The organism is Pseudomonas mosselii (assembly GCF_019823065.1).
Lineage (GTDB): Bacteria > Pseudomonadota > Gammaproteobacteria > Pseudomonadales > Pseudomonadaceae > Aquipseudomonas > Aquipseudomonas mosselii.
The window spans coordinates 3,997,955-4,224,552 of record NZ_CP081966.1; the positions used below are offsets into that span (position 1 = coordinate 3,997,955).

The 226,598-nt window shown below is 63.6% G+C and carries 214 protein-coding genes, 5 tRNA genes and 6 pseudogenes (1 of these 225 cut by a window edge); 81 read left to right on the forward strand and 144 right to left on the reverse strand.

Annotated elements, in window-relative coordinates:
- Positions 1-77: 77 nt before the first annotated feature.
- Positions 78-1,421, forward strand: coding sequence for an aminodeoxychorismate synthase component I (pabB, locus tag K5H97_RS18530; protein WP_028692611.1), 1,344 nt, complete (start codon positions 78-80; stop codon positions 1,419-1,421).
- 113 nt (positions 1,422-1,534) lie between these two features.
- Positions 1,535-2,269: a phosphoadenylyl-sulfate reductase gene (locus K5H97_RS18535; protein WP_028692612.1), complete on the forward strand. Its 735-nt coding sequence runs from the start codon at positions 1,535-1,537 to the stop codon at positions 2,267-2,269.
- Positions 2,270-2,336: 67 nt separating this feature from the next.
- On the opposite strand, the gene cysB is transcribed toward K5H97_RS18535, so the two are convergent.
- The 3 genes from cysB to K5H97_RS18550 all read right to left on the reverse strand — a co-directional run bounded on the left by cysB (position 2,337) and on the right by K5H97_RS18550 (position 4,994).
- The gene (gene cysB / locus K5H97_RS18540; RefSeq protein ID WP_011533140.1) at positions 2,337-3,311 is read right to left on the reverse strand and encodes an HTH-type transcriptional regulator CysB; all 975 of its coding nucleotides are present in this window, start codon (positions 3,309-3,311) and stop codon (positions 2,337-2,339) included.
- Positions 3,312-3,438: 127 nt separating this feature from the next.
- On the reverse strand, positions 3,439-3,936 hold the full coding sequence (locus K5H97_RS18545) for a universal stress protein (protein ID WP_028692613.1): 498 nt from the start codon (positions 3,934-3,936) through the stop codon (positions 3,439-3,441).
- A gap of 95 nt (positions 3,937-4,031) precedes the next feature.
- Positions 4,032-4,994: a putative 2-dehydropantoate 2-reductase gene (locus K5H97_RS18550; RefSeq protein WP_028692614.1), complete on the reverse strand. Its 963-nt coding sequence runs from the start codon at positions 4,992-4,994 to the stop codon at positions 4,032-4,034.
- Between the two features lie 261 nt (positions 4,995-5,255).
- On the opposite strand from K5H97_RS18550, the gene K5H97_RS18555 reads away from it, so the two are divergent.
- The gene (locus K5H97_RS18555; protein ID WP_028692615.1) at positions 5,256-6,332 is read left to right on the forward strand and encodes a 3-deoxy-7-phosphoheptulonate synthase; all 1,077 of its coding nucleotides are present in this window, start codon (positions 5,256-5,258) and stop codon (positions 6,330-6,332) included.
- Positions 6,333-6,390: 58 nt separating this feature from the next.
- Here K5H97_RS18555 and K5H97_RS18560 read toward each other — a convergent pair whose 3' ends face one another.
- Entirely contained in the window at positions 6,391-6,672 is a 282-nt protein-coding gene (locus K5H97_RS18560; protein ID WP_028692616.1) for a GNAT family N-acetyltransferase, read from the reverse strand.
- Positions 6,673-7,161: 489 nt separating this feature from the next.
- Between K5H97_RS18560 and oprI the strand changes: the two genes are divergently transcribed.
- A complete protein-coding gene (gene oprI / locus K5H97_RS18565) occupies positions 7,162-7,413 on the forward strand; it encodes an outer membrane lipoprotei OprI (protein ID WP_003259780.1) in 252 nt (83 codons plus the stop codon).
- 230 nt (positions 7,414-7,643) lie between these two features.
- Here the strand turns inward: oprI and K5H97_RS18570 are convergent, their stop codons facing one another.
- From K5H97_RS18570 to K5H97_RS18580, 3 genes are all read right to left on the reverse strand, one after another.
- On the reverse strand, positions 7,644-8,618 hold the full coding sequence (locus K5H97_RS18570; RefSeq protein WP_028692617.1) for a L,D-transpeptidase family protein: 975 nt from the start codon (positions 8,616-8,618) through the stop codon (positions 7,644-7,646).
- 94 nt (positions 8,619-8,712) lie between these two features.
- Complete coding sequence (locus tag K5H97_RS18575) at positions 8,713-8,994, reverse strand: hypothetical protein (protein ID WP_028692618.1); 282 nt, start codon at positions 8,992-8,994, stop codon at positions 8,713-8,715.
- A gap of 58 nt (positions 8,995-9,052) precedes the next feature.
- The gene (locus K5H97_RS18580; protein WP_028692619.1) at positions 9,053-9,658 is read right to left on the reverse strand and encodes an arylesterase; all 606 of its coding nucleotides are present in this window, start codon (positions 9,656-9,658) and stop codon (positions 9,053-9,055) included.
- A gap of 10 nt (positions 9,659-9,668) precedes the next feature.
- On the opposite strand from K5H97_RS18580, the gene K5H97_RS18585 reads away from it, so the two are divergent.
- Both K5H97_RS18585 and K5H97_RS18590 read left to right on the forward strand, forming a co-directional pair.
- A complete protein-coding gene (locus K5H97_RS18585) occupies positions 9,669-10,352 on the forward strand; it encodes an ABC transporter ATP-binding protein (protein ID WP_028692620.1) in 684 nt (227 codons plus the stop codon).
- Positions 10,352-12,859 carry an ABC transporter permease gene (locus K5H97_RS18590; protein WP_028692621.1) on the forward strand — a complete coding sequence of 836 codons (2,508 nt, stop codon included), beginning with the start codon at positions 10,352-10,354 and terminating at the stop codon, positions 12,857-12,859. Before K5H97_RS18585 ends, K5H97_RS18590 begins: the two co-directional genes overlap by 1 nt.
- A 192-nt stretch (positions 12,860-13,051) precedes the next feature.
- On the opposite strand, the gene greB is transcribed toward K5H97_RS18590, so the two are convergent.
- From greB to K5H97_RS18610, 4 genes are all read right to left on the reverse strand, one after another.
- The gene (gene greB, locus K5H97_RS18595) at positions 13,052-13,525 is read right to left on the reverse strand and encodes a transcription elongation factor GreB (RefSeq protein WP_028692622.1); all 474 of its coding nucleotides are present in this window, start codon (positions 13,523-13,525) and stop codon (positions 13,052-13,054) included.
- 90 nt (positions 13,526-13,615) lie between these two features.
- Positions 13,616-13,924: a hypothetical protein gene (locus K5H97_RS18600; RefSeq protein WP_028692623.1), complete on the reverse strand. Its 309-nt coding sequence runs from the start codon at positions 13,922-13,924 to the stop codon at positions 13,616-13,618.
- Between the two features lie 246 nt (positions 13,925-14,170).
- A complete protein-coding gene (locus tag K5H97_RS18605) occupies positions 14,171-14,605 on the reverse strand; it encodes a DoxX family protein (protein WP_028692624.1) in 435 nt (144 codons plus the stop codon).
- A 111-nt stretch (positions 14,606-14,716) separates the two neighbouring features.
- The gene (locus K5H97_RS18610) at positions 14,717-16,123 is read right to left on the reverse strand and encodes an MltF family protein (RefSeq protein ID WP_028692625.1); all 1,407 of its coding nucleotides are present in this window, start codon (positions 16,121-16,123) and stop codon (positions 14,717-14,719) included.
- Between the two features lie 160 nt (positions 16,124-16,283).
- Between K5H97_RS18610 and K5H97_RS18615 the strand changes: the two genes are divergently transcribed.
- From K5H97_RS18615 to K5H97_RS18625, 3 genes are all read left to right on the forward strand, one after another.
- The gene (locus K5H97_RS18615) at positions 16,284-17,090 is read left to right on the forward strand and encodes a TatD family hydrolase (RefSeq protein ID WP_028692626.1); all 807 of its coding nucleotides are present in this window, start codon (positions 16,284-16,286) and stop codon (positions 17,088-17,090) included.
- An 86-nt stretch (positions 17,091-17,176) separates the two neighbouring features.
- Entirely contained in the window at positions 17,177-18,655 is a 1,479-nt protein-coding gene (locus K5H97_RS18620; protein ID WP_028692627.1) for a methyl-accepting chemotaxis protein, read from the forward strand.
- 91 nt (positions 18,656-18,746) lie between these two features.
- A complete protein-coding gene (locus K5H97_RS18625) occupies positions 18,747-19,115 on the forward strand; it encodes an Mpo1-like protein (RefSeq protein ID WP_028692628.1) in 369 nt (122 codons plus the stop codon).
- Between the two features lie 60 nt (positions 19,116-19,175).
- Here K5H97_RS18625 and K5H97_RS18630 read toward each other — a convergent pair whose 3' ends face one another.
- From K5H97_RS18630 to K5H97_RS18640, 3 genes are all read right to left on the reverse strand, one after another.
- Positions 19,176-19,973, reverse strand: coding sequence for an acyl-CoA thioesterase (locus tag K5H97_RS18630; RefSeq protein ID WP_028692629.1), 798 nt, complete (start codon positions 19,971-19,973; stop codon positions 19,176-19,178).
- Positions 19,974-20,057: 84 nt separating this feature from the next.
- Entirely contained in the window at positions 20,058-20,825 is a 768-nt protein-coding gene (locus K5H97_RS18635; protein ID WP_028692630.1) for a CHAD domain-containing protein, read from the reverse strand.
- Positions 20,826-20,839: 14 nt separating this feature from the next.
- A complete protein-coding gene (locus K5H97_RS18640) occupies positions 20,840-21,118 on the reverse strand; it encodes a hypothetical protein (RefSeq protein WP_028692631.1) in 279 nt (92 codons plus the stop codon).
- A gap of 158 nt (positions 21,119-21,276) precedes the next feature.
- Between K5H97_RS18640 and K5H97_RS18645 the strand changes: the two genes are divergently transcribed.
- A complete protein-coding gene (locus K5H97_RS18645) occupies positions 21,277-22,317 on the forward strand; it encodes a patatin-like phospholipase family protein (RefSeq protein WP_028692632.1) in 1,041 nt (346 codons plus the stop codon).
- Between the two features lie 107 nt (positions 22,318-22,424).
- Here K5H97_RS18645 and K5H97_RS18650 read toward each other — a convergent pair whose 3' ends face one another.
- The 10 genes from K5H97_RS18650 to K5H97_RS18695 form a co-directional block, all read right to left on the reverse strand.
- Positions 22,425-24,284, reverse strand: a complete 1,860-nt coding sequence (locus K5H97_RS18650; protein WP_028692633.1) for a SurA N-terminal domain-containing protein — start codon at positions 24,282-24,284, stop codon at positions 22,425-22,427.
- Positions 24,285-24,464: 180 nt separating this feature from the next.
- Entirely contained in the window at positions 24,465-24,737 is a 273-nt protein-coding gene (hupB, locus tag K5H97_RS18655; RefSeq protein ID WP_011533117.1) for a nucleoid-associated protein HU-beta, read from the reverse strand.
- 153 nt (positions 24,738-24,890) lie between these two features.
- On the reverse strand, positions 24,891-27,287 hold the full coding sequence (lon, locus tag K5H97_RS18660; RefSeq protein WP_028692634.1) for an endopeptidase La: 2,397 nt from the start codon (positions 27,285-27,287) through the stop codon (positions 24,891-24,893).
- Positions 27,288-27,442: 155 nt separating this feature from the next.
- Positions 27,443-28,726 (reverse strand): ATP-dependent Clp protease ATP-binding subunit ClpX, encoded by a 1,284-nt coding sequence (gene clpX, locus K5H97_RS18665; protein ID WP_028692635.1) that lies wholly within the window; start codon positions 28,724-28,726, stop codon positions 27,443-27,445.
- 108 nt (positions 28,727-28,834) lie between these two features.
- A complete protein-coding gene (gene clpP / locus K5H97_RS18670) occupies positions 28,835-29,476 on the reverse strand; it encodes an ATP-dependent Clp endopeptidase proteolytic subunit ClpP (protein ID WP_028692636.1) in 642 nt (213 codons plus the stop codon).
- A 91-nt stretch (positions 29,477-29,567) separates the two neighbouring features.
- The gene (gene tig, locus K5H97_RS18675; protein ID WP_028692637.1) at positions 29,568-30,881 is read right to left on the reverse strand and encodes a trigger factor; all 1,314 of its coding nucleotides are present in this window, start codon (positions 30,879-30,881) and stop codon (positions 29,568-29,570) included.
- A 248-nt stretch (positions 30,882-31,129) separates the two neighbouring features.
- Complete coding sequence (locus tag K5H97_RS18680; RefSeq protein WP_028692638.1) at positions 31,130-31,429, reverse strand: DUF6388 family protein; 300 nt, start codon at positions 31,427-31,429, stop codon at positions 31,130-31,132.
- A gap of 150 nt (positions 31,430-31,579) precedes the next feature.
- Positions 31,580-31,655 (reverse strand) — tRNA-His (locus tag K5H97_RS18685).
- Between the two features lie 299 nt (positions 31,656-31,954).
- Complete coding sequence (locus K5H97_RS18690) at positions 31,955-33,037, reverse strand: tyrosine-type recombinase/integrase (RefSeq protein ID WP_009683201.1); 1,083 nt, start codon at positions 33,035-33,037, stop codon at positions 31,955-31,957.
- On the reverse strand, positions 33,012-33,368 hold the full coding sequence (locus K5H97_RS18695; RefSeq protein ID WP_028692639.1) for a hypothetical protein: 357 nt from the start codon (positions 33,366-33,368) through the stop codon (positions 33,012-33,014). The genes K5H97_RS18690 and K5H97_RS18695 overlap by 26 nt, the downstream gene beginning before the upstream one ends.
- 773 nt (positions 33,369-34,141) lie before the next feature.
- Between K5H97_RS18695 and K5H97_RS29750 the strand changes: the two genes are divergently transcribed.
- The 4 genes from K5H97_RS29750 (at position 34,142) to K5H97_RS18705 (ending at position 36,462) form a co-directional block, all read left to right on the forward strand.
- Entirely contained in the window at positions 34,142-34,396 is a 255-nt protein-coding gene (locus K5H97_RS29750) for a hypothetical protein (protein ID WP_081791642.1), read from the forward strand.
- Between the two features lie 291 nt (positions 34,397-34,687).
- Positions 34,688-35,110: a hypothetical protein gene (locus tag K5H97_RS18700; protein ID WP_009681798.1), complete on the forward strand. Its 423-nt coding sequence runs from the start codon at positions 34,688-34,690 to the stop codon at positions 35,108-35,110.
- 166 nt (positions 35,111-35,276) lie between these two features.
- Complete coding sequence (locus tag K5H97_RS29755) at positions 35,277-35,567, forward strand: hypothetical protein (protein WP_081791643.1); 291 nt, start codon at positions 35,277-35,279, stop codon at positions 35,565-35,567.
- 541 nt (positions 35,568-36,108) lie between these two features.
- Positions 36,109-36,462: an HdeA/HdeB family chaperone gene (locus tag K5H97_RS18705; protein WP_028692641.1), complete on the forward strand. Its 354-nt coding sequence runs from the start codon at positions 36,109-36,111 to the stop codon at positions 36,460-36,462.
- Between the two features lie 245 nt (positions 36,463-36,707).
- On the opposite strand, the gene K5H97_RS18710 is transcribed toward K5H97_RS18705, so the two are convergent.
- The gene (locus tag K5H97_RS18710; RefSeq protein WP_051555757.1) at positions 36,708-37,142 is read right to left on the reverse strand and encodes a response regulator; all 435 of its coding nucleotides are present in this window, start codon (positions 37,140-37,142) and stop codon (positions 36,708-36,710) included.
- Positions 37,143-37,209: 67 nt separating this feature from the next.
- Positions 37,210-38,898, reverse strand: coding sequence for a phage terminase large subunit (gene terL / locus K5H97_RS18715; RefSeq protein WP_028692642.1), 1,689 nt, complete (start codon positions 38,896-38,898; stop codon positions 37,210-37,212).
- A 264-nt stretch (positions 38,899-39,162) separates the two neighbouring features.
- On the opposite strand from terL, the gene K5H97_RS18720 reads away from it, so the two are divergent.
- Positions 39,163-40,140 (forward strand): hypothetical protein, encoded by a 978-nt coding sequence (locus K5H97_RS18720; RefSeq protein WP_155952725.1) that lies wholly within the window; start codon positions 39,163-39,165, stop codon positions 40,138-40,140.
- Here K5H97_RS18720 and K5H97_RS18725 read toward each other — a convergent pair.
- From K5H97_RS18725 to K5H97_RS18910, 38 genes are all read right to left on the reverse strand, one after another.
- Complete coding sequence (locus tag K5H97_RS18725; protein ID WP_028692644.1) at positions 40,132-40,419, reverse strand: hypothetical protein; 288 nt, start codon at positions 40,417-40,419, stop codon at positions 40,132-40,134. The genes K5H97_RS18720 and K5H97_RS18725 overlap by 9 nt on opposite strands.
- Positions 40,406-40,642 carry a hypothetical protein gene (locus tag K5H97_RS18730; RefSeq protein WP_009682604.1) on the reverse strand — a complete coding sequence of 79 codons (237 nt, stop codon included), beginning with the start codon at positions 40,640-40,642 and terminating at the stop codon, positions 40,406-40,408. The genes K5H97_RS18725 and K5H97_RS18730 overlap by 14 nt, the downstream gene beginning before the upstream one ends.
- A 45-nt stretch (positions 40,643-40,687) precedes the next feature.
- Positions 40,688-41,176, reverse strand: a complete 489-nt coding sequence (locus K5H97_RS18735) for a DUF4376 domain-containing protein (RefSeq protein ID WP_028692645.1) — start codon at positions 41,174-41,176, stop codon at positions 40,688-40,690.
- The gene (locus K5H97_RS18740; RefSeq protein ID WP_028692646.1) at positions 41,176-42,699 is read right to left on the reverse strand and encodes a phage tail fiber domain-containing protein; all 1,524 of its coding nucleotides are present in this window, start codon (positions 42,697-42,699) and stop codon (positions 41,176-41,178) included. Before K5H97_RS18740 ends, K5H97_RS18735 begins: the two co-directional genes overlap by 1 nt.
- Positions 42,700-42,760: 61 nt before the next feature.
- A complete protein-coding gene (locus K5H97_RS18745; RefSeq protein ID WP_028692647.1) occupies positions 42,761-47,470 on the reverse strand; it encodes a transglycosylase SLT domain-containing protein in 4,710 nt (1,569 codons plus the stop codon).
- Positions 47,471-47,482: 12 nt separating this feature from the next.
- Positions 47,483-49,672 (reverse strand): hypothetical protein, encoded by a 2,190-nt coding sequence (locus tag K5H97_RS18750; RefSeq protein ID WP_028692648.1) that lies wholly within the window; start codon positions 49,670-49,672, stop codon positions 47,483-47,485.
- Positions 49,673-49,681: 9 nt separating this feature from the next.
- Entirely contained in the window at positions 49,682-50,242 is a 561-nt protein-coding gene (locus K5H97_RS18755; RefSeq protein ID WP_010953257.1) for a virion core protein, T7 gp14 family, read from the reverse strand.
- Positions 50,227-50,721 carry a hypothetical protein gene (locus K5H97_RS18760; protein ID WP_155952726.1) on the reverse strand — a complete coding sequence of 165 codons (495 nt, stop codon included), beginning with the start codon at positions 50,719-50,721 and terminating at the stop codon, positions 50,227-50,229. The genes K5H97_RS18755 and K5H97_RS18760 overlap by 16 nt, the downstream gene beginning before the upstream one ends.
- The gene (locus K5H97_RS18765; protein ID WP_028692649.1) at positions 50,696-53,041 is read right to left on the reverse strand and encodes a phage nozzle protein; all 2,346 of its coding nucleotides are present in this window, start codon (positions 53,039-53,041) and stop codon (positions 50,696-50,698) included. Before K5H97_RS18765 ends, K5H97_RS18760 begins: the two co-directional genes overlap by 26 nt.
- A gap of 3 nt (positions 53,042-53,044) precedes the next feature.
- Positions 53,045-53,632 carry a tail protein gene (locus tag K5H97_RS18770; protein WP_028692650.1) on the reverse strand — a complete coding sequence of 196 codons (588 nt, stop codon included), beginning with the start codon at positions 53,630-53,632 and terminating at the stop codon, positions 53,045-53,047.
- Between the two features lie 61 nt (positions 53,633-53,693).
- Positions 53,694-54,662 (reverse strand): major capsid protein, encoded by a 969-nt coding sequence (locus tag K5H97_RS18775; RefSeq protein WP_028692651.1) that lies wholly within the window; start codon positions 54,660-54,662, stop codon positions 53,694-53,696.
- A gap of 161 nt (positions 54,663-54,823) precedes the next feature.
- Positions 54,824-55,024, reverse strand: a complete 201-nt coding sequence (locus tag K5H97_RS18780) for a hypothetical protein (RefSeq protein WP_028692652.1) — start codon at positions 55,022-55,024, stop codon at positions 54,824-54,826.
- 14 nt (positions 55,025-55,038) lie between these two features.
- Positions 55,039-55,479, reverse strand: a complete 441-nt coding sequence (locus tag K5H97_RS18785) for a DUF1353 domain-containing protein (RefSeq protein ID WP_051555759.1) — start codon at positions 55,477-55,479, stop codon at positions 55,039-55,041.
- Between the two features lie 27 nt (positions 55,480-55,506).
- The gene (locus K5H97_RS18790; RefSeq protein WP_028692653.1) at positions 55,507-56,286 is read right to left on the reverse strand and encodes a capsid assembly protein; all 780 of its coding nucleotides are present in this window, start codon (positions 56,284-56,286) and stop codon (positions 55,507-55,509) included.
- Positions 56,287-56,424: 138 nt separating this feature from the next.
- Positions 56,425-57,999, reverse strand: coding sequence for a portal protein (locus K5H97_RS18795; RefSeq protein ID WP_010953251.1), 1,575 nt, complete (start codon positions 57,997-57,999; stop codon positions 56,425-56,427).
- Positions 58,000-58,474: 475 nt separating this feature from the next.
- Entirely contained in the window at positions 58,475-58,804 is a 330-nt protein-coding gene (locus K5H97_RS18800) for a hypothetical protein (protein ID WP_081791645.1), read from the reverse strand.
- A 39-nt stretch (positions 58,805-58,843) separates the two neighbouring features.
- Positions 58,844-59,089, reverse strand: a complete 246-nt coding sequence (locus K5H97_RS18805) for a DUF3310 domain-containing protein (protein WP_036986692.1) — start codon at positions 59,087-59,089, stop codon at positions 58,844-58,846.
- 92 nt (positions 59,090-59,181) lie between these two features.
- Positions 59,182-59,931: a hypothetical protein gene (locus K5H97_RS18810; protein ID WP_169740513.1), complete on the reverse strand. Its 750-nt coding sequence runs from the start codon at positions 59,929-59,931 to the stop codon at positions 59,182-59,184.
- Positions 59,880-60,089: a hypothetical protein gene (locus K5H97_RS18815; RefSeq protein WP_010953247.1), complete on the reverse strand. Its 210-nt coding sequence runs from the start codon at positions 60,087-60,089 to the stop codon at positions 59,880-59,882. The genes K5H97_RS18810 and K5H97_RS18815 overlap by 52 nt, the downstream gene beginning before the upstream one ends.
- 34 nt (positions 60,090-60,123) lie before the next feature.
- Positions 60,124-60,339 carry a hypothetical protein gene (locus K5H97_RS18820; RefSeq protein WP_009682626.1) on the reverse strand — a complete coding sequence of 72 codons (216 nt, stop codon included), beginning with the start codon at positions 60,337-60,339 and terminating at the stop codon, positions 60,124-60,126.
- 13 nt (positions 60,340-60,352) lie between these two features.
- Positions 60,353-62,404: a DNA polymerase gene (locus K5H97_RS18825; protein WP_028692656.1), complete on the reverse strand. Its 2,052-nt coding sequence runs from the start codon at positions 62,402-62,404 to the stop codon at positions 60,353-60,355.
- 11 nt (positions 62,405-62,415) lie between these two features.
- Positions 62,416-62,610: a hypothetical protein gene (locus K5H97_RS18830; RefSeq protein WP_028692657.1), complete on the reverse strand. Its 195-nt coding sequence runs from the start codon at positions 62,608-62,610 to the stop codon at positions 62,416-62,418.
- Positions 62,600-63,157, reverse strand: a complete 558-nt coding sequence (locus K5H97_RS18835; RefSeq protein ID WP_232333238.1) for a nucleotidyltransferase family protein — start codon at positions 63,155-63,157, stop codon at positions 62,600-62,602. Before K5H97_RS18835 ends, K5H97_RS18830 begins: the two co-directional genes overlap by 11 nt.
- Before the next feature lie 63 nt (positions 63,158-63,220).
- Positions 63,221-63,388: a hypothetical protein gene (locus K5H97_RS18840; RefSeq protein ID WP_155952727.1), complete on the reverse strand. Its 168-nt coding sequence runs from the start codon at positions 63,386-63,388 to the stop codon at positions 63,221-63,223.
- 59 nt (positions 63,389-63,447) lie between these two features.
- Entirely contained in the window at positions 63,448-63,723 is a 276-nt protein-coding gene (locus tag K5H97_RS18845; RefSeq protein ID WP_155952728.1) for a hypothetical protein, read from the reverse strand.
- A gap of 8 nt (positions 63,724-63,731) precedes the next feature.
- Positions 63,732-63,926 carry a hypothetical protein gene (locus tag K5H97_RS18850; RefSeq protein ID WP_028692659.1) on the reverse strand — a complete coding sequence of 65 codons (195 nt, stop codon included), beginning with the start codon at positions 63,924-63,926 and terminating at the stop codon, positions 63,732-63,734.
- 3 nt (positions 63,927-63,929) lie between these two features.
- Positions 63,930-64,379 (reverse strand): hypothetical protein, encoded by a 450-nt coding sequence (locus tag K5H97_RS18855; protein WP_051555760.1) that lies wholly within the window; start codon positions 64,377-64,379, stop codon positions 63,930-63,932.
- A 3-nt stretch (positions 64,380-64,382) separates the two neighbouring features.
- A complete protein-coding gene (locus tag K5H97_RS18860) occupies positions 64,383-64,610 on the reverse strand; it encodes a hypothetical protein (RefSeq protein ID WP_028692660.1) in 228 nt (75 codons plus the stop codon).
- A 14-nt stretch (positions 64,611-64,624) separates the two neighbouring features.
- On the reverse strand, positions 64,625-66,217 hold the full coding sequence (locus K5H97_RS18865) for a toprim domain-containing protein (protein ID WP_232853413.1): 1,593 nt from the start codon (positions 66,215-66,217) through the stop codon (positions 64,625-64,627).
- Between the two features lie 130 nt (positions 66,218-66,347).
- Positions 66,348-66,797: an N-acetylmuramoyl-L-alanine amidase gene (locus tag K5H97_RS18870; protein WP_028692662.1), complete on the reverse strand. Its 450-nt coding sequence runs from the start codon at positions 66,795-66,797 to the stop codon at positions 66,348-66,350.
- 2 nt (positions 66,798-66,799) lie between these two features.
- The gene (locus tag K5H97_RS18875) at positions 66,800-67,282 is read right to left on the reverse strand and encodes an endodeoxyribonuclease (RefSeq protein WP_232853414.1); all 483 of its coding nucleotides are present in this window, start codon (positions 67,280-67,282) and stop codon (positions 66,800-66,802) included.
- The gene (locus K5H97_RS18880) at positions 67,248-67,928 is read right to left on the reverse strand and encodes a DUF2815 domain-containing protein (protein ID WP_232333240.1); all 681 of its coding nucleotides are present in this window, start codon (positions 67,926-67,928) and stop codon (positions 67,248-67,250) included. Before K5H97_RS18880 ends, K5H97_RS18875 begins: the two co-directional genes overlap by 35 nt.
- A 60-nt stretch (positions 67,929-67,988) precedes the next feature.
- Entirely contained in the window at positions 67,989-68,165 is a 177-nt protein-coding gene (locus tag K5H97_RS18885; protein ID WP_155952729.1) for a hypothetical protein, read from the reverse strand.
- A gap of 481 nt (positions 68,166-68,646) precedes the next feature.
- Positions 68,647-69,420: a Rha family transcriptional regulator gene (locus K5H97_RS18890; protein ID WP_051555761.1), complete on the reverse strand. Its 774-nt coding sequence runs from the start codon at positions 69,418-69,420 to the stop codon at positions 68,647-68,649.
- Positions 69,421-69,545: 125 nt separating this feature from the next.
- Entirely contained in the window at positions 69,546-72,092 is a 2,547-nt protein-coding gene (locus tag K5H97_RS18895) for a DNA-directed RNA polymerase (RefSeq protein ID WP_232853415.1), read from the reverse strand.
- Between the two features lie 565 nt (positions 72,093-72,657).
- Positions 72,658-72,742: transfer RNA gene (locus tag K5H97_RS18900), tRNA-Leu, on the reverse strand.
- A 56-nt stretch (positions 72,743-72,798) separates the two neighbouring features.
- Positions 72,799-72,874: transfer RNA gene (locus K5H97_RS18905), tRNA-His, on the reverse strand.
- Between the two features lie 35 nt (positions 72,875-72,909).
- Positions 72,910-72,986 (reverse strand) — tRNA-Arg (locus K5H97_RS18910).
- 255 nt (positions 72,987-73,241) lie between these two features.
- On the opposite strand from K5H97_RS18910, the gene folD reads away from it, so the two are divergent.
- The 8 genes from folD to K5H97_RS18950 all read left to right on the forward strand — a co-directional run bounded on the left by folD (position 73,242) and on the right by K5H97_RS18950 (position 80,292).
- Positions 73,242-74,096, forward strand: coding sequence for a bifunctional methylenetetrahydrofolate dehydrogenase/methenyltetrahydrofolate cyclohydrolase FolD (folD, locus tag K5H97_RS18915; protein ID WP_028692666.1), 855 nt, complete (start codon positions 73,242-73,244; stop codon positions 74,094-74,096).
- 199 nt (positions 74,097-74,295) lie between these two features.
- Positions 74,296-75,213, forward strand: a complete 918-nt coding sequence (ctlX, locus tag K5H97_RS18920; protein WP_028692667.1) for a citrulline utilization hydrolase CtlX — start codon at positions 74,296-74,298, stop codon at positions 75,211-75,213.
- Between the two features lie 19 nt (positions 75,214-75,232).
- On the forward strand, positions 75,233-76,279 hold the full coding sequence (locus K5H97_RS18925; RefSeq protein WP_028692668.1) for an ornithine cyclodeaminase: 1,047 nt from the start codon (positions 75,233-75,235) through the stop codon (positions 76,277-76,279).
- 422 nt (positions 76,280-76,701) lie between these two features.
- Positions 76,702-77,484 carry an ABC transporter substrate-binding protein gene (locus tag K5H97_RS18930; RefSeq protein ID WP_028692669.1) on the forward strand — a complete coding sequence of 261 codons (783 nt, stop codon included), beginning with the start codon at positions 76,702-76,704 and terminating at the stop codon, positions 77,482-77,484.
- 68 nt (positions 77,485-77,552) lie between these two features.
- On the forward strand, positions 77,553-78,260 hold the full coding sequence (locus tag K5H97_RS18935; RefSeq protein WP_028692670.1) for an ABC transporter permease: 708 nt from the start codon (positions 77,553-77,555) through the stop codon (positions 78,258-78,260).
- Positions 78,257-78,970, forward strand: coding sequence for an ABC transporter permease (locus tag K5H97_RS18940; protein WP_028692671.1), 714 nt, complete (start codon positions 78,257-78,259; stop codon positions 78,968-78,970). Before K5H97_RS18935 ends, K5H97_RS18940 begins: the two co-directional genes overlap by 4 nt.
- Positions 78,971-78,974: 4 nt before the next feature.
- Positions 78,975-79,787, forward strand: coding sequence for an ABC transporter ATP-binding protein (locus K5H97_RS18945; protein ID WP_230962600.1), 813 nt, complete (start codon positions 78,975-78,977; stop codon positions 79,785-79,787).
- Positions 79,788-79,800: 13 nt separating this feature from the next.
- A complete protein-coding gene (locus K5H97_RS18950; protein WP_028692673.1) occupies positions 79,801-80,292 on the forward strand; it encodes an Lrp/AsnC family transcriptional regulator in 492 nt (163 codons plus the stop codon).
- A 52-nt stretch (positions 80,293-80,344) separates the two neighbouring features.
- Here K5H97_RS18950 and K5H97_RS18955 read toward each other — a convergent pair whose 3' ends face one another.
- The 3 genes and pseudogenes from K5H97_RS18955 to K5H97_RS30055 form a co-directional block, all read right to left on the reverse strand.
- Complete coding sequence (locus K5H97_RS18955) at positions 80,345-82,027, reverse strand: putative bifunctional diguanylate cyclase/phosphodiesterase (protein WP_028692674.1); 1,683 nt, start codon at positions 82,025-82,027, stop codon at positions 80,345-80,347.
- Between the two features lie 12 nt (positions 82,028-82,039).
- Positions 82,040-83,149, reverse strand: coding sequence for a methyl-accepting chemotaxis protein (locus K5H97_RS18960; RefSeq protein ID WP_371349884.1), 1,110 nt, complete (start codon positions 83,147-83,149; stop codon positions 82,040-82,042).
- 174 nt (positions 83,150-83,323) lie between these two features.
- Positions 83,324-83,638: pseudogene (locus tag K5H97_RS30055) on the reverse strand (PAS domain-containing protein); the annotation flags it as partial.
- 243 nt (positions 83,639-83,881) lie between these two features.
- Between K5H97_RS30055 and K5H97_RS18965 the strand changes: the two are divergent.
- The 4 genes from K5H97_RS18965 (at position 83,882) to K5H97_RS18980 (ending at position 87,197) form a co-directional block, all read left to right on the forward strand.
- On the forward strand, positions 83,882-84,196 hold the full coding sequence (locus tag K5H97_RS18965; RefSeq protein WP_028692676.1) for a helix-turn-helix domain-containing protein: 315 nt from the start codon (positions 83,882-83,884) through the stop codon (positions 84,194-84,196).
- A 209-nt stretch (positions 84,197-84,405) separates the two neighbouring features.
- Positions 84,406-85,716, forward strand: a complete 1,311-nt coding sequence (locus K5H97_RS18970; protein ID WP_028692677.1) for a C4-dicarboxylate transporter DctA — start codon at positions 84,406-84,408, stop codon at positions 85,714-85,716.
- 70 nt (positions 85,717-85,786) lie between these two features.
- Positions 85,787-86,488 carry a FadR/GntR family transcriptional regulator gene (locus K5H97_RS18975; protein WP_028692678.1) on the forward strand — a complete coding sequence of 234 codons (702 nt, stop codon included), beginning with the start codon at positions 85,787-85,789 and terminating at the stop codon, positions 86,486-86,488.
- A gap of 19 nt (positions 86,489-86,507) precedes the next feature.
- Positions 86,508-87,197 carry a GntR family transcriptional regulator gene (locus tag K5H97_RS18980; RefSeq protein WP_028692679.1) on the forward strand — a complete coding sequence of 230 codons (690 nt, stop codon included), beginning with the start codon at positions 86,508-86,510 and terminating at the stop codon, positions 87,195-87,197.
- On the opposite strand, the gene K5H97_RS18985 is transcribed toward K5H97_RS18980, so the two are convergent.
- Positions 87,094-87,759, reverse strand: coding sequence for an isochorismatase family protein (locus tag K5H97_RS18985; RefSeq protein ID WP_081791646.1), 666 nt, complete (start codon positions 87,757-87,759; stop codon positions 87,094-87,096). The genes K5H97_RS18980 and K5H97_RS18985 overlap by 104 nt on opposite strands.
- A 99-nt stretch (positions 87,760-87,858) precedes the next feature.
- Here K5H97_RS18985 and K5H97_RS18990 point away from each other — a divergent pair, with 99 nt between their 5' ends.
- Positions 87,859-88,302, forward strand: coding sequence for a GNAT family N-acetyltransferase (locus K5H97_RS18990; RefSeq protein WP_028692681.1), 444 nt, complete (start codon positions 87,859-87,861; stop codon positions 88,300-88,302).
- A gap of 178 nt (positions 88,303-88,480) precedes the next feature.
- Positions 88,481-89,458, forward strand: a complete 978-nt coding sequence (locus K5H97_RS18995) for a hypothetical protein (protein ID WP_036986695.1) — start codon at positions 88,481-88,483, stop codon at positions 89,456-89,458.
- 29 nt (positions 89,459-89,487) lie between these two features.
- Here the strand turns inward: K5H97_RS18995 and K5H97_RS19000 are convergent, their stop codons facing one another.
- On the reverse strand, positions 89,488-89,916 hold the full coding sequence (locus K5H97_RS19000; protein ID WP_028692683.1) for a PACE efflux transporter: 429 nt from the start codon (positions 89,914-89,916) through the stop codon (positions 89,488-89,490).
- A 100-nt stretch (positions 89,917-90,016) separates the two neighbouring features.
- Here K5H97_RS19000 and K5H97_RS19005 point away from each other — a divergent pair, with 100 nt between their 5' ends.
- From K5H97_RS19005 to K5H97_RS30065, 3 genes and pseudogenes are all read left to right on the forward strand, one after another.
- A complete protein-coding gene (locus K5H97_RS19005; RefSeq protein WP_028692684.1) occupies positions 90,017-90,895 on the forward strand; it encodes a LysR family transcriptional regulator in 879 nt (292 codons plus the stop codon).
- 150 nt (positions 90,896-91,045) lie between these two features.
- Positions 91,046-92,077 (forward strand): annotated as a pseudogene (locus tag K5H97_RS30060) (HAMP domain-containing protein); the annotation flags it as partial.
- Positions 92,078-92,191: 114 nt separating this feature from the next.
- On the forward strand, positions 92,192-92,932 hold the full coding sequence (locus K5H97_RS30065; protein WP_371263136.1) for a methyl-accepting chemotaxis protein: 741 nt from the start codon (positions 92,192-92,194) through the stop codon (positions 92,930-92,932).
- A gap of 135 nt (positions 92,933-93,067) precedes the next feature.
- Here K5H97_RS30065 and K5H97_RS19015 read toward each other — a convergent pair whose 3' ends face one another.
- Positions 93,068-93,445, reverse strand: coding sequence for a RidA family protein (locus K5H97_RS19015; RefSeq protein ID WP_028692686.1), 378 nt, complete (start codon positions 93,443-93,445; stop codon positions 93,068-93,070).
- Between the two features lie 194 nt (positions 93,446-93,639).
- On the opposite strand from K5H97_RS19015, the gene K5H97_RS19020 reads away from it, so the two are divergent.
- On the forward strand, positions 93,640-94,425 hold the full coding sequence (locus tag K5H97_RS19020; protein ID WP_023630744.1) for a sulfite exporter TauE/SafE family protein: 786 nt from the start codon (positions 93,640-93,642) through the stop codon (positions 94,423-94,425).
- Between the two features lie 211 nt (positions 94,426-94,636).
- On the opposite strand, the gene K5H97_RS19025 is transcribed toward K5H97_RS19020, so the two are convergent.
- Positions 94,637-95,677 carry a DUF1176 domain-containing protein gene (locus K5H97_RS19025; RefSeq protein ID WP_081791647.1) on the reverse strand — a complete coding sequence of 347 codons (1,041 nt, stop codon included), beginning with the start codon at positions 95,675-95,677 and terminating at the stop codon, positions 94,637-94,639.
- 150 nt (positions 95,678-95,827) lie between these two features.
- On the opposite strand from K5H97_RS19025, the gene K5H97_RS19030 reads away from it, so the two are divergent.
- Positions 95,828-96,400: a biliverdin-producing heme oxygenase gene (locus tag K5H97_RS19030; protein ID WP_028692687.1), complete on the forward strand. Its 573-nt coding sequence runs from the start codon at positions 95,828-95,830 to the stop codon at positions 96,398-96,400.
- A gap of 18 nt (positions 96,401-96,418) precedes the next feature.
- Here the strand turns inward: K5H97_RS19030 and K5H97_RS19035 are convergent, their stop codons facing one another.
- Positions 96,419-96,790: a hypothetical protein gene (locus tag K5H97_RS19035; RefSeq protein WP_028692688.1), complete on the reverse strand. Its 372-nt coding sequence runs from the start codon at positions 96,788-96,790 to the stop codon at positions 96,419-96,421.
- Between the two features lie 104 nt (positions 96,791-96,894).
- Between K5H97_RS19035 and K5H97_RS29760 the strand changes: the two are divergent.
- Together K5H97_RS29760 and K5H97_RS19040 are read left to right on the forward strand one after the other, a co-directional pair.
- A pseudogene (locus K5H97_RS29760) lies at positions 96,895-97,096 on the forward strand (helix-turn-helix domain-containing protein); the annotation flags it as partial.
- A 35-nt stretch (positions 97,097-97,131) separates the two neighbouring features.
- Positions 97,132-97,581, forward strand: coding sequence for a GNAT family N-acetyltransferase (locus tag K5H97_RS19040; protein ID WP_028692689.1), 450 nt, complete (start codon positions 97,132-97,134; stop codon positions 97,579-97,581).
- Positions 97,582-97,629: 48 nt separating this feature from the next.
- Here K5H97_RS19040 and K5H97_RS19045 read toward each other — a convergent pair whose 3' ends face one another.
- Positions 97,630-97,917, reverse strand: a complete 288-nt coding sequence (locus tag K5H97_RS19045) for a hypothetical protein (RefSeq protein ID WP_036986696.1) — start codon at positions 97,915-97,917, stop codon at positions 97,630-97,632.
- A 583-nt stretch (positions 97,918-98,500) separates the two neighbouring features.
- Here K5H97_RS19045 and K5H97_RS30190 point away from each other — a divergent pair.
- Both K5H97_RS30190 and K5H97_RS30195 read left to right on the forward strand, forming a co-directional pair.
- Positions 98,501-99,538: pseudogene (locus K5H97_RS30190) on the forward strand (cache domain-containing protein); the annotation flags it as partial.
- Between the two features lie 198 nt (positions 99,539-99,736).
- A complete protein-coding gene (locus K5H97_RS30195) occupies positions 99,737-100,441 on the forward strand; it encodes a methyl-accepting chemotaxis protein (protein ID WP_456291302.1) in 705 nt (234 codons plus the stop codon).
- 482 nt (positions 100,442-100,923) lie between these two features.
- On the opposite strand, the pseudogene K5H97_RS29765 reads toward K5H97_RS30195, so the two are convergent.
- The 20 genes and pseudogenes from K5H97_RS29765 to K5H97_RS19145 all read right to left on the reverse strand — a co-directional run.
- Positions 100,924-101,088: pseudogene (locus K5H97_RS29765) on the reverse strand (cell filamentation protein Fic); the annotation flags it as partial.
- A gap of 2 nt (positions 101,089-101,090) precedes the next feature.
- A complete protein-coding gene (locus K5H97_RS19055; RefSeq protein WP_036986697.1) occupies positions 101,091-101,315 on the reverse strand; it encodes a YhfG family protein in 225 nt (74 codons plus the stop codon).
- 17 nt (positions 101,316-101,332) lie between these two features.
- Positions 101,333-103,150, reverse strand: coding sequence for an ABC transporter ATP-binding protein/permease (locus tag K5H97_RS19060; RefSeq protein ID WP_028692691.1), 1,818 nt, complete (start codon positions 103,148-103,150; stop codon positions 101,333-101,335).
- Between the two features lie 145 nt (positions 103,151-103,295).
- On the reverse strand, positions 103,296-103,499 hold the full coding sequence (locus K5H97_RS19065; RefSeq protein ID WP_028692692.1) for a formate dehydrogenase subunit delta: 204 nt from the start codon (positions 103,497-103,499) through the stop codon (positions 103,296-103,298).
- Positions 103,496-106,372 (reverse strand): formate dehydrogenase subunit alpha, encoded by a 2,877-nt coding sequence (gene fdhF, locus K5H97_RS19070; RefSeq protein ID WP_028692693.1) that lies wholly within the window; start codon positions 106,370-106,372, stop codon positions 103,496-103,498. Before fdhF ends, K5H97_RS19065 begins: the two co-directional genes overlap by 4 nt.
- Entirely contained in the window at positions 106,369-107,913 is a 1,545-nt protein-coding gene (locus K5H97_RS19075) for a formate dehydrogenase beta subunit (RefSeq protein ID WP_028692694.1), read from the reverse strand. Before K5H97_RS19075 ends, fdhF begins: the two co-directional genes overlap by 4 nt.
- Positions 107,907-108,392 carry a formate dehydrogenase subunit gamma gene (locus K5H97_RS19080; protein WP_028692695.1) on the reverse strand — a complete coding sequence of 162 codons (486 nt, stop codon included), beginning with the start codon at positions 108,390-108,392 and terminating at the stop codon, positions 107,907-107,909. Before K5H97_RS19080 ends, K5H97_RS19075 begins: the two co-directional genes overlap by 7 nt.
- A gap of 388 nt (positions 108,393-108,780) precedes the next feature.
- A complete protein-coding gene (locus tag K5H97_RS19085) occupies positions 108,781-109,938 on the reverse strand; it encodes a glutathionylspermidine synthase family protein (protein WP_028692696.1) in 1,158 nt (385 codons plus the stop codon).
- Between the two features lie 2 nt (positions 109,939-109,940).
- The gene (locus tag K5H97_RS19090) at positions 109,941-110,693 is read right to left on the reverse strand and encodes a DUF1190 domain-containing protein (RefSeq protein WP_028692697.1); all 753 of its coding nucleotides are present in this window, start codon (positions 110,691-110,693) and stop codon (positions 109,941-109,943) included.
- 25 nt (positions 110,694-110,718) lie between these two features.
- Positions 110,719-111,144: a DUF350 domain-containing protein gene (locus tag K5H97_RS19095; protein ID WP_028692698.1), complete on the reverse strand. Its 426-nt coding sequence runs from the start codon at positions 111,142-111,144 to the stop codon at positions 110,719-110,721.
- A gap of 12 nt (positions 111,145-111,156) precedes the next feature.
- A complete protein-coding gene (locus K5H97_RS19100; protein WP_028692699.1) occupies positions 111,157-111,813 on the reverse strand; it encodes a DUF2491 family protein in 657 nt (218 codons plus the stop codon).
- 291 nt (positions 111,814-112,104) lie between these two features.
- Entirely contained in the window at positions 112,105-112,806 is a 702-nt protein-coding gene (locus K5H97_RS19105; RefSeq protein WP_028692700.1) for a PspA/IM30 family protein, read from the reverse strand.
- A 16-nt stretch (positions 112,807-112,822) separates the two neighbouring features.
- Positions 112,823-113,437, reverse strand: coding sequence for a YjfI family protein (locus K5H97_RS19110; RefSeq protein ID WP_051555763.1), 615 nt, complete (start codon positions 113,435-113,437; stop codon positions 112,823-112,825).
- An 87-nt stretch (positions 113,438-113,524) separates the two neighbouring features.
- A complete protein-coding gene (locus K5H97_RS19115) occupies positions 113,525-114,157 on the reverse strand; it encodes a hypothetical protein (RefSeq protein ID WP_028692702.1) in 633 nt (210 codons plus the stop codon).
- A gap of 11 nt (positions 114,158-114,168) precedes the next feature.
- Positions 114,169-114,459 (reverse strand): hypothetical protein, encoded by a 291-nt coding sequence (locus tag K5H97_RS19120; RefSeq protein ID WP_028692703.1) that lies wholly within the window; start codon positions 114,457-114,459, stop codon positions 114,169-114,171.
- Positions 114,460-114,681: 222 nt separating this feature from the next.
- On the reverse strand, positions 114,682-117,093 hold the full coding sequence (locus K5H97_RS19125; protein ID WP_028692704.1) for a TonB-dependent siderophore receptor: 2,412 nt from the start codon (positions 117,091-117,093) through the stop codon (positions 114,682-114,684).
- A 163-nt stretch (positions 117,094-117,256) separates the two neighbouring features.
- The gene (locus tag K5H97_RS19130) at positions 117,257-118,177 is read right to left on the reverse strand and encodes a FecR domain-containing protein (RefSeq protein WP_028692705.1); all 921 of its coding nucleotides are present in this window, start codon (positions 118,175-118,177) and stop codon (positions 117,257-117,259) included.
- Positions 118,174-118,689, reverse strand: coding sequence for a sigma-70 family RNA polymerase sigma factor (locus K5H97_RS19135; protein ID WP_028692706.1), 516 nt, complete (start codon positions 118,687-118,689; stop codon positions 118,174-118,176). Before K5H97_RS19135 ends, K5H97_RS19130 begins: the two co-directional genes overlap by 4 nt.
- Positions 118,690-119,018: 329 nt before the next feature.
- Entirely contained in the window at positions 119,019-119,603 is a 585-nt protein-coding gene (locus K5H97_RS19140) for a hypothetical protein (RefSeq protein ID WP_036986699.1), read from the reverse strand.
- 325 nt (positions 119,604-119,928) lie between these two features.
- Positions 119,929-120,741, reverse strand: a complete 813-nt coding sequence (locus K5H97_RS19145) for an aminoglycoside phosphotransferase family protein (RefSeq protein WP_028692708.1) — start codon at positions 120,739-120,741, stop codon at positions 119,929-119,931.
- Between the two features lie 116 nt (positions 120,742-120,857).
- On the opposite strand from K5H97_RS19145, the gene K5H97_RS19150 reads away from it, so the two are divergent.
- Entirely contained in the window at positions 120,858-121,469 is a 612-nt protein-coding gene (locus K5H97_RS19150) for a hypothetical protein (protein ID WP_028692709.1), read from the forward strand.
- Between the two features lie 19 nt (positions 121,470-121,488).
- Here the strand turns inward: K5H97_RS19150 and K5H97_RS19155 are convergent, their stop codons facing one another.
- Entirely contained in the window at positions 121,489-121,896 is a 408-nt protein-coding gene (locus K5H97_RS19155; protein WP_051555764.1) for a hypothetical protein, read from the reverse strand.
- 436 nt (positions 121,897-122,332) lie between these two features.
- Between K5H97_RS19155 and K5H97_RS19160 the strand changes: the two genes are divergently transcribed.
- From K5H97_RS19160 to K5H97_RS19180, 5 genes are all read left to right on the forward strand, one after another.
- A complete protein-coding gene (locus K5H97_RS19160) occupies positions 122,333-122,578 on the forward strand; it encodes a hypothetical protein (protein ID WP_028692710.1) in 246 nt (81 codons plus the stop codon).
- 110 nt (positions 122,579-122,688) lie between these two features.
- A complete protein-coding gene (locus tag K5H97_RS19165) occupies positions 122,689-122,958 on the forward strand; it encodes a DUF3077 domain-containing protein (protein ID WP_028692711.1) in 270 nt (89 codons plus the stop codon).
- 274 nt (positions 122,959-123,232) lie between these two features.
- Positions 123,233-124,240 (forward strand): tRNA dihydrouridine(20/20a) synthase DusA, encoded by a 1,008-nt coding sequence (gene dusA / locus K5H97_RS19170; RefSeq protein WP_051555765.1) that lies wholly within the window; start codon positions 123,233-123,235, stop codon positions 124,238-124,240.
- Between the two features lie 214 nt (positions 124,241-124,454).
- The gene (tal, locus tag K5H97_RS19175) at positions 124,455-125,375 is read left to right on the forward strand and encodes a transaldolase (protein WP_028692713.1); all 921 of its coding nucleotides are present in this window, start codon (positions 124,455-124,457) and stop codon (positions 125,373-125,375) included.
- 125 nt (positions 125,376-125,500) lie between these two features.
- A complete protein-coding gene (locus K5H97_RS19180; protein WP_028692714.1) occupies positions 125,501-127,354 on the forward strand; it encodes an alkaline phosphatase D family protein in 1,854 nt (617 codons plus the stop codon).
- Positions 127,355-127,400: 46 nt separating this feature from the next.
- Here the strand turns inward: K5H97_RS19180 and rssC are convergent, their stop codons facing one another.
- Positions 127,401-127,883 (reverse strand): anti-sigma factor antagonist RssC, encoded by a 483-nt coding sequence (gene rssC, locus K5H97_RS19185; RefSeq protein ID WP_028692715.1) that lies wholly within the window; start codon positions 127,881-127,883, stop codon positions 127,401-127,403.
- A complete protein-coding gene (rssB, locus tag K5H97_RS19190) occupies positions 127,880-129,064 on the reverse strand; it encodes a two-component system response regulator RssB (protein WP_028692716.1) in 1,185 nt (394 codons plus the stop codon). The genes rssC and rssB overlap by 4 nt, the downstream gene beginning before the upstream one ends.
- Positions 129,065-129,333: 269 nt before the next feature.
- Between rssB and K5H97_RS19195 the strand changes: the two genes are divergently transcribed.
- Positions 129,334-129,633, forward strand: a complete 300-nt coding sequence (locus K5H97_RS19195) for a PilZ domain-containing protein (protein WP_028692717.1) — start codon at positions 129,334-129,336, stop codon at positions 129,631-129,633.
- A gap of 51 nt (positions 129,634-129,684) precedes the next feature.
- Here K5H97_RS19195 and K5H97_RS19200 read toward each other — a convergent pair whose 3' ends face one another.
- Positions 129,685-130,392, reverse strand: coding sequence for an MlaA family lipoprotein (locus K5H97_RS19200; protein ID WP_028692718.1), 708 nt, complete (start codon positions 130,390-130,392; stop codon positions 129,685-129,687).
- Positions 130,393-130,580: 188 nt separating this feature from the next.
- Between K5H97_RS19200 and K5H97_RS19205 the strand changes: the two genes are divergently transcribed.
- Complete coding sequence (locus K5H97_RS19205) at positions 130,581-131,132, forward strand: hypothetical protein (RefSeq protein ID WP_028692719.1); 552 nt, start codon at positions 130,581-130,583, stop codon at positions 131,130-131,132.
- A 123-nt stretch (positions 131,133-131,255) separates the two neighbouring features.
- Entirely contained in the window at positions 131,256-131,519 is a 264-nt protein-coding gene (locus tag K5H97_RS19210) for a DUF4404 family protein (protein ID WP_028692720.1), read from the forward strand.
- Positions 131,520-131,552: 33 nt separating this feature from the next.
- Here K5H97_RS19210 and queF read toward each other — a convergent pair whose 3' ends face one another.
- Positions 131,553-132,383, reverse strand: coding sequence for an NADPH-dependent 7-cyano-7-deazaguanine reductase QueF (queF, locus tag K5H97_RS19215; RefSeq protein WP_028692721.1), 831 nt, complete (start codon positions 132,381-132,383; stop codon positions 131,553-131,555).
- Positions 132,384-132,451: 68 nt separating this feature from the next.
- Entirely contained in the window at positions 132,452-132,967 is a 516-nt protein-coding gene (locus K5H97_RS19220) for a cupredoxin domain-containing protein (protein WP_028692722.1), read from the reverse strand.
- A gap of 156 nt (positions 132,968-133,123) precedes the next feature.
- Here K5H97_RS19220 and K5H97_RS19225 point away from each other — a divergent pair, with 156 nt between their 5' ends.
- Complete coding sequence (locus K5H97_RS19225) at positions 133,124-133,804, forward strand: heavy metal response regulator transcription factor (RefSeq protein ID WP_028692723.1); 681 nt, start codon at positions 133,124-133,126, stop codon at positions 133,802-133,804.
- Positions 133,804-135,147 (forward strand): heavy metal sensor histidine kinase, encoded by a 1,344-nt coding sequence (locus tag K5H97_RS19230; RefSeq protein ID WP_390898228.1) that lies wholly within the window; start codon positions 133,804-133,806, stop codon positions 135,145-135,147. The genes K5H97_RS19225 and K5H97_RS19230 overlap by 1 nt, the downstream gene beginning before the upstream one ends.
- Before the next feature lie 60 nt (positions 135,148-135,207).
- Here the strand turns inward: K5H97_RS19230 and K5H97_RS19235 are convergent, their stop codons facing one another.
- The 3 genes from K5H97_RS19235 to K5H97_RS19245 form a co-directional block, all read right to left on the reverse strand.
- A complete protein-coding gene (locus K5H97_RS19235; protein WP_028692725.1) occupies positions 135,208-136,452 on the reverse strand; it encodes a lipoprotein-releasing ABC transporter permease subunit in 1,245 nt (414 codons plus the stop codon).
- Positions 136,453-136,514: 62 nt separating this feature from the next.
- Positions 136,515-137,198, reverse strand: coding sequence for a lipoprotein-releasing ABC transporter ATP-binding protein LolD (gene lolD / locus K5H97_RS19240; RefSeq protein ID WP_175406177.1), 684 nt, complete (start codon positions 137,196-137,198; stop codon positions 136,515-136,517).
- A 7-nt stretch (positions 137,199-137,205) separates the two neighbouring features.
- Positions 137,206-138,456: a lipoprotein-releasing ABC transporter permease subunit gene (locus tag K5H97_RS19245; RefSeq protein WP_028692727.1), complete on the reverse strand. Its 1,251-nt coding sequence runs from the start codon at positions 138,454-138,456 to the stop codon at positions 137,206-137,208.
- Between the two features lie 93 nt (positions 138,457-138,549).
- On the opposite strand from K5H97_RS19245, the gene K5H97_RS19250 reads away from it, so the two are divergent.
- Both K5H97_RS19250 and K5H97_RS19255 read left to right on the forward strand, forming a co-directional pair.
- The gene (locus K5H97_RS19250) at positions 138,550-139,134 is read left to right on the forward strand and encodes a PilZ domain-containing protein (protein WP_028692728.1); all 585 of its coding nucleotides are present in this window, start codon (positions 138,550-138,552) and stop codon (positions 139,132-139,134) included.
- Positions 139,135-139,166: 32 nt separating this feature from the next.
- The gene (locus tag K5H97_RS19255) at positions 139,167-139,883 is read left to right on the forward strand and encodes a glycerophosphodiester phosphodiesterase (RefSeq protein ID WP_028692729.1); all 717 of its coding nucleotides are present in this window, start codon (positions 139,167-139,169) and stop codon (positions 139,881-139,883) included.
- Between the two features lie 48 nt (positions 139,884-139,931).
- Here K5H97_RS19255 and sthA read toward each other — a convergent pair whose 3' ends face one another.
- The 3 genes from sthA to K5H97_RS19270 form a co-directional block, all read right to left on the reverse strand.
- Positions 139,932-141,326: a Si-specific NAD(P)(+) transhydrogenase gene (sthA, locus tag K5H97_RS19260; RefSeq protein WP_023631920.1), complete on the reverse strand. Its 1,395-nt coding sequence runs from the start codon at positions 141,324-141,326 to the stop codon at positions 139,932-139,934.
- A gap of 203 nt (positions 141,327-141,529) precedes the next feature.
- Complete coding sequence (locus K5H97_RS19265; RefSeq protein WP_028692730.1) at positions 141,530-142,528, reverse strand: FAD:protein FMN transferase; 999 nt, start codon at positions 142,526-142,528, stop codon at positions 141,530-141,532.
- Positions 142,529-142,631: 103 nt separating this feature from the next.
- Positions 142,632-144,095: a glyceraldehyde-3-phosphate dehydrogenase gene (locus tag K5H97_RS19270; RefSeq protein WP_036986701.1), complete on the reverse strand. Its 1,464-nt coding sequence runs from the start codon at positions 144,093-144,095 to the stop codon at positions 142,632-142,634.
- A 167-nt stretch (positions 144,096-144,262) separates the two neighbouring features.
- Here K5H97_RS19270 and mfd point away from each other — a divergent pair, with 167 nt between their 5' ends.
- The 3 genes from mfd to K5H97_RS19285 all read left to right on the forward strand — a co-directional run bounded on the left by mfd (position 144,263) and on the right by K5H97_RS19285 (position 151,595).
- Positions 144,263-147,712, forward strand: a complete 3,450-nt coding sequence (mfd, locus tag K5H97_RS19275) for a transcription-repair coupling factor (protein WP_028692732.1) — start codon at positions 144,263-144,265, stop codon at positions 147,710-147,712.
- A gap of 9 nt (positions 147,713-147,721) precedes the next feature.
- Positions 147,722-148,282: a CsiV family protein gene (locus K5H97_RS19280; RefSeq protein WP_028692733.1), complete on the forward strand. Its 561-nt coding sequence runs from the start codon at positions 147,722-147,724 to the stop codon at positions 148,280-148,282.
- Positions 148,283-148,694: 412 nt separating this feature from the next.
- Positions 148,695-151,595 carry a DEAD/DEAH box helicase gene (locus K5H97_RS19285; protein ID WP_390898247.1) on the forward strand — a complete coding sequence of 967 codons (2,901 nt, stop codon included), beginning with the start codon at positions 148,695-148,697 and terminating at the stop codon, positions 151,593-151,595.
- A gap of 66 nt (positions 151,596-151,661) precedes the next feature.
- Here the strand turns inward: K5H97_RS19285 and nagZ are convergent, their stop codons facing one another.
- Both nagZ and K5H97_RS19295 read right to left on the reverse strand, forming a co-directional pair.
- Entirely contained in the window at positions 151,662-152,660 is a 999-nt protein-coding gene (gene nagZ, locus K5H97_RS19290; protein ID WP_175406179.1) for a beta-N-acetylhexosaminidase, read from the reverse strand.
- A 194-nt stretch (positions 152,661-152,854) separates the two neighbouring features.
- Positions 152,855-153,559, reverse strand: a complete 705-nt coding sequence (locus tag K5H97_RS19295) for a TetR/AcrR family transcriptional regulator (RefSeq protein WP_028692735.1) — start codon at positions 153,557-153,559, stop codon at positions 152,855-152,857.
- A 219-nt stretch (positions 153,560-153,778) separates the two neighbouring features.
- Here K5H97_RS19295 and lexA point away from each other — a divergent pair, with 219 nt between their 5' ends.
- Positions 153,779-154,387 carry a transcriptional repressor LexA gene (gene lexA, locus K5H97_RS19300; protein ID WP_028692736.1) on the forward strand — a complete coding sequence of 203 codons (609 nt, stop codon included), beginning with the start codon at positions 153,779-153,781 and terminating at the stop codon, positions 154,385-154,387.
- Positions 154,388-154,400: 13 nt separating this feature from the next.
- On the forward strand, positions 154,401-154,877 hold the full coding sequence (gene sulA, locus K5H97_RS19305) for an SOS-induced cell division inhibitor SulA (RefSeq protein ID WP_028692737.1): 477 nt from the start codon (positions 154,401-154,403) through the stop codon (positions 154,875-154,877).
- A 51-nt stretch (positions 154,878-154,928) separates the two neighbouring features.
- Here sulA and K5H97_RS19310 read toward each other — a convergent pair whose 3' ends face one another.
- The 7 genes from K5H97_RS19310 to K5H97_RS19340 form a co-directional block, all read right to left on the reverse strand.
- On the reverse strand, positions 154,929-155,162 hold the full coding sequence (locus K5H97_RS19310; RefSeq protein ID WP_023630868.1) for a hypothetical protein: 234 nt from the start codon (positions 155,160-155,162) through the stop codon (positions 154,929-154,931).
- 51 nt (positions 155,163-155,213) lie between these two features.
- Positions 155,214-155,735, reverse strand: coding sequence for a DUF6586 family protein (locus K5H97_RS19315; RefSeq protein WP_028692738.1), 522 nt, complete (start codon positions 155,733-155,735; stop codon positions 155,214-155,216).
- A 109-nt stretch (positions 155,736-155,844) separates the two neighbouring features.
- Positions 155,845-158,454: a type I DNA topoisomerase gene (gene topA / locus K5H97_RS19320; protein ID WP_028692739.1), complete on the reverse strand. Its 2,610-nt coding sequence runs from the start codon at positions 158,452-158,454 to the stop codon at positions 155,845-155,847.
- Positions 158,455-158,554: 100 nt separating this feature from the next.
- A complete protein-coding gene (locus tag K5H97_RS19325) occupies positions 158,555-158,806 on the reverse strand; it encodes a DUF1653 domain-containing protein (protein WP_028692740.1) in 252 nt (83 codons plus the stop codon).
- A gap of 78 nt (positions 158,807-158,884) precedes the next feature.
- Positions 158,885-160,060: an acetyl-CoA C-acyltransferase FadA gene (gene fadA / locus K5H97_RS19330; protein ID WP_028692741.1), complete on the reverse strand. Its 1,176-nt coding sequence runs from the start codon at positions 160,058-160,060 to the stop codon at positions 158,885-158,887.
- 31 nt (positions 160,061-160,091) lie between these two features.
- Positions 160,092-162,239 carry a fatty acid oxidation complex subunit alpha FadB gene (gene fadB, locus K5H97_RS19335; protein ID WP_028692742.1) on the reverse strand — a complete coding sequence of 716 codons (2,148 nt, stop codon included), beginning with the start codon at positions 162,237-162,239 and terminating at the stop codon, positions 160,092-160,094.
- A gap of 473 nt (positions 162,240-162,712) precedes the next feature.
- Positions 162,713-163,150 (reverse strand): hypothetical protein, encoded by a 438-nt coding sequence (locus K5H97_RS19340; RefSeq protein ID WP_028692743.1) that lies wholly within the window; start codon positions 163,148-163,150, stop codon positions 162,713-162,715.
- Between the two features lie 110 nt (positions 163,151-163,260).
- Here K5H97_RS19340 and K5H97_RS19345 point away from each other — a divergent pair, with 110 nt between their 5' ends.
- The gene (locus K5H97_RS19345; protein WP_028692744.1) at positions 163,261-163,704 is read left to right on the forward strand and encodes a universal stress protein; all 444 of its coding nucleotides are present in this window, start codon (positions 163,261-163,263) and stop codon (positions 163,702-163,704) included.
- Positions 163,705-163,785: 81 nt separating this feature from the next.
- On the opposite strand, the gene K5H97_RS19350 is transcribed toward K5H97_RS19345, so the two are convergent.
- Entirely contained in the window at positions 163,786-165,717 is a 1,932-nt protein-coding gene (locus K5H97_RS19350) for an ATP-binding cassette domain-containing protein (RefSeq protein ID WP_028692745.1), read from the reverse strand.
- A 207-nt stretch (positions 165,718-165,924) separates the two neighbouring features.
- On the opposite strand from K5H97_RS19350, the gene K5H97_RS19355 reads away from it, so the two are divergent.
- Positions 165,925-167,853: a transglycosylase SLT domain-containing protein gene (locus K5H97_RS19355; protein ID WP_028692746.1), complete on the forward strand. Its 1,929-nt coding sequence runs from the start codon at positions 165,925-165,927 to the stop codon at positions 167,851-167,853.
- A gap of 61 nt (positions 167,854-167,914) precedes the next feature.
- Here the strand turns inward: K5H97_RS19355 and K5H97_RS19360 are convergent, their stop codons facing one another.
- Together K5H97_RS19360 and K5H97_RS19365 are read right to left on the reverse strand one after the other, a co-directional pair.
- Entirely contained in the window at positions 167,915-168,718 is an 804-nt protein-coding gene (locus tag K5H97_RS19360) for an MOSC domain-containing protein (protein ID WP_028692747.1), read from the reverse strand.
- Positions 168,719-168,758: 40 nt separating this feature from the next.
- Positions 168,759-169,688, reverse strand: a complete 930-nt coding sequence (locus K5H97_RS19365; protein WP_028692748.1) for a chemotaxis protein CheV — start codon at positions 169,686-169,688, stop codon at positions 168,759-168,761.
- Between the two features lie 338 nt (positions 169,689-170,026).
- On the opposite strand from K5H97_RS19365, the gene K5H97_RS19370 reads away from it, so the two are divergent.
- The 3 genes from K5H97_RS19370 (at position 170,027) to K5H97_RS19380 (ending at position 172,451) form a co-directional block, all read left to right on the forward strand.
- Complete coding sequence (locus K5H97_RS19370; RefSeq protein WP_036986768.1) at positions 170,027-170,527, forward strand: hypothetical protein; 501 nt, start codon at positions 170,027-170,029, stop codon at positions 170,525-170,527.
- A gap of 378 nt (positions 170,528-170,905) precedes the next feature.
- Positions 170,906-171,802 carry a sensor histidine kinase gene (locus K5H97_RS19375; RefSeq protein WP_028692750.1) on the forward strand — a complete coding sequence of 299 codons (897 nt, stop codon included), beginning with the start codon at positions 170,906-170,908 and terminating at the stop codon, positions 171,800-171,802.
- Positions 171,792-172,451: a response regulator gene (locus K5H97_RS19380; RefSeq protein WP_028692751.1), complete on the forward strand. Its 660-nt coding sequence runs from the start codon at positions 171,792-171,794 to the stop codon at positions 172,449-172,451. The genes K5H97_RS19375 and K5H97_RS19380 overlap by 11 nt, the downstream gene beginning before the upstream one ends.
- On the opposite strand, the gene yegS is transcribed toward K5H97_RS19380, so the two are convergent.
- Positions 172,435-173,322, reverse strand: coding sequence for a lipid kinase YegS (yegS, locus tag K5H97_RS19385; RefSeq protein WP_028692752.1), 888 nt, complete (start codon positions 173,320-173,322; stop codon positions 172,435-172,437). The genes K5H97_RS19380 and yegS overlap by 17 nt on opposite strands.
- Before the next feature lie 266 nt (positions 173,323-173,588).
- Here yegS and K5H97_RS19390 point away from each other — a divergent pair, with 266 nt between their 5' ends.
- Both K5H97_RS19390 and K5H97_RS19395 read left to right on the forward strand, forming a co-directional pair.
- Positions 173,589-175,043, forward strand: a complete 1,455-nt coding sequence (locus K5H97_RS19390) for a mannose-1-phosphate guanylyltransferase/mannose-6-phosphate isomerase (RefSeq protein WP_028692753.1) — start codon at positions 173,589-173,591, stop codon at positions 175,041-175,043.
- Positions 175,044-175,106: 63 nt separating this feature from the next.
- The gene (locus K5H97_RS19395) at positions 175,107-176,342 is read left to right on the forward strand and encodes a glycosyltransferase family 4 protein (protein ID WP_028692754.1); all 1,236 of its coding nucleotides are present in this window, start codon (positions 175,107-175,109) and stop codon (positions 176,340-176,342) included.
- Here the strand turns inward: K5H97_RS19395 and K5H97_RS19400 are convergent.
- Positions 176,331-177,551, reverse strand: a complete 1,221-nt coding sequence (locus K5H97_RS19400; RefSeq protein ID WP_028692755.1) for a molybdopterin molybdotransferase MoeA — start codon at positions 177,549-177,551, stop codon at positions 176,331-176,333. The two genes, K5H97_RS19395 and K5H97_RS19400, sit on opposite strands and share 12 nt — an antisense overlap.
- Positions 177,535-178,074 (reverse strand): molybdenum cofactor biosynthesis protein B, encoded by a 540-nt coding sequence (gene moaB, locus K5H97_RS19405; protein WP_028692756.1) that lies wholly within the window; start codon positions 178,072-178,074, stop codon positions 177,535-177,537. Before moaB ends, K5H97_RS19400 begins: the two co-directional genes overlap by 17 nt.
- Before the next feature lie 170 nt (positions 178,075-178,244).
- Between moaB and K5H97_RS19410 the strand changes: the two genes are divergently transcribed.
- Both K5H97_RS19410 and K5H97_RS19415 read left to right on the forward strand, forming a co-directional pair.
- A complete protein-coding gene (locus K5H97_RS19410) occupies positions 178,245-178,466 on the forward strand; it encodes a YgdI/YgdR family lipoprotein (RefSeq protein WP_028692757.1) in 222 nt (73 codons plus the stop codon).
- Positions 178,467-178,547: 81 nt separating this feature from the next.
- A tRNA-Pro gene (locus K5H97_RS19415) sits at positions 178,548-178,624 on the forward strand.
- Positions 178,625-178,729: 105 nt separating this feature from the next.
- Here the strand turns inward: K5H97_RS19415 and mqo are convergent.
- The 4 genes and pseudogenes from mqo to K5H97_RS19430 all read right to left on the reverse strand — a co-directional run bounded on the left by mqo (position 178,730) and on the right by K5H97_RS19430 (position 184,152).
- Positions 178,730-180,295 carry a malate dehydrogenase (quinone) gene (gene mqo / locus K5H97_RS19420; protein ID WP_028692758.1) on the reverse strand — a complete coding sequence of 522 codons (1,566 nt, stop codon included), beginning with the start codon at positions 180,293-180,295 and terminating at the stop codon, positions 178,730-178,732.
- 279 nt (positions 180,296-180,574) lie between these two features.
- Entirely contained in the window at positions 180,575-181,342 is a 768-nt protein-coding gene (locus K5H97_RS30070) for a methyl-accepting chemotaxis protein (RefSeq protein WP_371877805.1), read from the reverse strand.
- 165 nt (positions 181,343-181,507) lie between these two features.
- A pseudogene (locus K5H97_RS30075) lies at positions 181,508-181,717 on the reverse strand (methyl-accepting chemotaxis protein); the annotation flags it as partial.
- A 671-nt stretch (positions 181,718-182,388) separates the two neighbouring features.
- Positions 182,389-184,152, reverse strand: coding sequence for an ABC transporter transmembrane domain-containing protein (locus K5H97_RS19430; protein ID WP_028692760.1), 1,764 nt, complete (start codon positions 184,150-184,152; stop codon positions 182,389-182,391).
- Between the two features lie 246 nt (positions 184,153-184,398).
- Here K5H97_RS19430 and K5H97_RS19435 point away from each other — a divergent pair, with 246 nt between their 5' ends.
- Positions 184,399-184,572 (forward strand): PA1571 family protein, encoded by a 174-nt coding sequence (locus tag K5H97_RS19435; protein WP_167388413.1) that lies wholly within the window; start codon positions 184,399-184,401, stop codon positions 184,570-184,572.
- Between the two features lie 52 nt (positions 184,573-184,624).
- Here the strand turns inward: K5H97_RS19435 and pdxB are convergent, their stop codons facing one another.
- The 3 genes from pdxB to rlmM all read right to left on the reverse strand — a co-directional run bounded on the left by pdxB (position 184,625) and on the right by rlmM (position 187,191).
- Positions 184,625-185,767, reverse strand: a complete 1,143-nt coding sequence (pdxB, locus tag K5H97_RS19440) for a 4-phosphoerythronate dehydrogenase PdxB (RefSeq protein ID WP_028692761.1) — start codon at positions 185,765-185,767, stop codon at positions 184,625-184,627.
- A gap of 48 nt (positions 185,768-185,815) precedes the next feature.
- Entirely contained in the window at positions 185,816-186,058 is a 243-nt protein-coding gene (gene tusA / locus K5H97_RS19445) for a sulfurtransferase TusA (RefSeq protein WP_028692762.1), read from the reverse strand.
- Positions 186,059-186,126: 68 nt separating this feature from the next.
- Positions 186,127-187,191 carry a 23S rRNA (cytidine(2498)-2'-O)-methyltransferase RlmM gene (gene rlmM, locus K5H97_RS19450; RefSeq protein WP_028692763.1) on the reverse strand — a complete coding sequence of 355 codons (1,065 nt, stop codon included), beginning with the start codon at positions 187,189-187,191 and terminating at the stop codon, positions 186,127-186,129.
- 219 nt (positions 187,192-187,410) lie between these two features.
- Between rlmM and acnA the strand changes: the two genes are divergently transcribed.
- The 3 genes from acnA to K5H97_RS19465 all read left to right on the forward strand — a co-directional run bounded on the left by acnA (position 187,411) and on the right by K5H97_RS19465 (position 192,824).
- Complete coding sequence (acnA, locus tag K5H97_RS19455) at positions 187,411-190,152, forward strand: aconitate hydratase AcnA (RefSeq protein ID WP_028692764.1); 2,742 nt, start codon at positions 187,411-187,413, stop codon at positions 190,150-190,152.
- 129 nt (positions 190,153-190,281) lie between these two features.
- Positions 190,282-191,058, forward strand: a complete 777-nt coding sequence (locus tag K5H97_RS19460) for a CPBP family intramembrane glutamic endopeptidase (protein WP_028692765.1) — start codon at positions 190,282-190,284, stop codon at positions 191,056-191,058.
- Positions 191,059-191,258: 200 nt separating this feature from the next.
- Complete coding sequence (locus K5H97_RS19465; RefSeq protein ID WP_028692766.1) at positions 191,259-192,824, forward strand: methyl-accepting chemotaxis protein; 1,566 nt, start codon at positions 191,259-191,261, stop codon at positions 192,822-192,824.
- 113 nt (positions 192,825-192,937) lie between these two features.
- On the opposite strand, the gene K5H97_RS19470 is transcribed toward K5H97_RS19465, so the two are convergent.
- From K5H97_RS19470 to K5H97_RS19485, 4 genes are all read right to left on the reverse strand, one after another.
- Complete coding sequence (locus K5H97_RS19470; protein WP_028692767.1) at positions 192,938-193,822, reverse strand: pseudouridine synthase; 885 nt, start codon at positions 193,820-193,822, stop codon at positions 192,938-192,940.
- A gap of 49 nt (positions 193,823-193,871) precedes the next feature.
- On the reverse strand, positions 193,872-194,180 hold the full coding sequence (locus tag K5H97_RS19475) for a hypothetical protein (RefSeq protein ID WP_028692768.1): 309 nt from the start codon (positions 194,178-194,180) through the stop codon (positions 193,872-193,874).
- 68 nt (positions 194,181-194,248) lie between these two features.
- A complete protein-coding gene (locus K5H97_RS19480) occupies positions 194,249-194,485 on the reverse strand; it encodes a glutaredoxin family protein (RefSeq protein WP_028692769.1) in 237 nt (78 codons plus the stop codon).
- Between the two features lie 72 nt (positions 194,486-194,557).
- Positions 194,558-195,766 carry an ammonium transporter gene (locus tag K5H97_RS19485; protein WP_028692770.1) on the reverse strand — a complete coding sequence of 403 codons (1,209 nt, stop codon included), beginning with the start codon at positions 195,764-195,766 and terminating at the stop codon, positions 194,558-194,560.
- A 302-nt stretch (positions 195,767-196,068) separates the two neighbouring features.
- On the opposite strand from K5H97_RS19485, the gene K5H97_RS19490 reads away from it, so the two are divergent.
- The 6 genes from K5H97_RS19490 (at position 196,069) to K5H97_RS19515 (ending at position 203,042) form a co-directional block, all read left to right on the forward strand.
- On the forward strand, positions 196,069-196,380 hold the full coding sequence (locus K5H97_RS19490) for a DUF883 family protein (protein ID WP_028692771.1): 312 nt from the start codon (positions 196,069-196,071) through the stop codon (positions 196,378-196,380).
- Positions 196,381-196,389: 9 nt separating this feature from the next.
- A complete protein-coding gene (locus K5H97_RS19495) occupies positions 196,390-196,764 on the forward strand; it encodes a phage holin family protein (protein ID WP_028692772.1) in 375 nt (124 codons plus the stop codon).
- A complete protein-coding gene (locus K5H97_RS19500) occupies positions 196,761-197,090 on the forward strand; it encodes a hypothetical protein (RefSeq protein ID WP_028692773.1) in 330 nt (109 codons plus the stop codon). The genes K5H97_RS19495 and K5H97_RS19500 overlap by 4 nt, the downstream gene beginning before the upstream one ends.
- Before the next feature lie 78 nt (positions 197,091-197,168).
- On the forward strand, positions 197,169-198,500 hold the full coding sequence (locus tag K5H97_RS19505) for a deoxyguanosinetriphosphate triphosphohydrolase (protein ID WP_028692774.1): 1,332 nt from the start codon (positions 197,169-197,171) through the stop codon (positions 198,498-198,500).
- A 281-nt stretch (positions 198,501-198,781) separates the two neighbouring features.
- Positions 198,782-199,402, forward strand: a complete 621-nt coding sequence (locus K5H97_RS19510; protein ID WP_028692775.1) for a response regulator transcription factor — start codon at positions 198,782-198,784, stop codon at positions 199,400-199,402.
- Positions 199,403-199,409: 7 nt separating this feature from the next.
- A complete protein-coding gene (locus K5H97_RS19515; protein ID WP_028692776.1) occupies positions 199,410-203,042 on the forward strand; it encodes an ATP-binding protein in 3,633 nt (1,210 codons plus the stop codon).
- Positions 203,043-203,072: 30 nt separating this feature from the next.
- Here K5H97_RS19515 and K5H97_RS19520 read toward each other — a convergent pair whose 3' ends face one another.
- Positions 203,073-203,417: a YggL family protein gene (locus tag K5H97_RS19520; RefSeq protein WP_028692777.1), complete on the reverse strand. Its 345-nt coding sequence runs from the start codon at positions 203,415-203,417 to the stop codon at positions 203,073-203,075.
- Between the two features lie 186 nt (positions 203,418-203,603).
- Between K5H97_RS19520 and dacB the strand changes: the two genes are divergently transcribed.
- Complete coding sequence (gene dacB / locus K5H97_RS19525) at positions 203,604-205,067, forward strand: D-alanyl-D-alanine carboxypeptidase/D-alanyl-D-alanine endopeptidase (RefSeq protein ID WP_028692778.1); 1,464 nt, start codon at positions 203,604-203,606, stop codon at positions 205,065-205,067.
- A gap of 204 nt (positions 205,068-205,271) precedes the next feature.
- Here the strand turns inward: dacB and K5H97_RS19530 are convergent, their stop codons facing one another.
- The 3 genes from K5H97_RS19530 to rlmKL form a co-directional block, all read right to left on the reverse strand.
- Entirely contained in the window at positions 205,272-206,519 is a 1,248-nt protein-coding gene (locus K5H97_RS19530) for an IS256 family transposase (protein WP_060489951.1), read from the reverse strand.
- A 231-nt stretch (positions 206,520-206,750) separates the two neighbouring features.
- Positions 206,751-209,147 (reverse strand): sensor domain-containing diguanylate cyclase, encoded by a 2,397-nt coding sequence (locus tag K5H97_RS19535; RefSeq protein ID WP_028692948.1) that lies wholly within the window; start codon positions 209,145-209,147, stop codon positions 206,751-206,753.
- 95 nt (positions 209,148-209,242) lie between these two features.
- Complete coding sequence (rlmKL, locus tag K5H97_RS19540; protein ID WP_028692947.1) at positions 209,243-211,441, reverse strand: bifunctional 23S rRNA (guanine(2069)-N(7))-methyltransferase RlmK/23S rRNA (guanine(2445)-N(2))-methyltransferase RlmL; 2,199 nt, start codon at positions 211,439-211,441, stop codon at positions 209,243-209,245.
- Positions 211,442-211,991: 550 nt separating this feature from the next.
- On the opposite strand from rlmKL, the gene rmf reads away from it, so the two are divergent.
- Positions 211,992-212,207 carry a ribosome modulation factor gene (gene rmf / locus K5H97_RS19545; protein WP_003248687.1) on the forward strand — a complete coding sequence of 72 codons (216 nt, stop codon included), beginning with the start codon at positions 211,992-211,994 and terminating at the stop codon, positions 212,205-212,207.
- A 128-nt stretch (positions 212,208-212,335) separates the two neighbouring features.
- On the opposite strand, the gene K5H97_RS19550 is transcribed toward rmf, so the two are convergent.
- Complete coding sequence (locus K5H97_RS19550; RefSeq protein ID WP_028692946.1) at positions 212,336-213,358, reverse strand: quinone-dependent dihydroorotate dehydrogenase; 1,023 nt, start codon at positions 213,356-213,358, stop codon at positions 212,336-212,338.
- Between the two features lie 66 nt (positions 213,359-213,424).
- On the opposite strand from K5H97_RS19550, the gene K5H97_RS19555 reads away from it, so the two are divergent.
- The 4 genes from K5H97_RS19555 (at position 213,425) to K5H97_RS19570 (ending at position 218,315) form a co-directional block, all read left to right on the forward strand.
- Positions 213,425-214,699: a CmpA/NrtA family ABC transporter substrate-binding protein gene (locus K5H97_RS19555; RefSeq protein ID WP_155952735.1), complete on the forward strand. Its 1,275-nt coding sequence runs from the start codon at positions 213,425-213,427 to the stop codon at positions 214,697-214,699.
- 10 nt (positions 214,700-214,709) lie between these two features.
- A complete protein-coding gene (locus K5H97_RS19560) occupies positions 214,710-215,285 on the forward strand; it encodes an ANTAR domain-containing response regulator (protein ID WP_028692944.1) in 576 nt (191 codons plus the stop codon).
- A gap of 150 nt (positions 215,286-215,435) precedes the next feature.
- A complete protein-coding gene (locus K5H97_RS19565; RefSeq protein ID WP_028692943.1) occupies positions 215,436-216,647 on the forward strand; it encodes a nitrate/nitrite transporter in 1,212 nt (403 codons plus the stop codon).
- A 9-nt stretch (positions 216,648-216,656) separates the two neighbouring features.
- Positions 216,657-218,315: a bifunctional protein-serine/threonine kinase/phosphatase gene (locus K5H97_RS19570; protein ID WP_028692942.1), complete on the forward strand. Its 1,659-nt coding sequence runs from the start codon at positions 216,657-216,659 to the stop codon at positions 218,313-218,315.
- 72 nt (positions 218,316-218,387) lie between these two features.
- On the opposite strand, the gene K5H97_RS19575 is transcribed toward K5H97_RS19570, so the two are convergent.
- From K5H97_RS19575 to ppsA, 8 genes are all read right to left on the reverse strand, one after another.
- Complete coding sequence (locus K5H97_RS19575; RefSeq protein ID WP_028692941.1) at positions 218,388-219,428, reverse strand: OmpA family protein; 1,041 nt, start codon at positions 219,426-219,428, stop codon at positions 218,388-218,390.
- Positions 219,429-219,539: 111 nt separating this feature from the next.
- Positions 219,540-220,106, reverse strand: coding sequence for an RNA polymerase sigma factor SigX (gene sigX, locus K5H97_RS19580; RefSeq protein WP_036986838.1), 567 nt, complete (start codon positions 220,104-220,106; stop codon positions 219,540-219,542).
- 112 nt (positions 220,107-220,218) lie between these two features.
- Positions 220,219-221,043, reverse strand: a complete 825-nt coding sequence (locus tag K5H97_RS19585; protein WP_028692939.1) for a mechanosensitive ion channel family protein — start codon at positions 221,041-221,043, stop codon at positions 220,219-220,221.
- Between the two features lie 2 nt (positions 221,044-221,045).
- Positions 221,046-221,309, reverse strand: a complete 264-nt coding sequence (locus tag K5H97_RS19590) for a hypothetical protein (RefSeq protein WP_028692938.1) — start codon at positions 221,307-221,309, stop codon at positions 221,046-221,048.
- Positions 221,310-221,519: 210 nt separating this feature from the next.
- Complete coding sequence (locus K5H97_RS19595; RefSeq protein ID WP_028692937.1) at positions 221,520-222,515, reverse strand: zinc transporter ZntB; 996 nt, start codon at positions 222,513-222,515, stop codon at positions 221,520-221,522.
- A 25-nt stretch (positions 222,516-222,540) separates the two neighbouring features.
- On the reverse strand, positions 222,541-223,032 hold the full coding sequence (gene rraA / locus K5H97_RS19600; RefSeq protein WP_023630330.1) for a ribonuclease E activity regulator RraA: 492 nt from the start codon (positions 223,030-223,032) through the stop codon (positions 222,541-222,543).
- Positions 223,033-223,153: 121 nt separating this feature from the next.
- Entirely contained in the window at positions 223,154-224,146 is a 993-nt protein-coding gene (locus K5H97_RS19605) for an alpha/beta fold hydrolase (RefSeq protein ID WP_028692936.1), read from the reverse strand.
- A 136-nt stretch (positions 224,147-224,282) separates the two neighbouring features.
- Positions 224,283-226,598: the 3' portion of a phosphoenolpyruvate synthase gene (ppsA, locus tag K5H97_RS19610; protein ID WP_028692935.1), read on the reverse strand. Its footprint extends 60 nt past the window's final position; only the last 2,316 of its 2,376 coding nucleotides appear in the window; its start codon lies off the right edge, out of view; its stop codon occupies positions 224,283-224,285.

The following is a 226,598-nucleotide window of genomic DNA, read 5'->3' on the forward strand; positions in this document are numbered from 1 at the left end:
GTCGTTGCCAGTGCTAGGCGCATTTCCCGCACGGGTCTACAATCGCCCACCTCGCTTGTTCATCGCCGTCCATCCTGATGCCGACCTGTACGCTCCACCCCCTGCCTTACCAGCCCGACCCCGCCTTCTACTTCGAACGCCTGCGCCGCGCGCCCGGTGCGATCCTGCTCGACAGCGCCCGCCCAGGTGCCGAACGCGGTCGCTACGACCTGCTCAGCGCCTGGCCTTTGCAGCAGTTGCAGGCAAATCCCGAGGAGGACGGTCGCGACTACCTGCAGCGCCTACGCCAGGCCTTGGCCGAGCTGGGGACGGCACAACTGCCCGAGGGCATCGAACTACCGTTCGCCGGTGGCCTGATCGGCTACCTGAGCTACGACTTCGGCCGGCGCCTGGAGCAGTTGCCGACACACGCGGTCGACGATCTCGGCCTGCCCGATGCCCGGCTGGGGCTGTATGCCTGGGCACTGGTGTCCGACCATCGGCTAAGCAGCAGCCAACTGGTCTTTCACCCGAGCCTGCCCCAGACCGAGCGGCAACGGCTCATCGCGCTGTTCGACGCCAGCGCCCCGGGCGACACCGGCGACTTCCGCCTGCTCGCGCCCATGACCGGCGATCTTCGCCCCGAGCATTACCGGGCGGCGTTCGACCAGGTGCAGCGCTACATCCAGGCCGGCGACTGCTACCAGATCAACCTTACCCAGCGCTTTCGCGCCCCCTGCCAGGGCGACCCGTGGCGCGCCTACCTGGCCCTGCGCGCTGCCTGCCCGACGCCGTTCTCCGGCTACCAGCAGTTGGATGAAGGCACTGCGCTACTGAGCTTCTCCCCCGAGCGCTTCATCCGTGTCAGCCAGGGCGAGGTCGAGACGCGCCCGATCAAGGGCACCCGCCCGCGTGCCGCCGATCCGGTGGAGGACGCACGCAACGCCGCCGAGCTGCTGGCCAGCCCCAAGGACCGCTCGGAAAACCTGATGATCGTCGACCTGCTGCGCAACGACATCGGCCGCACCTGCCAGACCGGCTCGGTGAAGGTGCCGGAGCTGTTCAGCCTGGAGAGCTACCCCAACGTTCATCACTTGGTCAGCAGCGTGGTCGGCCGCCTGGCCGCCGGCAAGGACGCCCTGGACCTGATCGCCGGCAGCTTCCCCGGCGGTTCGATCACCGGTGCGCCGAAGATCCGCGCCATGCAGATCATCGACGAGCTGGAGCCGGCGCGCCGGGCGCTGTACTGCGGCTCGCTGCTGTATGTCGACGTGCGCGGCGAGATGGACAGCTCCATCGCCATCCGCAGCCTGCTGGTCAAGGATGGCCAGGTCAGTTGCTGGGGTGGCGGCGCGGTGGTAGCCGACTCGCACTGGCAGGCCGAGTACGAGGAGTCGATCGCCAAGGTGCGGGTGCTGATGGAAACGCTGCAGGCCTTGTAAGACTCGGTGGGAGCGGGCTTGCCCCGCGATCGCCAGGCGTCTGCCCCGCCATTTTTTGTTACCATCTGACCACTACGAGCGCACAGCGCCACTCAACCGATGGAAACCGCCTGATGAGCCACCCCTTCGACGTCGCCGCCCTGGCCGCGACCTATGCCAGCAAGTCCCCGCAGGAGATCCTCAAGCTCGCCTTCGAGCATTTTGGCGACGACCTGTGGATCTCCTTCAGCGGCGCCGAGGATGTGGTGCTGGTGGACATGGCCTGGAAACTGAACAAGCAGGTCAAGGTGTTCAGCCTCGACACCGGCCGCCTGCACCCGGAAACCTACCGGTTCATCGACCAGGTACGCGAGCAGTACAACCTGCCCATCGAGATCCTCAGCCCGGACCGCGACAAGCTCGACCCGTTCGTCAAGGAAAAAGGCCTGTTCAGCTTCTACAAGGACGGCCACGGCGAGTGCTGCGGCATCCGCAAGATCGAGCCGCTGCGCCGCAAGCTGGCCACCGTCAGCGCCTGGGCCACCGGCCAGCGCCGCGACCAGAGCCCCGGTACCCGCAGTCAGGTGGCTGCCCTGGAGATCGACAGCGCCTTCTCCACCCCGGAGCGCACCCTGTACAAGTTCAACCCGCTGGCGCAGATGACCAGCGAGGAAGTCTGGGGCTACATCCGCATGCTCGAGCTGCCCTACAACAGCCTGCATGAGCGCGGCTTCATCAGCATCGGTTGCGAGCCGTGCACCCGCCCGGTGCTGCCGAACCAGCACGAGCGCGAAGGGCGTTGGTGGTGGGAAGAGTCGACGCAGAAGGAGTGCGGGTTGCATGCCGGCAACCTAATTACCAAGGCTTGAAATAGCCGGGGCCTGTAGGAGCGGCCTTGTGTCGCGATGGGCCGCAAAGCGGCCCCGCTATTTCAAATCAGTGCACCGGCAGCTCGACACCCTCGAACAGCTCTTCGAGCTCCTGCTTGTTATGGCACTGGATCGCCTTGGCCATCACCTCACGGGTCAGGTGCGGCGCGAACTTCTCGATGAAGTCGCACATGAAACCGCGCAGGAAGGTGCCGCGACGGAAGCCGATCTTGGTGATGCTGGCCTCGAACAGCTCGCTGGCGTCCAGGCACACCAGATCGCTGTCGAGCTTCGGGTCGACCGCCATCTTGGCCACGATGCCCACGCCCAGACCCAGACGCACATAGGTCTTGATCACGTCGGCGTCGGCGGCGGTGAACACCACCTTCGGCGTCAGGCCACGGTGATTGAACGCCTCGTCAAGCTTGGAGCGACCGGTGAAGCCGAACACGTAGGTGACGATCGGGTACTCGGCCACCGCTTCCAGGGTCAGCTTCGGCAGCTTGGTCAGCGGATGGCCCTGGGGCACCACCACGCAGCGGTTCCACTTGTAGCAAGGCATCATGATCAAGTCGCCGAACAGCTCCAGCGCCTCGGTGGCGATGGCGAAGTCGACGGTGCCGTCGGCCGCCATCTCGGCGATCTGCATCGGCGAGCCCTGGTGCATGTGCAGGGCGACTTCCGGGTACTGCTTGATGAAGTTGCTGATCACCGGCGGCAGCGCGTAGCGCGCCTGGGTGTGGGTGGTGGCGATCGACAGGGTGCCCTTCTTCTCGTTGGAGAATTCCTGGGCGATCTGCTTGATGCTCTCGACCTTGCGCAGGATCTCGCCGGCGGTGTTGATGATGCGCTCGCCGGCCGGGGTGACGCGGGTCAGGTGCTTGCCACTGCGGGCGAAGACCTCGACGCCCAGCTCATCCTCGAGCAGGCGGATCTGCTTGCTGATACCTGGTTGGGAGGTGTACAGACTCTGCGCCGTCGCGGAAACGTTGAGGTCATGGTGCGCCACTTCCCAGATGTAGCGCAGTTGCTGAAGCTTCATAGATTTCCCTCAAAGGCGGTAGGTCACCGGCGCGCCGGCAGCGACGAGTTATAACTATATTAGTGGCTTGAGAAATAAATCTAGAACTATTTTGTTACGTTCGCTGTAAAAAGTCCTACCGTGAGGCTCACGATTTCCTACGCCCAAGATGGTGAGCCAATGGCACCATGTACACCGGCACCGGTGACAGCTGCAGCAGCCGCACCGCCGTGCGGCCGATCGGCACATCCACCCCCGCGCCGGCGCTGTGGCTACCGAAGATCAACAGGTCAACCGACAACCGCTGGGCCTGCTCGAGGATCACCTGGGCCGGGTCGCCCTGGCGCACCCGCACCGCGCGGATCAATGCCAGGTCGGCCGGTTCGGTCATCTCGTCGCGAAAGTTCTCCAGCACCCGCTGCTCGATATTGGCCATGACCGTGTTGACGCCCTCGCTGTGCAGCGCATCGAGGGTCTGCTCGTCGAGGTAGCTCTGCAGCAGCGATTCGGCGAACTGCCCCATGGGCTCCACGGCGTGGATCACATACAGCTCTGCGTTAAAGGTCCGCGCCAGGGCCAGGGCGTGCTGCATGACAAAGGGCGCATAGACACCGAGGTCAGTGGCAAACAGCATGGAACGGATCATTCGACCTCCTCGACTGCCGCGACGGCAGAGCAAGCTTGAGCTTAGCAGCGCCATAGCCGGTCGCCTGGCCGTCCGGCGCACAGCCGCCGCGGGCTTCAGGCCTGCCGGCTACGCCGGTCGATGAACGCCAGGGCCTGGTACAACGCCTCCATGCGCGGCAGCGCGCAACCGGCCGCGCGGGCCCGGGCCAGGGGCTCGGCATAGATCGCTTGCAGCTCCAGCGGCCGCTGCTGCACATGGTCGTGGTACATGCTCGGCCAGTAGTCCGGCATCTTCTCGGTGATGCGAAACAGGTGCTCGGCATAACCCGACGGCAGCTCGCGGCCACAGGCCTTGGCGCCCGCCACCACTTCGGCCATCAGCGCCTGGATCAGCGCGCGGCTGTCGGCATCGCCCATCAAGGGCGTGGTGCTGGCCTGCAGCAACACCGAGAGGCCGTTGTAGGGCACGTTCCACACCAGTTTCTGCCAGCGCGCCTGGTCGAGGTCGGCCATGGCCTGGGAGTCGATGCCCGCAGCCCGGAACAGCCCGGCGCCCTCCTCCACCACGGCGGCCCCGCCGTCCTGCGCCGGGCCACTGTGATAGCCCAGGTTCACCGCGCCCAGCGACTGGTGGCGGATTTCGCCGGGCCCCTCGCGATTGACGCAGATGAAGCACAGGCCGCCGAGCAGGTGCAGGTCCGGGCGCAAGGCCGGGCGCAACTGCTCCTCGACCCCAAGGCCGTTCTGCAGCAACACCACCCGGGCCTCGGGCGCCGCTGCCTGGACGATCAAGGGCGCCAGCTCCGCGTTGCTGGTGGCCTTGGCCCCCACCAGCAGCCAGTCGCAGGGCGGCATGTCGGCGGCCCGGGCGTATGCCTGCACCGGCATGTGCACCTGACCATGCACCGCGCTGTCCAGGCGCAGCCCCTGCTCGCGCACGGCCTGGTATTCGCTGCGCAGCAGGAAGTGCACGTCGTAGCCGGCACGGGCCAGCATCAGGCCGTAGAAGCCACCGATTGCGCCGCTGCCGATGATGCCGATGCGGGGATTGCCAATGCGAGGGTCAAGGGACGCCATGCCGTGCTCCTGGTCGAGAGTCATTATTGTGAGTCAGCCACTATACCCGCGTGCCGGCCATCGCGGCCAAATCCTCCCCATAGGCGCGGCGCTTGCCCGCAAATGCCGTCAGATGGGTAAAAACCCCGTATCGACGGGCCCCAGCCCATTGTCGCGCCCCTGCTAACGCGCTAAGGTTCGGCCTCCCCGCTGCGAATATTCTGCTGCTGGGCCGCACGGGGAACGCTGGCGGCCGGCACCCGTGACCTGACGAGTAACACGATGGCTGATTTACCGATCGATGACCTTAACGTTGCCTCCAACGAGACCTTGATCACCCCCGATCAGCTCAAGAAGGAAATCCCCCTCAGCGCCAAGGCCCTGCAGACCGTGACTGCCGGCCGCGAAGTGGTGCGCAACATCCTCGACGGCAAGGACCATCGCCTGTTCGTGGTGGTCGGCCCCTGCTCGATCCACGACATCAAGGCCGCCCACGAGTATGCCGAGCGCCTGAAGGTGCTGGCCGAGGAAGTCTCCGACACCCTGTACCTGGTCATGCGCGTGTACTTCGAGAAGCCGCGGACCACCGTCGGCTGGAAAGGCCTGATCAACGATCCGTACCTGGACGACTCGTTCAAGATCCAGGACGGCCTGCACATTGGTCGCCAACTGCTGCTGGACCTGGCCGAGAAGGGCCTCCCCACCGCCACCGAAGCGCTTGACCCGATCTCCCCGCAGTACCTGCAGGACCTGATCAGTTGGTCGGCCATCGGCGCCCGCACCACCGAATCCCAGACCCACCGCGAGATGGCCTCGGGCCTGTCCTCGGCTGTCGGCTTCAAGAACGGCACCGATGGCGGCCTGACCGTGGCCATCAACGCCCTGCAGTCGGTGTCCAAGCCGCACCGTTTCCTGGGCATCAACCAGGAAGGCGGCGTGTCCATCGTCACTACCAAGGGCAACGCCTACGGCCACGTGGTACTGCGCGGCGGCAACGGCAAGCCCAACTACGACTCGGTTAGCGTTGCCCTGTGCGAGCAGGACCTGGTCAAGGCCAAGATCAAGCCCAACATCATGGTCGACTGCAGCCACGCCAACTCCAATAAGGACCCGGCCCTGCAGCCCCTGGTCATGGAGAACGTCGCCAACCAGATCCTCGAAGGCAACCAGTCGATCATCGGCCTGATGGTCGAGAGTCACCTGAACTGGGGCTGCCAGGCTATTCCGAAGAACCTCGACGAGCTGCAATACGGCGTGTCGGTCACCGATGCCTGCATCGACTGGGCGGCCACCGAGAAGACCCTGCGCAGCATGCACGCCAAGCTCAAGGACGTGCTGCCCAAGCGCCAGCGCGGCTGAAATCCTGCGCAAACGAAAACGCCGGGCAATGCCCGGCGTTTTTCATGTGTACGGCCGTTCAGACCTTGCTCGAGTGGCGCTGCTGGCGCTCCATATAGCGCTCGACGTAAGAGCAAGAGGGAATCACGGTATAGCCCATCTGCTCGGCATAGGCCAAGGCCTGCTCGGTGAGCGCCGCGGCGATCCCGCGACCGCGCAGGGCATTGGGGACGAAGGTGCGATAGATGTCCAGCGTCTGCTTGCCCAGGTCCATGTACGTCAGATAGGCCCGGTGACCGTCCACGGTGGTCTCGAACTGATGACCGGCCTGGTCATGGTGGATGGTCAGCGTTTCGCTCATCACTACTCCTCGCAGGTCTTGTCGGCAGACCCTTACCTTACCGATGTGGTTTATCCGGCGGAGGAACCTCTACGCCACCTGTTGCCCCTTGGACAGCAGCCCGACCGGGATCGTTCTGCGTCGAGGCACCCTCAAATAGTAGGCGGCGCCAGCGAGAATGCTCAAGCTGCGCAGAATGAAAATACTGACAGCCACCCGCCCGAGGCCCGGCAACAGCAACCGGATGTTCTTGGGCTATGACGCTCGTCGACAGTTAAAGTCACCCTTAGTTCAACAAAAAGTTCCTGTACTACAATCGCTTGCGAACGCTGCTCAGGATTTTCACACTTTGTTTACAAACCCCGTCGCCGGGGCCGCCCAGAGCATTTTTTTTGCAGTTCTTGCGCTCAGTCAGTTTACTTACTACAAGTAATGGGTACTATGTACGCCGGCCAGTTTCTCTTTTCCGAGAGATGGCTATTTAATAGAAAGTCCTTGAAGGGGAACACGATGAACAACGTTCTGAAATTCTCTGCTCTGGCTCTGGCCGCAGTTCTGGCTACCGGTTGCAGCAGCGTATCCAAAGAAACCGAAGCTCGCCTGACTGCTACCGAAGACGCAGCAGCTCGCGCCCAGGCTCGTGCAGACGAAGCCTACCGCAAAGCTGACGACGCTCTGGCAGCTGCTCAGAAGGCTCAGCAGACCGCTGACGAAGCCAACGAGCGCGCTCTGCGTATGCTGGACAAAGCCAGCCGCAAGTAATAATCCTCACGGATTGTTATGGAGCCGACCCACTTGTGGGTCGGCTTTTTTATTGCCTGGGAGAAAAGCAGACGATGCCGGCCAAACAACTGGGGCCGCCTTGCGACCCATCGCGGAACAACCCTGCACCCAAAGGCATGGCGTTCGCCGTACCTGCAGGAGCGGGCGTGTCCCGCGATGGGCCGCCGGGCGGCCCCAAAGTGCACCGCTAGTTGCCAGCGGGCAATCGCTTACTGCAATTCTGGCGGAATGCTCGACACCATCGGCGCACTCGAGCCATTGACCGGCACGGCAATTTCGACTGGCATGCCGTCTTCGGCCGCCACCACATCGCGAACCATGTCCCAGTTCATGCGCAAGTTGTTGGCCAGGTCTTCACGCTTGAGCAAGGCGTTGATGACCGCAGTATGCTTGTCGACCACCGACGGGTTGCCGTGATCGTCCAGCGGCGTGTGCGCCTCGAGGTAGACCTTGCCGGCGCTGATGCCAAACTTGTAGGGCTCGTTGATGATGCGTACCGGCGTGCCCACAGGGACCATCTTCGACAAGGTCAGCACGTTGTTGTTGAGCATGCGGAAGCAGCCGTGACTGGTACGCATGCCGATGCCGAACTTCTTGTTCGAGCCATGGATCAGGTAACCCGGCACCCCCAGGGTGAACTTGAATGGGCCCAGCGGGTTGTCCGGCCCGGCCGGCACCACGGCCGGCAGGATGTCGCCATCGGCAGCGTGCTCGGCGCGGATCGAGGCCGGCGGTGTCCAGGTCGGGTTCGGCGTCTTGGCGGTGATCTTGGTATTGGCGATCGGCGAACCCCAGCCCTCGCGACCGATGCCCAGCGGGAAGGTGTGCACCACGTTCTGCCCTTTCGGGTAGTAGTACAGGCGGTACTCGGCCAGGTTGATGACGATGCCCTCACGCGGGCCCGGCGGCAAGATGTAGCGGGTCGGCAGGACGATCTCGGTGCCGGCGCCTGGCAGCCAGGGGTCGACGCCCGGGTTGGCGGCGATCATCTCGAGGTAGCCGAGGTCATTGGCGGTGCCGATGTCGGCGAAGGTGTCCTCGTACTTGGCCTTGATGGTATGAACCTGGCCGACGACGTCTTCACCGGGAGGTGGCAACGGCAGTTCCAGCGCAACAGCGGGGCCTGTCGCCAGCATGGCGGCCAGGGTCAGGCTACGGGTGACGGCGGGAAAGCGCGGCAACATCCGGGAAATCCTTCGAAAGATCAGTCAAGAAAACGATTGTACACCCGCGCCGAAACGAGCGGGAGGCGCATGCGTTTCAGATGATGAAAGGCGCTCAGAGTTCCGGCCATACCGGGCGCATGCCGCGCCGCTGGGCATCGAGGATCGCCCGGCACAGCGGGCACAGGCGCTCGTCGCGGTAGATCGCGCGCTCCACCCCCGACCAGCGCGGCTGCGCTGGCAGCAGGCCACCGCACAAGGTACGGTCGACCGGCACGCCCAGTTCGAGCTGGCGGGCGGCCAGGTGGATGCGCACTTCCTGGCAGGCAAACAGGTCGAGCTGCTCATCAGGCTCGATCAGTTGGTAGGCGTACAGGGACCAGGCGGGGCGCGGCATCGGGGGCACTCGAAACGGGGGGCGCAACATTAGCCGAAAGCGGCCCCCGATAAAAGCGTCACAGCAAGGGTTTTATCGTCGGCCAGGCATTTTCCAGCAGGCGTTGCTGGGCGGCCGCCGCCGGGTGGATGCCATCGGCCTGCATCAACTCCGGCACCCCGCCCACGCCATCGAGGAAGAACGGCACCAGCGGTACCTTTTTATCGGCGGCCAGCTGCTCATAGACCTGGGCGAACGCCGTGGTGTAGCGCACGCCGTAGTTCGGCGGCAGGCGCATGCCCAACAGCACCACCTTGGCACCGGCCTGGCGGGACTGGTCGATCATCGCGGCAAGATTCTGTTGCAATTGTTGCGGCGACTGCCCGCGCAGGCCGTCGTTGCCTCCAAGCTCCAGCACCACCAGGTCCGGCTTGTGCGCCGCAAGCAGCGCCGGCAGCCGCGCCTGGCCACCTGCGCTGGTGTCGCCGCTGATCGAGGCATTGACCACCTGATCGTCGAAACCCTCCTTCTTCAGCTGCTGTTGCAGCAGGCTGACCCACCCCTGGCGGGTATCCAGGCCAAAACCGGCGCTGATACTATCGCCGACGACAAGCAGCGTTCCCGCCGCCGCGCCCTGGGCCAGGCAACACAGGGCCAGGCCGGCACTCAACCACCACATTCGCATCGGATTCTCCATGGGCCCCAGCATTCTCGTTGCGCAGAACCTTAGCAAAGTGGTCCCCAGCGCGGAAGGCGACCTGACCATCCTCCACGCCCTCTCCCTCGATCTCGCCCAGGGCGACAGCCTGGCCATCGTCGGTGCCTCCGGCTCCGGCAAGTCCACGCTGTTGGGCCTGCTCGCCGGGCTCGACCGCCCCAGCGCCGGCAAGGTGATCCTCGCCGGCCACGATCTCGGCCCCCTCGACGAGGACCAGCGCGCCCGGGTGCGCGCCGAGCACGTGGGTTTCGTGTTCCAGTCGTTCCAGTTGCTCGACAGCCTCAATGCCCTGGAGAACGTCATGCTGCCGCTGGAGCTCGACGGTCGCCGCGATGCCCGCGAGCACGCCCGCGGTCTGCTCGAACGGGTCGGCCTGGGCAAACGCCTGAGCCACACCCCGCGCCAGCTCTCCGGCGGCGAGCAGCAGCGGGTGGCGATCGCCCGCGCCTTCGCCGCGCAACCGGCCGTGCTGTTCGCCGACGAGCCCACCGGCAACCTCGACAGCCACACCGGCGAGCGCATCAGCGACCTGTTGTTCGAACTGAACCAGGAGCGCGGCACCACCCTGGTGCTGGTGACCCACGACGAACGCCTGGCCAAGCGCTGCCGCCGCCTGATCCGCCTGGATGCCGGTCGCCTGGTCGCGCCCCTGGAGCCTTGATGACTCGCCTATCGTTCCCGCGACTGTGTGTCCTGGCCCTGCGCCAGTTGCTGCGCGATGCCCGCGCCAGCGAAGTGCGCGTGCTGTTCTTCGCCTTGCTGGTGGCGGTGGCGGCGAGTACCGCCATCGGCTACTTCGGCGCCCGCCTCAACGGTGCCATGCAACTGCGCGCCAGCGAGTTCCTAGGCGCCGACCTGGTCCTGCAGGGCAGCGCCCCGCCCAGCGCGCAGCAGATCGCCGAAGGCACGGCGCTGGGCCTGGGCCATGCGCGGGTAGTGGAATTCACCAGCGTGGTCGGCGGCGACAGCGGCATCCAGCTGTCCAGCATCAAGGCCGCCGATCCCGCCTATCCCCTGCGCGGCCAACTGCGCAGCGCGGCAGCGCCCTACGCCGAGGAAACGCTTGGCGGCGGCCCCGCGCCGGGCGAGGCCTGGGTCGAGCCGCGCCTGCTCGCGGCGCTGGGCCTGGCCATCGGCGACAGCATCGACGTGGGCATGAAGACGCTGCGCATGAGCCGCGTACTGACCTACGAACCCGACCGCGCCAACAATTTCTACAGCCTCACGCCACGGGTGCTGATGAACCTCGCCGACCTCGACGCCACGGGCGTGATTCAGCCCGGCAGCCGGGTCAGCTACCGCGACCTGTGGCGCGGCGATCTCGACGCCCTGCAACAGTACCGGCAAACAGCGGAAAAAAACCTGGCAGCCAACCAGCGCCTGCTCGACACCCGTGACGGCAACCGGCAGATCGGCGGCGCCCTGGGCAAGGCCGAACGCTACCTGAACATGGCCAGCCTGGTGGCGGTGCTGCTGGCCGGCGTCGCCGTGGCCCTCTCGGCCAGCCGCTACGCCGCGCGGCGCCTGGACGCCAGCGCCCTGCTGCGCTGCCTGGGATTGTCCCGCCATCAGGCCCTCGGTCTCTTCAGCCTGCAACTGGCCATGCTCGGCGGCATCGCCGCGCTGGCCGGCGCCCTGCTCGGGTGGCTGGCGCAGCTTGGGCTGTTCCGTCTGCTGGAAGGCTTGCTACCCAGCCAGGTGCCACCCGGCGGCCTCACCCCGGCGCTGGCCGGCATCAGCACCGGGCTGGTGGCCCTGGCCGGCTTCGCCCTGCCGCCGCTGGCGGCCCTTGGTCGCGTGCCGCCGCTGCGGGTCTTGCGCCGCGACCTGCTGCCGCTGCCACCGAGCAGCTGGCTGGTGTACGGCGCCGCCCTGCTCGCCCTGGGCCTGATCATGTGGCGCCTGAGCCTGGACCTGCTGCTGACCTTCGCCCTGCTCGGCGGCGGGCTGATCGCCGCCTTGCTGCTGGGTGGATTGCTGTTGCTCGGCCTGCGCAGCTTGCGCCGGCTGCTGGCCGGCGCGCCGCTGGCCTGGCGCCTGGGGCTCGGGCAGTTGCTGCGCCACCCGCTGGCCGCCGCCGGCCAGGCCCTGGCCTTCGGCCTGATCCTCCTGGCCATGGGCCTGGTCGCCCTGTTGCGGGCGGAACTGCTCGACACCTGGCAGGCGCAGTTGCCCAAGGACGCACCCAACCATTTCGCCTTGAACATCCTGCCCGACGAGCGCCAGCCGTTCGCCGAGCGCCTGGCCCAGATCAACGCCACCGCCGCGCCGCTGTACCCGGTGATCCCTGGCCGCCTGACCCATATCAACGAGCAGCCTGTGCGCCAGCTGGTCAGCAAGGACTCCACCGGCGAGCGCGCCATCCAGCGCGACCTCAGCCTGACCTGGGCCGCCGAGCTGCCCCAGGGCAACGCCCTGAGCGCGGGCCAATGGTGGCAACAGGCGCCCGCCAGCGATGACGTGCCTGGGGTTTCCGTGGAGGCGGAACTGGCGCAGAGCCTGCACCTGCAACTGGGTGACCTGCTGACATTCGATATCGGCGGCCAGCAGCGCCAGGCCCGGGTCAGCAGCCTGCGCAGCGTGCACTGGGACAGTTTCCAGCCCAACTTCTACATGATCTTCCAGCCAGGAACGCTACAAGGCCTGCCCACCACCTACCTCACCAGCTTCTATCTGGCACCGGGCCACGACCAGGAGATCGTCGCGCTGTCCCGCGCGTTCCCGGCGGTGACCGTGCTGCAGGTCGACGCGTTGCTGGCGCAACTGCGCAGCATCCTCGCCCAGGTCACCCTGGCGGTGGAGTACGTGCTGCTGTTCGTGCTGGCGGCTGGGCTGGCGGTGCTGTTCGCCGGCCTGCAGGCAACCCTCGACGAGCGCATCCGCCAGGGCGCCCTGCTGCGGGCGCTGGGGGCGGCGCGCCAGCTGCTGGTCAAGGCTAGGCGCATCGAGTTCGGCCTGCTCGGCGCGGCAAGCGGCGTGCTCGCGGCACTGGGTTGCGAGCTGATCACCTGGGCGCTGTACCGCTATGCCTTCGACCTGCACTGGGCACCCCATCCGTGGCTGCTGGCGCTGCCGCTGGCCGGGGCGGTGCTGGTGGGCGGAGCCGGGGTGATCGGTACACGTCGCGCGCTCAATGCCAGTCCGTTGGCGGTGTTGCGCGAGGGGTGAAGAAATGAAGCATTGCGAATGATCGAGGGTTTGCGCTTTTCCCTGTAGGAGCGGCCTTGTGTCGCGAAAGGGCCGCGCAGCGGCCCCAGCAATCGTTGCCTTGATGCTGATATCCCGGGGCCGCTATGCGGCCCTTTCGCGACACAAGGCCGCTCCTACAGGGATCGAGTATGGCCTTGAGTTCTGCGCCAGCTAGAGGTTGTAGCGGATGCTGTTCACATACCAGGTCGCCTCACCGGTGGGCGTGTGCACCACCACCTCGTCGCCCTCCTCCTTCTTGAGCAAGGCCCGGGCCATGGGCGAGTCGATGGAGATGTAGTCGTTGCGCCCGTGGATCTCGTCATAGCCGACGATGCGAAAACGCAGTTGCTCGCCGTCATCGTTCTCGATTTCCACCCAGGCACCGAAGAACACCTTGCCTTCCTGCTGGGGCGAGTACTCGACGACCTTGACGTCTTCCAGGCGCTTGCGCAGGTAGCGCACGCGGCGGTCGATCTCGCGCAGCAGCTTCTTGTTGTACTGGTAGTCGGCGTTCTCGCTGCGATCGCCCAGCGAGGCCGCCCAGGTGACCTTCTGGGTGATCTCCGGGCGATAGACCCGCCACAGGTGATCAAGCTCCTGCTTCAGCGCTGCATGGCCTTCGATGGTGATGATGTTGGTGCTCAACGACTGTCTCCTCAGTGCATCCGCGGCGGGACGACAGGCGCCCACCGGGAGACCGAGCTTAGCGAAAAACGGCTGGACGCGACACGCCGCTCAACGGCGGGTAATCAGGCCCTGGCGGGCAATGCGGGTGAGCTGGCCGATAACCTCGGCGGCCACTTCGGCCTCAGGCGCCTGAATCACGGCCAGGTCGAAGCGGTCGTTGCCGTACTGGTCGAGCTGTTCACAGCTGTCGGAGAACTGGATAAGGAAGGCACAGGCCTGGCCCTTGCGTCGGGAAAAGCCATCGAGATTGCGCAAAAGCGTGGGTTGATGCTGGCCGCCGAGCAGGATGCGCGGGGTACGGGAAGCCTGGTTCTTGGCCAGGGGGGTCAAGCAGACACTGGTACGTGGGCAACTCATGGAGTCTCTCTCCGCCTCGCTGTTCCCGCTGGGCAGCGGTGGGAGGCGTCACCGAACCAGCGCTTTAGCGGTATTTCGGATGACCCGTCGGGGCCTCTCCTGCGCCCCGCAAGTAGCTGTTTAAATCGGCGCAATCGGTATGCTAGAGGCTGACGCTTGAAGTTACAAGCGCTTGTGCAAAAGCAATCGCGGGGCCAGCCCACTCCCACACGCTTCGTGGGATTGGCCTGGCCCCGCGATTGCCGATCAGCGTGCGATCAGACGGTCCAGCGACAGCCGGCCCGCGCCCTCGATCAGCACCGCCACGGTACCGGCCATCAGCGCCAGGGCGAACTCATAACCGTTGTTGGACATGAACAGCCCGTTGCCGATGTGCACCGAGAAGATCGCTACCACCAGGGTCACGCTCAGCGCCAGCGCCGCCGGGCGGGCCAGCAGGCCGACCACCAGGGCCAGGCCGCCGAAGAACTCGGCGCTGCCGGACAGCAAGGCCATCAGGTAGCCCGGGGCCAGGCCGATGCTTTCCATCCACTGGCCGGTGCCTTCCAGGCCGTAGCCGCCGAACAGGCCGAACAGTTTCTGCGCGCCGTGGGCCATGAAGATGACGCCGACCAGGATACGCACGACGCTCAGGCCATAACCGGCGCGGGTGGTGAACAGGGCTTTGAGGGAGTTGTTCATGTTTGCTTCCTTGTTTGAGTAGGTGTGTGTTGGATGAGCGCCATCTTAATCAATTCATCGAATAAGAAAATCGCAATAATCGCGTAAAATCTATCGAATTATTAGATTCATCTAGCGCTTCGCCACACGCTCCAGGGAAGCCCGCTCGCGGTTGAACGCGAGGAAGTACTTGTTGACGCTATTGACGAAGTTCACCGGCCCCATGCCCACCTGCTCCATGGCGATGCGTTCGGTCTGGAAGAACCACTGGTTGCCATTGAGCCCACGCCGCCGGGCCTCGGCACGCATGGCCTGGACCCGCTCCGGCCCGAGGTTGTAGGCGGCCAGGATAAACGCCATGCGCTCACGCTCGTTGAGCTGGGGGCTGGCGAAGAACTTGCGGCGGATCAGCGCCAGGTAACGGGCGCTGGCCTGGACATTGCCGTCCACCGTGGCGGTGTTGCTCACCCCCACCCGCTGGGCCGCCGACGGGGTGATCTGCATCAGCCCGTGGGCGCCACCGGTGCCGCGCGCCTTGGGATCGAGGGTCGACTCCTTGAACGCCAGGGCGGCCAGGTTGAGCCAGTCGAACTGTTGGTCGCCACCGTGCTTCTGCAGCACCGAGCGCACCGACTCCAGACGCTGGCGGTCCCCGCGGGCCAGCGGGTTGTGCACCCTGTACTGGCGCCGGTAGATGCGCTCGAAGGCCGCGTCCTGGTTGTCCGGCGCGCGATAGGTGGCGAGGAAACGATCCACCGCCGCCTGCAGCATCGGCGCATCCTGGCGCACATACCAGCGCATGGCCTGGGGCTGGGCCAACTGCAGCTTGCTGTCCACCCGCAGACGCGGCATCACCCGCGCCCAGCGCTGGGCGATCGGCCGCTCAACTACTGTCAGCGGGTAGATACCGGCCTGGACCATTTCCAGCACATCCTCCACCGCCAGCGTCGGGTCGACCCACTCCACCTTGATCCGTGCCCGCTTGCGCAAGGCCAGCCGCTGGTTGATCGCCTGGATCGCCGCGCCCGCGGCACTGGCGGTGGTCAGGGCGACGGTACGCCCGGACAGCTGCTCGGGGCGGCTGTAGCCGCGCTCGCCCTTGCGCCCGACCAGTTGCAGCGGCACTTGGTCGACCACCGGGGCGCTGACGCCGACTCCGCGCACCACGCTCGGGTCGAGCAGCTCGCCGGGGGCGGCGAGATCACCCTCGCCGCGTTGCAAAGCCGCAAGCAATTGCTCCTTGGCGCGGGGGATGATCTTCAGGGTGATTTCCTGGCCGTCGGCGACCCGGGCATTGAGGGCGTGCTCCAGGGCGCGCAGGCGATAGTACTCGACGCCCACCGGCTCGCCCTTGACCTCGCCGGAGCTGTTGCGGCTCTGGTTGACCAGCACCCGCAGCACCTTGCTCGAGCGGATCTGCGCCAGGTCGCGCGCCTGGCTGGCCGGCACATGCTGCTGCGGCCCGGCTTCGCCGGCAGCGACCGGCCCGGCGGCCAGCAGCCCGGACAGCAACAGGCACGTCAAAAAGGTTCGCAACATGGGGAAAAGGGTCCGAGAGCGGTTGGCGGGCACCATGGTGCTGTGATCGATCCGTGACAAATGACCGCAACAGACCACGGCAAACGTTTGAAGTTCTTGGTTTTTTCTCGATATCCCGGTTTTTGCTATGCTGGCCGCCCCCGCGGCACGAGGTAGCACCATGCAACTGATCGATATCGGCGTCAACCTGACCAACAGCAGTTTCCACGACCAGCAGGCCGCCATCGTCGAGCGCGCCGTGGAGGCCGGCGTGGCACAGATGGTCCTTACCGGCACCAGCCTGGAGGTCAGCGCCGAGGCCCTGAAACTGTGCCGGCACCTGGACGAACCCGGCCAGCGCCTGTTCAGCACCGCCGGCGTGCACCCTCACGACGCCAGCCACTGGAACAGCGGCAGCGAACGCCAGCTGCGCGAACTGCTCGCCCAGCCACGGGTGGTGGCCGTGGGCGAATGCGGCCTGGACTTCAATCGCGACTTCTCCCCACGCCCGGCCCAGGAAAAGGCCCTGGAAGCGCAGTTGGCGCTGGCGGTCGAGCTGCGCCTGCCGGTGTTCCTCCACGAGCGTGAGGCCAGCGAGCGCCTGCTGGCAATCCTCAAGGACTACCGCGACCAGTTGCCCGCCGCCGTGGTGCACTGCTTCACCGGCGAGCGCCAGGCGCTGTTCGCCTACCTCGACCAGGACCTGCACATCGGCATCACCGGCTGGATCTGCGACGAGCGCCGCGGCACCCACCTGCATCCCCTGGTCGGCAACATCCCCGAGGGTCGCCTGATGCTCGAAAGCGATGCGCCCTACCTGCTGCCCCGCAGCCTGCGGCCCAAGCCGAAGAACGGCCGCAACGAGCCGGCCTTCCTGCCCGAGGTGCTGCGCGAGGTGGCCCTGCATCGCCATGAAACCGCAGCGCACACCGCCGCCCACACCAGCGCCTGCGCCCGCGCGTTCTTTGGTCTGCCTGAGGTTTCTTGACGCATATCAACAAGGCCCCTGGCGTTGGCGGGCACAATGATGGCACCTTGCCAATAATGTTTCCGCCAACTCAGAGAAGACCTACCATGGGTGCCTGGCTTAGCAACGTTTCCCTCAAATACAAGTTCTGGGCCGTCAATGCCGTGGCCTTCGTCACCACCCTGCTGCTGGTGCTCTACGCGGTGTACCTGGAGCAACAGGCCCGCGCCACCGGCGCCCAGGCGCAAGCCCAGGCCCAGGCCGAACTGCTGGCGGCATGGCCCGCCGGGCAGGCCCTGCCCACCCAGGCCAACCTGATCACCTGGCGCAATGGGCAAACGCCGCAGTTCGCCGGCGAACCCCTCGAGGCCCTGCGCGATGGCCAGGGCTGGGTCGAACTGTCCGGTGCCTGGATCCTCGGCGACAACCCGCTGCGTGGCGCCCAGGTGCTGCGCCGGGGCGACCAGCAGCTCGCGGTAATCGCCCAGTCGCCGAGCCTGCGCCAGGTCTATTTCGATCGGTTCAGCAACTACGCCGTGTGCGTGCTGATCCTGATGCTGGCGATGCTCTGCGCTTCACAGTTGTTGATCCGTTTCCTGCTCAGCCAGCTCAACACCCTCAAGGATGTGATGCTGCACGTGGAGAAGACCGGCGACCTCTCGGCCCGGGTGCCCCTGGCCTGCGGCGACGAAGTCGGGCAGATGGCCGGCGCGTTCAACGCCATGCAGACCACCTACCACCGCGTGGTCAGCACCGTGGCGCGCACCGCCGCGCAGCTGGACTCCGGCGCCGCGCGCCTGGCCGGCAGCATGGATGAAGTGCGCCACGGCATGATCGGCCAGCAGAGCGAGACCGACCAGGCCGCCACCGCCATCAACGAAATGACCGCCACCGTCCACCATATCGCCCAGCATGCCGGCGCCACCCGCGACCTGTCGCAGACCGCCGACACCCTGGCCGGCAGCGGCCAGGCCGTGGTCAGCCGCGTGCAGGACTCGATTGCCGGGCTCTCCAGCGGTGTGCAGCAGACCGCCGAGATGATCCGCCAACTGGCCGACGACAGCCAGAAGATCAATGGCGTGGTCGGCGTCATCCACAGCATCGCCGAACAGACCAACCTGCTCGCCCTCAACGCCGCCATCGAGGCGGCCCGGGCCGGTGACCTGGGCCGGGGCTTTGCCGTGGTCGCCGACGAGGTGCGCAACCTGGCCAAGCGCGTGCAGACCTCCACCGACGAGATCACCACCATGGTCGCCGACCTGCAGGCCGGCACCCGCGACGCGGTGGATTTCATGCAGGAAAGCTCATTCAAGGCCGACGATTGCGTCAAGCAGGCCCGCGAGGCCGGCGAGGCCCTGGCCGAGATCACCAGCGCCGTGGCACAGATGCGCGAAAGCAACACCCAGATCGCCGTGGCCGCCGAGCAGCAGAGCCAGGTGGCCGAGGAGATGAACCGCGCCGTGGTCAGTATCCGCGACGTGACCGAGGAGACCGTGCAGCAGACCGTCGGCTCGGCCACCACCAGCAGTGAGCTGGCGACCCTCGCCGGCGAGCTGAACAAGGCGATCGGCCAGCTCAAGCTGTGACCGGCGCCGGCTATGGCCACCATAGCCAGCCTCGATTGGCCCCCGCCCGGGGGCCGCACTAAGCTTTGGACAAGCCCCAGAGGATCTGTCCATGAGCAAACGACTGCCCAATCTGCCCGCCTGGCAATGGCGCGGCTACCACCACAACCATCGCCACCCCGCCAATCTGGTGCTGCACCTGATCGCCGTGCCGCTGTTCATCCTGGGCGCGCTGCTGGTGTTGTCGGGGCTGTTTGGACTGGACCTGTCGCAGATCGCCGTGGGTATCATCGCCCTGGTGGCCGGGCTGGGCCTGCAACGCCAGGGGCACCGCCTGGAAGCCGAGCAACCCGAGCCGTTCACCGACCGCAAGGATGCCGTACAACGCCTGCTCACCGAGCAGTTCATCACCTTCCCGCGCTTCGTGCTCAGTGGTGCCTGGTGGCGGGCCTGGCGCGAGCGCCACAAGCACCGCCACTGACTGAAAACATCACCCGGCGTGGGAGCGGGCTTGCCCGGCGATTGGCTTGATGAAGATGGCTCAGGCGAACACAGTCACCGTCTGCCGGCTCAACGCCAGCAACTCCCCTTCAGACGTCCACAATGCCGCGGCCGCATGGCCATAGCCATCACGGGCATACTCGGTCTCGACCACATAGCGGCACCAGTCGAGGGTTGACAGCTGCGGCGTGGGCTGCACGAACTCGATGGTCCAGGTCAGCGTGCTGCCGGCGGCGGGCTGCTTGAGATAGGGAAGCAGACTGGGCGGCCAGGCATCGACCAATGCCAGCAGGTGCGCCACCCCGACCGGCTCCTCGGCGACATCGCGCAGGCGTACCCAGCCCCCCATATGGCGCGAGTCGTTGCCACTGAACGGCAGGCCGCCCACCGCCCAGCGAAACGCCACATGCTGCATGAACGCCGGTGTAATGCCCTTGATAAAGGGCAACTCCGGCGCCGCCTCCTGCAGCGGCTTCATCGGCATCGCGGCAGGCGCGTCGACCGCCACCACCGAAGGGCGACCAGCACCGAAGCTGCCCTGCACCAGGGTCACTACCTGGCCATCCTGCACGGCGCGCCCCAGCAAGGTGCTGACCGCCTTGCCCTCGCGCAGCACCTCCACCTCCAGGCTGATTGGCATATCCGGCGCCGCCGGGCCGACGAAGGTGATGGCCAGCGAACGCACCGGGCGGTCGTCGCCCAGCTTCTGGCGCATCGCTTCGTGCACCATTGCCGCCATCAGGCCGCCGAACACCGCGCGTCCCTGGGCCCAGCCGGCGGGTACGCTGATGGCCTCGGGGTGTGTGCGGGCGGCAGTCAGCAATTCTGTGAAGTTCATATGCCAGGGCTCCTGCGCAAAAAAGAACCGATAGTAACCAGCGATCACGCCAGCCACAGCCCGCATATCGGTCATTTGCCGGGACTAACGACGCGCCAGAGCCTTTTGCAGCGCTTCGAGGGTGAGGTCGGAACGCGCCTCGGCAGCATGCAGTTCATGCTCCCAGGCCACCTTGCAGCCGAGCAGGTCGCTGTGCTCGCGCACCTGCAGCAACCACTGCACACGGTCGTGCCAGTCACCCAGGTCACCCTGGGCCGACTTGAGCAGGCGCTGCAGCTTGCTGCCGGCGTGTTCGAGTTGCGGGTAGGCCTGGTCGCCATAGCGCACCCGCTTGATCAGCAGGCGCAGGCGGTGGCGGTCGTGGCCAGGGTCCGACAGGGCCACCTGCAGCTTGTGCCATTGCTTGTGCAGGCGCTTGTCGATGCGCTGCCCCAGCTTCTGCGCCAACCCCTCACGGCCGGCGGCACGCAGGAACATCGGGAACGCATCGAGAATCGCCAGCACGCGATTGAGCTGGGCACTGGCCGCGACACTGGCATAGGTGCGCGCCCTGCCCTCCTGGCGACGCTGGCCTGCCTGCGCGTGCCCACGGCCGATCAGTTGCGCCGCCAGCACCTCGCGGTCACGCAGCGGCGTGGTCAGCGTGCCCAGCGCCCCGGCCGCCTGCTCGAGCTGTTCGACGCCCGGCAAGCCACGCAACGGCCGCAGCAGGCTGCGCAGACGCCGCAAGGTGATGCGCAGGTCGTGCAACGCCTCGCGGTCGGTGTCGGCGGCCAGGCGTTCGCGGCAGGCCAGCAGGCGCACCTGCAGCGCCAGAACCTGGCCGACCACATGATCGAGCATGGCGGACATGGGCAGCTCCTCGGTCAACGCCCGGCGCGGGATTCACGAATGTAGAAACGGGCCTTCTCGGCCTTGTGGGTACAGCCTTCGAAGCCTTCGAACTGCTGCTGGGTCTTGGCGCCGGTCAACAGCGACAGCGCCTTGGAATAACTCACGGTACCGGCAAAGCCTTCGGCCTTGGCCAGGTCCAGTTCCTTCCAGGCGGCATCGAGCTGGGTCGCGCAACTGTCACGATAGGCCGTCTTGCCCGCGCAGCCGACCAAGGCCAGGGCAATCAGAGGAAGGGTGATCCAGGCTTTCATCGGTAATACCTCGAGGGTGAAAAACTAAGGTGGCCGTTCGACGGCAAAGCAAACGAAAAGTGCCCTGCTCAGCGTAGCCCAGCACGGGCTACATTGAAGCACAGGTGGCAATGGGTGCATTGTTGGACCATGGTGGCACAGCCACAGGGGGAAAAGTCATGGGCAAACGCGTGGCATTGGTGCTGGGCTCCGGTGGCGCCCGAGGGTACGCGCACATCGGCGTGATCGAGGAAATCGAACGGCGCGGCTACGAGATCGGGTGCATCGCCGGCTGCTCGATGGGCGCTGTAATCGGTGGCATCTACGCCGCCGGCAAGCTCGACGAATACCGCAGTTGGATCGAGAGCCTGGACTACCTCGACGTGCTGCGCCTGGTGGACGTCAGCTTCCGCCTGGGAGCGATCCGCGGCGACAAGGTGTTCGGTCAGATCCGCAAGATCGTCGGCGAGATCAACATCGAGCAGTTGCGCATCCCCTACACGGCGGTCGCCACCGACCTCACCAACCAGCAGGAGATCTGGTTCCAGGAGGGCTGCCTGCACCAGGCCATGCGCGCCTCGGCGGCCATTCCCAGCCTGTTCACCCCCGTGGTGCAAGGCAACCGCATGCTGGTCGATGGCGGCATCCTCAACCCGCTGCCGATCGTGCCGGTGGTGTCCAGCCACTGCGACCTGATCATCGCCGTCAACCTCAACGCCACCAACCAGAAGCAGTACCAGCTGCCGGTGATCGAGCGCCCGGCGGCGTTCAAGATGCGCTTCGATGCCTTGATCAGTTCGCTCGGCTCGCGCCTGCCGTTTCGCCGCAAGCCGGCCGAACAACTGATTCGCCTGGAGCAGGAAATCACTGCCGAGGGACTGGCCAGTCCCAATCCGTGGCTCGCGGACAGCGCCGCCCCCGAGGGCCAGCAGCCGGCAGCTGCGCCGCAGAGCGAGGGAGCGCCGAAGTCGGCCACCGGGTCGTTCATCGTCGACAACGTCGGCCCTGCCTCCCTGCTCGACCTGATCAACCAGAGTTTCGAGGTGATGCAGACGTCACTGGCGCAATACAAGATCGCCGGCTATCCGCCGGATGTGCTGATCAACGTGCCCAAGCGCGTGTGCCGGTTCTTCGAGTTCTACAAGGCACCGGAGCTGATCGCCCTGGGGCGGGAGATTGCCCGGGATACGCTGGACAATCATGAGGGGGTTCAGCGATAGGTCTCTCTTCAGGCCGCGTGCAGTCCCTGAGGGAGATATGCGAAGGTCTTGATCATCGGAAACGAAACAGGCCGCATACGCGGCCTGTTTCGTGATCAGCGCGCCACTCAGTAGCGCGTGATGTCGGCACTGCCCTCAAGCAGCTTGCGATAGGCCGCGAAGTCCTGCGAACCGGCACGCGACGCGAGGTAGCGACGGATCTGCGCCTTCTCTTCGTCGGTGGCGGCGGCGCCCTCGTTGACGCCCTTGAGCTGCAGGACCACCAGGCTGCCGTCGCCCAGGACCACGCTGCCGTAGACCGGCTTGTCCTTGGACGCAGGCTTGCCGAGACGGAACACCGCCTGCAGCTCGGCCGGGTCGATACCGTCCTGGCCACGGGTGAACGCTTCGTGGACCTTCCAACCCTGACCTTCGGCCTTGGTCGAACCCTCGCGCAGGCCGGCGATCAGCTTGTCAGCCTTGGTCTTGAGCTCGGCAATCGCCTTCTCCTTGGCCAGGTGCTGGCTGATGTTCTTGGCCACGGCCTCCAGCGGCAGTTGCTCAGGCTTGCGATGCTCCTTGACGCGCAGTACCACCACGGTCTCCGGATCCAGCTCGATGGCGTTGCTGTTGGCGCCCTCTTCCAGCACCTGCTCGCTGAACGCGGCCTGGATCACCGCACGGTTGGCGGTGATGCCTTCACCACCCTCGCGACCGAAGGCTGCCGAGGTGTGTACCTTCAGGCCCAGGTCCTGGGCCGGCTGGGCCAGGTCGGAGGCTTCGAAGGCGGTATCCTCGAGCTGCTTGGTGGCCTCGACGAAGCGCTGCTCCACCTGCTGGGTCTTCAGCTCGTGGGTCAGCTTGTCCTTCAGGCTGGCGAAGCTCGGCACGTCCGGCGCCTGCACACCCAACAGCTTGATCAGGTGGTAGCCGAACTCGGTGCGCACGGGTGCGGACACCTGGTCCTTGTTCAGCTTGTACAGCGCGTCCTCGAAGGCCGGGTCGTACACGCCGGGGCCGGCGAAGCCGAGGTCGCCACCGGTATTGGCCGAACCCGGGTCCTGGGAGAATTCCTTGGCCAGCTTGGCGAAGTCCTCACCCTTGTCCAGGCGCTGCTGTATCTCTTCGATACGGGCCTTGGCCTTGGCATCGTCGGTCTTGTCGTTGACCTCGATCAGGATGTGCGCGGCATGGCGCTGCTCGCCAAGGTTGGCGATCTCCTTCTCATACAGGGCCTTGAGCTCGCCGTCATCGACCTTGACCTGGTCAAAGAAGGCCGACTTCTTCAGCTCGAGGTAGTCGATGACCACCTGGTCCGGGGTCATGAATTCCTTGGCGTGCTGGTCGTAGTGCGCCTTGACCTCCTCATCGCTCACCTTGACTGCGGCCGGGTCGGCCTTGAAGGTCTGCGAAGCGAAATCACGGGTCTGCTTCTCGAGGCGGGCGAAGGCCTCGACCTGCTTGTCGGTGACGAAGCTGCTGCCGGCAAGGCCGGTGCGCAGCTGGCCGATCAGCATTTCCTGGGCGAGCATCTCGCGGAACTGCATGCGGCCGTAACCCATCTGGCGGATGACCGAGTCAAAGCGCTCGGCGCTGAACTTGCCATCGACCTGGAATTCAGGCGTCTGCAGGATCAGCTGATCCAGCGCGGCCTCGGAAAAAGCGAACTTGGCGTCTTCGGCACCCTGCAACAGCAGCTTGCGATCGATCAGCCCCTTGAGCGCGGCTTCGCGCAGCATCTTCTCGTCCAGCAGCGCAGGGTCGAAATCCTTGCCCAGCTGTTGCATCAGCTGGCGGCGCTGCATGTCTACGGCCTGACTCAGCTCGTTCTGGCTGATGGTCTGGCCGTTCACCTTGGCGGCGTCCTGGCTATGGCTGGCGGCCTGGAAAATGGCCTCGAAGCCGGTCAACGCCATCAACACGACGATAAGGCCGATGATGGTCTTGGCAATCCAACCTTGTGAATTGTCCCTGATATTCTGCAGCATGCGTCCCCCAGAAACGGCTGTACCACTGCGTCGACAACCGCGGAGCGTGGGTAGAATCCTGATAGAAGAAAGGCGCATCCAGTGGATGCGCCTTTTCGAAGCGAGCGTGCCAGCGGGAACGTTTGCGACCCGCCGTCACGCGGTCGGCCCTGACGATGCCCGGGCCGGCTGAAAGACGACTTAGTTGACGGCGTCTTTCAGGCCCTTGCCAGCCTTGAAGCCTGGAACCTTGGCGGCAGCGATCTTGATCGCCTTGCCGGTTTGCGGGTTACGGCCGGTGCGCTCGGCGCGCTCCTTGACCGAGAAGGTACCGAAACCTACCAGTACCACATCGTCACCTTGCTTCAGGGCGCCGGTGACGGATTCGATGACTGCGTCCAGCGCACGGCCGGCTACAGCTTTCGGGATGTCAGCAGATGCGGCGATAGCGTCAATCAGTTCCGACTTGTTCACTCTAAGTCCCCTTATTTCTCTATTGAGTTTGTTTCTAAGTATGTAATGAAAAGCTTATGAAACGAGCGCTGGGTGGCCTGTTGACACTGGCGTGCCGTTTTATAGCAAGGGCCGGAAAATACTGTCAACCAACGCCCCCCAGCGAAATACGTACTAGTGCGTGCTGATTCTTTCCTTAGCATCGCCGTCGCGCTTCTCATCTTTCGCGACAATCTCCGGAGCCACATCTGGCAAGGGCTCCGGGGCGTATTGCAGCGCAATTTGGAGGACTTCGTCAATCCATTTGACCGGTTTGATCTGAAGATCCTGTTTGATATTTTCCGGAATCTCCTTCAAGTCGCGAACATTCTCCTCGGGAATGATCACCGTCTTGATCCCACCGCGGTGTGCCGCCAGCAGTTTTTCCTTGAGGCCACCGATGGCCAGGACTTGGCCGCGCAGAGTGATCTCACCGGTCATCGCCACATCGGCGCGCACCGGGATCTGGGTCAGGGCCGACACCAGCGCGGTACACATGCCGATACCGGCACTCGGGCCGTCCTTGGGCGTGGCGCCTTCGGGCATATGGATGTGAACGTCGCGCTTCTCGTGGAAATCTGCAGCGATTCCCAGACTCTTGGCGCGGCTGCGCACCACCGTCTGCGCAGCGGTGATCGACTCGACCATGACGTCGCCGAGCGAGCCGGTCTTGATCAGTTGGCCCTTGCCCGGGATCACCACGGCCTCGATGGTCAGCAGTTCACCGCCCACCTGGGTCCAGGCAAGACCGGTGACCTGGCCGATCTGGTCCTGCTGCTCGGCCAGGCCATAACGGAACTTGCGCACGCCCAGCAGTTGCTCGAGCTGCTCGCCGCTGACCTTCACCTTCACCTGTTTGGCCCCGGTGTGCTCCTTGACCACCTTGCGGCAAACCTTGGCGATCTGGCGCTCCAGGCCACGCACGCCAGCTTCGCGGGTGTAGTAACGAATGATGTCGCGGATGGCCGATACCTCGACCTCCAGCTCGTCCTTCTTCAGGCCGTTGGCCTTGACCTGCTTGGGCACCAGGTACTTGACCGCGATGTTGATCTTCTCGTCCTCGGTGTAACCCGGCAAGCGGATGACTTCCATACGGTCGAGCAGCGCCGGCGGGATGTTCATCGAGTTCGAGGTGCACAGGAACATCACATCCGAGAGGTCGTAGTCGACTTCCAGGTAGTGATCGTTGAAGTTGTGGTTCTGCTCGGGGTCAAGCACTTCCAGCAACGCCGAGGCCGGATCGCCGCGCATGTCGCTACCCATCTTGTCGATTTCGTCGAGCAGGAACAGCGGATTGCGTACACCGACCTTGGTCATTTTCTGAATCAGACGACCGGGCATCGAGCCGATGTAGGTGCGGCGGTGGCCACGGATCTCGGCCTCGTCACGCACGCCGCCCAGGGCCATGCGCACGAACTTGCGGTTGGTGGCGGCGGCGATCGATTCGGCCAGCGAGGTCTTGCCCACGCCGGGCGGACCGACCAGGCACAGCACCGGACCGCGGATTTTCTTGACGCGTTTCTGTACGGCGAGGTACTCGAGAATGCGCTCCTTGACCTCTTCCAGGCCATAATGGTCGGCATCGAGGATCTCTTCGGCCTTGGCCAAATCCAGGCGTACCTTGCTCTGGGCCTTCCACGGCACCTGTACCAGCCAGTCGAGGTACGAACGCACCACGGTGGCCTCGGCCGACATCGGCGACATCTGCTTGAGCTTGTTCAGCTCGGCCTGGGCCTTGGCCAGGGCGTCTTTCGGCAGGCCGGCGGCGTCGATGCGCTTTTTCAGTTCCTCGACTTCGTTGTGGCCTTCGTCGCCATCGCCGAGCTCTTTCTGAATGGCCTTCATCTGCTCATTCAGGTAGTACTCGCGCTGGCTGCGCTCCATCTGCTTCTTCACCCGGCCACGGATACGCTTCTCGACCTGCAGCAGGTCGATCTCGGCGTCCAGCAGCGCCAGCACGTGTTCCACGCGGGCCTGCAGGTCGACGATCTCGAGGATCTCCTGCTTCTGCTCGATCTTCAGCGCCATGTGCGCGGCCATGGTGTCGACCAGGCGGCCTGGCTCCTCGATGCTGTTGAGCGAGGACAGCACTTCGGCCGGGACCTTCTTGCCCAACTGCACGTACTGCTCGAACTGCGACAGCAAGGTCCGCACGAACACTTCGGACTCGCGCTCGGCGGTCTCGGTTTCGTCGATCAGGCTGACTTCGGCGCGGATATGGCCGTCGACTTCGTTGAAACGTTCCACGGCGCCGCGCTGTTCACCCTCGACCAGCACCTTGACGGTGCCATCGGGCAGTTTGAGCAGTTGCAGCACGGTGGCGACGGTGCCGACGCGATACAGGGCGTCTTCGCCCGGATCATCGTCAGCCGGATTCTTCTGGGCCAGCAGGAGGATCTGCTTCTCGCCCGTCATCGCCGCCTCGAGGGCTTCGATGGACTTCTCACGCCCCACGAACAGTGGGATGACCATGTGCGGATAGACGACGACGTCGCGCAATGGCAAAAGAGGCAAGTCGAGGGTGGTCTTCATGATTTCGCCTCTACAGCGGCCTTGGTGGCCGGAAACCGTTGGAAATGGTGCTTGGGGCTAATGTGGGGGCAGGCCTGGCAAATTACAAGCGCCCAGGCCATGAAATGCAAAAAGGGGCCAAAAAGGCCCCTTCGTGCGTGCTGCCCCTTGCCCGATCAGGCGTCGGGGGCGGCCTTGGCCTGCGGCTCGCTGTTCTCGTAGATGAGCAGCGGCTGCGACGAGCCTTCGATGACGCTTTCGTCGATCACCACCTTGCTGACATCCTTCTGCGAAGGGATCTCGTACATGGTGTCGAGCAGCACGCCTTCGAGGATCGAACGCAGGCCACGGGCGCCGGTTTTGCGCTCCAGTGCCTTGCGCGCGACGGCCTTGAGTGCATCGCTGCGGAACTCGAGGTCGACGTCTTCCATCTCGAACAACTTGGCGTACTGTTTGGTCAGCGCGTTCTTCGGCTCGGTGAGGATCTGCATCAGCGCAGCCTCGTCCAGCTCGTCCAGGGTCGCGAGCACCGGCAGGCGGCCGACGAACTCCGGAATCAGGCCGAACTTGACCAGATCGTCCGGCTCGACCTCACGCAGCGACTCACCGACCTTCTTGCCCTCTTCCTTGCTGCGTACTTCGGCACTGAAGCCGATGCCGCCTTTGGTCGAGCGGTTCTGGATGACCTTTTCCAGGCCCGAGAAGGCGCCTCCGCAGATGAACAGGATATTGCGGGTATCGACCTGCAGGAACTCCTGTTGCGGGTGCTTGCGGCCCCCTTGCGGCGGCACGGAGGCCACGGTGCCTTCGATCAGCTTCAGCAGCGCCTGCTGCACGCCCTCGCCCGAAACGTCACGGGTGATGGACGGGTTGTCCGACTTGCGCGAGATCTTGTCGATCTCGTCGATGTAGACAATGCCCATCTGGGCCTTTTCCACATCGTAGTCGCACTTCTGCAGCAGCTTCTGAATGATGTTCTCGACGTCCTCACCGACATAACCAGCTTCAGTCAGGGTGGTGGCGTCGGCAATGGTGAACGGCACGTTCAACAGGCGCGCGAGCGTCTCGGCGAGCAGCGTCTTGCCCGAGCCGGTCGGCCCGATCAGCAGAATGTTGCTTTTGCCCAGTTCGACTTCGTCGCCTTTCTTGTCACGCTGGTTCAGGCGCTTGTAGTGGTTGTACACCGCTACTGCCAGGACCTTTTTCGCGCGCTCCTGACCAATCACGTACTGGTCCAGGATGCCGCTGATTTCTTTCGGCGAGGGTAACTTGTGCGCGTTGCTCTCGGCCTGGGCTTCCTGCACCTCCTCACGGATGATGTCATTGCACAGGTCGACGCACTCGTCGCAGATAAATACCGAGGGGCCGGCAATCAATTTACGCACTTCATGCTGGCTTTTGCCGCAGAAGGAGCAGTAGAGCAATTTGCCGTTGTCCTCGCCGTTACGGGTGTCAGTCATTCGATCGATCCAATCCGGTAGGCTTGAAACACAAGATGAAGGCAATCGCTGGCTTTTTCAAGTCCGCGCTCGGGCGCAATCCGCGCCCGAACGCTCTGGCGTATTGCTTCAGGATGCCAGTTGCCGCTTGTCGTAGACCGAGTCGATCAGGCCGTACTCGGCCGCGCGCGCGGCGCTCATGAAGTTATCGCGCTCGGTGTCGCGCTTGGTGGTCTCGAGGTCCTGACCGGTGTGATGGGCCAGCAACTCGTTCAGGCGCGCCTTGATGTTGAGGATTTCCTGGGCGTGGATCTCGATGTCGGTCGCCTGGCCCTGGAAGCCGCCCAACGGCTGGTGAATCATTACGCGCGAGTTGGGCAGGCAGTGGCGCTTGCCGGCGGCACCGGCCGCGAGCAGGAAAGCACCCATGCTGCAGGCCTGGCCGATGCAGATGGTCGAGACATCCGGCTTGATGAACTGCATGGTGTCGTAGATCGACATGCCGGCAGTTACCGAGCCGCCCGGGGAGTTGATATAGAGATGGATATCCTTGTCCGGGTTTTCCGCCTCAAGGAACAGCAGCTGCGCCACCACCAGGTTGGCCATGTAGTCTTCTACGGGGCCAACCAGGAAGATCACGCGCTCCTTCAGGAGGCGCGAATAGATGTCGTAGGCGCGTTCGCCACGGGCGGACTGCTCGATAACCATCGGGACCAGGCCGCCTGCGGCCTGGATGTCAGAGCTCTGCTGAATATAAGAATTGCGGGACATGTCCTGCACTCACTCCCAAATAGTCATGGCTTGAATACGCACAAGCCAGCGCGAAGGCTGGCTTGTGGGGGTTTCCTACGAGAGTAGCCTGTTACTCAGCGTCGGCAGCAGCCTGTGCTGGCTTGACGGCTTCTTCGTACGAGACCGATTTGTCAGTCACAGTCGCTTTCTGCAGGACAGTATCTACAACTTGCTCTTCCAGCACAACCGAACGGACTTCGTTCAGTTGCTGGTCGTTCTTGTAGTACCAGGCGATGACCTGCTCAGGCTCCTGGTAGGCCGAGGCCATCTCTTCGATGACTTCGCGAACCTTGGCTTCGTCCGGCTTCAGGTCGAACTGCTTGACCACTTCGGCGACGATCAGGCCCAGCACGACACGGCGCTTGGCTTGCTCTTCGAACAGTTCGGCTGGCAGTTGGTCAGGCTTGATGTTGCCACCGAACTGCTGGACGGCCTGCACGCGCAGACGATTGACTTCGTTTTCCAGCAGGGCCTTAGGCACGTCGACCGGGTTGGCGGCCAGCAGACCGTCCATGACCTGGTTCTTGACCTTGGCCTTGATGGCCTGGCGCAGTTCACGCTCCATGTTCTTGCGAACTTCGGCGCGGAAACCTTCCAGGGTCGATTCCTTGATGCCGAACTGGGCGAAGAAGGCTTCGTTCAGCTCAGGCAGCACAGGGGCGGAAACGCTGTTGACAGTGATGGTGAACTCGGCGGCCTTGCCGGCCAGGTCCAGGTTCTGGTAGTCCTCTGGGAAGGTCACGCTGACCACGCGCTCTTCACCGGCCTTGGCGCCAACCAGGCCTTCTTCGAAGCCCGGGATCATGCGGCCGGAACCCAGCACCAGCTGGGTGCCCTTGGCCGAACCGCCGGCGAAGGCTTCGCCGTCGATCTTGCCAACGAAATCGATGTTGACCTGGTCATCGTTGGCAGCAGCGCGCTCGACGGCCTCGAAACGGGTGTTCTGCTTGCGCAGGACTTCCAGCATGTTGTCCAGGTCGGCGTCAGCCACTTCGGCGCTCAGGCGCTCGACGGCGATCGACTCGAAACCGGCAACGGTGAATTCAGGGAAGACTTCGAAGATGGCGACGAACTCGAGGTCCTTGCCTTTCTCGAACGATTTCGGCTCTACGGCAGGGGCGCCAGCCGGGTTCAGCTTCTGCTCGACAATGGCTTCGTAGAAGGAAGCCTGGACCAGGTCACCGAAAGCCTCTTGACGGGCATCGGCTTCGAAACGCTGGCGGATCACGCTCATCGGCACCTTGCCCGGACGGAAGCCGGCAACCTTGGCGCGCTTGGCAGTCTGCTGCAGACGCTTGTTGACTTCGTTCTCGACGCGCTCGGCCGGAACGGCGATGGTCATGCGGCGCTCGAGAGCGGAAGTGTTTTCAACAGAAACTTGCATGGATATTCCTCGTTGCACAGACGTTAGCCGGCGATAGCCCGACTCCAGAATCAAGGGCAAACATTCTAGTGACTCATCAAGCAGAAGTCACCCCACCCGGATTGTCGGCGAGCCGCGCCGGTCGATTTCCTTGAAAGGCCCGCCCGCCTTGGCGTCGAGCCTGTTTCATTCACGGCCGCGCAGGCCCTTGTGGCCCGCGCGGTTGTAAAACCTTGTCAAACAAACAACAGCCAGAAAGATCGTCCGGCTTACTGCGGATCGAGGTCGTTGAACTGGCAGTATTCTTCCCAGGCCATGCCCAGCGCCTCGGCCACCTCGCGATGAGTCTCCAGGCGCATGGCCTGCAGTTGTTCCGGCGACTCGGCGATCAGTTGCAAGGCATACTCCCAGGGCTCGACGCCCTGCTCCTGCGCCGCATCCTCGAACGCCCACTCGATCTGCTGGGCCTGCTCGCGGGCATCCAGCTCGCGGATCTCCTCGAGCAGTTGCGGATTGGCCTCGGCGAAACGTTGCAGCGCCAGGGCTTGGCGCGCTTCTTTTGCAATCATCTGCGCTATTCCTCTGCCGGCATCTCGGCCAGCCCTTCAACCGGCTGAAATCTATCAGCTTTTATTGCTCCGCCACCAGTAGCCACGAGGCCCGTACGGCAGAAACGAAAAAGGCGCCCGATCATCCGATGCGGGCGCCTTCTTCAAATATGGGGTGGACGATGGGAATCGAACCCACGACAACCGGAATCACAATCCGGCGCTCTACCAACTGAGCTACGCCCACCATAATGCAGTGTTGCGGTACAGCCTTACAGAAACATGGTGCGGACGAAGAGACTCGAACTCTTACAGCTTGCGCCGCTGGAACCTAAATCTGGTGCCAGAGCTTGGTCTATTCGCGAAACCCTTTAGATACAAGGGCTTGGCGCGCATCTTACACAGGTGGGACACACTATGCAACGCTAAATTCGTGTCCCAAGTGTCCCCATGTGTCCCGGTGTGTCCCGCCCTAATTTGGGTGGGCCCACGGTCGCCGCTCAGGGCCTACTCTGCCCGAGCCACGAATCAGAAAATGTGTCCCAACTAGGCGGTAGTGGCTTCACCATAGTTGAAGAACGTGTCGCGCTCTACCGACTCAAAAGCGGTCGGCTGTGCAGGTGTAGCTTCCAGCGCATTGCGCGCCTGCATTAGATTTTCCGGTGCCAGATGCGCGTACCGGAGAGTCGTGTTGATGTTCTTGTGGCCCATCCAATGCTGGACAGAGGCCAATGGGACGCCACGCTGTACCAGGCGCGAAGCGCAGGTGTGGCGAAGCATGTGAACGATAAACTGCGGGTCTTCTTCCATGCCCATGTAAGCGCGCAGAGTGGCCCACTGGTGACGCAGAGACGAAACGGTGAGCCCTTCAAATGTAGTCAGGTTCATCCGTCTGCGGTGCAGGATGCGCGCCACGCGACTGGTAGCCGGGATGGCACGGGCGTCTCCATTCTTGGTTTGTCCGGCGTACAGGTGGATCATTCCTTCCTGGAAGTCAGGAGCACTGAGCCCGAGGAGTTCAGCACGGCGGAACCCTGTATCGACCGCCACAATGATGAAGTCATGAAGACAGTTGAGCCCCAGGTGCTGGCACGCCTTAAGGACGTTGCCCTCTTCCTCCGTGTTCATCCAGCGGATACGGTGCTTGCCTTCTTTACGGCGGATCATACGCGGCACACTGAGGAGCCAGTTATGGTTCACGGCGGTCTTGAGGACCATAGAAAGAAGCGACAGCTTGCGGTTCACAGTCGAACCTGAGTTGCCCAGGTCTTCAAACTCCAGAACCATTTCAGTGATGGTCTCGGTCGTGATGTCGCTCAGCAGCGTATCGGCCCCTAGTGCTTTCAGCACGTTGCCGCCATTGAGTGTCATCGTTTTTTCAGACTTGCCACCCTTCCACTCCAGTCGGAATGTCAGGTCGTAGGCTTCTTGAAGGGTCTTGCGGGATTTCAGCGGGGAAATGGTGCCGGTGCCTTCGCCACGTACCGCCTTGGGTAGCGCGGCCCTCCTTGCGAGCTCTCTGGCCTCATCGGCCTTCGCCTCTTCCTCTGTGGCGAACGTTTGTCGGTAGCGGTCGTTACGTGACCCAAGCGAGACTAGATACTTATTTCCCTTCCTGTATATGGGCATTTTTGTCCTCAGATTCGAACAAGTTTTCGATGAATTTGCGCCCGGTGTCAGTGAACACCAGTTGCTTCTTACGCCAATCGTTCGGGTCTTCCTTAGCGACCAGGAAGCCCAATCCAGCGTCCGTGCGCCTACCACGCCCGTAGCTCGCAGCGTAGCGGGATGCGACAGCTACACCTACCCCAACCAGGTCGGCCATTTCCGAGATACCTACAGGCTCCTTTTGCTGGGCAAGAGTGAGCAGGTAGATGACTTGCCGGATGGGCATTTTGGGGTCCAGGTCGTGGAACTTCTCAAGTGCCGTGACCAGGCTTGTGATCTGTGCGCTGTCCATGTTTCTTAACTACCACCTTGTTGAAAACCAAGTGAAGGCCTAAGAGCCAGATATGATTCTCACAGATGGAAAAGTAATAGTCAAGGAATATTCCCGAACGCGAATATGTTTCGAGGAAGAATTCCCATCCGAACAATGTCAAAAACACGCCTTTGGATCCTTTTGATGAGCCAGTGGCGGATAATTGTCACAAATGGAAAGGTATTGTTCAAGCGACATTTGCCACGCTAACGAATTCTCTTTCAAGAGACCTTATCACGGTCAAAATCGAAAAATCCGAGGAGTCTACGCCTGACGCAGCTCACGCGAAACAGCTGTACTGTAAATTCATACAGCCCGCAGCTAAGGAGAAAAATTCTTCCGGAGACTACCTCGGTTGCTACACGGACGATTTGGGGAGATCGGAGCAAATCAGGGAACGAATCCGTCCTGATAGCGGAACGCCACAGAAGCTTCGAATACCGTAGCCCGATCAGGACGGGGTTGTATAAAGAAAGCTTCATCTCCTGCCATCTCCTGCTGCTCCATGAGGCTGGCGCGACGGAGCGTAGGGATCGACTCAAGCCCCGGGCCCGGTGGTCCGACATCCCTGAAGCAACCGGACTAACGCCCTCCCCTAGTCCACAGAGGCAGCCTTCATGGCTGAGGAAAAATCTAGAGCAATACATCAAAATAATACGCATATAGATTCAGGGAAAAATTATTCTGAATTACCTTGCATGCCCCCATTAGCCTGACTATTAATTACCTCTGGAGAATGGGGGGATGGCACAATGCAACCAAGATTCGTTATCGTTCCAGCAATACCTTTGGAGAATGAGTCTTTTCAGATTGGCAATCGTTTTTATGCCGCCACGAGCTCTGCCGGATTCGACATTTACGACAATCAGGAAAAAACAAGATTAAAGCGCGGCTTTTCTAGCAGGACATTAGCTATCGCAGAGTGCGAAAAGCTGATTAATGACTCGCGCAACCCGTCCGAGTTATTCCCGGTACTGCGGACAGAATGTTGTGAGCGAGAAAAGTAAGCGCCATGACAACATCCACTGATAAGACCGAAAAATATTACGGCGCTATTGCAATTGCCGCTGCCCTTTTATTCATTTGCATCGCTTATGAATTTTCGGAGGCGCAAATAATATGGGCAATTTTACGCCACTCCTAGAATTACTGTTTATTATAATAGGGTCTTTGGTGGGTGTAACTCTGGCTACAGTTTTTCTCCAATGGATCGTCTAGCTCCTGTTGAGGAGTCTCGCTGACCCAGCGATCAGAACCCACAAGCCGTCCATCCACCTGCATTCACTGGAGATGTCCACATGGCTAGCAAGCCGGCTGCTGCTCACCAAGCAAAGCGATACACCCAGGATGACCGTCGAGTAATTATACTGGAATATTTCAATTCCGGGCTATCGCTAACCAAGTTTTGCAAAGTAAAAGGGCGACCCTCTTATCAGACAATGAAGTTATGGCTCTGCATCTCGCCAGATTTTGATGAAGGCAACATGCACTCTCCCTTTAACTCTAAAAGGCCCCTAAGCGAGAGTATGGATACCCAAAGCGAGCATCAGACTATCCAGACAATAGCGGGCAGACTTGCTCTCTTGCACATTCAACTAGCTGCCATCCAAGAAGAGATCGACTCTCTGAACCAAAAATCTCATCTACAGCTATTTGACATACAGCAGCTCGAACGACTACGCGCCACAACAAAAGCTAGCCAGAAGAAATTAAATAGCTGAAAAGTGTAAACCAGACGAAACAAAAAAACCTATACAGTCGCAAAAATTTGTACAACTCTACACCCATTAGTCGGCTTCTTTCCAAGCAGCCCAAAAAAACGTTACCCAAGTGACCTACTGCGCTATTGTGGATCGAACCACAAGACTAAGTCGTAGGGGACTGAAAATGCGCGTTCGAGGCGAAGTATTTTGGGATTGGGCTGATCCTACGCTACACCACCGAACCCATGACGAGGCGTTGGGCAACGGTACGACGATTGATGTCCAGGTGAGGTTGTCACGAACGGGCAGCACACAAATGTTTATTGGTGTGTATGCAAGCTCCGGCATGGCCCTTCATGAAGAGGCTTTCGATTCTCGTCCGGGCGAATCAATGACGCGAGCATTGGCTTGGGGAGTGGGACGCGCACGGCGAATAGCAACAGCCCATCACACTGAAAACCGCTCCATTGCTTGATGCCAGTTAGGCCCTGAGGGCCCTTGGTCATGGCTGGGTAATGAGGGCAGGCCCAGTCCACCAAGGGCCCACACCGTTGATTTAGTCCTGCTCGCCCCCTGCAAAGTCTTGCCGTTTCAAGCATGTGTTCCCAGCGCTTATCACCGCGCAAAAAACAGATAGCCGAACGTCCACACGCTCAGGATTTGCCGCTGAGGGCCCAAAAAAGCCCCACAAAGGGCCGGTAATGGCCGCCTGTGAGGCTGAGAAGGTGGAGCGCGGGATTCTTAATCTGGTGACAGGCCCTGTGTTTACTGGGGTTTCCGGCCATGTGGGACACATTCCGGGACACATTGGGCTGCCGCTGGGCCACTTGGGGCCTGCCCGGAGGGTTCTCAGAGGGCGGATTCTGGCCGCTCGCTGGGGGCACCGGGGGTAGTCGCGGCCCATCAGTTTCGAGGTGGGCTCTCAAATTTTTGCAGCAAAATCATTTGGCTCCCCTCGCTGGTACTATGGTGGCTTTTAGGAACCACTCAGAGGGACGCAGGTGAGATTCGTAGCGATGGCTTTGCTTTTATGTGTTGGGGCCGCAGATGCCCAGGCCGCAGTGAATGGGCGGTTCAGACAAGTGGGTATTGGCACGATGGGATGCGGGGAGTTTGTCCGTGCGGCTAACGACAACATCATCCAGGACGCCGTAGGGATATGGTTGAGTGGCTACTTCACGGCCTACAACAACGTGACGGACGGCACCGATGATGTGACCAAAAAGACTGGCCCCGATGACTGGACCCTCTGGATACAGCGCTGGTGCAAACAGAATCCACTGAACAACGTAGGCAGTGGCGCTGAGGCTTTGCTGATGACCTTGAGGGCTGATGCGACCCATCTACCTTCTGCTCATAAAGGAAGGTGATGGTGATGGTCCTCTATTAAGGACCACTAGAGATGAATCAGTGACTGCATCTCCATGATAGACCATTAGGAAACCTCAGTTAGCCCCCCTACCCCCCATAAAGAGAGTGGAGAGGTAAGGTTCCCAATGGTCATCATCATCAGCAGTCAAGCCATGACGGACACACTGAGGTTTCCCTACAGTCCGAACAGTGTCCGGCACCACGTAAGCCGTGATGTAGCCCCCGGATAAACGTCTCCGTCATCCTATTGTGGTCCCTCGGAGACTTGGGGGCGAACGTGCAGGGAACGGGCTCTCATCTTGACAGCCCCGTCAATGAACTGGAGGAGATCTTCTGCGCACCAAGGTTTCAGGAAAAAAACCGCATTAGACGGAAGCTTCTCCTCACTGACATCACTGCCTGACATTAAAAGCGCAGGGGTATCTGGCCAGCGTTCATGGTATATCGAGATGAATTCCGCCCCGCGAATGTCTCCAGGGACAAGATGATCAACAATGAGGGCCAAGCACGGAGCAACATCCTGGCAGTATGCAAGGGCTTCGTCGCAGGTAGGAAAGGCTCGGCACTCTGCCCCAACCTCCCCCACAATCTCCACCACCAGGTTACGGAGAAGGGGGTCGTCTTCGACGATGATGATCTCTTTGGGGTCCGCCAATGCCGGCACGGGTTGGTTAAGCATGGGGCTCCTCCTAGATGAACCAGTGTTTCACCGAAGGTCGGCTGCGTCCAATCATTTAGTACATCTTTTAACGGGAGCCCGCGTTGCTGCCCATCCAGCCTTTTGCACGCTGAGGTCGGCCCAGTACGTGGCCCATGAACCTCTTCAATTCAGCATCCATGTTCTTGGTCCGCATCTCCTGGACAGCCTTGTCGTTGTCCCGAGCCATGTGGTCTACCCAGTACGCCACTGCCATCGCCAGGGCATCGAGCCGGTCATCATGTGACAGGGCCCCACGGTCGCGTGTGAGGCGCGTGAGCTGGTAGAACAAGCTGTACTTGATGTCTGCCTGCGCCGACTCAAAGTCCCGCTCAATCAGCCTCTGGTCCACAATGAGACGATGCTGCGTAAGAACGGGTTCCAGGGTGTCGATGATGCGCTGCTCTTTCTGCTGCGAGTGCTTCACCTCTTCGACCAAGCAGCGGTGATGCTTCTGCAAGATCGGCTGGAAGAGCTTGGTGTACATGCCGTCACCGAAGTTGGCTTCGATGATGATGTGGTTCGCTTGGTGCGCCTTGGCGATCTTGGCGAGCGTCTCCAGTGTTTCATCGGAGTAGCCACCACGGAGGCCCCCAGCGGCCACCAGGAACAAGTTGCCCATGAGGACTTTCACTACGGCATAGCCGGTTTCGTCTTGACCACGGCCCGAGGGGTCAATAGCCATGACGCATCCGGTGTACTCGCTCATCTCGCTGGCGTGCCACATAGGCCGGTAGAAACGGTCCCCGGTGAGCGCAACGGTGGGCATATCGTTGATGCAGAGTTCAGGCGATGCAGCCCAGGCCAACTTGACGTGAGCCATGATCGGGTTGAGGTTCATCACCATCAGGTCTTGGACCTTGAGCGGGAACTTGTCACCGTCACTGAGGCTGGTGTCCAACATGAACTGGAGGGCGAAGCCTGCGCGACCATAGGAGGCCATACGCTCCATCAGGTCTTTCTCATCGAACCTTCGTGGGTCCGATGGCTTGCCCGATAGTGTTGGGTCCGCTTCCATCGCTTGCGTGATGAATGGGGCCAGGCTGCCCTTGTAGTGCGGCACCTTCTGGAGTGTCGGGTACAGCGCGGGCCACACGCGGATTTCATAGCCGCGTTCGGGGAGCCGGTTATACAAGGACATCTCACACTGAGGTGTGCCCAGGTAGATGATGCGTGCCGACTGGAGCGGCTTGAGGATCGCATCGAATTCCTTCACGGCCTCGGAAAGCTTGTCCCGCATCATCTGCGTGGCAGAGTTGTTCGGGATTTCGATGTCGTCCGCAATGATGATGTCAGCACGGGAACCAGTGATCTGACCCATGATGCCCACGGACTTAACCGAAGGGGACTGGTCAGGCAGCGCGGGGGCGACCTCAAACGCTACCATCTTGTCGATCTGATCCGGCCCCGGCTTGAGGTGCTGGAGCAAAGGCATTTCGTGGATGAGGCGTTTGACGAAGGTGGAGAAGGCATCGGCGCGTGCGCTGGAGGCGGACACTACCAGGATGCGGAGTTGGGGATTTCGCCACAGGAGCCAGCACACGAACGCGGCTGTGACCCATGACTTGCCCACTCCTCGGAAGGCTTCAATGACGCATCGCCGGGGACCATGTTGCAGGTATCGGGCGATGTCGTATTGGACGGGGGTGGGTTCAGGGAGGTTTAGGTGTTTCCACACCAAGTAGATAAACTTTCGAAAATCCTCCTGGGCGGGATGGACTTTAACGCGGTCAGCCATACGGCAAAGAAACTCCTTGGGCCCACGCAGGAACGAGCCAAGGCAAAACCGTAAGGCAGCCCAGGACGCGCCTGGGGGCACCTGTTATTGTTTTATGGATTGGTTAGAAATAAAATCTGAGCTTACGCCCATCAACTACATAGCAGGGATGAAATGAACGCTCGCTTAAAGGAACAAAACACTCAACTCCCGCCCGCATTTCACTCTAGCTATGAAGCTTGTTTCACCGCACACGACATCGCTGTACAAATGCTAAAGTCGGGCATGGAGCAAAGAATATTTGACATCCCGATTGACAATGAATACCTCCGAGCGCACGAAGTCCCGGTAGAAGACATTTCAACTTGGCTAGACAGCATTGCAGACAAGTCAAAAATCCCAGACCTACTCATAAGCAGGATGTTCCCAGCTATCCTTTCCGACATGCTTCATTATGTATTTGAAGCACTAGAAGCTTCACGTAAAGGGAAGCTCGCCGTAGCCTACACACTACTGCGCAAACCGTTGCAGGATAATTTATTTGTTCTAGAAGCAATTGTTGATGACCGCGACTCATTTGCTGAAAAATTCTCATATTCCCCGCCGAAGCTCGACCACGGTAAGAATGGTGGCCTTGATGGACACAGGGCGAGAATCCAGAGAGTACTCGACAAGATGGGTAAGGCTGATGCATTCAATGCTGATTTCCTTACCCAGTTGAGATACGATAAAAGCAACTCTGATAGCTTTGACGGATTTTGCAACAAAGCCACGCACTTGTTTACAACAAAAACAGCAATCGTAACCAAACCCTATCAAGCGAATTTCATTTTCTCTTCTTATCGAGACACGGTTAGCCAGTGGTCCTACCTTTACAGCAGATTGCCTTACGTCCTTCTGTACTGCATATCAATCCTAGAACACATATCTGGAAGATTCGCACTCACCCCAGCAGACTACTCAAATGACATGGATAGAAGACTGAGCGCTGGCTACATATTGAGCCTCACCGCTGTTATCGATGAATTTAAATCAGACCATCTATACGCCCTCGCAGAGTCAAAACTTGGCTGGCTTTACAAGCACTGCGAAGAATCTGAATTCCCCTTTGATGACACTGAAAGCATAGATATAGAAGCTCTGATTAGGATGGCGGAAACGGGGGCTTTTCCTGGCGAATCAGAAGAGAGAGTCCAAATACGCGATACTTTTTATCGCGAGTTAAGCGAAGCACTCAAAGCTGAATATGAGAAGCTAGCGTGACAACGTAACTACATTGTCATCGTCAAACACTGGGAGGTCGCTAAGGTCTCCCATTGTGGTTCCCTTGGGGGCCAGGGATTCAATCTTGTTGTCTTTCAGGAACTGGCGGATGACGTTGAGATAGGCCGGTGCAGGTGGCGAGCGCACTAGCTTTCCATCCTCCATCACGCCTTCGCCGTCGATGGTCACGGGGACACCCCGCATGATTTCGAGGCACCACACGGCGAACTCGTTGTGGACTACTGCAAGTTCCTTTTCGGTTGCTCTATCCGAGGACATGGTGGACCACCATTTCGAGTGCTTTAGGGAAGCCGAGGTAGTTCACGGCCATGGTGATAGCTACGCCCAAGGCGAGCCATTTGATTTGAGTGAGGTTGTCCTGGATGTTGGTCAGGGCCTCATTCAAGGCTTCGGTCATCTTCTGGACCACGCCCAGTTCTTTTTCTTGCGCCTCCACGCGGACCTCAAGACGGGTCACGCGGCGGTCGATTGTTTCGCTCATTGTTGTTTTCCAAGTAGTGCCCCCGGTCTCCCGAGGGCGAATCAGTTAAGAGGTTGTGGTGGTCTGGACCCACAGGGCCGTTTGGGCTTCCCCGGAAAGCTTGAGCGCCTCCTGGAGTTCGGCCTTGGTGGCCTGGATGGTGCTGTTGTCCGCAAGTACCCAAGTGATGGTATCGGTGTCGCTCAAGGCCACGATGGACCTAGCCATGCGGTTTTGGCTGGCCTCATCGCCGTTGAAGGTGTTACCTGCCGTGGTGGTCACGGTGATAGCTGCCACAGCATCGGCGCGGCTCAGAATGAACTCCATCCGCGTAGTGGAACTGGTGACAGCGAAGTCCCCCACAGTCCCGAAGTCCCCAGCTACTGCGCGGGTGAAAAGCTCGCGCCCGTAGTCGTGAGGATCATCTTGAGTAGCTGTGAAGGGAGCATCGCCAATGCCCGTGAATGTGACTGTCAGGGTCACTGCGGTCTTGTCCGCATTGGCGTAGATTGGGCTTGAAGCGGCGGTGTATACCGCGGAAGTGGTGTCAGTCATTACGCAACTCGCAACATAACGGTGGCCTTGTAGCCGGAGGATAAGTAGCCGCAGACCATCCAAGTGCCGGCTGCTGTGACGGAGGATTGATAGTTGTACGCCCCGTAGTAGATACCGGAGCCCGCCAACAAGGTGCCTGGGGCGTAATTACCGCTGGCCCACATGAAGGCGTAGGTGCCTACCCCACCGACCGCTAAGTTGCCAATTTTGGTGGCGAAGTTGGTGTCCGTGAGGATGTCCCCGAAGTCGGTTGAATCCACCGTTGCCCGGAGCCCGGAACCGGACCAGCCGAGTTTCACCACGTTTGTAAGCTGGTTCAGCCCGGTGCCCTGCTGTACGGGCGTGTAGCCCAGCGCGCCCTGGTAGTTCGCAGGATTGAAGTTCGCGGAGGTGTACAGGGCGTACCAAGCGGACCATGTGGTTTCACCCGTGGCGTATCGGTAGAAACGCTCAGTGCCAGCAGAGAACTCCTGAATGATGCCCGTCAATGCAGAAGAGTCCTTCCACTGCCCATGGACCGTGAGGACACCGTAGGTAGGGTCTCCGACACCTGGGATATTCAGGCCACTCGGGCCGCCCCCAATAAAGCCCACGCGGGTTCCTGTGCCATACAAATCAGCAGGCGTTGCGGTGGCCATAGTGGTTTGCCGGAAATCCACTACCGCTCCCAGTCCGTATGTCAGATGAGACGGGAAGTATTCCAATCCTGTTTCCGTGGAGTTCTGGCGTAGAGCCTGGAGCGCCTCACCAGACGCTGCAGGGAGCTTCATGCTCGCGGCATACCCGGCTGCCTGCTGCTCAGACGTTGCGGCATTGGTCTCGCTGGCTTTCGCAGCGGCCTGAGAGGCGGCACTGGCTGTCTCCGATGCCGAAGCTGCGGCTGCCGAGTTCGCGGCATTGGTTTCGCTTGTTTTGGCAGCAGCCTGGGAAGCTGAGGTTGCGGCTTCTGCGGCCTGAGTGATGGTATTGAGGTCGTTCACAGCAGTCGTGTGAATCGCCTCCAGGTCACTGTTGGCGGCTGTACGGATAGCCGTGGTCTTGTCGATGGAGTCCTGCTCAATCGCAAGCATGGTGTTCTTGAAGTTGACGTTCATGTAGTTGAGCGTCATCAGGTCTTGCGCATCTACAGGGTCTGCGAAGTCAGTGCCACGGACACCTTGCCCATCCCATACGCCATCAGCGGTCAGGTGGATGCTGGCCTGGGTGCCGTCATACGCCTCCTGGGCGCAGTACAAGTTGTACGTGACCATCAGGTCCAGGTCGGCTTCCAGGAGCGTGGAGCCATCCTGGAAAGAAACAATGGCGGAATCCTTGGGAGTGATCCGACGAATCTCGACCACGCCACCAGCGGAAGGCGCGGAGGCGATCTTGATGGTGTACGAATCTACCCAAGTGAAGTCCGTGACCACTGTGTCCACGGACACCTGGATATGGGCTGTGTCCAGGTAGGGGAAGTTGAAGGGGAAGTTTGTGGTTGCTCCGTCCGCTTTCAACTGGACGTAGCTGTAGGGTGTGTAAGCCAAATAGAGGGTTCCAAAAAAGAAAACCCCAGCCGAAGCCGGGGTTCCCGTTGAGGTGGTTATGTCAGTGCTGCTTCGAGCCGGTTGGGTAGTCGTTGGCGATCATGTTCAACATGGTGCTAACGAGCGCTACGTTGTTCAGCGGCAGGAGTCGAGCCCAGTTCTTGATGTCCGAAGCGGACGTTTGGGAGTCATCAGAGAGCCCGTTCTTGACGAGCTTCTTCATGGAGATGAGGCCGTTGATGGCCTGATAGGTTGGGTTGGAGACAAAGCTGGACAGGTCGCTGGTGGTCCGCATCCCCGAGAACAGCGGGTACGGAGACACCGTGTCATAGAGGTTAGGCAGAAGAGAAGCCTGAGAAATTTTGCCGAAGCTGTTGGCCACAATCTGGCCGGGGGCCATACGCTGGTCCAGGAACTTCTGGCGGTTCTCCTCATCCATCCCCATGGAATCCAGCATGGTCCGGCCCATGTAGGTCAGGCTCGCCAGGAATCCCCCGTGCAGGACAGTGGACAACGTGGCCCAGTCCCGGTGGTTCGCGGCGAAGAGCATGGACTTGTTCCAGCCGTGCATGGTGAAGGCCATGAACTGGAACATGGCTTTTCCTAGTGTGGTCCCCATGAGTGGAATCATGGAGCTAAGGTCGTTCTCCTGGATGACACGGCGAGACTCACGGTGCATCGCAGTCATGAACCTGGAGTAGTTCTCAGGGGAGTCCTTAACCCAGGCCCCGAAGTCCAGCTTATGGGACGGCCCGAAGGCACCATTCCGGGGAGTGCTGTACTTCTTGAGGTCCGCCAGAACGCCGCTCGCTTGTTCTCTGCTCATCCCCATCCAGGCCAGTCGGTCATCGGTGAGGAGCTTGGACGCCGCACCATTGGCGTGATTGACCCAGTGATTCACCAGGGCGATAGCGTGGATGCGCTTCTGCTGGATCATGAGCGGTGTCATGCCGGTGTAGTCCAGGACGCCTTTGGCGACCTTGCGTAGCCCGTTGTCCACGGCATCCAGCTTGCGGTTGAACGCGGTGTCACCGTTATGGCGAACCCAATCGTCCTTGGCGCTGAAATTCAGGCGGGCCACGTAGTCAGCCCCGGCACCTCCGATTGTGTTCTCCAGGTGGTCCAGGAGGTCATCCGGGGCCTTGCCGGTGGCGATGTCACGGCGCAATGCGCGGAGAGCGGGCACGGCCTGGAGCGTGGCCTTCCATCCCATGGACCCAGTGATCTGCGATAGCTCGGAGACTTGGTTCCATACCGCCCCGCCCATGAGGCGGATGACGTTGAAGTTCCGCCACATTTCCAGGCTCTTGTTGAGCGTGGAGAACTCCTCCATCGGGAGGCCCTGGATGCGGTCGAAGGCGAACTTCAAGTCCTTTCGCATACCGGCCACGTTCGCGCCTGGGCGCATCCCTTCCCCGAACTTGTTCTCCGTGGCGGCCATGATGGCCTTTTCGATGTCCTGCCCCTTGTACACGTCCAGGTGCTTTGCAAGGGCCACGCTCCCTGCCATACGGCGCAGGTACGGCTCCACTACTTCGAAGGCGTTGGTGTGGATGAAATCGTTGAGAGAAACAGCGCTCTTCGTCCCATCGGCACCAGTCCAGTTCTCGGTGTGCAGCTCGTTCACGGAGTTCCGGTTCTTGAGGCTTGCGGCAGTACGCCCCGCATCAGTCCCCTTCGTGGGCAGCATATCGTCCATGACCCGGACGGCCTCCTCTTCGGAGTAACCGCCATTGAGCATCAGCGAGTGCTTCAAGGCTTCCCGGTCGGTGCCCATCATCATGGAACCCATCGCGTCCTGCGTGCGGTTCGCATGGGCCTCTTCGACAGTCCGAACGTACCACTTCGCCCAGCGGTTGGCGGCCTCATCCGAGATGCCCTCACGGGCTCCCTGATACGCCCTAGCCCACCAGCCGGTGACAGCTTCGTGGCCCCAGGTGTTGACCATGGAGTTCCACTTGTTCACGTCATGCTTTCGCGGGAGGTAGTTCGGGTTCTTTTCCAGGGTGCCGACCACGGAGGTAGCGCCCGTGTCGGAGTCACGGATTTCCGTTTCAGTCAGGCCCAGCTTGATCCGCCCTTCATCCTTGAGCGGGTTGTTGATGTAGTCCGCCACATGGTCCAGGGTCTTTCGGACGGTCTCACCAGCACGCACTACCTCATCAGGGAAGTCAGCATCCCGGCCCCGGATGAAGTCCGACACCAGGCTACCGAAGTGGTCAAATGCCTCAGCCTTCTGGTGCCACTTGAAGCCATTGGCCTGGAACCACTTCTGGAACTGCGGGAGCGAGGCTTTCTTCATCTGCGTGGCCCAGCCTTCTGCCCACTTCGTGGTGTCGTCCCAGGCATTGGGCCCGACCACGGAATGGTTCTTGTAGCCAATGGACGTGCCGAAGAGCTTGGCGGCCAGCGCACGGACTGCGGTTGGAGAGTCAGCTTTGCCAAGCTTGTTTTCCAGGCCGAGGCCCCAGCCGAATACTTCGGGGATGTGCGCAGCCTTCGCGGCCTGAGCATCCACGCTGCCTTCCAATGCGGGACTGCGCACCGTCCTGGACACGCCTCCTGGGCGGGTAAGTGGGTTCGCCAGCTCCACCAGGCGGGACAGGGCGTTGTGTTCGTTTTTGCCGATTCCTAGCAACTTTCGAAGGCCACCGACAAAGCGGTCCCACAAGGAAGCATCGGGCTTGCCTGGAAGGGCCTTCCCCTTGAGCCACTGCTGGAACCGGGCATTAGTCAGTCCGTAGGCGATCATCTCCTTGGGGTTGTCCAGGTTAATCCCCAGGCGACCCTCCAGAGCGCTCTTCCAGTGTTCCCCGAACTCACTCTGCGCAGCCTTGAGCATCGAGCCGTGCAGCGTGCTGAGGTCCGTAGTGGCCTTGCTGATCTGCGGGTCCGTGGACATCAGGCGGTCGCTGGTGGCGTGCATCTTGTACACGGTGGCTGCGTGGACCAGCTCATGCACGAAGGTTTCTTCATTCAGGCCGGACAGGTCCGACAGACGCCCGGTGGGGCTCATGTAGGAATGGCCCCGGAGGAACATTTGAATGCCATCCCCGGTGGACTGGTGCGGGGTGAGAACCGCGCCCTTAGCAGTTTTAATTACCGCGTCCATCGCCGCATTGCCAAACTTCTGGCCCTTTTCGATGACCTTGAAGTTCATCTTGCGGAGGTCCACAGCCTTGAGGACACGGTTCAGCACTTTGACCGTCTCGGGGTTCTTTGAGTACGCCCGGACGTAATCGGCCAACTGGCTCACGCGGCTGACGCCACTGGGGAGGATCAGGTTGTCATCCCGGCCGCCACTGGCTTCGTAGCGGGGGGTGTCCCACTCTTCGCTCCAAGGCTGCTTGCGCCCAGGTGTAACCACTGATGGTTCCTGCGGCTCATCCCGTGGCTCACCCGCTGCCGGTGGTTCCTCTGGTGCCCGTGGCTCCTCGGGCGGCAAGTCCACGGTCTTGGGTTCCTCCCCCGGCGAGTGGATGCGGGCGGAGCCTCCGTCCTCAGTCCGCCAGATAATGGCGTTGCCAGGGGTGTTCTTCGTGTCCACGTCCTGGCCGAACCTGCGTAGAAACTCAGGCTGGCTCAGCGCGCCTTCACCGGGGCGCATGAGGCCCGAATCGGTAAGCTCCTTGATTTGCGCCTTGCCGGACTCCTGGCGGCCCCACTGGGCCAGGCGGGCGTTTTCCTCAGCCAGCGGCCCCTCTACGTGAGCGAGGCTACCGCCAATGGCCCCGAGGCCCAGGCCCATCGCAGCGGAGATGTACAAGTCGTCATCCGTGCGGAGCGGGTTGTATCGGTTCATCAGCGCGTCATAGCCCACGTTGGTCCCAGCCCCGACCACGCCCATGCGGACTGCGTTGGCAATCCGTGAGCCAGCCGTGAGTAAGCCTTCGCCGCCCATACCGGGGACAAATCCGATGAGCGTGGGCAAATCCACCAGACCGCCGACTAAACGGCCCCCAAAGCCTGCGACTCCCATTTCAGACAGCTTCTGCTCATCCTGCATGGACTGCTGCATACGGGAGCGCCGGAAGTCAGCATCGGAGTCACTTGTGGCCTGGAGGATGTAGTCCCAGTTCTTCTCGGGAATGCCCTCCAGGTACTTGCCAGCCTTGTCGTTGTCCCAGGAGAAATTCCAGTCCGTCGATTGGGTGCCCCTGTCCCGCCACCAGTTCACCACGGAGTTGTCCGAGGCGAAGCCCAGGGCCAGAGCTTGGGGGATATTCTCTACGTTGTTGATGAGCCCCCCGTTCTCTGCCCGCTGCTGGGCCTGCATCTGCACCAGGTCCGAGGCGGAAGCGCTCTGATCCGGGTTGACCGAATCGCCGGAGGTGAAAGCGGAGGACAGGGGGTCAGGCTTTCCCGAGGGGGTCTGCCCTGCTGCGGGGGTGGTGCCGTTGAACTTGCTCAGGTAGTCCCGTGTTTCCGGCCAGGGACTCCCTGCGGCCAGCGCCTTGGCAGCCCGAGGGCCGCCGTTGTAGTCGGCCAGGGCCATATCCATGTTGCCGTTGTACTTAGCCAGGCTGTCCCGCATGTAGCGCCCAGCGGCATCAGCGGCCTGGGTGTAGTCGTGGGGGTCAGTGACGCCATATGCCTTTTGAGTGGCGGGCATCAGTTGGAACGGACCTTCGGCGCCCTTGCCGCTTTCGGCATCGAGGTTGAACGATGATTCCTCACCGCTCATTTTGAACAGCGTCCCTTGAGGGAGGCCATATTGTTGCTCGGTCGAATCAGTGATTTTCCGGGCATCTTCCAGAGAAATTTGAGTCATTACTTACCTTTGTTATTGGAGGTACTGCGGGTCAATAGGATTCAGCGCACGCTGCACTTCGGCGGCATGTTCTGCATTAGCTGCGGCTGTCTTGGCCTTGAGGTCTGCGGCGTAGGTGTTGCCGATCCACTTCTCCACCTGTTGGCGGGAGTAGTTGAGGACTTGGTGATTCACATCTGTGAGGGGCACTCCCCCGGTCCACATGGTGTAACCGCCTCGGTCATTGGGCTCCATGCGGATGTTCCCCTTGCCGATGTCTTGGTCATCCGCGACCTTCCCTGGCACCTCGTCAATGAAGCGCTCTACCCACTTCCCCCGGTCTTCTCCCTTGGGGACTTGAGGTAGGTCTTTATTCAGGTACAGGGTGTTGTTGATGTTCGTGGAGACATTCGGGTCTTGCAGGTACTGCACGGTGGCCTTCACTGCGCTGGCCGCATCGGGCACCTGGCCGGACTTGAGGAGGAGTTCCGACCTTCGCCGGATGTCCGCCTGGACTGCCGTGAGGTTCGTCTGGTCATTGCCCCAAAGCCCCTCAGCCCAGTGGACGGAGCGAGATAGGAAACCGGGGTTCACCACGTCATTCACAGCGCTCGCTACGTTGGCCTTCATGGCCCCCATATCGGCCTCGGTGACACCGGAGTTGCCGCCCTGATAGACCAGGGATGCCGCTGAGTTGGCATCGGGGAATCCACCCTTCTCCATCAGGAACTGGATGTCGGAGAGCTTCTGGTATGCCCCACCGGCAAGCTGCTGGGCGTATGCGGGGTTCACCGCGTTGATGTGGTTGAAGGTGTCGATTGCGCCCTGGCCCTGCTGGTTAAGCTGGCCCTGCTGCTTCCCGTCCGGGGTCCAGCCGAGGGACGCCAGGTTGGTGAGACCGGACTGGAGAATGCTCTTCCACTGCGGGTTATCCACCTTGTTCGTGGAGTAGAACTGCACCTGCTTGTCGAACGGCATCTGCTCCTGCTGGACACGGTTTGCCATGTACTGCTGGGCGTACTGCTCAGTCTCGAAAGCCTTCATCTTGCCTTCGGGGCTCATCACCTGCTGGGGCTGGAGGTACGCCAGGTTGCCTTGGTCGATGGCTACCCGCGTGGATTGCTGGGCGTTCGCCATGGACTGCTGGGCGGTGGACAGAAGCTGGAAGCGGTTGATGTTGTTCTGCCGCTGATTCAACTGGGACTGGCTATGGTTGATGACAGCGTTCCAGGTGCTGGCTGTGACCCACCGTTCGTTCTTCTGCGCCCAGTCATTGAAGCCCTTCTGGTCCAGTTCACCGGCATCCGCTTGGGTCAGGAACGGGCGAATCTCATCATCCACACGCTTGCGCTGGTTCTGGTCATCCATGCTCTGCGCGTGGAGGCTCACTTCGGCAGCGGTGGTGCCGCCCAGCGTGGACGCCACAGTGGCACCGGATGACAGCTTCTGAGCCAGGAGCGCGTCCACCAGGGACTTGTTCCCGGTCTGCGCGATCTGGACTAGCGTGTTGTTCAAGGTGGTCTTGCGGGCATCGTCCCGGAGTAGCGAGGTGGACGACAGAAGGTTGAACCGACTGGCGATGGCCTGGGCGGCTTGGTCAGTGGTGCCGTTGAACTGGTTCCCAGTGACATCCCCGACCACGTTCATGAGGTTGTCGCTTGACTGCTGGATGCCCTCGGTGATGGCCTTGGCGTTCATCGTCCGTGCGTTCGTGTCGAACACGTTCATGCGGAAGGCGTTATAGCCCTTGTCGAAGCCCGCCACGGCAAACTGGTTCTGCCCCTCAAGTGCCTCATTGCGGCTCTTCGTGAGGTATTCGTCCACCTGCTGCGGGTCGGTGAACTGGAGTTCGCCAGTCTGGATTTTCGACATGGTGTCCCGCTCCATGCCTTGCATCAGGTTCTCACCGTAGATGTGCTGGAGCGTGCCCTGGAAGGCTGGGGACTGGGAGGCCAGGATAGAGCCGTCTTTGATCTTCTGGCCCAGCTCGCCCACGGTCATGGAGTCGGCTGTGTCCTGGGCTTTCTGCCGCTCCTGCTGGTCCTCAGCGGAGCCGAACTGCTGTAGCGCCTGGGGGATCGCTGAGGAGCCCAGTGCCTGGGCCAATTGGTTCGCCTTCAATCCAGCCGTGTCATCCAGGTGCGCCCGGACTGGCTGGAAGGCGATTGGGTTTACTTGTTCCATGCCCTGGACGCCAGGGTCATAGTTCACTTGTCCACGCATGGGGCCTCCTTATGAGCCATTAGGGGTGACGGTGGTTGAGCCGGAGTTGGCCCGGAGCTGGGTGCTGTAGGCCCCGAGAGCGCTGGAGCCGAGGCGGCTGGCCGCTTCCAGGTAGTTCGGGGAGTCCACAGAGCGGAGGGAGTTGAGCGCGCTTTGGGTGCCGTAGTAGTTGTTCTGTAGCTGGGTGTTGTTGTTCGCTACGGTCGTGCTGTAGTTCTGCTCTACGGATTGGTTGTAGTTGTCGCGCTGAGCCGAGAGGTCGGCCAGGAGCGCATCCACAGAGTTGCCCTCTACGCCCGCTTCACTCGCCTGGGCGCGCGCGGTGGACATAGCCGCTCGGGCCTTGAGGTTGTTCTGGTATTCCTGCTGAGAGGCGGACTGGCGGGCTTGCTCGTTCGCATACCCGGTCTGCGCTTGGTTGTCCTGATACGCCTTCAAGTCGTTCTCAGACTGCTGCTCTTCATAGGCTGCGGTCGATTTCGCTTGCTGGTTCTGCTGGACCACGGACGCGGTGGTGCCAGCCGCTGCGATGGCCGTTGCGGCCCACGCTGCTGCTACGATGGTACACATGGGAATTGGACCTTCTGGAATTCCTGGAAGGCTTCGCCATCGGGGCCGAAGGGTTCCGGGTCGCAGAACTCAAAGCCCAGCCAGCGGAGCCACAGGAGATGAACAGGGTTGCCCGTCCACGCCCGGTTCATGAGGACCGGACGGAGTTCGTGCATTTGGTTGATGTAGTCCCGGCAATGAGCCAGGAATGTCTTGCGGGCTTGCGGAAGCTCAGGGGAAGCGAGCATCCAGGGAGCGCCGACCATATCTGTCAGCGGAGCCACACCGAAGATGGCGACCACACGCCCATGAACCAGGAAGGTCCAAGTGCGCAGGGAATCCATCTGCCCAAGGAGCAATGCTTCCAGGGGTTGCAGGCGGGAGGACTTCCAGATTTCGTCCCGGTCCTCCTCCCGCATGTTGGCGGCCAGCTCATGGCAGTGTGTCGGTGTCGTCTCAAGTACCCACGCGACCTCAGACAGCCTGGCTGCGTTTGACAAAGAAGCCCTCCCAGTCCGCGCTCAGGAAGGCCGAAGGCATCGGAGAGTCGTTCTGAATGACGATGGTGGCGTCCGTGTTCTGCGTCATGATGGGGAACGTGAACTTGCCGGTGCTTAGCTCTGCCTGTCCTAATGTGGCGCTTGGGGTGCCCAGTACCTTGCCCGAGTAGGTATAGGTGTAAGTGTCCCGGTAACGTGGCGTCACCTTCACCTGGAAGTACCCGGTGCTGGCGAAGTTCACGGACGCCTTGCGAAGCTGGAGGCGGCCTTCGGTGTCGCTCTTGGTGCCCCCGCCTGCGCTTTGGGTCTTCACGGTGATGGTGCTTAGCTGGAAGCTGAACACGTACCGCCGACCGACGATAAGGTCCGAGGAGGTGTAATTCCCCTTCACCTTCGCTGTTGTCCCATCCCACACAATTTCAGCGACCACTCCAGGCTTGAGGGTCTGCCCGGTGGCGGTCACGGCCATGTACGTGCCGTCATCCATAGCCCACGAATGCGGGATGGTGGTGTAGCCATCCGCGTAACTCAGGGTGTCTTTCGTGACGTATTGCTTTCGGTCCAGGTGAACCAGGTACGGCTCATTGGTGCCCAGGCTGTCCGTGGCTACAGTGAGCTTTTCGAAGTACAAGCCATCGGCGCGGTTGATCGCCAGGAACACTTCGGAGTCCAGAAACTCCGCGCTCAGGATGGTATCGGTGTCCGGGAAGGTCCACTTGCTCCAGGAGCTTTGCACCTTCGTGTCACCGTCCCAGTAGAACTTGTACACGTAGATCGAATGGCGGTCCCCGGTGGTGAGGACGCACAACATATCCTCAGAACTGGATGAGGCGATCTTGAACACGCCCGAAGGGATGTACTGGGGAACATGCGAAGCCACGTCCGTGGAGTCGTTGGAGACATCGTTGGTGTCCGTGAAGTATTCCCGGATGGCCGTCCAGTTCTCCCGGTCAGAGGCGAAGTACACGTTCTTGCCCACGGATTGGGGAGTGGTCAAGGCGTTGCACACGAACTCCGTGGACGGCTTGATGGAGATAGTTTTGGGCGTGAGGGTGTCCCCGTTGTCGATCAGGAATTGGACCTCATCGGAGAACAGCAGGAGTTGCTTGTTGAACGACACCGCGTGCTTGAGGATCGCGACTTTGGTGTACGTGCTGGACACGTCGATAGGGTCGCTGTCCAGAAGCTCCGTCACAGTGGTGCGGTAGAAGTTCCAGTATTTCCCCGACTCCGAGAAAATCACGGCCTCATCGGCAAGGAATCCCAGGCGGTTCCGGTAGAAGACAACATCGTTGATTGTCCGGCCCACAAAGGACGGGTCTTCGTTGGTGTCCGCATCGCCTGCCACTCTGTCCGTCCAGGTGGCTGCCTGGAAGGTGAAGGTGCCGTCCGCGTTACGTACCAGCGTGTGCGGCATGGTTGAGCCGTCCAGGCCCAGTGCCACACCAGGGCCTACACACTCACGCCACACGCCAGTGCTGTCAGTACCGACATCGTAGTAGACGTAGTAGTCGTCCGAAGAATCGCCAGGGTCGCCGGTAATTTCGAACAGGCAGCCACCGGCCTGGGTGCAGTTGGAAGGCAGCGTGGAGAACGACTGGACTACCTTCTTGTACGCCTTCATGGCGTTGTTGTTGAAACCATCGTAACAGTCGATGGTGAAGTCCGCGGTGCTGGTGATGTACAGACAGGAGCCCGCCCGCACGCATGTGAAGCCCGCGCTTTGGATGCCCGCCACCAGCTCCGTGGCGATGTAGTCCGTGGAGGCCAGGGAGGTTTTCGTGGCATCGGACCCATCTGGGGTCGCGTATGTAGCCACGGTCACGCCGTTGAGGATGACTCCGTAGGTGCGCCCGTAGTTACCCTGGATGACACTGATGAGTGCCTCGGGCCCACGGGTGGCACTCACGGCAGTACGGTTCGCCACGGTGATGGCCTTGTTCACGATGAACGTGTAGTCCGCCACGGTGATCGCGGTGAAGTCGCTTGCCGGGTCACTTGCGGCCAGGTAGCCGGTTCCATCCGGGAAAGACACCGTGCGCTCAGTGCCGTCTATGGCAAATACACGGAGTCCGCCGTTGGTGATCGCCACTTGATAGCGCTCGCTGGCATCGCGGTTGATGGTGTGGACGAATGCCGACTCCAATGGGGAGGCTGTCACTCGGGCCAGGTGGGTGGTTGGAGGGCGCTTCATCAGCCCCTCAGAGACGGTCGAGATGCCGTTCTCCTGGGCATCCAGTTGGGAGGCCAGGCGGAGGGTGAATGGTTGCTGTGAGACGCCGTTAACGAAGTTCGGGATGGAGGATGAGATTAAGGACATAGGCTATCGGTCAAGTACCCGCATGACGGAGTAGTTGCCGGTCAGCACGTTGTAGCCTCCGGTCTCCGAGTCGTACTTGCGAATGGCGACCAGGGCCCGCGTTTCGTCCTTCTCGGTGAAGCCGTTGAGGACATCGGAGCCCACATTCCGCTGCTGGAACACTCGGGCGGCCCGGACGGTGATGTAGTGCCGCACCGATTGTGGAAGCTCTGAGAAGTCCAGGAGAACGACCATATCCACGGTGATCGAGGAGCCGAACTCATACGTGTGGTTCTGGCGGTCGTAAATGCGCGTGCCCCGGAGGGTGATATCCAGGGTGGCGCTCTTGCCGCTAGGTGTGACCTCCAGGCAGTTGCCGGGGACGGTGATGTACTTCGTGAGGAGAGCCGGAGTCAGCTTGTAGTTGCGCTCAGTGTTGAACTGCCATCCAGGCGATTGCACGTCGATGGTGACTTCGCGGAGGACTGAGCGGGCGATAGCGGCATCCGCTACGGGAAGGCCATCATCCAGGGAGTTGACTGGCGACTCGCCAATGGTATTGAGCATGATGTTTACGGCATCTAGCTCGGTCGTTTGGGCGAGTGTCTTCATTTTCTAGGCACGAAAAAAAAGCCCCACACAAGGAAGTCCTTGAGTGAGGCTAGGTTGGTGGTTAGGCGGTTTTCAGCTCTACAGCGGCTGCTGGGCGGAGGATGCCGTGGCCCATGGCGTACTTGGCGACCATGAGGGTGCCTTGACGGCGGATGTCGTAGTCCGACTCCATCGCCAGGTCCATCAGCTTGACGGTGCCCACAGCGGCCTTGTGCATGACCAGGGCTGCGGTGCTGGTGGCATCTACAGCGTACTTGTCGCTGGTGCCTGCGGTCAGCGCGGTGCCGCCATTCGCAACGGTGGCGATGTTGGAACCGAACGGAGCGTGGACAGCTTTCACCAGGTTGATGCCCGCCACTTGTGGCAGTTCGCCCTTGGCATAGCTGCCTTGGCCGCCCCACAGGGAGTTCATCAGTTTGGTGTTCTGAGCCAGCATGTAGTACGCCGCTGGGGTCAGGTAGGCGTAACGCTCATCAGCCGGGATGAATTTCTCATCCAGCTTCTGCGCGGCTGCGAACAGTGCAGCTACCAGGGCTTCGCCAGTGGTATCGGTCAGCAGCGCGGAGTCAGTTACTGAACCGCCTCCAGCTTCGGTCGAGACCGGGGCCGATGCGCGGGCAGCCAGGACGCCAAGTTGCAGGATGTGCTTGTCGTAGGTGTACGACAGAGCGCGGCCCATTTCGGTCGAGTACGGACCACGGACATCGTAGTGGTTCATGGCTTCGTCGATGGAAGCGATGAAGGCGTGCGAGATGAGCAAGTCGTCGATGGTGATAACTTGCTCGTTCGCAGGAACGCTCAGGCCAGCAATCTCAGCGCCCGGAGTGTGGTACTGGGCCGAGATTTTGCCCAGGATTGGGAACTGAGCCGACTTGCCGCTGGTAATGGTGCGTACCAGGTGCTTGTCAGCGGTGACACACGACTCCTGGAAGGCAGTCAGGACTTCGCCCGAGAACACTTTCAAGAAGAGCGCTTTGGCATCGCCGCTCAGGTTTGCTTGGCCCAGGCGGGAAACATTTGCATCAGACATTGCGGGGGTGAATCCTTGAGAAAAAGTCGATGGAGCGAGCCGGGAGGAATCCCGAGGCCCGCGTTGCCACCGCGCAGGGGCGCAGTGCGGCTGGACTTTTCTGTTGCTTCTCAAGGTGCTGAGGCGGCCCGTATTAACGGCTACGGGCCAGGCCGGGTGGATCAGTTGTCAGCGACAACGGCACCGGATGCGGCGGAGGCGCTGGTGGCGCTCGCCAGGGTCGAAACAGCGGCAGATGCCACCGCCTGAATTGCATCAGCCTTGGTCACAGTGCCGTCAGCGGCGACTTCGGAGACCAGGTTTGCCAGGACTTTTGCCAGGAACGACTCAGCGTCTACGGCTACGGTTTTCAGAAAGCTCATGGGGGTGTTTCCTTTTATTGGGGTGGGTTGGTTAGGTGGACCAGGCCGGACGGCTGGGTCACGTTTGCGGCCAATGCGTAAGCACGCACGGCCCCATAAATTACGGAGCGTTTCCACAGGGGAACTCCAAGGTCGGTCATGGCCTGGAGCAAGATCCGGTCGCATTCTTTTCGGGTGATGCGAATAGGCACGCCATCCAGTTGGACGGTGAGGGTCTCGCACAGGTAGTCATGGACGATTGCCGCCTGGCCGTATGTGCCCCATGGGGGAATCAGTGACCAGAACGGACGGGGTACAGAAGCTCCATCAGTGATGAAGCCAGCGGGGACATCCACGTACCGGCCAGTCCCTTCGGGACCGATCCAGTAGCGGAAAGGCGAAGATGCCCAGTAGTCCACGCCATCCACTTCCTCCATCCACTTGATGGAGAAGTGTTCGTCGGTGAAGCCGCTCATTGTTGTTTTTCTTATTGCGGCCAGGCGTCAGAAGACGTTGGAACGGAGGAGCTTGGCCTGGACTCGGGCACGGTATGCCGGGTCACTGCGGTAGCGCTTATCGCTCATCGCCTCAGTCACCTGGGAGGTGGATTCGAAGATATCGGCTGCGGCTGCTTTGCCACCGCCAATGAGGTTTGGTTCGCTGCCAATGGCTGACCGGTACTGCGCGTTGAGGCCATTCACGGCCAGCTTCGCTTGCTCCAGGCTGCCATTTACTGCGGTGTTGAAGGCTTCGATTTGAGCCGGTGCCAGATTGGCCTTGGCCCATGTGACCAGGCTTGCGTACTCATCGGCACCGCCAGCTTCGCCCTTGATTGCGGATATGTGCTGGTCTGCCAGAGCCTGCTGGCCCGCCACATATTGGTCGACCACGCCACGCGGATAGCCCGCTTTTGCCAGGCGGTCGTAGCTTTCGGGACTCAATGCGCCCGTGCGGTCGAACTCCTGGGAGAACTCATCCAGGTCCAAGCCTTTCGACTCCAGGGCCTTGCTCGCCTCATCCGGGGTGGCCGTAGAGGGTTCGGGCTCTGCGGTCGCTGCTGGAGTCTCGGGGGCAGGTGCCTTGAGGTCGGCGTAGGCTTTCGCCAGTTGGTCCCAGGAATCGAAGCCTTCGGGCAAGCCCTCGGGGCGCTCTAAGGTTTCAGCAGGGGTCGTGATGTTGTCGCCTACCGGGCCAGCATTGGCCTTGTCGATGGCGGCAATCATTGCCTCATCATGCCCTTCGGGGGCAGACGGGTTCGGGGATACGATTTCGATGCTTTCCATTAAAGGTCTTCGAGAACGCGGCCATTAGCGAACACGCGGTATCGCTTGGCCTGGGGGTTGATGTTGAATTGAACTTGCTCTGCGCCCTCACCGAAGTATTCGATAAGGGGCTCTATTACTGCGCCCTCTTCGGGCTCTTTAGGTTTGCGCTTGGCTGCCATCGGGTTGGCCTTTCTCCATCATGCGACCAGCGGCCTGCACTGCCGGGGCTACGCCCGACTGCATTGCCTGCTGCATCTGTTGCTGTTGTTGTTCCTGCTGGACCTCTTGATCGGTCTTCACCAGGCCGTCTGTGTCGATCCCGAGGGCGGTGGCCCTTCGGGTCATGTAGTTGCCCCAGTTGATCCGGGAGGCGGCATCAGGAATCTGCATGATGGTGGAGATGAACTGGTCCAGTTTGGTCAGGTCATTGCCACGTCCAAGGGCCTCCATACCCGTCACAATGGTGGGGCTAACGGTGCCCTTGGGCAGTTCGGGGAGCTTCTTGCGGCGCTGCATCGAGAACATGATGCGGTTGACTAGCGGAAGCTGGAATTCTTGGCTGAGGATGGAGTAGACACCGCCCAAGGCGGCTTCCAATTCCCCGGCCATGTACCGAATTTCTTCGGCTGTCACACGCTCACCATTCCGCTGAATCGCGGAGTTCAGCATGAAGGCGAACTCAAGGCGCTCAGTGATGGTGTTGATGGTCTCCAGTGCCACACGGAAGTCACCGGACTTTTGAAGCTGGAGGGCCTGGACATCAGATGCCACGCCATCCACAAATTCGCCGTTCGGCGCTTCGGCCAGCTCGCTGGAGCTAGTGACCCCGTTGGGGTTCACCAGGAACAGGACCTTCGCGGAGGCTGCGGAGCCTTCCACGATGGCCTGGGAGAGACCTTCCAGGGACTTGATGTCGCCCAGGTACTCTTCCACGTAGGAGCGGCCATAGTTCTCACCGTCGATCTTGACGAATCGAATCGGGAGCCAGGCGCACTTGTCTTTCGGGTACGTGCCTCGGGAGCCGGGAACAATCTGGCCCTTGACCTCCTGATACACGTTCCAGGTCTCACCCTTGAGGGTGATGTGGGTGTAGATCGAGACGTTCTTGTTATGGTCTCGGGGGGTGTCGCCGGAGTCATCGCCAGGCTCGACTAATGACCGGGCCTCTTCTGGCAGTACCGCCAGGGAGACCTCCTCCTTGACCACGATGTCCAGGACGTTGCCCATTGGGTCACGCCGGACCACGTAGCGGTCAAGGGGGTAGAACTTCATGCCGCCCTGTTGGGGCAGGTACACAAGGCCGTTGCCGCCAACAATCAAATGCTTGAGCAACTCAAAACCAGTCACACGGATGGCGGTGGTTTCAATCTCGGTTTGCACCGCGCGCTCAATCTTCGCCAGGCCCGCTTGGACATCAGCGTGCATCTGCGGATTGCTGGTCAGCTTCTCTTCGGTGAACTCGTCGATTTCCAGGCGGAAGAACGGAGAGTTCGGAGGGAGCAAGGCCATGAGCAATTTTGCCCCGAGGTTGTTGACGCCTCGGGCGGCCACCGCTTGCCATGGGGTGTAGAACTTCGTGCCACTTGCGTGACCGGCAGGCGGGATCAGGGTGGGGATGCTGTATTTGGAACAGTCCCGCGCCCTCTGGAGGAAGGTCTCGCGGTCTGGTGCGAGCTTGGCATAAAGACTTGCGGCAAGTCCCCGTTCGGGTTCTTGCTCGGTCTTCGCCATGGGGTCTCGTTATAGAGGGATGTTCAGCCCCGAAGAGCTACTCCCGGTGGATGCTTGGGTCAGGTCGATGCGGAGGGACTTGCGCCCATTCGCTGCGGACTGAGCCTGTTGGGTGTCGGTACTTTCTGCGGTGTTGCTTGTCGCAGGCGCTGACTGCACCGTGGGTGCGGCTGGGGCAGGCGTTGGGGCCGCTACAGTCGTCTTAGGTGTGCTTGAGTGCGAACACATTAATGGGATTCCAGAACAGTGGTGTTTTGGATGTCGAAGCGGCTTCGCAGGAGTCGAATGACTTCTTGCTGTCCTTGACGGATGTTCACTTCGTTGATGGTGATGTGAGGGTCTACTGGCAGGACGTTGGGGAATCTCTTCTCCAACTCCAACAGCAGCTCACGGGGAACGTTGGGGAATCTTTCCGTTTTCACGGCTCAGTAATCCTAATGTGGCCCCACGAGAATTTTCCCGTGGGGCTACTGGTTCAGCGATCTCCCGGGTTAGGCGTGAAGGAGCTTGCTTTAGATGCTGGGGCCTTGGGAGCGACTGCAGGAGCCCGATTCTCAATCGCTCTGGCAACTTCAGCTACGGGAATGCGGTCGTAGAACGCCTGTCTTGCATAAGCCTTCTCAGTAGGTGACAGCGGCCTGCCGAGAAGGTCTTCCAACACCGCCAAAAAGCCACGCAGTAGAAGGTCCTCAACGACTTCAGCGATGTCTGCCGCTGGAGAGGCGAGTTCTACCAAAAGCTCCTCGTATTTGGTGAGTGGCCGACCCAGGGCCTTAGCGACTTCAGCGTTGGTAACTCCGGTCATATCTAACACTCCCTTGGAAAACGCCCAGTGTAAGGCAATCTAAAATGCACCGGATGCTTTTAGGTCCTCATAGTTCTCGATGCAGTGGTCGAGATAATGGCGAGCCTTCATCAAGTCTTCCTTCTCGTTCTTGGCTGTACAGCGCAGAACGTACTTCACAACATTGCCCCGGAAAAATCCGAGCTCCCAAGCCTTGATGATGTCGAACGGCTGGATTGATCGGAGGTAGTGCGTGCCGCCAACTTGTGTGAGTTGACTGGCTGGTGCTTCTGATTTGTCGGTCATGGGTACTGGTGTCCAGTTGGAGTAATCGGGGCCGCAACCCCGGCACACATTGGGTTCTGTCGAGTCGAGACGAGCGCAGGACGCGCAGTTCATCACGGGGTCCACAGCTTCACCTTCTGGTTCTTGAAGTCGTAATCCGAGGCACGAAGAATGCGGGCCACGCGGGCCTGCACCAGAGCCTCCTCTTCGCAGAGACCGGCCTTGTCGAAGGCAGCCACTACGGTGCCCCAGGTGGGGGACTTGTCCAGGAGCCGCTTGGCAGCCACGGGCCCAATACCTGGGCAGCCGGAGTAGCCGTCCGTGGTGTCGCCCATGAGGGTCTGGTAGAGGTGCCAGTAGTCGGCCTCTTCCTCGGTCACTTCGAAGAACGTGTCTGTGTTGAAGTTGTAGTGGTGGCCTGGGACCGTCTTAAAGTCCTTGTCGATGGACGCGACCACGATTTCCTCACCAAACTTTCGGGCTCGGGTCAGGAGGATGCCGCACACGTCATCGCCTTCCAGGGTGGGCTTGGAGATGGACGGGAAGGTTTCTTGAGCCCAGGCCGTGAGATGGGAGCGGAGCAACGGCTGGACGGTCTTGCTACGGTTGTGCTTGTAGGTCGGGAGAACGGTCTTGCGCCAGTTCACCTTGTCCGAGAAAACAAGAAGGGCCTCATCGGCCCCTGTCTTGTCTATCAAGTTTTGCACCATCCCGGTGAAGGTGGCTTCGCCATCCTCTTCAAATGCGTGGAGGGTCCAGAGGGCTCGTTCACCCTCCTCATCGCCTCCCCAGCGGATGGCTTTCTGGTTTACTACTGCTGCTTGGACGGATAGGACATCGGCGTCGATGATAACTCTGCGCACTCGCGAATCTCTGTCAGGTCTTCTTGGAAGATGAAGCCGTATTGGCCGAAGAGCTTCACTAAGTCAGCGCCCAGTTCCGCATCAAGCGGACGTGCCGGATACTCCAATGCGTGCTTGGTGCCGTTCACGTCGATGGTGATGGTCCAGGGTTTCAACATGGGAGTGCCTCTCTGACTGAGTGAAGTGATGGGGTCACAGGTAATCGTTTTCCCGTAGCAGGTCAAGGCCGGTGCCGGTGACACGCCACTTACGACCATACTGGCCGTGACCTTCCAGGGTGCTGAGCAAGCCCAGCGATGCCAGCGATGCTACTGCCTGGGCTTCGAAGCGAGCGAAGTCCGATTGGATTTTGAAAGGGCTCTTGAAGGCTTCGTACAGGACTTCCAGGAGAACAGGGTCTTTAGTCATTTGCGTTTACTCGTTAGTGGGTTTCGGCCCAGTTCAGGCCCATTTTTGATTCACCGGCCAGGGGGCACCGGAAGTTGAAGGCTTCACCTGCTTTCGCCACGCACGCCTCAGCCGCTTCCCGAACGATGGCCGCGATGGCTTCGTTACGGCAGGCGATCTGCACTTCGTCGTGGACCCAGGCGCAGAAGGCGTAGTCGCCATCCCAGCCGTGTTTCAGCCCACGTGCCTGGAGTTCGTCGTCCAGGAACACAAGCCACTGCTTACAGGCCAGCGCACCGGCCCCTTGCAGGAGGTAGTTGAGTGCCGCGTGGGCGGATTTGACGTGAACGTGGCGACCATCCAGGCCGACCAGGTGGCCGCGCTTGGCGGCTTCTTTCACAGCCTTGACCAGCTTTTTCAGGGCCGGGGTTTTGCGGAGGAAGGTTGCTTTCAGTTTCTTGCCAGCGGCCTTGAGCGCCTCTTCGTCCGGGTTGTCTTGCCCGTTGAAGAACACGTCCAGGAGGTGCTGGTAGTCGAGACCAAGCGCCTTGGCCTTGACAACCATGCCGAACACAATGGTCCCGACCTTTTCATCACCGGCCCCATAGAGGAAGGCGTAGATAAAGGTCTTCGCACCATCGCGGTACAGCTTGTGCAGCGTGTTGTGGTCGTCACGCTTCTCACTGGTGATGCCCATGGCCTGGACGTTGGCCCAGTGGATGTCCCCGTTGAGGAGGATGTCCACGTACTTGCCACCATCGTAGCGAGCCATGAAGTGCGCCAGGCAGCGCAGCTCCAGGCCCGAGGCATCGGCACCGACCAGAAGCCAGCCGAGAGGCACCGTGAAGAGTTCGCGGCAGTCTTTACCGTAGGGGGAGCCAGATGCCGGCACCTGAGCCACGTTCGGGTAAGCGTGAGTAGCTCGCCCAGTGGCGGCACCGTTAGGGTTCACGGAGCCGTGGATGCGGCCCTGCTTCTCCACCAGCATCCACGCCTGCTTCCCTTCGGCCAGTTGCGAGATGCGCTTGGCGACCAGGAGGTATTCCGTCAGGAGCTTGCACGGTGGGTAGCTCAGCTTGGACATTACTTCGTCGTCCACCTGGGGCTTGCCGCCCTTGGTGAACTTCTCGGGAACCCAGCCGTACAGGGCCGTCAGCCGGTCAGCGATGTGGTCCCGTGAGGACGGGTTGAACTCCACAATCTTGACTTTGGTGTACCGGACGCCCTCGGTGTACTTCTCAAACCACCCCACTTGGTTGAACGCGGGCTGGCCCTTGAGCTTCACACGGCGCTCAGTGTTGCCCCGTGGGTCTTCGATAAAGACTCGCCGGGTTTTCTTGGTGAGCACTTCGCCTGCCGGTGCGTGCCAGAACTTGAAGAACTCTTTCAGCTCGCGCTCCAGGTCGCCCCTGCGCTGCGCCAATTTGGCGTATAGGAGCGCTGCCTTCTCGCGGTTGAAGTGGAATCCGTTGCGCTCTTGGGCGGCCATGAGCCAGGCCACTCGATGTTCCAGAGCCAAGGCCCGTGCCGAGTAGTTCTTGCCAAGGATTCGCTTCCACAGTGCGGAAGTGACCACAACGTCCTGGACGCAGTAGTCGAGCATCTCTTGCGAGAACTCCAGCCACTCCATGCCGTCCACGTAGGCATCGCCCATGCGCGCCTTGAACTCGGTTGCGTACTCGCCTTTCATCAGGCGCAGGCGGTAGCCCCAGGCTTCCAAGGAGTGGGAGCCGAAGAGCTTGCCGGGGAGGACTGCTTTCTTGAGGAGGCCGGTGTCGGTGTCCTTGATGTTCGACCAGATGAGTCGGGTGCAAACAAGGGTGTCGATGACCAGCGCGGGGTTCACGATGAAGCCGGGGTACAGCTTCTGGATGACGGGAATGTCGTACTTGATGACGTTGTGGCCGCCGATGAAGCGGCCTTGGGAATGTTGCTCCTGGAGCCATTTGACTCCCATGGCGATGAGGCCAGGCGGGAATTTCTTAACGTCCCCAGTTGCCGTGTCTTCGATGACAAGGCAATGGATGACGGAGACTGCCTCCAGGAACCCATTCGTTTCGAGGTCGAACAGAAGGGGTTCTTGCATTGGTCCCCCAATCAGCAGGGGGTCGGCGTATGCCACAGCTCTCGGAAGAGCGTGCCGGTATCGGCCAGGGCATCACAAAAGCCGTGGTACAGGCCCTTGAGGGCTTCGCCCAGGATCATGATTGGAACCAGGGGCAGCGCGATCATGACTCGGGTGAGCGGGTAGCGGTTGAGCCAGAACGGGCGCAGGTCGGATTCAGTGGACACGGATTTGCTCCAGGGTGGTTTCGTCGTGGATGTACTCGGGGTACTTCTCTTGCAGGCGAGATACGCGCTTGAATGAGCGGCGTTCTTCCAGGTCGCTTTCGCAGCGGAGAATTCGGAATGCCTTGTCCCGCACGCCCTCTTCGAAGGCCGCGGAAACGTGCAGGGAGTAGCCGTCATACGTGGCGCGGGACAGGTTCAGGTCGAACGAATCGGCCAGCTCTTGCGGGGTCATGAAGTCGGCCAGGATCAACTGGACGGGCAAGCCCTGTACGTCCTGGAGGAAGTCCCAGGCACCGTGCATATCCTTGCGGCCATAAAGGGCGAGGAACGCGGGCTGCTTCACCTTCACGGTGAGTTCGGAGTCCAGCTCGTTGTGGTCAATGCTGCGCATGAACACGTCGATGTCTTTGATCGGTCGGCCCAGGAGGGCGTCCCGGATGGCACCGCCACCGATGACCGGGTGCGAGCCAGGAAACTCCCAGCGCACCAATTCCAGCGCGTCATCGAAGAGCGGCTGGAGGTGGCCCGGAAGCTTCCATTCAGGCAAGGACGAACACGACGATGAAGAGCAAGAAGAGGTAGTAGTTGGCATCACTCATCAGCCCTCCCCTTAAAAGAACGCAATGAGGCCGTGGATGGCCCCAATCGGTGGGAAGGCGATGCCGACAATGCCCAGGAGCAAAGCGTCACCACACTGGTGGAAGGTCCAGACAACGTTGTAAACCCAGCCGAAGCACAGGCAGAAAACGACAAACAGGTAGGTCAGAATCAGAGGCATGGTTTTCTCTCAGGCACAAAAAAAGGCCCGCTTGGGGCCCGTGTGGTGGTGCGTTGGGATCAGTGCTTGGTTTCGGCGCGGTAGCCAGCCACCAGGTACTCCAGAGCGGCGTTGCCGTTTTCATCGTTGCAGACGTACAGGCGCACACCGGCCACCGTTTCGCGGTGGGTGTACACAGCACGGCGCATATGGCGCGACACTGGCTCAGAAGCCAGCATCTGGCAGCGGGGGGATTCCATTACCGGGACTTCGAGATAGGGAACGCCTTGGACGAACATCCGGCGTCCATCTACCGGGCCCCCGATCATCAGTGCGGGGAATGTAGAGTTGCGCATGGGGCTCCTTACAGCCGGAAGTCTTCCAGCAATGCGTTGAGGTAGTTGCTCAGTTCGTAGCGGTTGGTGAACACGTTGCAGTCACCTTCGTTTGCCAGGCCCAGGATGTTGTCTCGGGCCCGGACGATGACTCCGTTGTCCACACGCTCAAAGCGCAGGGACAGTTCTTTCAGGCGCGGTGGCCGTTGGGCTGGAGTCGTCATGGTTTACCTGCGGGAGCGGAAGCTGGAGAAGCTACTGGTGCGGTAGCTGTAGCTGGCTCGCGGTGCCGAGTAGCTGGCTCGCGGTGCAACGTAGGCTGGGCGTGGAGCCACGTAGGCCGTACGCGGAGCCACGGTGGTCGCTCGGGTGTTGGTCGTGGTGTTGTTCACGATGGTGGTGTTATGGACAGCCGGGGCCGATGCCGAAGCACTGCCTAGAATGTGCCCCATCATCATGCCGGTGAGCATGGCGTTGGAGTTGTCCTGGACCACGACAGGGGCTGCGACCACTGGCGCCGCTTGCACGATCGGGGCAGCCTGGACAACTGGAGCGGCAACCACAGGGGCCGGAGCTTCGACTACCGGGGCCTGTACAACGGCTGGGCTGTAGCAGGAGTGGCGCTCACAGGCGGCCAGGGAAAGGACGGCCAGGGCCGCGAAGATCAACTTGCGCATGGTTCAGTCCAGGAGTTTGGAGATACGGGAGTGGATCATCGAAGCCCGGTCAGCCAGGGCGTACTGCATATCGGCGTGGTCGTGCAGATTGCAGGCGGTTTGCCGGGCCTGGCGTGCAGCTTCGCTATGGGAGGCTTCGGCCTGGCTCAGCTTGTCCAGGGTGCGCTCCAGGTCGGATACAGCGGACGCGGTGGTCTGCGGGAACACTTTTGCCAGCAGTCGTTTCAACATGGGGGTATCTCCAGTCAGAATTCGGATTCATCTTTAAAGGGTGAGGACGGCTCGGGCGCTTCGGTGAGCGAGAGCAATCCGGTGTCGCGGTCGTATGCCAGGTACAGCACTTCCCCGGTTGCTTGGCCGGTGTAGCGGTCCTTGAGGATGCGGAAGGTGGTGGTTTGGCGAACCACGGGGTCTTCGGCCTGTTGGTCACGCTCAAGGCCGAACATGAAGTAGCTCCAGAAGCCGATGGCTCGGGAGCCTTTGAAGTGGCGAATCGTTACCCGCCCGCCTTCCTCATGGGGTTTGCCCTCGGGGGTGGTCAGGTGAGAGATGAACGTGATGATGATTCCCAGCTCGTTCGCCAGGCCCGCCATCTCTTTCATGATCTGCTCAAGCGAGCCCTTCTCATCTGCGGTATCAGCCATCGCAGTGAGGTGGTCGATGTAGATAAGCTTGATGCCCTCGGAGACAGCCATGTAGCGCACCTTGCGCTTCACAATGTCCCACTCGGTTTCACCAAATGCGTCGTACATGACCAGGTTTTCGCCCAGCGCATCTACGGCTGCATCCAGCTCCTCATCGGTCCAGCCAGCGGTTTCCTTGGGAACGTGGAAGCGTCTCCCGGCGATCTTCCCGGCCACGCGCTTGGCGGTCTCGGTCGGTTTCTGCTCCAGGAAAATGGTGCCTACACGCTCGCCCAGGACTTGGATGTCGTATGCGATTTGCTGCGTGAGGAAGTCGGTCTTGCCCACACCAGTACCAGCGCCCAGCCCGTAGACTTCGCCGTAGCGGCGTCCATAAGTGAGTTGGGTGAGTGGATCAAGGAACCACGGCAAGCCCATGACCAGGGCCTTGCGAATCTCTTCGCGGAGGTCTCGGACGTTCACTACGCCATCAGGCCGGTACAGCTTGGCGTTCCAGATGGCGGTGACGATTTCCTGCTCACGGCCCGCTACCAGAAGTTCGTTGGCGTCCTTCATGGATAGCGTGGCGATCTTGCACTTGCCTGGGCTGAATAGCTCTGCGCATTCCTGCGCTGCTTCGCGGCCCGGTTCGTCCATATCGAACATGAGGATGACTTCTTCGAAGCTCTCCAGATATTCGATGTTTCGCTGGATGGCCTTGCGTGCTGCCGGAGCCCCGTTCGGGAGCGACACCACAGGCCACTTGTTGTTTTGCACCTGGGAGACAGACATCGCGTCCAGCTCGCCTTCGGTGACAACAATCTTCTTACCCCCGCTCGCCCAAAGGTTCTGGCCGAAGAGGGTCAACTTTGCACCATCGCCCAGGATGGCGAAGCCTTTATCTTGATCGCGCAGTTTTTGGGCGACCATCACACCACTGTTGTCGAAGTACGGGGCAACTTGAACTAGCCTGCCACGCACCTCACTTACGAAGTATCCGAACTTGCGGCAAGTCTCCAGGGTAAGTTTGCGCTTCATCAGCGGCTTGAATTCGCCGGAGATTAAACCTTCCATTCGTTTTATTCGCCCTCCAGTAGTAGGGGTTTCGCCATCACCGTGAACGTAATGCTCACAGGCAAAGCAATATTGGTGGTTGTCGGTGTAGATAGAGTTGGCATCACTTGAACCACAGTTTTCACAGGGCAGGTGGCGCACGAACTCACTCTCTGTTTCATGCTTTCGATTTTTCATTGGCAATAAAGAGGGCCAACCCGAAGGCCAGCCCTTTATCAGAGTTGAGTGATAGACGTGGCGGCTGCCATATCCAACTGAGGGCCCACGACTCTTATAAGTTGGCCGCTACCCACGGTTTAACGTCGAAGCTCGGGCAAGCCTTGGCTACTTTCGGGAAGTCCCGGTGGCCCTGGATTGTCGCGTTGGGGTATTTCGCTTTCAGTTCGCCCAGCAGATGCTTGAGACTTGCAAATTGCTCGGGCGTGAAGTTGTTCTCGGGGACATTAATGTCCGCCTCGGTGACTCCACCGGCCATACAGATGCCCACGGAGTTGATGTTGTGGCCCTCTACATGAGCGCCGATTTGATCCAGCTCGCGGCCCTCTTCCACCACGCCATTGCGGCGGATGACAAAGTGATAGCCGATGCACCGCCAACCTTTGGCGCGATGCCAGCGGTTGATGTCAGCGGCCCCGATGTCTTGGGATGGTCGCGTGGCGCTACAGTGAACTACCAGGTAGTCCGTCTCAGCGCGGGGTTTCGTTCCAGCGTTGTAGGTCATTATTATTTTTCTTTGCTGAGGCCCTTGATGATCGACAGGGAGGCTTCATTGACTGGCTCGTTAAGCCAGGCATGGGGAACCAACTTGTCGGCATACTGGAAGCCGTTCTTGCTGCACCAATCCGCGTAGGTGGTGGTACTGCGTTTATTTATTTTTGTTTTTGAGTTGGAGAAGACAAAGCGCACGTCAAGTTCAGGGTGCTGCGCTTTGACCAGGAGTTGCTTTTGGCGGTCCTCGGTCAAAAAGCGGCCCTTAGTTTCGACAATGATGCCGTTCGCCAGTGCGAAGTCCGGGGTGTACTTGTGAACTTTCGCAGGCCGGGTATAGGGAACTACCAGACTTTCGAAAGTGAAGCCCATGCCGACAGCCGTTAGCTGGTCTGCGGCACGTTCTTCAAGCCCGGAGCGGAACCCATACTTGAGTCCCACGTGTTCGGCATCCAGAGGCGTCTTAGAAGTCTTCTTCGTAAGTGTTGCTTTCGCCACCTTCTTCCTCTTCTTCGAACTCGTCTTTTTCTTCTTGTTCTTGTTCGGCTACGGATTCAGCGTCGAAACCGCCTTCCTCTTCACCGAAGCCGTATTCGCCAGCGGACTTGTTGCCGCCACTGCGCAGCTCGATGACCTGGACTGCGTTCAGGCGCAGCTTGATACCGGCCAGGGCGGTGCCTGGGATGAAGTAAGGGGCCACTTCAAAGCTCACCTTGCCTTCGGTGCCGCCCCAGATGTCCGGGACTTTCAGCATTGGCTTGCCCTTGGCATCGAACAAGGCTGGCTTGCGGGTCCAGACGGAGCCGTCTTTCTTCGACTTGCCCGAGGCGGCCATTTTGATGTTGAAGAACAGGCGGCCAGTCGGCTCCTCGGTCTCCTTGTCGTACTCCTCGGTGAAGAGTGGCTGCACGGTCACGTCTTTCAGCTTCTTGCGGGCTTCGATCTTGAGCTTCTTGAACTCTTCACGGCCATTCTCGATGGCGGCTTCGTGCAGCGGTTCCAGCTTCGCCAGGAGAGGCGCGGCCTCTTCTTGGGTCAGGATCAGGGTGACTTTGTACTCACCGTCCGGCTTCGGGTACTCATCGGTGCCGAAGTCGGGTTTAGTCAGTGCCGGGTAGCGGAAAATGCCACGCGGCGAGGTCATGGTTACGTTCTTTGGGCGTTTCTGATAGGACATTTTGGGGACTCGTTTTGTGTGTGCGTGTTAGCGGCTGTGGCGCGCTTCCAGGGACGGAAGGTCATAGCCTTGTTCAATCAACTCAGCGGCGAGGGCCATAGAGATGGAGCGACCCATGCCCCAAAGCGCGATGGCGCGGCCCAGGGCGGAGTCGTAGTTCTCGGGTTCGTTGCGTTGGTTGTCTGCGGTGCCGAAGCGATTCATTGCGGTTCTCTCGATACGGCCACGGGGTTGTGGCCTGGGTTGTCCGTTGGGGTTGCCTACGGGGCCCAGGCGCACGTTTCCCGTCCCTCTGCACCGGCACGGTGGAGGCTCTATGGCAAAGGTCAGGGGGAGTTGCGGGTGGTCCGTAGAGGTGTTGCGAAGGTGTTTCTGGTTCTTCCGAGGCGTTGCGGCACTGGCACGGTGGAGGCTCTATGGCTGCTGCTGCGGATGAATGAGGGAATTGGGGGGGGGTCTCGGGGATCGGCTCAAATTTGAGCTGATGTCGCACTGGCACGGTGGAGGCTCGGGCGGAGACTGGGGTGTTGCGGCTTGGTTATCCGAATGTGGTCCCTCGGGCCCGGCTCAAATCTGAGCTGGGGTCGCGCTGGCACGGTGGAGGCTCTGGCGGAGGGATGCGGCTCGGTTATCCGAATGTGGCCCCACGGGAATCACCGGGGGCCATGCGGGGTGGATCAGGGGGTTACAGGGTGAAGTCCAGAGGCTGAGGGACGCAGCCCACTTTCATCACAAGCATGTTTTTCAGGTAGAGGTTCGCCAGGAGCTTCTGGCCCTTCTCCAGCACAGTGATGATGGAAAAGCCCTGCGGGGTGACTTTCTCGTCAAAGTGCGTGCCCTTGTACGTCCCATACACGGCCCACTTGTTATCGCCCTGGCGCTTGTACAAATAGCCCAGCCGCTGGAGGGTGTTCTGCACCTGCTGCATGTTCACGCCTGTCAGTTTCCGGGCGAAGTCCACAACGGGGAGCGTGCGGGCAGCCACGGCACTGCCTACAGTGGCAAACGGAAGCATCTCTGCATTGGCCTGAGTGAGCGTTTGGTTTTCCAGGGCCAAAGCCTGACGTTGTCTGTACTCCCCCGCCCAGGCGATTGCGGCCTCAGCGGGGTCCATGAAGTTGGGCAGTGAGGGCTTCTGGATAGCGGCCTCAAGCTCCACCATGCGGTCATAGACCCGCGCCTGGAGTTCGTGGCTGTAGCTCATCGCCACCAGGCAGGCTTCACGCTTGGGCAGCCGGTAGATGGGGCGCGGGACTTCGTTCCCCGAGCCGTTGGTGTAAGTGCTAGTTCCCAAAAATTTGGGAGCTAGGGGCCCAAGCACTTTGGGCACCTTGACCATGAAGTGGTCGTGTCTGAGCGCGGCCTTACCCGGCTCGCGGGTGGCGTTAATCATCTCCACCAACTCCAGGCTGGTCATCGTCACGGTGTCTTTGCTGATGGCGGTGGCTACTACGTTCATGCTGTGTGTCCTTTTGATTTCGTTGAGTGGCCGCGCTGGCGGCTCAGTAATCCGAATGTGGCCCACCGGGATCGATCACCAGTGGAAACGTTGCTTTTGTGGGTTGTTCTCACGAATGAGAACGATCAGGCGAAACAAAAGCGCGACTCTGCTACGGCTGCCAGGCTCAGGCTGCCGCGTTTCGGGAGTTCTGCGAGCTTGGCCCGCGCCTTGTCGCTCAGTTGCGCGGCCAGCTCATCCCGGAAGCGCTCCAGTACGGCGGTCTCTTCGTACATTTCAATGAACGCCTTGCGGACAGTCATGAAGAAAAGCTCGGTCTCCCCTGCGGTGGTGCCGAAGCTGTCATGGATCATCGCGAAGCTCTTCAAGCCGGACTCCACGCCACGCACAACGGTGAGCATGAGGTGGGCCGCATCGCAGCTATGGACGAAGTTGGGGCTGATCCCTTGCGACTGCTTGCGCTTGTCCAAGGCGTCTTGCTCTTCGTTCATCAGGAGGCGCACACGGGCCCCGTTGATGGCCGTTTTGACGCGGCGAGCTACCACGGAGTTGTACGCCTGCATCACCGGGAAGCCCACGGCAGTGGTCCAGCACACCGGCAGCTCTTCTTTTGCGGCCAGGGTTGCAGCGTCCTGGAGCCACTTCATGGCCTCACCAGCTTTCACCAGAACCTGGTTCACGGCTTCCCAAATGGCCTTCGCCATCCAGCCAGCGGCCCGGAAGCCATCCCCGGTGAACGGGAAGTGGCGGGCGTCCACGTTGCCTTCGGCATCGGTGGCCTTCTTGCGTGCCGGGTCCAGGATGTCCTCCATTACCTGATCCTTGAAGCCGTACTCCTTGGAGCCGTAGGCCAGGGTCATCACGGAGCGCTTCGTCACCTTGCGGTTGATGCCAAAGCGGGTCCATTGCTGGGCCAGGTTCTTCGTGCCCTCCTGGACGTATGCCTTGCCATCAGCATCATGTTTCAGGACGTCTTCGGTGCCGTGCTTGGCATCGTAGATGGCCCGCTCGATGACTTTTTTGGCTACCAAGCCGTACACGTCTGCGGGGAGGTCGCTGGGGACCAGGTTCACGGCTGCGCCACCGACCTCATCCCGGAGCATCGCGGAGAAGTGCTGGATGCCGGAGCATGAGCCGTCCATAGCAATCGGGAGCTTCGACACAAAGCGGTCGCCGTGCTCGCAGTAGCCCTTCCACTCCAGGCAGAACGCCAGGAACTGCCATGGTTTGTCGATGGCCTGCGCGCCTACGTGGTCAGCCCAGCCGCGTGCCTGGAACGGGTCAGAAGCAATCGCCAGGATTTCCGCTTGGTGATCGTGGACCCACTTCACGCGGTCCTCCAGGCTGGCCTTGTCGTACCCGGCCACGTTCGCCCCGTGGATTGCCAGCCACTTGGCCCCGTGCTCGCCCAGCGGCTTGCCGTAGGCGAATCGGAGCAAGCCCTTCGTGTGGTCCGCGCCTTGGGGGTTCAGGTGCGGCACCGCGTAGATGCGGCCACGGAAGTCCAGTTGGTACGGGAAGTAAATCTTGCGGAACGGGGAGTAGCGGTTCGCGATGTCCAGGGACATGGAGACGTTGATGCGCGCGCCCTGAATCTCCAGGTTGTCCGAATGGGCCTTGAACGCGGCTTTACGCCAGGCAGCGCGGGCCACCTCGTTGATGTCGATGTCGAACGGTTTGACTGGCTGGGGGATGCCTTCACGGGGTGGGAGGCCGCACCAGGTGGCGCCCTGCTCCCACAGCGTGGTCATGATGTTCAGGATTGGCGTGTTGATCTGCCACGCGGTCGCCTGGATGGCGTTGAGCGCGGTGTAGACCATCGGCATATCGACATTGCCCAGCTCTTCCAGGTACGCCCGGTTGCGGGTCTTCACCATGCGCAGCGGCTTGAGGCTGGACGACAGGTAGCCCCCATCGGTCGGTGAGGTCCAGTTGCGTGGCGGGACAACCATTGGCTCATACACGGGGCGCAGCATGGCCGTGACGTTGTTCTTGCGGGCGATCCACTCCAGGGTGGACTCCAGCGGCTTCACGTACTTCAGAGCCTTCTCCGTGCCTTCGCCGTTGGTGGCAATGTGGATCAGCCCCACGGAGTTCATCAGCAGCTCCAGGAGCTTGGTCCCTACGTGGATGCGGTCGTTGTTGCTCCAGTTGCTCCAGGTGTCCAGCGCAGAGGCCACACGGGTGGCGTAGATGTGCTTGTGGCGCTGGCTGGACCGTTTGTTGGCCCGCTCTACCAGTTGGTCGTACTTCTTGCGCTCCTTGTCGCGGATGCCGGACAGGCGCATTTCGTCTTCCACGGACTGAGCGATGGAGACGGACACATGCTGGAGCGTGCGGGGCTGCGAGATGCCAGCCAGGGTGTGCTTGAGGGTCAGGTAGGCCAGGACATCCGCATCGTAGCCACGGAGGAGCTTGTATGCGCTGCCCCAGCGGGACGACACACCGGCCTCAGACTCATCCATCCACGCCTTGATGGCCTCAGCGAGCGCCTTCATGCGGCCGGAGACGATGATGGAGCCGTACTCGGTGCCATCCTCAGCGCCCATTCTGCGTGCGGCCTCTACGTTGCGCTGGAAACGGCTCACACCGCGCTGGGTCATCTCCTCTTCCAGACGGACTTGGGTGGCGATGAGGTCTTCACCATCCAGGCGGCCAACTAGAGGAGTCATAGAGGTAGTCATAAAGGGAATCTCTTAGTAATCATCATTAAGTAATCATTTCTAAGGATGTCTTTAAGGATGTCTCTAAGGGTCATCTCAGAGGGCATCGCTAAGGAATCCAATTGTGGGTCCGCGACTCTGGATGTGGTCTCCCACAGTGCCCTGGCGCGGCCCTGGATGGCCCTCCCTAAGCGGGAATGTCTCGTCAATGAGTCAGTCTCATCTGAGAGAACCATCAGGCGTAGCTACCCCCTCCAGGCAAAAACTGGCAGCCATAATGTGGTCCCATGACTTCACGCGGGCAGCACTCTCCCGCACTGGATTTTCCCCGGTCAAAAGGGGCCAGTGTCAGCCGGTAAAGTCCGACGAACGGTCAGTTAGGGATTCAGTGGATGAGGGGATCAGAAGAGGTCAAAAAGGGCCTTTGTGTCCCAAAAGTGTCCCTTTTGCTCTCTTTGCTGAGAAGGCGATTATAGGTGAAAAGGTATCATTCGTGCAAGTGATAGACGAAAAAAATCCCCGAACCCTTGAGCCGTGCGGCTTTCAGGAATTCGGGGAGATTTTTTCTAATTCGTGGTGCGGACGAAGAGACTCGAACTCTTACAGCTTGCGCCGCTGGAACCTAAATCCAGTGTGTCTACCAATTTCACCACGTCCGCATGAAACTCAAAAACAAAGGCGCCGGATCATTCAATCGAGGCGCCCCTGCAGAATCTGGGGTGGACGATGGGAATCGAACCCACGACAACCGGAATCACAATCCGGCGCTCTACCAACTGAGCTACGCCCACCATATTGCGGTACTGCTTACTTGCCCAGGCCTTAATGGCGCACCCGGCAGGACTCGAACCTGCGACCATCCGCTTAGAAGGCGGATGCTCTATCCAGCTGAGCTACGGGCGCTTAAGCTTACAGTCCAGCCGAACAAACGAACCGCTTATTCTGCCCGACTTTGCCAACCCGTGCCAGGCAGTGCCCGACAAGTGCGGCGAATCTTATAGGCGACCCTGGAGGTCGTCAACACCTTTCGCAAAAAAATTTAAATTATTGAAGGGGTTAGGGGATTTGCCCGACCACTCGCCTTTGCCCTTGGGCCGTGTCGTGCGAGAATGCGCGCTTCTTATATATGTTCCCTTCTCGATGGTTAATCACGCGTCTATGACTGCACACCTAATCGATGGCAAGGCGATCGCCGCCAACCTGCGCCAGCAGATCGCCCAACGTGTCGCCGAGCGCCGCCAGCAGGGCCTGCGCACGCCTGGCCTGGCGGTGATCCTGGTCGGTACCGACCCGGCCTCCCAAGTCTATGTCTCGCACAAGCGCAAGGACTGTGAAGAGGTCGGTTTCATCTCCCAGGCATTCGACCTGCCCAGCGAGACCACGCAGCAAGCCCTGACCGACCTGATCGATCGCCTCAACGATGACCCGGCCGTCGACGGTATCCTGCTGCAGCTGCCGCTGCCCGAGCACCTGGACGCCTCCCTGCTGCTCGAGCGCATCCGCCCGGACAAGGACGTGGACGGTTTCCACCCCTACAACATCGGCCGTCTGGCCCAGCGCATCCCGCTGCTGCGCCCGTGCACGCCGAAGGGCATCATGACCTTGCTGGAGAGCACCGGCCAGGACCTGTACGGCATGAACGCGGTGATCGTCGGCGCATCCAACATCGTCGGCCGGCCAATGGCCATGGAGCTGCTGCTGGCCGGCTGCACCGTCACCGTCTGCCACCGCTTCACCAAGGACCTGGCCGGCCACGTCGGCCGCGCCGACCTGGTGGTGGTCGCCGCCGGCAAGCCGGGCCTGGTCAAGGGTGAATGGGTCAAGGAAGGCGCCATCGTCATCGACGTCGGCATCAACCGCCAGGACGACGGCAAGCTGGTCGGCGACGTGGTCTACGAGACCGCCCTGCCCCGCGCCGGCTGGATCACCCCGGTGCCGGGCGGCGTAGGCCCGATGACCCGCGCCTGCCTGCTGGAGAACACCCTGTATGCGGCTGAAGAGCTGCACAAGTAGGTTGTTCCGGCAATGACGCAACGGCGCCTCTCGAGGCGCCGTTTTCGTTTGAATGCCCGTCTCCACGGAGCCGCAGCCGATTCGGCTGGCAACCCATCCATTTCAGCTGGACCGGCTGCCCACCTCTCACGCTTCAGCCGGGATTGCCTCGCGATCCCCCTGACAATGGTCACACAGCCCACCCGTGGATGCGTGCCCAATGCAAACAACAAATACCGTCCTCATGATTCGCCCGGCGCGGTTCGCCTTCAACCCCGACACCGCCGCCAACAACCGCTTCCAGCAGGCGCCGTCGGACCCTCAGGCCGCCAGCGAAAAGGCCCTGGAAGAATTCGACGGCTACGTCGACACCCTGCGCCAGCATGGCGTCGATGTGCTGGTGGTGCAGGACACCCCTGAACCTCACACCCCCGACTCGATCTTCCCCAACAACTGGTGGAGCAGCCACGCCGACGGTAGCCTGGTGCTGTACCCGATGGAGGGCGAGAACCGCCGCCTGGAGCGCAGCAAGGGCGTGCTGGGCGTGCTGCGGGAGCGCTTCGCCATCCAGCGCACCATCGACCTGAGCCCGCTGGAACAGCAGAATCTGTTCCTCGAGGGTACCGGCAGCATGGTCCTGGACCGCGAACACCGCATCAGCTACGCCTGTCACTCCGGGCGCACCCACGAACACGCCCTGCGCCAGTTCGCCGAGCGCCTGGACTATCGCCTGTGCCTGTTCCACGCCGTGGACCGCCACCAGGCGCCGATCTACCACAGCAACGTAATGATGAACGTCGGCCGCCAGCTCGCCGTGGCCTGCCTCGACGCCCTGCCCCACCACGATGAACGCCGTGCCCTGGAGCATTCGCTGCGCGATACCGGCAAGCAGGTGCTGGCGCTGAACTTCGACCAGCTGGAGAACTTCGCCGGCAACATGCTCGAAGTCCACGACCGTGACGGCCGCTCCCTGCTGGTGATGTCTCGCAGCGCCTGGAATGCGCTCGACGCCGCCCAGCGCCGCCAGGTCGAGCGGCACAGCCATCCACTGGTGGTGAACATCGACCATATCGAACGCATCGGCGGCGGCAGCGCGCGCTGCATGCTCGCCGAAGTCCACCTGCCCTCGCGCCACTGACTCGACAAGGAAAATCATCATGACCCGCTACATCGACGTGCACGACCTCGCCCACCTGGTCAACCGCAAGGGATTGCCCACCTGCCTGGCCGAGATGGCCGAGTACATCCGCCAGGACTACCTGCGCTGGCATGACTTCGAGAAATGCCCGCGCCTGGCCAACCACTCGGCGGACGGGGTGATCGAGCTGATGCCGGTATCCGACGCCAACCTGTACGCCTTCAAGTACGTCAACGGCCACCCGAAGAACACCCATGACGGCCTGCTGACGGTCATGGCCTTCGGCGCCCTGGGCGATGTCGACACCGGCGCGCCGGTGCTGCTCAGCGAGATGACCCTGACCACCGCCATCCGCACCGCCGCCACCTCGGCCCTGGCCGCCCGCTACCTGGCGCGTCCGGACAGCAAGCGCATGGCGCTGATCGGCAACGGCTCGCAGAGCGAGTTCCAGGCCATCGCCTTCCATGCCTTGCTCGGCATCGAGGAAATCCGCCTGTTCGACATCGACCACAAGGCCTCGGCGAAACTCGCGGCCAACCTGGCCGGTTTCCCGCAACTGAAACTGATCATCGCCGACAGCGTGGCCGAGGCGGTGCGCGGCGCCGACATCGTCACCACGGTCACCGCCGACAAGGCCTACGCCACCATCCTCACCCCGCAGATGATCGAGCCGGGCATGCACCTCAATGCCGTGGGCGGCGACTGCCCGGGCAAGACCGAGCTGCACCGCGACATCGTCGAGCGGGCGCGGGTGATCGTCGAGTACGAACCGCAGAGCCGGATCGAGGGCGAGATCCAGCAGATGCCAGCGGACTCGCCGACCACCGAGTTCTGGCAGGTGGTCGAGGGGATCGCCGCCGGGCGCGAGAACGCCGCGCAGGTAACGCTGTTCGACTCGGTCGGCTTCGCCCTGGAGGACTACTCGGCGCTGCGCTATGTGCTGGATGTGGCCAGGGCGCTGGACATCGGGCGCGACATCGCGCTGGTGCCGCAGTTGGAGAACCCGAAGGACCTGTTTGCCCTGCTGCAGCCGAAAGTGGCGCAACGCAAAGCCAGCGCCGCCTGACCGGCTATACGCAACCCTGTGGGAGCGGCCTTGCCGAGGCGTCGGACCGGTCGGAAAGGGCTGCGCAGCGGCCCCAGGGTTTGAACTACGCAGCCGATATTGCCGGGGCCGCTCTGCGGCCCTTTCCGACCGGTCCGACGCCTCGGCAAGGCCGCTCCAGGGCCCGCGTAAACAGCGAGCGACAAGCATGGCAGCCTCTCGGCCTGACAGAAACCGCTGTCGCACTTCCATAAAACTTTGTCGCAGCAGCCGATTCGGCTGCAGAAAGAAACTTTACAGCCGAATCCGGCAGCCCATGCGCAGGCAAACGACACAAAAAACCTGTCTATCTCGCGCATTCTGAGCCCGACCCATGAGTCACCGACAGACCTACACGCGCTAATCGCCCTACTACCAATAACAACACCCAGGGACCCAAGACCATGCCCTCCATGCGAAAACGCCTCGGCGTGCTGCTGTTCTCGTTGTGCGCCACCACCCTCACCCAGGCCAAGGAGTGGACCGAGATCCGCTTCGGTGTCTTCCCCGAATACCCACCGTTCGAATCCGTCGCCGCCGATGGCAGCCTGCAAGGCTTCGACATCGACCTGGGCAATGCCATCTGCGCCAAGCTGCAGGTCAAGTGCACCTGGGTGCACAACGAATTCGACGGCATGATCCCCGCCCTGCGCGCGCGCAAGTTCGACGCCATCATGTCGTCCATGGCCGTGACCCCGGCGCGGCTGAAACAGATCGATTTCAGCAACCGCCTGTTCCTCAGCCCCACCTCGGTGATCGTGCGCAAGTCGGCCGACTTCGGCGACAGCGCCGAATCGCTCAAGGGCAAACAGGTCGGCGTGCTCCAGGGCTCGCTGCAGGAGGCCTACGCCCGCGCCGTGCTGGCGCCGCTGGGCGCGCAGGTCAAGGCCTACCAGAGCCAGGACCAGAACTACGCCGACCTGCTCAACGGCCGGCTCGACGCCACCGTCACCGACAAGCTCGAAGCCCAGTTGAACTTCCTCTCCAAGCCCGAGGGCGCCGACTTCAGGAGCGGTCCGGCGATCAAGGACCCGACCTTGCCGCTGGATATTGCCATGGGCCTGCGCAAGACCGACCCCGAGCTCAAGGCCCTGCTCGACAAGGGCATCGCCATGATCCACGCCGACGGCACCTACGCCGAGATCCAGAAGAAATACGTCGGCGACCTGGACATCTACAACGAGTGACCCGGCAGGCCGCCCCTCCCTGTGGGAGTGGGGCGGCCCCGCGATAGCCTCCCCGCGAGACCCCTCTCATGCACGACTTCCTCACAAGCGGCCTGCAAGGCTTCGGCCCGCTGCTGGCCCAAGGCACCTGGATGACCGTCAAGCTGGCCTTGCTGTCACTGGCGTTGAGCCTCGCGCTCGGCCTGATCGGCGCCAGCGCCAAGCTGTCACGGTCCCGGCTGCTGCGCTTGCCGGCCACCCTCTACACCACGCTGATCCGCAGCGTCCCTGACCTGGTGCTGATCCTGCTGATCTTCTACAGCATGCAGATCTGGCTCAACGACCTGACCGAGGCGCTGGGCTGGGACTATGTCGAGATCGATCCGTTCGGCGCCGGGGTCATCACCCTGGGCTTCATCTACGGCGCGTACTTCACCGAGAACTTTCGCGGCGCCATCCTCAGCGTGCCCGCCGGCCAGCTGGAGGCCGCCACGGCCTACGGCCTGAGCCGGGCGCAGCGGTTTCGGCTGGTGCTGTTCCCGCAACTGATGCGCTTCGCCCTGCCGGGGCTGGGCAACAACTGGCTGGTGCTGCTCAAGTCCACCGCGCTGGTGTCGATCATCGGCCTGGCCGACCTGGTCAAGGCCGCGCAGAACGCCGGCAAGAGCACCAACGACGTGTTGTTCTTCCTGTGCCTGGCGGGCCTGGTGTACCTGGTCATCACCACCTTGTCCAACCGCCTGCTCAAGCACCTGGAGCGGCGCTACAACATCGGCATCAAGGAGCTGGCGCGATGATCGAACTCCTTCAGGAATACGGCCTTGCTTACCTGTACCACGATGGCAGCGGCCTGTCGGGCCTGGCCATGACCCTCTGGCTGTTCCTGGCCAGCATGGTGCTGGGCTTCGCCCTGTCGCTGCCGCTGGCCCTGGCACGCACCTCACGCCACGCCTACCTGCGCCTGCCGGTGCAGCTGTACACCTTCGTGTTCCGCGGCACGCCGCTCTATATCCAGCTGCTGATCTGCTATACCGGGCTCTACGGCCTGCAAGTGGTGCGCGAGCATGCCCTGCTCGACCAGTTTTTCCGCAATGCGCTCAACTGCACCCTGCTGGCGTTCGTGCTCAACACCTGCGCCTACACCGTGGAGATCTTCGCCGGGGCCATCCGCAACCTGCCCGCCGGCGAATTGGAAGCGGCCCAGGCCTACGGTCTGCGCGGCTGGAGGCTCAACCTGTTCCTGGTCCTGCCGGCGGCCCTGCGCCGTTCGCTGCCAGCCTACAGCAACGAGTTGATCCTGATGCTGCACGCCACCTCGCTGGCCTTCACCGCCACCGTCGCCGACATCCTCAAGGTGGCCCGCGACGCCAACGCTGCGACCTTCCTGACCTTCCAGGCCTTCGGCGTCGCCGCCCTGCTGTACATGCTGCTGTCCTTCGCCCTGGTCGGCCTGTTCCGCGTGGCCGAACGTCGCTGGATGCGCTTCCTTGACCCTGCACGAGGCTGAACCCATGACCGCTACCGCACTGCCACTCACCACCTTCGAACAGGCCCCCAAGGCACGTGCCCATGCCGGCACCCTCAAGCTCAGCGTCGACGGCCTGCACAAGCACTACGGCGAGCACCAGGTGCTCAAGGGCGTCTCGCTGCAGGCGCGCAAGGGCGACGTGATCAGCCTGATCGGCGCCAGCGGCTCGGGCAAGAGCACCTTCCTGCGCTGCATCAATTTCCTCGAAAAGCCCAACGCCGGCAGCATCACCCTCGACGGCCAGACCCTCGACCTGAGCAAGGGCACTCCGCCAGCGGCCCAGTTGCAGAACCTGCGCACGCGCCTGGCCATGGTGTTCCAGCATTTCAACCTGTGGAGCCACCTGACGGTGCTGGAGAACATCTGCCTGGCGCCGCGCAAGGTGCTGGGCATCAGCGCCGGCGAAGCCGAGGCGCGGGCGCGCAAGTACCTGGACAAGGTCGGCCTGCCGGCCCGCGCCGCCGACCAGTACCCGGCGTTTCTCTCCGGCGGCCAGCAACAGCGCGTGGCCATCGCCCGGGCGCTGGCCATGGAGCCGGAGATCATCCTGTTCGACGAGCCCACCTCGGCGCTGGACCCCGAGCTGGTCGGCGAAGTGCTCAAGGTGATACAGACGCTCGCCGAGGAAGGACGTACCATGCTCATGGTCACCCATGAAATGGGGTTCGCCCGCCAGGTGTCGAGCCAGGTGCTGTTCCTGCACCAGGGCCTGGTCGAGGAAAGCGGCAGCGCCGAGATCCTCGACCGGCCACAGAGCGAGCGCCTGCGGCAGTTCCTCTCCAATCGTCTGAAGTGAAGTCACGCCGCCTATGGACAACAAGGCCATCACCCCCGCAGCTACACCGCTGGATCGCATCGACGAAGCGATCATCGACGTGCTGCGACACCAAGGAAGGATCACCTACGAGAAGCTCTCCACCCTCGTTCACCTGACCCCCAGGCCCTGCCTGGAACGGGTGCGCAAGCTGGAGCGGCGCGGGGTGATCCGCGGTTACGGGGCAATCATCGACCTGCAGCAGGTCTCCCCCGGGTTGTCGTTGCTGGTGCTGGTGGCCTTGTCCAACCAGAGCGGGCGCTCGGCGCAACGTGCCTTCGAAGCCACCGTGCGCGCCTGCCCGCAGGTCTACGAGTGCCAGCTGATCAGCGGGCACTTCGACTACAGCCTGCGTATGCGCTGCCGCGACATGGAGCACTACCGGGTGCTGACCGAGACCTGGATGAACAACGACGAGCTGCATATCGACAAGCTCGTGGCCCATCCGGAGCTGGCGGCGGTGAAGAGCACGGCGCCGCAGGCGTGAACAGGCACGGCCCCTGCAGGAATGGGTTAGTCCGTTCCTGCAGGGAGCAAGCTCAGCGCCACGCCTGTGGCTGCCGGTAGCCCGCCACCCACTGCGCCACCGCCTCCACCGGCATCGGCCGGGCAATGCCATAACCCTGGGCCAGTTCGCAGCCCAGCCCCATCAGCACCCTTCCGTGCTCGACAGTCTCCACGCCCTCGGCGATCACTTCGCGCCCGAACGCCCGCGCCAGGCCGATCACCGCGCCAGTAAGAGTCAGGTCGTCATGGTCATGAAGGATGTCGCGCACAAAGGACTTGTCGATCTTGATGGTCTGCGCCGGCAGACGCTTGAGGTAGCTCAGCGAGGAATAGCCAGTACCGAAGTCGTCCAGCGAAAAACGCACGCCCAGGGCTCGACAGGCATCCAGGCAACGGCCGACCCGCGGCAGGTTGTCGATCGCCACCGATTCGACGATCTCCAGGTCCAGGCGCCCGGGCGACACCCCGGGATGACGCGCCAGCAGGCGCTCAAGGCGCTGGGCAAAGTCGCCGCGCTGCAGCTGGCGGGCGGCGATGTTGACGCTCAGTGACCAATCGCGCCCGGACAGTTGCCACTGCTGCAACTGGGTCAAGGCCTGGTCGATGACCCACTCGCCCAGCTCGACGATCAGGTCGGTCTGCTCCACGAAGGGCAGGAACTCCCCCGGCGGCACCGGCCCCTTGGATGGATGCATCCAACGCAGCAAGGCCTCGAAGCCGATCACCTGACCGCTGCGCATGTTCACCTTGGGCTGGTAGTGCAGGCACAGTTCGCCCTGGCGCAGGGCCTGGCGCACCCGCGCCACGGTCTGGTGGGTGGCCTTGAGCTCGAGCTCCTGGGACACGTCGAACAGGTGGTAGCGGTTGCGTCCGCGCTGCTTGGCCACGTACATGGCCTGGTCGGCGTGGCGCACCAGGGTGTCGGCATCCTCGTCATCCTGCGGGAACAGGGTCACGCCGATGCTCGCGCTCAGGCTCAGCGACTGCTCGCGCACCACATAGGGCGCAGCTAGCGCCTGGAGGATACGCTGCAACGCGGCATGCAACTGCTGCGGGCCTTCGATATGGCGCAAGATCAGCACGAACTCGTCACCCGACAGCCGCGCCACCGCATCACCGCCACGCAGGATGTCCTGCAGGCGTTGGGCGACCTCCACCAACAGCAGGTCGCCGGTGGCATGGCCGTAGCCGTCGTTGACCGCCTTGAAGCCATCGAGGTCGAGCATGCATACCGCCAACGGAATACTTTCCCGCCGGGAGAACGCCAAGGCCTGGTTGAGCAGGTCGGACAGGTAGGCGCGGTTCGGCAGGCCGGTCAGCACGTCATGCCCCACCCGCCACTGCAGGGTGTGCAGCAACTGGCGCTTCTCGGTGACGTCGAAGCGGATCGACACGTATTTGCGCACCCGGCCGGTGTGCGGGTCGATCAGCGGCACCATGGTGCTGTCCACCCAGTACAGCGAACCGTCCTTGGCTCGGTTGCAGATCTCGCCTTTCCACACCCGGCCGGCGGCCAGGGCGCGCCACATTTCGAGGAAGAAAGTCGGCTCGTGCAGCCCGGAATTGAGGATGCGGTGGTTGGCTCCCAGCAGTTCCTCGCGACTGTAGCCGGAGATGCTGCAGAACTGCTGGTTGACGTAGGTGATGCAACCGCGCAGGTCGGTCTCGGAAAAGATCGCGGCCGCATCGACGGCCGCGCGGTAGTTGTCGTCCATAACCCTCGCAACCTAGCGGTTGAAGCGCTCCACCAGGGCGCGCAGCCCGGCGCACACTTGCTCCAGTTCTGCGCCGCGCACGGCTGCGGCATTGGCGCGGCGGGCGCTCTGCTGCACCGTGCCGGCCACACCGTTGATCTGCCGCGAGACATCCTCGGCCACGCTGGACTGCTCCTGCGAGGCCGCGGCCATCTGCTGGCTCATGTCGCTGATACGCTGCACCGCGTGCTGGATGCCCTGCAGCGCCTCCTGGGTCAAGGCAACCTGGGCCACCCCCTGCTGCGCGCCCTCCAGGCCCTGGCTGGCGATGCTTACCGCCTGCTCGGCACCGCCGCGCAGGCTGTCGATGATCGACTGGATATGCAGGGTCGACTGACGGGTCTTGTCGGCCAGGGCGCGGACCTCGTCAGCGACCACCGCGAAGCCACGCCCCTGCTCGCCGGCGCGCGCCGCCTCGATGGCGGCGTTGAGCGCCAGCAGGTTGGTCTGCTCGGCGATGGCGCGGATCATTCCGGCTGCCTCGGCAATTGCACCGGTCTGACCGGCCAGGTCGTTGACCGCCTGGTTGATCTGCCCGACCGTGCCGGCCAGGCTCTGGATCGCCGCGCCGGTGGCGTCAGCCACCTGACTGCCCTGACCGGCCAGCAGGTGCGCGGTATGCGCCTGCTCGGCGGTCAGTTGCACGTGGCCGGCGACCTCGCCAATGGAAGCGGCCATCTCGGTCATGGCGGTGGCGGTGAGGTCAGTCTCGGCACGCTGTTCGAGCAGCGCCGACTCGGTACTGCGCGACAACCGTCCGGCATCCTGGGCGGCGCCGGCCATCTGCACCGCGAGGTCGCTCAGGCGGGTGAGCGCGGTCTTCAAGCGCGCCTCCTCGCTGACCAGGATCAGCTCCAGCTGCCCGGCGGCACCAGGCAGGTCGCTATAGGTCAAGGCCGCAACCGGGTCGCTGAAGGTGTTGTCCGCAACCTGGACGATGCGCCGCAAGTGGCGCCCCATGCGGCTTTGCGCCCACAGGCCGACGCCGGCGAACAGCGCCAGGGTCAGACCTTGGGCGGGCAGGTCCGGCAATACCTGGCCGGCGCCAATGGCGACGGCCCCCGCCAGCAGCGGCAACGCCATGGCCCGCCCCAGCAGGGCCAGGCGCCGGGTCGGCGATAGCGCCGCCTGGCCCTCACGCAGCCGGGCGTACAGGGCTTCGGCACGGGCCACCTGCTCGCGGGTCGGACGCACGCGCACCGACTCGTAGCCGACCACCTGGCCGTTGTCGAGCATCGGCGTAACGTAGGCGTTGACCCAATAGAAGTTGCCGTTGCTGCAGCGGTTCTTGACGATACCCATCCAGCTGCGACCGGCCTTGAGGTACTGCCACATCAGCTCGAACACCGCCTCGGGCATGTCCGGGTGACGCACCAGGTTGTGCGGGCTGCCGATCAGCTCCTCCTGACTGTAGCCGCTGATGGCGGCGAACTCGGCGTTGCAGTAGGTGATCAGGCTGGCCGTATCGGTTGCCGAAATCAGCCGCTGGTGCTCGGGGAAGCTTTGCTCGACCGGATTGACCGGCAGGTTCTGACGCACGATGAGACTCCATTCATATACGGGCCGACGCATGGCCTGACAGGAGGCCAGGTGCGCCGGAACCGGTCATCCTGGATCAGTTCCAATGTCCGACAACGCTTGCACACGGGCCGGCAAATGGCCGGATCGCCTTGGACGACGACTTGAATGACTGATCAATCAAAGCGGCGAATTCTACGAATTCCATCACATTTTGCAAATAAAGGTGACGAATCATGGCGTTGCGCCATATCGACATATATCGTTAAGTGCTTGATTCTAAATGGGAATTGAGCGATGACGAGAACAGGTCTAGGTCCAGCCCTGCGCCGCTACCGCAAACTGGCGGGCCTCACTCAGGCGCAACTGGGCGAGCGAACCGGCTTCGACCCCAAGACCATCAGCCGCTTCGAGACCGGCACCTATACCCCCAGCGTCGAGTCGTTGGTGGGCTTCGCTGATGCCCTGGGGGTCAAGCCAAAAGTATTCTTCAGCGACCCCGAAGACGAAGAAGAACAACGCGCCTACCTCTTCGGCGTGATCCATAACGCCCCCCCCAAGGACCTCGGCAAGCTGATCGCCGCCGTCGATCAGGTGCTGGCAAAGCCATGAAATCTCCCCCGGCACCACGCTAGAGCAGAAGCCGCGTCAGTGCACCTCAACTGGTAAGACCGGTAAGGCCAAAATCGCTTGCATTGTAGGAAATTTCGGAGTTTTATGGCTCGGCAGTGAACAAACCGGTAAGACCACAATAATTAAGTCCTGCGCTCTTTCGCTCCGTGTGGCTTGGGGGGCAAGGACACCGACCAGAGACTCCTCCCATGCTCAAATGGTGTTCGCGTTCGATCTTCCTCCAGGTTGTGCTCGGCCTTGCCCTCGGCATTGTCTGCGGCCTGAGCTTCCCCGACCTGTCCCTGCAACTCAAACCCCTGGGCGACGGCTTCATCAAGCTGATCAAGATGCTCATCGGCCTGATCGTGTTCTGCGTGGTGGTCAGCGGCATTTCCGGCGCCGGCGACCTGAAGAAGGTCGGGCGCATCGGCCTGAAATCGGTGATCTACTTCGAAGTGCTGACCACCCTGGCCCTGGTGATCGGCCTGGTGTTCGCCTTCTCCACCGGCATCGGCAGCGGCGCCAACATCCACCTCGACCAGCTGTCCAGCGCCGACGCTGGCGCCCTGGCCGAGCGCGGCGCGCACATCCACAACACCACCTCCTTCCTCATGGACCTGATCCCCACCTCGGTGGTGGGCGCCTTCGCCGACAACAACATCCTCCAGGTGCTGCTGTTCTCGGTGCTGTTTGGCAGCGCGCTGAACCTGGTGGGCGAGTCGGCCTCAGGCATTTCGCGGCTGATCAACGAGCTCAGCCACGTGATCTTCCGCATCATGGGCATGATCGTGCGCCTGGCGCCGATCGGCGTGTTCGGCGCCATCGCCTTCACCACCAGCAAGTACGGCCTGAGCTCGCTGCAGCACCTGGGCGGTCTGGTGGCGCTGTTCTACCTGACCTGCGCCGGTTTCGTGCTGATTGTCCTCGGCACGGTGATGCGCCTGTCGGGCCTGAAACTGCTGCCGTTCATCAAGTACCTGCGCGAGGAGCTGTCCATTGTCCTCGGCACCGCCTCCTCCGACGCCGTGCTGCCCCAAGTGATGCGCAAGCTCGAACACCTCGGCATCGGCAGCTCCACCGTCGGCCTGGTGATCCCCACCGGCTACTCGTTCAACCTCGATGGCTTCTCCATCTACCTGACCCTGGCCATCGTGTTCATCGCCAATGCCACCGGCACGCCGCTGGCGATGACCGACCTGTTGACCATTCTTCTGGTGTCGCTGGTGACTTCCAAAGGTGCCCACGGCATCCCAGGCTCGGCCCTGGTGATCCTTGCCGCCACCCTGACCGCGGTACCGGCGATTCCGGTGGTGGGCCTGGTGCTGGTACTGGCCGTGGACTGGTTCATGGGCATCGGCCGGGCGCTGACCAACCTGATCGGCAACTGCGTCGCCACCGTGGCCATCGCCCGCTGGGAGAAAGACATCGACCTGGAACGCGCCCACAACGTGCTGGCCAACAAGCCTGGCTTCGCCCCGATCACCCGCAAGCAGGGCCAACCCCATCAACAGGAATTCTAAGCCCAAGGCCGCCGGCGCCCAGCGCCGGCCGGCCAAGCGCAAAGATGCCGCGTCAACCAAGGAGCGAACCGTGATCAGCTCTTCGACCGTAGTCAATTCAGTGGTGGAGAAACTCCGCCAGGCCCTGGCCCGTGGCCAGTGGCGCAGCGGCGACATGCTGCCCGGCCAGCGCGAGCTGGCCGAACAACTGGGGATCAGCCGGCCAAGCCTGCGCGAGGCGGTGATTGTCCTGGAAACCCTGGGCCTGGTGCGCTCGATGCCCGGCAAGGGCGTGCTGGTGCTGGATGCCGACGTCACCCAGGCGCAGGAGGCGGACACCGTCGCCGAGGCCAGCCTGGCCGACGTGCTCGAGCTGCGCTACACCCTTGAACCCTTCATCGCCGGGCTGGTGGCGCAATCGGCCGGCAGCCAGGACATCGGCCAGCTGCGCCTGACCCTGATGGACATGCGCGAAGCCCTCGAGGCCGGTGACAGCGAGGCGGGGATCAACGCCTACATCACCTTCCACGAGGCGCTGTTCGCCCTGACCACCAACCCGATCTTCCAGAGCGTGGTGCAGCAGACCGGCAATGCCCTCAAGCAGAGCGCCGCCATGCTGCGCAACTCGCCCGAGCACCTGGCCGCGCGCCTGAGCGAGAACGAAGCGGTGGTGCGCGCCATCCGCGAACGCAACAGCGCCAAGGCCAGCCAGCAAATGCGCCAGCACATCCTCGCCGAGGGGCAGCGCATGGGCATTGCCCTGAACATCCCGGACGACCAACCAGGCACCTGAACAAAGAAGGAGAGCGACCATGACCGCCTGCGCCCCAGCCGCCCCCCGCCTGCCTGCCCTGCTCGGTGCCGGCGAGACCCGCCTGTCGGCGGAGCAGATCTATCCACGGCTGTTCGACGCCATCCTAGAACAGCGCCTGCCGCCCGGCAGCGCCCTGCCCGAGCAGGCGCTGGGCAATGCCTTCGGTGTCAGCCGCACGGTGATCCGCCGGGTGCTCGGGCGCCTGTCCGACCAGCAGGTGGTGGTGCAGCGCCCCAGCCATACCGCGCACCTGGCCGCGCCCGACCCCGAGCAGGCGCGCCAGGTACTCAGCGCCCGGCGCCTGGCCGAGACCACCTTGATCGGCCTGGCCACCCAGCGCGCCCGACCGGCGCAGATCCGCCAACTGCGCCAGCTGGTCGAGCGCGAGCGCCAGCACCATGAGCGCGGCGAACGCTGCACGGCGATCCGCCTCGGCGGCGAGTTCCACATGAAACTGGCGCAGATGGCCGCCAACGCACCACTGGCGCGCTTCCTCAACGGCCTGGTGCCGATGACCTCGCTGATCATCGCCCGCTATGAGTCACCATGCTGCGAGCACTGCGCGTGGCAGGAGCATGCGGCGATCATCGATGCGGTGGAAAGCGGCGACGGCGAGGCTGCGCTGGCGCTGATGCATGATCATCTGGACCGCCTTGAGGCCAAACTCGATCTGGATCCGACTGACTGAATCGGGCGAACGCCACCGCCTCGACATCCGGCAGGACCACCACTTCATCACCCAACGACCATTCCGCCGCCCGCGCCGCCAAGGCGGCGGACACGCCGGGTGAACCGCCCGGGCCGGGCGGCACGTCGTACGTGGCGTGGGCATCGTGCGCCAGCAACACTTCGAAGCCCCGTTGCAGCGCGGCGCGGGCGGTGGCGGCCAGGCACATTTCCGAGAGCAGGCCGCACAGGGCCAGGCACTGGACACCCAATTCGTGCAGCAAGGCCTGCAGGCCAGTCTCGACGAAACCATCGTCCTCGGTCTTGAACAGCACGTACTCGCCACGACCCGCCGAAAAATACAACTGCCAGCCGGCTGTGTGCGGGGCGTCCGGGGTGTCGGGCGCGCCGTCGTTCTGCAGGAAGATCACCGGCACGCCGGCCTGCCGCGCCCGCGCCAGCAGGCGGGCGATGCTCGCCTGCAGGGCGAGGTGACCGGGGACGGCGTCGGCCCCTTCCATGAACGCGCATTGCACGTCCACCAGCAACAGGGCCTCGGCCCGGGGGATCGGTTCAGCGGACATGCGATGTTCCAGGACGCGGGATGAAACGTCGAGCATAGCGCAGCACCAGGGCACGCCGTACCATACCCGTCGAATCATCACAGTGCCCCGGAGGCCAACATGCAGCACACTATCGCGACAGCGGGCGCGGAACACTTCGATCGGCTGACCGATCTGTGGGAAGCCGCGGTACGGGCGACCCATGACTTTCTTCCCGACGGCTACATCGAGCGCCTGCGTCCGCTGGTGCGCGAGCAGTACCTGGGCTTTGTCGAGCTGCGTGCCTGGCGTGACCAGGAAGGCCATATCCGCGGGTTTGCCGGGTTGCATGACGGCAAGCTGGAAATGCTCTTCGTCGACCCCGCCTGCCGCGGCCAGGGCATCGGCAAGGCGCTGCTGGCCAGCGTGGTCGAGGAGCTGGGCGTGCGTGAGGTGGACGTCAATGAACAGAACCCGCAGGCGGTGGGGTTCTACCTGAAACAGGGGTTCGTCCAGGTCGGCCGCTCCGAGGTGGATGGTCAGGGCGATCCGTACCCATTGCTGCACTTGAAGCTGGAGGGGTGAGCATGTCATTCACGCCTGCAAAGGGGGCCGCTCTGCGGCCGATCGCGGTGCAAGCCCGCTCCCACAGGTACTGCGTGGCGGTCCCTGTGGAAGCGGGCTTGGCCAAGACAAACCTATACTTCGGGTAATCACCCAGCCTCTCGCCAAGGGGGCAATCCGCGTGAAATCAATCCTCGTGATGTTTGCGCTCTGCCTCCTGCTGGCCCTCGCCGGCTGCGCCGGCAAACGTCCCCCGGCCCCGCCACCCCCGCAGAATCTGCCCCCCGCCGCCTGGCAACGCATCGACCAGGACATCATCGAAGCTTCGGTCGCCGCAGCGGACTCGGCCAACGACTACGCCCGGCGCTCCATGCGTGTGTGGAAGGAGCAGGTACAGCAGCGTACCGAGAACGATTTCATCCCCTGGTTCACCGGCTACTGGACCCAGCAATGGCTCACGCTCAAGGTGGCCTGGTACACGATGAACAGCGGCAACGGCAACGAGCCGCCAGAGAAGCGCCTGGGCCTGTACCTACAAGCGCAATACCGCGAACGGGTGATCGACCCGGTGGCCGAGCAGATCAACCCCGAGGGCATCCGCGACCGCGCCAGCGAGCTGTACCTGCAACTGCTCGGCCAGCAGCTGCCGGCGATCATCCAGCGCTACAACGCGCCGCCCGAGCAGTTCAGCCAACGCCTGAACCGCATCCCGATCATCGCCCTGGGGCCGCCGGACGCACGCAACGCGTCGCTCTATCAACTGCTGCGGGCCAAGTCGCTGGACCAGCAACCGGCCTGGCAATCCCTGCGCCAGCACCTGCACCAGCAGGCCGCCAAGGCCCCCGGGCAGACCGAGGCAGGGCTGTCGTCGGTGGCCACCCAGGCCAGCGAAAAACTCGGCGCCACCCTGGCCCCGCGCGGCGCCGCCAGCGCGATCGCGGCGGCGGTGGGCAAGGCGGCGGGGGCGTTGATCTCGGTGGCGGCAACCGGCTACGGCATCATCACCCATGACCGCGAACAGCCGCAGATGGTCGAGCAACTGCGGGTGATCCTCAATGTGGCGCTGAACCAGGAATGGCAGGAGCTGATGGAGAACCGCCAGAGCGGGGCCATGGCCGGGGTGTACTACCTGTCGGGGCAGGTGGAGGACAGTTTGCTCGGCTACCGATCCCCCTGAAGCGAAGTCAACGCGCGCCTGCAAAAGGCTCAGGCCGTCGCCATTGCTGAGGTCGGCAAGCCGAAAATCCGGTCGAACGCCCAGTTATAGAGGAACGTGTAGCACGGCACCAGGATGATGAACGCCAGGTCCACCAACAACGCCTCCAGCAGCGTCATGTCCAGCCACCAGGCGATCAGCGGGATCAAGTACACCACCAGGGTCAGCTGGAAGCCGATGGCATGCGCCACCCGTCGGCCCAGGCTGCGGCCGCGCTTGGCCTGGCGGCTCTCCCAGCGCTCGAACAAGGTGTTGTAGATGAGGTTCCAGAGCATGGCGATGGTGGTGATCATCACCGCCAGGGGCCCGGTGTGCGAAGCCTGGGTGTCGGACAGGTAGGCCAGGCCCAGGGTCGACATGCACAGGCCGATCAGTTCATAGAAGGTCACGTAGACCAGTTTGCGTTTGGGTCCTTGCACGAAGTTACCTTGCTGCGGGTATGACGAAGGCGCGCAGAATGAATCAATAAATTTGACAGGAAAAGTAAGTAGCCTTCAGATTTGCTGAAAGGAGACTGCCATGAACTTTTCCAGCGATACCATCCTGCTGTTCCTTGCCGTGCTCGACCGCGGCTCGTTTTCCGCCGCCGCGCGGGCCCTCGGCCGCGTGCCTTCGGCGGTGAGCATGGCTATCGGCAACCTCGAGGCGGAGCTTGGTTACCCGTTGTTCGAACGCGGCTCGCGCGAGGCGCGCCCGACCGCGCAGGCCCAGGCCCTAGAACCCCACGCCCGGCTGATTGCCGAACAGCTCGGGCTGCTGGAAGTGCACGCGCTGGAGCTGTCGCGTGGGCTCGAAAGCAGCCTGGCCATCGCCGTGGTCCCGGACATCGACCAGCGCCCGTTGCTCGAAGCCATTACTCGCCTTGGCGAGCGCTATCCGCTGCTGGACATCGAACTGCTCGCCGCGCCCCAGGAAGAGGCCCTGCAGTTGCTCGACAGTGGCCGCGCCGGTCTGTGCCTGGCCTTCGCCGGATTGCAGGTGGATCCGCGGCGCAGCTTCCAGCACATCGCCATCGAATCGCTGGTGGCCACGCTGTCGCCGCAGCACCCCGCCCTGCGCGAAGGGCGCATCCGTCACCTTGAAGACTTGGTAAACCTGCGACAGATCCTGGTACGCAGCCGCGACCTGCCACTGTCCGACCCGCGCTCGCTGATCGGCACCTCGCATTGGCGCACCGACAGCCTGGACCTTGCCGTGCAGATGGTCGAGGCGGGGCTGGGCTGGGGCGATTTGCCCCTGTCACGGGTCGCGCCGCTGATCGACGCCGGGCGCCTGGTGCGCCTGGAATTCCACAACACCCGCAACGAACTGCAACTGCCGGTGAATGCCTTCTGGCTCAAGCAGCAACCCCTCGGCCAGGCGGCCAGGATGTTGGTGAGCCTGTTGGCTTCGAAATGATTTGTCACCCTGTTAGGGCAATTGCGCCAAGCATTGCGACATTTAGTCTTTCAACATTTTTCAGACTCGGCCGATAGCGTTGCAACAGGCTCCGCCATCCGTGCCACAAGCACGCGGCGCCCTCCTTTCACTGGCTCAAGGTCTCGAAACATGAACCTGAAATTCCGCCACAAGATCCTGCTCAGTGCCTGCGCCGTCGTCGTACTGGCCTTCGCGCTGTTCACCCTCTACAACGACTACCTGCAACGCAACACCATCCGCCAGAACATCGAGTCCTCGGTGCGCCAGGCCGGCGCGCAGACCGCCAGCAGCGTGCAGAACTGGATGAGCGGCCGCATTCTGGTACTGGAGAACCTGGCCCAGGACATCGCCCAGCAGGGTGCCGGCAGCAACGTGCCGGGCCTGGTCGACCAGCCGTCGTACACCAGCAACTTCCAGTTCACCTATTTCGGCCAGAACACCGGCCTGTTCACCCAGCGCCCCGACGCCAAGATGCCCGATGGCTACGACCCGCGTCAGCGCCCCTGGTACACCCAGGCCGTGGCCGCCAACCAGACCATGCTGACCCCGCCCTACATGGCGGCGGTAGGTGGCCTGGTGGTGACCATCGCCATGCCGGTCAAGGCCAAGGGTAGCGGCGAGCTGATCGGTGTGGTCGGCGGTGACCTGAGCCTAAACACCCTGGTCGACATCATCAACGCCGTCGACTTCGGCGGCATCGGCCACGCCTTCCTGGTCGACCGCAATGGCCAGGTGATCGTCAGCCCGGACAAGGACCGGGTGATGAAGAACCTCAAGGACATCTACCCGGGCTCGCCGCTGCGCGTGGAAACCGGCATCCAGGAAGTGAGCCTCGACGGCAAGGAGCGCATCATCTCCTTCGCCCCGGTCGACGGCCTGCCGTCGGCGCAGTGGTACATCGGCCTGTCCATCGACAAGGAAAAAGCCTACGCCCCGCTGAGCCAGTTCCGCACCTCGGCCATCATCGCCATGCTCATCGCCGTGGCGGTCATCGCAGGCCTGCTCGGCCTGCTGATCCCGGTGCTGATGCGCCCGCTGACCACCATGGGCCGCGCCATGCAGGACATCGCCGAAGGCGAAGGCGATCTGACCCGCCGCCTGACTGTCGAGCAGAAGGACGAGTTCGGCGAGCTGGCCATCTCGTTCAACCGTTTCGTCGAGCGTATCCACGCCTCGATCAGCGAAGTGTCCTCGGCCACCCGCCTGGTGCATGACCTGTCGGAAAAGGTCGTGGTCGCCTCCAACGCCTCGCTCACCGGCTCCGAAGAGCAGAGCATGCGCACCAACAGCGTCGCTGCCGCCATCAACGAACTGGGCGCCGCCACCCAGGAAATCGCCCGCAACGCCGCCGATGCCTCGCAACACGCCAGTGGCGCCAGCGAACAGGCCAACGGTGGCCGCCAGGTGGTCGAAGAGGCCATCAGCGCCATGACCGCCCTGTCCGAGCGCATCAGCGAGTCCTGCGAGCAGATCGAGACCCTCAACGCCAGCACCGACGAGATCGGCAAGATCCTCGACGTGATCAAGGGCATCTCCCAGCAGACCAACCTGCTGGCGCTCAACGCCGCCATCGAGGCCGCCCGTGCCGGTGAGGCCGGCCGAGGCTTCGCCGTGGTCGCCGACGAAGTGCGCAACCTGGCCCACCGCACCCAGGAGTCGGCCGAAGAGATCCACCGCATGATCACCAGCCTGCAGGTCGGCTCGCGCGAGGCGGTGCACACCATGAACACCAGTCAGGTCTCCAGCGAAGAGACCGTGCAGGTGGCCAACGAGGCCGGTGAGCGCCTGGCCAGCGTCACCCAGCGCATCGGCGAGATCGACGGCATGAACCAGTCGGTGGCCACCGCCACCGAAGAGCAGACCGCCGTGGTCGAGAGCCTGAACCTGGACATCACCCAGATCAACGCGCTGAACCAGCAAGGGGTGGAGAACCTCAACGAAACCCTGCGCCACTGCGACGCCCTGAGCCAGCAGGCCGGACGCCTGAAGCAACTGGTCGGCAGCTTCCGTATCTAAGGCGTGCTCTTCGCCGACAAGCCGGCTCCTACTGCAGGAGCCGGCTTGTCGGCGAGCCGGCCGCTCAGGCCACCTCAATCTCCCCTGCCCCGCCGCATCAGCCCATCGTCCTGACCGCCTAGGACGGTGCCGCTGTCATTCCTGCCCGACGAAGGCCTGCACCTCGATCTCCACATCCACGCCCAGGGCCAACGCCGAGGCCACCGTGGAGCGCACCGGCAACGCCGCGCCGAAGAACGTCTTGTACACCTCGTTGAAACCCGCGAAATGACTCATGTCCGACAGCCATACGGTGCACTTCACCACCTGGTCGAAGCGCGCCCCGCAGGCCGCCAGGCTCTCGCCGATCCGCTCGCAGGCCGCGCGGGTCTGTTCCTGAATATCGCCCTTGACCACCTCGCCGGCCGCATTCATCGGAACCTGCCCGGAGAGGAACAGGAACCCTCCAGCCTTCACCGCACGTGAAAATGGAAACGGCAGGCTGCTGGGAAAACGCTGGATGTCATTGCTCATGGAACACTCCTTTCAGGGTTGGTTGGAACGTGCCGCCGGACAGCGCGCGAACTCATCGAGATTGCAGCACGCCCGTCGCACATCTTGAACAGGCCAGCGGTTATAACCTAATAACGAACAAGTCTATTTGGCTATAAAAAAATCTATATGCTGGCAGCATCCGATCACGGGCAAGCTGGGCAGTCGAGTAGCGTATGGATGTAGGTTCTTTCGGTTTCACCATTGCGGGCCTGGTTGTGGGCTTCATCGTCGGCATGACCGGCGTCGGCGGCGGTTCGCTGATGACCCCGATCCTGCTGTGGTTCGGCATCAACCCGGCCACCGCCGTGGGCACCGACCTGCTCTATGCCGCCATCACCAAGGCCAGTGGCGTCTGGGTGCATGGCCGCAACAAGAACATCGACTGGAAGATCACCGGCTGGCTGAGCCTGGGCAGCGTGCCCGCCGCCGCCCTCACCCTGTGGTTCCTCAGTACCCTGCACACCGATACCTCGGCGCTGAACGCCATCATCAAGCAAGGCCTGGCGGTGGTGCTGATCCTCACCGCCCTGGCGATCCTGTTCAAATCGCGCCTGCAGGCGTTCGCCAGCAAGCATGCCGGCGATCACTACCACCTCAGCGACCGCACCCTGAACATCCTCACCGTGATCACCGGTGTGGTGCTGGGGGTAATGGTCACCCTCACCTCCATCGGTGCCGGCGCGCTGGGGACCGTGGCGCTGTTCCTGCTGTACCCGTTCCTGGTCACCCGCCGTCTGGTCGGCACCGAGATCGCCCACGCCGTGCCATTGACCCTGGTGGCTGGCCTCGGTCATGCCGGCATGGGCAACATGGACTGGTCACTGCTGGGCTACCTGCTTCTGGGTTCGCTGCCGGGGATCTACCTGGGCAGCCACCTGACCGGGCGCATCTCTGACCGCGTGCTGCGGCCTTGCCTGGCGACCATGCTGCTGCTGATCGGCTACAAGCTGGCGTTCTGAACCACACCTCGCGCCCTTCTGAGCGGCCTTGCCGAGGCGTCGGACCGGTCGGAAAGGGCCGCAGAGCGGCCCCGGCAATATCAGCTTGATGCACAGATCTGGGGGCGCTTTCAGCCTGCGCGGCCAGTGGCGCCATGAGCGCCAGAAGCAGTGCCGCACGGTAGTGTTTCATACATTGCATGGTGTTGCCCCGGACGTCCCTTTCACGCTTTCAGCCTTCGCTGCGCCATAGTACCGGCCAACTGTCAGTGCCCACTTCGGCACACCGGTCCATCCGCGCCAACCTGACCAGGCGCATGCGCATGCCGTCGTAGCGCCAGCTTTCCTCGACCCCACAACTGCCGGGATAGTCGTCCTTGGCATAGCTGTGGAGCTCGCCTTTTTTGGGGTAGAACTCGATGGCATCGCGCATCCGGCTGATCAGCACCGGGCTGGACGGTGCCTCGAACTCAAGCGGCCCAAGGGTGTAAGGCGCCTTACGCGACACCTTGTACAACGCGTAGAGGCAATGGAAGTCGTTGCAGTTGTAGCTGAGCAACGCCAGGGCGTGCTGGCCGTCCAGGGCATGCAGCTCAAGCTTGGGAGCGACATCGTATTCGTTCTTCAACTGGTCTTCGGCGGCCGCCTTGGCCATCACTACCGGGTTGATGCCCGCCAGTTCCTGCTCGCTAAGCGGCGTGGGTGCCACAAAGGCCGGCCCCTTGGGCTTGGCCGGGATGGGCAGCTGGGTGTCGGCGACGCTGTCACCGGGTCGCATCAGCGCGCTGTAGTGACCGACCCGGCCCTGCACCGCATCCATCAGCAGCAAGACGGCGCTCAGGCCCTGCAGCGAACTCACGCGCTCCCCTGGCCGGGTGTCGTCCACCAGGCGCTGGCCGTTACGCAATTGCTGCAACACGGCGTAGGCATCGGCGCCCTCCAGTTCCAGGGTGGTCTCGGCGCCGCGGGTCATGCGCCAGGGGGCGACCAGCAGTTGGCCGTCGAGCAGGGGTTCGCCCGACCAATCGGTGCTACCCACCAGGGTCAGGTGCAGGTTGCCCCAGGCGCCCGCCTCGCGCTGCACCAGCATGCCCACCCGCATCTTCTCCGGATGATCGGCCAGCACCGCGGTGCAGAAACGCGTGTTGTCGCAGCCCACCACCCAGTCCTTGATCTCCCGGTACACCGGTACCGGCTCTGGCTCCGCCGCGCCGACCAGGCCCGGTAGCAACGCCAGCCCCAGGGCCAGCCAATTCCTTGTTGTTGCGCGCATCGTGCTGCATTCCTGTCTTAGCCGTGAAAGCCCCACTCCAGAGGCGGCGCAATGATTCCACAGATCAAATGCCAGGTGCGGAAAATCGGCAGTGGTGATTGCGCCATGGGATCTGGCAGTATCGGTGGCGTCCTGTTCAGAGCCTGCGCCATGTCCGCTACCGTCAGCCCGCTGTTGCTTGCCTTGCGCGAGGGTACCCGCGCCTGCCACGAAGGGCTGGAGGCGCGCCTGCCGTTCTTCAGCGAAGGTTTCGACCGGGCGGCCTATGCGCGCCTGCTCGGGGCCTACCATGGCTTCCACGCGCCGCTGGATACCTTGCTGGCCGAGTACCAGGGCACCGAACGCAACAAGACACCCGCCTTGTCACGCGACCTGGGCGCCCTGGCCATCGATGTCGAATCGCTGCCCTTGTGCCACACCCTGCCTCGTATCGACGACGAAGCCAGCGCACTCGGCGTGATGTATGTACTGGAAGGCTCCACCCTGGGCGGCCAGGTACTCAAGCGTGCCATGGCTGAACGCCTGGGGATCGACGCCGACAACGGCGGTGCGTTTCTCGATGTCTACGGCCCGCAGACCGGCGTACGCTGGCGCAGCTTCCTCGATCGACTGGCTGGCGCCGATCCGGAGCCTGCCGCCCAGGCCCGGACGGTAAAGGCTGCGGTCGAGACCTTCACCTGCTTCGAACGATGGCTCGAAGAGCGACGCGTGCTGGTCTGCTGATCCTCTGCGCTTGGCCACTCACCTGCGGCACCTGTTCAACAGCGATGTCACCGTGGGCGTCATGCTGATCGCCGCCCCGCACAAACCAGCGCATAGCAGCGCGAAGCCCAGCGCCCGCAACGGGTGCAAGGTATTGAAGAACGCCAACACCAAAAGCACCAGCAACAACGCCAGCGCGTAGCGGATTGACGCTCTTGGAATGGCCACCATCAGCAGGTTGAAGAGCACGAAGGCGTAGAACACCATCATCGTCGCCAAGCCGGCGCTGACGCCTCGCGCCATGGGCGGGCCAACATGCTGCCGATAGAAATCGAAGCCCTGGCTCAAGAGGAAGGGAAACGCCACACAGGCCAATGCGTGCAGCAGGAAACGGGAAAGCAACGGCAACATTCGTCCTTGATCCTGGAGCCGGCCGCAGGGCCGTGAGTGAGGAAAGCGGATGCTAATGGCCTGAATGGACGCCAGCAAGCCGCAGCATTGGCTGGCAACCCCTCGTGACCGAAGCCGCAGACGCCCGCAGCAAGACCGGTTTGTCCCAGTTGAAGTTCGCCGAGCTGCTCGGCGTCTGCGTACGTACGTTACAAGAGTGGGGAACAAGGCCGGCGCACGCCTTCGGGAGCTGCACGTACGCTACTGCATATCGCATCTGTACGGCCGGATGTGTTTCATGAAATCCTGCAGGATCGCCCCACATAGCAAGGGCGCTGGACAGCCTGATAGCGAGCCCCGACATGAACGTCATTGCCTGTGATCTGCACCACCTGGACGCCGCTGCGGACCTCTTCAACCAGTACCGGATGTTCTACCAGGAAGCGGATGACCTCCCCGCTTCCCGCGCATTCCTCAAGACCAACCTCGAGACCGGCAACTCGCGCATCTACCTGCTGCTGGACGCCGACGGCCAGGCCATCGCCTTTGCCCAGCTGTACCCGGCGACCTGTTCGCTGGCGATGAAGCGCTTCTACTGGCTGTATGACCTGTTCGTTGCCCCGCACGCCCGCAGGGGCGGCCATGCCCGCTTCCTGATGCAGCAACTGACCGATATTTTCCAGGCCGAGGGCGCGCAGCGGTTGAGCCTGGACACCGCCCGGACCAACCTTGCCGCCCAAGCGTTGTATGAATCGCTGGGGTATGTGGCCGAGCAGGACTTCGTGACCTATCACAAGATGCTCGATCACTGACGGGCAGGTGCAGGGTCGGGCCGCACAGGGGGCCCTCGCTGCCATCGACTATCCTCGCTCTATCCCGTCCAGCACCGCCGACGCCAAGGCCAGCCCTTTTTCCAGGGAGTTCTCCGTCGCCACCAGCAGGCTGCGCAGTGGTTCGCTGGCTTTCTCCAGGGCCATGGCATTGGTTTCGTAGGCCGCCTGCAAGGCCGCTACCGCGCACACCAGCGCATCCTCGCCATCAATACCAGCATGCACCGAGAACATCGGTGGATGGGCGTCGTGGCAGGTGCCAAAATGGGCGTGGGCCGTGGTGGGGCGGGAGGTTCGAGGGGTCGTATCGAGGGTCATGGGCGAACCTCCCGGGGCAAGACACGGGGTGGATCGGGCACGATTTTCAGCATGGTTCAGCACTCCTACATAGCCAGTGGAGCTGCCGATATCCGCTTGCACTCGGAACGATGGAGGCAGCTGTACGTGGGTGTGCAAGACCGTGGATGTAGGAACCCGGCAGGCCCGAAGGCCTCCCACGTACAGCCGCCATTGAGCGACTTGAACCACATCCTCGGGCTTGCACACCCGGTCGTTGAATCAGCAACGACAGGGCGAGACTAAGGAATGCGACTGGCCAGAACAACAGCTGAAAGGCCGTAAAAGCGTGCTTGGGAAACGTCCCACGTGAAATAGGGAAAGTCTTAGTAATCCGCTTGAAACAACTGTCCTGGCCTCATCGCGGGGCAAGCCCGCTCCCACGTTTCTCCCGCTATCTGCCCAGTTATTTGCCCTGAAAGTCAGGACAATTTCTTATTTTTCTGTACACGAAATATCTACTAAAGGTTTATATTCCGCCCGCCGAAACAGAAAAGGTAGCAAGTGGCCACCACTTCATCGAAGCGGCCATGTACACCCTTCACTCTCACGGATGGGCGTCACCATGAAAATAAAAAACAAACTGATCCTGGCCTTCGTACTGGTGGCCTTCATCCCGGTGGCGTTGGTTGGCGGGATCTCGGTGCTGAACATCCGCAGCGAGGCGGTCGACCAGTTCCTCGACGGCAGCACCCGGGAAATCCGCCAGATCGACGGCAACATGCGCCAGTTCTTCGATGGCACGCTGCAGAACGTCGATCAAATGGCCAAGGATCCTGTATACACCTCGGTCACCTCGCTCAAGGACTACACCGGCGTGGATGCCGCCCGCCAGCCAATGCCCGAGGCCGCGCAGAAGGTGATCGACGCCTTCGCCCGCTACGGCACCACCCACCCGGCGGCGGCGATCCTGTCCATTGGCCTCGAGGACGGCAGCTACGCCAAATGGCCGGATGACCCGCAACTGGCCAAGTACGACCCACGCACCCGCCCCTGGTACAAGGCCGCCATGGCCAGCCCGGACAAGACCGTGCGCACCGCCGCCTACTACTACGACAAGGACGATGTGGCCCTGGTCGGCACCGCCCGGGCGCTGCTCGACGACGCCGGCAAGGCCAAGGGCGTGTTCGTGGTCAGCGTGTCGCTGAAGAACCTCACCGAGCTGGTCAAGAGCATCAAGCTGGGCGACAGCGGCTACGTGATGCTGATCGAGGACGGCACCGTGCTGGTCGACCCGCGCAACGCCACCCACGGTTTCAAGCAGCTCAAGGACCTCGGCGCGCCCTACGCGCAACTGGCCGCCACCACCCAGGGGTCCACCGAGGTGGTGATCGACGGCGTGCGCTACATGGCCAACGTATGGACCTCACCGGGCCTGGGCTGGCGCTTCGTCGGCCTGATCGAATACGACGAGGTAATGGCCGCGGCGACGCGCATGACCTATGTCACTGCGCTGATCGTGATAGTGCTGGCTCTGGTCTTCGCCCTGGTCGCCGCAGCGTTCTCGCGGGTGATCGTCAAGCCGATCGGCCAGGTCAGCATCGGCCTGCAATCGATCGCCGAGGGCGAAGGCGACCTGCGCCGCGACCTGCAGGTCCAGGGCAAGGACGAAACCGCCGAGCTGGCCGGCTGGTTCAACAAGTTCCTCGCCGCCATTCGCCAGCTGATCCAGCGCATCGGCGCAGCCTCGACCAACCTGCATGAAGCCTCGCGCAGCAACAGCGAGATGGCCGGCAACATGAACGAGGCCGCCGGGCGCCAGCGCGAGGCGGTGGAGCTGGTGTCCACCGCGTTCAACGAGATGGTCGCCACCGCCAACGAAGTGGCGCGCTCATGCAGCAGCGCCGCCGACGCCGCCGAGCATGGCCATCGCCGGGTGGCCGAGGGCAAGCAGCAGATAGAGGCGACCACCGACAACGTCAATCGCCTGGGCCGGCGCCTGAGCGAATCGTCCCAGGCCATGGTCGAGCTGGAAGAAGGCAGCCGCAGCATCAACCAGATCCTCGGCACCATCCGCGCCATCGCCGAGCAGACCAACCTGCTGGCGCTCAACGCCGCCATCGAGGCGGCCCGGGCCGGCGACCAGGGCCGTGGTTTTGCCGTGGTGGCCGATGAAGTGCGGGCGCTGGCCAAGCGCACCGCCGACTCCACCGGCGAGATCGACCAGTTGCTCAACACCCTCGGCGGCAAGACCCAGGAGGTCTCGCAAAAGATGGAAAGCTGCCTGGACCTGTCGCGCGCCAGCGTGTCGTCGATCGAGAGCGCGCGGGACAGCTTCGAGGGCATCCAGCTCTCGGTGAACGAGATCCGCGACCAGAACCTGCAGATCTCCGCCGCAGCCGAGGAGCAGCACAGCGTGGCCGAGGAGATCAACCGGCATATCCAGCAGATCTACGACGAGGCACGGCTGGTGGAGGGGCTGGCCAGTTCCGCCCAGGCTGACTCCGGCAGGTTGGCGCAGTTGTCGGATGAGTTGAATGGGCTGGTGGGGCGCTTCAAGTCGTGACTTTTGGCTTGAGCCTGTACGCGGGCCCTGTAGGAGCGGCCTTGTGTCGCGAAAGGGCTGCGTAGCAGCCCCAGGATTTCAGCGTTGATGCAAAGATTGCCGGGGCCGCTTTGCGGCCCTTTCCGACCGGTCCGACGCCTCGGCAAGGCCGCTCCACAGAACTTGCGCATGGCTCGACTACAGTGAACTTGACGCCATCCTCGAGAGCACCATGCCCAACCAATGAATACGGTTTGTATTCAGGCGCCCTCTACGCATCAACGCAGGGCGTTCACTGTTCGCTAACTTTCAATCTTAACCGTTAAGCGAAAAGTGCACCGAAAAGTGTACAGATTTATTTTCCCTACTCTAATTTCGACCTACCCTGCCTGACAGCTAGATCCCTACGCTCCAGGAACCGAATGTAAATCAGCTCGCGGAAATCGGACTTCACTTGATTGCCGACAAACCCAGGGATTGGTGAAAAATACGCTCCAGCGCCGAAGATCATAGGGTGGCAGACTGAATTCGATCTCGCTCGCGGCCAACTCGGAGAAGTCCCGCTCGGCCCTGCACAGCTCCTCGTCATCATGAATACCGAGCCGATTGCGCAAAACCGAGGTGCCGGCATAGCAATATGCATCCTGCCCGACCCCGTATTTATCCAACGTCAGCTCTGCTTACGGTATTTACGCAGCAGTTCCTCCCCGGTGGGAAGCTCTCGCTCAGCCGCGTCCGGCGACACGGTGAACCCCTCTAGCCGCAGGCTGGCCACATAGTTAGAGCGACGTGTCTTGGCACAGTAAGCCTTCTTGGTTTCCAGGCTGATCCCTTTCACCTTTAACACACCTTGATGGGTGAACACATCGCGATTATAGCGGATCGAAAGAAGCATCGTGCTACGTATAGACGCTAGGCAGGCACCTCCGTCGCAGGCTGCTGCTCCAGCAACGACCATCCCCCCTGCCCGTCCACCTCCAGCCGATGAGAATGGAACCCCGCCAGGGTGCTGCGGTGCCCGACACTGACCAGCAGCGTCGCCGGCAGCTCCGCACGCAGCAGCGAATACAGCGCATGCTCCAGCCCTTCGTCCATCGCCGAGGTGGACTCGTCGAGGAACACCACCTGTGGCCGGTTGAACAGCACCCGGGAGAACGCCAGGCGCTGCTGTTCGCCCAGCGACAAGATCCGCGACCAGTCGCGCTGCTCGTCCAGCCGTTCGGCCAGATGAGCGAGGTTGACCTGGCGCAGGGCCTGCTGCATGCGCGCATCGTCCCCGGGCGCACCCTGTGCCGGGTAGGCGATGGCGGTGCGCAAGTCGCCCAGCGGCAGGTACGGGCGCTGCGAGAGGAACAGTGCCTGCGTCCCCAACGGCCGCCTGACCTCACCCTCGGCATAAGGCCACAGGCCCGCCAGGGCACGCAGCAAGGTGGTCTTGCCGCTGCCCGATGGTCCTTTGATCAGCAGCGCCTGGCCGCTGTGCAAATTCAGGTCGAGATCGGCGATCAGCGCGTGGCCGTCGGGGCGACGCACCTGCAAGCCCTGAATCCCCAATGCGTGTTCCTGATCCACGCTAACTACGCGCGGCAACTCGCTGGCCTGCTGGTTGGCATCGAGGAAACCGGTCAGACGGTCGAGGGTGGCGCGGTACTGGGCGAAGGTGTCGTAGGACTCACGGAAGAACGACAGCGAATCCTGCACCTGGCCAAACGCCTGGGCGGTCTGCATCACATCACCGAGCTTGATCGCGCCGCTGAAGAAGCGCGGCGCCTGGAGGATGAACGGAAACACCACCGCCACCTGGCTGACGCCCAGGTTGAAGCCGCTGAACTTGAGGTTCCGGAACACCAGCGCCCAAGCGTTGCCGATCAACGCGAAGAAGCGCCCGAGCAAGGTGCCCCGCTCCACCTGCGCGCCCTGGTAGAAGGCAATGTTCTCGGCGTTCTCACGCAGGCGCATCAAGGCGTAACGGAAGTTGGCGGTGAGTTTCTCGTTAAGGAAGTTCAGGCGGATCAGCGGCTGGCCAAGGCGAAAAGCAATCCAGGTGGCGATCAGCACATAGACATACACGGCGAACACCATCGCCCGGGGGACTTCGATGCCGGCCACCGCCAGCGGCGCCGACAGGCCCCAGAGGATGCCGGTGAAGGCCACCAGCGACACCAGCGCGCTCACCGCCCCCAGCGCCAGCGACACGGAGCCGCTGACGAAGGCGTTCACATCCAGTTCGATACGCTGGTCGGGGTTGTCCACCGGCTCGGCGAGAAACTGCCCGCGGTAGTAGGCATCGCCGTGCATCCAGTCGGCGGTCAGGCGCTCGGTAAGCCACACCCGCCAGCGGATGTTGAACGCCTGGGTGACGTAGAAGGCGAACAGCGAGCGCAACACATGAATGGTCGCCAGCACCGCGAACACCCCGAGCAGGTACCAGAACGCGGTCTGGTCCAGTGCCTGCAAGGCACTGTAGAAGCCGTTGTACCAGAACGAGAACAGCACGTTCAGGCGCACCGCGAACAGCGTCAGGACCAGCAGCAGGGCGAAGGCCAGCAAGGGCCGCCAACTGCGGCGCAAGCTGAAATAGGGTCCGGCCAGTTGCCAGAACTGCGCCCCCCAACGGGTGTAGCGCACCGCCAGCAAGGCGGTAATGGTGAAGCAGACAAGGGTGACCAACGAGGCGATTGCCAGCCAGCTCAGGCTCTCTTGCAGGGCCTGGTGCCAGTTCATGTCCATGGTGAGATTCCGTGACGGTGTTTTCGCGAGCGTAGCACCGGCCCAGGATTAACCTTGTAAGAATGAAGGACATTTCATCTTGAATCTATACCGCCCCTTCGCTGGCAAGCCGGCGAAGGGGCGGTACAGGCAGCACTCGGAACGCCTAGCCCAATGCTTCCCTTACCTTCGGGTCCAACCCCTCCCCTGCATGGGCCTCGCTCCACGCCTGCAACTGCCGGCGCATGCCCGGCGTCCAGAAGCTCTGCAGGTGCTGCCTCACCCCCTGCACCGCCTTGGTGTGATCCGGTTCGCTGTCGAAGTAATGGGCGATCTGGTTGGCCATCTTCACCAGGTTGTCGCTGCTCATCGACGCACCTCCGCCGTTTCCGCTTGCCGGCGCTCCTTGAGCAAGCGCCGCTGCTCGTCACTGAAGCGCTGGTAGCGTTTCTGCCACTCCGACGGCTCGAACACCTTGGCCACCTCCACCGCAGTGACCTTGTATTCCGGGCAATTGGTAGCCCAGTCGGAGTTGTCGGTGGTGATCACGTTGGCGCCGGACTCAGGGAAGTGGAAGGTGGTGTACACCACCCCCGGCGCCACCCGTCCGCTGACCCGGGCACGCAGCACGCTCTGCCCGGAGCGGCTGCCGATACCTACCCAGTCACCGTCGCAAATACCTCGACTCTCGGCATCGCTGGGGTGGATCTCCAGACGATCCTCGTCATGCCAGGCGACGTTTTCGGTGCGCCGGGTCTGCGCGCCGACGTTGTACTGGCTGAGGATGCGCCCGGTGGTCAGCAGCAGCGGGTAGCGGCTGTTGACCTTCTCGTCGGTGGGCACGTAGCCGGTGAGCATGAAGCGCCCCTTGCCGCGTACGAACTGGTTGATGTGCATGGTCGGCGTGCCGTCGGGCGCGGCGTCGTTGCACGGCCATTGCAGGCTGCCGTGACGGTCGAGCTCGGCATAGCTGACCCGGCGGAAGGTCGGGGTCAAGCGGGCGATTTCGTCCATGATCTCGGAGGGATGCCGGTAGTGCATGGGGTAACCCAAGGCACCGGCCAAGGCCACGGTGGCCTCCCAGTCGGCCTTGCCGGCCAGCGGCTCCATCACCTTGCGCACCCGCGAGATGCGCCGCTCGGCATTGGTGAAGGTGCCGTCCTTCTCCAGGAACGAGCTGCCCGGTAGGAACACATGGGCGAACTTGGCGGTCTCGTTGAGGAAGATGTCCTGCACCACCACGCACTCCATCGCCAGCAACGCGGCGGTGACGTGCTGGGTGTTGGGATCGCTCTGGGCGATGTCCTCGCCCTGGCAATACAGCGCCTTGAAGCTGCCGTCCAGCGCGGCCTCGAACATGTTGGGAATGCGCAGCCCCGGATCGGGCTGCAAGGTCACGCCCCAGGCCTGCTCGAACTCGGCACGCACGCTTTCGTTGGAGATATGCCGGTAGCCGGGCAGCTCGTGAGGGAACGAGCCCATGTCGCATGAACCCTGCACGTTGTTCTGTCCGCGCAGCGGGTTGACCCCCACCCCTTCGCGGCCAATGTTACCGGTGGCCATGGCCAGGTTGGCGATGCCCATCACCGCGGTGCTGCCCTGGCTGTGCTCGGTCACACCCAGGCCGTAGTAGATCGCCGCGTTGCCGCCGGTGGCGTAAAGCCGGGCGGCGGCGCGGATCTGCTCGGGGGGCACGCCGCACACCGGGCCGAGCACTTCAGGGGCGTTGTCGGGCTGGGCGACAAAATCGCGCCAGCGGGCAAAATCCTCGGTCTCGCAGCGGGCGTCGATGAAGTGCTGGGCCAGCAGGCCTTCGGTGACGATCACATGGGCCAGGGCGTTGAGCATGGCCACGTTGGTGCCCGGTCGCAGTTGCAGGTGCAGCTCGGCGCGGGCGTGGGGCGAATCGACCAGGTCGATGCGGCGTGGGTCGATGACGATCAACCGCGCGCCCTGGCGCAGCCGGCGCTTGAGCTGAGAACCGAACACCGGATGGGCGTCGGTGGGATTGGCGCCGATCACCAGCACCACGTCGGCCTGCATCACCGAGTCGAAGCTCTGGGTACCGGCGGACTCGCCCAGGGTCTGCTTCAGGCCATAGCCGGTCGGCGAATGGCAGACCCGCGCGCAGGTGTCGACGTTGTTGTTGCCGAAGGCCGTGCGCACCAGCTTCTGCACCAGGTACGCCTCTTCGTTGGTGCAGCGGCTGGAGGTGATGCCACCAATGGAATCGCGCCCGTACTTGAGCTGGATCCGCCGGAACTCGCTGGCGGCATAGGTGACCGCTTCGTCCCAGCTGACCTCCTGCCACGGGTCTTCCAGGCGCTTGCGAATCATCGGCTTGGTGATGCGGTCCGGGTGGGTCGCGTAGCCCCAGGCGAAACGCCCCTTGACGCAGGCATGGCCATGGTTGGCGCCGCCATTCTTGTCCGGGACCATGCGCACCAACTGGTCGCCCTTCATCTCGGCGCGGAACGAGCAACCCACGCCGCAATAGGCGCAGGTGGTGATCACTGCCCGCTCGGGCTGGCCGAGCCGGACCAGGCTCTTCTCGCTCAGGGTGGCTGTCGGGCAGGCCTGCACGCAGGCGCCGCAGGACACGCATTCGGAACTGAGGAAATCGTCGCCGCCGGCCGCCGCTACCCGCGAATCAAAGCCACGCCCGGTGATGGTAAGGGCGAAGGTGCCCTGGATCTCCTCGCAGGCGCGCACGCAGCGGTTGCAGACAATGCACTTGCTCGGCTCGTAGTCGAAGTACGGGTTGGACACATCCTTCTGTTCGGCCAGGTGATTGGCGCCGTCATAGCCGTAGCGCACCTCGCGCAGGCCGACCTGGCCGGCGACGGTCTGCAGCTCGCAGTTGCCGTTGGCCGAGCAGGTCAGGCAGTCCAGCGGGTGATCGGAGATGTACAGCTCCATCACGTTGCGCCGCAGGTCGGCCAGGTGCGGCGTCTGAGTGCGCACCACCATGCCCTCGCTGACCGGCGTGGTGCACGAGGCCGGGTAGCCGCGCATGCCGTCGATCTCGACCATGCACATACGGCACGAGCCGAAGGCCTCGAGGCTGTCGGTGGCGCACAGTTTGGGAATGCTGGTGCCGAGCATGGCGGCGGCGCGCATCACCGAGGTGCCGGCGGGCACGCTGATCGAACGGCCATCGATGACCAGGCTGACCTGCACCTCGCTGACCCGTTCCGGGGTGCCCAGGTCTATGTCGTTGCGGGGATCGAAGTAGTTGATCATTGCGCGGCCTCCAGGCCGAAATCGGCGGGGAAGTGCTTGAGGGCGCTGACCACGGGGTACGGGGTCATCCCGCCCATGGCGCACAGCGAGCCGTACTGCATCGTGTCGCACAGGTCGCGCAGCAGGCCGGCCTGGCTGGCGCGGTAGGCCGGGTCGGTACTGGCGATCAGCCGATCAACCACCTCAACACCGCGGGTCGAGCCGATCCGGCAGGGCGTGCACTTGCCGCAGGATTCCTCGGCGCAGAACTGCAGGGCGAAACGGGCCATGCCCGCCATGTTCAGGGTGTCGTCGGCCAGCACCACGCCACCGTGGCCGAGCATCGCGCCCAGGGCGGCGAAGGCCTCGTAGTCCAGCGGGGTGTCGAACTGCGCGTGCGGTACCCAGGCGCCCAGCGGGCCGCCGACCTGCGCCGCCTTGATCGGCCGACCACTGGCGGTGCCGCCGCCGTAGCCTTCCACCAGCTCGCGCAGGGTCAGGCCGAAGGCGCGTTCCACCAAGCCGCCATGGCGGACGTTGCCGGCCAGCTGGAACGGCAAGGTGCCCGTCGAGCGGCCCATGCCGAAATCGCGGTAAAACGCCGCGCCCCTGGCCAGGATGATCGGCACCGAGGCCAGGGTGAGCACGTTGTGCACCAGCGTCGGCTGGCCGAACAGGCCTTCGAGCGCCGGCAGCGGCGGCTTGGCCCGGACGATGCCACGCTTGCCCTCAAGGGATTCGAGCAGCGCGGTTTCCTCACCGCAGATGTACGCGCCCGCCCCCACCCGCACCTGCAGGTCGAAGGCCACGCCGTTGCCGGCGACATCCAGATACCCGGCCTCGCGGGCCAGCAGGATGGCTTCGTTCAAGGTCCGCACGGCATCCGGGTATTCCGAGCGTACATAGATGTAGCCCTTGCTCGCCCCCACGGCGAGGCCGGCGATGATCATGCCCTCGATCAGCAGGAGCGGATCGCCCTCCATCAGCATGCGGTCGGCGAAGGTGCCGGAGTCGCCTTCGTCGGCATTGCACACCACGTATTTCTGCCCGGCCGGCGCCTGGCGCACGGTGCGCCACTTGATGCCCGCCGGAAACGCCGCGCCGCCCCTGCCGCGCAGCCCGGAGTCGAGCACCGCGGCGACCACTTCATCGCCGTCCAGCAGCGTGGCCTGGCGCAGGCCATCGAAGCCGCCGTTGGCATGATAGTCGTCCAGCGACAGCGGCCGGGTGATGCCGGCGCGGGCGAACAGCAGGCGCTGCTGGGACTTCAGGTAGGGAATCGCTTCCACAGGCCCCAACGCCAGGGCATGGCTGCCGGGATCGCCTGCCAGGGCGTCGAGCAGCCCGGGCACATCCTCCGGGGTGACCGGCCCGAAGCCCACGCGGCCTTGGGCGGTGTCCAGCTCCACCAGCGGCTCCAGCCAGTACAGGCCACGGGAGCTGGTGCGCTTGATATGCAGTGGCAGGCGCCGCTGCGTGGCTTCGCGGGTAAACGCCTCGGCCACCTCGTCGGCACCGACGGCGCGGGCCAGCGAATCGCAGGAGATGCACAGGTTCAGCATGCCTTCACCTCCTCGCGGCAGGCGTCCACCAGCGCTCGCAGGCGTTCGGGGGTGACGCGGGCGTACAGCCGGCCATCGAGCTCCAGGGCCGGCGAGCAGGCGCAGGCGCCCAGGCAATACACCGGGCGCAGGTCGAGCGCGCCATCCTCGGTGCGACCGTTGTCATCCAGCCCGAGCTGCTCGCGCAACTGCGCGGCCAGCGTCTCGGCGCCTCGGCTCTGGCAGGACTCGGCGCGGCACAGGCGCAAGGTATGGCGGGCCGCTGGCGTGGTACGAAAATCGTGGTAGAAGCTGATCACCCCGCGCACCTCGGCCTGGCTGAGGTTGAGGGCATGGGCGATCTCGGCGACGGCGCAGTCGGGGATGTAGCCGGCGCCGGCCTGGATGGCGTGGAGGATCGGCAACAGGGCGCCGGCGGTATCCTGCTCACGGGCCAGGACGCGTTGGATCAAGGGCAGGTGGTTCAAGTCATCAGGCATACAGCAGACCTCGGCATCCCGGGGCAGCCCGTTGGCGGGCGGCGGTCCGGCGGTGTTCAGCTGTGGTGCGCGGGCCAGCTCACGGTGGCGGCAGGCCGGGCACCTTCCTTGTCCATGGCCGGGCGTCTAGCTGCGCTCGGTCCACGGGCATCCTCAGAGCATGGCAGTTATTGCACGAGGGGGTTGTGCGCGGGCGACCCGGCGCGTCCTGAAACCGACCACCGGAGGTGCCATCATGAGTCAGTTGCTTGCTCGTGTAGGAGCGGCCTTGTGTCGCGAAAGGGCTGCGCAGCAACCCCGGAATTTCAGCGTTGACGCAAAGATTGCCGGGGCCGCTTTGCGGCCCTTTCGCGACACAAGGCCGCTCCTACAAGGAGAGCGCAGGCGGTCAGTCCAGCACTACATGGGGCAGGAAACGCGAGCTGTCCTTGGTGATCAGCGTGTCGTCTTCACGAATGCCGATCCCCGAGGCCAGGTCACCGATCACCCAGGAGCCGATCAGGGTGTAGCTGTCGCCGAACTTGGGCAACGGCGCAAAGCCCTGCAGGATGTACGGCGCATCGTCGTAGGGCCCATCCTCGAACACCCGCTGGTCGTCGGCGGTGCGGATATCCACGTTGGCACCCTCGCGGGAGAAGTACGGCTTGCGTACCCAGCCCTTGGGCACCGGGCGTCGCGGGTCTTGGTCGAGAAACGCCGGCAGCAGGTTCGGGTGCCCTTCGTGCCATTCCCACAGCAGCGGCAGGATGCCCTTGTTGGAGATCAGCGCCTTCCACGCCGGTTCCACGAACTGGGTATCGCAGCCGGCGATGGCCTGGCCGAAGTCCTCGTGGAAGATATGCTCCCAGGCGTGCAGCTTGAACAGGCGCGGGATCGGCCGGCCTTCGAGATCGACGAAGCGCCCTTCGCCGCTCAGGCCGATGTCCTCCAGGTCGATATGCCGGGTGCTGATCCCCACGTGCCCGGCCATCTTGCGCAGAAAATCCGTGGTACCACGGTCCTCGACGGAACCGGCGATGGCCGAGAAGTAGAACGGGCTTTCGCGCTCAAAGGCGCCGAAGGCCCGCACCAGGTCCTCGGCCAGGGTATTGAACTGGCTGGCATGGGCCGGCAGCACGCCGCGCTCGATCTGCTGCTCCAGCCAGATCAGCTGGAACGCCGCCGCCTCGTACAGCGAGGTCGGCGTGTCGTAGTTGGCCTCGATCAACTTGGCCGGGCCCTGGCCGTCGTAGCTGAAGTCGAAGCGCCCGTAGAGGTGCGGATGCCCCTCTTTCCACGAAAGGCGCACCAGGTCGAAGAACGCCGGCGGGATCGCCAGGCGGGTCATCAACGCCTCGCTGTCGACGATGCGCTCGACCGCATCCAGGCACATGGCATGCAGCTCTTGCGTGGGCGCCTCCAGGTCACGGCTGACCTGGGCCTCGCTGAACTGGTAGTAGCCGCGCTCGTCCCAGTAGCGCTCGCCGTCGATGGTGTGGAAGGCGAAACCTTCACGTTCGGCGGTGGCGCGCCAGTCCGGGCGTTCGTCGATGCTGATCTTGCGCATGCTCAACCGCCGAAGCTGAAGCCGCCGCTGCTCTTGCCGCCCCAGCCGCTGCGCGCAGTGGCCTGGCTGCCGAAGCCGCCGCGAGAGATCGACGAGGACACACTGGAGCGGGTCGAGGTTTTAGACCTGTAGCTGCTACCGCCTGAATTGCCGGAGTAGTAGCTGCTGTAGCTGCCGCCACTCTGCTGGGCCTGGTCGGAGCGCTCGAAGCGCTTGCCCTGGTCGATCTGTTGGCCGAGGGTGGTGGTGCGGTAGTCGCCGCGGCTGTCGCGGTACTGGTAGACCGGCTGCGAGTAGTACTGGCGGCTGCCGCCACTCATCATCTGGCCGAGCAGCAGGCCGGTAAGCAGGCCGTTGAAGTTGCTGCCCCCGCTGACGGCCTGGCCGCTGCTCTCGACCTGGGCGCGGGCCGCGTCGACCTGCGACTGGCTCACTTCACCCGACACCGCCAGCTCGAAGCCACCCAGGCGCGGCATGTAGCGGCCGTCGCTGGTGACCTGGCAGTAGTCCGGCACGAAATCGGCCTCGCAGGCTGCCTTGTCGCCATAGGTCGGGGCGACCCGGCGATGATCGGCCAGTGCTTCCATGTAGGCATCGGAACACACGTCCACCGGCATCTTGTCATCGACGCAGGCCTGGACGGTGGTGTAGTTGCTGCGCTTGCTGACCGTGTAGGTCTCCTCGGGCGCGCTGCACGCGGTAAGCGCCAGCGGCAGGGAGCTGGCCAGCACCAGCTTGACGGAACTTCGTCTCATGTAGGGCTCCTTGCGCGCAAACGGCTCAGACCGACGGGGTCATGCAGGCCGAGTTAAGGAAGCCCACGCTGATCGCCACGGCGGCGGCGTAGATCGCGGCGGCCATCTCGCCCTTGGCGATACGGCTGGCCAAGCCCTTGAGCACCAGGCTGGTGATGCCGAAAGCCAACAGCTGCACCACCGCGGCGATCACCACCCAGACCACGAAATCGAGCAGGCTGACACTGTAGGCGATGATGTTGCTGGCCGGCAGCGAGAAGCCGATCAGCGCGCCGCCCAGGGCGATGGCCGCGGCGCTGTTGTTGTCGCGGATCAGGGCGAACTCGCGGTGCGGGGTGAGGTGCGTGTAGATGAACTGGAACACCCAGAACAGCACCAGCGCCACGCTGATGTAGAGGATGAAGCCGATCACTGCCTGGGCGTTGAGCGACATGCGAAGAGCGTCGAGCATGGTGAATCCTTGTCAGATGACGTTGAAGTCCGTTGATTGCAGGGTGACACCCACCGAAGTGGTCAGGCTGACATTGCCTTGTTCGTCCTCCTCCACCGACAGCAGGAGGAACTCGCGGCGATCGGTCAGGCCGGTCTCGCGGGCATACAGCATGGACAGGTGCTGGATGCGGTAGCTGGTCTCGGGGCTGGTGACCCGTTCGCTGATCGGCGTCAGCTCGGTCTGCCCCTCTTCGCTGCCCCACTGGCGGACGAACTCATAGCCTTCGTGCTCGTAGTACGGCAGGCCGATGGTCGACTCGGGGCCCACCAGGCGCTTGAGTTCGGCGTCACTGTTGATCGGCAGCACGCTGTAGTAGCCGAACAGGATGATATCGCGCACGTCCTCGGCAGACGTGCCGTTCATCACCACCTGCAGCCAGTAGTCTTCGTCTTCCATGTAGAAGCGCGCCAGGCGCACCGACTGGCCGAGGTCGACCTCGCCGACAGCCCAGACCACTTCCTGCTCGGGGACTTCCAGTTCAGAGTGACCGTCGAGCAGCAGCTTGAGCGAGGGGTCGAGCTTGAGCATGCGCCCGCTGCCCAGGCCAAACGGCAGGTTGCCTTGGGCCTGGCTGCCGGCGGCAGGTTTGGGGGCTTCGAAGCCCATGAAGCGTTTCAACCAACCCACGGGGCATCTCCTGGGTGAGAGGGTGACGGGACCGGAGCCAATGCAGGTGCTGACGCGAACAGGCAGGGCCTGTGGGGAGAAGGCGACATTGAAGATCCCTTGGGTCGCGGCAGTCCTTTGGCGGGGGCGACACGATACTGCTTTTCGTGCGCACCGCCAACGGGTCTGGGGCAAGGTTTTGCGCCAGCCGGACCGCCCTCATCGCGGGGCAAGCCCGCTCCCACAAAGCCGCTGCAGATTTTACCCGTGGGAGTGGGCTTGCCCCGCGATGAGGCCGGCCCGATCAGCGGATCACTCCGCCGGCTTCGCCGCCTTGGCCTTCAAGCGCGCCAGCACATCATCGGCGCCGCTGTTGCTGGCGCCGATCCCGGCCGCCTTCAGGCGTGCCTCCAGGTCGCTGCCATCGGCCTTGCCGGCCAGCTCCGCCGCCGCTTCCAGCTCGGCCGCGCGTTCGCTCTGGCGCTTCTTGATGCGGTCCAGCGAGCCGACCGCCGTCTCCAGGCTGCCATTGGCGCCGCCGGTGGCCGACGCCGCGCTCACCTGGGCGCGCTGCACGCTCTCGCGGGCCTTGACCAGGTCCACCTGCTGCTTGAGGCCCTTGATCTGCGCCTCGGTCTTGCTCACGGTGGCGGTCAGGGTCGCCACCGACGCACCGAACTGGTCGGCCAGCGCCTGCTCGGAATCGCGCTGGTTGGTCAGGTCGGCGATGCGCGCCGCGCACTCGTGGGCAAGCCCTTCCTCGCCCTTGTCCAGGGCGGCGATGGCCTTCTGCTCCCAGTCACCGATGGTCTTGTCGAACTCGGTGATGCGCTGCTGCGCGGTCTTGTGCTTGGCCATGATCTTGACCAGCTGGTTGCGCGCATCGATCAGGTTGTTGTCCGCGTCGCGGATCTCCTGATCGAGGATGCGCAGGGCCTGGGAGTCGACGATCGCCTCACCGACTTCCGAAGCGCCGCCACGCAGGGCGGTGACGATCTTTTTCAACAGGCTCATGGGGCAATCTCCGGAATCAGTGGGTGAAGTAGTCTTCGAAGTCTTCGGCGGCGGTGATGACGTTGTCGGCCAGGGTGTGGATCTCCTGGACGATGTTGTCCAGCGACGAGGCCGCGCTCAAGGCGCCGAACATGGTGTACACCGACTCGCCCGAGGGCAGCCTGTGCAGGCCGATGGACGACAGCGGGAACACGTCGCGGGTGCGCAGCACCGCATCGTTGAAGGCCGCCGCGTCCTTCACCTGGCTGGCTTCGACCAGCAGCGTGTCGACCAGGATCTGCTCGCCGGCCACGGCGATGTACAGCGGCAAGCCGTCCAGCTCGTGCATCACCAGCTTCAGGCTGGGTTCGGCGCCCTGTTGCAGGGACAGGCCGATCGCCCCGCCACGCACATCCTCCAGGCCCTGGAGGGCGCCGTGCAGCGATTCGATCGTCCAATGGTTGTGCTCGGTCATGAAATCCTCCGTTCTGACCTGTTTGCCCGCGAGGGGCTGACGTAAAGCCTTCTCGATACCGCGCAAGGCGGCGGCATGCTCTGGCAGGATCCACAGCTCACGCTTGACCAGGCCGGCGGCCTTGAGCCGGGCACGCATGTCGCGCATGTAGTCGGTGGAGCTTTTCTTGCCTGCCATCGAGGGGTGTCCTTGTCTCACATGTGAGGTACGTTACGCCTGGATTGTGACGTTCGCAAGTCTCACATGTGAGCCACGATGCGCCCGCTACCCGGCCACTCGCACCAACCGCTGCAACACCTCGATCACCTGGGGATCGCGCACTTCGAGCACGTCCATCCGGATCCGCGCAATCACCGCCTTGAGCAGCTCGGTCTGGCTCATCCGGGTCTGCTGCAGCAACGCCAGAAAATCCTCGGCCATGTGCGGATTGACCTTCATCGACAAGCGCCGGGTGGCCCCCGATGCCTGCAACCCACGCTGACGCCGCTGCGCCTCCAGGGCCGTCACGAAGGCCTCGTGGCCGGGCTGCAAACCCATGCCCTGGCGCGCCTGCACCAGCCACTGGAAGTAATGGGCCAGGAACAGCTTGCGCAGGTGCGCGCCCGCCTCGCTGCACACGGCCTGCATCGCAGCATCCAGCACATCGAGATAGACCGCCGGCAGCCGCGCCTCGATGGACTTGAGCTGCTGCTTGCGCGCCTCGCGGATCGCCGGGGTGGACTGCGGCGGGATGGCCACCACCGTGTCGCAGCCATCGCACACGCCCACCAGGATGTCCCGCGCAATGCCCTGGCCATCGCTGAAGGGCACATCACGCCGGATGTAATGCATGCCGACGAGCGCCTGGCAGTGCTCGCACAGGGCCTGGCCGGTATCGCCTTCGAACAGGATCTTCATGGTCGGAATACTCACTGGTGAACGCTGATGAACCACGTCTGGGGTTCGATGAAATAGAACTTGATGTACCAGCCAAGGCGCTTGAGCACATGGACCTCGATGGCCGGCACGGCATGATGCGGACTGCTGCTGTAGTGGCTACCGTCGCAGGAATGGATGATGTCGATGACTTCACCTGCGCCGACCTCGCCAATGGTCAGCAGGTTCTTGACCTCGATATCGCCCCTTGAAACATGCAGATAATTGCCGGATTCGAGTGCGGCGACTACCGCGCTCCTGACTGCCATGAAACCTTTTGGCATGATCCTTCCCTGTCATTACGAAAATCATCGTACAAAACCTCGACAGAATCCACCCTTGCAGTTGATTCAGCCGACCGGCGGCGCTGCTGTTGCTCCGGGATGCGGAAAACGCCTGGGCAAGCACTATGGCTTGCCAGGGAAAGGCGTGTCGGTTGAGGGTGTAACAGGTACTTTCAGGAAGGAGATGGTTCCCACGCATGGGAACCATCGGACGCCACAACGCTAGAACGCGTAGACCAACGTCGCCGTGGCACTGCGCGGTGTGCCATACCAGCCACGTGCGCCGATCGCCGAGTAATACTTCTCGTCCAGCACGTTGTTGAGGTTCAGCGAAACGCTGGTCTGCGGCGTGATCGCGTACTGCGCCATCAGGTCGACCACGCTGTAGGCGTCCTGGGTGAACGTCTCGCCATGGGGCCCCGCTTTCTTCTTGTACTCCATGCCCTGCCAGCGCACGCCGCCGCCGACTTTCAGCTGCGGCAGGGACTGCAGTTGATAGCTGGTGAACAGCTTGAAGGTGTCGCGGGGTACTTCGGTGAGCAGGCGCTTGCCATCGGCGTCCTCGGCCTGGGCATAGGTGTAGCTGGCAGAGACTTGCCAGTCGGGCAGGATCTGCCCGGCCGCCTCCATCTCGAAACCACGGGTCTTGGTGCCGGACTCGGCGCGGTAGGCCTGGTCGCCGTTCGGCGCCAGCTTGTCGCCGTCGGCCACGGCCAGGTTGTCCTGCTGCACTTCGAAGACACTGAAGGCAGTGGTCAGGCGCTTGTCCCAGAACTCGCTCTTGATACCCAGTTCGTAGTTCACCCCCTCCAACGGTTCGATATAGCCACCACTGGCATCCTGCCTGCTCTGCGGCTTGAAGATGGCGGTGTAGCTGGCGTAGGCCGACCAGTTCTCGGCGAAGTCGTAGACCAGCCCCACGTAGGGCGTGACCACTCCGGTCTCGCTGCGCGAGGTGCGTGTGGTCGCGCCGGTCGACAGGGTCGTCCCGGTTTCATTGCGCTTCCAGTCGATCACCCGCGCACCGGTAATCAGCGACAGGTCATCGTTCAGGCTCCAGCGCACCGACGCCACCAGGCCGTCCTGGGTTTCGTCCAGCGCGTCTTGCGAATACTTGGTGTGGATGGCATCCGGGATCGCCAGCGAACCGTCCCAGGTATGGATGTTGTCGATCGGCTGGATCGTCCACAGCTGGTAGCCGGGGTTACGGTAGTAGGCCCGGTAGTGGCTGGCACCAAGGTACGCCTGGTGCTCACGGGACAGCAGCTCGAACGGGCCGGTGGCCGAGAGGTCGAACGACGTCTGCCGCGGCTCGCCCGCCCAACGGCCGGTCCAGGTGCTGATGCCGCTGCCATCGGGATTGACGGTGCCGCTGGCGGCGGTGGCGAAGGTGTCGTCGTAGCGGCGACGGCTGTGCTCGGCGTTCAGCTTCAGTTGCCAGCCGCTGTCCAACTGATGCTCCAGGGTGGTGAACAGGGTTTTCGTGCGGCGCTTGTGGTAGCTCCAGTCCGAGGCCGAGTTGAACGAACGCGACGGGTTGAAATGGCTGCCATCGGCGTTGTACATCGGGAAACCGTGGTTGCCCGCGCCATCGTTGTCCATCTCCTGGTATTCCGCGCCCACGGTCAGCATCGTGCTGTCGGTGACGTCCCATTCCACCACGCCGTAGGCCACCTGCCGCTCCAGCGACTGGCGGTCGACGTTGCTCTGGCTGTCGGTGGTCGAGGCCACGAAACGGCCACGCACATGGCCGCTTTCAGACAGCTTGCCGGACAGGTCCAGTTCGGTACGGTAGCTGTCCCACGAGCCGGCCTTGAGGGTCAGCTTGCGCTGGGTTTCGACGGTCGGCTTCTTGCGAATCAGATTGACGGTGGCACCGGGATCGCCGGTGCCCGACATCAGGCCGGTGGCACCGCGCACCACTTCCACGCGGTCGTAGGACACCATGTCGGCCAGGTCGTCGCGAAAGCCGAAGGTATCGGGGCGGTTGACGCCGTCGACCTGGATGCTGCCGACCTGGAAGCCCCGCACGTAGATATGGTTGGCGTCGCTACCGGCTGGCCCCATGCTGTCGACGACCACGCCCGGCGTCTGCTCGAGCACCTGGGTCACATCCGTGAGGTTCTGGTCCTCGATCTGCTGGCGGGTTACCACGCTGACGGACTGCGGCGTCTCCCGCGCCGACAGGCGCAGGCCGGTCGCGGTGTTAGCGGAGCCCGTGGTGTAGCTGCCGGTGCCTTCGGTGGTGCTGCCCAGGCCCAACGCATCGATGCTGGTGGCGCCCAGCTCGACGGCGCCGTCGTTCTGTACCTTGCTCAGCACATAGCGCTTTTCGCCCACCTGCTGTACCCGCAATCCGGAGCCCTGCAGCAATGTGGCAAAACCTTGCTCCAGTTCGAAGCTGCCCTGCAGCCCCGATGAATGCAGCCCGGTTGTTTCGTCGTTGCTGAAGCTGATGGTCACGCCGCTGGCGGCGGCGAACTGGCTGATCGCAGCAGCCAGGCTGCCGGCCGGGATATCGTAGCGCTGCGCGGCCGCCCAGGCGGTCGAGGTGGCCAATGCGGCACCGCAAAGGCCAAGCGCAAGGGTCGCCTGGCGAATGCTGCAGGCTAGCGAGGTACGGCGTGCGGACATGAAAAGGGGTTCCTGTGCTGGTTGGCTTGGGCACGCTTGAAGCGCGCGCCCTGAAGAGCCGAAGCAGCGCGAAAAATCTGCTACCCCAAATGCGAAAAATTCTCGAATGTTGAGAAAGGATGAGCAATCACCCACGAAAAAATTTCAGAAGGGTGTGTTCTACCTACCCCATCCCAAGTGGCTCCAGGCGCACCCAATAGCGCGTCACGCGCCGCGCTCGAACCGGCAACGCGTCTTCCAGACTGGCCAATGCGACATCGGTATCATCAAGATTGAACGCCCCCGACAGCCGCAACCCGGCAACCTCCTGCGCACACCCCAGATAACCAGGCCGATAGCGCGCCAGCTCACGCACCACATCGCCCAAACACCAATCGACGCTGACCAGCATGCCCTGTGCCCAGGCTTGGGCGCCGGCAGCCAGGGGACGCAGCGGCCCGAGGCTGTCGGCGCCGAAGCTCAGCCCATACCCGGCATCGATACGCACCACTCGCGACGTTTGCCCTGGCCGCACCTCCACGGCATGGGCGGCCACCGCCACATGGCTCATCCCGGCGTCCTGGCGCACGCTGAATCGGGTGCCGAGGGCAAGGATCACGCCTTCAGCGGTGCGTACGCTGAGCGGACGCGGGTCCTTGGCGGTTTCCAACAGGATCTCGCCCTGGCGCAGGTGGATCAGCCGCTGGCCAGCGTCGAAGCGGATATCGACGCGGCTGTTGGTATTGAGGTCCAGGCGCGTGCCATCGGCCAGGGTCACTTGGCGCCGCTCGCCGGTCCGGGTCGAGTAATCGGTGCTCCACGGCGAGCTCCGGTAACCCCGCCAACCCACCACACCGGCCCCCAGCAACAGCGCCAGGGCCTTCACGGCATGGCGCCGATCCCGTCGGGCGATTTCCAGGGTCTGCGCGGCGCCGCTGGGGGCGTTGCCCAGGCGGCCTTGCAGCGCCTCCAGCCGCGCCCAGGCGGCAGCATGGCGAGGGTCGGCGGCGCGCCAGGCTTGCCAGGAGGCGTGGGTGGCGGCGTCGACGTTGCTGTCGTGCAAGCGCACGTACCAGTCCACGGCCTCGGCAAGAATGGCCTTCATGCACCCTCGACCAGCAGGCAGTGCATCAGCCCGCGCGCCAGGTGCTTGCGCACGGTGCTCACCGAAACACCGAGGCGTTCGGCAGTCTTTTCGTAGCTCAATCCGTCCAGTTGCACGGCAAGGAAGATCGCCCGGGTGCGCGGGCCGAGGCCGTCGAGCATCCGGTCGATGGCCATCAGGGTATCGAGGATGGCGGCGTGGGTCTCGGCGGAAGGTGCGTAGTTCTCCGGCTGCAGCGCCAGCGCTTCGAGATAGGCGGTTTCCAGGCTGCGGCGGCGATAGAGGTCGATGACCAGGCCACGGGCGATGGTGGTCAGGTAATGACGTGGCTGGTTGAGGGTGCCGGCGGTGCGCGCCAGCAGCACGCGGATGAAGGTGTCCTGGGCCAGGTCGGCGGCATCGGCGGAGCTGTTCAGGCGTTGGCGCAGCCAGCCGTGGAGCCAGGTGCTGTGCTCGCGGTAGAGCGTTTCCAGGCCGCAGTGGACAGTGCCGGCGGGAACAACGGTGGACATCTCGCCCTCCCCCAAAAAGATTACCAGGTGCAAATAAGAATTTGTCGCAAGTGTACTCAGTGAGGGCAGGATTGGGAATGGTGGCAGGTACGCTCACATTGCTGGAAAGCCGTTCATGAACGGATCGATTGCCTGCATCAGCTGCGCAACAATTGATCCGCCCATGATGGATCGTCGTCAGTTGTGAAATGACTGCGCCAGAAACTCGGTGATCTGCAACGCAATCTGCTGCTGGATCAGCGCCCGTGGCCGAGCGTTATCGCCATCCCGGCATATGACGCCATTCCCATAAGCCAGTTGCTTTCAATCGGCTCACGCAGGATCGCCGCTCAGAACAGCCCGCCCAAGGTAAATGTCCCACCTACCCCAGCCTGCAACCCCGCGTTCACGCCGCCTGTGAGGATCACACCCTTGGCCGAGCGCAGCAGGCGCTCGGTGGTGTCTTGAGGAAGGAGCAGTTGGCCCACCGGAATCACCGTGGCCGCAGTCATGGCCAGCAGCTTGGTGTCCAGACCGAACAGCATGCCCGAGAAGCTGGCGCCGCCTATCAGCCCCAGCCCCCCTTCGATGAACACGCAAGCCCCCTTGAAGTCCTCGCGGTTCAGGCCGCGCGCCGCGATCGAGTCAGCTACCAGCACTTTGCCCCTCGCATAGAAATCTTCAGTCGCGCCTGCCGCTCCGACGCTCTTGCCCCGCACCTGCAAGTTGACCTTGCCGTACCGTGGCAGGCGGGCACCGGCACCAGCGCCGACGCCGGCCGAGCCATAGCGATACTGATGCAGGGCACCGGTGGGATCTTTCAAGGTCAGCATGCCACCACTGGCCGCTGCGAACATCACCGTCAATCCGCCACTGCTGGCAGTCTCGTACTCCCAGTCGCTGGTACTGAGGGTCAATGGGAATTGCAGTCGCATCAGAATCTCCTTGTATGGGGCCGCGCCGGGTGGCGGCGGCAAGTCCATGCGACCCGCTGATGGCCGCTCCCTGGGATAGGCACGATGACTGGCTGAGGCACCAGCAGGCTTGCGCCACACGCTTCTATGGGGGCAATGCTGGAAAGTCCGGACAGGAAAGCGCAGCCGGTCTTTGACCAGCCAGTGGAGAAACAGAGCAGATTGCTCTGGGCGAGCGATAGCGTCCTGGCCATGACAAGTCCCTTGCATCGTCCGTGACATGCCGGGCCATTGCAACGAACCTCTGGGGTAGTGTCAACCCTGTCGAATCTGTGAGGCACCCGGTTCAGTCAGAAACCTGAACGTCGCAGTCGAGCGCCGAAGCTGCCAGCTTCACCATCTCAAGCCTACGGTACGGCTCGACACCGTCCTCGATCATCCAGGTCGCCGACAACCCTGCCCATGCCAACACCCATTGCAAAATCCTGCGCCGATCAATACCGGCAGCAGTCGAGATAATCGCTATCCGACGCGCAAAGGCCCCCGGTGCCAACGCGCTTGCATCGTCGGGGTTGCAGAGGATGTTGGCGTAATCGAAGCCGCGCTCGCCGTACAGCCCCTTGGGATCGATGGCGAGCCATCCAGCCGGCCCGAAATCCAGCACGTTGCCGTGATGGATATCGCCGTGCAGCACTACCACATCCTGCGGTTCGGCCAAAAGCGCCCTCGCCGCCCTGGCACTGTATTCCAGCACCCCACCGTGAGTTGCCGCCGCACTCCACAACGCTTCGAACCATTGCGCCAGCGGAACCAGCGCAGGCATTGGCTCAGCGCGTGGGGCGTGTAGGCGGGCTACCACCGCGCAGAGGATGCGCGTGGCTTCATCATCCCGGCCATCGGCAACCATCTGCGCCAAGGATGCCGAGCCTTGCGCCCGCTTCATCAACAATGCCTCGCCATCATGAGCCAGTACCGAGGCCGCACCATCACCGCCCCACCAGGCCATGAGCTGGTTGCCGGCCTGCTCTTCGGGTGATTGCGCGATTTTCAGCATGGCGGGTGTATCGCCCTGGCGAACCTGGAGAAGATGGCCGTTCAACGAAACGAGCGCGTCCCCGTCGAGGGTAAGCGCCCATCGTTTCAGGTAGTGGTCAAACATGGTTTCATTACTCGCGATTCACTTGTGAACGGGGCTCTATGAGCCGGTGAACATCCATCGATGCCGTTCATTCGGAAATGACTATCCTGACGCGACGCTTACTCGAGTACCAGTAGATGCTATCCGCACACCAAGCCAGCGCCATCGTCCTCGACTTTCTTAAAGACGTCATCCGAGACGGCCGCCCGGAACGGTTCGTCATTCAGTCCTGTGAACTCACTGCGAAGGGTGACTACTGGGTAGTTCGTTGCAACAGCGAGGACTGCGTGGTGCATGGCAAGACCGAGTACTGCTACGTCGGCGTCAACGCCCATCTGGTCGATGTAAACAGCGGCGCGCTCGAAACAGTCGCCAACTGCTTCACTATCGAGGAATACCTGCAGGACAAGGACGACCTCCATGCCGCAGCGGGCAAAACCTATGTACTGGCGCCTTCGTTTACTCGTGAAAGCAGAACGGCGGTGATCAATCTGCGACAGAAGCTCGCCTACTCCTATCCCGACACCCTGTTCCTTTTGAAGGGGGCAGGCCGGCTGTGGTTCAAGGGTATCCGCCGGCAACTTGAAGATACCCGGCAACTGCTCGCCACCGAAGGTATCACCACACAGATCGAGCTACATGCCGAGCCTCTGGACGCAATCCTGATCGGGCCGGAAACCTGGCACACCGAGGCGGTATTCAATGCGCTGCGCAGGAAGCCACTTCCTCATGGCGAAGCTGCTGAATGACGCCAGCCCTGCAACTGCCTCAACGGGAGAAGTCTGCCAGTAACGTCTTGACCGTCCCAGGCCCCATGGCACTCAAAACCTGCGTGGCTGCCTCGCGCATCGGTTGCCAGTGGCCGCGCTGAAAGATCGACCGATCATGGCAAGGCAGGTCGCCGTCGCCCATCGACGCATAGAGCGCCCATACACGGTTCAATGGCGCCGCAATCGAATCAGGCAAGGCATTACCGACGACCTGAAGCGCGTCCTGTACATGACGCATCCTGGCGCTCCACACCTCGCAGGCCAGGCAACCCGGCAGCGCTTGCTCCTGCTGTGTTGCGGTCATGGCAACGAACTCCAGCGCCGGAATCAAACGCGCTATCGCGTCGACAGACTCAAGTTCGTCTGCGCCATACCACTGGCAAATCAGATCGACAAAATCAGGCATCTCGCTGGCCTTTGAGGTTGAGGTGCATCAGCAGGAACACGGGTGTTCGGCATGGAACACCACCTTGCATGCGATGTACACCCATTGCCCAAGCCCTTTTCCAGTCACTACTTATAAAGCGCTCAGCAAGACAGCGAGAATCAGATTAAGCCCCTTCCTTGTAGTCCATTTCCCAAACATACTGCTGCCGCCTTTTTTCCGTTGCGACTGCTCTGATCGGGCTCTAGTCTCGGGCGAGTCGCTGGTGTTCAGCGACCGGCTTTGACAGGCCGCAACGGTATTAAGCATACGGCTAGCCCTCGATGGCGGCTGTACGTGCGGGCACGCTTGCGTGCGCCGGAACTTTGCTTATTCCGCCGGTCTGTCAACCCACGTACAGCTGCCACCCTAATGTTTGACAGCAGACAGGTGGCAGCCCTTCGAAAGGAATAAGTACATGCTCAAGATCGTCCCCGACCCACCCCACGACCACCACTCCCTCGAAGACACCCTCATCCAGGCCACCGAGTACGCCCTGTGTGCATTGACCGTGGCCCATCATGCCGTACAGCTCAAACCCAGATCGCCCGCCGCGATCCTGATGATGGCGTCGATGCATGAGATGGAAGCCCTACGCGTACTGCTGGAATCGGCATTGATCCAGGTACAGATGCCGAACGCGCAGCCGCGTCCGTTGCACTAGACCCCAAGGCCTGTGGCACCTGAGCTGACGCCATCGCATCCCACCGTGGGAGCGGGCTTGCCCCGCGATAGCGTCAGACCAGGCAGCGAAAACTTCAGGGAGATCCAATAATGACCACAGACACCACCACACCCCACACCACCGTGGGCAAGACCAAGTTCTACCAAGGCGAAGGCCAGACCGATCCGCTGTTCTGCATCGAACCTGGGATCCCTTGCCAGCATGCGCGGGATCAGGCCTCGGAACTGATGGGCTGCGTGCGCGACCTGACCATCACCGGGATCATGGAGGAGAAACCGCAGATGCTCTGGGCGGCGTATTACCTGAGTGCATTGGCCAAGGCGCTGATGGATGATGCGGAGTTGGGGATGAGCCGCTGAAAAATCAGCCCTTTCAAGGTATTGAGAATGGCGTTCGGCTTGAAACTGCCGGGGTCGCTTTGCGACCCTTTCGCGACACAAGGGCGCTCCTACAGGGGGAGCGGTCACCTGTAAGAGCGGCCTTGAACGCGAAAGGTTGGAAAGCCGCAGAGGCTGATCGCCGATCAAACCGGACGAATCCCGTCATGCTTGGTAAACTGACCGTCATTCACTCTTTCCATCGCCAGCCAGCGCACCCCGCCGCCTGGCTTCGCTGAGTTCGTGTCCCAGACTTATGCATTCTCAAGCCGCCACACCCGCTACCCTGCGCCCCGAGCCATCCCGCCGCTTCTCCGTAGCGCCCATGATGGACTGGACAGACCGCCACTGCCGCTTCTTCCTGCGCCTGCTCTCCCAGCACGCCCTGCTCTACACCGAAATGGTCACCACCGGCGCCCTGCTGCACAACGACGCCCAGCGTTTCCTGCGCCATGACCAATCCGAGCACCCGCTGGCCCTGCAGCTGGGCGGCAGCGTGCCGGCGGACTTGGCCGCCTGCGCCCGCCTGGCCGAAGAGGCCGGCTACGACGAGGTCAACCTCAACGTCGGCTGCCCCAGCGACCGGGTGCAGAACAACATGATCGGCGCCTGCCTGATGGGCCATCCGGGTCTGGTGGCCGATTGCGTCAAGGCCATGCAGGACGCGGTCGGCATCCCGGTCACGGTCAAGCACCGTATCGGCATCAACGGCCGCGACAGCTACGCCGAGCTGTGCGACTTCGTCGGCCAGGTGCGCGACGCCGGGTGCCGCAGCTTCACCGTGCATGCGCGCATCGCCATCCTCGAAGGCCTGTCGCCCAAGGAGAACCGTGAGATCCCACCGCTGCGCTATGACGTGGCGGCGCAGTTGAAGGCCGACTTCCCGGACCTGGAGCTGGTGCTCAACGGCGGCATCAAGACCCTCGACGAGTGCCGCACCCACCTGCTGACCTTCGACGGCGTGATGCTCGGGCGCGAGGCGTACCACAACCCGTACCTGCTGGCCGAGGTCGACCAGCAGCTGTTCGGCAGCGCGGCGCCGGTGGTCAGCCGGGCCGAGGCGATGGAAAAGCTGCGTCCGTACATCGTCGCGCACATGCAAAGCGGCGGCGCGATGCATCACATCACCCGGCATATCCTCGGGCTGGGCCAGGGCTTCCCGGGGGCGCGGCGCTTCCGGCAGTTGCTGTCGGCGGACATTCACAAGACCAGCGAGCCGCTGAAGGTGCTGGACCAGGCTGCCGAGCTGTTGCAGGGGCGTTGAGGGAACCTGGGGCGGGGTTGGCACTCGAAGGGTTAGCCTTATACCGCGGCCCTGGCGTTGGCCGGGGCCGCTTTGCAGCCCTTCGCGGGGCAAGCCCGCTCCTACACAGGGGAGCGCGCTGCTTCCAAGGGTTTCCCGATACGCCTGCGACGGGCCTTGAGTGGCTGTCGGGGCTCGGGTAATGTCGAGTCATTGCACAGGACAGAGCACGCCCATGACCTCCAAGCTGGAACAACTCAAGCAGTTCACCACCGTCGTCGCCGACACCGGCGACCTGGACGCCATCACCCGCCTCAAGCCGGTCGACGCCACCACCAACCCATCGCTGCTGCTCAAGGCCGCGGCCATCCCGGGTTACGCCGACCTGCTCAAGCAGGTCAAGGCCGATGCCAAGGGCAATGTCGACCTGGCCTGCGACAAGTTCGCCGTGTCGGTGGGCTCGGGCATTCTCAAGGTCATTCCGGGGCGCATTTCCACCGAGGTGGACGCGCGACTGTCGTTCGACGAGCCGGCGCTGCTGAAAAAGGCCCGTCAGCTGATCGAGCTGTATGAAGCGGCCGGCGTGCCGAAAGACCGCGTGCTGATCAAGCTGGCCTCCACCTGGGAAGGCATCCGCGCCGCCGAGAAGCTGGAGAAGGAAGGCATCCAGACCAACCTCACCCTGCTGTTCTCCTTCGCCCAGGCCCAGGCCTGCGCCGATGCCGGGGTGTTCCTGATCTCGCCGTTCGTGGGGCGCATCTACGACTGGTACAAGAAAAGCACCGGCAAGGAATACGTCGGCGCCGAGGATCCGGGCGTGCAGTCGGTCACCCGCATCTACGACTACTACAAGACCAACGGCTACAACACCGTGGTCATGGGCGCGAGCTTCCGCAACATCGGCCAGATCGAGCAACTGGCCGGCTGCGACCGCCTGACCATCAGCCCCGAGCTGCTGCAGCAGCTGTCGGACGACCAGGGCGAGCTGCCACGCCTGCTCAAGCCGGGTAATGCCGGCGAGGCCAAGCAACAGTTGAACGAAAGCCAGTTCCGCTGGGCGATGAACGAAGACGCCATGGCCACCGAGAAGCTGGCCGAAGGCATCCGCCAGTTCGCCCGCGACCAGGAGAAGCTGGAAGCCCTGATGGCTGGCTGACAAAGCCTGATACATCTTCGGCTTGATCGACGGGCGGTTAATGCAGAGCATTTCCCGCCCGTTTTTCGTTGGGGTGGCCATTCCCCGCGATAGGGCCATCAGCATCACACGAACCTGAGCCATCCATGCCCGCCACCGCTTCGCTCCCCCTCGTCCTCGCCGGCCCCATCCTGCGCCGCCTGGAACCGCAACGCCTGGCCATCTGGCTGGTCGGCTCGCAACCACTACAACCCGAATTCCTGCTCGAGCAAACCGGCATCAACGCCACGATGCACGCTGAGGTGATCCCGGTCGGACAGCACGCCTTCATCCACCTGCTGGACATCCGCTTCGACCACCCGCTGCCCTGCAATGTGGCGCTCGAATACGACCTGCGCCTGGCCAACGGTCAGGGCATCGCCGACTGGGCCCCGTACCTGCTCTACTCCGGAGCCAGCCGCCCCTGCTTCGTACTGCGCGATCGTCTCGACCAGTTGCTCCACGGCTCCTGCCGCAAGCCCCACCATCCGGCCGCCGACGGCCTGCTGTGTGCCGACCGCCTACTTGCCGCCGATCCGCGCCCTGAAAAACGCCCCGCCGTGCTGCTGATGAGCGGTGACCAAGTCTATGCCGACGATGTCGCCGGCCCCATGCTGCGTGCCATCCACACGCTGATCGAGCGTCTGGGCCTGTTCGACGAAGCCCTCGATGGCGCCCTGGTCGACAGCGGCGCCGCGCTCTATCGCCATCCGGCCTGCTACTACCACCGCGCCGACCTGCTGCCGGCCCAGGAAGGCAACGAAACCCTGCGCGAACGCTTCTTCGGCGGCAAGCGCAAGCCGATCTTCTCGTCCAGCAACGCCGACAACCACCTGGTGACCTTCGCCGAGGTCATGGCCATGTACCTGCTGGTCTGGTCGCCGCTACCGTGGACGCTGGCGGGGTTGGAGATGCCGGAGGGCCTGACCGCGCAGCGCCAGGCTCGTTATCAGCGCGAGCTGCCACTGATCGAGGCCTTCCGTGACGGCCTCGGCCAGGTGGCGCGGGTGATGGCCCACCTGCCCTGCCTGATGATCTTCGACGACCACGACATCACCGACGACTGGAACCTGTCGGCGCAATGGGAACAAACCGCCTACGGCCACCCGTTCTCGCGGCGCATCATCGGTAACGCTTTGCTCGGCTACCTGCTGTGCCAAGGCTGGGGCAACGATCCGGACGGTTGCGCGGCGCTGGTCGGGCAATGCCGGCAACTGAACGAGGCACGGGACGAGCTGATCGGCGAGCTGCTGCGCTTCCAGGGCTGGCAGTACGCGCTGCCCAGCAACCCGCCGCTGCTGGTGCTGGACACCCGCACCCGCCGCTGGCGCAGCGAAAGCAGCCTGGGCAAGCCCTCCGGCCTGCTCGACTGGGAGGCGCTGAGCGAGCTGCAGCAGGCGCTGCTCGACCACCCTTCGGCGATCATCGTGTCGCCGGCGCCGATCTTCGGGGTCAAGCTGATCGAGACCGTGCAGCGGGTGTTCAGCGCCCTGGGCTACCCGTTGCTGGTGGATGCGGAAAACTGGATGGCCCATCGCGGCGCGGCGCAGGTGATCCTCAACATCTTCCGCCATTCGCGCACGCCGGGGCACTACGTGGTGCTGTCGGGCGACGTGCACTACTCGTTCGTCTATGAGGTGCTGATTCGCCACCGCCAACGCAGCCCGCACCTGTGGCAGGTGACCAGCAGCGGGATCAAGAACGAGTTTCCCCGGCGCCTGCTGGATGTGCTCGACCGGCTCAACCGCTGGCTGTACTCACCGCGCTCGCCGCTCAACTGGTTCACCAAGCGCCGGGAAATGCAAGTGGTGCCGCGCACGCCTAGCCGCAGCAAGGCCGGGGAGCGGTTGTGGAACAGCGCGGGGTTGGGGCAGGTGTTCTTCGATGGCCAGGGGCGGCCGGAGCGGGTGTATCAGTTGAATGCGGATGGTTCGCCGGCTACGGCGTTCATCCAGGACTGACACCATCGAAACCTCCCGCGATGGTGTCGGCAGGTTCAGCGCAGGTTCAGGACCGCTCGAGCGCGCTCACCAGGTCATGAAAAGCTTCACGGTTGGAGTCGTTCAAGCCCATGAGGATCTTGTGCGCCTCCAGCACCTTGGAACGCACCACGCTCTCGTCCTGGTCCTGGGACGGCAGATCGGTCAGGCATTCCGGGCACGGCACCGGCCGGTCGACGATGTTGAACACCTGGTCGAAGCCCATGGACTGCAGCAGGCGGGAAATGTCCGGGTTGGTGGTGACCAGGGTGGGCAGCAGGCCAACCTTCTGCCGGGACAGGATCGACAGCTTGGCCAGCAGGCCGAGGGTGGTACTGTCGATGCTCTCGGTTTCGGTCAGGTCGATGACGATGGCCGAGAAGTTCAGCGCGGTGAAGATCTTCTCGATCGTCGCATCCAGCGCCGAACACAGGGTCAGGCGCACTTCACCGACAAATTTCAGAACGAAGGTCCCGCTCTGCTCGGCGAACTGGATTCTACCAGTACTCATTCAAGGTTCCTGCTCAACACCAATAGGGCGATATCATCCGGCATCTCCCCAAGCGTAGCCAATTCGAATCGTTGGCGCAGCCCCTCCAGGCTACCACCTGCCGCCTTGACGATTTCCGGCAAGGCCGCTTCCTTATCTTTGAGTGTGTCCCCGGGCAAAAGGTCCAGAATGCCATCGGACATCAGGGTGAGGCTGAACTGCGGTGGCAGTTCCAGCACCTGGTCCTGGTAGCTGGCCTCGTCGAACAACCCCACCGGCAGGCCGCGGCCTTCGAGGTAGCGGGCCTGGCCCGGGGTGTACAGCACCGGCAGCGGCAAGTGGCCGCCGACGCTGTAGGTGAGCAGGCCGGTGTCCTCGTCGATGACGCCACCGACCATGGTCACATGCTTGCCCAGCTTGCAGTTGATCAGCCCACGGTTGATGTGGCTGAGCACCTGCGAAGGCTTGAACTCGCGCATTTTACCGCCACGCTTGAATTCGAACAGCAGGCGCGTGGTCATGAACTTGAGCAGCACAGTGACGAACGCCGACGAGGCGCCGTGACCGGAGACGTCCGCCAGGTAGAAGGCGATGCGCCGGTCATCCACACGGAAGTAGTCGGCGAAATCGCCCGACAGGTACAGCGACGGAATGATCTGGTGCTCGAAGGCGAACTCGCCAGCCACCCAGGGGTTTTCCGGGAGCATGTTCATCTGCACCTGGCGACCGGCGGTCTGGTCCTCCTGCAGCAGGTGCAGACTGGCCTCCAGCTCGCGGTTGGCCGCTTCGAGCTTCTCCCGGTAGCGCTGGTTTTCCAGCACCAGGCGCGAGCGATCGAGGGCGCGGCGCACCGAGTGCTCGAGCACGGCCAGGTCTTCCAGGGGCTTGATCAGGTAGTCCGCCGCGCCCAGGCGCAAGGCTTCGACCGCGTCGCTCATGACGCCGGCACCGGACACCACGATCACCGGCAACTGCGGCGCGCGCTCGCTGATCCGGCGGATCAGTTCAAGGCCGCCCATCTGCGGCATGCGCAGATCGCAGATCACGAGGTCGGGCTGGTGTGCTTCGAAGACCTGGAGGCCCTGCTGGCCGTTGCCGGCCTGAAGGACGCTGAAGCCGCTGTCTTCCAGATAGGCGGCGAGACTGGCACGGACCACCTCGTCGTCATCGATGATCAGCAGCGTTGCACTGGGTTTCTGCATGTGGGCGAACGGCGCCAGATTTGGGTTGGCGTAGCGACTGTGGAAGACCGACAGACGGCTACTGGAATGCTCTTTAGCCACTCTCTATTTGAGTTGTAGGACAAGAAGACTGGTCCGGCAAATAGCGAGGTGCCCTGTAAGGCGCTGACGGTACTCCCATCCGCCTGGCGTTTCAAGCATGGCAAGGAAGACTCCCCCGCACTTTACAGGGCAAATCACCCGGCGTTATAAGAAAGCACATCGGCGCAACCTGACGAAAGGATGCAAGCATGTCCCAGCCCCCCGTGGATTACAGCGAAAAACGCGATTTCATACGCATGCGCATTGAAGCCGAGGTCAGCCTGCTGCACGCCGGCCAGGTGATCAGTGCCGTGTGCATCGACCTCTCCAGCAGCGGCATGCAGGTCCAGGCACCGCAGCGATTCAAAGTGGGCGACCAGCTCGAGGTGCGCATCGACTCCGACCACGCCGCCCTCGCCGGCCTGCATGCCAGCACCGAAGTGGTGTGGATCGCCGACCAGCCCGGCGGCGCGCAGAAGTTCGGCCTGCGCATCCTGGCCATGCATTGAACTGTTACGAAAAAGGCGACCCGAAGGTCGCCTTTTTCGTAAGCCGGTCGATCAGAAGTCGTCTTCGACCTGGCCGTCCTTGACCTTGAACTCGCGATTCTGCAGGTAGGCATTGCGCAGGAAGATGTACTTGTCGCCCTGGATCAGCTTCTCCGCCGACAGCAGGCTGGCGCGGGTGTCGATCACGTCCATCGCGAAGATCGAGTTGCGGGTCGGCACATGGTCGATGTAGCGGTAGGGTTCGGTGTAGGTGTCCGGGTACTTGGCCAGGCCGTCACGCACGGTGCTCGGGCCAAGGAACGGAATGACCACGTACGGCCCGCTGGGCACGCCCCAGTAGCCGAGGGTCTGGCCGAAGTCCTCGTCGCTGCGCTGCAGGCCCATCTTGGTGCCGACGTCGAAGAAACCGCCCAGGCCGAAGGTGGTGTTGACGATCAGCCGCGCCGTGTCGATGCCCGCCGCTCGAGGCTTGAGCTGCAGCACGTTGTTGGCCAGGTTGGTGACGTCGCCCAGGTTGCGGAAGATGTTGTGGATGCCATCCTCGAGGAACTGCGGGGTGACGTACTGGTAACCCTGGGCCAGCGGCTTGAGGGCATAGGTGTCGAGGACATCGTTGAACCTGAAGATCGGTCGGTTGACCGACTCCCACGGATCCTCCTCGGTTGCCGCCTGGGTGGCTGCCACGGGCGCCAGCAGCAAGCTGGCGCAGACACAGGCCTGGGTGACTCGCTCGATCACTCCGGCACCGATCCTACGCATAGATGTTTCTCCATCGGATTTCACGGCGGCAACGGCCTATGGCGCGCTGCTCGATAGGGCGCAAGTATACTGGCTTGCTGGCTGAACGGTAGTTTTACATATCTCTGTCAAGATTTCGTGAACAACTGTAGTCGTCATCCCTTGGTCACAATCGCCGGGTAGCTTGCGGGGTATTTAGGGACGTTGCCATGCAAGACGCACCCGCCTTCACCGCCGTGCTGTTCGGACTGCGCGGCTGCCTGGTCCAGGCAAACGACGGCAGCCCCCTGCCCGCCCCCGGCGCCCTCGACTCCCTTCACCGCCTGCGCGCGCAGGCGGTGCCGTGCATCTGGCTCGACGAGCTCAGCGCCGCCCAGGGCAAGCGCCTGAGCAGCGTGCTGCCCGGCTGGCTACCGGGCCATCTGGTCAACGGCTGCAAATGGCCGGCGCCCAACGCCTGCTGGCAGGCGCTGATGAGCCTCGACAGCCAGCGCCTGGAAGGCTGCGTGCTGGTCAGCGGTGAGCCACGGTTGCTGCAGGCCGGGCTCAACGCCGGCCTGTGGACGGTGGGCCTGGCGGCCTGCGACCTCGGCCCCAGTCAATGGCAGGCCATGACCCGGCAGGAACAGGAGCGCACCCGTGGCAAGGCGACCCTGGCGCTATTCGGCCTGGGCGTGCACTCGGTGATCGATCACCTGGAATCCCTCGACACCTGCCTTGCGGACATTGCCCAGCGCCGGCACAGGGGCGAGAAACCCTGATACATCCCCGTTGATGCGGGTCATGCAAAGCTGCGGCAGGTGGATTACGCTAGAAGGCAGGCCAGAACCTTTACCGTGTCGCCGAGGTCCATGGCTTGCCAAGTCATTGATGGAGAACGAACAATGCCTGCCCGCGAACTGCAAGAGCAACTCGATAGCCTGCGCGAGCAACTGGACCGCAATCCACCGCTCTCGCTGGAAGAGCGCGACCACCTGCATGAACTGATGCAGCAGATCGAAGCCCAGATCAAGCTCGAGGAAGCGACCAACGACAACAACCTGGTCGATGGGGTCAATACCGCCGTTGAACGTTTCGAGGCCGATCACCCAGACCTTACCGCCATCCTGCGCAATATCGCCAATCACCTGCACAGCATGGGGATCTGAACCGAATGGGGCCGCAAACGCGGCCCCATTACATTACTGACGCACCAATCGCAGGTTCTGCGGGCTGATCGCCCCAGTGCTGCGGTACGGGTTGATATCCAGCCCGCCGCGGCGCACGTACCGTGCATACACCGTCAGGTGCTCAGGCTTGAGCAGGTTCTTCAGGTCCAGGTAGATCCGCTCCACGCATTGTTCGTGGAAGTCGGCATGCTGGCGGAAGCTGATCAGGTAGGTCAGCAGGCTGGCATGATCCAGCGCCTGCCCCTTGTACTCCACCACCACGCTACCCCAGTCCGGCTGGCCGGTGACCGGGCAGTTGGATTTGAGCAGGTGGCTGTGCACGGTCTCTTCCACCACGCGCTCCGGCGCGCAACGCAGCAGCTCCGGTTGCGGCTGCTCGTAGTTGCTGATGTTCACATCCAGCGCGTCGATGCACTGGCCCGGTAGCGTGGTCACGCCCTGCCCCTCTACCTCGGCCAGGGTGCTGACCTTGACCGCGACCGGCTTGCCGGCTGCGGCGGACAGGTCCTGCACCAGGCACGCCTGCAACGCCGCTACCGACTCGAACACCGTCTGGTTCAACGAGTTGAGGTACAGCTTGAAGGACTTGGACTCGATGATGTTCGGCGAATCGCACGGGATGGCGAACTCACCGATGGCCACCACCGGCTTGCCCGAGGGCAGCAGCCAGGACAGCTCGAAGCAGTTCCAGAAGTCCACGCCCTGCCAGGGCAGCGCGTCTGCGCTCACACCCAGCTCGGCCCATTTGGCCAGGCGGGGAATCGGGAACAGCAGCGAAGGGGTGTAGGTGGCGATGTATTCGCTGGACTTGCCCAGCGGGGAGTGTTCGGCGGCGGGATGCATGGAAACTGACCTGAAGGTTCGAAATTGCCCCTAGTCTACCGGTTTTGCACCCCGCCTTGGAGCCGTTGTCACTCGATGGTCAGCGGGCCGACCATGCCTGCCTGGTAGTGGCCAGGCACGTTGCAGGCGAACTCGATGGGCGCCGACTTGCGGAAGGTCCAGTTCAGCTCGGCGCGCTGGCCGGGCTGTACCAGCACGGTGTTGCCACCCGCATGACCGTGGTCAGCGCCCATCTGGCCGTGATCCATCTGGCCATGGTCCATGCCTTCGTGGTTCATGCCGGCAGTGAACATCTTGCCCTGCATGGCGATCATTTCCTTCTGGTGCTCGGCGTGCATGGCCTTGTCGCCCAGGTTGAACTCGTGGGGCAGCTTGCCTTCGTTGACCAGCACGAAGCGCACGGTCTCGCCAGCCTTGACCTTGATGCTCTTCGGTTCGAAGGCGATGTCCTTGAGTACCACCTCGATGGTGCGGGTGGCCTTGGCCGCCTCGGCCGGCTCGCCGAAGGCGAAGGGTTTGCCGTTGTCGGCAAAGCTCGGCAGGCTGACCAGTGCGAGGGCGGCGGCGATGAACAGGTGTTTCATGGGTGACTCCGGGTCGTTCTGGGAGAATGAGACCATTCTCGAAAAGGCTGGCTGGCAGCTGGCTGACGGGAAGATTACAACGTTGTCAGCTTGGGCAGGCCGCCAGATCGTCACGTATGATTTCGGCATCGCGCTGATCCGAACATTGGTAAACACATGAAACTGCTGATCGTCGAAGACCAGGCCAAGACTGGCCAGTACCTGAGCCAGGGCCTGAGCGAAGCCGGCTTCGTCACTGAGCTTGCCAACGATGGCGACACCGGCCAGCACCTGGCCCTGACCGGTGACCACGACCTGCTGATCCTCGATGTGATGCTGCCGGGGCGCAACGGTTGGCAGATTCTCCAGGCCGTGCGCCAGGCCGGGCTGGAAACGCCGGTGCTGTTCCTCACCGCCCGAGATGCCGTCGAGGACCGCGTCCACGGCCTGGAGCTGGGCGCTGACGACTACCTGGTCAAGCCATTCGCCTTCTCCGAACTGCTGGCCCGGGTGCGCAGCCTGCTGCGCCGAGGCGCCAGCGCCAGCCAGGACACCTGCCTGAACCTGGCCGACCTGCGCCTGGACCTGATCCGCCGCCGCGCCGAACGCGCCGGCCAGCGCGTCGACCTGACCGCCAAGGAATTCGCCCTGCTCGAACTGCTGCTGCGCCGCCAGGGCGAGGTGCTGCCCAAGTCGCTGATCGCCTCGCAGGTGTGGGACATGAACTTCGACAGCGACACCAACGTCATCGAGGTGGCCATCCGCCGCCTGCGCCTGAAGATCGACGACCATCACGCCACCAAGCTGATCCATACCGTGCGCGGCATGGGCTACGTGCTCGAGGAGCGCCAGGACTGATGCGCCGCCTGTCCCTCGGCCGTCGCCTGGCGCTGCTGTTCGCCGCCTGCACCGCCAGTGTTTCGCTGGGCGCCGGCCTGCTGTTCAGCCGCGCCAGCGAGCAGCACTTCGTCGAGCTCGACCAGCAACTGCTCAGCGGCCGCCTGTCGCTGATGCGCAGCCTGCTCGACGGCGTCACCACCCCCGAGCAACTGGCCACGCGCCTGCCGGGGCTGCTCAACGAGCTCAGCCACCAGTCCGACCTGGCCTTGCGCGTGCGCGCGGTCGACGGCACCACCTGGTTCGCCAGCCGCGGCGACCTGCCGGACGCCCCGGCCCAGCCCGGCCTGGCCACGCTGCATACCCAGGGCAACGACTACCGCGGACTGAGCCTGCCGCTGGACGAAACCCGGCCCGACTCGCCGCAGTTGACCTTGTTCCTCGACATCACCCATCACCAGCACTTCCTGCAAGGCATGCAGCGCCTGATCTGGCTCACGGTCGGCCTCAGCGCGCTGGCCACCGCGCTGCTGGGTGCCTGGGCCGTGCGCCGTGGCCTGAAGCCGCTGCGGCGGATGGGCAAGGTCGCCGCCAGCGTCAACGCCCGCTCGCTAACCACTCGCCTGCCGGCCGCCGAGATGCCCGAGGAACTGGCCGAGCTGGCCGGCGCGGTCAATGCCATGCTGCAGCGCCTGGACGATGCTTTCCAACGCCTGTCGGCGTTCTCCGCCGACATCGCCCACGAGTTGCGCACACCGCTGTCCAACCTGCTGACCCACACCCAGGTCACCCTCACCCGCCCACGCAGCCTCGAGGAGTACCGCGAGGCCCTGCATGGCAATCTCGAGGAACTGCAGTGGATGGCCCAGCTGGTCAACGACATGCTCTATCTGGCCAAGGCCGACCACGGTCTGCTGATGCCCAATAGTCAGGCGCTGGACCTGGCGATCGAGGTCGATGCGCTGCTGGAGTATTACGCGCCGCTGGCTGAGGAAGCCGAGGTCAGGCTGTCTCGCGAGGGCCAGGCGCATACCGAGGGCGACCGACACATGCTGCGCCGGGCCTTGTCGAACCTGCTGGACAATGCCCTGCGCTTCACCCCGGCGGGGGGCGAGATTCGTGTGAGCCTTGCGCCGGGGTTGCGCATCGAGGTGGCCAACAGTGGCCCGGCAATCGCCCCGCAACTGCTGGAGCGGCTGTTCGACCGTTTCTATCGGGCAGACCCGGCGCGCCAGGAGGGCAGCAGCGAGCATGCGGGCCTGGGGCTGGCCATCACCCGCTCGATCGTGCAGGCGCACGGCGGGAATATTCGGGCCCAGTGCGAAGGTGGGTGGACGCGCTTCGTGATCGAGTTGCCTGCCTAGAGGGCTGCTGCGCAGCCCATCGCCGGCAAGCCGGCGAAAGGGGCGCAAAGCGCCCCTGCCTTACTCGTAACGCAACGCCATCGCCGGTTCGATCTGCGAAGCGCGGTACGCAGGATAGAGGGTCGCCAGGAAGCTCATCACCAGCCCAGCCACGCAGATGATCGCCACATCGCCCCACTGCAGCTCCGAGGGCAGGCTGCTGATGAAGTAGATGTCGGAGGTGAAGATGTGCTGCCCACTGACCCGCTCGATCCAGCCGACCACGGCGCTGACGTTCAGTGCCAGGATCACCCCGAGCACGCCACCGATCAGGGTGCCGACGATGCCGATCAGGCTGCCCTGGACCATGAACGTGCCCATGATCTGCGCCGGCGTCGCGCCGATGGTGCGCAGGATGGCGATATCCGCGCCCTTGTCGTTCACCACCATCACCAGGGTGGCGATGATATTGAAGGCAGCCACGGCGATGATCATCATCAGCAGCAGGCCGATCATGGTCTTTTCCATTTTCATGGCGCTGAACAGGCTGCCCTGGGTGTGCGACCAGTCATCGGCACGGTAGCCGTCGCCCAGCCCCGCAGCGATGGCCTTGGACACCTGCGGCGCAGCGTACAGGTCATGCAGCTTCAGCCGCACGCCCTGCACCTGGCCCGGCGCCCAGCGCTGCATCTCGCCGGCATCGGCGATATGGATGTAGGCCTGGGAGCCATCCAGTTCGGCGCCGACCTTGAAGATGCCGACCACGGTCAGGCGCTGCATGCGCGGGGTGATGCCGCCCGGCTCCTTGCTGATTTCCGGAACGATCAGGGTCAGCTTGTCGCCGGTATTCAGGCGAAAGCGCCGGGCGGTCAATTCACCGATGACCACACCGTACTCGCCCGGCACCAGGTCCTGCAGGCTGCCCTGGACAATATGCTGGGTGACGATGGAGACCTTGCCCTCCTCGGCCGGGTCGATGCCGGCGACCTGGATCGGCTGCATCGCCCCCTTGTACGAGAGCATGCCCTCCATCTCGGTGATCGGCGCCGCGGCCATCACCGCCGGGTTGCTTTCGGCGGCGCTGGCGACCTTGCGCCAGTCGTCCAGCGGCTGCGCGCCGAGAATCGCGGCATGGGGCACCAGGCCCAGCACGCGTGAGCTCATCTCGCGCTGGAAGCCGTTCATCACCGACAGCACCGTGATCATCGCCAGCACGCCGAGCGACAGGCCGATCATCGAAGTCATCGAGATGAACGAGATGAAGTGGTTGCGGCGCTTGGCACGGGTGTAGCGGGCACCGATGAACAACGACAAGGGTCTGAACATGAACGAGGACACCCAAGTGAAAAATGAATCGGGGCCGCCTCAGGCCGCCCCATGCAGGCGACTCAGATCGCCACCAGGTGCCCGTCTTCCAGGCGCAGCACACGGTCCATCTGCCGCGCCAGGTTGAGGTCGTGGGTCACAACCAGGAATGCGGTCTGCGAGTGATTCGACAGCTCCTGCATCAGTTCCTGGATACCCTGGGCGGTGTGGTGGTCGAGGTTGCCAGTGGGCTCGTCGAGCATGACCAGGCCCGGGCGGTTGACCAGGGCGCGGGCGATCGCCACACGCTGGCGCTCACCACCGGACAGCTCGGCCGGCTTGTGATTCAACCGATGCCCCAGGCCAACGCGCTTGAGCAGCGCCTCGGCACGCTCGCGGGCCTCGGCGATCGGCGTCTTGCCGATCAGCAGCGGCATGCAGGCGTTTTCCAGGGCGGTGAACTCCGCCAGCAGGTGGTGGAACTGGTAGACGAAGCCCAGGGCGCGGTTGCGCAGCAGGCCGCGGGCCCGCTCGCCCAGCGCCGACAGCTCCTCGCCGGCCAGCCAGACGCTGCCCTGGCTCGGGGTGTCGAGGCCGCCGAGCAGGTTGAGCAAGGTACTCTTGCCCGAGCCCGAGCTGCCGACGATGGCCACCCGCTCGCCCGGGTGCAGTTCGAGGTTCAACCCCGACAAGACCTGGACCGACTCCGGGCCTTCCTCGTAGCTCTTGCCCAGGTTGCGGCAGCTCAACACGGCTTTATCACTCATGCGCGACTCACTCATAACGTAGCGCCTCCGCCGGCTGGGTGCGCGAGGCGCGCCAGGCCGGATACAGGGTGGCGAAGAAACTCAGGACCAGCGCCGCACCACAGACCATGTACACGTCCTGGGCCTGGATCTGCGACGGCAGGTAATCGATGAAGTACACATCGGCATTGAGGAACTTGTGCCCGATCAGGGTCTCGATGCCGGCGATGGCCGCGCTCACGTTAAGCGCGCCGAGGATGCCCAGGACCGCGCCGATCAGCGTGCCGACCACGCCGATCACCGTGCCCTGGACCATGAAGATGGCCATGATCTGCCCGGGCGTGGCGCCCAGGGTGCGCAGGATGGCGATGTCGCCACGCTTGTCGTTGACCACCATCACCAGGGTGGAAATGATGTTGAACGCCGCCACCGCGACGATCAGCAGCAACAGCAGGCCGATCATGGATTTCTCCATGCGGATCGCCTGGTACAGGTTGCCGTGGGTGCGGGTCCAGTCACGCGGGTAGAACTCCTGCTCGCCCAGCTGCTGGGCGATGGCCCAAGAGGCCCGCGGGGCCTGGAACAGGTCGTCGAACTTCAGGCGCACGCCCTGGACCTGGTCGGCCTTCCAGCGGTGCAGGCGCGACAGGTCGGCGATGTTGGTCAGGCCCAGATAGCCGTCGATCTCGCCGGCGCCGACATGGAAGGTGCCGACCACGGTAAAGCGCTTCATGCGCGGGAACATCCCCGCCGGGGTGACGCTGACCTCGGGGGCAACGAAAGTCAGCTTGTCGCCGATGCCCACGCCCAGTTTCTGCGCGGCCTTGTCGCCGATCATGATGCCCCACTCGCCCGGGGCCAGCTTGTCGAGGCTGCCGTCGAGGACGAACTTGTCGATGATCGACACCTCGCGCTCGCGGGCCGGGTCGATACCGTTGAGCAGCACCTTCTGCACCTTGCCTTCATGGGTCAGCAGGCCCTGCATCTGTGTGAATGGCGCGACCGCCAGCACCTGCGGATTCTGCTTTACTTTAGAGGCGAGGGCCTGCCAGTCGTCGATCGGCTGGCCGGTCTCCAGCGTTGCATGGGGGATCATACCCAGCACGCGGGTACGCATCTCGTGGTCGAACCCGTTCATCACCGAGAGCACCACGATCATCACCACCACGCCCAGGGCGAGGCCGATCATCGAGGTGAGCGAAATGAACGAGACGAAGTGATTGCGGCGCTTGGCACGGGTGTAACGCGTACCAATGAATACGAATAGAGGTCTGAACATGTCGGGGCTTGTTCGGATGAAAGGGAACGTCCTTGTGGCGAGGCGCCTACGGCGGCTTTACACTCGGACCACCGCCGTAACCTTGGGTTCGCCATGACGACATTAGACGAAGAAGATCGCCGCGAATACTACCGCATCGAAGATCGGATCGCACTTCAAATCAGCCCCCTTAGCGCGGCCGAAGCCCTTGAAACAGAACTGTTGCAGGATGATTCCGAGCTGTTCAACCTGCTCAGCGAACTGCACCTTTCGGACTTCGAGTCGCAGCACCTGTTGCGCCAGCTGAGCGAAAAAGACCGCACCCTGGCAGCCTTCCTGCGCGCCCAGAACAAACGTCTCGACTTGCTCAGCGCCGTGGTCGCCCAGACCCTGATCGGCGAAATCGGCCAGCCGCAGCCGGTGATCATCTCTGAAGGCGGCATCGAGTTCGCCCAGGCGCAGAAGATCGACCCCGGCACCCGGGTCAAGGTGAAGATGGTGCTGATGCCCCGCGCCCATGGCCTGCTCCTGCGCGGCCGGGTCACCCACTGCGACCCGCGCCCGGATGGCGATTACGAGGTAGGCACCGAGTTCATCGACATGACCGACGCCCAGCGCCAGCTGCTGGCCCGCTACATCCTGCAGCGCCAGCAACAGCAACGACGCCAGGCGCTGGAACAGAACGCCCCCGCTTCCTGAAGCCCTTTTCTCTCTGATTTGAAGGAACGAACGTGACCTTGATCTATGGCCACCGCGGCGCCAAGGGCGAAGCGCCCGAGAATACCCTGCAGAGCTTTCGCCAGTGCCTGTCCCATGGCGTGACCCGCTGCGAACTCGACCTGCACCTGTCGGCCGACAACGAGCTGATGGTAATCCATGATCCGACCCTCAAGCGCACCACTGGCCGGCGCGGCAAGGTGGTCGAGCACACCGCCGCCGAGCTGGTCACCTACGATGCGCGCAAGGGCGGCCCGGGCCATGTGCAGCCCTGCCCCATCCCGCGGCTCGAGGAGTTGTTCGAGAAGTGCCCGTTCGAGCACTGGCAGCTGGAGGTCAAGAGTGCCTCGCGCACCCGTGCCGCCAGCACCGTGCTGGCGATCCGCGAACTGGCCCAGCAGCATGGCCTGCTGGACAAGGTGACCATCACCTCGAGCTCACGGGAAGTGCTGGGCGCCGCCCAGGAGCTGGTACCCGACATCAAGCGCGGACTGGTTGCCGAGTACGCCTGGCTCGACCCGCTGAAGGTCGCGCAGAACTACGACTGCGAGATGCTGGCGTTGAACTGGACGCTGTGCACCCCCGAACGCCTGATCAAGGCGCAGCGCCAGGGCCTGCATGTGTCGGTATGGACGGTCAACGAACCGGCGCTGATGCGCCGGCTCGCCGACTTTGGCGTGGACAGCCTGATTACAGACTTTCCCGGTTTGGCCAGGACCACCCTCGGGTAGGGCTGAAATCGGTCTCCCCGACCGGCTCAGGCCACCGGTCGGAGCCGCTCAAAAAAGCCGGTTCAGTCCATCGTAGGCAGCTACCCGATAGGCCTCGGCCATGGTCGGGTAGTTGAAGGTGGTGTTGACGAAGTACTTCAGGTTGTTCTGTTCGCCCGGCTGGTTCATCACCGCCTGGCCGATATGGACGATCTCCGAGGCCTGGTAGCCGAAGCAGTGCACACCGAGGACTTCCAGGGTCTCGCGGTGGAACAGGATCTTCAGCATGCCCTGCGGCTCGCCGGCGATCTGCGCGCGGGCCATGCTCTTGAAGAAGGCCTTGCCCACTTCATAGGGCACCTTGGCCTGGGTCAGTTCCTGCTCGTTCTTGCCGATCGAGCTGATCTCCGGAATGGTGTAGATGCCGGTCGGCACGTCGTTGACGAAGCGCCAGCTGCCGTTGTCGACGATGCTGCCGGCGGCCGAGCGGCCCTGGTCGTGGGCGGCGCTGGCCAAGCTCGGCCAGCCGATCACGTCACCGGCGCCATAGATGTTCGGCACGCTGGTGCGGTAGGTCTCGTCGACCTCGATCTGGCCACGGCTGTTGACCTTGATGCCGATGTTCTCCAGGCCCAGCTTGTCGGTGTTGCCGGTACGGCCGTTGCACCACAGCAAGGCGTCGGCCTTGATCTTCTTGCCCGACTTCAGGTGCAGGATCACCCCGTTGTCCAGGCCTTCGACGCGGTCGTATTCCTCGTTGTGGCGCACGGTGATGTTGTTGTTGCTGAAGTGGTAGCTCAGCGCCTGGGAGATTTCCGAGTCGAGGAAGCTCAGCAGCTGGCCGCGGTTGTCGACCAGCTCGACCAGCACACCCAGGCCGCTGAAGATCGAGGCGTATTCGCAACCGATCACCCCGGCGCCGTAGACGATCAGCTTGCGTGGGGTGTGGCTCAGGCTGAGGATGGTGTCGCTGTCGTAGACCCGCGGGTGGTGGAAGTCGATGTCGGCCGGGCGATACGGACGCGAGCCGGTGGCAATGATGATGTGCTTGGCGTTGAGCTTCTCGACCACGCCGTTGGGGCAGACCACTTCGACGGTCTGCTCGTCGGCGAAGCTGCCGGTGCCGACGAACACATCGACGCGGTTGCGCGCGTAGTAGCCGGTACGCGAGGCAACCTGCTTGCTGATGACTTTCTCGGCGCTCTTGAGCACGTCGGGGAAGGAGAACCAGCGCGGCTCGCCGATGGCGCGGAACATCGGGTTGGTGTTGAACTGCATGATCTGCCGCACGGAGTGACGCAGCGCCTTGGACGGGATGGTGCCCAGGTGGGTGCAGTTGCCGCCGACCTGGCGACGGCTGTCTACCATGGCCACCTTGCGCCCTGCTTTGGCGGCGTTCATTGCCGCGCCTTCTCCGGCCGGGCCGGAACCCAGCACCACTACGTCGTAGTTGTAGACAGCCATGCGTACTCCTTCAGAACTGGCCCGCCGGCCGGATGGCCGCGGGGCGCGATCATGTCGCCGGGGCGCCATGAGAAAATTCGGGTGCAGTCTAATCAAGCGTGAACGCCGCGCACATTAACCCTTGGTCGCGTCGTAGGCCATTATTGCCTGCACTACATGTCGTTTCACCGCTTCCCTGGCATTGATCATCCGTGGCTTGCCTTTCACTCGCCTTTCACCGCCCGCTCGAAGGCCGGCGTGGAACGGGAGACGAAACCACCCTCGACCCGGGTCACCAGTACCGCGGCAATGCCGTGGGCGACGGCGAAATCCCAGCCCTGCTGCGGCCCGAGGATCAACAGCAGGGTCGAGTAGCCGTCGGCCTGCAGCGCCGAGCCGTCGAGCACCGTCACCGCCGCCAGGTCGTGCTCGACCGGGCGCCCGAGATGGGCGTCGAAGGTGTGCGAATAGCGCCGGCCATTGTCCTCGAAATAATGCCGATAGTCACCCGAGGTCGACACGGCCATGTCCGCCACGTCGATGACCTGGCGGGCGATCTGGCGATCCTCGCGCGGCAGCTCCAGGGCCACCCGCCAGGCACTGCCGTCGGGCTTGCGGCCCACGGCCTTGAGCTCGCCGGTGGCTTCGGCGAGAAACGCCTCGATGCCCATGCCGCGCAGGCGCTGGGCGATCAGGTCGACGGCGTGGCCAGCGGCGATGCTGTTGAAGTCCAGCTCGATGGGGGCGTCCTTGCACAGGGCGTCACCCTCGATGCGCAGGTGCCGGTAGCCCACACGCTCACGTGCACGTGCCAGCGCCTGCGGGTCGGGCACGTGCATCTCGCGGGCCTGCGGGCCAAAGCCCCAGAGGTCGAGCAGTGGCTCGACGGTGAGGTCGAAGGCACCCCGGCTCTGCTCGGCCAGGTGCTGGCCGAAGCTGGCCAGCTCGAACAGGTCGGCGTCGATGGGCAGGCACTGATTGGCCGGGAGCTGGTTGAAACGGCTGACGGTAGAGTCGCCGCGGTAGGTGGAGTAGCGGGCGTCGATGGCCTGGAAGATGGCCTCGACCTCGGCCTGGACCTGGTCGGGCGCAGGGCCGCCGGGTTGGCGCACGTACTGGATGCTGTAGCTGCTGCCCATGGTCGGGCCGCCGAAGCGCTCGAGGGTGGGGCCTTGATTGCAGGCTGACAGCAACAACAGGCAAAGCAGAAGAACTGTGCGCAACATGGATTTCTCGGTTGACCGGCCCACAGCGACCGCACTGATGCGAGGAGCAAAAAAAACGGGAACCCGAAGGTTCCCGTTTTTTCAACGCATTACAAGCGGATCAGCGTGGAAACGCTGGCGGGTTCACACCAGCCATGTCTTCCATCACGCGTACCACCTGGCAGCTGTAACCGAACTCGTTGTCGTACCAGACGTACAGGACAACGCGGTTGTCGTTGCAGATGGTCGCCTCGGCGTCGACCACACCGGCGTGGCGCGAGCCGACGAAGTCGGTGGACACCACTTCCTGGGAGCTGACGTAGTCGATCTGCTTGTGCAGCTCCGAGTGCATGGCGGTCTGGCGCAGGTACTCGTTCAGCTCTTCGCGGGTGGTGGCCTTCTCGAGGTTCAGGTTGAGAATGGCCATCGACACGTTCGGCGTCGGCACACGGATGGCATTGCCGGTCAGCTTGCCCTTGAGCACCGGCAGGGCCTTGGCGGCGGCGGTGGCGGCACCGGTCTCGGTGATGACCATGTTCAGCGGCGCGGCGCGGCCACGACGGCTGCCCTTGTGGAAGTTGTCGATCAGGTTCTGGTCGTTGGTGAACGAGTGAACGGTTTCGACGTGGCCGTTGACGATGCCGTACTGGTCGTTGATGGCCTTGAGCACCGGCACGATGGCGTTGGTGGTGCAGGACGCCGCCGAGATGATCTTGTCGTCGGCGCTGATGTCGCCGTGGTTGATGCCGTGCACGATGTTCTTCAGCGCGCCCTTGCCAGGTGCGGTGAGGATCACGCGAGCAGCGCCCGGGCAGGCCAGGTGCTGGCCGAGGCCGTCGGCGTCACGCCATACGCCGGTGTTGTCGACGATCAGCGCATCGTGGATGCCGTACTGGGTGTAGTCGACTTCGCTCGGGCTCTTGGCGTAGATCACCTGGATCAGGTTGCCGTTGGCGGTGATGGTGTTGTTGGCTTCATCGATGACGATGGTGCCGTCGAACGGACCGTGCACCGAGTCACGGCGCAGCAGGCTGGCGCGCTTGACCAGGTCGTTCTCGGCGCCCTTGCGCACGACGATGGCGCGCAGGCGCAGGCCGTCGCCACCACCGGTCTTCTCGATCAGGATGCGCGCCAGCAGGCGGCCGATACGGCCGAAGCCGTACAGGACGACGTCGGTGCCCTTGCGTGCGGAAGCGTTCTGCTGACCCACGACGTCGGCCAGTTCGTCACGGACGAACTGCTCGGCGCTGCGGCCGTTGCCTTCGGCCTTGAACTTGTTGGCCAGCTTGCCCAGGTCCACCGAGGCGGCACCCAGTTTCAGCTCGCTCATGGCCTTGAGCAGGGGGAATGTCTCGTGGACGGACAGCTCGGTCTCGTCGGTCTGACGGTGACGGGCAAAGCGGTGGGCTTTGAGGATCGAGATAACCGAACGGTTGATCAGGCTGCGGCCATAGATCGAGCTCACCACGTTGTTGTTGCGGTAGAGCTGACCGATAAGCGGGATCATCGCTTCAGCCAGGGCTTCACGATCGATCCACTCACCAAGACACTGGTCGGGCTTCTGAGTCACGGTAACCTTCCACATGTAGGGGAACAAAAAAGGGGCTACATTATGACGCCCCTCGGCGTATCGGGCAATGAGCGCCTGTCGCCGACGCCAGACCCCGTCGTCATGCCCTCGCGAGCCTGACAGCGAGCCCCGGCACCGGTACAATCGACCTCTTTGCCGCATCGCTTGGAGTCCGATCTCCCGTGTCAGTTCTGCGCCTACCGCAAATGTCGGCCACGGCCGGCAAACAAACCTGGGGCAACCTGCCCGGCGCCGCCTTGAGCCTGGCCATCGCCGAGGCGGCCAGTACCGCCGGTCGCTTCACCCTGTTGCTGACCGCCGACAGCCAGGCGGCCGACCGCCTCGAGCAGGAGCTGCGCTTCTTCGCGCCGGCGCTGCCGGTGCTGCCGTTCCCAGACTGGGAAACCCTGCCCTACGACCTGTTCTCGCCGCACCAGGACATCATCTCCCAGCGCATCGCCAGCCTCTACCGGCTGCCGGAGCTGGACCACGGCATCCTGGTCGTGCCGATCACCACCGCCCTGCACCGCCTGGCCCCCACGCGCTTCCTGCTGGGCAGCAGCCTGGTGCTGGACGTCGGCCAGAAGATCGACGTCGAGCAGATGCGCACGCGCCTCGAGGCCAGCGGCTACCGCTGCGTTGACACGGTCTACGAGCATGGCGAGTTCGCCGTGCGCGGCGCGCTGATCGACCTGTTCCCCATGGGCAGCAAGCAGCCGTACCGCATCGACCTGTTCGACGACGAGATCGAGACCCTGCGCACCTTCGACCCGGAGTCGCAGCGCTCGATCGACAAGGTCGACTCGATCCGACTGCTGCCGGCGCGCGAGTTTCCCATGCAGAAGGACGAGGTGACGCGCTTCAAGGCGCGCTTCCGCGAACGCTTCGACGTGGACTTCCGCCGCAGCGCGATCTTCCAGGACCTCACCAGCGGCATCATCCCCGCCGGCATCGAGTACTACCTGCCGCTGTTCTTCGAAGAGACCGCCACCCTGTTCGACTACCTGCCGGCGGACACCCAGGTGTTCTCCCTGCCGGGCGTGGAGCAGGCCGCCGAGCATTTCTGGAACGACGTGCGCGGGCGCTATGAAGAGCGCCGCGGCGACCTCAGCCGACCGCTGCTGCCGCCGGCGGAGCTGTTCATGCCGGTGGAGGACTGCTTCGCCCGCCTCAAGCAATGGCCACGGGTGGTGATCGGTGCCGACGACGTCGAGCCCGGCGTCGGCCGCGAGCGCTTTCCGGCCCGCGCCCTGCCCAACCTGGCCATCGAGGCCAAGGCCAACCAGCCGCTGGCGGAACTGGCGAACTTCCTCGACCAGTTCCCCGGCCGGGTGCTGTTCACGGCGGAATCGGCGGGCCGGCGCGAAGTGCTGCTGGAGCTGCTCGAACGCCTGAAGCTGCGCCCGCACACCGTCGACGGCTGGGCCGACTTCGTCAATGGCGGCGAACGCCTGGCGATCACCATCGCGCCGCTGGACGACGGCCTGCTGCTGGACGACCCCAGCCTGGCCCTGGTCGCCGAAAGCCCGCTGTTCGGCCAGCGCGTGATGCAGCGCCGGCGCCGCGAGAAACGCGGCGAGGCGGCCAACGACGCGGTGATCAAGAACCTCACCGAGCTGCGCGAAGGCGCCCCGGTGGTGCACATCGACCATGGCGTGGGCCGCTACCTGGGCCTGGCGACCCTGGAGATCGACGGCCAGGCCGCCGAGTTCCTCACCCTCGAATACGCCGAGGGCGCCAAACTCTACGTGCCGGTGGCCAACCTGCACCTGATCGCCCGCTACACCGGCAGCGACGACGCCCTGGCGCCTTTGCACCGGCTGGGCTCCGAAGCCTGGCAGAAAGCCAAGCGCAAGGCCGCCGAACAGGTGCGCGACGTCGCCGCCGAGCTGCTTGACATCTATGCCCGCCGCGCCGCGCGCAAAGGCTATGCCTTCGCCGACCCGGCCGCCGACTACGCCACCTTCAGTGCCGGCTTCCCGTTCGAGGAAACCCCCGACCAGCAGGCCGCCATCGAGGCGGTACGCGCCGACATGCTCGCCGGCCAGCCCATGGACCGCCTGGTCTGCGGCGACGTCGGCTTCGGCAAGACCGAAGTGGCCATGCGCGCCGCCTTCATCGCCGTGCACAGTGGCCGCCAGGTGGCGGTGCTGGTACCCACCACCCTGCTCGCCCAGCAGCACTACAACAGCTTCCGCGACCGCTTCGCCGACTGGCCGGTGAAGGTCGAGGTGATGAGCCGCTTCAAGTCGGCCAAGGAAGTCGCCAGCGCCGCGGCGGAACTGGCCGAAGGCAAGATCGACATTCTCATCGGCACCCACAAGCTGCTGCAGGATGATGTGCGCTTCAAGGACCTGGGCCTGGCCATCATCGACGAGGAACACCGCTTCGGCGTGCGCCAAAAAGAACAGCTCAAGGCCCTGCGCAGCGAAGTGGACATCCTCACCCTGACCGCAACGCCGATTCCCCGCACGCTGAACATGGCGGTGTCGGGCATGCGCGACCTGTCGATCATCGCCACTCCGCCGGCCAGGCGCCTGTCGGTGCGCACCTTCGTCATGGAGCAGAACAAGAGCACGGTCAAGGAAGCGCTGCTGCGCGAACTGCTGCGCGGCGGCCAGGTGTACTACCTGCACAACGACGTCAAGACCATCGAGAAGTGCGCCGCGGAACTGGCCGAACTGGTGCCCGAGGCGCGCATCGGCATCGGTCACGGGCAGATGCGCGAGCGTGAACTCGAACAGGTGATGAGCGACTTCTACCACAAGCGCTTCAACGTGCTGATCGCCTCGACCATCATCGAGACCGGCATCGACGTGCCCAGCGCCAACACCATTGTCATCGAGCGCGCCGACAAGTTCGGCCTGGCCCAGCTGCACCAGCTGCGCGGCCGGGTCGGGCGCAGCCACCACCAGGCCTATGCCTACCTGCTGACGCCGCCGCGCCAGCAGATCAGTGCCGATGCCGAGAAACGCCTGGAGGCCATCGCCAATACCCAGGACCTGGGCGCGGGCTTCGTCCTGGCCACCAACGACCTGGAGATCCGCGGCGCCGGCGAACTGCTTGGCGAAGGCCAGAGCGGGCAGATCCAGGCCGTCGGCTTCACCCTGTACATGGAAATGCTCGAGCGCGCGGTCAAGGCCATCCGCAAGGGCAACCAGCCGAACCTCGAGCAGCCGCTGGGCGGCGGCCCGGAGATCAACCTGCGCCTGCCGGCGCTGATCCCCGAGGACTACCTGCCCGACGTGCATGCACGCCTGATCCTCTACAAGCGCATCGCCTCGGCGGCCGACGAAGAGGGCCTCAAGGACCTGCAGGTGGAAATGATCGACCGCTTCGGCTTGCTGCCAGAGCCTACCAAGAACCTGATGCGCCTGACCCTGCTCAAGCTGCAGGCGGAAAAGCTCGGCATCAAGAAAGTCGACGCCGGCCCCAACGGCGGCAAGCTCGAGTTCGAGGCCGAGACCCCGGTCGACCCGCTGACCCTGATCAAGCTGATCCAGGGCCAGCCCAAACGCTACAAGTTCGAAGGCGCGACCCAGTTCCGCTTCCTGGTGCCGATGGAACGCCCCGAAGAACGTTTCAACACCCTGGAAGCGCTGTTCGAGCGCCTCACTCCACAAAATCCATAAGGAAGCTTCATGCGTGCCATCCGTTGCCTGACCCTGCTGCTGGCCCTGCTCGCGCCGGCTGCCTTCGCCGCAGGCCCCTACCAGGTAGAAATGATCCTGGTGCGGCAGAACGCCGTGCCGGCGATCACCAGCCCCTTCGCTCCGGAAGACTGGAGCGCCGGCGCGCCGCGCCTGGAAAAAGGCGCCGAGCGTCCAACCGGTTTGGGTGATGAAGTCACCCGCCTTCAGGCCACCGCCGACTACACCGTGCTGCTGCACAAGGCCTGGCAGCAGGACACCGAGACTGTCGCCCTGGGCGTCGGCGACGAACAGTTCGGCCACTTCCCCATCGAGGGCAACCTGAGCATCAGGGAAGATCGCTTCATCGCCGTCGACGCCAACTTCTGGGTCAACCAGCTCGATGGCAACGGCAGCGTACTGCAGAGCGAACAGCTCAAGCAGAACAACAGCAACATGAAGGCCGGCCAGCTGACCTTCTTCGATGGCGGTCACCTGGCGCTGCTGCTCAGGGTTTCGCCGGCCGGCATGCGCAAGATCCCACTGCCGGACCCGGAAATGATGGAGCAGTGACGTGAACGCCGATGTGCAGAAGCTGGCAGCCGAGAACCCGAGCTGGAAGCGCGACTTTTCCGCAGCCACCCTGCAACGGGGCGAACGGTACGCCGAACAGGGCCTGGTGCAGATCCAGTCCCACGGCGACTCGCGCATCGAATCCACCTGCCACGGCAGCGGCGGCAACGTCTACCGCCAGCGGATCATCATCACTGCCGGTCCCTCCGGGCAGTGCCATGTGCGCGGCGACTGCTCCTGTCCGGTCGGCACCAACTGCAAGCACTGCGCCGCCGCGCTCTATACCCTGGCCAACCGCTACGGACAGGTCGCGGCCAACGGCGACCAGCTGCCCCATCACCTGCAGCACTGGCTGCAGGGGCTGGAGCCGCCTGCGCCGCGACAAGACGCCACGCAAGACAAGCGCGGCCGCATGGTCTGCTACCAGCTGATACTCAACGACGACCAGAGTTGCGCGCTGCGTGTGCGCAAAGGCACCCGCGAAGAGCACGGCATTCGCTACAGCCGCGTCCAGTCGCTGTACGAACTGCTCTACGAGCCGCCAAAGTTCGTCAAGGACGAGGACCTGCGCATCCTGCGCCAGCTCTCGGCGCAGACTGCACCCTACGGCCATGAGCGCGGCTATCCACTCAAGGGACACGAAGGCGGCGAGCTGCTGCAACGGGCACTGGACACCGGGCGCATGATGTTCATCGAAGGCCTGCCCATGCTGATCCCGGGCGCGCCCCGCCAGGCAGCGTTCCGCTGGGTACGCCTGGACAACGGCGACTATCGCGGCCTGTGGTACAACGGCGAGGTACCGCTCGATTGCGTGCTGCCGCTGGTGCCGCTGTACTACTTCGATATCGACACCCAGGAAGTCGGCACCGTTTCCCACGACCTGGATCCGCACACCGCCCTGCAGCTGTCCCTTGCTCCCGATGTACCGGAACACCTTATCGTGCCCCTCAGCCACAAGCTCAACGCCCTCAATCATCAGCTGCCGACGCCCACTACCGTGCAACAGGAACAACTCGACAACATCGAGACGATCCCGCACCTGACCCTCGGCAGCCTCGAGTTCAGCGCCTACACGCCCAAGACCGGACGCATGCAACGGCAGATGCAGCACCGCGCCGCGCTGGCGTTCGACTACGACGGCCTGCGCGCCAGCGGCGGCGACGACAAGCCGCTGAGCCGCCTGGTGGGCAGCACCAGCCAGCGCATCCGCCGCCAGCCCCAGGCCGAGCAGGCCCTGCGCAAGGCATTGCGCGAGCAGGGCTTCAAGCCCGCCACCCGCCAGAGCAAGGCCCTGCCCGACAGCGCCGGCGAAATGTACCAACTGCCCGACGACGAAGCCTGGCTGAGCTTCGCCCGCGAAGGCCTGCCGCGCCTGCGCGAGGCCGGCTGGGCCATTGACGTGCACCGCGACTTCGCCTTCAACCTGCACGAGGTCGACGACTGGTACGCCACCATCGACGAAGCGCCGGGCCACGAATGGTTCGACCTGGAGCTGGGCATCGTCGTCGACGGCCAGCGACACAGCCTGCTGCCAATAGTCCTGCAGCTACTACGCGCAAGCCCCGAGCTGCTGCGCCCCAGCGAGCTGGCGCGGCGCAGTGACGATGAACACCTGCTGATCGACCTCAACCGCGCCCGCCACGACAGCCCGGCGCTGCGAGTCGCCCTGCCCTACGGGCGGATCAAGGCAGTGATGGGCACCCTGGGCGAGCTGTACCTGCATGAGGACGCCAGCGGCCCGAGCCTGCGCCTGGAGCGCGCCGACGCCGCGCGCCTGAACGACATCGACCACCTGCCACTGCAATGGCAAGGCGGCAACCATGTCCGCGACCTGGGCCGGCGCCTGCGTGACGCCCGCGACCTGCAGGTGACGCCGCCCAAGGGCCTGAACGCCACCCTGCGCCCCTACCAGCAGCAAGGCCTGAACTGGCTGCAGGCCCTGCGCGAAATGGGCACCGGCGGCATCCTTGGCGACGACATGGGCCTGGGCAAGACCCTGCAGACCCTGGCCCACCTGCTGCTGGAGAAGGAAGCCGGGCGCCTGGTCCACCCGGCACTGGCGGTGATGCCCACCAGCCTGGTGCCCAACTGGCTCGACGAGGCCCGGCGCTTCGCCCCCGACCTGCGCGTCCTGGCCCTGCACGGCCCCGGCCGCAGCAAGCACTTCGCCAACCTGGCTGACTACGACCTGGTACTGACCACCTACGCCCTCGTCCCTCGCGATCTTGAACACCTCAAGGCCCAGTCCTGGCACCTGCTGGTACTGGACGAGGCGCAGAACATCAAGAGCAGCACCAGCAAGGCCGCCCAGGCGGTGCGTGAGCTGCAGGCCAGTCAGCGGCTGTGCCTGACCGGCACCCCGATGGAGAACAACCTCGGCGAACTGTGGTCGATCTTCCACTTCCTGATGCCCGGCTGGCTGGGTGACAGCAAGCGCTTCACCCAGGACTACCGCACCCCGATCGAGCGCCACGGCGACGCCGAGCGCATGGCCCACCTGGCCAGCCGCATCCGCCCGTTCCTGCTGCGCCGTACCAAGGAGCAGGTGGCCACCGAGCTGCCGGCCAAGACCGAGATGATCCACTGGGTCGAGCTCAGCGACGCCCAGCGCGACACCTATGAGGCGGTACGGGTGGCGATGGACAAGAAGGTCCGCGACGAAATCGCCCGCAACGGCGCCGCCCGCAGCCAGATCGTCATCCTCGACGCGCTGCTCAAGCTGCGCCAGGTGTGCTGCGACCTGCGCCTGGTCAAGGGCACCGAGGCCAAGGGCACATTCGCCGACAAAGGCAAGCTGGGCAGCCTGCTGGAAATGCTCGAGGAGCTGCTCAGCGAGGGGCGCAAGGTACTGCTGTTCTCGCAGTTCACCTCGATGCTGGCGCTGATCGAGTTCGAACTGGAGAAGCGTGGCATCCGCTACAGCCTGCTGACCGGCGACACCCGCGACCGCCGCGCGCCGGTACAGCAGTTCCAGAATGGCGACAGCGAGGTGTTCCTGATCAGCCTCAAGGCCGGCGGCACCGGACTGAACCTGACCGCCGCCGACACCGTGATCCACTACGACCCGTGGTGGAACCCGGCCAGCGAAAACCAGGCCACCGACCGTGCCTACCGTATTGGCCAGGACAAGCCGGTGTTCGTGTTCAAGCTGATCACCCGGGGGACGGTGGAGGAGAAGATCCAGCAGTTGCAACAGGAAAAGGCAGCGCTGGCGGCCGGGCTGCTCGATGGCGGGCAGGCCGGGCAATGGCGGCTGGGGGATGACGAGATCGAGGCGCTGTTCGCGCCGTTGCCGGGTAAACGAAATAAATAAAAGCCCGCCCCACGAGCCCTCAGGGCTTCTTGGGGACGGGCCTGCCCCGCGATGAGGCCGGCGAGGTTAATCGACCAGCTGGGCTTCCTTCAACGCCCCCAACGCCTCCAGCCAACGCGGCTGCTGTCGGTAATCGGTACGCGCAAAGCCCTGCCCGCGCATCCGCGCGATGCGCGGCGACGGCTTGACCTTCATCCGCTGCGCCGCGCTCAGCGCCAGCTCCGCCGCCGCTCGGTCGTTGCACACCAGGCCCATGTCGCAGCCGGCGCTCAGGGCCGCCTCGATACGACTGGCGGCATCACCCACCACATGGGCGCCGGCCATGGACAGGTCGTCGCTGAAGATCACCCCGTCAAAGCCCAGTTCGCCCCGCAGAATGTCCTGCAGCCAGCGCCGGGAGAAGCCGGCCGGCTGATTGTCGACCTGCGGATAGATCACGTGGGCCGGCATCACCGCCGCCAATTGGCCACCCAGGCGGGTGAACGGCACCAGGTCGGCCGCGCGCAACTGCTCCAGACTGCGCTCGTCGACCGGGATCGCCACATGGGAGTCGGCCTCGGCCCAGCCGTGGCCGGGGAAATGCTTGCCGCAGGCAGCCATGCCCGCGGCGTTCATGCCGCGGATGAACGCACCAGCCAGCGCGGTGGCACGCTGTGGATCGCCTTCGAAGGCGCGGCTGCCGACCACGGCGCTGCGCTGGTGATCGAGGTCCAGCACCGGAGCGAAGCTCAGGTCCAGGCCCACCGCCAGCACCTCGGTGGCCATCAGCCAGCCGCACTGCTCGGCCAGGTACTCGGCGTTGGCGTTGTCGGCGATCGCGCGCATGGCCGGCAGGCGCACGAAACCCTGGCGCAGACGCTGGACCCGCCCGCCTTCCTGGTCCACGGCGAGGATCAGTTCGGGGCGGATGGCGCGGATCGACGCGCACAGCTCGCGCACCTGACGCGGGCTGTCGATGTTGCGGGCAAAGATGATCAGGCCGGCCACTTCGGGCTGGCGCAGCAGATGGCGGTCTTCGGCGGTCAGCCATTTACCGGCGATATCCACCATCAGGGAGCCTTGCAGGCTGGAAGTCATAGGGAGTCCTTCATGGGAGGAGGTCCAGGGGCGCTTCGCCGTGGCGCGGGCGCACGCAACCATCGGACAACGAACTGCCCGATGGTTCAGTGGCGAAGCGGCCGTGGTGGCGGAAAATGCGGCGGGAGACAAGGTCTGGCATGGGCGTTAGCTTAGCGCAAGCGCCCTGCCCCGCCCAGTGCTCAGGCCTTGGCGGGGGCGGCGGACTTGCTGCGCGGACGCAACTGCGCCGTGGCCATGGCCTCGTCGGTAACGCCGCTGTCGGCGCGCATGCCGGCGGCCAGGAACGGCACCATCAGGCGCATGACCTGCTCGATCGAGGTGTTGATGCCGAAATCGGTCTCGGCGATGGCCCGCAGGGCCTTGATCCCCGACATGCTGAACGCCGCGGCGCCAAGCATGAAGTGCACGCGCCAGAACAGCTCCAGCGGCGGAATACGCGGCGCGGCCTCGTTAACCAGCAGCATGTAGCGGCGGAACACCTTGCCGTACATGTCTTCCAGGTAACGTCGCAGATGACCCTGGCTCTGGCTGAAGGCCAAGCCCAGCAGGCGCATGAAGATCGACAGGTCGTTGTTGCTGCGCGGCTGCACGGCCAGGGCCTGCTCCACCAGCATTTCCAGCAGCTCCTCGAGCGAGGCCTTCTGCTCGGGACGCGCCTGGCGGCGCTCCAGCTCGCGCTCCAGGCTCGCGCAGAACGGCCCCAGGAAGCGCGAGAACACCGCCTGGATCAGGGCTTTCTTCGAACCGAAATGGTAGTTCACCGCCGCCAGGTTGACCCCGGCCTTGCTGGTGATCAGCCGCAATGAGGTTTCCGCGAACCCGCGCTCCGCGAACAGCTGCTCCGCCGCATCGAGGATGCGTTCAACGGTTTCCGATTGGGCCATGACTACTCCGCCTGACAAACAGTTGTTTGAAACATACGTTTCAGACCTGCCAATGTCAAGGCTGGGTGACCGGTCGGTCGCCATTTAAAAGCGCCAAGAGTCAGGCTGCAAGCGACAAGATGCGTCGGCCATCCGATCTTTCTTGGTCCGGGTGGGTTGCAGGCTGCGAGCCACTGTATATAATCCCAGTCACTGTATAAAAAGACAGAGCCCTCGCCCATGCTGAAACTGACGCCACGCCAAGCCGAGATTCTGGCCTTCATCAAGCGCTGCCTCGAAGACAACGGCTTCCCGCCGACCCGCGCCGAGATCGCCCAGGAGCTGGGCTTCAAGTCACCCAACGCCGCCGAGGAACACCTGAAGGCCCTGGCCCGCAAGGGCGCCATCGAGATGACCCCCGGCGCCTCCCGCGGCATCCGCATTCCCGGCCTGGAGCCGAAAAGCGACGACAGCGGCCTGCCCATCATTGGCCGGGTCGCCGCCGGCGCACCAATCCTCGCCGAGCAGCACATCGAGGAATCCTGCAACATCAACCCGGCCTTCTTCCATCCCCGCGCCGACTACCTGTTGCGCGTACACGGCATGAGCATGAAGGACATCGGCATCTTCGACGGCGACCTGCTGGCCGTGCACACCACCCGCGAAGCCCGCAACGGCCAGGTGGTGGTGGCCCGCATCGGCGACGAAGTGACCGTCAAGCGCTTCAAGCGCGAAGGCAGCAAGGTCTGGCTGCTCGCCGAAAACCCCGAATTCGCCCCCATCGAAGTCGACCTGAAAGAACAGGAGCTGGTGATCGAGGGCTTGAGCGTCGGCGTCCTGCGCCGCTGAACCAGGAGGCGCCATGCAGCCGTTCACCCATGCACCCCAGCAAGCCCAGCTGCCGCTGTTCGAAGCCTTTCTCGCCCAGCCGGTGCTGCCTGGCCTCAAGCCCGCCCCGACGCTGCGCAAGAGCAGCCAGCCCGAGCTGTTCAGCGAACTGACCCTGCGCGGCGCACCCGGGCATTGCCAGAGTCTGCTGGCACCGGTCCTGCGCGAACTCAGCGAAGAAGACGACAGCCGCTGGCTGACGCTCATCGCCCCGCCCGGCAGCCTCACCCAGGCCTGGCTGCGCGATGCCGGCCTGAACCGTGAACGCATCCTGCTGCTACAACCCGGCGGCAACCAGACCGCCCTGCAACTGGCCTGCGAAGCCTTGCGCCTGGGCCACAGCCACACGGTGGTCAGCTGGCTAGGCACCCTGAATAGCAATGCTCGTCAACAGCTCCAGCGCGCCGCCGCCAGCGGAAACGCACAAAGCCTGAACATCCGCCTCGGCTGATGTTCAGGCTTTGCCTGTCAAACGCTTGAAACCCTGGGCCTGTAACCTGCCTCAGTGAAGGACGCGTGGCCCCTCTTCACGCTCGAAGTCACCCTCGACGAGGCGACCGGCCATCTGCACGCCGACGCTGAGCATGGCCTTGGCCACTTCCACATGCTGTCCTTGCAGGAATGCCTTGGCATCCTCGGAGAAATCCAAGGTCACCAGGGAGCCTTCATCTTCGGCGCGGCGCAGCTCGATCCGGCCATCAGGCAACTCGACAATTTCTAGAAAGGACGTTGACATAAAGGGCCTGCTTTTCACGAAAGGCCAGTAGTGTACCAGCCATGGCGGCAGTCAGCACTCACTCAGCGCTTCGCGGAAGCGTCTCACCAGGCTTTTCAGATTCTGCCGCCAGGCTTCGAGCTCCTCGCGGGAAAGCTCGGCTGGCTCGCGCGCGTCCAGATTGACGGCTTGGATCAGCGGTTGGGTGACGTCGCCCTTCACGGGTTTCTGCGCGACCGGCGGTCGGAACAAATCGGCATAAGCGGCCAGCAGACGCGCCAGCCAGGTTTCCGGTTGACGGGCGAGCTCCAGCAGCTCGGCCATTTCCGGGATCGCCACGCTCTGCAGCACCTCGTCACTGAACAGCAACTCGGCCCGTGGCGCTGAAGCCTGCGGCAAGCGGTAGAAGCCGGCGATCTCGTGGCACAACCCCAGCAGTGCGCCATACAGGTGGAACAGCGCCGATTCGCGCTCGGCCTGGAGCAGGCCCTGGGCGTTCATGGCCTGGCTGTCGGCGGCCTTGGCCATGGATTCCAGGGCGAGGCCGGCGAAGAACAGTTTCTGGTTGGTGCGGGTGTAGAGTTCCTGGGCCATTTCGGCTGACTCCTGAAGGCTGCAAGACGATTGCCTGCAGTTTCAGGGATTGCGCTTTGCTTGTCATCAAATGACTGGGGCCGCTTCGCGGCCCCAGTCACAACTTAGATCAGCGCTTGTCTTCGACCTTCCACGCCTTGCCGTCGTAGAACGCCTTCCAGCCGGTCGGCTTGCCGTCGACCTCGGACTGCACGTACTGCTCCTTGGTCTTGCGGCTGTAGCGAATCACCGCCGGGCGCCCATCCGGGTCCTTCTGCGGCGCTTCGCAGAGGAAGTGGTACTTCGGATCGATCTCGTGCTTGTGCGGAACGATCTCCAACACCAGCGGCGCACGGGTCTCGCGGTTCTTCGGGAATTGGCTGGCGGCCAGGAACAGCCCCGAAGCGCCGTCGCGCAGCACGTAGGTGTCGTCGACCTTCTCGCACTTGAGCTCCGGCATGTCTACCTTGTCCATCTTCGGCGGCGCTGCCTCGCCGCTCTTGAGCAACTTGCGGGTGTTCTTGCAGGTAGGGTTGGTGCAGCCGAAGAACTTGCCGAACCGGCCGGTCTTGAGCTGCATCTCACTGCCGCACTTGTCGCACTCCAGGCTCGGGCCTTCGTAGCCCTTGATGCGGTAGCTGCCCTCCTCGATCTCGTAGCCAGCGCAGTCCGGGTTGTTGCCACAGATATGCAGCTTGCGCTTCTCGTCGAGCAGGTAGGCGTCCATCGCAGTGGAGCAGATCGGGCAACGGTGCTTGCCGCGCAGCACCAGCGACTCGGACTCGCCCTCGTCGTCGGCGGCGATCTCGTCGCCCGGCACCAGGTTGACCGTGGCCTTGCAGCGCTCCTTCGGCGGCAGGCTGTAACCCGAGCAACCAAGGAACACGCCGGTGGAGGCGGTACGGATCATCATCGACCGGCCGCATTCCTTGCAGGCGATGTTGGTCAGGGTGGGCTGGTTGGCCCGCATGCCGTGCTCGGTGGACTCGGCAGTCTGCAGCTTCTTGCTGAAGTCGCCATAGAACTCGTCAAGGACGTTCTTCCAGTCACGCTCACCCTGGGCCACGTCGTCGAGGTTCTCTTCCATGCCTGCGGTGAAGCCGTAGTCCATCAGGTTGGCGAAGCTCTCGGACAGGCGCTCGGTGACGATGTCGCCCATTTTCTCGGAGTAGAACCGACGGTTGTGCAGGGTAACGTAGCCACGGTCCTGGATAGTCGAGATGATCGCCGCGTAGGTCGACGGCCGGCCGATGCCGCGCTTTTCCATTTCCTTGACCAGGCTCGCTTCGGTGAAGCGCGCCGGTGGCTTGGTGAAATGCTGGCTGGGATCGAGCTGGATCAGCTTGAGCGCCTCGCCCTGGGCCATTTCCGGCAGCACGTCGTCCTCGCCCGGCTTGCTCTGCTGCGGCAGGACGCGGGTGTAACCGTCGAACTTGAGGATGCGGCCCTTGGCACGCAGCTCGAACTCGCCAGCCACCACGGTGACGCTGGTGGACAGGTATTGCGCCGGCGGCATCTGGCAGGCCAGGAACTGGCGCCAGATCAGCTCGTACAGGCGCTCGGCGTCACGCTCCATGCCGCTGAGCTTGGTCGGATGGGTGTTTACATCCGACGGACGAATCGCCTCGTGCGCCTCCTGGGCGCCTTCCTTGCTTCCGTAGACGATCGGCGCGGCGGGCAGATACTGCTTGCCGAATTCTTTCTCGATGTAGCTGCGCGCCATCTCGACCGCGTCGGTCGACAGGTTGGTCGAGTCGGTACGCATGTAGGTGATGTAGCCGGCTTCGTACAGACGCTGGGCCATCATCATGGTCTTCTTCACCCCGAAGCCCAGGCGGTTGCTCGCGGCCTGCTGCAGGGTGGAGGTGATGAACGGCGCCGAAGGCTTGCTGCTGGTCGGCCGGTCCTCGCGCTTGCTCACGCTGTAGCTGGAGGCCTTGAGCTTCTCCAGCGCGGCCATGGCCTGGGCTTCGTTGAGCGGCTTGAAAGCTTCGCCCTTCTCGCGAGCCACCTCGAAACGCACCTTGGCGTTCTTGGCGGTGCCCAGGTCGGCGTGGACTTCCCAGTACTCTTCCGGATTGAACGCGCGGATCTCGCGCTCACGCTCGACCACCAACTTTACCGCCACCGACTGCACACGACCTGCGGAGAGGCCGCGGGCGATCTTGGCCCACAGCAGCGGCGAGACCATGTAGCCGACCACGCGGTCGAGGAAGCGCCGCGCCTGCTGGGCGTTGACCCGGTCGATATCGAGCTCGCCCGGCTGGGAGAAGGCTTCCTGGATAGCCTTTTTGGTGATCTCGTTGAACACCACGCGCTTGTAGCGGCTGTCGTCGCCGCCGATGGCTTCGCGCAGGTGCCAGGCAATGGCTTCCCCCTCGCGATCCAAGTCGGTTGCGAGATAGATGGTGTCGGCATCCTTGGCCAGGCGGCGCAGTTCCTCGATCACCTTCTCCTTGCCGGGAAGGATCTCGTACTTGGCCTTCCAGCCCGCTTCCGGGTCGACGCCCATGCGCGCGACCAGGGTGCGGCGCGCCTTCTCCTTCGGCGACAAGGCCGGGGCCTGGGCCGCGGTCTTGCCGCGCTTGGCCGCCGGTTCCTTGCTCGCACTGGCGGAACCGCTGGTGGGAAGGTCACGGATGTGGCCGATACTCGACTTCACCACGTACTGGCTGCCCAGGTACTTGTTGATGGTCTTGGCCTTGGCCGGGGATTCCACAATGACCAGCGATTTGCCCATGGATCGGAGTATTCCTGAATCTGAAGATGAAAAACGCGTCAGGTGCCGGACGCGGCACCGCTATATATAGTGGCAAAAGAGTGAGGTCAAGCGTGGTCGATCACTCGTGCGCCTTGCCAAGCCGCTCGCCCAGCCCCTCTTCGGCCTTGACCAAAGCAAAGCGTGGCACCTGCTCGCCGTCAACCTCGACGGACTCCTGGAACATCGAAAGTGGCCTGACCCAGTAGCTGTAGTCACCATACAGGCACTGGTAGAAGACCATCCATTCTTCGCTTTCGGAATGCCGCGCCGCACTGAACACGCGGTATTCAGGGCCTTTGTAATGCCGGTACACACCAGGTTGTATCTGCATGTCACTCGCCCTCTTGAACAAATCCTGTAAAAAACAAAAGCCGGGGCACATGGCCCCGGCTGCTGTCCCGCAACGCGATCAGACGCGTTCGAAGACAGTGGTGATGCCTTGGCCCAGGCCGACACACATGGTGGCGACGCCCAGGGTACCGCCATTTTGCTTCATGACGTTGAGCAGGGTGCCGGAGATCCGCGCACCGGAGCAACCGAACGGGTGGCCCAGAGCGATGGCGCCGCCGTGCAGGTTAACCTTCTCATCCATCTTGTCGAGCACTTTCAGGTCCTTCAGCACCGGCAGGGCCTGTGCGGCGAAGGCTTCGTTGAGCTCGAAGAAGTCGATGTCGGCGATGGACAGGCCAGCACGCTTGAGGGCTTTCTGCGTCGCCGGGACCGGGCCGTAGCCCATGATCGCAGGGTCGACACCGGCCACCGCCATCGAGCGAATCACCGCCAGTGGCTGGATCCCCAGGTCCATGGCGCGCTGGCCGGACATGACGATCATGCACGAGGCGCCGTCGGTGATCTGCGAGGAGGTACCCGCGGTGACGGTGCCACCTTTGGGGTTGAACGCAGGCTTGAGCGACGCCAGGCCTTCGAGGGTGGTTTCCGGGCGAATGGTCTCGTCGTAGTCGAAGACCTTCAGGAAGCCGTTCTCGTCGTAACCCTGCATCGGGATGATCTCGTCCTTGAACTTGCCCTCGACCGTCGCCTTGTGGGCGAGCTGGTGCGAACGCAGGCCGAACAGATCCTGTTGCTCACGGGTGATGCCGTGCATCTTGCCGAGCATCTCGGCGGTCAGACCCATCATCCCGGAAGCCTTGGCGGCGTGCAAGGACATGTGCGGGTTGGGGTCGACGCCGTGCATCATGCTGACGTGGCCCATGTGCTCGACGCCACCGACCACGAACACATCACCGTTACCGGTCATGATCGCCTGTGCGGCGGTGTGCAGCGCGCTCATCGACGATCCGCACAGGCGGCTGACGGTCTGGGCGGCGGAGGTGTGCGGGATCTGGGTCATCAGCGACGCCATGCGGGCGATGTTCCAGCCCTGCTCCAGGGTCTGGTTGACGCAGCCCCAGATCACGTCCTCGACTTCCTTCGGATCGACCTTGTCGTTGCGCTCCAGCAGCTTGCTGATCAGGTGCGCGGACATGTCCTCGGCGCGGGTGTTGCGGTGCATGCCACCCTTGGAACGACCCATCGGCGTGCGACCGAAGTCGACAATCACCACGTCTCTTGGATTCAGGCTCATATCAATATTCTCGCTCTAGCTCGTTGGGCGCTCAGTTGAAGAAGCGCTGGCCGTTCTTGGCCATTTCGCGCAGCTTCGCAGTGGGGTGGTACAGCGGCCCCAGGTCGGCGTACTTGTCGGCCAGTGCGACGAACTCGGCGACCCCGATCGAATCGATGTAGCGCAGCGCGCCACCGCGGAAGGGAGGGAAACCGATACCGTAGACCAGGCCCATGTCGGCTTCGGCGGCGGTTTCGACGATGCCGTCTTCCAGGCAGCGCACGGTTTCCAGGCACAGTGGCACCATCATCCAGTTGATGATGTCCTCGTCGCTGACTTCACGCTGCTCGAAGATCACTGGCTTGAGCACGTCGAGCACGCTGGCGTCGGCGACTTTCTTCGGTTTGCCGCGCTTGTCGGTCTCGTAGGCGTAGAAGCCCTTGCCGTTCTTCTGACCGAGGCGGTTGGCCTCGTAGAGGGCGTCGACGGCGGAGCGACGATCGTCCTTCATGCGGTCCGGGAAGCCTTCGGCCATCACATCGCGGCCGTGGTGGCCGGTGTCGATGCCGACCACGTCCATCAGGTAGGCCGGGCCCATCGGCCAGCCGAACTTTTCCATGACCTTGTCGATGCGCACGAAGTCGACGCCGGCGCTGACCAGCTTGGCGAAGCCGCCGAAGTACGGGAACAGCACGCGGTTGACCAGGAAGCCCGGGCAGTCGTTGACCACGATCGGGTTCTTGCCCATCTTCTTGGCGTAGGCCACGGTAGTCGCGACCGCGACTTCAGTGGACTTCTCGCCGCGGATGACTTCGACCAGCGGCATCATGTGCACCGGGTTGAAGAAGTGCATGCCGACGAAGTTTTCCGGGCGCTTGAGCGCCTTGGCCAGCAGGTTGATGGAGATGGTCGAGGTGTTGGAGGCCAGGATGGCATCTTCCTTCACCTGGCCTTCCACTTCAGCCAGTACCGCTTGCTTGACCTTCGGGTTCTCGACCACGGCCTCGACGACGATGTCGACGTTAGCGAAATCGCCGTAGGACAAGGTCGGACGAATGGCGTTGAGTGCCTCGGCCATCTTCGCCGGGGTCAGGCGCCCCTTCTCGACGCGCTTGCCGAGCAGCTTGGAGGCCTCGTTCAGGCCCAGCTGGATGGCTTCCTCGCGGATGTCCTTCATCAGGATCGGCGTGCCCTTGACCGCCGACTGGTAGGCGATGCCGCCACCCATGATGCCAGCGCCGAGCACGGCGGCCTGCTTCACGTCGTGGGCGATCTCGTCATGGGCCTTGGCCTTGCGCTTGAGCTCCTGGTCGTTCAGGAACAGGCCGATCAGGCTCTCGGCGACCGAAGTCTTGGCCAGCTTGGCGAAGCCGGCGGCTTCGACTTCCAGGGCCTTGTCACGGCCGAAGTTGGCAGCCTTCTGGATGGTCTTGATGGCCTCGACCGGCGCCGGGTAGTTCGGGCCGGCCTGGCCGGCGACGAAGCCCTTGGCGGTCTCGAACGCCATCATCTGCTCGATGGCATTGAGCTTGAGTTTTTCCAGCTTGGGCTGGCGCTTGGCCTTGTGGTCCAGCTCGCCGCTGATGGCGCGCTTGATCAGGTCCAGGGCACCGGCCTGCAGCAGCTCGGGCGCCACCACGGCGTCGACGGCGCCGACCTTCAGGGCGTCCTCGGCACGGTTTTCCTTGCCCGAGGCGATCCACTCGATGGCATTGTCCGAGCCGATCAGGCGCGGCAGACGCACGGTGCCGCCGAAGCCTGGGTAGATGCCCAGCTTGACTTCCGGCAGGCCGATCTTGGCGCTGCTGGACATGACCCGGTAGTCGGCGGCCAGGCACATCTCCAGGCCGCCACCCAGGGCAATGCCGTTGATGGCGACGACGGTCGGCACCTGCAGGTCTTCGAAGTCATTGAAAATGCGGTTGGCTTCCAGGTTGCCGGCGACCAGTTCGGCCTCGGGCAGCTTGAAGTTGTCGACGAATTCGGTGATGTCGGCGCCGACGATGAACACGTCCTTGCCGCTGCTGACGATCACGCCCTTGATCGAGGCATCGCCCTTGATCACGTCCACGGCCTGACGCAGCTCGTTCAGAGTGAGACGGTTGAACTTGTTGACGGACTCACCCTTGAGGTCGAACTTCAGTTCGACGATGCCGCTTTCAAGAGCCTTAACCGTGATGGCTTTACCTTCGTAAATCATCAACTGATCTCCACGATATGGAAGCTGAACAGTACACGTCGAACGCTGGCGCAAGAGCCGGTCTACCGGTCACTCGCTCCAGGCACACCCGTCGACGCGCTAATCGGGATTCTGTAAGAGCCGTCTGACATACAAACGCTCAATTCATACGCCCGTTTGACTTGGGTGTGCACACATTCTCCGAAATGAACGGCGTTGTCAAATGCTCGCGAACACCGTGAAAACGCGACTTTCCAGTCATCTTCTACCCACCGGGTACGAAAAATGATGACAGTGATCGCCGACCATTCATGTCAGCGATAGACCATCACCGACGGCGAACGGCGCTTTTTTCTAAACGCATTCGCCAACGATGGCTACACTGGGCCTGCATGAAAGTGTTTCCGGCCTGCCTGGCCCTTTTCTGCACTGCAGAACGCAAAACGGCGCGCAAGAGCATGGTTGCTCCTGCGCGCCGTTTTGCGTTGATCAGGTTAGGCGAGGGTATCGAGGGCCTGGGCAATATCCTGCAAAACAGATTTATCGCCCCGCTCGCTCCAGTACAGGGCGATCATGCGCCGGTCGGCCTCGACCTTGTAGACGGTTGCCGGCAGACGAGCGAAGACCTCGGCCAGACGCGGCTCCTCGCAGGGTTCGCGCCACTGGTTCCACCACACGCCCGGACTGATCTGCCAGTAGCACCAGCAGTCCTCGCGGCCCTTGCGCCGCGCCCGGTGGTATTGCGGACAGGGGCTGGGCGGCTCCTTTTCCAGCCAGTGCGGCCACTGCTGCGGTGCCAGCTGCATGGCCAGCCCCATGCGCCGCCCCTCCAGGCGCAGGTTCATCTGTTCGCTCTGCTTGCGCGACTGACGCAGCCAGGCCAGCGGGCTGAGCATCAGCGCAAGGATTGACACCACTAGCCATACCGTCATATCTGTAGACCTTATAAAGCGTTGCAAATGAGCGGGTTATCCAGGTTTCACGCACGCCCGGCCCGAAAGCGACCATACTTCTACTATCGCGATTGTCAGGAGTACTGCACATGTCCTACGAACATCTTCTGGTCGCCGTCGACCTGACCGAAGAATGCGACCCGGTGATCAAGCGGGCCAAAGCCATCGCCCTGGCCAGCGGCGCCAAGGTATCCCTGGTGCATATCGTCGAACCCATGGCCATGGCCTTCGGCGGCGACGTGCCAATGGACCTTTCGCAGTTGCAGCAGCAACAGTTCGACCAGGCCAAGGAGCGCATGGACCGTCTGTACAACAAGTATCCGGACATCAATCGTGGCGATTCCCACCTGGTCTACGGCCAGCCGCGACAGGAAATCCACCAGTTGGCCAAGGATCAACACTGCGACCTGATCGTGGTGGGCAGCCATGGTCGCCATGGCCTGGCGCTGCTGCTGGGCTCCACCGCCAATGACGTGCTGCACGGCGCGCCGTGCGACGTACTGGCGGTGCGGTTGCAGAAGAAGGCCGAGTAAGCCTGTAATCGCGGGGCAGGCCCGCTCCCACACAGCTCGCCAGACGGGGCTGCGTGGGAGCGGGCTTGCCCCGCGATGCGTTCAGCCTTCCAGCTCGGCCCAGCGCTCCACCAGCACGTCCAGCTCGCCCTGCAGCTTCTCCAGCTTGGCCAGCACTGCGGTGGTTTCATCGATAGGACGCTGGTAGAAGTTCGAGGCATTGACCTCTTCCTGTACCTCGGCCATCTGCTGTTCCAGCGCATCGATCTGCCCTGGCAGCGCCTCCAGCTCGCGCTGCAGCTTGTAGCTGAGCTTCTTCTTGCTGGCATCGGCAGCAGGCGCGACGGCAGCGGCAGGTGCCTGCTCTTCCACCGTCTTGGCTACCACCGCGCTGTTGAGCTCGGACTTGCCGCCCTTGCTCTCGGTCACGCCCAGCAGTTTCGGCGAACCACCCTGGCGGATCCAGTCCTCGTAGCCACCGACGTACTCGCGCACACGGCCCTCACCCTCGAACACCAGGGTGCTGGTCACCACGTTGTCGAGGAAGGCCCTGTCGTGGCTGACCATCAGCACCGTGCCCTTGTAGTTGGACAGCACTTCCTCGAGCAGCTCCAGGGTCTCGACGTCGAGGTCGTTGGTCGGTTCGTCCAGCACCAGCAGGTTGGCCGGCTTGCTGAACAGCTTGGCCAACAGCAGGCGCGCGCGCTCGCCGCCGGACAACGCCTTGACCGGCGTGCGCGCACGCTGCGGACTGAACAGGAAGTCGCCGAGGTAGCTCAGCACGTGGCGGTTCTGGCCATCGATCTCGATGAAGTCGCGGCCTTCGGCCAGGTTGTCGATGACAGTCTTTTCCAGGTCCAGCTGATGGCGCATCTGGTCGAAGTAGGCCACTTCCAGCTTGGTGCCGCGTTCGACCTTGCCAGACGTCGGCTCCAGGTCACCGAGCATCAGCTTGAGCAGCGTGGTCTTGCCGGTACCGTTGGCGCCGAGCAGGCCGATGCGGTCCTGGCGCTGCAGTACCATGGAGAAGTCCTTGACCAGTTTCGGGCCATCCTTGTGGGCGAAGCTGACATCTTCCAGCACCATCACTTGCTTGCCTGACTTGTCAGCCACTTCGATCTGGATATTGGCCTTGCCCTGGCGCTCACGGCGCTCGCTGCGCTCCACGCGCAGCGCCTTGAGCGCGCGTACGCGGCCTTCGTTACGGGTACGCCGGGCCTTGATGCCCTGGCGAATCCACACCTCTTCCTGAGCCAGGCGCTTGTCGAACAGCGCGTTGGCAGTGGCCTCGGCGGCCAGCTCAGCCTCCTTGTGCACCAGGAAGCTGGCGTAGTCGCCGTTCCAGTCGATCAGCCCGCCACGGTCCAGCTCGAGGATGCGTGTAGCCAGGTTCTGCAGGAAGGAGCGGTCGTGGGTGATGAAGAGCACCGCGCCGTTGAAGCCGCTCAGGGCCTCTTCCAGCCAGGCAATGGCGCCGATATCCAGGTGGTTGGTCGGCTCATCGAGCAGCAACAGGTCGGGCTCGGACACCAGTGCCTGGGCCAGCAGCACGCGACGGCGCCAGCCGCCGGAGAGCTCGGCCAGGGTCTTGTCGGCCGGTAGCTGCAGGCGGCTCAGGGTGCTTTCCACCACTTGCTGCAGGCGCCAGCCGTCGCGGGCCTCCAGCTCATGCTGGACGTGCATGAGCTTTTCCAGGTCGTCATCGCCGTGGATGTTCTGGCTCAGGTGGTGGTACTCGGCCAGCAGCTCGCCCACGCCATCCAGGCCTGCGGCCACCACGTCGAACACGCTGCGCTCGTCGGCCACCGGCAGTTCCTGCGGCAGCTCGCCGATCTTCAGCCCCGGCGCGCGCCAGATATCGCCGTCGTCGGGCTTCTGCTCACCCTTGACCAGGCGCAGCATGCTCGACTTGCCCGTGCCGTTGCGGCCGATGATGCACACCCGCTCGCCACGGGCGATCTGCCAGGACACTTTGTCCAACAGCGGCATGGCGCCGAACGCGAGGGACACATCGCTGAATTTGAGCAGGGTCATGATCATCTCCAAAAACCGGGCGCGCATTCTACCTGACTTGCCCCTTCACGGCATCAAAAGCCCATCGCCGGCAGCAGGGCGTCGGATAACAACTCGATACAAGCACAGTGCTTTCACCCGCCACCGGCAAACGGCTAAGCTAGACACTAATACCCAACAGTGCTGGCTCCGCCGTCACTTTCCATGGTTCTACTGCCCGGACGTATCATGCGCAGCCGCCTGTTACAAATTGCTTCCTGCCTGCTGCTCACCGCCACCGCCGCGAGCGCCGCACAGGCCGTCGACATCACCCAGCAGCGTCAGTACTACGACGAGGCCAAGCGCGCCCTGGCCAAGGGCGACAAGGGTCCTTACCTGCGTTACGCGCAGGCGCTGCGCGATTATCCGCTGACACCCTACCTCACCTATGACGAGCTGACCGCCCGCCTGAAGAGCGCCAGCAACGAGGAGATCGAGGGCTTCCTCAAGGCCCACGGCGACCTGCCCCAGGCCAACTGGATGAAACTGCGCTGGCTGCGCTGGCTGGCTGAACGCGGCGAGTGGAACACCTTTACCCGATACTACGACCCCAAGCTCAACTTCACCGAGCTGGATTGCCTCAACGGCCAGTACCAGCTCTCCCACGGCCTGCGCGCCGAAGGTTTCGCCACCGCCGACAAGCTGTGGAACGTCGGCAAGTCGCAGCCCACCGCCTGCGACACCCTGTTCGCCATGTGGGCCGCCGAAGGCCAACTGACCGAGGCCAAGCGCTGGCAGCGCGCCAAGCTGGCGGCCCAGGCGCGCAACTATGGCCTGGCCAACAGCCTGGTCAAGACCCTCACCACCCTCGCCCCCCAGGGCAAGCTACTGATCGACGTGGCGCAAAAGCCGGAGTTGCTCAACCAGCCATCGCGCTTCACCCCGGTCAACGAAGCCATGTCCGACGTGGTCAGCCTCGGCCTGCGCCGCTTGGCCCGTCAGGACCCCGAGCAGGCCATGGCGCTGCTCGACGACTACGCCCAGCGCATGCACTTCTCCCGTGACGAGAAGGTCGCCATCGCCCGCGAGATCGGCCTGACCCTGGCCCGGCGCTACGACCCGCGCGCCCTCGACCTGATGACCCGCTACGACCCCGAGCTGCGTGACAACACCGTCAGCGAATGGCGCCTGCGTCTGCTGCTGCGCCTGGGCCGCTGGGAGGACGCCTACGAGCTGACCAGGCGCCTGCCCCAGGACCTGGCCAGCAGCAACCGCTGGAAGTACTGGCAGGCACGCAGCCTGGAACTGGCACAGCCGAACAACCCGCAGATTCCGCTGCTGTACAAGACCGTCGCCCGCGAGCGCGATTTCTACGGTTTCCTCGCCGCCGACCGGGCGCAGACGCCTTACCAGTTGAACAACAAGCCGCTGGCACTCAGCCAGGCGGTGATCAACAAGGTCCGCAACACCCCGGGTGTGCGTCGCGCCCTGGAGTTCCATGCCCGCGGCCAGATCGTCGAGGGCCGGCGCGAGTGGTACCACGTCAGCCGCCACTTCAACCGTGACGAGATGGTCGCCCAGGCCCGCCTGGCCTACGACATGCGCTGGTACTTCCCGGCCATTCGCACCATCAGCCAGGCCCAGTATTGGGACGACCTGGACATCCGCTTCCCCATGGCCCATCGCGACACCTTGGTGCGCGAAGCCAAGGTCCGCGGCCTGCATTCAAGCTGGGTGTTCGCCATTACCCGCCAGGAAAGCGCCTTCATGGAAGACGCCCGCTCCAGTGTCGGCGCCAGCGGCCTGATGCAGCTGATGCCAGGCACGGCCAAGGAAACCGCGCGCAAGTTCAGCATCCCGCTGGCCTCGCCGGCCCAGGTATTCAACCCGGACAAGAACATCCAGCTCGGCGCCGCCTACCTGAGCCAGGTGCACAGCCAGTTCAACGGCAACCGCGTGCTGGCCTCGGCCGCCTACAACGCCGGCCCCGGACGCGTACGCCAGTGGCTCAAGGGCGCCAAGCACTTGAGCTTCGATGTGTGGGTCGAGTCGATTCCGTTCGACGAGACGCGCCAGTACGTGCAGAACGTGCTGTCGTATTCGGTCATCTATGGGCAGAAGCTCAATTCACCGCAACCGCTGGTGGATTGGCATGAACGGTATTTCGACGATATGTGATCGAACCCTTTCGCGAGGCAAGTCGCATCGGCGCACCGATGTGACTTGCCTCGCGATGGCACTAATCGAGGACCTGGACGTCCATTCCCACCTGCAGCTGCCCCTCGCCATCCACCGCCAGGTTCTGGCCAAACAGCACATCCCCTTCCTTCTCGCGAAACGTCTTGAGCGTGGTCAACGGCTCGCGGTCCGGGCTGCGCTCGCCCGTGACGGGATCAAGGGTGGTGAGGATGCAGCGCACGCTCGGCTTGAGCACGCGGAAGGTCATGTCACCGATACGGATACGCTTCCAGCGGTCCTCGGCGAAGGCCTCGGCCCCCTCGACCACCAGGTTCGGGCGAAAACGCAGCATCTCCATGGGGCGCCCCACCCGCTGGCTCAGCTCATCCAGTGAGGCCTGACCGATCAGCAGCAACGGAAAACCATCGGGAAACGCTGCCCGGTCACTGTTGAGGCCGTAGCCGCTGGGCAGGTAGCGGGCCCGCTGTTCGGGGCAGTACACCAGCCTTACCGCCTTGCCCAGCAGGTCGCTGAGCCAGGCTGCAGCCGCATCGCCGGCATCGGGTACGCGCAAGGTGTCCCGCCAGATGGTGACGCCGCGCAGGGCCTCGTCGGCCGGCGGCACGGGCACCTCCAAGGGTGCCTGTCCCGGTGCCTGCAGCAGCAACTGGCCCTGCTCGCCGTAATCGGCGCCGACCTGCCCCAACCGGGGCCAGGCCCGCTGGGTCAGGAAGCGGCCATTCTCCTCCTCCACCACCAACCAGCGGCGGTCACCGTCCAGGCCCAGATTGCCGACCGCGGACGCTTGCAGGCCTTGGGCCCGCCCCGATTTTACCGGGTATCGATACAACGCACTCAGAAACATCCCTGCTCACCTGGTTGCCATTTAAAAACCAAGCTTACACCTAGGCGTGATCCATGTTCAGACGCTGACGCACCACATCCACCAGACGATCGGGCTGGAACTTGGACAGGAAGTTGTCGCAACCGACCTTCTTGACCATGGATTCGTTGAAACTACCCGACAGCGAGGTGTGCAGCACCACGTAAAGGCCACGCAGGCGCGGGTCGTTGCGGATCTCGGTGGTCAGCCGGTAACCGTCCATCTCTGGCATTTCGGCATCGGTGAAAATCATCAGCAACTTCTCGCAGACATTCTCCCCGGCGTCGGCCCAACCCTTGAGCAGCCGCAGGGCCTTGAGGCCGTCGCTGGCCACGTGCAGCTTCACTCCCAATTGCGACAGGGTGTCGCGCAACTGCGCCAGGGCCACGCTGGAGTCGTCTACCAGCAGCACTTCGCGGCCACGGGCGCGGGCCAGTACCGGGTCTTCCAGCTTGTCGCGGGACACCTTGGCGTTGTACGGCACGATCTCGGCCAACACCTTCTCCACGTCGATAACCTCCACCAGCTTCTCGTCGACCTTGGTGATCGCGGTGAGGTAGTGCTGGCGACCAGCGCTGGCCGGTGGCGGCATGATGGCTTCCCAGTTCATGTTGACGATACGATCGACACCGCCTACCAGGAACGCCTGCACCGAACGGTTGTATTCGGTGACGATGATGGTGCTGTCAGGACCCGGCTGCAGCGGGCGCATGCCGATCGCCTGGGACAGGTCGATCACCGGCAGCGTCTGGCCGCGCAGGTTGACCACGCCGCAGACGAAGGAATGGCGCTGCGGCATGAGCGTCAGCTTTGGCAGCTGCAGCACTTCCTGGACCTTGAATACGTTGATGGCGAACAACTGTCGGCCGGCCAGACGGAACATCAGGATTTCCAGGCGGTTCTCACCCACCAGTTGCGTGCGTTGGTCTACCGTGTCGAGAATGCCAGCCATTGGAAAGCCCCCAGGCGTGAGTCGGTAAAAATGAATGCATCCCCCTGTATCGGCGGATGCGCGCGTAGCTTGACCCCTGATGGAAAAAGCCGCTCCAGGTGATTGATATCACTTTACCATCATGCTTTACTGCTGCCACATCCCGCCGCGTCCCTCGCTCGCAACGAACAAACCACCTGAATCCTCATCAGGGAAACCCCTAGTAGCAATCGGGTGCAACCTGATGTTCGCAATATCCATTAGCCATTAATGTGACGCCATTCTCACTGCATGAACGGAGTCAGGCTTTTGCGAGCAATCATCTTGGTACGGCCAATCCCTGACCACGGGGCGCCATGATGGATAGCACACCACTGCACAACGCCGCCGTGGCGGCCTTTTTGCAGGACGCGCAGGTCCTGCTGGCCAGATCCCAGGAATGCCTGCAGCACCTGGAGCTGATCGCCAACGACCCGGACGCCTGCCACAGCCTCACCACTGCACTCGACACCCTGGCCCGCCGTGCAGACACGCTCGGCCTGCTCGAGGTCGCCCACTATGCGTTCGCCTTGCAAAAGCTGCTCGCACCCACCTGCGCCCAGCAGCACCTGCACGGCAGCAGCCTGCCCGCACTGGACGCCTGCCTGACCCTGCTCGACTGGCAACTGGAGTTGCTCGACCCACACACCGGCCAGCTAGGCATGGACACCGATGAACAGCGGCAGCTGCTGGGTGAACTGGCCACCGCACTGGGCCAGCCGTCCGTGCAGCTGTGCGCGGACTGCCAGCAGACGGGGGTGTTCTGCGCTCACCCCCATACAGTGGATAACGGTACCGAGGCTTGCGACCTGCAACACTAAAGCGAGCAACTGAGTCCCAACTAAGCCCGCACCCGGGTTAAACTTGCAAAGTTGGCCAAGTTTTTCCAAATGTGTTGGCAAAGACGAATTGTTAGTTATTCCACACCCAGCGGAAACATCATTTAATAATGGCACTCTGCTAGCCATCCCCCTCGCCCGACAGGCCCGCCACAGCCCGGAAAATACGAGCTTTCAAGCAGTTATCCCCCCGCGACCAAACTCAATCAAAGTGATAACATGCGTGCATTCGAACATGCGCGCCCAGGTTATCGGCCGATTGGATCCGCATCCGACACTTGATGAGTGGTGGAGCGGAAAAATCTCGGGGCAGACGCGTGCAATGCTAAAAACCGCTATAACTCAGTGGCTTCCTTATCTATGCTCCCACGCTTGAAGTTTCTCCAGCGTTGTCGCCCCCCCGTTGCCCTGCTGCGCTGGACGACCGCCCTGCTGTGCGTTGCATCGCTGGCGGCAAACCTGGTGGTGTACCTGAGCACTCAGCCCTTGTCGGCCAGCCAGCTGCTGCTGCAACTGCTGGCGATGCTCGGCGTCGGCTGGCACCTGCGCCACTGGGCGCGCTCGATCAGCCTGCGCCCGGCGGAATTGGCCACGCGCATGCTCAAGGTGCAGGAAAGCGAGCGCCAGCGACTGAGCCGCGAGCTGCACGACGATATCGGCCAACTGCTGACCGCCGCCAAGCTCCAGGTCGACTGGCTGCAACGCCGGGTCCCGGCCGAGCTGCAGGAGCACTGCAGCACCCTGCGCAGCACCCTGGACCTGACCCTGAGCAACGTGCGCGACGTTTCCACCATTCTCAACCCGCGCCAGCTGGCCAGCCTGGGCCTGGAGGCAAGCCTGCGCGCGCACCTGCTGCGCACCCTGGAGAACACCGAGGTACACTGGAGCCTGGAATGCAACCAGCGCCTGGGCGGCATCAGCGAAGAAGTGGCCATGGCCGCCTTCCGCATTACCCAGGAGGCGGTCACCAACATGCTACGCCACGCCGACGCGCGTAATCTGGTGGTTAGGTTGCAACGCACCCCGGCCGGCCTGGCCCTGTCGATCCACGACGACGGCGGCGGCTTCGTTCCGGCCCAGTTCCCCGCAGAATACGGCCAGCGCGGCATGGCTGGCATGCAGGAGCGGGTGACCGCGCTGCAAGGCAGCCTGACCATCACCAGCCAGCCCGGCCAAGGCACCCAGATAGAAGCCCTCTTTCCGTGGCCACCCCGCAGCCAAGAACGCGCCAGGACCCCTGCCCCCGATGACCTGTAGATTACTGCTGGTGGACGATCACTCCCTGATTCGCGCAGGCGTCAGGGCACTGGTATCGGACATCCCCGGTTACACCGTGGTCGGCGAAGCCGACGACGGCAGCCAGCTCCTGGACCACGTGCTGCGCCTGGCGCCAGACATCGTCCTGCTGGACATTTCCATGCGTTCGACCAGCGGTCTGGACGCGCTGACGCAATTGCGCGCAAACGGTTGCACCTGCAAGGTCCTGATCCTGTCGATGCACACCGATCCGGAATTGATCATGCGTGCCTTGGAAAGCGGCGCCCACGGCTACCTGCTCAAGGACACCACGGCCACCGAACTGGAACAAGCGCTCACCGCGCTGCGCAACGACGAACGCTACCTCAGCCCGGCCATCGCCCACACTGTCATCAACCAGGCGCTGCTGCGCGCCCAGAACAGCCGCCAGCCGAGCAGCGAAGGTCACAACCTGACCGGTCGCCAGCTGGAGATCCTGCGCCTTATCGTGCGCGGCAAGTCGACCCGAGAGATCGCCGCCGGCCTGGGCCTGTCGATCAAGACCGTGGAGACCCACCGCTCGCAGATCATGAAACGCCTGCAGATCTACGACGTGGCGGGCCTGGTACTGTTCGCCGTGCGCGAAAAGATCATCAGCCTGGACGACTGAGCAGCGGCGAGTCCGCAGGCAAATGCACGCGCAACGCCTGCGGCATGGCCTCGAAACGCAGGCTGGCGGCCTGCAGCGGCTCGCCGTCGAGGTTCATGTCCAGCCCCTGGGCACCCTTGATTTCCACCCATGGCAACCGCGCACGAACGAACAGTCCGTCGCCGGCCAGCAAGTCGCGCAAGGCCCCCGCCACCTCCTGCGGCGCCGGCAGAATGCCGATATCCAGCAGGCCGTCATCCACCGTCGCCTCCGGGCACAGCACATGCCCGCCGCCGGCCTGGCGGCCGTTGCCGATGCCCAGCGCCAGCAATTCGCCCTGCCACTGGAAGCCGGGCCCCTGCAGTTCCACCGAGGCGGCCTGCAGCTCGCTGAAGCGTGACAGGCCGGTGAACAGGTAGGCAGCCGCACCCAGCACTTTCTTCAGGTCTTCCGAGGTGTTGGCCGTGACCTGGCTGCCGAAGCCCCCGGTGGCCATGTTCAAAAACAACTGGTCGCCCACCCGCCCCAGGTCGATCGGCCGCGCCGGCACCTCCAGCAGGTCGAGAGCCGCCTGCGGTTCGAGGGGCACGCCGGCCGCCCTGGCGAAGTCGTTGGCGGTACCCAGCGGCAACAGTGCCAGGCTGGCCTGGGTCGCGGCCAGGCCCATGGCTTCGGCCACATCACGCAACGTGCCGTCACCGCCACCGGCCACCACCTGGCCATAGCCCGCGGCCAGGGCCTCGCCGACCAGGCGCTGGGCGTCGCCGCCCTCCCAGGTCAGGCGCACATCCAGGGTCCAGCCCCGCTCGCGCAGCTGGCCCACCGCGGCTCGCACCTCTTCGTTGCCGGCCTGTTTGCCATGCAGGATCAACAGTGCCTTGCGCTCGCTCATGCCGTTCTCCCCGAATAGAAATGCCCTACCGCAATCTCGACCACTGCGACGAGCAGATTGCTCCCTGCTACGCCGAAAAACCGCCGCTTCACACAAATGCCATTGAAAGCCGAGCATCACAGGTGCATCATCTGACAAATATTTGGCCATCACGGACGAAGCCGACTCGAAAAGTCATTTTATTGACTTTGTGCCGCCAGACGCCTGACAGGTCGTGATTTCCGTGCATTGCGCCGCCCCCGGCGCCCTGATTCGAGGCTGTGACTATGAGCGTTCTGATCCCCTGCATCATCGCTGGCGGCGCCGGCACCCGATTGTGGCCGGTCTCCCGCGAGGCCATGCCCAAGCCCTTCATGCGCCTGCCCGATGGCATGAGCCTGCTGCAGAAGACCTTCAGCCGCGCCAGCAGCCTGCCCGGCGTCGAGCGGGTACTCACGGTGACCAACCGCGAAGTGGTGTTCCGTACCCAGGACGAGTATCGCCAGGTCGGCAGCCAGCGCATCGCCCTGGACTTCATCCTCGAACCCTTCGGTCGCAACACCGCCCCCGCCATCGCCGCCGCAGCGCTGCACTGCGCCCGCCTGCATGGCGAGGACAGCCTGCTGCTGGTACTCCCCGCCGACCACCTGATCCAGGACCAGGACGCCTTCGAGGCGGCTGTCCAGCGGGCCATGGCCCTGGCCGCACAAGGCTGGCTGACCACCTTCGGCCTGCTGCCGACCCGCGCCGAGACCGGCTTCGGCTACATCGAACTGGGCCAGCCGCTCGACGGCGACAGTTACCGGGTCGCCCGCTTCGTCGAAAAGCCAGACACAGACACCGCCCAGGCCTACCTGGACGGTGGCCGGCACCTGTGGAACGCCGGCATGTTCTGCCTGCGCGCGGGCACGGTGCTGCAGGAGCTGCAGGCCCACGCCCCCGAGCTGCTGCACAACGTGACCCACTGCCTGGTGCAGAGCGCGTTCAAGGAGGGGGCGTGCGGCCAGCAGGTGGAACTCGACGCCGACAGTTTCGCGCTCGCACCTGATATCTCAATCGACTACGCGCTCATGGAGCCCTCCACCCAGGTGGCCGTGGTGCCCTGCGCCATCGGCTGGAGCGATATCGGCAGCTGGGAAGCGGTGCGCGAGCTGCGCCCGGCCGACAGCCAGGGCAACCACTGCAACGGCGAAACCGTGCTGCATGACGTGAGCAACTGCTACATCGACTCGCCGCGACGGTTGGTGGGCGCGGTGGGCCTGGACAACCTGATCGTCATCGACACCCCCGACGCCCTGTTGATCGCCGACGCGGCGCGCAGCCAGGAGGTCAAGGTGATCGCCCAGCAACTCAAGCGACAGGGCCATGACGCCTACCGCCTGCACCGCACCGTGACCCGCCCCTGGGGCCTGTACACCGTGCTCGAGGAAGGGCCACGGTTCAAGATCAAGCGCATCATGGTCCGCCCCGGCGAATCGCTGTCGCTGCAGATGCACCATCACCGCAGCGAGCACTGGATCGTGGTCAGCGGCATGGCCTGCGTGACCAACGGTGAAGAGGAGTTTCTGCTCGACACCAACGAGTCGACCTTCATCAAGCCCGGGCGCAGCCATCGCCTGACCAACCCCGGCGTCATCGACCTGGTGATGATCGAGGTGCAGAGCGGCGAGTACCTGGGCGAAGACGACATCGTGCGCTTTACTGATATCTATGGACGCGCCCCGGCAGCAGCATCTGCTTGACTGCCAGCGGGCGCGTCTTGCCATCCAGGGCCGACACCCGGCCAACCGCGAGGATTCGGGCTCATGCGCATACTCTGGACCCTGCCCTACCTGCCCTGGCCCACCACCAGCGGCAGCAAGACCCGGCAATACCACCTGCTGCGCGCCCTGGCGCAGCATGGCCACCGGATCACCTTGCTGGTGCAGTCGAAGATCCCTTTGTGTGACGCTGCGCGCGAGGCCCTGGAGCCCTTGGTGGAGCGCCTGCTGGTGCTGCCCCGGCGCCCACTGCACAGCCCGCTGAACCTGTTGGCCTCGCCCATTATCGACTACCCCATGCGGGCCATCATCAACGGCCTGGCACCGTGCCTGAGGCACCGTTTCGAGCAACTGCTGGACGAACCCTGGGATGTGATCCAGATCGAGCACAGCTACAGCTTCCAGCCGTTCGAGAAGGCCTTGCAGGCCCGCGGCCTGCCCTACATGCTCAGCGAGCACTACCTGGAATCGGTGACGGGCGCCGCCTGCCACGACCGCCTGCCCTTGTGGCTACGGCCATTGAACGCCTTCGACCGCTGGCGTTACCGGCGCTGGGAACAGCGGGTGCTGCGCCAACCCACGGAGGTGGTGGCGGTCAGCGCCCACGATGCCGAGCTTATCAGCCAGATCAGCGGCCGCCCGGTGAACGTGGTGGTCAATGGCGTGGACTGCGACCACTATCAGGACGTGCGCCCCACGCCGCACAGCCAGCGCCTGCTGTTCGTCGGCAACTTCGAGTACGGCGCCAACCTGGAGGCCATCGAATGGGCGCTGGAGGAGATCCTGCCCCAGGTGTGGATGAGCAATCCGGCGGTGCGCCTGGCCATCGCCGGCCACGCCCTGCCGGCCAGCTGGAAGCTGCACTGGAACGACCCGCGCATCGAGTGGGTGGGCTATCGTGCCGACCTGCGCGAGCTGCAACGGCGCTCGGCGCTGTTCTTCGCACCGCTGCGCCATGCCGGCGGCTCCAAAGTAAAAATCCTTGAGGCGATGGCCGCCGGATTACCGGTAATCACCACCAGCAAGGGCGCCTCGGGCCTGGCCATGAACAACGGCGAGCACTACCTGGGCAGCGACGACAGCGGCCAGCTGGCGCTGCTGGTCACCCAACTGCTCAACCAGCCATGGCGCATGTGCCAGCTCAGCGAGGTCGGGCGCCAGTTCGCCCGCCAGCGTCATGACTGGAGCGTCGCCGCCCAGCAGCTGGAGAACGTGCACATGCGCCTGACCCAACTGGCGCCGACCGGCGCGGCGGCCACCGGTAGCGTACTAGCCAAGTAGTTCGCTGAACGGGATGAATGTCACCGCATCGTCCTGTTGCGGCGTCGTGCCTTCGAGCACTTCCACCACGCCGTCGGCCCATGCCGCGCTGCGCAGCACACCGGAGCTCTGGTTCTTGTAGATGCGCACGCGACCGTCCTCGATGCGCGCCCGCAGGTACTCTCGGCGGGTTCCGGCCTTGGGCCAGTCGAAGCCCGCCGGCACGCTGAAGCGCAGCGGCGCGACATGGGCCACGCCCAGTCGGCGCAGCAGATAGGGCCGGGTCAGCAGGCCGAAGGTGACCAGGGTCGAGGCCGGATTGCCCGGCAGGCCGATCACCGGTACCCCTTGGTAATGACCGAAGGTCAGCGGCTTGCCCGGCTTGATCGCCAGCTTCCACAGCGCCAGCTCGCCCACCTCGCGCAGGGCCAGGCCGAGGAAATCGGCTTCGCCCACCGACACGCCGCCGGTGGACAGGATCAGGTCGACATCGCCCAGCCCGCCCAGGCACTGGCGGGTGCGCTCGAGATCGTCCGGGAGGATGCCGGCATCGACCACCGTGCAGCCCAGGCGTTGCAGCCAACTGACCAGCAGGCGTCGGTTGCTGTTGTAGATCTGCCCGGGGCCCAGGGCCAGGCCCGGCTCGACCAGTTCGTCGCCGGTCGACAGCACCGCCACCCGGGGCCGGCGCCGCACTTCGAGCGTAGCGAAGCCCAGGGTCGCGGCCAGGCCGAGCTGGATCGGACCCAGCCGCGTGCCGGCGCTCATCACCTGTTCGCCGACACGGGTTTCCTGGCCCTTGGGGCGAACGTTCTGCCCCAGCGCCAGGGGCTCAAGAAAGCGCACCCGGCCGTCTTCAAGCACCTTGGTGTTTTCCTGCATCTCGACGCAATCGGCGCCTTCCGGCAGCGGCGCGCCGGTGAAGATCCGTGCGCAGGTGCCAGGCTCCAGGGGCTGTGGCGCATGCCCGGCGAAGATGCGCTGGGTCACCCGCAGCGGTTCGCCCTGCCAGTCGGCCAGGCGCAGGGCGTAGCCGTCCATGGCGCTGTTGGGCCACGGCGGCAGGTCGAGGCCGGCCACCAGCTCATGGGCCAGGACCCGCCCTTCGGCCTCGCCCAGCGCTACGTGTTCGGTCTCGGCGATGGGCGCCGTATCGGCCAGCGCCAGCAGGCGCTCCAGGGCCTCTTCCACCGGCATCAAGGGCCGGGCCACCTCAACCACGGCTGTCACAGGCCGCCGCCTGCTTCAGGTGCGGCACGAAATTGCACGGCCGGTGACGGGCGTCCAGCTGCTCGGCGAGGATGCCGTCCCAGCCGGTGCGCACAGCGTTGGTCGAGCCCGGCAGGCAGCAGACCAGGGTGCCGTTGGCAAGCCCCGCCAGGGCGCGGGACTGCACGGTGGAGGTACCGATGTCGGCCACCGAGATCTGCCGGAACAGCTCGCCAAAGCCCTCGACCTGCTTGTCCAGCAGGCACGCCACGGCTTCCGGGGTGCTGTCGCGGCCAGTGAAGCCGGTACCGCCGGTGATCAACACCACCTGCACCTGGTCATCGGCGATCCAGGTCGCGACCTGGGCGCGGATCTTGTACAGGTCGTCCTTGAGCAGCACGCGCTCGGCCAGGCGGTGCCCGGCGGCGCCCAGGCGATCGACGAACAGCTGGCCGGAGGTGTCGGTGTCGAAGGTGCGGGTATCGCTGACTGTCAGCACGGCGATGTTCAGCGCAACGAATGGGGTATCTGCCTTGGCTTTCATGGGGGTCCGTCGCAGGGTAACTGGGAATGTGCGCTGTTATATCACAGGCGGCCTGCGGCGTTGTTCTTGGTCAATGCCGCCGCGATGGCGCTATGCTGGACTGTGCAAGGAACTTGCGTGGACGCCCTGCGTCTTAATGACATCTAGCACCATCGCACTGGAGAAACACGATGATCCAACGGACCCTTCCCGCCTTCCTGCTTGTCCTGGGCCTGGGCGCCCTCGCCGGCTGCGCCTCGCCAACCGTCATCACCCTGAACGACGGCCGCGAGATCCAGGCGGTGGACACCCCATCCTATGACGACGATTCCGGTTTCTACGAATTCGAGCAGCTCGACGGCAAGCGCACGCGTATCAACAAAGACCAGATCCGCACCGTCAAGGAGCTGTGATCCGGGAATGCTTTTGGACGCAACTCCTTTTTGCAACAAGGGGTTGCGTTGAAAAAAGCGATGCAGTAGCATTTTGCACATCGGAGTGTAGCGCAGCCAGGTAGCGCGTCTCGTTCGGGACGAGAAGGCCGCAGGTTCGAATCCTGTCTCTCCGACCATATCCCGCAAAAAACCCGCCTAGAGCGGGTTTTTTGTTGCCTGCGAAAAGCCCGGAGTAAGACAGGCCCGTGCCGTGACGCTGCATGGCACGGGCTTCTACTGCTTTACTCCGGCAACACCGGCACGTACAGCAGTTGCAGGCGCGCACTGCTCCACTCACGGGTCTTGTTGGTCAGCTCAAGGTCGTTGTTCAGCTTCTGGCCGTAGGTGGGCACGATCTGCTTGAGCTTGGCTTGCCACTCGGCGCTGTTGATCCGGTCCTTGAAGGTCTTCTCCAGCACGCTCAGCATGATCGGCGCGGCGGTCGAGGCACCGGGCGAGGCGCCCAGCAGCGCGGCAATGCTGCCGTCCTTGGCGGCCACCACTTCGGTGCCGAACTGCAGGACGCCACCGTGCTCGGGATCCTTCTTGATCACCTGCACGCGCTGGCCGGCCTGGAGCAGCTTCCAGTCTTCGTTCTTGGCGTTGGGGAAGTACTCGCGCAGCGCTGCCATGCGGTCATCGAAACTCAGCATCAGCTGGCCCATCAGGTAGGTGCTCAGGTCAATGTTATCGATCCCGGCATGCATCATCGGGCTGATGTTGTGGGTGGTCAGCGAGCTGAACATGTCCAGCAACGAGCCGTGCTTGAGGTACTTGGTGGAGAAGGTCGCGAACGGGCCGAACAGCAGCACTTCCTTGCCATCGATCACCCGGGTGTCCAGGTGCGGCACCGACATCGGCGGCGCGCCGACCGAGGCCTTGCCGTACAGCTTGGCCTTGTGGCGGGTGACCAGGTCGGCATTGTCGGTCATCAGGAACTGGCCACCGACCGGGAAGCCTGCATAGCCTTCGGCCTCCGGAATACCGGATTTCTGCAGCAGTTTGAGCGCACCGCCACCGGCGCCGATGAAGACGAATTTGGCTTTGACCGCCGACTCCTTGCCACCGTTGGCCAGGTCGGCCACCACCACATTCCAGCTGCCATCGTCATTGCGCACAATGTCGCGCACTTCATGACTCAGGTGCAGCTGCACATTGGGGTTGCGGGCCATCGAGGCGAACAGCTGGCGGGTAATCTCGCCGAAGTTCACGTCAGTGCCGATGGCCATGCGGGTCGCGGCCACCTTCTGCCCGGGGTCACGGCCTTCCATCACCAGCGGCACCCACTTGCGGATCTGCTCGTGGTCCTCGGTGATCTCCATGCCGCGGAACAGCGAGCTGTGTTGCAAGGCTTCGACGCGCTTGTGCAAGAAGGCGACGTTGTCATCACCCCAGACGAAGCTCATGTGCGGCACGTTGTTGATGAACGAACGCGGGTTGCTCAGCACGCCCTGCTCGACCTGGTAGGCCCAGAACTGCTTGGATACCTCGAATTGCTCGTTGACGTTGACCGCCTTGCCGATGTCGATGCTGCCGTCCTTGCCGACGCTGGTGTAGTTCAGCTCGCAGAACGCCGAGTGGCCGGTGCCGGCGTTGTTCCAGGCGTTGGAGCTTTCCTCGGCGACCTGCTCCATGCGCTCGTAGACGTCGACCTTCCAGTTCGGTTCCAGCTCGGTGAGGTAGGTCCCAAGGCTTGCACTCATGATGCCGCCGCCGATCAGCAGGACATCGACGGACTTCTGTGGCTCCGCGGGCTTGGAGCAGCCGATGACGCCCAGGCACAGGAGCGTCAGCAGGATTTTTTTCATTAGCTCAATCCAATTGAAGTGAAGGACTGGCAGTCGTTGCCCCCGGCGTGCACGCCCGGATGTTGTTGTTCTGGTCAGCAGGAGTCTTGCGAAATCGGGGCACGATCGCCTCGGGCCGTGGCCCGGGGCGGCGTAAAGCAGAGAGTGTGCCAGGTTGGCCTGGGCCACGGCTGATACCGCCCCTAGCGTTCCCGGCTACCCAGTGGATGGCGACAATCCGCCACAGGCATCTGATACCGCATGCGAAACTGGCGGATTTCCCCACCCGCGAAGGCGATTTCAAGCGCTCAGGCGGGAAGTGACCTCGCCCAACTGCCCCGACAATCCGTGCAAGCGCTGCCCGGCCTGTTCGGTGTGCTGCACGGCCTCCTGGTTGGCGGTGGCGATGCGGGTGATCTCGACCAGGTTGCGCGAGATGTCCTCGGCGACGCTGGTCTGCTCCTCGGCAGCGGTGGCGATCTGCCGGTTCATGTCGCGGATCGCTTCAACCGCCGTGGTGATGCGCTGCAGCATCTGCCCGGCCTGCTGCACCTGCTCAGCGCCCTCCTCGCTGCGCTGCTGGCCGCTCTCGATGGCCTTGACCGCCTCCACCGCGCCCGACTGCACGGCCTCGATGATCTGGTGGATCTCGGCGATCGACGCGGCGGTGCGCTGGGCCAAGCTGCGCACCTCGTCGGCCACCACCGCGAAGCCGCGCCCGGCCTCGCCGGCACGGGCGGCCTCGATGGCGGCGTTGAGCGCCAGCAGGTTGGTCTGCTCGGCGATGCCGCGAATCACTTCGAGTACCTTGCCGATGCGCGTGCTGTCGTGCTCCAGGTGACGGATCACCGTCGCGGTACCGGCGATTTCGCGGTTGACCACGGCGATGGTGTCGATGGTCCGCTGCATGACCTGCTCGCCGGCCTGGGCACTGTGGTCGGCCTCGTCCGCGGCGCGGGCGGCGTCGGCGGCGTGGCGCGCCACTTCCTGGGCGGTGGCGGACATTTCGTGCATGGCCGTGGCGACCTGGTCGGTGCGCTGGAACTGATCGTGGGTGCCGTGGGCCATGTCGCCGGCGATGCTGCGCAGCCGGCCGCTGGCTGTTTCCAGCTCCTCGGCATTGTCCTTCAGGCGTCCGACGGTATCGGCGAGGAAGTCACGCAGCGTATTGGCGGCCAGCGCCAGGCGTCCCAGTTCATCCTCGCGGCGGCTGTCGACACGGGCGGCGAAACGCCCCTGGCTGAGCTGGGCGACATAATCGATCAGTTGGCGGATCGGCTCGACCAGACTACGGTTGACCAGCCACAGGCTGAACAGCCCGACCAGCACAGCTGAACCCAGCATTACCAGCACGCCCAGCCACACCGTGCGCTCGGCGCTGGCACTGATGGCGGCGGCACGCCCGAGGGCATCGGCGCGCAACTGCTCCACCAACGCGCTCATCTGGTCGCTGGTGGCACGGTCCACGCCCTTTACCGCCAGGTCGCCCGCCACCGGGTCGCCGCCGGCGGCCAGGAACGCCTGGCGACCTTGCGCGTAGGCCGAGCCCAGCTGCCGGTGGCTGGCCTTGAGCTGCTCCAGGCGCGCCCTGAGCGCTGGCTCGCTGCTGTCGATCAGTTGCCCCAGCAACTGCTGCACCTGCTGTTCGCGGGCCTGGAACTGCTGCCAGTACTTGTCCAGCTCCGCTGGCTGGCGACCACGCAACAGCACGTTCTTCCACTCCTGCACCTGGATCTTGAACTGCAGATTGGCTTCGTCTATCAGTTGCGAGGCACGCAACGGCCCGTCCACCAGCTCGGCATAGCCACGCACGCTGGACGACAGGAACTGGAAGCACACCAGGGCGATCAGCAGGATCGCCAGCAGGCTGCCGCCGAGCAGGGAGAGAATTTGCACTCTGAGGGATTTACGCAAGATTGCGGATCTCGGAACAAGGAAGAGGGAAAACGGCACACGACGGCACCGCCGACGGAGGCATCCTTGTCCTCTTTCGCTGGCCCGAAAACGCCGCCATCGGGCGATGGCAGCGAGGGCGAGCAACTGCGCAACAGCGAGGCAGATAGTCTCAGGCAATTGCTACAGAATTGTTACAAAACTGCGACAGCCATGGCCGCTCAGGCCGGGTTGAACTGCAGCGTCGCCAGGCGTGCGTAGAGTGGGCTTTGCTCGATCAGTTGTCGATGGCTGCCGACTGCCGCCAGTCGGCCTTTGTCGATCACCGCGATACGGTCGGCATGCTGCACCGTCGCCAGGCGGTGGGCAATGACCAGCGTGGTGCGCCCGGCCATCAACAGCGGCAAGGCCTGCTGGATCAGGTGCTCGCTCTGCGCGTCCAGGGCGCTGGTGGCCTCGTCCAGCAGCAGGATCGGCGCATCCACCAACAGCGCCCGGGCAATCGCCAGGCGCTGGCGCTGGCCGCCGGACAAGCCCACGCCGCCCTCGCCCAGCAGCGTCTGGTAGCCCTGGGGTAACTGGGCGATGAATTCATCGGCATGGGCGCTGCGCGCCGCCGCCTCGACCTCAGCCAGGCTGGCGTCGGGCCGGCCGTAACGGATGTTGGCCTCGACCGTGCCACGGAACAGTGCCGGTTGCTGGGCCACCAGGGCGAACTGGCGGCGCAGCTCGGCAGGCTCCAGCCCGGTGATCGGCTGGCCGTCGAGCAGAATCGCGCCGCCCTGTGGGTCGTAGAAGCGCAGCAGCAGGTCGAACAGGGTCGACTTGCCGGCCCCCGACGGCCCGACCAAGGCCACGGTCTCGCCTGGGCGGATGTGCAGGCTCAGACCATCGATGGCCGCCGCAGTGGGGCGCGACGGGTAGGCGAAGCGCACGTCGCACAACTGGATGTCACCCGTCGCGCGCCCCTGCGCCAGCCCCTGCGCTGGCACTGGCGCCAGGATCGCCGTCTGCGCCGCCAGCAGCTCGGCGATACGTTCGGCGGCACCCGCGGCCCGTTGCAGTTCGCCGATCACCTCGCTCAGCGTGCCAAAGGCACTGCCGACGATCAGGCTGTAGAACACGAAGGCGGCCAGCTCGCCACCAGAGATGCGCCCGGCAATCACATCCATGCCGCCGACCCAGAGCATCACCCCCACCGCCCCAAGCACCAGCACGATCACCAGGGTGATCAACCAAGCGCGCTGGGCGATGCGCCGGCGCGCCACGCCGAACGCCGCCTCCACGGTCTCGGCGAAGCGCGCCTGGTCATGCCCCTGATGGTTGTAGGCTTGCACCGTCTTGATCTGGCCCAGGGTCTCGGCGACATAGCTGCCCACGTCGGCCACCCGGTCCTGGCTCTGCCGCGACAGGCTGCGCACACGCCGGCCAAACAGCAGGATCGGCGCCAGCACCAGCGGCAGTGCCAGCACCACGATGCTGGTCAGCTTGGGATTGGTGACAAACAGCAGGATCACCCCGCCCAGCACCATCAACGCGTTGCGCAGGAACATCGACAGCGACGAGCCGATCACCGACTGCAGCAAGGTGGTGTCGGCGGTCAGCCGCGACTGGATCTCAGAACTGCGATTGTCCTCGAAGAAGCCCGGATGCAGGCCGATCAGGTGGTCGAACACCGCCCGGCGGATATCGGCCACGCAGCGCTCACCGATCCACGACACCAGGTAGAAACGGGCGAAGGTCCCCACTGCCAGCGCCACCACCAGCAGCAGGAACAGGCCGATGGTCTGGTTGAGCTGGTGCGCCGAGCCGGTCATGAAGCCCTGGTCGACCAGCAGACGGATGCCCTGGCCCATGGAAAGGGTGATGGCGGCGGTGACCACCAGCGCCAGCAAGGCCAGCAGGGCCTGGCGGCGATAGGGACGAACGAAGCGCCAGCCCAGGTACAGGGCGCGGCGCTGGCGGGCAGAGATAGGATCGGGCATAGCGAGGGTGGTTCCATACGGAGACAAGACCAAGACTACCACTCGTCGGCCCTGTGCAACGTCCGGGAATACGACGCCGTCCCATGAACGAAGAGAACGACAGTGACTATGCCCATTCGTTCTAACCTGCGACTAGAGCTTTACCACCGTTTCTGTTGGACTGATCCGGCATGACGCCGAAAACTGTCACAGACCAGTCACGGCGAAGCGCTACCTTGAGCTTGAACCTGAAAGAGGAGACAGGACATGAGCTTGCAGCACAGCACCGACACGCCCAAGACACAGAACCGTCCGCAACCTCAGGTCTGCGGCTCGATCATCGATGCCCAGGGCCGTGAGGTCCCGATCACCGAGCAGATGATCCAGAAGGCCTGCAAGGACCTGGAAGAGAGCCGGGTCAAGAAAACCGGCAAGGCCTGACCCCGAATTGCGTGCAACCCGGCGCTTGCGCCGGGTTTTTATTGGCCGGCCGTCAGGCCAGCACCGCCCCCAGAGCACTGACCAGTTGCGCCAGTTGCGGCGCCTGCCCACCTACACGCACTGCCAGCCCCTCGATCTCACGCCGTACCGGATAGTGCTTGCGCAGCAGGTCAAACGCCGCACGCTGTTCGGCTGGGTCTTCGCTGAGGCTGCGACGGAAATCCGCATCGTCACGGCGGGGGTCATAGACCGCCCGGCACAGGGTGGCCAGCGCCCAGGCCGGGTCCGCGCTCGCGTCAAACTCGATCTGAGCCAGGCCCGGAGCCGGCAGAAGATCGGCCAGGTATACCTGCTCGGGTTCCCCGCACCAGCGGCAGAAGGCCTGGTAGATCTGTGCCGTGCCCCGCTGCTTGCCATCCAGGCTGTAGCCGGCGATATGCGGCGTGGCCAGGGTGCAAAGATCGGCCAGTTGCAGGTCCACCTGCGGCTCGCCCTCCCACACATCGAGCACCGCGTGCACATCCTCGCGGTCCAGCAGCAATTCGCGCAGGGCCGCGTTGTCCACCACCGGTCCGCGGCTGGCGTTGATCAGCCAGGCGCCGGCACGCAGCCGCGCCAGGCGCGAATGGTCGAGCAGGTGCCAGGTCGGGTGCTCGCCGCCGCGCTGCAGCGGCGTGTGCAGGCTGATCACGTCGCACTGATCAAGAATCGTCTCAAGGTCGACAAAGTCGCCGCCCTCGCCGGCCTGGCGCACCGGGTCGCACACCAGCACCTTCCAGCCCAGGCCGTGCAGCACCCGAACCAGACGGCCACCGACCTCGCCGGCGCCGACCACGCCATAGACGCGCTTGCTTAGGTCTGCCCCTTCAAGCTCGGCCAAGGTCAGCAAACTGCCCAACACGTAGTCCACCACGCCCCGGGCGTTGCAGCCCGGCGCGCTGCTCCAGTGGATACCGGCCTGGGCGAAATATTCGAGGTCAAGGTGGTCTGTGCCGATGGTGCAGGTGCCGACAAAACGCACCCGGCTGCCTTCGAGCAGTTGCCGGTCGACGCGGGTCACCGAGCGTACCAGCAGCACATCGGCATCCTTGACGCAGGCGGCGTCGATGGCCCGGCCGGGGTAACGGCGGATCTCGCCGAAACCGGCGAAGAAGGCATCGAGCAGCGGGATATTCTCGTCGGCAACTATCAGCATGGCGCTCTCCTGTCAGGGGGAGCGCAGTGTAGCGCGATCACAGGCGGCTCAGTCGGCCTTCTTGCGGATCCAGTACAGGTAGGTGCCGGACTCTTCCTGCTGGCCGAGCAGCTCGTGGCCGAGGAAGATGCAGAACTTGGGAATGTCGCGGCGGGTCGACGGGTCGGTGGCGATCACCTTGAGCACGCCGCCGCCGGCCAGCTCGCGCACGTGCTTGTGCAACATCATCACCGGCTCCGGGCAGTTCAGGCCGGTGGCGTCGAGGATCGCATCATGGGTGAAATCGGTCATGTAGGGCTCCGCAAAATGATCGTCATTGTGGCGCATGAAGCGGGGCTGTCACAGCCCCCGCGCTGACCTCAGCGCGGTTTCAGGTCCAGCCGGCGCAGGTGGCAGGTCACTTCCTCGCGGTCGTGATACAGCTGCTTGCAGGCGATCGATACCTTCACCTTGCGCGCCTTGAACCCGGCCTCGATGCGCTCGAGCAGCTTGCGCACCTCAGCGTGGCGCTGCTTCATCGGCAGCTTCAGGTTGACCACTGCCTCGCGGCACAGCCCTTCGCCCAGCCAGGTCTCGATCAGCGAAGCGGTGCGCGCCGGCTTCTCGACGATATCGCAGACCATCCAGTCGACGGTCTGGCGGGGCTTCCAGGTGAAGCCGTCGGCCATCAGGTGGGTGACCAGGCCGGTGTCCATCAGGCTTTCGGCCATCGGCCCGTTGTCGATGGCGGTCACCAGCATGCCGCGCTTGACCAGCTGGTAGGTCCAGCCGCCGGGCGCGGCGCCCAGGTCGACGCCGGTCATGTCGTCGTTCAGGCGCTGGTCCCACTGCTCGCGGGGAATGAACTGGTGCCACGCCTCCTCGAGCTTGAGGGTCGAGCGGCTGGGGGCCTCGCGGGGGAATTTCAGGCGCGGGATGCCCATCGGCCACAGCGCCGAGTTGTCGGCCTCGGCAAGCCCCAGGAACACCCGCCGGCCGCTGATGAAGGTCAGCAGCAGGCGTGGCCGCCGGGCGTCGTCCACCAGCCGCCCGGCCTTTTCCAGGGCCTTGCGCAGCGGCACCTCGAACTTGCGGCAGAAGGTCGACAGCTCCTTGCCATCGTTACTGTCGAGCACTTCCAGCCACAGGCTGCCGCACACCGGCAGCGCGGCCAGGCGCTCGAGCAGCACGCTGATGCGGTCGGTCTCCGGCAGCTCGACGTAGGTGCCGCGGGCCCACTGGCGCGGGAAGATCAGCTGCGAGAAGCGCAGTGTCTGCATCATGCGTTCGGCACCGTCCGGCTCGCTGCAGACGAACTCGGCGCAGGCGCTCTGCGGCTTGCCCTTGGCATAGCCGGACACACCCAGGTGGGCGGCGTGTTCGCTGATTTCGGCGCAGACCTCGCCCTCGAAGCCGGGCCGGCAATGCATGAACAGGGTATTCATTTCTCACTCCACATCACTGGCGCAGACGGCGCCAGGGCGGCGAATGATAAAGGAAGATCGGAACCGACGACACGCCCCATCGGTCCAGAAAAGGGTCAGGCCAGACAAACCGGTCTAACCTGACTGTTCAGCCAGGTCCGTGCCGTGCGGACCGGTCCAGAGCGGTGACACCGGCGAGCGACACGCAATCGCCGGACACCGGAGCACAAGGAGTTGTAAATGCCCTCGCTCGATAGCCTGAAAACCCTCAAGACTCTCCAGGTGGCCGACCATGTCTACCACTATTTCAGCCTGCCCGACGCCGCGCGCCAGCTCGGCGACCTGCAGCGCCTGCCCATGTCACTGAAGGTGCTGCTGGAAAACCTGCTGCGCTGGGAAGACGGCAAGACCGTCACCGGCGACGATCTGCGCGCCCTGGCCCAGTGGCTGCAGGAGCGTCGCTCCGACCGCGAGATCCAGTACCGCCCGGCGCGGGTGCTGATGCAGGACTTCACCGGCGTGCCGGCGGTGGTCGACCTGGCCGCCATGCGCGCGGCGATGGCCAAGGCCGGTGGCGACCCACAGCGAATCAATCCGTTGTCGCCGGTGGACCTGGTGATCGACCACTCGGTGATGGTCGACCGTTACGCCAGCCCCAATGCCTTCGCTCAGAACGTCGACATCGAGATGCAACGCAACGGCGAGCGCTACGCCTTCCTGCGCTGGGGCCAGAGCGCCTTCGACAATTTCCGCGTGGTACCGCCGGGCACCGGCATCTGCCACCAGGTCAACCTCGAGTACCTGGGGCGCACCGTGTGGACCCGTGAGGCGGACGGCCGCACCTACGCCTTCCCCGACACCCTGGTCGGCACCGACTCGCACACCACCATGATCAACGGCCTGGGCGTGCTCGGCTGGGGCGTCGGTGGTATCGAGGCCGAGGCGGCGATGCTCGGCCAGCCGGTGTCGATGCTGATCCCCGAGGTCATCGGCTTCAAGCTCACCGGCAAGCTGCGCGAGGGCATAACCGCCACCGACCTGGTGCTGACGGTGACACAGATGCTGCGCAAGAAGGGCGTGGTGGGCAAGTTCGTCGAGTTCTACGGCGACGGCCTGGCCGACCTGCCGCTGGCCGACCGCGCCACCATTGCCAACATGGCCCCTGAGTACGGCGCCACCTGCGGTTTCTTCCCGGTGGACCAGGTGACCCTGGACTACCTGCGCCTGTCCGGGCGCCCCGAAGAGGCCGTGCAACTGGTCGAGGCCTACAGCAAGGCCCAGGGATTGTGGCGCCTGCCAGGCCAGGAGCCGCTGTTCAGCGACACCCTGGCACTGGACATGAACGACGTCGAAGCCAGCCTCGCCGGGCCCAAGCGGCCGCAGGACCGGGTTGCTCTGGGCCAGGTCGCCCAGGCCTTCGACCACTTCATCGAACTGCAGCCCAAACCCCTGGCCAAGGAGGTCGGCCGCCTGGAAAGCGAAGGCGGTGGTGGGGTGGCGGTAGGCAATGCCGACCAGGCCGGCGAGATCGACTACAGCCATGCCGGCCAGACCCACACCTTGCGCGACGGCGCCGTGGTGATCGCCGCCATCACCTCCTGCACCAACACCTCCAACCCCAGCGTGATGATGGCCGCCGGGCTGGTGGCGAAAAAAGCCGTGGAGAAGGGCCTGACCCGCAAGCCCTGGGTCAAGAGCTCGCTGGCCCCAGGCTCCAAGGTGGTGACGGACTACTTCAAGGCCGCCGGTCTCACGCCTTATCTGGATCAGCTCGGCTTCGACCTGGTCGGCTATGGCTGCACCACCTGCATCGGCAACTCCGGCCCCCTGGACGAGGCGATCGAGAAGGCCATCGGCAGCGCCGACCTCACCGTGGCTTCGGTACTGTCGGGCAACCGCAACTTCGAAGGCCGGGTGCACCCATTGGTCAAGACCAACTGGCTGGCCTCGCCGCCGCTTGTGGTGGCCTACGCCTTGGCCGGCAGCGTGCGCGTCGACCTGACCCAGGACTCGCTGGGCACCGGCAAGGATGGCAAGCCCGTGTACCTGCGCGATATCTGGCCCAGCCAGCAGGAGATCGCCGAGGCCGTGGGCAATGTCGACACGCGCATGTTCCACAAGGAATACGCCGAAGTATTCGCCGGCGACGCCCAATGGCAGGCCATCGAGGTGCCCAAGGCGGCCACCTATGTCTGGCAGGACGATTCCACCTATATCCAGCACCCGCCGTTCTTCGACGACATCAGTGGTCCACTGCCGGAAATCGGCGATATCCACGGCGCGCGCATCCTTGCCCTGCTCGGCGACTCGGTGACCACAGACCATATCTCCCCGGCTGGCAACATCAAGGCCGACAGCCCGGCCGGCCGCTACCTGCGCGGCAAGGGCGTGGAACCGCGGGACTTCAACTCCTACGGCTCACGGCGCGGCAACCATGAGGTGATGATGCGCGGCACCTTCGCCAACATCCGCATCCGCAACGAGATGCTCGGTGGCGAGGAAGGTGGCAACACACTGTACGTACCCACGGGCGAGAAACTGTCGATCTACGATGCCGCCATGCGCTACCAGCAGGATGGCACGCCGCTGGTGGTGATCGCCGGACAGGAATACGGCACCGGCTCCAGCCGCGACTGGGCGGCCAAGGGCACCAACCTGCTGGGGGTCAAGGCGGTGCTGGCGGAAAGCTTCGAGCGCATCCATCGCTCCAACCTGGTGGGCATGGGCGTGCTGCCGTTGCAGTTCAAGGCTGGCGACGACCGCAAGCGCCTCGGGTTGACCGGCAAGGAACGCATCGATGTGCTGGGCCTTGGCGGCGCGCAGATCCGCCCGGGCATGAGCCTGCCGGTGCGCATTACCCGCGAGGACGGACGCCAGGAGCAGATCGAGGTACTGTGCCGGATCGATACCCTCAATGAGGTGGAGTACTTCAAGTCGGGAGGGATCCTTCATTATGTGCTGCGGCAATTGATCGCAGGGTAAGGCCCCATCGCGGGGCAAGCCCGCTCCCACGCAATGTGGGGGCTTGCCCCGCGTGGCTGATTTCAGGTGTCCTGACGGCCAAACGAGGAGTCCTACCCTCCTCGGATTCACCGGCACTAAGGAAATGTCATGCCTCTTCCCCATTGGATCGCCCTGATCCTGCTCGCCCTCGGCTATGCGATCGCCCTGACCTACGGCAGCCTCGGTCTCGCTGCCCTGCCCGCCTTGCTCGCCCTGCTGTGCAGTGCCCTGCTCGCTCGACGTCCGGTACGCTGGCAACAAAGCCTCGGCCACCTGTTGTTCATCCTCCTGGCCATCGCCCTGGCCTTGCACTGGCTACCCGGCTTCCACAGCGCCAAGGTGATCGACAAGGCCGTGCTCAGCGACGGCGCCGTGCCCTTCTCCCTGTACCTCAACCTCGACAAGCCCCTGATCGGCCTGTGGTTGCTGCTGGCCTGCCCGTGGCTGATCATGCTGCGCCCACGCGGCCTGTTGCCGGGCCTGGCGCTGACCCTGCCCCTGACCCTGCTCGCCTGCCTGGGCGGCGCCTGGGCCCTGGGCATGGTGGCCTGGGCACCGAAATGGCCCGACCAGGCCTGGCTGTGGCTGCTGAACAACCTGCTACTGGTAAGCCTGACCGAGGAACTGCTGTTCCGTGGCTACATCCAGGGCGGCCTGCAACGTCTGTTCAGGCACGAGGGGCTGGCATTGCTGGTGGCCGCGCTGTTGTTCGGCCTTGCGCACCTGGCCGGTGGCTGGCAATGGTTCTACCTGGCGACCCTGGCCGGAGTGGGGTATGGTCTGGCCTATCGCCATGGTGGGTTGGCGACGGCGGTGCTCTGCCACACCTGCGTCAACCTGGCGCACTTCGCCGCTTTCAGCTACCCGATGCTGGCCCCGCATTGAACAATCGGTCATGATCAGACCTATTCGTCATCATTTATAAAGAAAACTGCAATATTGGCGGCAACGGCTGCGATCAGGTGGGCTGCATTAGCTCAGCGGCACTGATGGCACCTTGCCCCAGATCAAGCCAGTTAAATATTCATTCAATAAAACCAGAGGCTTGCCGATACCCGTCGAAAGCCTTGCGGATTGAACAGCCAATGCGTAACAACCAGCCGATTACCCAGAGAGAACGGACTTTCCCTGCCCAGCAGCGGTTGATCTCCACCACCAACGCCAAGGGCGTGATCACCTACTGCAACGATGCCTTCATCGAGATCAGCGGTTTCACCCGCGAGGAATTGATGGGCGCGCCGCACAACCTTGTGCGCCATCCCGATGTGCCGCCGGCCGTGTTCGCCCACATGTGGCAGACCCTCAAGCAAGGCCTGCCGTGGATGGGCATCGTCAAGAACCGCTGCAAGTCGGGTGACCATTACTGGGTGAATGCCTACGTCACGCCGATCTTCGACAACAACCAGGTAATTGGTTATGAGTCGGTGCGGGTCAAGCCCACCGCCGAGCAGATCCGTCGCGCCGAGGCGCTGTACCAGCGCATCAACCAGGGCCGCTCGGCCATCCCGAAACGCGACAAGTGGCTGCCGGTGCTACAGGACTGGCTGCCGTTCATCCTGGTCAGCCAGATCGGCTTCCTGATCGGCAACTGGCTCGGTCACTCCTGGGGCTTCGCCCTGGCCGCCGGCCTGTCGGTGCCGCTCGGCCTGCTCGGCCTGAGCTGGCAGCAGCGCGGCCTCAAGCGCTTGCTGCGCCTGGCCGAACAGACCACTTCCGATCCGCTGATCGCGCAGATGTACACCGACAGCCGCGGTGTCCAGGCACGCCTGGAAATGGCCATGCTCAGCCAGGACGCACGGATGAAGACCTGCCTGACCCGCCTGCAGGACAGCGCCGAGCAGCTCAGCGACCAGGCACGCCAGTCCGACGCCTTGGCCCACCAGAGTTCCTCGGGCCTGGAGCGCCAGCGGGTGGAAACCGAGCAGGTCGCCGCCGCCGTCAACCAGATGGCCGCCACCACCCAGGAAGTGGCCAACCATGTCCAGCGCACCGCTGACGCCACCCAGGAAGCCAATCGCCTGACCAGCCAGGGCCGTAACATCGCCGGCGAAACCCGTGACGCCATCGAGCGGCTGTCCGCCGCCGTGGGCGAGACCGGGCTGACCGTCACCCAGCTGGCCAAGGACAGCGACGAGATCGGCGGCGTGGTCGATGTGATCAAGGGCATCGCCGACCAGACCAACCTGCTGGCGCTCAACGCCGCCATCGAAGCGGCACGCGCCGGCGAGATGGGCCGCGGCTTTGCCGTGGTCGCCGACGAGGTCCGTCAGTTGGCCCAGCGCACCGCCGAATCCACCGGGCAGATCCACACCCTGATCGCCAAGCTGCAACAGACCGCCAACAACGCGGTGCAGACCATGGAGACCGGCCACCGCCAGGCCCAGGAAGGTGTCGAGCGGGTGATGGAGGCCGACCAGGCGTTGGTAGGCATCAGCGAGGCCGTGGCCAACATCACCGACATGGCGACCCAGATCGCCGCCGCCACCGAAGAGCAGAGCGCGGTGGCCGAGGAGATCAGCCGCAACATCAGCACCATCGCCGACCTGGCCGACCAGACCTCCGGCCAGGCCCAGCGCTCGGCGCTGCTCAGCGAAGAACTGACCAGCACCGCGGGTACCCAGTACTCGCTGGTGGAACGCTTCAACCGCTGAGTCCACAGAGCGCCGCTTACGCGGCGCATCGCCGGCAAGCCCGCTCCCACACCGGCCGCACCGATTTCCAGACCTGCGCCGTACCTGTGGGAGCGAGCTTGCCGGCGATGTTTCTACCAGTCGAGCGTCAGCCGGCTCTCGAAATACCGCACCTCACCCGTCAACGGATCCTCGAAGCACAGGCTGTGGGCCAGCAGCTTGAGTGGCCGTGCGTAATCATCCTGCTCGTTGACCAGCTGCGGATAGAACGGATCGTTGCAGATCCCCGCGCCCAGCGCCGCCATGTGCACCCGCAACTGGTGGGTCTTGCCGGTGACCGGTGACAGGCCATAGCGCCACAGCTCGCCGTTTTTCTCCAGCACACAGGCATGAGTTTCACTGTTATCGGCCCCTTCCACTTCATGCATGCGAAAGAACGGCTCGCCATGCACCAGGCGGCTGCGGTGCACCAGCGGGTAGTCATGCTGCGGCATGGCCGCGGCGATGGCCTGGTAGTGCTTGTCGATACGCCGCTCGGGAAACAGACGCTGATAGACGCCACGGCTTTGCGGGTTGGCGGAAAACAGCACCAACCCGGCGGTGTGTCGGTCGATGCGGTGCAGCGGCACCAGGTGCGGGTTGTCCAGGCGCCGGATGAGCCGGCGCAGCAGCGTCTGTTCGACGTACTCGCCGGTGGGGGTGACCGGCAAGAAGTGCGGCTTGTCCGCCACCACCAGGTGCTCGTCGACATGCAGGATCTCTTCCTGCACCGGGATCACTTTTTCATTGGGTACTTCACGGAAATAGTGCAGGCGCATGCCTTGCCGGTAGCGCGTATCCGCCGCAATGGGCTGGCCGTCGGCATTCAACACCCGACCACGGGCGAAGCGGTCGAGCCATTGCTCACGGTCGACGCCCTTGAAATGATCACACAGACAGTCAAGCACAGTCGTCCAGAGGCCCGGAGGCAGGCATACTGTACTGGCTTGCTGGCGGGAGGGGTCGAAAGGCGTGGTCATCGTCGGGCTCGGTTCTGCGGGGCAGGCATTATCCCCCAGCTCGCGCCCCTCAACCAGCCTCGCTGACCGGCTCGCAGCGCGCCTTGAGCCAGCGCAACACTTGTACCGCGTCCCAGCGCCCCGGATCGTAGAGGGCGTAGCTCAGGCCCTGGTAGCCCACCACGTCCAGCGGACGGTGGAAGCCAGCGCGCTGGAACAGCGCCTCGATCTCGGCGAAGCAGGTATTGAAATGCACCTTGCCGAACGGCGTGCGCTCGTCGGTGACGATGCCGTCGAGGCGCAGTTCCAGCACGGCCTCGTACACACGCTCGGGAGCCATGTGATTGATGCTGTACTTGAGTTGCTCGACATTGAGCATGGCTTCACCTCGAATACTGTATTTATATACAGCATACGGAGCGAGACCCCTGCTCGTCAATGTGCGACTCAGCCGAGGAAGGCCACCACCTGCTCGGCATCGAACGGCCAGCCCAGCTCGGCACCGGTGTCGCAACGGCGTAGCACCGGGATGCTCAGCCCGTAGCGTTCGAACAGTGCCTCGCTGTCGGCGATATCGACCAGCTCGACCAGCAGACCGTGCTCGACGAGAGGCATCAGCACGGCCTCGGCCACTTCGCACAGGTGGCACCCCACGGTGCCGAACAACTGGGTTTCAGGGAGCATGCAGACATCCGTAATTCGCATGAATGGATGCTCATTCTAGGTCCGAGCCCGCCGGCGCGCACCTGACCTGGCTCAATCCTGACTAGTGGCGCCGATCCTGTGCACGGCCAGGTCCGCCCCCTGGAACTCCTCTTCGTGACTCAGGCGCAGGCCATGCAGCGCCTTGATCAGGCCATACACGGCAAAACCCCCGGCCAGCGCCACCAGCACGCCCGCCAGGCTTCCCAGCAGCTGGCTGACCAGGCTGACGCCGCCCAACCCACCCAGGGCTGCCTGGCCGAACACACCGCAGGCGATGCCACCCCACACGCCGCACAGGCCATGCAATGGCCACACCCCCAGCACGTCGTCGATCTTCCAGCGATTCTGCGCGGCGGTGAAGCACCAGACGAACAGTCCACCGGCCACCAGCCCGGTGACCAGCGCGCCCACCGGGTGCATCAGGTCGGACCCCGCGCACACCGCCACCAGGCCTGCCAACGGGCCGTTGTGCAGGAAGCCCGGATCGTTGCGCCCGGCCAACAAGGCCGACAACGTGCCGCCAACCATCGCCATCAGCGAGTTGATTGCCACCAACCCACTCACCCCCTGCAGGGTCTGCGCACTCATGACGTTGAAGCCGAACCAGCCGATGATCAAGATCCACGAACCCAGCGCCAGAAATGGAATACTCGACGGCGCGAACGCCACCAGGCGCCCGTCGCGGTAGCGGCCCCGCCGCGCACCGAGCAGCAGCACCGCCGCCAGCGCCAACCAGCCACCCATGGCGTGCACCACCACGGAACCGGCGAAATCATGGAACGGCGCACCGAAACGCGCCTGCAACCAGGCTTGCAAGCCGAAGTTGCCATTCCACACCACGCCTTCGAACAACGGGTAAATGAACGCCACGATCAATGCCGTCGCGCATAGTTGCGGCGCGAAGCGGGCGCGCTCGGCGATACCGCCGGAGATGATCGCCGGAATGGCTGCGGCAAAGGTCAGCAGGAAGAAGCACTTGACCAGGGCATAGCCGTGATCGTTGGCCAGGGTCGCCGCCGGCTGCAGGAAACTCACGCCGTATGCGACCCAGTAACCGATGAAGAAATACACCAGAGCCGAGATGGCGAAGTCGCTGATGATCTTCGACAAGGCGTTGACCTGGTTCTTGTGCCGCACCGTGCCAACCTCGAGAAAGGCGAACCCCGCGTGCATGGCCAGGACCAGGATCGCGCCCATGAGGATGAACAAGGTGTTGGAGCCATGGACCAGTGAGTCCATCGCGCTGTGCATGTTTTCCATGAAGTGGCAGACCTGCAAAAAGGCACCAGGACAGTTCAAGAACCGGCATCCGTGCACCGGATCGGTGCCAGGCCCCTGCCCTGTTTCGGTGAACCGGGCGGAACCTGCGTGGTTTTTTCTTGGGTTTGTCGTGGATTGAGTTAAGGTTTAGCGGTATCCGCAGCGCTGGCGCATGGTTTCGGCGCAAGTCTTGGCGGACACGCACCGCTTTTTAGCAAGCGCTGTACCAACATATTCCGCTGAACCTTCCGCGGCACCGATCACTCGAAATAGCCAGTACACATTCACAGGGAGGCCCCTCCATGGCCAGCAAATCGGCAAAGACTGCACAGGAAATATTGATGGCTGACTTCCAGGCCTTGGTCCGCGACACCGAGAAGCTGCTCGCCGACACCGCCAACCTGGCCGGCGACCAGGCTGACGAACTGCGCGAGCAGATCCACGAACGCCTGGTGCAGGCCCGCGAGACCCTGCAACTGACCCAGGATTCGGTGCGTGCCCGCGGCCAAGCGGCTCTTGGCAACGCCGAACAGTACGTACAGGAGAACCCGTGGCAGGCCATTGGCATCGCCGCCGGCGTCGGCCTGCTGATCGGCCTGCTGGCCAAGCGCTGAGGAGCCGGCATGGATAACGACGCCATCGGCACGGGCGCCTCCGGTCGGCGCCTGGGCGCGGCCATATTGGGTCTGCTGCACAGCCATATCGAGCTGTTCGGCATCGAGTTGCAGGAGCAAAAGGCCCGCACCCTCAGCCTGCTGTTGTTCGCGGGCCTGGCCTTGGTGTTCGCCCTGCTGCTGCTGACCGCGCTGTCGGGCCTGCTGCTGGTGCTGCTGTGGGACAGCTATCGCCTGGCCGGGATCATCGGCCTGTGCGTGTTCTACGGGGTCGCCGCGCTATACTGCGGCCTGCGTCTTAAGGCCGCGGTGTTCGATGAGTCCTCGCCGTTCAACGCCACCCTCCAGGAGTTGGCCAAAGATCGGGAGCGCCTGCTGCCATGAGTCTGCCCGAACTGCCCAATACCCGTAACCCGCGCGAGCTGCGCAAGGCGCTGCTGCGCCTGCGCATGGAAATGCACCGCCAGGAAATCCGCCACGAGTCCGGCCAGTTGCTTGAACCCGTCCGCCGCCTGCGCGGGATGGGCAACTCGTTCGGCGAGGGCCTTGGGGTCAAGCATGGCTCACTGTGGGGCATCGGCGCCGTCGTTGCCCTGGGTTTTCTCACCGGCAAGGGCGTGCGCAGCGGCAACCTGACGCGCTTGATTCGGGTGGGCACCAGCCTGGTTCCACTGATCCGCCTGTTCCTCGGTAACAGCCGCCGCCCCTGAAGCCAAGGTGCGCCCGACGCTTGCACGGGCGCGCCGGACGCAGGAAGCTATCCCGACTCTACGATGGGAGAACACGCCTTGGACTGGCACACCCTGCTAACCCGCGAACGACTGGGCAAAGCTCTTTACAGCCCCGAGGAGCTTGGCCGCAGCCCGTTCCACAAAGATCACGACCGCATCACCTTCTCTGGCGCGTTCCGTCGCCTGGGGCGCAAGACCCAGGTGCACCCGGTATCCAGCAACGATCACATCCACACACGCCTGACCCACTCCCTGGAGGTCAGCTGCGTCGGTCGCTCGCTAGGCATGCGCGTCGGCGAGACCCTGCGCGAGCAACTGCCGGCCTGGTGCGAGCCGAGCGATCTGGGAATGATCGTGCAGTCGGCCTGCCTGGCCCATGACATCGGCAACCCGCCGTTCGGCCACTCCGGCGAGGACGCCATCCGTCACTGGTTCCAGCAGGCGGCCGGGCGTGGCTGGCTGGACGACATGAGTGACGACCAGCGCGCCGACTTTCTCAACTTCGAAGGCAACGCCCAGGGCTTTCGCGTGCTCACCCAGCTCGAATACCACCAGTTTGACGGTGGCATGCGCCTTACCTACGCCACCCTTGGCGCCTACCTCAAGTACCCATGGGCGGCACGTCACGCGGATGCCTTGGGCTATAAGAAGCACAAGTTCGGCTGTTACCAGAGCGAACTGGGGCTGCTCGAGCAGATCGCCGGCAAGCTCGGCCTGCCGCAGCTAGAGCACCAACGCTGGGCCCGTCACCCGCTGGTGTATCTGATGGAGGCCGCGGACGACATCTGCTACGCCCTGATCGACCTCGAGGACGGGCTGGAGATGGACTTGCTGCAGTACGCAGAGGTCGAGGCTCTGCTGCTGGACCTGGTGGGCGACGATCTACCGGAAACCTATCGCCTGCTGGGGCCCGGTGAATCGCGCAGGCGAAAGTTGGCGATCCTGCGCGGCAAAGCCATCGAGCACCTGACCAACGCCGCCGCCCAGGCCTTCGTCGAACAGCAGCAGGCCCTGCTCGTTGGCCGGCTGACGGGCGACCTGGTCGAGCACATGCACGGGCCGGCGCAACGCTGCGTGCTGCAGGCCAAGGACATGGCACGCAAGAAAATATTCCAGGACAAACGCAAGACCCTTCACGAGATCGGAGCGTACACGACCCTGGAGATCCTGCTCAACACCTTCTGTGGCGCGGCGCTGGAACAGCATGGCGGCCGCGTTCCGTCATTCAAGAGCCGGCGGGTTCTGGACCTGATCGGCAACAACGCTCCCGACCCTCACGGTTCGCTGCACAGCGCCTTCCTGCGCATGATCGACTTCATCGCCGGGATGACCGACAGCTACGCCAGCGAAATGGCGCTGGAAATGACCGGGCGCTCAAGTCCGAAGTAATGACGGGACGAGGTGGCAGGCGTCTGTTTGCCACCGACGTTTAATATGCGTGAAATTTCCCACGCAATATCGCTTGATATTAAACACGTCCACCAACAACACCGACAAAAACGATCAAATCCTGATAAATCCCTACCAACATCCACATCACTCGTAGCAATGCTTCGTAAGTGCTGTAAGTAAATTCCTATATCCCCGATTTGGCAACCACTTCCCTGCCCGTCGACATTCAACTGAGCTAATGTGCCGGCTGCCTTCACGCGCAGCATGGAATGTTGAATATGCACTCAGTCTTTATAGTTGATGACCATCCCGTCATACGCCTGGCAATACGGATGTTGCTGGAAAACCAGGGATACAAGGTAGTCGGTGAATCGGACAATGGCGTGGACGCCATGCAGATTATCCGTGAAACCCCGCCCGATCTGGTTATCCTCGACATCAGCATCCCCAAGCTGGACGGTCTGGAAATGCTTTCGCGCCTGCAGGCCATGGCCATTCCGCTGAAGGTTCTGGTACTGACCGCCCAAGCACCGGCCCTGTTCGCCGTGCGCTGCATGCATTCCGGCGCTGCCGGGTATGTGTGCAAACAGGAAGACCTCAGTGAATTGCTCAGCGCCATCAAGGCCGTACTGTCGGGATATAACTATTTTCCCAGCCAGGCGCTCAATCCACCTCCAACAGGTAGCAACCAGGAGCTGGAGCTGTTTCGCCAAGTCAACGACCGGGAACTCATGGTCTTGCAACTATTTGCTCAGGGACGCAGCAACAAGGAGATCGCCAAGGGCATGTTCCTCAGCAACAAGACTGTCAGCACCTACAAGAAACGCCTGATGCACAAGTTGCGCGCCAGCACATTGGTGGAGTTGATCGACGTCGCCAAGCGCAACGCGCTGGTCTGAGGTCATGATGTGGAGGTGTATCGTTACATCGCTGCTCTGCCTCGGGCTGGGTACGCCACTGCAAGGCGCCGGCGTGACCGTCGACACGGGCCGGACCTATACCCTGCTCAGCCGCTCGGCGCCTGCTTCCGTCCAGCCGTCCCTGACACCCGCCCAGCGCGAATGGCTCGCAGAGCGCCAGGAACTGGTACTGGGTACCTCGGCTCCCGACTACCCACCATTCGACATTGCAACCGGTGGGCGCGAGTACCAAGGACTGACCGCCGACTACGCCGGCCTGGTCGGCAGCGCCTTGGGCCTGCCGGTCCGGGTGCAGCGTTTTCCCAGCCGGCCGGCCGCGGTCGCCGCACTGAAAAGCGGCCATATCGACCTGCTGGGTAGCGCCAACGGCTATGAGGCGGTGACCCAGGGTCTTGCATTGTCGCTCCCCTACGCCATTGACCAACCGGTGCTGGTAACCCGCGAGGATGAAACCCGGGCGCTGGACACCGGTCTCGCAGGCATGCGCCTGAGCATGCTGTATCACTACCTGCCGCCCGGGGAGATCCGCGCCAACTATCCAAAGGCCGAGTTACTTACCTTCGAGTCGTCCACACAGGCACTGAATGCCGTGGCCTTCGAGCAGGCCGACGTGTTCATCGGTGACACCATCTCTACTCATTACCTGATCAGTCAGGGCCACCTGCCGCACCTGCGCATGGCCAACTTCGGTAAGCACGAAGCCGTGGGCTTCAGTTTTGCCATGCGCGAGGACGCGCGCATCCTTCAGTCCCTGGTGGACGCCGCGCTCGACGCCCAGCCCAACGCCACCCGCAACGACATCTTCAAGCGCTGGAGTGCCAGCAGCGGCAGCCTGCTGACTGACCGCAAGCTACAGCTATCGGTACGCGAGGAAAAGTGGCTGAGCGAGCACCCGATCATGCGGGTGGTGGTCAACGATACTGCAGCCCCCCTGACATTCTTCGACAACAATGACCGCCTGCGAGGCATTGTCGCCGACCTGCTCGAACTGATCCGCCTGCGTACCGGCCTGCGCTTCGAGATTCGTCGCGCGAGTGGCGATGGCGACATGATCGACCAGCTTGAGTCTGGTCGTGCCGACATCATCGCCAGCCTCTCCACCGATGCCCGTCGGGTCAATCCACTGCAGGTCAGCCGCCCCTACCTGGAAAGCGCCTATGTGCTGGTCAGCCACACCGGCAACGACCAACCCAGCAGCCTGAAGCAACTCAAGGGCAAGCGTGTCGCCGTGCCTCGCGACAGCACGGTGGCCACCCTGCTGACGACACGCCACCCAGGCATCCACCAGGTCGCCACCGAAAGCACCTACTACTCCATGGTGCTGCTCGGCAGCGGCGCGGTGGATGCGGCGATCGCCACCCTGATCGATGCCAACCACATGCTCGCTACCAGCAACGATCTGGTCATCCGCAGCACCGTGGGCACGGAGCCAGCGGCGTTCTCCATGGCGACCGCCGCTGACGCCAGCGAACTGGGTGCAATACTCGACAAAGCATTGCTGAGCATTTCGCCGGAGGAACTGGGCGTGATCAACAGTCGCTGGCGGGACCACGGCCTGCAGGACGACGCCTACTGGCGCAACTACCGTCGGGTAATCCTGCAGGTGGTGGGGGTGATTGCCGTCCTGTTGGTGCTCGCACTGGTATGGAATGCCCGGCTGCGCCGCCAGATCAAACAGCGCCAGCGGGCCGAGCGGGCGCTGAACGACCAGTTGGAGTTCATGGGCGCGTTGCTCAACGGCACGCCTCATCCGATGTATGTACGCGATCGTGAAGGACGCCTGCAAAGCTGCAACGACAGCTACCTGCAGGCGGTCGGCGCCGACCTCGAGCAGGTTCTGGGCAAACGCCTGGAGGATGCGCCCTACAGCGACTGCGACTACACACTCCAAGTCCAGGACGACTACCAGCGGGTAATGGCGCAGGGTAAGCCGTTGATTCTCGACCGCCCGCTGCGCCTGAAGGACCGCGACCTGACGATCTATCACTGGATCCTGCCCTACCGCGATTCGCTGGGCGAAATGCAAGGCATCATCGGTGGCTGGATCGACATCAGCGAACGCCGCAACCTGGTCCAGGACCTGCGCCTGGCCAAGCAGCAGGCCGATGATGCCAACCGAGCCAAGAGCACTTTCCTGGCCACCATCAGCCATGAGATCCGTACTCCGATGAACGCACTCATCGGCATGCTTGAGCTGGCCCTTAGACATGCCGATCAGGGCAAGCTGGACCGCCCGGCGCTGGAGGTCGCCCATCATTCGGCCAGTGACCTGCTGGGGCTGATCGGCGACATCCTGGACATCGCCCGTATCGAGTCAGGACAAATGTCCCTGGCCCCCGAACCTGTAGACCTCGCGGCCCTGATCGAGTCGGTAGGACGTGTGTTCGATGGCCTGGCCCGACACAAGGGCCTGGTACTGGACATCGTGATCGCCAGCGAGGCACGCTGCCATGCGATGCTTGACCCGCTGCGTTTCAAGCAGGTGCTGTCGAACCTGGTGAGCAATGCGATCAAGTTCACCGAACAAGGACAGGTGCGCATCACCGCCAGGGTGCGCAACGACTGCGAGCAAGACTTGCCGACGCTCGACCTCGAAGTCCGTGACAGCGGTATCGGGATCCACGAGCAAGACCTGCCGCGCCTGTTCTCTCCCTTCGTGCAAGCCAACCCCCATAGCGTCGGTGCCCGAGCCGGCACCGGGCTCGGGCTGGTCATCAGCCGCGATCTGTGCGCGATGATGGGCGGCGAGCTCACCCTGCAGAGCCTGCAGGGTGTCGGTACCCGCGTGCGCTTGGTGATGCCCTTGCAATGTGTCGAATCAGTAGCGGTCCTGCCGCGACTCGCCACGGACATCCTGCAACCCGAGCAGCAGTTGAACATCCTGGTGGTAGACGACCACCCGGCCAACCTGCTGTTGATGGCCCAGCAACTGAACTACCTGGGGTTGAGCCAGGAAAGTGCCGAAGAGGGATGCGAAGGGTTGCGCAAATGGCGCGAGGGCTGCTTCGATGTACTCATCGTCGATTGCAACATGCCGCAGATGAATGGCTACCAGCTGGCCAGAGCTGTGCGCATGGAAGAGCGCCTGCAGGATCGGCCACGCTGTACCATCCTGGGCTACACCGCCAATGCCCAGCCCGAGGTGCGTCAGCAGTGTCTCGACGCCGGCATGGACGACTGCCTGCTCAAACCCATCGGCCTGCAAGTGCTGGGGCAACGCCTGAAGGGCATTGCACGGATCCCCCGACAGGACCACGGCAAGTCTGCCCCGCCCCCACGCTTCGACCTTGAAGGCCTGTCCGTGATCGTCGGCGACAACCTCGCCGATCGCGACCGCATTCTCGACACTTTGCTTCTGAGCCTGCGCCAGGACCTGAAAATTCTGATGGCCATAGATCCGCAACGTGAAGGTGCCGAGCTGTCGCTACAGGCACACAAGATCCTCAGCGCGGGGCGAATGCTGGATGCGCAGGCATTGATCGAAGCGTGTGAAGCGCTGGAGGAGACGAACTTGTCACAGGCAGAACTGAAAAGGCGTCGCCAGGTGCTGGCGCGGCACATGCGCCGCGTGGAGAAGGCCCTGGCCAGGCAGCGGGAGCGCCTGGCCGAAGCCAAATAAGGGTGGTACAGGCCGTACCGCCCTTATTGATCAGGAAGCCGGATTGACCGGTTTTTCCGGGTACCAGGCGTCCAGCAGCGGGCTGACTTCGATCTTGGTCAGTTCGCTGCGGCCTTTCAGCCAGGCTTCGACAGCGGCGCGCTGTTCTTCGCTGACCGAACCGCGGGTAGCCTTGCAGACCAGGCCGAAGTCGTCACCGCCGACGTAGTCCAGGCCGTTGGCATCCATGGCTTCAGCCAGGAAAGCGTCGAGGAAGGCATCAATGGCTTCATCGGACAGGTCTTCCTTGAAGTCCAGGTTCAGTTCGAAACCCAGCTCCTGGAATTCGTCCACGCACAGTTTCTTGCGCAGGCGACGGGAACGGTTGGTAGCCATGAAACAATCCTCTCAATTAATTACGCGCGGCACTTTACCAGTTTCCGGCGCCTAACGGCGCTTTTCCGTCGAATGAAGCCCATGCACGTTCTGCTTGGGGCATAATGCGCACTACATTTTGTCCTGGGGCCATCACTTCCTACAGCCCCGTTGTCTTTTCCCCTCGCCTGCAGGGTTTGTCCATTTATGATCAAGACGCTCCGCCCACTGCTGCTCGCCGGCCTGTTCCTGCCCCTTTCGCTGTCCGTGCAGGCCGCCACCGTCAACACCAGCCTGCCACCCAAGGTGCAGCAGGCGCTCAAGACCAACAAGCTACAGGACTCTGCCCTGTCCCTGGTCATGCTGCCACTGGATGGCCCGGGCACGGCAACCGTGTTCAACGCCGACGTGTCGGTCAACCCGGCCTCGACCATGAAACTGGTCACCACCTACGCCGCGCTGGAACTGCTGGGGCCGACCTTCCAATGGAAGACCGAGTTCTATACAGACGGTACCCTGAGCAATGGCGTGCTCAACGGCAACCTGTACCTCAAGGGTGGCGGCGACCCCAAGCTGAACATGGAGAAGCTCTGGCTGCTGATGCGCGATCTGCGCGCCAACGGTGTGCGCACCGTGACCGGCGACCTGGTCCTTGACCGTAGCCACTTCGTGCAGCCCAACCTGCCGCAGTTCGATGACGACGGCGGCGACGAGAACAAGCCGTTCCTGGTCAAGCCGGACTCTTTGCTGGTCAACCTCAAAGCCCTGCGCTTCGTCGCCCGCAACGACGGTGGCAAGGTCAATGTCTCGGTCGAGCCGCCGATCGCCAGCATCCGCATCGACAACCAGGTCAAGGCCGTGGCCGGCAAGCAGTGCACCGGCGATGTGCGCTACAACCCGGTAGTCCAGCCGGACGGTGTCAGCGTGACGATCAGTGGCCAGCTCGCCGATGGCTGCAACTCGCAGACCTATCTGTCACTGCTGGACCACCCGACCTACGCGGCCGGCGCCGTGCGGGCGATCTGGAACGAGCTGGGCGGCAGCATCCAGGGCCGTGACCGCATCGAGAACGTGCCCAAGAGCGCTCGCCTGTTGGCCCGCGCTTTCTCGCCGGACTTGGTCGAAGTCATCCGCGATATCAACAAGTACAGCAACAACACCATGGCCCAGCAGCTTTTCCTGAGCCTTGGCGCGCAATTCCGCACCGACGCTGACGGCGACGACGCCCGTGCCGCCCAGCGTGTGGTGCGACAGTGGATGGCCAAGAAAGGCATCACTTCGCCGCACCTGGTGATGGAGAACGGCTCGGGCCTGTCCCGTGCCGAGCGGGTCAGCACCCGAGAGATGGCGGCACTGTTGCAAGCGGCCTGGAAGAGTCCTTACGCGGCGGAGTTCATCAGCTCGATGCCGCTGGTAGGGATGGACGGCACCATGCGCAAGCGGCTCAAGCGCACGGCCGTGACCGGTGAAGGGCACATCAAGACCGGGACCCTGAATACCGTGCGGGCGATTGCCGGGTTCAGCCGGGACAGTAACGGGCACACCTGGGCGGTGGCGGCCATTCTCAATGATCCCAAGCCTTGGGGGGCTTCCCAGGTGCTGGACCAGGTGTTGCTGGATCTTTACCGGCAGCCGAAGGCGGGGAATGGGACTGTTGGGGTGATGCCTTGATTTGAGTGGGCTTGGGCTTTCAGGGTGGTGGTTTTGAGGGTTGTAAGCGCATTTATTGGCGATGGTGACGCATAGTCACCTTCTCGCCCTTACGGCCAGCCCTTTCAAGGTGTTGAAAATTAGCGTTCGACTTGGAATTGCCGGAAGTGTCAGATTTTTTGTGTGCGGGCCGGTAACGGCCTGCCGTCAGGCAGGCCCTGACTTTCACCAGGTCGGCCTGATGAACCGATCTCCGTACAAAATCGCGAATTGATTCATCGCACTTTTCCAATCATGCGCCGCTGAGCCCCAGTTCGCCGTGATGTTTCGCAGCCCCAGCCAGATCAGCTTGGTAGCTGCATCATCGTTCGGGAAATGGCCTCGGGTCTTGATGATCTTGCGCAGCTGGGCATTGATACTCTCGATGGCGTTGGTGGTGTAGATCACTTTCCGGATGGCTGGTGGGAAGACAAAGAAGGGAATCACTCGATCCCAGGCGCGTCTCCAGGCCGCAACGACCGTTGGATACTGCTTGCCCCAGGGCCCGTTTTCAAACTCATCGAGTGCCTGCTCAGCCGCTTCGGCGTTGATGGCCTGGTAGATCGGCTTGAGCGCCTTGGCCAGTGCCCGCCGCTTGTCCCAGGCTGCAAAGTCCAGGCTGTTGCGGATCAGGTGCACGATGCACGTCTGCAGCGTCGTCTCTGGAAACACGGCGCTGAGAGCCTCTGGCATGCCTTTGAGGCCATCGGTCACGGCAATCAGCACATCCTCGACACCACGTGTCTTGAGATCGTTAAAGACCTTCATCCAGAACTTCGCACCCTCGGTGTTCTCGATCCAGATGCCCAAGATATCGCGCGTCCCGTCGGGTAGAACGCCCAGCGCCAAGTAAATGGCCTTGTTGCGCACCAAGCCTTCTTCGCGGATCTTCACCCGCAGTGCATCGAAGAAAATGACCGGGTACATGGGCTCCAGTGGCCGCTGCTGCCACGCGCCAATTTCTTCCATGACCTCGTCTGTCACAGAGCTGATGAAGTCGGGTGAGACCTCTGTTCCATACTGCTCGGACAGAAAGGCTCGGATCTCTCTGACCGTCATGCCACGGGCGTACATGGCGATGATCTTGTCATCGAAACCGGTGTACCGCCGCTCATGCTTGGGGATGAGAATGGGCGCAAAACTGCCGTCTCGGTCACGAGGAATTTCCAGCCGCAGCGGGCCATCGCCGGTCAAAACCGTCTTGCCACTCTTGCCGTTACGCTGGTTGGTTTCATCCTCTGGGCGCTGCGCGCCCGGCGGATAACCCAGGTGGTGGCCAAGTTCAGCGTGCAGAGCGCGTTCGATCAAGGCCTTCTTGAACGCCGCAGAGGCATCCTCGATAGCCTCTGCGGTCATCAGGCCCTCACCGAACTGCTCCAGCAGCTCTTTGGGGATTTTGGGCAGGTCACGCAAGGGTTTCTTTTTGGTTGGCATACATGCACCTCTTACTCATGTTATGCCCGAACACAAAATTTCTGACACCCTCGAATTGCCGGGGTCGCTTTGCGACCCCGGCAATATTGAGCTGGAAACGTCATATCTCAAAAATCGCAAGACCTTGAAAGGGCTGGCCGTAAGGGCGCAAAGGTGACTAAGCGTCGACATCAAAAATGAATGCGCATAAAACCTTCAACACAAACAATCAAACAACAGACCAAGCTTAACTCAAGACAACTCCCCCTCAACCCGATCCCTCCCCCCCTGCTTGGCCACATAAACCCCAGCATCCGCCCGCAACAACAACGCATCCGCCCCCTCCCCAACCCGCCACCCCGCCACACCAAAGCTCGCCGTCACCCGCCCCACCCCCTCCACCGGCACACTCCGCACCCCCTGCCACAATTCCTGCGCCAACATCCGCGCCTGCTCGGCATTGCTCCCCGGACACAACACCATGAACTCCTCCCCCCCCAACCGACAAAACACATCAGTGCGCCGCAACCGCTGCCCGATCCGTTGGCACAGGCTGCGCAGCACATGATCCCCCACCGCATGCCCGTACTGATCGTTGATTCGCTTGAAGTGATCGATATCCAGCATGATCACCGCCAGGTCCAACCCATCCCGTTGCGCTCGATCCAGTTCATTACGCAGCCGCTCCTGGAAGTAGCGCCGGTTGTAGATCCCAGTCAGGGCATCGGTCACCGACAACGCCCGCAGCTCCTCCTCCACCCGCTTGAGGTCCGAGATATCGGTCAGGTACCCATGCCAGAGCGTGCTGCCGTGCTCACCGATCTCCGGCGTTGCCTCCCCCCGCACCCAACGCAACCCCGCCCGTGGCAGGCACACCCGGTACTCCTCACGCCACGGCGTCAGGTACTCGGCGGAGTAACGCACCGAGCGCCGCACTCGCTCCAGGTCGTCCGGATGGATGCGCTCGAACACCGCCGCGGCGTCCTGGCGCAGCAACGCCAGGTCCACCTCGTAGATGTCGTGCAGGCCCTGGCTGGCGTAGGGGAAACAGGAATGTCCATCGGCGTTCAGGCGATACTGGTAGATCCCACCAGGCACCTCGGCACTGAGCTTTTCCAGCAGCCGGTCGCGGGCCGCCAAGGCCTCGTGCACCCGGCGCCGCTCGGTGACATCGATGCAGATCGCCAGGTAGCCCACCCACAACCCCTGCTCGTCCAGCACCGCCGTTACCAGCATATTGGCCAGCAGGTGGCTGCCATCCTTGCGCACCAGCGTCCAGTCCGCTGGCTCCGCGCCGCCCTCCTGCACGGTCTCGGCGAACATCGCCTGACCCGCGCCAACCTCGCGACCAAAGCGCACGCTCAAGGCATGGGCCCGCTGGTGCAACTCTTCGGGCAAGACCAGATCTTCCAGCCGCAATTGGCCCAGCGCTTCGCCGGCCGAATAGCCCAGCATGCGCTCGGCGCCCGCATTGAACGTACCGATCACTCCGCGCAGGCTGGTGGCGATGATCGCCACCTGAGTCGCGGCATCGAGCACGCTACGCAACTGGTTGTGGGTTTCGCGCAATGACTGCTCGCTGATGCGCAGCTCGGCGGTGCGCCGAGCCACCAGGCCCAGGGCGCGCTGGCGCTGACTGAACAGGCTGTACAGCAGTAGCGCCAGCAACACACTGAGCAGACCGCCGAGCAACGCCACCACCGGCACCGCCGATGAGCGGTTGGCGGCGAGAAAACCCTGGCTGGGGTGAATATCGAGTTGGTAGTGGTGATCGGCAAGATGCAGCAGGTGACTGCTGGTAAAGCCCATGCGCACTGGCGCCATCCCCGAATCAAAAAGCAACTCGTGCCCACCCTCCGTGGACAGGTCGACAATGCGCACCACCAGGTTGTCGTCGGCCACCGTCGGCAGGCTCTCGGCGATCAGCTGATGCAGACTCAGCAAGGCCATGACATAACCCCGGGGAGGCTCATCCCTGGGCGCCCCATCAGTGAACACCGGGGCGACAATCAACAGGCCACGAGTATAGTCCGGCTGGACATTGATCATGTCCAGCGGCGCCGACACGGCCATGCTGCCGGGGCTCGCGGCCCGGGCCAGGGTCGCGGCGCGCAGGACCTGTCCACCCAGGTCGAAACCATAGGGCTGGGCCTGACGGCTCGCCGCCTGGGTGTACAGGACCGGATAGTAATGATCGCGCGCAGGCGCTGCCTGCCAAGCACCGTGGTCGTCCAGGTCGCGTATCTGGTAAGGCTGGCCGAGCGAGGCACTCGCGCGCCGCTCGAAGTCCTCGCGCTGCGCCGCCTCTACCCGCGGTGCCCAGGAGTAGGCTTGGGTACGATGCAGCAAAGGACGTGCGTAGCCATCGAACTCGCGGGGGGTGATGTCAGTGGAATAGGTGAAGAACCGGCGCAGGCCATCCAGGCGCTGCGCCTGTTCCTCGAAACGCTCGGCGATACGGCTGTAGCGCTCGCTGGCCAGCAGCTCGAAGCGCTGGCGCAGTTGCTGCTGGTAGAAGGTCTGGGTGGCGATCGCCAGAGCCGCCGTGAGCAACGCCCCGGCGACCAGCGCCGCCAGGGCCACGCCCCAGGCCGACAACTCGTCGCCGACCAGGCCAAGCCGCTTCACAGGTACGCCCGGGTTCGACATAGAGGACTCCAACCAAGGTCAGCGTCCTGCGTATTGTCCCGCCCTGTCCTGATTTATAGCCACTGGCCAGCAGGCGTGCCACGTACCTCGTCGGTTCAGCGCAGACGCAGCTGCCAAGCGCGGTGGATACGGTTGTTTCGGGCGAAGTCCGGGTCCAGGGTCTGGGCGCTGATCTCTTCCACCACGTACCGCGTCGCCAGGTGCTCGTCGAGCTGGAACTTGCGGAAGTTGTTGGAGAAGTACAGCACACCGCCCGGGGCCAGGCGCGCCATGGCCAGGTCGAGCAGCTGCACATGGTCGCGCTGCACGTCGAACACCCCTTCCATGCGCTTGGAATTGGAGAAGGTCGGCGGGTCGATGAAAATCAGGTCGTAGCTGTCCTGGGCATTCTCCAGCCAGGCCATGACATCACCCTGCTCCAGGCGGTTGCGCTCGGAGAAACCGTTGAGCGACAGGTTGCGCCGTGCCCAGTCCAGGTAGGTCTTCGACAGGTCCACGCTGGTGGTGCTGCGCGCGCCGCCCTTGGCTGCATGCACGGTGGCCGTGGCGGTGTAGCAGAACAGGTTGAGGAAGCGCTTGCCCGCCGCTTCGCGCTGGATGCGCATGCGCATCGGGCGGTGATCGAGGAACAGCCCGGTGTCCAGGTAGTCGGTGAGGTTGACCAGCAGCTTGACGCCGCCCTCATTGACCTCCTGGAAGCGTCCTTCGGTGGCCTGGCGCTCATATTGGCGGGTGCCGGTCTGGCGTTCCCGGCGCTTGAGCACCACGCGCTGCGGATCGACACCGAGGGCCTGTGGAATCGCGCTCAGCGCATCGAGCAGACGTGCCTGGGCCTTGTCCGGATCGATCGAACGCGGCGCCGCATACTCTTGCACGTGCACCCAGTCGTGATACAGATCGACCGCCAGGGCATACTCGGGCATGTCAGCGTCGTATACACGGTAGCAATCGACCTTCTCGCGGCGAGACCATTTGCCCAGTTGCTTGAAGTTCTTCTGCAGGCGGTTGGCGAACATCTGCGCGCCTTCCGACAGGCGCGCCGGCTCACTGGCCACCGGGGCCTGACGACGAGGCTCGCCCTCAGTCGCCTCGGCCTGGACCGAACGACGATCACCGGTGACGAACTGGTCGGGCTGGACCTTGAACAGCAACAGCTTGCACGGCAACGCGCCGTTCCAGAAAGCATACTGCTTGTGGCTGCGGATACCCATGCGCTTGCCCAGCTCCGGCGCACCGGTGAACACCGCCGCCTCCCAGCCCATGCAGGCCTGGCGCAGGCGCTCGCCGAGGTTCTGATAGAGGTACAGCAGGCTGGCTTCGTCGCCCAGGCGCTCGCCGTACGGCGGGTTGCTGATCACCAGGCCTTTCTGGTTCTGGTCCGGACGCGGTTCGAAGCTGGCCACCTCGCCCTGGTAGATTTTCACCCAGTCGCCGAGGCCCGCGCGCTCGACGTTGTTGCGCCCGGGCTGGATCAGTCGTGGGTCGGCCTCATAGCCGCGGATCCACAGCGCTGGCTTGGCCAGGCCGGCCTGGGCACGGGCCTGGGCCTCATCGTGTACCTTGCGCCACAGCGCCGGCACATGGCCGAGCCAGGCGCTGAACCCCCAGCGCTCGCGCTTGAGGTTGGGGGCGATATCGGCGGCGATCATTGCCGCCTCGACCAGGAAGGTGCCCACGCCGCACATCGGGTCGGCCAAGGCGCCGCCCTCGGCCGCGATGCGTGGCCAGCCGGCGCGGATCAGCACCGCCGCCGCCAGGTTTTCCTTCAGGGGCGCAGCGCCCTGCTGCAGACGATAGCCACGCTGATGCAGGCTGTGGCCGGACAGGTCGAGGGACAGAATCGCCTCGCCGCGGTCCAGGCGCAGGTGTACGCGCACATCCGGGTCGACCTTCTCTACCGACGGGCGCAGGCCTTCGCGGTTGCGCACCTTGTCGACGATCGCATCCTTGACCTTGAGGGCGCCGAAATGGGTGTTGTCGATGCCCGAGCCATGGCCGCTGAATTCCACCGCCAAGGTGCCATCGGCCGCCAGATGGTCGGCCCAGTCGACGGCGTGTACGCCGTCGTACAGGTCGTCGGCGTTTTTCATCGAGAAGCGCTTGAGCACAAGCAACACGCGGTTGGCCAGGCGCGACCAGAGGCATAGGCGGTAGGCGGTTTCCATGTCGGCATCGCCGCGAATGGCCGAGGTGTGCTCACGCACCTCATTCAACCCCAGTTGGCGGGCCTCCTCGGCGAGCAGGCCTTCAAGACCCTTGGGGCAGGTAAGGTAAAGTTCGAAACGGTCCGACATGTGCAATCCAGAGCCTTTGGCTAGGTAAATGGCAAGCCGACGCATCGGCTGCCGCTGTTTGCCCGGACGCCTTTCCAGCAGGCGTCCGGGTGGCCCGGCGAAACGCTCGCCAAGCCTGGCCGCCCGGTCGATCACGCCTTTGCCGGGTGGCGCAAGAAGCTTTGATCGTCGGGCAGTATGAAAATTGCGTGGACGTGGGGCTCAGATGTGACCCTTCGTCGCATTACCAAATATTACTGTGATCATCCAGCAACGCTGGCCAATTGACGTCAAGGTTGACTAAACCCTGATCATAGCGGGCTCAACGGCAAACAAGGTTGAGTCGCATTTATTTACTTATCCCCTCACCCTCGGAAAGGTTACGTCCTTATGACAAATCGATCATTCACACTGTGACTCGCATTCGTTAGAACTGATCTCAGGCCGCACCGCAACGGGGCGGCACTTCCAGCCCGCGACGCCGGCAGCGGGCGCACACCGGCAGAACGATTCTGCCCGGCCTCGGAGAGGCCGACGGGACATTACAGTCAACAAGTGAGGGCAACACCCTATGAGAAGACTTAAGCGTGATCCGTTGGAAAGAGCATATTCACGTGGCTACCAGTATGGGGTCACCGGCAAATCCCGCGAACTTTGCCCCTTCAATCTACCCTCTGTACGCCAAGCCTGGATCAACGGCTGGCGCGAAGGTCGCGGCGACAACTGGGATGGCATGACCGGCACCGCTGGCATTCATAGACTCAACGAAAATCACGCCGTTGGCTGAACGAGGACGCTGAATTCGAGTCACCATGCGCGCCCTATCCGGGCGGCGGGCTGCGGCCCAGGGGCCCCTTTGAAGGGGCCCTTTTTTATGCCCTTGTCCTGCATCAATGCGCGAAATGTCCCTCGAAACTACCTTGGCATCGCGGCGATGGCATCCACCGCTTCGCGGATCAGCGCCGGGCCTTTATAGATGAAGCCCGAATAGATCTGCACCAGGCTCGCCCCTGCGGCAATCTTCTCAGCCGCATGGCGCCCCTCGGTGATCCCGCCCGCAGCGATAATCGGCAGCTTGCCGCCCAGCTCACCAGCGAGCACCTTCACCGTGTGGGTACTCTTCTCCAGCACCGGCGCACCCGACAAGCCGCCGGCCTCGCCGCCATACGGCAGGCCTTCGACACCCTCGCGCCCCAGGGTGGTATTGGTGGCGATTACCGCATCCATCCCCGATTCGACCAGCGCCGCAGCCACCAGGGCGGTTTCCTCGTCACTCATGTCCGGCGCGATCTTGATCGCCAGCGGTACGCGCTTGCCGTTCGCCTGTGCCAGTTTCTCACGGCGCTCGGCCAGGGCATCGAGCAGTTGCTTGAGCGAGTCGCCGAACTGCAATGAACGCAGGCCCGGGGTATTCGGCGAGCTGACGTTGACGGTGATGTAGCTGGCGTCGTTGTAGACCTTCTCCAGGCAGATCAGGTAGTCGTCCTGGGCCCGCTCGACCGGGGTGTCGAAGTTCTTGCCGATGTTGATGCCCAGCACACCGGTGTACTTCGCGGCACGTACCCGCGCCAGCAGGTTATCGACGCCCAGGTTGTTGAAGCCCATGCGATTGATGATGGCGGTGGCCTCCGGCAGGCGGAACAGCCGTGGCTTGGGGTTGCCCGGCTGCGGACGCGGCGTCACGGTGCCGATCTCGACGAAGCCGAAGCCCAGCTGGGCAAAGCCGTCGATGGCCGCGCCGTTCTTGTCCAGGCCGGCGGCCAGGCCAACCGGGTTGGCGAAGTTCAAGCCCATCACCGTTACCGGCAACGCCGCCGGCTGCTTGCACAGCAGGCCGTTGAGCCCAAGGCGGCCACCGGCGCCGATCAGGTCCAGCGAGAGGTCGTGGGAGGTTTCCGGGGAGAGCTTGAACAGCAGCTGGCGGGCCAGGGTATACATGGGCGGGCGGACTCGCGGTGTGTGAGGGGGCGATTATAGCCAGCGCGCCGCCGGGGCGACAGGGCCATGGCACATGGGTTGCTAAGACTGTTGCATGCAGCCATCCGCGATCGCCCGAGGATTTTCGTGAACACAGCCCTCCCGACAACGCCCCTGGCCTGGGTCAACGGCAGCGACGCGCCGGAAAAGCCCAGCCTGGACATCGGCTTCATGGCCCTGACCGACTGCGCCTCGGTGGTGGTCGCTGCCACCCAGGGCTTCGCCCAGCAGTTCGGCCTGACCCTCAACCTGCGCCGCCAAGCCTCCTGGGCCGGGCTGCGCGACAGGCTGGTCAGTGGCGAGCTGGACGCCGCCCACTGCCTCTATGGCCTGGTGTACGCAGTACACCTGGGCATCGGCGGCGTACCTGCCAGCCCTTTGGCCGTGCTCATGGGCCTGAACCAGAACGCCCAGGCCATCAACCTCTCCCCTGCACTGCAACGCAAAGGCGTGACCAGCCCCGAGGCACTGGCGCGGCTCGTGCACCAGCAGGGTGCGCGATTGACCTTCGCCCAGACCTTTCCCACCGGCACCCATGCCCTTTGGCTGTACTATTGGCTCGCCAGCCAGGGCATCCACCCGCTGCACGACGTCACCAGCGTGGTAGTGCCGCCGGCGCAGATGGCCCCCCACCTGCAGGCCGGGCGCATCGACGGCTTCTGTGTCGGCGAACCCTGGTCAGCGGATGCCCTCGCCAGGGGGCAGGGCTTCACCCTGGCCACCAGCCAGTCGATCTGGCCCGATCATCCGGAAAAAGTCCTGGCCAGTGCCCACGGCTTCGTCGAACAGTACCCCAACAGCGCTCGGGCACTGATCAAGTCGGTACTCGCCGCCGCGCGCTTCATCGAGCAGAGTCAGGAGAACCGTCGTGGTACCGCGCAACTGCTCAGTGGTAGCGCCTACCTGAACACCCCGGTCGGCAGCATCGAGCCGCGCCTGCTCGGCGACTACCAGGACGGCCTGGGCCATCGCTGGCACGACCCTCACGGCCTGCGCCTGTTCGACCAGGGTCGGACCAACCTGCCTTACCTGTCCGACGGCATGTGGTTCATGACCCAGTTCCGCCGCTGGGGCCTGCTGCGTGACGACCCGGACTACCTGGCAGTCGCCAGCCAGGTGCAGCAGTTGGCGCTGTACCGCGAGGCTGCCACGGCGCTGGGCGTACCCTGCGCCGACCCGCCCATGCGCAGCAGCCTGCTGATCGACGGCAGCCGCTGGGACGGCAGCGACCCGCATGGTTATGCGCGCAGCTTCCACTTGCACGCCCTGGACGCGGCGCCCGACGCCCGCGTCCGTCGCTGAGGACACGGGCATGTTGCGCATCCTGCTGATCGACGACACGGAAAAAAAGGTCGGCCGCCTCAAGGCTGCCCTGATCGAGGCCGGCTTCGAAGTAATCGAGGCCGGCAGCCTGAGCATCGACCTGCCCGCCTGTGTCGAAACAGTGCACCCGGACGTGGTGCTGATCGATACCGAGTCACCGGGCCGTGACGTGATGGAGCAGGTGGTGCTGGTCAGCCGCGACCGCCCGCGCCCTATCGTGCTGTTCACCGACGAGCATGACCCCGGCGTGATGCGCCAGGCGATCGAGGCCGGGGTCAGCGCCTATATTGTCGAGGGCATCCAGGCCACGCGCCTGCAACCAATCCTCGACGTGGCCATGGCCCGCTTCGAAAGCGATCAAGCGCTCAAGGCCCAATTGCTGGCCCGCGACCAGCAGTTGGCCGAGCGCAAGCGCATCGAGCAGGCCAAGGGCTTGCTGATGAAAATGAAGGACTGCAACGAGGAACACGCCTACACCCTGATGCGCCGCCAGGCCATGAGCCGTCAGCAGAAGCTGATCCAGGTGGCGGAACAGATCATCGCGATGTCGGAGATACTGGGCTGACGCCAGCAGACTTGGCCCGGCTCTTGCTGAAATCGCCCCGGTAGCCAACGGCGGTTGCCCCCATACCCCCGACAAAGACGTCGCTCGCCCTTCCACGGCCGTGGACCGGGCAGCGGCGTCTTTTCGTTTCCGCGCCCAACGAGGTGTTCGATGAATACGAGCTTCTGGAAATCCGGGCATGTGCCCACGCTGTTCGCCGCCTTCCTGTATTTCGACCTGAGCTTCATGGTCTGGTACCTGCTCGGCCCCCTGGCGGTGCAGATCGCCGCCGACCTGCAGCTTAGCGCCCAGCAACGGGGGCTGATGGTGGCCACGCCGATCTTGGCCGGCGCGGTGCTGCGCTTTGCCATGGGGCTACTGGTCGATCGCCTGTCGCCCAAGACCGCCGGGCTGATCGGCCAGTTCATCGTGATCGTCGCCCTGGCCTGCGCCTGGCACCTGGGCGTTCACAGCTACGAGCAGGCGTTGCTGCTGGGCGTGTTCCTCGGCTTTGCCGGGGCCTCATTCGCCGTATCCCTGCCGCTGGCCTCGCAATGGTATCCGCCCCAGCACCAGGGCAAGGCCATGGGCATCGCCGGCGCCGGCAACTCCGGCACGGTGTTCGCCGCGCTGCTGGCCCCGGCGCTGGCGGCGGGCTTCGGCTGGAACAATGTGTTCGGCTTCGCCCTGCTGCCCTTGCTGCTGACCCTCGTCCTGTTCGCCCTGCTGGCGCGCAATGCACCGCAACGTCCAAGGCCCAAGGCAATGGCCGACTACCTCAAGGCATTGGGTGATCGCGACAGCTGGTGGTTCATGTTCTTCTACAGCGTGACCTTCGGCGGCTTCATCGGCCTGGCCAGCACCCTGCCCGGCTACTTCAGCGACCAGTACGGCCTGAGCCCAGTGACCGCGGGCTACTACACCGCCGCTTGCGTGTTCGCCGGCAGCCTGATGCGCCCCCTCGGCGGTGCCCTGGCCGACCGCTTCGGCGGAATTCGCACCCTGCTGGCAATGTACGGCGTGGCCACCGTGTGTATCGCCGCAGTGGGCTTCAACCTGCCCAGCGCTGCGGCGGCCCTGGCCCTGTTCGTCAGTACCATGCTCGGGCTGGGCGCCGCCAACGGCGCGGTGTTCCAACTGGTACCACAGCGCTTCCGTCAGGAGATCGGCGTAATGACCGGGCTGATCGGCATGGCTGGCGGCATCGGCGGTTTCCTGCTTGCCGCAGGCCTGGGCACCATCAAGCAGCATACCGGCGACTACCAGCTCGGCCTGTGGCTGTTCGCCAGCCTCGGCCTGCTGGCCTGGGTCGGCCTGCATGGTGTCAAGCAACGCTGGCGCACCACCTGGGGCTCGGCGGCGATCACCGCCGCGCGGGTCTGAGGCCGCGCCATGAGCCTGCAACTGAGCTTTGCCCAGGCCAGCGCCACCGGACCTCGCCCGGAAAACCAGGACGCCCTGCGCCTGGTGACCCCCGCGCCGGAGCTGGCCGCCAGCAAAGGTTACTTGTGCGCACTGGCCGACGGCGTCAGCCAGTGCGCCGATGGTGGCCTGGCGGCGCGCTCCAGCCTGCAGGCCCTGGCCTTGGACTACTACGCCACGCCCGCCACCTGGGCCGTGACGCAGGCGCTGGAGCGCCTGCTCACGGCGCAGAACCGCTGGTTGCGTGCCCAAGGCAATGGCCAGCCACTGCTGACCACCCTCAGCGCCCTGGTGCTGCGCGGGCGGCGATTCACCCTGGCCCATGTCGGCGATTGCCGGGTGTATCGCTGGCAAGCCGACCAGCTGCACTGCCTGAGCCAAGACCATGTCTGGGACCAGCCTGGCATGCAGCACGTGCTCAAGCGCGCGCTGGGGCTGGACCAGCAACTGCTGGTGGACTACCTGGAAGGCGACCTGTGCGAAGGCGAGTGCTTCGTGCTGCTCAGCGACGGCGTGTGGGCCAGCCTGGGCGATGCGCACATCCGCGCGATCCTGCGCGAACAACCCGACCTGCAGATGGCCGCCGAAACCCTGGTTGCCAGTGCCCACCATTGCGGCAGCCAGGACAACGCCAGCGCCTTGCTGGTGCGAGTAGATCAGCTGGGCGCCAGCAATCTGGGCGACACGCTGGCGCAACTCCAGCACTGGCCGCTGCCAGGTGCGTTGCGTGACGGCCAGTCGATCGATGGCTGGCAAGTCGACGGCCTGCTGGCCCAGAGTCGGCAATCGCTGCTGTACCGGGTCCGCGACCCGCACGACCAACCCTGGCTGCTCAAGACCCTGCCGCAGTCACGCGACCAGGAGCCCGGGGCCGCCCAGGCGCTGCTGCTGGAAGAGTGGTTCCTACGCCGTGTCGCCGGCCGTCACTTCCCTGAGGTGCACCCGGCCAGTCAACGCCAGCATCTGTACTACCTGATGCGCGATTACCCCGGCACGCCCCTCAGCGGACAGCCCCCGCTGCCGCTGGCGCAATGGCTGGAGGTCGCCCGCCAGCTGCTGCAAGCCGTCGGCGTGCTGCATCGGCGCAACCTGCTGCACCGCGACATCAAGCCGGAGAACCTGCACTACGGCAGCGATGGCCAGTTGCGCCTGCTGGACTTTGGGCTGGCGTACTGCCCTGGGCTTTGCGAAGACCCGCCCCATGCCTTGCCGGGCACACCCTCGTTTCTCGCCCCGGAAGCCTTCGACGGCCAGCCCCCCGCGCCGCGCCAGGACCTGTATGCAGTGGGCGTGACGCTTTACCACCTGCTCACCGGCCATTACCCCTACGGCGAGGTCGAGGCGTTCCAGCGGCCGCGTTTCGGTACGCCAGTGAACCCGGCGCGTTATCGGCCGGATCTACCGGAATGGTTGCAGCGTAACCTGTTGCAGGCGGTGGCCGCCGACCCCGCGCAGCGGTTCGAGACCGCAGAGCAGTGGTTGCTGTTGCTGGAGCGGGGAGATCGCCAGGAGCTGACCGAGCGGCCACGGCCGCTGCTGGAGCGCGAGCCGTTGAAGGTATGGCGAACGATTGGGTTGGTGTCACTGCTGTTGAACATGGTGTTGTTGCTGGTGCTGCTCAAGCCCTGAGCGCATTCGCGAGAAATCGCAGGCAAAGAAAAACCCGGCCAAGGCCGGGTTTTTCGTGAAGCGTCAAACCAATTACTTGGCCTGGGCTTCTACCTGAGCTTCTACGCGACGGTTGACGGCGCGACCAGCTTCGGTGGCGTTGTCGGCGACCGGACGGGTCTCACCGTAGCCAACCGAGTCAACACGGCTCGATTCGATGCCGTACTGCTGGGTCAGGACTTGCTTGACAGCGTTGGCACGACGCTCGGACAGCTTCTGGTTGTAAGCGTCTGGGCCGACGGAGTCAGTGTGACCTTCCACGGTGGTGGTGGTCTGTGGGTACTGCTTCATGAAGTCAGCCAGGTTCTTGATGTCGCCGTAGCTGTTTGGCTTGACGACCGACTTGTCGAAGTCGAACTTGACGTCCAGTTCAACGCGAACGACTTCGGCAACAGCCGGGCAGCCATCAGCGTCAACGGTAACGTTGGCTGGGGTGTCAGGGCACTTGTCGACGTTGTCGCAGACGCCATCGTTGTCGCTGTCGGAGCAGACTTCGGCGACCGGAGCCGGCGCAGGAGCGGCTTTCTGGCCACCGCTACCACCGAAGTTCAGACCCAGACCGACGGTCGGGCCCCACTCGGTGTTGCCGTTGTCGATGTTGTACATGGCTTCGACGCCGGCACGGGCGAAGAACATGTCGGTGATGTACCACTTGGCGCCAGCGCCAACGTTGGCGAAGGTGGAGTGGTCACGGCCGTTACGAGTGGCCTGGCCCAGGCTCTCGTGAGCGAAACCAGCGGAAACGTACGGACGCAGGGCGTCACCGACGGTACCGAAGTGGTAGGTGGCGTCCAGCTTGGTCTTGGAGCCTTTGATGTCTTTGTTGAAGACTTCGCCACGCGCGTTGTGGGTCTCGTTGTAGCCCAGGTCCAGGGAGACGTCGTCGGTCAGGAAGTAACCGAGGCGGACACCTGGGTTGGTGCCGTCGTTCTTGAAGTTACGTTCGCTGTCGTAGTACTGCTTGGTGACGTTGCCTTCGATTTCGACAGCGCCTTGGCCTTGAGCCAGAACGCCGAACGAAGTAGCGGCCACGAGCGAGCCAATGGCCAAGCCCAAGGTGTTTTTCAATTTCATCCGTTAAATCCCCATCTGGTGATAGTTAAGCAGTCCCACCAAAATCCGGGGGGACAACTCGACGGCAAGTCTAGCAGAACTTGCCGATTGGTTAGAGGTATTTGCTGACAACTAAGTTTCAGCCAGGCCTGCAAATTTCTCTCTAAGCTTGTCGAGCGCACGCTTGTAGCGCATCTTCGTGGCGCTCAGGCCCATGTGCATGATGTCCGCGATCTCCTGGAATTCCAGCTCTGCGACAAATCGCAGCACCAGGATTTCCCGGTCGATCGGGTTCACATGCACCAGCCATCTGTCCAGCCCGCCTTTTTCCTCCGGCTTCGGTGCCTTGTCCTCGGACGCCTCTTCGACAGGGTCCAGACTCAGGGCATCCATCAGCCGGCGCTTGCGACGCTCCTTGCGGTACTGGGTGATGCATTCGTTGTAGGTGATGCTGTAGAGCCAGGTCTTGAACTTGGACTTGCCCTCGAAGTTCTTCAACCCGTAGAGCACCTTGAGCATCACCTCCTGACAGACATCGTCGGCATCCCGATCGTTCCCCAGGTAGCGCGCGCAGACGTTGAACAGCGTGCGCTGGTAGCGGCGCATCAGCTCCTCGTAGGCGCGGGTGACGTGAAACAGCTCCTCATGCGATCGCGCCACCAACTCCTCGTCGGTGAGCTCGCGGGGGTCATAGCGCATGGGCGGCGAATGAACTTTATTCAAAACGGATCTGGCCGACAGTCAGGTCAATGTCGCCGCTCGGCCCCTGGGCCGATTTTTGCGGCGGCATACATTAACAGCTTTTGCGCGGTTAGCGGCTATTCACGCGCTGCTCGAGCAGCTCGCGATTAGACAGCGACACCAGTTCGCCCTCATCGGTCAGCAGGGTCGTCTTGACCGTGCCGATCTCCTCGATGTGGCCTTCGACCTCGCCAATGCGCACCTGCTGGCCGACCTGGTACAGCTCGCGCACATAGATGCCGGCCAGGATCTGCCCGGCGATTTCCCGGCTGCCCAGCCCCATCGCCAATGCAATTGCCAGACCAACGGTAATCAAGCCAATGACGATCACGTGGTTCAGCAGGTCGGTCTTGACCTCGAGCTGGCTGATGGCCACCGAGATGCTGATGATGATCACCAGGCCCTGGGCGATGCGCCCGACGCCGGCGGCGTATTCCAGGCCAATGCCCTCGGCGGCACCGCGCACCAGGCCGTTGACCAGTTGCGCCAGAAGCACGCCGGCCAGCAGCACCAGGGCCGCGCCAAACACCTTGGGCAGGTACAGGGCGAGCATGTCGAGGGTCGCCGAGACCCGCTCGAGCCCCAGGGATTCGGCGGCCGAGACCAGGAAGATCAGCAGCACGAACCAGTAGACGATCTTGCCGATCAGGGTCGAGATCGGCACCTGGATGCCGACCCGGGCGAGCATCTTGGTCAGCCCGGTGCCGCTCATCAGGCGATCCAGGCCGAACTTGGCCAGCACCTTGGACAGCAGGGTGTCGAGCAGCTTGGCCACGACGAAACCAAGCAGCACCACCACCAGCGCGCCGAACAGGTTGGGGATGAAGTTCGCCACTTTGGTCCAAAGGGCAGTCATGGCGGTGACCAAGCTCTGGGTCCAGAGATCGAGTTCCATATTCAATCGGCCTTATCTGCGTTGCTGCCGGCGGCAGGTTTGCGGGTAGAGTTGCGACGGACCGGCGCGACGTGCGCCGAACCATTGTTCACGGCGATCAGCAGCGCCTGGCTCCAGCGGCCAAGCAGGCTGAACAGATCACCCGCGCCGACCTGGCGGTTGGCGGTCTTGAGCACGCGACCCAGGCAGGCGGCGTCGTCGCGGTCCTGGCCGGACGGCGACGCCTTGAGCAGGTCGCGCAGGGATTCTTCAAACGGATCGTGCATGGGCACCTCGCGCAATGTCAGTCAAAGACGAGGGCTGGTGACGACGGGTCACACCTGCCACTGGGACGAATGTTTCAAATTGCCTCCGCTGGCCACTACTCAGGGACCGCTGCGCGCCCCATCGCGACACAAGGCCGCTCCCACAGGCAAACGCGATCCCTGTAGGAGCGGCCTTGTGTCGCGATGGGCTGCGCAGCGGCCCCTTCGATGTCAAACCCACCGCAACCGCCGAAACATCCACCACTGCCCTGCCGCCAGCCCCAGCACGACGATGCAGGCGAACAGGAAGCCGTAGGGGTTTTCCGCCCCCGGAATTCCGCCGACATTGATGCCAAGCAGCCCGGTAACGAAGCTCATGGGCAGGAATATGCAGGTGATGATGCCGAACCGGTACATGGTCCGGTTCATCCGCTCGCTGCGCCGCCGGTCCTCGCTTTCCAGCACCAGCGCGGCGCGCTCGCGGGCCAGCTCGAGCTCTTCGAGGTAGCGGATCAGGCTGTTGTTCAGCTCGTTCCAGTAGTCCCCATCGGCATCGGCGAACCAGCTGTATTTATTGCGCGACAGCTGGGCATAGATGTCGCGCTGGGGGGCTAGGAAACGCCGCAGGCCGGCGGCGCGGCGACGGATCTGCTGCAGGCTGCCCTGGGCCGGAGAATACCGTTCGTCGGATTCTGCCTTTTCTTCTTCCAGATCGACCGCTTCTGACAGGTCACTGACCAGCGCCTGGACCTTTTCGGTCAACAGCTCGCCCATCAGCAACAGCAGTTCGGAGGCAGTCTTCGGCCCCCTGCCCTCGTCCAGTTGCTGCAAGACCTCGTCACTCGCCCGCAGGGGCCGCAGACGCAGGGAAATGACCCGCCGCGCCTCGGCGAAGATACGCACCGAGACCATGTCCTCGGGCTCGGCGCCCGGGTTGAGGTTGACCCCACGCAGGAACAGCAGCATCTGCTCGTCGGCCAGCGGCAGCAGGCGCGGGCGGGTGTTCTCCTCCAGCAGCAGCTCGCAGGCGAACTCGCTGAGGCCACTGTCGTGGAGCAACCAGGTGCGGGTCTGCGGGTGACTGCGATCCCAGTGCAGCCACAGGCTTTCCTGGGGCTGCAATTGCAGGTCGTCCAGCTCGGTGCGGGCGATCGAGCGCGCGCCACCCTTGCCATCGAGCACCAGGGCATGCACCAGGCCCCACTGCGCGTTGTCTTCCTCGAACATCAAAGCTCCATCGGTGTACGGCGCGTCACTCGGGCATCTTCAGCGGGCTTGGCGAGACCAGCACGCCGTTGTTGTCGGCATACACGTACTCGCCCGGGCGGAAGGTCACGCCGGCGAAGGTCACCGCGACATTGAGGTCGCCGATGCCGCGCTTGTCGGTCTTCATCGGGTGACTGGCCAGGGCCTGGATGCCGACATCGGTCTGCGCCAGCACGTCCACGTCACGCACGCAGCCGTAGATCAGCAGGCCTTCCCAGCCATTCTTCGCGGCCTTCTCGGCGAGCATGTCGCCCAGCAGCGCGCGGCGCAGCGAGCCGCCGCCGTCGACCACCAGGACCTTGCCCTTGCCGTCGAGTTCGACCTGCTCCTTCACCAGCGAGTTATCCTCGAAGCACTTGATGGTGACGATCTGGCCACCGAACGAGTCGTGGCCGCCGAAGTTGCTGAACATCGGTTCGAGCACCTGGACCAGGTCCGGGTAGGCGTCGCACAGGTCGGGCGTTACGTAATGCTGCATGGGAAACTCCTGTCAGTCACAACGAAAGCGGATGTGGAGCAAGGCTACACCGCAGGAGGCCGGCAGTCATCCGGGACCGAGCAGTCAGTTCGCCTTTACCTGCGAAGATGCCGACACGCAATCAATTGGCGGGCACCGGCTCCATCACCACCGTCGAGGCATGCACCGGCACCCGCGGATCCCTCAACCAGCGCTCCACCAGCGGCCACACCTGGGTTTGCGCCGCCTTGCTGACCAGCATGTCGACATGTCCGAAGGCCTCGAAGCCCTCCTCGCGCCCCAGGCGCAGGAATTGCCTGGCGTCACCGCCGAACTGCTCGAACAGCTTGCGACAGGCCCACACCGGGTCCTGGAAGTCGCCGGCCCCGGCCACCGCCAGTAGCGGCACCTCGACCTCGGCCAGGCCCGCCCACCAGTCCTTGTCCTTGTCGCCGAAGCGGCCGAACAGGCCATTCCAGCGCAGGCTCTCCAAGGCCAAGCCGATGGGTTCGTCCTCAGGGCCACGCTTGAGGCGCGAGCCCGAGATCTGCGCGAAGCGCTTGAGCAACACCCGCGCGCCCCACTCCACCGGCGGCACTTTCAGCGGCCAGTAGACCCGGCTGACCTGGGTGCCGAACAGCGCCGCACTGGCCACCAGCGCGGTATCCAGGCAACCGCTGCCCAGGGCCGCCGCCAGGGTGGTGCCACCCAACGAGTGGCCGACCCAGTGCGGCGCCTGCCCAGCCTGCTCGCGAACGAAAGCGCCAATCACCGGCAGGTCGTAGCGGGCATAGTCGGCCACGCGGTTCTGCCGCCAGTCGCGGTTGCGCGGCGACAGGCCATGGCCGCGCATCTCCGGAATCCACACATCGAACCCGGCGCGGGCCAGGTAGGCGCCCAGGCCGATGCCCTTGGGCGAGTACCAGAAGCGCCGGTTGGAAAAACTGCCGTGCAGGAGGATGACCGGCACGCCCTGGGCGCGATCCTGGTCGGCCAGGCCCAGGCGGGTGACGGCCAGCTCGACGCTCGGGTCGGGGCTGTTGCCGGCCTTGATCCGATAGACATCTTCGCTGAGGTCGCCGCGGCGCTCGGCACTGAGCAACGCGACGGGGAATTGGGTGGAGCTGCTTTGCATGGGTTCACGAAAAAACAGGTGACTTGAACGTGGGAGCGGGCTTGCCCCGCGATTGAGCCAGACCTGCAGACACTGCTGTCCCATCTGGCGCTATCGCGGGGCAAGCCCGCTCCCACAGTGTGTTGCCTTCAGCGCATCAGGCCGCGCCCTGGCCCTCGGCCAGGAAGAACCAGGTCTCGAGCACCGAGTCCGGGTTCAGCGACACGCTCTCGATGCCCTGCTCCATCAGCCACTTGGCCAGGTCCGGGTGGTCCGACGGGCCCTGGCCGCAGATGCCGATGTACTTGCCGGCCTTGTTGCACGCGGCGATGGCATTGGCCAGCAGCTTCTTCACGGCCGGGTTACGTTCATCGAACAGGTGAGCGATGATGCCCGAGTCGCGGTCCAGGCCCAGGGTCAGCTGGGTCAGGTCGTTGGAGCCGATGGAGAAGCCGTCGAAGTACTCGAGGAACTCTTCGGCCAGGATCGCGTTGGACGGCAGCTCGCACATCATGATCACGCGCAGGCCGTTGTCACCGCGGGCCAGGCCGTTCTCGGCAAGCAGGTCGACAACCTGGCTGGCTTCGCCCAGGGTACGCACGAATGGCACCATGATCTCGACGTTGGTCAGGCCCATCTCGTTGCGCACCCGCTTCAGCGCACGGCACTCGAGCTCGAAGCAGTCACGGAACGACTCGCTGATGTAGCGCGAGGCACCGCGGAAGCCCAGCATCGGGTTCTCTTCTTCCGGCTCGTAGAGCTTGCCGCCGATCAGGTTGGCGTACTCGTTGGACTTGAAGTCCGAAAGGCGCACGATGACCTTTTTCGGGTAGAAGGCCGCAGCCAGGGTGCTGATGCCCTCGACCAGCTTCTCGACATAGAAGCCGACCGGGTCGTCGTAGCCGGCGATGCGCTTGTCGACGCTTTCCTTCAGTTCCGGCGGCAAGCCGGCGTAGTTGAGCAGCGCCTTGGGGTGCACGCCGATCATGCGGTTGATGATGAACTCCAGGCGCGCCAGGCCGACACCGGCGTTGGGCAACTGGGCGAAGTCGAAGGCGCGGTCCGGGTTGCCGACGTTCATCATGATCTTGAACGGTAGCTCCGGCATGGCATCGACCGAGTTCTGCTTGACGTCGAAGCCCAGCTCACCTTCGAAGATGAAGCCGGTATCGCCTTCGGCGCAGGATACAGTGACGCCCTGACCGTCTTTCAGGACCTGGGTGGCGTTGCCGCAGCCGACGACAGCCGGGATGCCCAGTTCACGGGCGATGATCGCCGCGTGGCAGGTACGCCCGCCGCGGTTGGTGACGATGGCGCTGGCGCGCTTCATCACCGGCTCCCAGTCCGGGTCAGTCATGTCCGAGACCAGCACGTCGCCCGGCTGGACCTTGTCCATTTCCGAGACATCGTTGATCACGCGGACCTTGCCGGCGCCGATGCGCTGGCCGATGGCGCGGCCCTCGACCAGCACGGTGCCTTTCTCCTTCAGCAGGTAGCGTTCCATGACATTGGCGCTGGAGCGGCTCTTCACGGTCTCAGGGCGGGCCTGGACGATGTACAGCTTGCCGTCGTCACCGTCCTTGGCCCATTCGATGTCCATCGGGCGCTGGTAGTGCTGCTCGATGATCATCGCCTGCTTGGCCAGCTCGTTTACCTCGGCGTCGCTCAGGCAGAAGCGCGCGCGCTCGGCACGCTCGACCTCGACGGTCTTGACCGAACGACCGGCCTTGGCCTCGTCGCCGTAGACCATCTTGATCGCCTTGCTGCCCAGGTTGCGGCGCAGGATCGCCGGGCGGCCGGCCTGCAGCGTCTGCTTGTGCACGTAGAATTCGTCAGGGTTGACCGCGCCCTGCACCACGGTCTCGCCCAGGCCGTAGGCGCCGGTGATGAACACCACATCGCGAAAACCCGACTCGGTGTCGAGGGTGAACATCACGCCGGCGGTGCCGGTCTCGGAGCGGACCATGCGCTGCACACCAGCGGACAGGGCCACCAGCTTGTGGTCGAAGCCCTGGTGCACGCGGTAGGAAATGGCGCGGTCGTTGAACAGCGACGCGAACACTTCCTTGGCCGCGCGGATCACGTTGTCGACGCCACGAATGTTGAGGAAGGTCTCCTGCTGGCCGGCAAAGGAGGCATCCGGCAGGTCTTCGGCGGTGGCCGAGGAACGCACGGCCACCGCCATGTTTTCATTGCCGCCGGCCATCTCGGCGAAGGCCGTACGGATTTCCGAATCCAGGCGCGCCGGGAAATCGGCTTCCATCACCCACTGGCGGATCTGCGCGCCGGTCTTGGCCAGAGCGTTGACGTCATCGACGTCCAGCGCATCGAGCGCCGCGTGGATGCGGTCGTTGAGGCCACTTTGTTCGAGAAAATCGCGGTACGCCTGAGCCGTAGTGGCAAAGCCGCCCGGCACCGAGACACCGGCACCTGCGAGGTTACTGATCATCTCGCCCAGGGATGCGTTCTTGCC

Bases quoted from the DNA above. Each gene is read 5' to 3' on its own strand.
- pabB (WP_028692611.1), top strand. From the start codon at position 78: ATGCCGACCTGTACGCTCCACCCCCTGCCTTACCAGCCCGACCCCGCC.
- K5H97_RS18535 (WP_028692612.1), top strand. From the start codon at position 1,535: ATGAGCCACCCCTTCGACGTCGCCGCCCTGGCCGCGACCTATGCCAGC.
- cysB (WP_011533140.1), bottom strand. From the start codon at position 3,311: ATGAAGCTTCAGCAACTGCGCTACATCTGGGAAGTGGCGCACCATGAC.
- K5H97_RS18545 (WP_028692613.1), bottom strand. From the start codon at position 3,936: ATGATCCGTTCCATGCTGTTTGCCACTGACCTCGGTGTCTATGCGCCC.
- K5H97_RS18550 (WP_028692614.1), bottom strand. From the start codon at position 4,994: ATGGCGTCCCTTGACCCTCGCATTGGCAATCCCCGCATCGGCATCATC.
- K5H97_RS18555 (WP_028692615.1), top strand. From the start codon at position 5,256: ATGGCTGATTTACCGATCGATGACCTTAACGTTGCCTCCAACGAGACC.
- K5H97_RS18560 (WP_028692616.1), bottom strand. From the start codon at position 6,672: ATGAGCGAAACGCTGACCATCCACCATGACCAGGCCGGTCATCAGTTC.
- oprI (WP_003259780.1), top strand. From the start codon at position 7,162: ATGAACAACGTTCTGAAATTCTCTGCTCTGGCTCTGGCCGCAGTTCTG.
- K5H97_RS18570 (WP_028692617.1), bottom strand. From the start codon at position 8,618: ATGTTGCCGCGCTTTCCCGCCGTCACCCGTAGCCTGACCCTGGCCGCC.
- K5H97_RS18575 (WP_028692618.1), bottom strand. From the start codon at position 8,994: ATGCCGCGCCCCGCCTGGTCCCTGTACGCCTACCAACTGATCGAGCCT.
- K5H97_RS18580 (WP_028692619.1), bottom strand. From the start codon at position 9,658: ATGCGAATGTGGTGGTTGAGTGCCGGCCTGGCCCTGTGTTGCCTGGCC.
- K5H97_RS18585 (WP_028692620.1), top strand. From the start codon at position 9,669: ATGGGCCCCAGCATTCTCGTTGCGCAGAACCTTAGCAAAGTGGTCCCC.
- K5H97_RS18590 (WP_028692621.1), top strand. From the start codon at position 10,352: ATGACTCGCCTATCGTTCCCGCGACTGTGTGTCCTGGCCCTGCGCCAG.
- K5H97_RS18600 (WP_028692623.1), bottom strand. From the start codon at position 13,924: ATGAGTTGCCCACGTACCAGTGTCTGCTTGACCCCCCTGGCCAAGAAC.
- K5H97_RS18605 (WP_028692624.1), bottom strand. From the start codon at position 14,605: ATGAACAACTCCCTCAAAGCCCTGTTCACCACCCGCGCCGGTTATGGC.
- K5H97_RS18610 (WP_028692625.1), bottom strand. From the start codon at position 16,123: ATGTTGCGAACCTTTTTGACGTGCCTGTTGCTGTCCGGGCTGCTGGCC.
- K5H97_RS18615 (WP_028692626.1), top strand. From the start codon at position 16,284: ATGCAACTGATCGATATCGGCGTCAACCTGACCAACAGCAGTTTCCAC.
- K5H97_RS18620 (WP_028692627.1), top strand. From the start codon at position 17,177: ATGGGTGCCTGGCTTAGCAACGTTTCCCTCAAATACAAGTTCTGGGCC.
- K5H97_RS18625 (WP_028692628.1), top strand. From the start codon at position 18,747: ATGAGCAAACGACTGCCCAATCTGCCCGCCTGGCAATGGCGCGGCTAC.
- K5H97_RS18630 (WP_028692629.1), bottom strand. From the start codon at position 19,973: ATGAACTTCACAGAATTGCTGACTGCCGCCCGCACACACCCCGAGGCC.
- K5H97_RS18635 (WP_028692630.1), bottom strand. From the start codon at position 20,825: ATGTCCGCCATGCTCGATCATGTGGTCGGCCAGGTTCTGGCGCTGCAG.
- K5H97_RS18640 (WP_028692631.1), bottom strand. From the start codon at position 21,118: ATGAAAGCCTGGATCACCCTTCCTCTGATTGCCCTGGCCTTGGTCGGC.
- K5H97_RS18645 (WP_028692632.1), top strand. From the start codon at position 21,277: ATGGGCAAACGCGTGGCATTGGTGCTGGGCTCCGGTGGCGCCCGAGGG.
- K5H97_RS18650 (WP_028692633.1), bottom strand. From the start codon at position 24,284: ATGCTGCAGAATATCAGGGACAATTCACAAGGTTGGATTGCCAAGACC.
- lon (WP_028692634.1), bottom strand. From the start codon at position 27,287: ATGAAGACCACCCTCGACTTGCCTCTTTTGCCATTGCGCGACGTCGTC.
- clpX (WP_028692635.1), bottom strand. From the start codon at position 28,726: ATGACTGACACCCGTAACGGCGAGGACAACGGCAAATTGCTCTACTGC.
- clpP (WP_028692636.1), bottom strand. From the start codon at position 29,476: ATGTCCCGCAATTCTTATATTCAGCAGAGCTCTGACATCCAGGCCGCA.
- tig (WP_028692637.1), bottom strand. From the start codon at position 30,881: ATGCAAGTTTCTGTTGAAAACACTTCCGCTCTCGAGCGCCGCATGACC.
- K5H97_RS18680 (WP_028692638.1), bottom strand. From the start codon at position 31,429: ATGATTGCAAAAGAAGCGCGCCAAGCCCTGGCGCTGCAACGTTTCGCC.
- K5H97_RS18690 (WP_009683201.1), bottom strand. From the start codon at position 33,037: ATGCCCATATACAGGAAGGGAAATAAGTATCTAGTCTCGCTTGGGTCA.
- K5H97_RS18695 (WP_028692639.1), bottom strand. From the start codon at position 33,368: ATGGACAGCGCACAGATCACAAGCCTGGTCACGGCACTTGAGAAGTTC.
- K5H97_RS29750 (WP_081791642.1), top strand. From the start codon at position 34,142: ATGCAACCAAGATTCGTTATCGTTCCAGCAATACCTTTGGAGAATGAG.
- K5H97_RS18700 (WP_009681798.1), top strand. From the start codon at position 34,688: ATGGCTAGCAAGCCGGCTGCTGCTCACCAAGCAAAGCGATACACCCAG.
- K5H97_RS29755 (WP_081791643.1), top strand. From the start codon at position 35,277: ATGCGCGTTCGAGGCGAAGTATTTTGGGATTGGGCTGATCCTACGCTA.
- K5H97_RS18705 (WP_028692641.1), top strand. From the start codon at position 36,109: ATGGCTTTGCTTTTATGTGTTGGGGCCGCAGATGCCCAGGCCGCAGTG.
- K5H97_RS18710 (WP_051555757.1), bottom strand. From the start codon at position 37,142: ATGCTTAACCAACCCGTGCCGGCATTGGCGGACCCCAAAGAGATCATC.
- terL (WP_028692642.1), bottom strand. From the start codon at position 38,898: ATGGCTGACCGCGTTAAAGTCCATCCCGCCCAGGAGGATTTTCGAAAG.
- K5H97_RS18720 (WP_155952725.1), top strand. From the start codon at position 39,163: ATGGAGCAAAGAATATTTGACATCCCGATTGACAATGAATACCTCCGA.
- K5H97_RS18725 (WP_028692644.1), bottom strand. From the start codon at position 40,419: ATGTCCTCGGATAGAGCAACCGAAAAGGAACTTGCAGTAGTCCACAAC.
- K5H97_RS18730 (WP_009682604.1), bottom strand. From the start codon at position 40,642: ATGAGCGAAACAATCGACCGCCGCGTGACCCGTCTTGAGGTCCGCGTG.
- K5H97_RS18735 (WP_028692645.1), bottom strand. From the start codon at position 41,176: ATGACTGACACCACTTCCGCGGTATACACCGCCGCTTCAAGCCCAATC.
- K5H97_RS18745 (WP_028692647.1), bottom strand. From the start codon at position 47,470: ATGACTCAAATTTCTCTGGAAGATGCCCGGAAAATCACTGATTCGACC.
- K5H97_RS18750 (WP_028692648.1), bottom strand. From the start codon at position 49,672: ATGCGTGGACAAGTGAACTATGACCCTGGCGTCCAGGGCATGGAACAA.
- K5H97_RS18755 (WP_010953257.1), bottom strand. From the start codon at position 50,242: ATGTGTACCATCGTAGCAGCAGCGTGGGCCGCAACGGCCATCGCAGCG.
- K5H97_RS18765 (WP_028692649.1), bottom strand. From the start codon at position 53,041: ATGTCCTTAATCTCATCCTCCATCCCGAACTTCGTTAACGGCGTCTCA.
- K5H97_RS18770 (WP_028692650.1), bottom strand. From the start codon at position 53,632: ATGAAGACACTCGCCCAAACGACCGAGCTAGATGCCGTAAACATCATG.
- K5H97_RS18775 (WP_028692651.1), bottom strand. From the start codon at position 54,662: ATGTCTGATGCAAATGTTTCCCGCCTGGGCCAAGCAAACCTGAGCGGC.
- K5H97_RS18780 (WP_028692652.1), bottom strand. From the start codon at position 55,024: ATGAGCTTTCTGAAAACCGTAGCCGTAGACGCTGAGTCGTTCCTGGCA.
- K5H97_RS18785 (WP_051555759.1), bottom strand. From the start codon at position 55,479: ATGAGCGGCTTCACCGACGAACACTTCTCCATCAAGTGGATGGAGGAA.
- K5H97_RS18790 (WP_028692653.1), bottom strand. From the start codon at position 56,286: ATGGAAAGCATCGAAATCGTATCCCCGAACCCGTCTGCCCCCGAAGGG.
- K5H97_RS18795 (WP_010953251.1), bottom strand. From the start codon at position 57,999: ATGGCGAAGACCGAGCAAGAACCCGAACGGGGACTTGCCGCAAGTCTT.
- K5H97_RS18800 (WP_081791645.1), bottom strand. From the start codon at position 58,804: ATGACCGGAGTTACCAACGCTGAAGTCGCTAAGGCCCTGGGTCGGCCA.
- K5H97_RS18805 (WP_036986692.1), bottom strand. From the start codon at position 59,089: ATGACCGACAAATCAGAAGCACCAGCCAGTCAACTCACACAAGTTGGC.
- K5H97_RS18815 (WP_010953247.1), bottom strand. From the start codon at position 60,089: ATGTTGAAACCCTGGACCATCACCATCGACGTGAACGGCACCAAGCAC.
- K5H97_RS18820 (WP_009682626.1), bottom strand. From the start codon at position 60,339: ATGACTAAAGACCCTGTTCTCCTGGAAGTCCTGTACGAAGCCTTCAAG.
- K5H97_RS18825 (WP_028692656.1), bottom strand. From the start codon at position 62,404: ATGCAAGAACCCCTTCTGTTCGACCTCGAAACGAATGGGTTCCTGGAG.
- K5H97_RS18840 (WP_155952727.1), bottom strand. From the start codon at position 63,388: ATGCCTCTGATTCTGACCTACCTGTTTGTCGTTTTCTGCCTGTGCTTC.
- K5H97_RS18845 (WP_155952728.1), bottom strand. From the start codon at position 63,723: ATGCGCAACTCTACATTCCCCGCACTGATGATCGGGGGCCCGGTAGAT.
- K5H97_RS18850 (WP_028692659.1), bottom strand. From the start codon at position 63,926: ATGACGACTCCAGCCCAACGGCCACCGCGCCTGAAAGAACTGTCCCTG.
- K5H97_RS18855 (WP_051555760.1), bottom strand. From the start codon at position 64,379: ATGCGCAAGTTGATCTTCGCGGCCCTGGCCGTCCTTTCCCTGGCCGCC.
- K5H97_RS18860 (WP_028692660.1), bottom strand. From the start codon at position 64,610: ATGTTGAAACGACTGCTGGCAAAAGTGTTCCCGCAGACCACCGCGTCC.
- K5H97_RS18870 (WP_028692662.1), bottom strand. From the start codon at position 66,797: ATGACCTACAACGCTGGAACGAAACCCCGCGCTGAGACGGACTACCTG.
- K5H97_RS18880 (WP_232333240.1), bottom strand. From the start codon at position 67,928: ATGACCTCGCCGCGTGGCATTTTCCGCTACCCGGCACTGACTAAACCC.
- K5H97_RS18885 (WP_155952729.1), bottom strand. From the start codon at position 68,165: ATGAATCGCTTCGGCACCGCAGACAACCAACGCAACGAACCCGAGAAC.
- K5H97_RS18890 (WP_051555761.1), bottom strand. From the start codon at position 69,420: ATGAACGTAGTAGCCACCGCCATCAGCAAAGACACCGTGACGATGACC.
- K5H97_RS18895 (WP_232853415.1), bottom strand. From the start codon at position 72,092: ATGACTCCTCTAGTTGGCCGCCTGGATGGTGAAGACCTCATCGCCACC.
- folD (WP_028692666.1), top strand. From the start codon at position 73,242: ATGACTGCACACCTAATCGATGGCAAGGCGATCGCCGCCAACCTGCGC.
- ctlX (WP_028692667.1), top strand. From the start codon at position 74,296: ATGCAAACAACAAATACCGTCCTCATGATTCGCCCGGCGCGGTTCGCC.
- K5H97_RS18925 (WP_028692668.1), top strand. From the start codon at position 75,233: ATGACCCGCTACATCGACGTGCACGACCTCGCCCACCTGGTCAACCGC.
- K5H97_RS18930 (WP_028692669.1), top strand. From the start codon at position 76,702: ATGCCCTCCATGCGAAAACGCCTCGGCGTGCTGCTGTTCTCGTTGTGC.
- K5H97_RS18935 (WP_028692670.1), top strand. From the start codon at position 77,553: ATGCACGACTTCCTCACAAGCGGCCTGCAAGGCTTCGGCCCGCTGCTG.
- K5H97_RS18940 (WP_028692671.1), top strand. From the start codon at position 78,257: ATGATCGAACTCCTTCAGGAATACGGCCTTGCTTACCTGTACCACGAT.
- K5H97_RS18945 (WP_230962600.1), top strand. From the start codon at position 78,975: ATGACCGCTACCGCACTGCCACTCACCACCTTCGAACAGGCCCCCAAG.
- K5H97_RS18950 (WP_028692673.1), top strand. From the start codon at position 79,801: ATGGACAACAAGGCCATCACCCCCGCAGCTACACCGCTGGATCGCATC.
- K5H97_RS18955 (WP_028692674.1), bottom strand. From the start codon at position 82,027: ATGGACGACAACTACCGCGCGGCCGTCGATGCGGCCGCGATCTTTTCC.
- K5H97_RS18960 (WP_371349884.1), bottom strand. From the start codon at position 83,149: ATGGCGTTGCCGCTGCTGGCGGGGGCCGTCGCCATTGGCGCCGGCCAG.
- K5H97_RS18965 (WP_028692676.1), top strand. From the start codon at position 83,882: ATGACGAGAACAGGTCTAGGTCCAGCCCTGCGCCGCTACCGCAAACTG.
- K5H97_RS18970 (WP_028692677.1), top strand. From the start codon at position 84,406: ATGCTCAAATGGTGTTCGCGTTCGATCTTCCTCCAGGTTGTGCTCGGC.
- K5H97_RS18980 (WP_028692679.1), top strand. From the start codon at position 86,508: ATGACCGCCTGCGCCCCAGCCGCCCCCCGCCTGCCTGCCCTGCTCGGT.
- K5H97_RS18985 (WP_081791646.1), bottom strand. From the start codon at position 87,759: ATGTCCGCTGAACCGATCCCCCGGGCCGAGGCCCTGTTGCTGGTGGAC.
- K5H97_RS18990 (WP_028692681.1), top strand. From the start codon at position 87,859: ATGCAGCACACTATCGCGACAGCGGGCGCGGAACACTTCGATCGGCTG.
- K5H97_RS18995 (WP_036986695.1), top strand. From the start codon at position 88,481: ATGTTTGCGCTCTGCCTCCTGCTGGCCCTCGCCGGCTGCGCCGGCAAA.
- K5H97_RS19005 (WP_028692684.1), top strand. From the start codon at position 90,017: ATGAACTTTTCCAGCGATACCATCCTGCTGTTCCTTGCCGTGCTCGAC.
- K5H97_RS30065 (WP_371263136.1), top strand. From the start codon at position 92,192: ATGCGCACCAACAGCGTCGCTGCCGCCATCAACGAACTGGGCGCCGCC.
- K5H97_RS19015 (WP_028692686.1), bottom strand. From the start codon at position 93,445: ATGAGCAATGACATCCAGCGTTTTCCCAGCAGCCTGCCGTTTCCATTT.
- K5H97_RS19020 (WP_023630744.1), top strand. From the start codon at position 93,640: ATGGATGTAGGTTCTTTCGGTTTCACCATTGCGGGCCTGGTTGTGGGC.
- K5H97_RS19025 (WP_081791647.1), bottom strand. From the start codon at position 95,677: ATGCGCGCAACAACAAGGAATTGGCTGGCCCTGGGGCTGGCGTTGCTA.
- K5H97_RS19030 (WP_028692687.1), top strand. From the start codon at position 95,828: ATGTCCGCTACCGTCAGCCCGCTGTTGCTTGCCTTGCGCGAGGGTACC.
- K5H97_RS19035 (WP_028692688.1), bottom strand. From the start codon at position 96,790: ATGTTGCCGTTGCTTTCCCGTTTCCTGCTGCACGCATTGGCCTGTGTG.
- K5H97_RS19040 (WP_028692689.1), top strand. From the start codon at position 97,132: ATGAACGTCATTGCCTGTGATCTGCACCACCTGGACGCCGCTGCGGAC.
- K5H97_RS19045 (WP_036986696.1), bottom strand. From the start codon at position 97,917: ATGACCCTCGATACGACCCCTCGAACCTCCCGCCCCACCACGGCCCAC.
- K5H97_RS30195 (WP_456291302.1), top strand. From the start codon at position 99,737: ATGGTCGCCACCGCCAACGAAGTGGCGCGCTCATGCAGCAGCGCCGCC.
- K5H97_RS19055 (WP_036986697.1), bottom strand. From the start codon at position 101,315: ATGCTTCTTTCGATCCGCTATAATCGCGATGTGTTCACCCATCAAGGT.
- K5H97_RS19060 (WP_028692691.1), bottom strand. From the start codon at position 103,150: ATGGACATGAACTGGCACCAGGCCCTGCAAGAGAGCCTGAGCTGGCTG.
- K5H97_RS19065 (WP_028692692.1), bottom strand. From the start codon at position 103,499: ATGAGCAGCGACAACCTGGTGAAGATGGCCAACCAGATCGCCCATTAC.
- fdhF (WP_028692693.1), bottom strand. From the start codon at position 106,372: ATGATCAACTACTTCGATCCCCGCAACGACATAGACCTGGGCACCCCG.
- K5H97_RS19075 (WP_028692694.1), bottom strand. From the start codon at position 107,913: ATGCTGAACCTGTGCATCTCCTGCGATTCGCTGGCCCGCGCCGTCGGT.
- K5H97_RS19080 (WP_028692695.1), bottom strand. From the start codon at position 108,392: ATGCCTGATGACTTGAACCACCTGCCCTTGATCCAACGCGTCCTGGCC.
- K5H97_RS19085 (WP_028692696.1), bottom strand. From the start codon at position 109,938: ATGCGCAAGATCAGCATCGACGAACGCCCGGACTGGCGCGCCACCGCC.
- K5H97_RS19090 (WP_028692697.1), bottom strand. From the start codon at position 110,693: ATGAGACGAAGTTCCGTCAAGCTGGTGCTGGCCAGCTCCCTGCCGCTG.
- K5H97_RS19095 (WP_028692698.1), bottom strand. From the start codon at position 111,144: ATGCTCGACGCTCTTCGCATGTCGCTCAACGCCCAGGCAGTGATCGGC.
- K5H97_RS19105 (WP_028692700.1), bottom strand. From the start codon at position 112,806: ATGAGCCTGTTGAAAAAGATCGTCACCGCCCTGCGTGGCGGCGCTTCG.
- K5H97_RS19110 (WP_051555763.1), bottom strand. From the start codon at position 113,437: ATGGCAGGCAAGAAAAGCTCCACCGACTACATGCGCGACATGCGTGCC.
- K5H97_RS19115 (WP_028692702.1), bottom strand. From the start codon at position 114,157: ATGAAGATCCTGTTCGAAGGCGATACCGGCCAGGCCCTGTGCGAGCAC.
- K5H97_RS19120 (WP_028692703.1), bottom strand. From the start codon at position 114,459: ATGCCAAAAGGTTTCATGGCAGTCAGGAGCGCGGTAGTCGCCGCACTC.
- K5H97_RS19125 (WP_028692704.1), bottom strand. From the start codon at position 117,093: ATGTCCGCACGCCGTACCTCGCTAGCCTGCAGCATTCGCCAGGCGACC.
- K5H97_RS19130 (WP_028692705.1), bottom strand. From the start codon at position 118,177: ATGAAGGCCATTCTTGCCGAGGCCGTGGACTGGTACGTGCGCTTGCAC.
- K5H97_RS19135 (WP_028692706.1), bottom strand. From the start codon at position 118,689: ATGTCCACCGTTGTTCCCGCCGGCACTGTCCACTGCGGCCTGGAAACG.
- K5H97_RS19140 (WP_036986699.1), bottom strand. From the start codon at position 119,603: ATGCGACTGCAATTCCCATTGACCCTCAGTACCAGCGACTGGGAGTAC.
- K5H97_RS19145 (WP_028692708.1), bottom strand. From the start codon at position 120,741: ATGTTTGACCACTACCTGAAACGATGGGCGCTTACCCTCGACGGGGAC.
- K5H97_RS19150 (WP_028692709.1), top strand. From the start codon at position 120,858: ATGCTATCCGCACACCAAGCCAGCGCCATCGTCCTCGACTTTCTTAAA.
- K5H97_RS19155 (WP_051555764.1), bottom strand. From the start codon at position 121,896: ATGCCTGATTTTGTCGATCTGATTTGCCAGTGGTATGGCGCAGACGAA.
- K5H97_RS19160 (WP_028692710.1), top strand. From the start codon at position 122,333: ATGCTCAAGATCGTCCCCGACCCACCCCACGACCACCACTCCCTCGAA.
- K5H97_RS19165 (WP_028692711.1), top strand. From the start codon at position 122,689: ATGACCACAGACACCACCACACCCCACACCACCGTGGGCAAGACCAAG.
- dusA (WP_051555765.1), top strand. From the start codon at position 123,233: ATGCATTCTCAAGCCGCCACACCCGCTACCCTGCGCCCCGAGCCATCC.
- tal (WP_028692713.1), top strand. From the start codon at position 124,455: ATGACCTCCAAGCTGGAACAACTCAAGCAGTTCACCACCGTCGTCGCC.
- K5H97_RS19180 (WP_028692714.1), top strand. From the start codon at position 125,501: ATGCCCGCCACCGCTTCGCTCCCCCTCGTCCTCGCCGGCCCCATCCTG.
- rssC (WP_028692715.1), bottom strand. From the start codon at position 127,883: ATGAGTACTGGTAGAATCCAGTTCGCCGAGCAGAGCGGGACCTTCGTT.
- rssB (WP_028692716.1), bottom strand. From the start codon at position 129,064: ATGCAGAAACCCAGTGCAACGCTGCTGATCATCGATGACGACGAGGTG.
- K5H97_RS19195 (WP_028692717.1), top strand. From the start codon at position 129,334: ATGTCCCAGCCCCCCGTGGATTACAGCGAAAAACGCGATTTCATACGC.
- K5H97_RS19200 (WP_028692718.1), bottom strand. From the start codon at position 130,392: ATGCGTAGGATCGGTGCCGGAGTGATCGAGCGAGTCACCCAGGCCTGT.
- K5H97_RS19205 (WP_028692719.1), top strand. From the start codon at position 130,581: ATGCAAGACGCACCCGCCTTCACCGCCGTGCTGTTCGGACTGCGCGGC.
- K5H97_RS19210 (WP_028692720.1), top strand. From the start codon at position 131,256: ATGCCTGCCCGCGAACTGCAAGAGCAACTCGATAGCCTGCGCGAGCAA.
- queF (WP_028692721.1), bottom strand. From the start codon at position 132,383: ATGCATCCCGCCGCCGAACACTCCCCGCTGGGCAAGTCCAGCGAATAC.
- K5H97_RS19220 (WP_028692722.1), bottom strand. From the start codon at position 132,967: ATGAAACACCTGTTCATCGCCGCCGCCCTCGCACTGGTCAGCCTGCCG.
- K5H97_RS19225 (WP_028692723.1), top strand. From the start codon at position 133,124: ATGAAACTGCTGATCGTCGAAGACCAGGCCAAGACTGGCCAGTACCTG.
- K5H97_RS19230 (WP_390898228.1), top strand. From the start codon at position 133,804: ATGCGCCGCCTGTCCCTCGGCCGTCGCCTGGCGCTGCTGTTCGCCGCC.
- K5H97_RS19235 (WP_028692725.1), bottom strand. From the start codon at position 136,452: ATGTTCAGACCCTTGTCGTTGTTCATCGGTGCCCGCTACACCCGTGCC.
- lolD (WP_175406177.1), bottom strand. From the start codon at position 137,198: ATGAGTGATAAAGCCGTGTTGAGCTGCCGCAACCTGGGCAAGAGCTAC.
- K5H97_RS19245 (WP_028692727.1), bottom strand. From the start codon at position 138,456: ATGTTCAGACCTCTATTCGTATTCATTGGTACGCGTTACACCCGTGCC.
- K5H97_RS19250 (WP_028692728.1), top strand. From the start codon at position 138,550: ATGACGACATTAGACGAAGAAGATCGCCGCGAATACTACCGCATCGAA.
- sthA (WP_023631920.1), bottom strand. From the start codon at position 141,326: ATGGCTGTCTACAACTACGACGTAGTGGTGCTGGGTTCCGGCCCGGCC.
- K5H97_RS19270 (WP_036986701.1), bottom strand. From the start codon at position 144,095: ATGTGGAAGGTTACCGTGACTCAGAAGCCCGACCAGTGTCTTGGTGAG.
- K5H97_RS19280 (WP_028692733.1), top strand. From the start codon at position 147,722: ATGCGTGCCATCCGTTGCCTGACCCTGCTGCTGGCCCTGCTCGCGCCG.
- K5H97_RS19285 (WP_390898247.1), top strand. From the start codon at position 148,695: ATGGTCTGCTACCAGCTGATACTCAACGACGACCAGAGTTGCGCGCTG.
- K5H97_RS19295 (WP_028692735.1), bottom strand. From the start codon at position 153,559: ATGGCCCAATCGGAAACCGTTGAACGCATCCTCGATGCGGCGGAGCAG.
- lexA (WP_028692736.1), top strand. From the start codon at position 153,779: ATGCTGAAACTGACGCCACGCCAAGCCGAGATTCTGGCCTTCATCAAG.
- sulA (WP_028692737.1), top strand. From the start codon at position 154,401: ATGCAGCCGTTCACCCATGCACCCCAGCAAGCCCAGCTGCCGCTGTTC.
- K5H97_RS19310 (WP_023630868.1), bottom strand. From the start codon at position 155,162: ATGTCAACGTCCTTTCTAGAAATTGTCGAGTTGCCTGATGGCCGGATC.
- K5H97_RS19315 (WP_028692738.1), bottom strand. From the start codon at position 155,735: ATGGCCCAGGAACTCTACACCCGCACCAACCAGAAACTGTTCTTCGCC.
- topA (WP_028692739.1), bottom strand. From the start codon at position 158,454: ATGGGCAAATCGCTGGTCATTGTGGAATCCCCGGCCAAGGCCAAGACC.
- K5H97_RS19325 (WP_028692740.1), bottom strand. From the start codon at position 158,806: ATGCAGATACAACCTGGTGTGTACCGGCATTACAAAGGCCCTGAATAC.
- fadA (WP_028692741.1), bottom strand. From the start codon at position 160,060: ATGAGCCTGAATCCAAGAGACGTGGTGATTGTCGACTTCGGTCGCACG.
- fadB (WP_028692742.1), bottom strand. From the start codon at position 162,239: ATGATTTACGAAGGTAAAGCCATCACGGTTAAGGCTCTTGAAAGCGGC.
- K5H97_RS19340 (WP_028692743.1), bottom strand. From the start codon at position 163,150: ATGACGGTATGGCTAGTGGTGTCAATCCTTGCGCTGATGCTCAGCCCG.
- K5H97_RS19345 (WP_028692744.1), top strand. From the start codon at position 163,261: ATGTCCTACGAACATCTTCTGGTCGCCGTCGACCTGACCGAAGAATGC.
- K5H97_RS19350 (WP_028692745.1), bottom strand. From the start codon at position 165,717: ATGACCCTGCTCAAATTCAGCGATGTGTCCCTCGCGTTCGGCGCCATG.
- K5H97_RS19355 (WP_028692746.1), top strand. From the start codon at position 165,925: ATGCGCAGCCGCCTGTTACAAATTGCTTCCTGCCTGCTGCTCACCGCC.
- K5H97_RS19360 (WP_028692747.1), bottom strand. From the start codon at position 168,718: ATGTTTCTGAGTGCGTTGTATCGATACCCGGTAAAATCGGGGCGGGCC.
- K5H97_RS19365 (WP_028692748.1), bottom strand. From the start codon at position 169,688: ATGGCTGGCATTCTCGACACGGTAGACCAACGCACGCAACTGGTGGGT.
- K5H97_RS19370 (WP_036986768.1), top strand. From the start codon at position 170,027: ATGGATAGCACACCACTGCACAACGCCGCCGTGGCGGCCTTTTTGCAG.
- K5H97_RS19375 (WP_028692750.1), top strand. From the start codon at position 170,906: ATGCTCCCACGCTTGAAGTTTCTCCAGCGTTGTCGCCCCCCCGTTGCC.
- K5H97_RS19380 (WP_028692751.1), top strand. From the start codon at position 171,792: ATGACCTGTAGATTACTGCTGGTGGACGATCACTCCCTGATTCGCGCA.
- yegS (WP_028692752.1), bottom strand. From the start codon at position 173,322: ATGAGCGAGCGCAAGGCACTGTTGATCCTGCATGGCAAACAGGCCGGC.
- K5H97_RS19390 (WP_028692753.1), top strand. From the start codon at position 173,589: ATGAGCGTTCTGATCCCCTGCATCATCGCTGGCGGCGCCGGCACCCGA.
- K5H97_RS19395 (WP_028692754.1), top strand. From the start codon at position 175,107: ATGCGCATACTCTGGACCCTGCCCTACCTGCCCTGGCCCACCACCAGC.
- moaB (WP_028692756.1), bottom strand. From the start codon at position 178,074: ATGAAAGCCAAGGCAGATACCCCATTCGTTGCGCTGAACATCGCCGTG.
- K5H97_RS19410 (WP_028692757.1), top strand. From the start codon at position 178,245: ATGATCCAACGGACCCTTCCCGCCTTCCTGCTTGTCCTGGGCCTGGGC.
- mqo (WP_028692758.1), bottom strand. From the start codon at position 180,295: ATGAAAAAAATCCTGCTGACGCTCCTGTGCCTGGGCGTCATCGGCTGC.
- K5H97_RS30070 (WP_371877805.1), bottom strand. From the start codon at position 181,342: ATGGCCCACGGCACCCACGATCAGTTCCAGCGCACCGACCAGGTCGCC.
- K5H97_RS19430 (WP_028692760.1), bottom strand. From the start codon at position 184,152: ATGCCCGATCCTATCTCTGCCCGCCAGCGCCGCGCCCTGTACCTGGGC.
- K5H97_RS19435 (WP_167388413.1), top strand. From the start codon at position 184,399: ATGAGCTTGCAGCACAGCACCGACACGCCCAAGACACAGAACCGTCCG.
- pdxB (WP_028692761.1), bottom strand. From the start codon at position 185,767: ATGCTGATAGTTGCCGACGAGAATATCCCGCTGCTCGATGCCTTCTTC.
- tusA (WP_028692762.1), bottom strand. From the start codon at position 186,058: ATGACCGATTTCACCCATGATGCGATCCTCGACGCCACCGGCCTGAAC.
- rlmM (WP_028692763.1), bottom strand. From the start codon at position 187,191: ATGAATACCCTGTTCATGCATTGCCGGCCCGGCTTCGAGGGCGAGGTC.
- acnA (WP_028692764.1), top strand. From the start codon at position 187,411: ATGCCCTCGCTCGATAGCCTGAAAACCCTCAAGACTCTCCAGGTGGCC.
- K5H97_RS19460 (WP_028692765.1), top strand. From the start codon at position 190,282: ATGCCTCTTCCCCATTGGATCGCCCTGATCCTGCTCGCCCTCGGCTAT.
- K5H97_RS19465 (WP_028692766.1), top strand. From the start codon at position 191,259: ATGCGTAACAACCAGCCGATTACCCAGAGAGAACGGACTTTCCCTGCC.
- K5H97_RS19470 (WP_028692767.1), bottom strand. From the start codon at position 193,822: ATGACCACGCCTTTCGACCCCTCCCGCCAGCAAGCCAGTACAGTATGC.
- K5H97_RS19475 (WP_028692768.1), bottom strand. From the start codon at position 194,180: ATGCTCAATGTCGAGCAACTCAAGTACAGCATCAATCACATGGCTCCC.
- K5H97_RS19480 (WP_028692769.1), bottom strand. From the start codon at position 194,485: ATGCTCCCTGAAACCCAGTTGTTCGGCACCGTGGGGTGCCACCTGTGC.
- K5H97_RS19485 (WP_028692770.1), bottom strand. From the start codon at position 195,766: ATGGAAAACATGCACAGCGCGATGGACTCACTGGTCCATGGCTCCAAC.
- K5H97_RS19490 (WP_028692771.1), top strand. From the start codon at position 196,069: ATGGCCAGCAAATCGGCAAAGACTGCACAGGAAATATTGATGGCTGAC.
- K5H97_RS19495 (WP_028692772.1), top strand. From the start codon at position 196,390: ATGGATAACGACGCCATCGGCACGGGCGCCTCCGGTCGGCGCCTGGGC.
- K5H97_RS19500 (WP_028692773.1), top strand. From the start codon at position 196,761: ATGAGTCTGCCCGAACTGCCCAATACCCGTAACCCGCGCGAGCTGCGC.
- K5H97_RS19510 (WP_028692775.1), top strand. From the start codon at position 198,782: ATGCACTCAGTCTTTATAGTTGATGACCATCCCGTCATACGCCTGGCA.
- K5H97_RS19515 (WP_028692776.1), top strand. From the start codon at position 199,410: ATGTGGAGGTGTATCGTTACATCGCTGCTCTGCCTCGGGCTGGGTACG.
- K5H97_RS19520 (WP_028692777.1), bottom strand. From the start codon at position 203,417: ATGGCTACCAACCGTTCCCGTCGCCTGCGCAAGAAACTGTGCGTGGAC.
- dacB (WP_028692778.1), top strand. From the start codon at position 203,604: ATGATCAAGACGCTCCGCCCACTGCTGCTCGCCGGCCTGTTCCTGCCC.
- K5H97_RS19530 (WP_060489951.1), bottom strand. From the start codon at position 206,519: ATGCCAACCAAAAAGAAACCCTTGCGTGACCTGCCCAAAATCCCCAAA.
- K5H97_RS19535 (WP_028692948.1), bottom strand. From the start codon at position 209,147: ATGTCGAACCCGGGCGTACCTGTGAAGCGGCTTGGCCTGGTCGGCGAC.
- rlmKL (WP_028692947.1), bottom strand. From the start codon at position 211,441: ATGTCGGACCGTTTCGAACTTTACCTTACCTGCCCCAAGGGTCTTGAA.
- rmf (WP_003248687.1), top strand. From the start codon at position 211,992: ATGAGAAGACTTAAGCGTGATCCGTTGGAAAGAGCATATTCACGTGGC.
- K5H97_RS19550 (WP_028692946.1), bottom strand. From the start codon at position 213,358: ATGTATACCCTGGCCCGCCAGCTGCTGTTCAAGCTCTCCCCGGAAACC.
- K5H97_RS19555 (WP_155952735.1), top strand. From the start codon at position 213,425: ATGGCACATGGGTTGCTAAGACTGTTGCATGCAGCCATCCGCGATCGC.
- K5H97_RS19560 (WP_028692944.1), top strand. From the start codon at position 214,710: ATGTTGCGCATCCTGCTGATCGACGACACGGAAAAAAAGGTCGGCCGC.
- K5H97_RS19565 (WP_028692943.1), top strand. From the start codon at position 215,436: ATGAATACGAGCTTCTGGAAATCCGGGCATGTGCCCACGCTGTTCGCC.
- K5H97_RS19570 (WP_028692942.1), top strand. From the start codon at position 216,657: ATGAGCCTGCAACTGAGCTTTGCCCAGGCCAGCGCCACCGGACCTCGC.
- K5H97_RS19575 (WP_028692941.1), bottom strand. From the start codon at position 219,428: ATGAAATTGAAAAACACCTTGGGCTTGGCCATTGGCTCGCTCGTGGCC.
- sigX (WP_036986838.1), bottom strand. From the start codon at position 220,106: ATGCGCTATGACCCCCGCGAGCTCACCGACGAGGAGTTGGTGGCGCGA.
- K5H97_RS19585 (WP_028692939.1), bottom strand. From the start codon at position 221,043: ATGGAACTCGATCTCTGGACCCAGAGCTTGGTCACCGCCATGACTGCC.
- K5H97_RS19590 (WP_028692938.1), bottom strand. From the start codon at position 221,309: ATGCACGATCCGTTTGAAGAATCCCTGCGCGACCTGCTCAAGGCGTCG.
- K5H97_RS19595 (WP_028692937.1), bottom strand. From the start codon at position 222,515: ATGTTCGAGGAAGACAACGCGCAGTGGGGCCTGGTGCATGCCCTGGTG.
- rraA (WP_023630330.1), bottom strand. From the start codon at position 223,032: ATGCAGCATTACGTAACGCCCGACCTGTGCGACGCCTACCCGGACCTG.
- K5H97_RS19605 (WP_028692936.1), bottom strand. From the start codon at position 224,146: ATGCAAAGCAGCTCCACCCAATTCCCCGTCGCGTTGCTCAGTGCCGAG.